Source organism: Providencia sp. PROV209 (assembly GCF_028479485.1).
Taxonomy (GTDB): domain Bacteria; phylum Pseudomonadota; class Gammaproteobacteria; order Enterobacterales; family Enterobacteriaceae; genus Providencia; species Providencia alcalifaciens.
This window is the reverse complement of sequence record NZ_JAMPNR010000001.1, coordinates 114,430-345,115: the sequence shown is the minus strand read 5'-3', so window position 1 is coordinate 345,115 and position 230,686 is coordinate 114,430. Positions and strand designations below refer to the sequence as shown.

Annotated in this window: 209 protein-coding genes, 9 tRNA genes, 1 other RNA gene and 1 pseudogene (2 of these 220 running past the window's edge); 64 read left to right on the top strand and 156 right to left on the bottom strand. The window is 42.4% G+C overall.

What is annotated here, in order from left to right; all coding sequences use genetic code 11:
- From menE to PR795_RS01670, 6 genes are all read right to left on the bottom strand, one after another.
- Positions 1-70 carry the start of an o-succinylbenzoate--CoA ligase gene (gene menE / locus PR795_RS01695; RefSeq protein WP_036966133.1) on the bottom strand. Its footprint begins 1,370 nt before the window's first position, so only the first 70 of its 1,440 coding nucleotides appear in the window; its start codon is at positions 68-70; the stop codon falls past the left edge of the window.
- On the bottom strand, positions 58-1,029 hold the full coding sequence (gene menC / locus PR795_RS01690; RefSeq protein WP_006661373.1) for an o-succinylbenzoate synthase: 972 nt from the start codon (positions 1,027-1,029) through the stop codon (positions 58-60). Before menC ends, menE begins: the two co-directional genes overlap by 13 nt.
- Positions 1,029-1,886 carry a 1,4-dihydroxy-2-naphthoyl-CoA synthase gene (menB, locus tag PR795_RS01685; protein WP_006660301.1) on the bottom strand — a complete coding sequence of 286 codons (858 nt, stop codon included), beginning with the start codon at positions 1,884-1,886 and terminating at the stop codon, positions 1,029-1,031. Before menB ends, menC begins: the two co-directional genes overlap by 1 nt.
- Positions 1,887-1,898: 12 nt before the next feature.
- Positions 1,899-2,672, bottom strand: coding sequence for a 2-succinyl-6-hydroxy-2,4-cyclohexadiene-1-carboxylate synthase (gene menH, locus PR795_RS01680; protein ID WP_181480057.1), 774 nt, complete (start codon positions 2,670-2,672; stop codon positions 1,899-1,901).
- On the bottom strand, positions 2,666-4,345 hold the full coding sequence (menD, locus tag PR795_RS01675; protein WP_036978911.1) for a 2-succinyl-5-enolpyruvyl-6-hydroxy-3-cyclohexene-1-carboxylic-acid synthase: 1,680 nt from the start codon (positions 4,343-4,345) through the stop codon (positions 2,666-2,668). Before menD ends, menH begins: the two co-directional genes overlap by 7 nt.
- A gap of 127 nt (positions 4,346-4,472) precedes the next feature.
- The gene (locus tag PR795_RS01670) at positions 4,473-5,798 is read right to left on the bottom strand and encodes an isochorismate synthase (RefSeq protein WP_036961165.1); all 1,326 of its coding nucleotides are present in this window, start codon (positions 5,796-5,798) and stop codon (positions 4,473-4,475) included.
- Between the two features lie 674 nt (positions 5,799-6,472).
- Here PR795_RS01670 and PR795_RS01665 point away from each other — a divergent pair.
- Both PR795_RS01665 and PR795_RS01660 read left to right on the top strand, forming a co-directional pair.
- Positions 6,473-7,684, top strand: coding sequence for an alpha-xenorhabdolysin family binary toxin subunit A (locus PR795_RS01665; RefSeq protein WP_036966141.1), 1,212 nt, complete (start codon positions 6,473-6,475; stop codon positions 7,682-7,684).
- Positions 7,685-7,695: 11 nt separating this feature from the next.
- On the top strand, positions 7,696-8,706 hold the full coding sequence (locus PR795_RS01660; RefSeq protein ID WP_006660296.1) for an alpha-xenorhabdolysin family binary toxin subunit B: 1,011 nt from the start codon (positions 7,696-7,698) through the stop codon (positions 8,704-8,706).
- Between the two features lie 55 nt (positions 8,707-8,761).
- Here PR795_RS01660 and nuoN read toward each other — a convergent pair whose 3' ends face one another.
- From nuoN to PR795_RS01590, 14 genes are all read right to left on the bottom strand, one after another.
- Positions 8,762-10,273 carry an NADH-quinone oxidoreductase subunit NuoN gene (gene nuoN, locus PR795_RS01655; protein ID WP_006661368.1) on the bottom strand — a complete coding sequence of 504 codons (1,512 nt, stop codon included), beginning with the start codon at positions 10,271-10,273 and terminating at the stop codon, positions 8,762-8,764.
- 9 nt (positions 10,274-10,282) lie between these two features.
- Positions 10,283-11,806, bottom strand: coding sequence for an NADH-quinone oxidoreductase subunit M (gene nuoM, locus PR795_RS01650; protein WP_006660294.1), 1,524 nt, complete (start codon positions 11,804-11,806; stop codon positions 10,283-10,285).
- A gap of 19 nt (positions 11,807-11,825) precedes the next feature.
- Positions 11,826-13,667, bottom strand: coding sequence for an NADH-quinone oxidoreductase subunit L (gene nuoL, locus PR795_RS01645; protein WP_006660293.1), 1,842 nt, complete (start codon positions 13,665-13,667; stop codon positions 11,826-11,828).
- On the bottom strand, positions 13,664-13,966 hold the full coding sequence (nuoK, locus tag PR795_RS01640; protein WP_181480060.1) for an NADH-quinone oxidoreductase subunit NuoK: 303 nt from the start codon (positions 13,964-13,966) through the stop codon (positions 13,664-13,666). Before nuoK ends, nuoL begins: the two co-directional genes overlap by 4 nt.
- Positions 13,963-14,508, bottom strand: coding sequence for an NADH-quinone oxidoreductase subunit J (gene nuoJ / locus PR795_RS01635; RefSeq protein ID WP_006660291.1), 546 nt, complete (start codon positions 14,506-14,508; stop codon positions 13,963-13,965). The genes nuoK and nuoJ overlap by 4 nt, the downstream gene beginning before the upstream one ends.
- Positions 14,509-14,520: 12 nt before the next feature.
- Positions 14,521-15,063 carry an NADH-quinone oxidoreductase subunit NuoI gene (nuoI, locus tag PR795_RS01630; RefSeq protein WP_004259834.1) on the bottom strand — a complete coding sequence of 181 codons (543 nt, stop codon included), beginning with the start codon at positions 15,061-15,063 and terminating at the stop codon, positions 14,521-14,523.
- 14 nt (positions 15,064-15,077) lie between these two features.
- Positions 15,078-16,055, bottom strand: coding sequence for an NADH-quinone oxidoreductase subunit NuoH (gene nuoH, locus PR795_RS01625; RefSeq protein WP_006661367.1), 978 nt, complete (start codon positions 16,053-16,055; stop codon positions 15,078-15,080).
- The gene (gene nuoG, locus PR795_RS01620; RefSeq protein ID WP_181480061.1) at positions 16,055-18,787 is read right to left on the bottom strand and encodes an NADH-quinone oxidoreductase subunit NuoG; all 2,733 of its coding nucleotides are present in this window, start codon (positions 18,785-18,787) and stop codon (positions 16,055-16,057) included. The genes nuoH and nuoG overlap by 1 nt, the downstream gene beginning before the upstream one ends.
- An 88-nt stretch (positions 18,788-18,875) precedes the next feature.
- Positions 18,876-20,234 (bottom strand): NADH-quinone oxidoreductase subunit NuoF, encoded by a 1,359-nt coding sequence (gene nuoF / locus PR795_RS01615; RefSeq protein ID WP_006660288.1) that lies wholly within the window; start codon positions 20,232-20,234, stop codon positions 18,876-18,878.
- A complete protein-coding gene (nuoE, locus tag PR795_RS01610; RefSeq protein WP_006660287.1) occupies positions 20,231-20,770 on the bottom strand; it encodes an NADH-quinone oxidoreductase subunit NuoE in 540 nt (179 codons plus the stop codon). Before nuoE ends, nuoF begins: the two co-directional genes overlap by 4 nt.
- Positions 20,771-20,772: 2 nt before the next feature.
- Positions 20,773-22,575 (bottom strand): NADH-quinone oxidoreductase subunit C/D, encoded by a 1,803-nt coding sequence (nuoC, locus tag PR795_RS01605; protein ID WP_006660286.1) that lies wholly within the window; start codon positions 22,573-22,575, stop codon positions 20,773-20,775.
- Between the two features lie 74 nt (positions 22,576-22,649).
- On the bottom strand, positions 22,650-23,324 hold the full coding sequence (locus PR795_RS01600) for a NuoB/complex I 20 kDa subunit family protein (RefSeq protein WP_004912254.1): 675 nt from the start codon (positions 23,322-23,324) through the stop codon (positions 22,650-22,652).
- An 18-nt stretch (positions 23,325-23,342) separates the two neighbouring features.
- Complete coding sequence (locus tag PR795_RS01595) at positions 23,343-23,786, bottom strand: NADH-quinone oxidoreductase subunit A (RefSeq protein WP_036962979.1); 444 nt, start codon at positions 23,784-23,786, stop codon at positions 23,343-23,345.
- A gap of 965 nt (positions 23,787-24,751) precedes the next feature.
- Complete coding sequence (locus PR795_RS01590; RefSeq protein WP_006661364.1) at positions 24,752-25,669, bottom strand: LysR family transcriptional regulator; 918 nt, start codon at positions 25,667-25,669, stop codon at positions 24,752-24,754.
- Positions 25,670-26,459: 790 nt separating this feature from the next.
- On the opposite strand from PR795_RS01590, the gene PR795_RS01585 reads away from it, so the two are divergent.
- Positions 26,460-27,674: a pyridoxal phosphate-dependent aminotransferase gene (locus PR795_RS01585; protein ID WP_181480062.1), complete on the top strand. Its 1,215-nt coding sequence runs from the start codon at positions 26,460-26,462 to the stop codon at positions 27,672-27,674.
- A 325-nt stretch (positions 27,675-27,999) separates the two neighbouring features.
- Here PR795_RS01585 and PR795_RS01580 read toward each other — a convergent pair whose 3' ends face one another.
- Positions 28,000-28,158, bottom strand: coding sequence for a hypothetical protein (locus tag PR795_RS01580; RefSeq protein WP_154601841.1), 159 nt, complete (start codon positions 28,156-28,158; stop codon positions 28,000-28,002).
- A 206-nt stretch (positions 28,159-28,364) separates the two neighbouring features.
- On the opposite strand from PR795_RS01580, the gene yfbR reads away from it, so the two are divergent.
- A complete protein-coding gene (yfbR, locus tag PR795_RS01575; RefSeq protein ID WP_272516588.1) occupies positions 28,365-28,946 on the top strand; it encodes a 5'-deoxynucleotidase in 582 nt (193 codons plus the stop codon).
- A gap of 130 nt (positions 28,947-29,076) precedes the next feature.
- Here yfbR and PR795_RS01570 read toward each other — a convergent pair whose 3' ends face one another.
- The 6 genes from PR795_RS01570 to yfbV all read right to left on the bottom strand — a co-directional run bounded on the left by PR795_RS01570 (position 29,077) and on the right by yfbV (position 33,869).
- Positions 29,077-29,397 carry a hypothetical protein gene (locus PR795_RS01570; protein ID WP_148284705.1) on the bottom strand — a complete coding sequence of 107 codons (321 nt, stop codon included), beginning with the start codon at positions 29,395-29,397 and terminating at the stop codon, positions 29,077-29,079.
- 110 nt (positions 29,398-29,507) lie between these two features.
- The gene (locus PR795_RS01565; RefSeq protein ID WP_051459691.1) at positions 29,508-29,933 is read right to left on the bottom strand and encodes a hypothetical protein; all 426 of its coding nucleotides are present in this window, start codon (positions 29,931-29,933) and stop codon (positions 29,508-29,510) included.
- A 175-nt stretch (positions 29,934-30,108) separates the two neighbouring features.
- Complete coding sequence (locus PR795_RS01560; protein ID WP_181480063.1) at positions 30,109-31,938, bottom strand: SLC13 family permease; 1,830 nt, start codon at positions 31,936-31,938, stop codon at positions 30,109-30,111.
- A gap of 87 nt (positions 31,939-32,025) precedes the next feature.
- A complete protein-coding gene (locus tag PR795_RS01555) occupies positions 32,026-32,700 on the bottom strand; it encodes a sugar phosphatase (RefSeq protein WP_181480064.1) in 675 nt (224 codons plus the stop codon).
- 58 nt (positions 32,701-32,758) lie between these two features.
- Positions 32,759-33,253 carry a YfbU family protein gene (locus tag PR795_RS01550; protein WP_006661359.1) on the bottom strand — a complete coding sequence of 165 codons (495 nt, stop codon included), beginning with the start codon at positions 33,251-33,253 and terminating at the stop codon, positions 32,759-32,761.
- A 160-nt stretch (positions 33,254-33,413) separates the two neighbouring features.
- The gene (gene yfbV / locus PR795_RS01545; protein WP_006661358.1) at positions 33,414-33,869 is read right to left on the bottom strand and encodes a terminus macrodomain insulation protein YfbV; all 456 of its coding nucleotides are present in this window, start codon (positions 33,867-33,869) and stop codon (positions 33,414-33,416) included.
- A gap of 585 nt (positions 33,870-34,454) precedes the next feature.
- On the opposite strand from yfbV, the gene ackA reads away from it, so the two are divergent.
- From ackA to PR795_RS01530, 3 genes are all read left to right on the top strand, one after another.
- Positions 34,455-35,657 (top strand): acetate kinase, encoded by a 1,203-nt coding sequence (ackA, locus tag PR795_RS01540; protein WP_006660272.1) that lies wholly within the window; start codon positions 34,455-34,457, stop codon positions 35,655-35,657.
- A 66-nt stretch (positions 35,658-35,723) separates the two neighbouring features.
- Positions 35,724-37,868, top strand: a complete 2,145-nt coding sequence (pta, locus tag PR795_RS01535) for a phosphate acetyltransferase (RefSeq protein ID WP_006661357.1) — start codon at positions 35,724-35,726, stop codon at positions 37,866-37,868.
- Positions 37,869-38,001: 133 nt separating this feature from the next.
- On the top strand, positions 38,002-39,135 hold the full coding sequence (locus PR795_RS01530; RefSeq protein ID WP_272516587.1) for a hypothetical protein: 1,134 nt from the start codon (positions 38,002-38,004) through the stop codon (positions 39,133-39,135).
- A gap of 46 nt (positions 39,136-39,181) precedes the next feature.
- Here PR795_RS01530 and yfcD read toward each other — a convergent pair whose 3' ends face one another.
- A complete protein-coding gene (gene yfcD / locus PR795_RS01525) occupies positions 39,182-39,724 on the bottom strand; it encodes an NUDIX hydrolase YfcD (protein ID WP_006660269.1) in 543 nt (180 codons plus the stop codon).
- A 271-nt stretch (positions 39,725-39,995) separates the two neighbouring features.
- On the opposite strand from yfcD, the gene PR795_RS01520 reads away from it, so the two are divergent.
- Positions 39,996-40,901: a TIGR01777 family oxidoreductase gene (locus tag PR795_RS01520; RefSeq protein WP_006660268.1), complete on the top strand. Its 906-nt coding sequence runs from the start codon at positions 39,996-39,998 to the stop codon at positions 40,899-40,901.
- Here the strand turns inward: PR795_RS01520 and PR795_RS01515 are convergent, their stop codons facing one another.
- The 10 genes from PR795_RS01515 to pdxB all read right to left on the bottom strand — a co-directional run bounded on the left by PR795_RS01515 (position 40,902) and on the right by pdxB (position 50,916).
- Complete coding sequence (locus tag PR795_RS01515) at positions 40,902-41,474, bottom strand: UbiX family flavin prenyltransferase (RefSeq protein ID WP_006660267.1); 573 nt, start codon at positions 41,472-41,474, stop codon at positions 40,902-40,904.
- A gap of 340 nt (positions 41,475-41,814) precedes the next feature.
- Complete coding sequence (gene purF, locus PR795_RS01510; RefSeq protein ID WP_006660266.1) at positions 41,815-43,332, bottom strand: amidophosphoribosyltransferase; 1,518 nt, start codon at positions 43,330-43,332, stop codon at positions 41,815-41,817.
- A 14-nt stretch (positions 43,333-43,346) separates the two neighbouring features.
- Positions 43,347-43,850, bottom strand: a complete 504-nt coding sequence (cvpA, locus tag PR795_RS01505) for a colicin V production protein (RefSeq protein ID WP_006660265.1) — start codon at positions 43,848-43,850, stop codon at positions 43,347-43,349.
- Positions 43,851-44,027: 177 nt separating this feature from the next.
- Positions 44,028-44,738 (bottom strand): cell division protein DedD, encoded by a 711-nt coding sequence (gene dedD, locus PR795_RS01500; protein ID WP_036962970.1) that lies wholly within the window; start codon positions 44,736-44,738, stop codon positions 44,028-44,030.
- Positions 44,739-44,743: 5 nt separating this feature from the next.
- Positions 44,744-46,033, bottom strand: coding sequence for a bifunctional tetrahydrofolate synthase/dihydrofolate synthase (folC, locus tag PR795_RS01495; RefSeq protein WP_181480066.1), 1,290 nt, complete (start codon positions 46,031-46,033; stop codon positions 44,744-44,746).
- Entirely contained in the window at positions 46,023-46,991 is a 969-nt protein-coding gene (accD, locus tag PR795_RS01490) for an acetyl-CoA carboxylase, carboxyltransferase subunit beta (RefSeq protein WP_181480067.1), read from the bottom strand. Before accD ends, folC begins: the two co-directional genes overlap by 11 nt.
- Before the next feature lie 160 nt (positions 46,992-47,151).
- Positions 47,152-47,859: a DedA family protein gene (locus PR795_RS01485; RefSeq protein ID WP_006661352.1), complete on the bottom strand. Its 708-nt coding sequence runs from the start codon at positions 47,857-47,859 to the stop codon at positions 47,152-47,154.
- A gap of 35 nt (positions 47,860-47,894) precedes the next feature.
- Positions 47,895-48,710, bottom strand: a complete 816-nt coding sequence (truA, locus tag PR795_RS01480; protein WP_006661351.1) for a tRNA pseudouridine(38-40) synthase TruA — start codon at positions 48,708-48,710, stop codon at positions 47,895-47,897.
- Entirely contained in the window at positions 48,710-49,720 is a 1,011-nt protein-coding gene (locus PR795_RS01475) for an aspartate-semialdehyde dehydrogenase (RefSeq protein ID WP_181480068.1), read from the bottom strand. Before PR795_RS01475 ends, truA begins: the two co-directional genes overlap by 1 nt.
- A 71-nt stretch (positions 49,721-49,791) precedes the next feature.
- Positions 49,792-50,916, bottom strand: a complete 1,125-nt coding sequence (pdxB, locus tag PR795_RS01470) for a 4-phosphoerythronate dehydrogenase PdxB (RefSeq protein WP_006661350.1) — start codon at positions 50,914-50,916, stop codon at positions 49,792-49,794.
- A 273-nt stretch (positions 50,917-51,189) separates the two neighbouring features.
- Between pdxB and PR795_RS01465 the strand changes: the two genes are divergently transcribed.
- Positions 51,190-52,053: a hypothetical protein gene (locus tag PR795_RS01465; RefSeq protein WP_224063593.1), complete on the top strand. Its 864-nt coding sequence runs from the start codon at positions 51,190-51,192 to the stop codon at positions 52,051-52,053.
- An 11-nt stretch (positions 52,054-52,064) separates the two neighbouring features.
- Here PR795_RS01465 and PR795_RS01460 read toward each other — a convergent pair whose 3' ends face one another.
- Positions 52,065-52,862 (bottom strand): AraC family transcriptional regulator, encoded by a 798-nt coding sequence (locus PR795_RS01460; protein WP_006660255.1) that lies wholly within the window; start codon positions 52,860-52,862, stop codon positions 52,065-52,067.
- A gap of 99 nt (positions 52,863-52,961) precedes the next feature.
- Between PR795_RS01460 and PR795_RS01455 the strand changes: the two genes are divergently transcribed.
- Positions 52,962-53,882, top strand: a complete 921-nt coding sequence (locus PR795_RS01455) for a DMT family transporter (protein WP_181480070.1) — start codon at positions 52,962-52,964, stop codon at positions 53,880-53,882.
- Positions 53,883-54,010: 128 nt separating this feature from the next.
- Here PR795_RS01455 and PR795_RS01450 read toward each other — a convergent pair whose 3' ends face one another.
- Both PR795_RS01450 and tctD read right to left on the bottom strand, forming a co-directional pair.
- Positions 54,011-55,447: a sensor histidine kinase gene (locus tag PR795_RS01450; RefSeq protein WP_006661347.1), complete on the bottom strand. Its 1,437-nt coding sequence runs from the start codon at positions 55,445-55,447 to the stop codon at positions 54,011-54,013.
- Positions 55,444-56,112 (bottom strand): transcriptional regulator TctD, encoded by a 669-nt coding sequence (gene tctD, locus PR795_RS01445; protein WP_006661346.1) that lies wholly within the window; start codon positions 56,110-56,112, stop codon positions 55,444-55,446. Before tctD ends, PR795_RS01450 begins: the two co-directional genes overlap by 4 nt.
- A gap of 340 nt (positions 56,113-56,452) precedes the next feature.
- On the opposite strand from tctD, the gene PR795_RS01440 reads away from it, so the two are divergent.
- From PR795_RS01440 to PR795_RS01425, 4 genes are all read left to right on the top strand, one after another.
- Positions 56,453-57,427, top strand: a complete 975-nt coding sequence (locus PR795_RS01440) for a Bug family tripartite tricarboxylate transporter substrate binding protein (protein ID WP_272516586.1) — start codon at positions 56,453-56,455, stop codon at positions 57,425-57,427.
- A 12-nt stretch (positions 57,428-57,439) separates the two neighbouring features.
- Positions 57,440-57,871, top strand: coding sequence for a tripartite tricarboxylate transporter TctB family protein (locus PR795_RS01435; protein ID WP_006660250.1), 432 nt, complete (start codon positions 57,440-57,442; stop codon positions 57,869-57,871).
- 10 nt (positions 57,872-57,881) lie between these two features.
- Positions 57,882-59,390 carry a tripartite tricarboxylate transporter permease gene (locus PR795_RS01430; RefSeq protein WP_006660249.1) on the top strand — a complete coding sequence of 503 codons (1,509 nt, stop codon included), beginning with the start codon at positions 57,882-57,884 and terminating at the stop codon, positions 59,388-59,390.
- Between the two features lie 252 nt (positions 59,391-59,642).
- On the top strand, positions 59,643-60,893 hold the full coding sequence (locus tag PR795_RS01425) for a hypothetical protein (protein ID WP_272516585.1): 1,251 nt from the start codon (positions 59,643-59,645) through the stop codon (positions 60,891-60,893).
- Positions 60,894-61,022: 129 nt separating this feature from the next.
- Here PR795_RS01425 and PR795_RS01420 read toward each other — a convergent pair whose 3' ends face one another.
- Positions 61,023-61,349 carry a hypothetical protein gene (locus PR795_RS01420; protein WP_006660246.1) on the bottom strand — a complete coding sequence of 109 codons (327 nt, stop codon included), beginning with the start codon at positions 61,347-61,349 and terminating at the stop codon, positions 61,023-61,025.
- 162 nt (positions 61,350-61,511) lie between these two features.
- On the bottom strand, positions 61,512-61,913 hold the full coding sequence (locus PR795_RS01415) for a DMT family transporter (protein WP_230086841.1): 402 nt from the start codon (positions 61,911-61,913) through the stop codon (positions 61,512-61,514).
- On the opposite strand from PR795_RS01415, the gene PR795_RS01410 reads away from it, so the two are divergent.
- Positions 61,865-62,224, top strand: coding sequence for a hypothetical protein (locus tag PR795_RS01410; protein ID WP_006661342.1), 360 nt, complete (start codon positions 61,865-61,867; stop codon positions 62,222-62,224). The genes PR795_RS01415 and PR795_RS01410 overlap by 49 nt on opposite strands.
- Before the next feature lie 95 nt (positions 62,225-62,319).
- Here PR795_RS01410 and fabB read toward each other — a convergent pair whose 3' ends face one another.
- Positions 62,320-63,531 carry a beta-ketoacyl-ACP synthase I gene (gene fabB / locus PR795_RS01405; protein WP_006660244.1) on the bottom strand — a complete coding sequence of 404 codons (1,212 nt, stop codon included), beginning with the start codon at positions 63,529-63,531 and terminating at the stop codon, positions 62,320-62,322.
- Between the two features lie 201 nt (positions 63,532-63,732).
- Between fabB and mnmC the strand changes: the two genes are divergently transcribed.
- Positions 63,733-65,763, top strand: a complete 2,031-nt coding sequence (gene mnmC / locus PR795_RS01400; protein WP_220128204.1) for a bifunctional tRNA (5-methylaminomethyl-2-thiouridine)(34)-methyltransferase MnmD/FAD-dependent 5-carboxymethylaminomethyl-2-thiouridine(34) oxidoreductase MnmC — start codon at positions 63,733-63,735, stop codon at positions 65,761-65,763.
- Positions 65,764-65,798: 35 nt separating this feature from the next.
- On the opposite strand, the gene PR795_RS01395 is transcribed toward mnmC, so the two are convergent.
- The 11 genes from PR795_RS01395 to hutI all read right to left on the bottom strand — a co-directional run bounded on the left by PR795_RS01395 (position 65,799) and on the right by hutI (position 77,676).
- A complete protein-coding gene (locus tag PR795_RS01395) occupies positions 65,799-66,314 on the bottom strand; it encodes a GNAT family N-acetyltransferase (RefSeq protein ID WP_232373688.1) in 516 nt (171 codons plus the stop codon).
- Positions 66,315-66,336: 22 nt separating this feature from the next.
- Positions 66,337-66,609: a YfcL family protein gene (locus PR795_RS01390; RefSeq protein ID WP_006660241.1), complete on the bottom strand. Its 273-nt coding sequence runs from the start codon at positions 66,607-66,609 to the stop codon at positions 66,337-66,339.
- A gap of 30 nt (positions 66,610-66,639) precedes the next feature.
- Positions 66,640-67,188 (bottom strand): elongation factor P hydroxylase, encoded by a 549-nt coding sequence (locus tag PR795_RS01385; RefSeq protein ID WP_006660240.1) that lies wholly within the window; start codon positions 67,186-67,188, stop codon positions 66,640-66,642.
- Positions 67,189-67,205: 17 nt separating this feature from the next.
- Positions 67,206-68,009, bottom strand: a complete 804-nt coding sequence (locus tag PR795_RS01380; RefSeq protein WP_006660239.1) for a TSUP family transporter — start codon at positions 68,007-68,009, stop codon at positions 67,206-67,208.
- A 167-nt stretch (positions 68,010-68,176) separates the two neighbouring features.
- Entirely contained in the window at positions 68,177-69,265 is a 1,089-nt protein-coding gene (gene aroC, locus PR795_RS01375) for a chorismate synthase (protein ID WP_006661338.1), read from the bottom strand.
- A 103-nt stretch (positions 69,266-69,368) separates the two neighbouring features.
- Positions 69,369-70,301 (bottom strand): 50S ribosomal protein L3 N(5)-glutamine methyltransferase, encoded by a 933-nt coding sequence (prmB, locus tag PR795_RS01370; RefSeq protein WP_006660237.1) that lies wholly within the window; start codon positions 70,299-70,301, stop codon positions 69,369-69,371.
- A gap of 192 nt (positions 70,302-70,493) precedes the next feature.
- A complete protein-coding gene (locus PR795_RS01365) occupies positions 70,494-71,882 on the bottom strand; it encodes an amino acid permease (protein ID WP_036966183.1) in 1,389 nt (462 codons plus the stop codon).
- A 113-nt stretch (positions 71,883-71,995) separates the two neighbouring features.
- A complete protein-coding gene (gene hutH, locus PR795_RS01360) occupies positions 71,996-73,528 on the bottom strand; it encodes a histidine ammonia-lyase (RefSeq protein ID WP_006660235.1) in 1,533 nt (510 codons plus the stop codon).
- A gap of 11 nt (positions 73,529-73,539) precedes the next feature.
- Positions 73,540-75,219, bottom strand: a complete 1,680-nt coding sequence (gene hutU / locus PR795_RS01355) for a urocanate hydratase (RefSeq protein WP_036975370.1) — start codon at positions 75,217-75,219, stop codon at positions 73,540-73,542.
- A 318-nt stretch (positions 75,220-75,537) separates the two neighbouring features.
- A complete protein-coding gene (gene hutC, locus PR795_RS01350; RefSeq protein WP_006660233.1) occupies positions 75,538-76,269 on the bottom strand; it encodes a histidine utilization repressor in 732 nt (243 codons plus the stop codon).
- Positions 76,270-76,440: 171 nt separating this feature from the next.
- On the bottom strand, positions 76,441-77,676 hold the full coding sequence (gene hutI, locus PR795_RS01345) for an imidazolonepropionase (RefSeq protein ID WP_272516584.1): 1,236 nt from the start codon (positions 77,674-77,676) through the stop codon (positions 76,441-76,443).
- Between the two features lie 236 nt (positions 77,677-77,912).
- Here hutI and smrB point away from each other — a divergent pair, with 236 nt between their 5' ends.
- A complete protein-coding gene (gene smrB, locus PR795_RS01340) occupies positions 77,913-78,458 on the top strand; it encodes an endonuclease SmrB (protein ID WP_006661334.1) in 546 nt (181 codons plus the stop codon).
- A 41-nt stretch (positions 78,459-78,499) separates the two neighbouring features.
- Here the strand turns inward: smrB and sixA are convergent, their stop codons facing one another.
- The 4 genes from sixA to PR795_RS01320 form a co-directional block, all read right to left on the bottom strand.
- Positions 78,500-78,985: a phosphohistidine phosphatase SixA gene (gene sixA / locus PR795_RS01335; RefSeq protein WP_006661333.1), complete on the bottom strand. Its 486-nt coding sequence runs from the start codon at positions 78,983-78,985 to the stop codon at positions 78,500-78,502.
- 230 nt (positions 78,986-79,215) lie between these two features.
- Positions 79,216-81,429, bottom strand: a complete 2,214-nt coding sequence (gene fadJ, locus PR795_RS01330; RefSeq protein ID WP_036978891.1) for a fatty acid oxidation complex subunit alpha FadJ — start codon at positions 81,427-81,429, stop codon at positions 79,216-79,218.
- Entirely contained in the window at positions 81,429-82,748 is a 1,320-nt protein-coding gene (gene fadI / locus PR795_RS01325; RefSeq protein WP_006660228.1) for an acetyl-CoA C-acyltransferase FadI, read from the bottom strand. The genes fadJ and fadI overlap by 1 nt, the downstream gene beginning before the upstream one ends.
- A gap of 265 nt (positions 82,749-83,013) precedes the next feature.
- Positions 83,014-83,310 carry a YfcZ/YiiS family protein gene (locus tag PR795_RS01320; protein ID WP_006660227.1) on the bottom strand — a complete coding sequence of 99 codons (297 nt, stop codon included), beginning with the start codon at positions 83,308-83,310 and terminating at the stop codon, positions 83,014-83,016.
- Positions 83,311-83,661: 351 nt separating this feature from the next.
- Here PR795_RS01320 and fadL point away from each other — a divergent pair, with 351 nt between their 5' ends.
- Entirely contained in the window at positions 83,662-84,963 is a 1,302-nt protein-coding gene (gene fadL, locus PR795_RS01315; RefSeq protein WP_006661331.1) for a long-chain fatty acid transporter FadL, read from the top strand.
- Between the two features lie 502 nt (positions 84,964-85,465).
- Here fadL and mlaA read toward each other — a convergent pair.
- Entirely contained in the window at positions 85,466-86,215 is a 750-nt protein-coding gene (gene mlaA / locus PR795_RS01310; RefSeq protein WP_006661330.1) for a phospholipid-binding lipoprotein MlaA, read from the bottom strand.
- A gap of 392 nt (positions 86,216-86,607) precedes the next feature.
- Between mlaA and PR795_RS01305 the strand changes: the two genes are divergently transcribed.
- Together PR795_RS01305 and PR795_RS01300 are read left to right on the top strand one after the other, a co-directional pair.
- Positions 86,608-86,679 (top strand) — tRNA-Arg (locus PR795_RS01305).
- A 183-nt stretch (positions 86,680-86,862) separates the two neighbouring features.
- Entirely contained in the window at positions 86,863-87,237 is a 375-nt protein-coding gene (locus tag PR795_RS01300) for a hypothetical protein (protein WP_272516583.1), read from the top strand.
- 35 nt (positions 87,238-87,272) lie between these two features.
- Here PR795_RS01300 and PR795_RS01295 read toward each other — a convergent pair whose 3' ends face one another.
- Positions 87,273-87,698, bottom strand: a complete 426-nt coding sequence (locus PR795_RS01295) for a GNAT family N-acetyltransferase (protein WP_006661328.1) — start codon at positions 87,696-87,698, stop codon at positions 87,273-87,275.
- A gap of 215 nt (positions 87,699-87,913) precedes the next feature.
- Here PR795_RS01295 and PR795_RS01290 point away from each other — a divergent pair, with 215 nt between their 5' ends.
- Entirely contained in the window at positions 87,914-89,149 is a 1,236-nt protein-coding gene (locus tag PR795_RS01290) for an SLC13 family permease (RefSeq protein ID WP_006660217.1), read from the top strand.
- A gap of 67 nt (positions 89,150-89,216) precedes the next feature.
- Here PR795_RS01290 and PR795_RS01285 read toward each other — a convergent pair whose 3' ends face one another.
- Both PR795_RS01285 and PR795_RS01280 read right to left on the bottom strand, forming a co-directional pair.
- A complete protein-coding gene (locus PR795_RS01285) occupies positions 89,217-89,954 on the bottom strand; it encodes a cyclase family protein (RefSeq protein ID WP_036962929.1) in 738 nt (245 codons plus the stop codon).
- Positions 89,955-90,112: 158 nt separating this feature from the next.
- Positions 90,113-90,970: a MetQ/NlpA family ABC transporter substrate-binding protein gene (locus PR795_RS01280; RefSeq protein ID WP_006660215.1), complete on the bottom strand. Its 858-nt coding sequence runs from the start codon at positions 90,968-90,970 to the stop codon at positions 90,113-90,115.
- Positions 90,971-91,197: 227 nt separating this feature from the next.
- Here PR795_RS01280 and PR795_RS01275 point away from each other — a divergent pair, with 227 nt between their 5' ends.
- From PR795_RS01275 to PR795_RS01255, 5 genes are all read left to right on the top strand, one after another.
- Complete coding sequence (locus tag PR795_RS01275; protein ID WP_036962927.1) at positions 91,198-92,331, top strand: CMD domain-containing protein; 1,134 nt, start codon at positions 91,198-91,200, stop codon at positions 92,329-92,331.
- A 4-nt stretch (positions 92,332-92,335) separates the two neighbouring features.
- Entirely contained in the window at positions 92,336-93,796 is a 1,461-nt protein-coding gene (locus PR795_RS01270; protein ID WP_272516582.1) for an FAD/NAD(P)-binding protein, read from the top strand.
- Between the two features lie 6 nt (positions 93,797-93,802).
- Positions 93,803-94,816 carry a methionine ABC transporter ATP-binding protein gene (locus PR795_RS01265; protein ID WP_006661323.1) on the top strand — a complete coding sequence of 338 codons (1,014 nt, stop codon included), beginning with the start codon at positions 93,803-93,805 and terminating at the stop codon, positions 94,814-94,816.
- Positions 94,813-95,481: a methionine ABC transporter permease gene (locus PR795_RS01260; RefSeq protein ID WP_006660211.1), complete on the top strand. Its 669-nt coding sequence runs from the start codon at positions 94,813-94,815 to the stop codon at positions 95,479-95,481. The genes PR795_RS01265 and PR795_RS01260 overlap by 4 nt, the downstream gene beginning before the upstream one ends.
- A 368-nt stretch (positions 95,482-95,849) precedes the next feature.
- The gene (locus PR795_RS01255; RefSeq protein ID WP_071524933.1) at positions 95,850-97,577 is read left to right on the top strand and encodes a potassium/proton antiporter; all 1,728 of its coding nucleotides are present in this window, start codon (positions 95,850-95,852) and stop codon (positions 97,575-97,577) included.
- Between the two features lie 236 nt (positions 97,578-97,813).
- On the opposite strand, the gene PR795_RS01250 is transcribed toward PR795_RS01255, so the two are convergent.
- From PR795_RS01250 to PR795_RS01220, 7 genes are all read right to left on the bottom strand, one after another.
- Positions 97,814-98,107, bottom strand: a complete 294-nt coding sequence (locus PR795_RS01250) for a helix-turn-helix domain-containing protein (protein ID WP_006661320.1) — start codon at positions 98,105-98,107, stop codon at positions 97,814-97,816.
- A gap of 1,404 nt (positions 98,108-99,511) precedes the next feature.
- Positions 99,512-99,587 (bottom strand) — tRNA-Val (locus PR795_RS01245).
- A 23-nt stretch (positions 99,588-99,610) separates the two neighbouring features.
- A tRNA-Lys gene (locus PR795_RS01240) sits at positions 99,611-99,686 on the bottom strand.
- Between the two features lie 34 nt (positions 99,687-99,720).
- Positions 99,721-99,796, bottom strand: a tRNA-Lys gene (locus tag PR795_RS01235).
- Positions 99,797-99,923: 127 nt separating this feature from the next.
- Positions 99,924-99,999, bottom strand: a tRNA-Val gene (locus tag PR795_RS01230).
- Between the two features lie 31 nt (positions 100,000-100,030).
- Positions 100,031-100,106, bottom strand: a tRNA-Val gene (locus PR795_RS01225).
- Positions 100,107-100,133: 27 nt separating this feature from the next.
- Positions 100,134-100,209, bottom strand: a tRNA-Val gene (locus PR795_RS01220).
- Positions 100,210-100,681: 472 nt separating this feature from the next.
- Between PR795_RS01220 and gltX the strand changes: the two genes are divergently transcribed.
- The 4 genes from gltX to PR795_RS01200 all read left to right on the top strand — a co-directional run bounded on the left by gltX (position 100,682) and on the right by PR795_RS01200 (position 104,038).
- Entirely contained in the window at positions 100,682-102,103 is a 1,422-nt protein-coding gene (gene gltX, locus PR795_RS01215) for a glutamate--tRNA ligase (RefSeq protein ID WP_006658600.1), read from the top strand.
- Positions 102,104-102,282: 179 nt separating this feature from the next.
- Positions 102,283-102,358: transfer RNA gene (locus PR795_RS01210), tRNA-Ala, on the top strand.
- A gap of 59 nt (positions 102,359-102,417) precedes the next feature.
- A tRNA-Ala gene (locus tag PR795_RS01205) sits at positions 102,418-102,493 on the top strand.
- 213 nt (positions 102,494-102,706) lie between these two features.
- Positions 102,707-104,038, top strand: a complete 1,332-nt coding sequence (locus PR795_RS01200) for a flavin monoamine oxidase family protein (protein WP_036960971.1) — start codon at positions 102,707-102,709, stop codon at positions 104,036-104,038.
- 22 nt (positions 104,039-104,060) lie between these two features.
- Here the strand turns inward: PR795_RS01200 and PR795_RS01195 are convergent, their stop codons facing one another.
- The 4 genes from PR795_RS01195 to zipA form a co-directional block, all read right to left on the bottom strand.
- A complete protein-coding gene (locus PR795_RS01195; RefSeq protein WP_006658602.1) occupies positions 104,061-104,276 on the bottom strand; it encodes a DUF3820 family protein in 216 nt (71 codons plus the stop codon).
- A gap of 95 nt (positions 104,277-104,371) precedes the next feature.
- Positions 104,372-105,556: a NupC/NupG family nucleoside CNT transporter gene (locus PR795_RS01190; protein WP_006658603.1), complete on the bottom strand. Its 1,185-nt coding sequence runs from the start codon at positions 105,554-105,556 to the stop codon at positions 104,372-104,374.
- Positions 105,557-105,798: 242 nt separating this feature from the next.
- A complete protein-coding gene (gene ligA / locus PR795_RS01185) occupies positions 105,799-107,835 on the bottom strand; it encodes an NAD-dependent DNA ligase LigA (protein ID WP_181480080.1) in 2,037 nt (678 codons plus the stop codon).
- A 45-nt stretch (positions 107,836-107,880) separates the two neighbouring features.
- Positions 107,881-108,954: a cell division protein ZipA gene (gene zipA, locus PR795_RS01180; protein ID WP_272516581.1), complete on the bottom strand. Its 1,074-nt coding sequence runs from the start codon at positions 108,952-108,954 to the stop codon at positions 107,881-107,883.
- A gap of 219 nt (positions 108,955-109,173) precedes the next feature.
- On the opposite strand from zipA, the gene cysZ reads away from it, so the two are divergent.
- The 5 genes from cysZ (at position 109,174) to crr (ending at position 114,170) form a co-directional block, all read left to right on the top strand.
- A complete protein-coding gene (gene cysZ / locus PR795_RS01175) occupies positions 109,174-109,938 on the top strand; it encodes a sulfate transporter CysZ (protein ID WP_006661317.1) in 765 nt (254 codons plus the stop codon).
- 240 nt (positions 109,939-110,178) lie between these two features.
- Positions 110,179-111,135: a cysteine synthase A gene (gene cysK, locus PR795_RS01170; RefSeq protein WP_006658607.1), complete on the top strand. Its 957-nt coding sequence runs from the start codon at positions 110,179-110,181 to the stop codon at positions 111,133-111,135.
- A 355-nt stretch (positions 111,136-111,490) separates the two neighbouring features.
- Positions 111,491-111,748, top strand: a complete 258-nt coding sequence (ptsH, locus tag PR795_RS01165; RefSeq protein WP_006658608.1) for a phosphocarrier protein Hpr — start codon at positions 111,491-111,493, stop codon at positions 111,746-111,748.
- Positions 111,749-111,884: 136 nt separating this feature from the next.
- Positions 111,885-113,612: a phosphoenolpyruvate-protein phosphotransferase PtsI gene (gene ptsI, locus PR795_RS01160; protein WP_006658609.1), complete on the top strand. Its 1,728-nt coding sequence runs from the start codon at positions 111,885-111,887 to the stop codon at positions 113,610-113,612.
- Positions 113,613-113,660: 48 nt separating this feature from the next.
- The gene (crr, locus tag PR795_RS01155) at positions 113,661-114,170 is read left to right on the top strand and encodes a PTS glucose transporter subunit IIA (protein WP_006658610.1); all 510 of its coding nucleotides are present in this window, start codon (positions 113,661-113,663) and stop codon (positions 114,168-114,170) included.
- A gap of 106 nt (positions 114,171-114,276) precedes the next feature.
- On the opposite strand, the gene cysM is transcribed toward crr, so the two are convergent.
- From cysM to PR795_RS01115, 8 genes are all read right to left on the bottom strand, one after another.
- Positions 114,277-115,161, bottom strand: coding sequence for a cysteine synthase CysM (gene cysM, locus PR795_RS01150; protein WP_006661316.1), 885 nt, complete (start codon positions 115,159-115,161; stop codon positions 114,277-114,279).
- 81 nt (positions 115,162-115,242) lie between these two features.
- Positions 115,243-116,331, bottom strand: a complete 1,089-nt coding sequence (gene cysA / locus PR795_RS01145) for a sulfate/thiosulfate ABC transporter ATP-binding protein CysA (RefSeq protein WP_006658612.1) — start codon at positions 116,329-116,331, stop codon at positions 115,243-115,245.
- 2 nt (positions 116,332-116,333) lie between these two features.
- Positions 116,334-117,194 (bottom strand): sulfate/thiosulfate ABC transporter permease CysW, encoded by an 861-nt coding sequence (gene cysW / locus PR795_RS01140; RefSeq protein WP_006658613.1) that lies wholly within the window; start codon positions 117,192-117,194, stop codon positions 116,334-116,336.
- Positions 117,194-118,024: a sulfate/thiosulfate ABC transporter permease CysT gene (gene cysT, locus PR795_RS01135; protein ID WP_272516580.1), complete on the bottom strand. Its 831-nt coding sequence runs from the start codon at positions 118,022-118,024 to the stop codon at positions 117,194-117,196. Before cysT ends, cysW begins: the two co-directional genes overlap by 1 nt.
- Positions 118,024-119,046, bottom strand: a complete 1,023-nt coding sequence (locus PR795_RS01130) for a sulfate ABC transporter substrate-binding protein (protein WP_036979689.1) — start codon at positions 119,044-119,046, stop codon at positions 118,024-118,026. The genes cysT and PR795_RS01130 overlap by 1 nt, the downstream gene beginning before the upstream one ends.
- A gap of 391 nt (positions 119,047-119,437) precedes the next feature.
- On the bottom strand, positions 119,438-120,334 hold the full coding sequence (locus PR795_RS01125; RefSeq protein ID WP_006658617.1) for a Dyp-type peroxidase: 897 nt from the start codon (positions 120,332-120,334) through the stop codon (positions 119,438-119,440).
- A 223-nt stretch (positions 120,335-120,557) separates the two neighbouring features.
- A complete protein-coding gene (locus tag PR795_RS01120) occupies positions 120,558-121,142 on the bottom strand; it encodes an RpoE-regulated lipoprotein (RefSeq protein ID WP_006661312.1) in 585 nt (194 codons plus the stop codon).
- Positions 121,143-121,244: 102 nt separating this feature from the next.
- On the bottom strand, positions 121,245-121,676 hold the full coding sequence (locus PR795_RS01115) for a GNAT family acetyltransferase (protein ID WP_006661311.1): 432 nt from the start codon (positions 121,674-121,676) through the stop codon (positions 121,245-121,247).
- A 136-nt stretch (positions 121,677-121,812) separates the two neighbouring features.
- Here PR795_RS01115 and hemF point away from each other — a divergent pair, with 136 nt between their 5' ends.
- Both hemF and PR795_RS01105 read left to right on the top strand, forming a co-directional pair.
- Positions 121,813-122,736: an oxygen-dependent coproporphyrinogen oxidase gene (gene hemF / locus PR795_RS01110; RefSeq protein ID WP_272516579.1), complete on the top strand. Its 924-nt coding sequence runs from the start codon at positions 121,813-121,815 to the stop codon at positions 122,734-122,736.
- 149 nt (positions 122,737-122,885) lie between these two features.
- On the top strand, positions 122,886-124,016 hold the full coding sequence (locus PR795_RS01105; RefSeq protein WP_006661309.1) for a M4 family metallopeptidase: 1,131 nt from the start codon (positions 122,886-122,888) through the stop codon (positions 124,014-124,016).
- 127 nt (positions 124,017-124,143) lie between these two features.
- Here the strand turns inward: PR795_RS01105 and rluF are convergent, their stop codons facing one another.
- The 22 genes from rluF to trmJ all read right to left on the bottom strand — a co-directional run bounded on the left by rluF (position 124,144) and on the right by trmJ (position 151,127).
- Positions 124,144-125,022 (bottom strand): 23S rRNA pseudouridine(2604) synthase RluF, encoded by an 879-nt coding sequence (gene rluF / locus PR795_RS01100; RefSeq protein WP_006658622.1) that lies wholly within the window; start codon positions 125,020-125,022, stop codon positions 124,144-124,146.
- A gap of 129 nt (positions 125,023-125,151) precedes the next feature.
- Positions 125,152-126,630: a ribosome biogenesis GTPase Der gene (der, locus tag PR795_RS01095; protein WP_006658623.1), complete on the bottom strand. Its 1,479-nt coding sequence runs from the start codon at positions 126,628-126,630 to the stop codon at positions 125,152-125,154.
- A gap of 130 nt (positions 126,631-126,760) precedes the next feature.
- Positions 126,761-127,933, bottom strand: coding sequence for an outer membrane protein assembly factor BamB (gene bamB, locus PR795_RS01090; RefSeq protein ID WP_036963899.1), 1,173 nt, complete (start codon positions 127,931-127,933; stop codon positions 126,761-126,763).
- A 21-nt stretch (positions 127,934-127,954) separates the two neighbouring features.
- Entirely contained in the window at positions 127,955-128,578 is a 624-nt protein-coding gene (locus PR795_RS01085) for a YfgM family protein (protein WP_006658625.1), read from the bottom strand.
- 10 nt (positions 128,579-128,588) lie between these two features.
- Positions 128,589-129,866 carry a histidine--tRNA ligase gene (hisS, locus tag PR795_RS01080; protein WP_006658626.1) on the bottom strand — a complete coding sequence of 426 codons (1,278 nt, stop codon included), beginning with the start codon at positions 129,864-129,866 and terminating at the stop codon, positions 128,589-128,591.
- Positions 129,867-130,080: 214 nt separating this feature from the next.
- A complete protein-coding gene (gene ispG / locus PR795_RS01075; protein WP_006658627.1) occupies positions 130,081-131,202 on the bottom strand; it encodes a flavodoxin-dependent (E)-4-hydroxy-3-methylbut-2-enyl-diphosphate synthase in 1,122 nt (373 codons plus the stop codon).
- Positions 131,203-131,380: 178 nt separating this feature from the next.
- Positions 131,381-132,328 (bottom strand): cytoskeleton protein RodZ, encoded by a 948-nt coding sequence (rodZ, locus tag PR795_RS01070; RefSeq protein ID WP_006661305.1) that lies wholly within the window; start codon positions 132,326-132,328, stop codon positions 131,381-131,383.
- Positions 132,329-132,527: 199 nt separating this feature from the next.
- On the bottom strand, positions 132,528-133,727 hold the full coding sequence (locus tag PR795_RS01065) for a bifunctional tRNA (adenosine(37)-C2)-methyltransferase TrmG/ribosomal RNA large subunit methyltransferase RlmN (RefSeq protein WP_006658630.1): 1,200 nt from the start codon (positions 133,725-133,727) through the stop codon (positions 132,528-132,530).
- Between the two features lie 171 nt (positions 133,728-133,898).
- Positions 133,899-134,324 (bottom strand): nucleoside-diphosphate kinase, encoded by a 426-nt coding sequence (gene ndk, locus PR795_RS01060; protein ID WP_006658631.1) that lies wholly within the window; start codon positions 134,322-134,324, stop codon positions 133,899-133,901.
- Between the two features lie 287 nt (positions 134,325-134,611).
- Positions 134,612-136,933 (bottom strand): peptidoglycan glycosyltransferase PbpC, encoded by a 2,322-nt coding sequence (gene pbpC, locus PR795_RS01055; protein ID WP_181480084.1) that lies wholly within the window; start codon positions 136,931-136,933, stop codon positions 134,612-134,614.
- Positions 136,934-137,046: 113 nt separating this feature from the next.
- Complete coding sequence (locus PR795_RS01050) at positions 137,047-142,086, bottom strand: alpha-2-macroglobulin family protein (RefSeq protein ID WP_272516578.1); 5,040 nt, start codon at positions 142,084-142,086, stop codon at positions 137,047-137,049.
- 239 nt (positions 142,087-142,325) lie between these two features.
- Positions 142,326-142,778, bottom strand: a complete 453-nt coding sequence (locus tag PR795_RS01045) for an enhanced serine sensitivity protein SseB C-terminal domain-containing protein (RefSeq protein WP_006658636.1) — start codon at positions 142,776-142,778, stop codon at positions 142,326-142,328.
- Between the two features lie 113 nt (positions 142,779-142,891).
- Positions 142,892-144,187, bottom strand: coding sequence for an aminopeptidase PepB (gene pepB / locus PR795_RS01040; RefSeq protein ID WP_036963906.1), 1,296 nt, complete (start codon positions 144,185-144,187; stop codon positions 142,892-142,894).
- A gap of 257 nt (positions 144,188-144,444) precedes the next feature.
- Positions 144,445-144,645 (bottom strand): Fe-S cluster assembly protein IscX, encoded by a 201-nt coding sequence (gene iscX, locus PR795_RS01035; protein WP_006661301.1) that lies wholly within the window; start codon positions 144,643-144,645, stop codon positions 144,445-144,447.
- Between the two features lie 7 nt (positions 144,646-144,652).
- A complete protein-coding gene (gene fdx, locus PR795_RS01030) occupies positions 144,653-144,985 on the bottom strand; it encodes an ISC system 2Fe-2S type ferredoxin (protein WP_006658639.1) in 333 nt (110 codons plus the stop codon).
- A gap of 2 nt (positions 144,986-144,987) precedes the next feature.
- A complete protein-coding gene (hscA, locus tag PR795_RS01025) occupies positions 144,988-146,838 on the bottom strand; it encodes a Fe-S protein assembly chaperone HscA (RefSeq protein ID WP_006658640.1) in 1,851 nt (616 codons plus the stop codon).
- Positions 146,839-146,850: 12 nt separating this feature from the next.
- The gene (gene hscB / locus PR795_RS01020) at positions 146,851-147,372 is read right to left on the bottom strand and encodes a co-chaperone HscB (RefSeq protein WP_181480085.1); all 522 of its coding nucleotides are present in this window, start codon (positions 147,370-147,372) and stop codon (positions 146,851-146,853) included.
- A gap of 112 nt (positions 147,373-147,484) precedes the next feature.
- On the bottom strand, positions 147,485-147,808 hold the full coding sequence (iscA, locus tag PR795_RS01015) for an iron-sulfur cluster assembly protein IscA (RefSeq protein WP_006658642.1): 324 nt from the start codon (positions 147,806-147,808) through the stop codon (positions 147,485-147,487).
- 204 nt (positions 147,809-148,012) lie between these two features.
- Positions 148,013-148,399 carry a Fe-S cluster assembly scaffold IscU gene (gene iscU / locus PR795_RS01010; protein WP_006658643.1) on the bottom strand — a complete coding sequence of 129 codons (387 nt, stop codon included), beginning with the start codon at positions 148,397-148,399 and terminating at the stop codon, positions 148,013-148,015.
- A gap of 24 nt (positions 148,400-148,423) precedes the next feature.
- Positions 148,424-149,638, bottom strand: coding sequence for an IscS subfamily cysteine desulfurase (locus tag PR795_RS01005; protein ID WP_006658644.1), 1,215 nt, complete (start codon positions 149,636-149,638; stop codon positions 148,424-148,426).
- 142 nt (positions 149,639-149,780) lie between these two features.
- Positions 149,781-150,278, bottom strand: a complete 498-nt coding sequence (iscR, locus tag PR795_RS01000) for a Fe-S cluster assembly transcriptional regulator IscR (RefSeq protein ID WP_006658645.1) — start codon at positions 150,276-150,278, stop codon at positions 149,781-149,783.
- Between the two features lie 117 nt (positions 150,279-150,395).
- Positions 150,396-151,127 (bottom strand): tRNA (cytosine(32)/uridine(32)-2'-O)-methyltransferase TrmJ, encoded by a 732-nt coding sequence (gene trmJ, locus PR795_RS00995; RefSeq protein ID WP_006658646.1) that lies wholly within the window; start codon positions 151,125-151,127, stop codon positions 150,396-150,398.
- A 124-nt stretch (positions 151,128-151,251) separates the two neighbouring features.
- On the opposite strand from trmJ, the gene suhB reads away from it, so the two are divergent.
- The gene (gene suhB, locus PR795_RS00990; protein WP_006658647.1) at positions 151,252-152,055 is read left to right on the top strand and encodes an inositol-1-monophosphatase; all 804 of its coding nucleotides are present in this window, start codon (positions 151,252-151,254) and stop codon (positions 152,053-152,055) included.
- 80 nt (positions 152,056-152,135) lie between these two features.
- On the opposite strand, the gene PR795_RS00985 is transcribed toward suhB, so the two are convergent.
- On the bottom strand, positions 152,136-153,287 hold the full coding sequence (locus PR795_RS00985; protein ID WP_006658648.1) for a 3-phenylpropionate MFS transporter: 1,152 nt from the start codon (positions 153,285-153,287) through the stop codon (positions 152,136-152,138).
- 78 nt (positions 153,288-153,365) lie between these two features.
- Positions 153,366-154,619 carry a serine hydroxymethyltransferase gene (gene glyA / locus PR795_RS00980; RefSeq protein WP_006658649.1) on the bottom strand — a complete coding sequence of 418 codons (1,254 nt, stop codon included), beginning with the start codon at positions 154,617-154,619 and terminating at the stop codon, positions 153,366-153,368.
- Between the two features lie 350 nt (positions 154,620-154,969).
- Between glyA and hmpA the strand changes: the two genes are divergently transcribed.
- On the top strand, positions 154,970-156,169 hold the full coding sequence (gene hmpA / locus PR795_RS00975; RefSeq protein WP_181480087.1) for an NO-inducible flavohemoprotein: 1,200 nt from the start codon (positions 154,970-154,972) through the stop codon (positions 156,167-156,169).
- A gap of 185 nt (positions 156,170-156,354) precedes the next feature.
- On the opposite strand, the gene glnB is transcribed toward hmpA, so the two are convergent.
- The 5 genes from glnB to PR795_RS00950 are packed head-to-tail and all read right to left on the bottom strand — an operon-like array spanning position 156,355 to position 161,961.
- Entirely contained in the window at positions 156,355-156,693 is a 339-nt protein-coding gene (gene glnB / locus PR795_RS00970) for a nitrogen regulatory protein P-II (RefSeq protein ID WP_004921424.1), read from the bottom strand.
- Positions 156,694-156,705: 12 nt separating this feature from the next.
- Positions 156,706-158,328, bottom strand: coding sequence for an NAD+ synthase (locus tag PR795_RS00965; RefSeq protein WP_006658651.1), 1,623 nt, complete (start codon positions 158,326-158,328; stop codon positions 156,706-156,708).
- A gap of 41 nt (positions 158,329-158,369) precedes the next feature.
- Complete coding sequence (gene glrR, locus PR795_RS00960; RefSeq protein ID WP_006658652.1) at positions 158,370-159,710, bottom strand: two-component system response regulator GlrR; 1,341 nt, start codon at positions 159,708-159,710, stop codon at positions 158,370-158,372.
- The gene (gene qseG, locus PR795_RS00955; RefSeq protein ID WP_181480089.1) at positions 159,707-160,519 is read right to left on the bottom strand and encodes a two-component system QseEF-associated lipoprotein QseG; all 813 of its coding nucleotides are present in this window, start codon (positions 160,517-160,519) and stop codon (positions 159,707-159,709) included. The genes glrR and qseG overlap by 4 nt, the downstream gene beginning before the upstream one ends.
- Before the next feature lie 2 nt (positions 160,520-160,521).
- Complete coding sequence (locus tag PR795_RS00950) at positions 160,522-161,961, bottom strand: sensor histidine kinase (RefSeq protein WP_006661296.1); 1,440 nt, start codon at positions 161,959-161,961, stop codon at positions 160,522-160,524.
- Between the two features lie 926 nt (positions 161,962-162,887).
- On the opposite strand from PR795_RS00950, the gene PR795_RS00945 reads away from it, so the two are divergent.
- The 7 genes from PR795_RS00945 to fbpC all read left to right on the top strand — a co-directional run bounded on the left by PR795_RS00945 (position 162,888) and on the right by fbpC (position 172,233).
- The gene (locus tag PR795_RS00945; RefSeq protein ID WP_036963920.1) at positions 162,888-163,913 is read left to right on the top strand and encodes a methyltransferase; all 1,026 of its coding nucleotides are present in this window, start codon (positions 162,888-162,890) and stop codon (positions 163,911-163,913) included.
- Between the two features lie 248 nt (positions 163,914-164,161).
- Entirely contained in the window at positions 164,162-164,788 is a 627-nt protein-coding gene (locus PR795_RS00940; RefSeq protein WP_006658657.1) for a response regulator transcription factor, read from the top strand.
- 35 nt (positions 164,789-164,823) lie between these two features.
- On the top strand, positions 164,824-166,350 hold the full coding sequence (locus PR795_RS00935) for an MASE1 domain-containing sensor histidine kinase (protein WP_272516577.1): 1,527 nt from the start codon (positions 164,824-164,826) through the stop codon (positions 166,348-166,350).
- A gap of 106 nt (positions 166,351-166,456) precedes the next feature.
- The gene (gene uhpC / locus PR795_RS00930) at positions 166,457-167,782 is read left to right on the top strand and encodes an MFS transporter family glucose-6-phosphate receptor UhpC (protein ID WP_006661294.1); all 1,326 of its coding nucleotides are present in this window, start codon (positions 166,457-166,459) and stop codon (positions 167,780-167,782) included.
- 27 nt (positions 167,783-167,809) lie between these two features.
- Positions 167,810-168,841, top strand: coding sequence for an ABC transporter substrate-binding protein (locus tag PR795_RS00925; protein WP_006658660.1), 1,032 nt, complete (start codon positions 167,810-167,812; stop codon positions 168,839-168,841).
- 256 nt (positions 168,842-169,097) lie between these two features.
- Positions 169,098-171,176: an ABC transporter permease gene (locus PR795_RS00920; protein WP_181480091.1), complete on the top strand. Its 2,079-nt coding sequence runs from the start codon at positions 169,098-169,100 to the stop codon at positions 171,174-171,176.
- A gap of 16 nt (positions 171,177-171,192) precedes the next feature.
- Entirely contained in the window at positions 171,193-172,233 is a 1,041-nt protein-coding gene (fbpC, locus tag PR795_RS00915) for a ferric ABC transporter ATP-binding protein (protein ID WP_181480092.1), read from the top strand.
- A gap of 156 nt (positions 172,234-172,389) precedes the next feature.
- On the opposite strand, the gene purL is transcribed toward fbpC, so the two are convergent.
- Complete coding sequence (purL, locus tag PR795_RS00910; protein ID WP_272516576.1) at positions 172,390-176,277, bottom strand: phosphoribosylformylglycinamidine synthase; 3,888 nt, start codon at positions 176,275-176,277, stop codon at positions 172,390-172,392.
- A gap of 268 nt (positions 176,278-176,545) precedes the next feature.
- Here purL and mltF point away from each other — a divergent pair, with 268 nt between their 5' ends.
- Positions 176,546-178,192, top strand: coding sequence for a membrane-bound lytic murein transglycosylase MltF (gene mltF, locus PR795_RS00905; protein WP_006661291.1), 1,647 nt, complete (start codon positions 176,546-176,548; stop codon positions 178,190-178,192).
- Here mltF and tadA read toward each other — a convergent pair.
- The gene (tadA, locus tag PR795_RS00900) at positions 178,189-178,701 is read right to left on the bottom strand and encodes a tRNA adenosine(34) deaminase TadA (protein WP_181480094.1); all 513 of its coding nucleotides are present in this window, start codon (positions 178,699-178,701) and stop codon (positions 178,189-178,191) included. The genes mltF and tadA overlap by 4 nt on opposite strands.
- Before the next feature lie 86 nt (positions 178,702-178,787).
- Complete coding sequence (leuE, locus tag PR795_RS00895; protein ID WP_006658666.1) at positions 178,788-179,435, bottom strand: leucine efflux protein LeuE; 648 nt, start codon at positions 179,433-179,435, stop codon at positions 178,788-178,790.
- A gap of 210 nt (positions 179,436-179,645) precedes the next feature.
- On the opposite strand from leuE, the gene PR795_RS00890 reads away from it, so the two are divergent.
- Both PR795_RS00890 and PR795_RS00885 read left to right on the top strand, forming a co-directional pair.
- Positions 179,646-180,074 carry an XRE family transcriptional regulator gene (locus PR795_RS00890; RefSeq protein WP_224050430.1) on the top strand — a complete coding sequence of 143 codons (429 nt, stop codon included), beginning with the start codon at positions 179,646-179,648 and terminating at the stop codon, positions 180,072-180,074.
- A gap of 250 nt (positions 180,075-180,324) precedes the next feature.
- Positions 180,325-180,585: a YfhL family 4Fe-4S dicluster ferredoxin gene (locus tag PR795_RS00885; RefSeq protein WP_006661288.1), complete on the top strand. Its 261-nt coding sequence runs from the start codon at positions 180,325-180,327 to the stop codon at positions 180,583-180,585.
- Between the two features lie 160 nt (positions 180,586-180,745).
- On the opposite strand, the gene acpS is transcribed toward PR795_RS00885, so the two are convergent.
- The 11 genes from acpS to rpoE all read right to left on the bottom strand — a co-directional run bounded on the left by acpS (position 180,746) and on the right by rpoE (position 190,444).
- On the bottom strand, positions 180,746-181,129 hold the full coding sequence (gene acpS, locus PR795_RS00880; protein ID WP_006658669.1) for a holo-ACP synthase: 384 nt from the start codon (positions 181,127-181,129) through the stop codon (positions 180,746-180,748).
- Complete coding sequence (gene pdxJ, locus PR795_RS00875) at positions 181,129-181,860, bottom strand: pyridoxine 5'-phosphate synthase (protein WP_006661286.1); 732 nt, start codon at positions 181,858-181,860, stop codon at positions 181,129-181,131. The genes acpS and pdxJ overlap by 1 nt, the downstream gene beginning before the upstream one ends.
- 246 nt (positions 181,861-182,106) lie before the next feature.
- Positions 182,107-182,832, bottom strand: a complete 726-nt coding sequence (recO, locus tag PR795_RS00870; protein WP_036963933.1) for a DNA repair protein RecO — start codon at positions 182,830-182,832, stop codon at positions 182,107-182,109.
- A gap of 11 nt (positions 182,833-182,843) precedes the next feature.
- A complete protein-coding gene (gene era / locus PR795_RS00865) occupies positions 182,844-183,752 on the bottom strand; it encodes a GTPase Era (protein WP_006658673.1) in 909 nt (302 codons plus the stop codon).
- A complete protein-coding gene (gene rnc, locus PR795_RS00860; protein WP_006658674.1) occupies positions 183,749-184,429 on the bottom strand; it encodes a ribonuclease III in 681 nt (226 codons plus the stop codon). The genes era and rnc overlap by 4 nt, the downstream gene beginning before the upstream one ends.
- Positions 184,430-184,712: 283 nt before the next feature.
- Complete coding sequence (gene lepB / locus PR795_RS00855; RefSeq protein WP_006658675.1) at positions 184,713-185,678, bottom strand: signal peptidase I; 966 nt, start codon at positions 185,676-185,678, stop codon at positions 184,713-184,715.
- Between the two features lie 17 nt (positions 185,679-185,695).
- Positions 185,696-187,492: a translation elongation factor 4 gene (lepA, locus tag PR795_RS00850; protein ID WP_036963946.1), complete on the bottom strand. Its 1,797-nt coding sequence runs from the start codon at positions 187,490-187,492 to the stop codon at positions 185,696-185,698.
- Between the two features lie 274 nt (positions 187,493-187,766).
- Positions 187,767-188,231: a SoxR-reducing system protein RseC gene (gene rseC, locus PR795_RS00845; protein WP_036963935.1), complete on the bottom strand. Its 465-nt coding sequence runs from the start codon at positions 188,229-188,231 to the stop codon at positions 187,767-187,769.
- Positions 188,232-188,234: 3 nt separating this feature from the next.
- A complete protein-coding gene (gene rseB, locus PR795_RS00840; RefSeq protein ID WP_006658678.1) occupies positions 188,235-189,185 on the bottom strand; it encodes a sigma-E factor regulatory protein RseB in 951 nt (316 codons plus the stop codon).
- On the bottom strand, positions 189,185-189,808 hold the full coding sequence (rseA, locus tag PR795_RS00835) for an anti-sigma-E factor RseA (RefSeq protein WP_006658679.1): 624 nt from the start codon (positions 189,806-189,808) through the stop codon (positions 189,185-189,187). Before rseA ends, rseB begins: the two co-directional genes overlap by 1 nt.
- A 57-nt stretch (positions 189,809-189,865) precedes the next feature.
- On the bottom strand, positions 189,866-190,444 hold the full coding sequence (gene rpoE / locus PR795_RS00830) for an RNA polymerase sigma factor RpoE (protein ID WP_006661282.1): 579 nt from the start codon (positions 190,442-190,444) through the stop codon (positions 189,866-189,868).
- A 436-nt stretch (positions 190,445-190,880) separates the two neighbouring features.
- Here rpoE and nadB point away from each other — a divergent pair, with 436 nt between their 5' ends.
- Positions 190,881-192,482 (top strand): L-aspartate oxidase, encoded by a 1,602-nt coding sequence (gene nadB, locus PR795_RS00825; RefSeq protein ID WP_006661281.1) that lies wholly within the window; start codon positions 190,881-190,883, stop codon positions 192,480-192,482.
- A gap of 52 nt (positions 192,483-192,534) precedes the next feature.
- Here the strand turns inward: nadB and trmN are convergent, their stop codons facing one another.
- Positions 192,535-193,269, bottom strand: coding sequence for a tRNA(1)(Val) (adenine(37)-N(6))-methyltransferase TrmN (trmN, locus tag PR795_RS00820; RefSeq protein ID WP_181480095.1), 735 nt, complete (start codon positions 193,267-193,269; stop codon positions 192,535-192,537).
- Positions 193,270-193,428: 159 nt separating this feature from the next.
- On the opposite strand from trmN, the gene PR795_RS00815 reads away from it, so the two are divergent.
- The 4 genes from PR795_RS00815 (at position 193,429) to srmB (ending at position 198,121) form a co-directional block, all read left to right on the top strand.
- Positions 193,429-194,160 (top strand): IclR family transcriptional regulator, encoded by a 732-nt coding sequence (locus PR795_RS00815; RefSeq protein ID WP_036963938.1) that lies wholly within the window; start codon positions 193,429-193,431, stop codon positions 194,158-194,160.
- Between the two features lie 2 nt (positions 194,161-194,162).
- Entirely contained in the window at positions 194,163-195,080 is a 918-nt protein-coding gene (gene hutG, locus PR795_RS00810; protein ID WP_006658684.1) for a formimidoylglutamase, read from the top strand.
- Between the two features lie 317 nt (positions 195,081-195,397).
- Positions 195,398-196,603, top strand: a complete 1,206-nt coding sequence (gene gltS / locus PR795_RS00805; RefSeq protein ID WP_181480096.1) for a sodium/glutamate symporter — start codon at positions 195,398-195,400, stop codon at positions 196,601-196,603.
- A 180-nt stretch (positions 196,604-196,783) separates the two neighbouring features.
- The gene (gene srmB, locus PR795_RS00800; RefSeq protein WP_006658686.1) at positions 196,784-198,121 is read left to right on the top strand and encodes an ATP-dependent RNA helicase SrmB; all 1,338 of its coding nucleotides are present in this window, start codon (positions 196,784-196,786) and stop codon (positions 198,119-198,121) included.
- A gap of 44 nt (positions 198,122-198,165) precedes the next feature.
- Here srmB and PR795_RS00795 read toward each other — a convergent pair whose 3' ends face one another.
- Together PR795_RS00795 and grcA are read right to left on the bottom strand one after the other, a co-directional pair.
- Entirely contained in the window at positions 198,166-199,614 is a 1,449-nt protein-coding gene (locus tag PR795_RS00795) for an ankyrin repeat domain-containing protein (protein ID WP_006658687.1), read from the bottom strand.
- A 160-nt stretch (positions 199,615-199,774) separates the two neighbouring features.
- The gene (gene grcA, locus PR795_RS00790) at positions 199,775-200,158 is read right to left on the bottom strand and encodes an autonomous glycyl radical cofactor GrcA (RefSeq protein ID WP_006661276.1); all 384 of its coding nucleotides are present in this window, start codon (positions 200,156-200,158) and stop codon (positions 199,775-199,777) included.
- A 339-nt stretch (positions 200,159-200,497) separates the two neighbouring features.
- Here grcA and ung point away from each other — a divergent pair, with 339 nt between their 5' ends.
- Positions 200,498-201,178 carry a uracil-DNA glycosylase gene (gene ung / locus PR795_RS00785; protein ID WP_006661275.1) on the top strand — a complete coding sequence of 227 codons (681 nt, stop codon included), beginning with the start codon at positions 200,498-200,500 and terminating at the stop codon, positions 201,176-201,178.
- Between the two features lie 79 nt (positions 201,179-201,257).
- Here the strand turns inward: ung and grpE are convergent, their stop codons facing one another.
- Entirely contained in the window at positions 201,258-201,848 is a 591-nt protein-coding gene (grpE, locus tag PR795_RS00780; protein ID WP_006658690.1) for a nucleotide exchange factor GrpE, read from the bottom strand.
- Positions 201,849-201,964: 116 nt separating this feature from the next.
- On the opposite strand from grpE, the gene nadK reads away from it, so the two are divergent.
- From nadK to bamE, 3 genes are all read left to right on the top strand, one after another.
- On the top strand, positions 201,965-202,849 hold the full coding sequence (gene nadK, locus PR795_RS00775) for an NAD(+) kinase (RefSeq protein WP_179896740.1): 885 nt from the start codon (positions 201,965-201,967) through the stop codon (positions 202,847-202,849).
- Between the two features lie 85 nt (positions 202,850-202,934).
- Positions 202,935-204,596: a DNA repair protein RecN gene (gene recN, locus PR795_RS00770; protein WP_006658692.1), complete on the top strand. Its 1,662-nt coding sequence runs from the start codon at positions 202,935-202,937 to the stop codon at positions 204,594-204,596.
- Between the two features lie 112 nt (positions 204,597-204,708).
- Positions 204,709-205,101, top strand: coding sequence for an outer membrane protein assembly factor BamE (gene bamE / locus PR795_RS00765; RefSeq protein ID WP_006658693.1), 393 nt, complete (start codon positions 204,709-204,711; stop codon positions 205,099-205,101).
- 224 nt (positions 205,102-205,325) lie between these two features.
- On the opposite strand, the gene PR795_RS00760 is transcribed toward bamE, so the two are convergent.
- The gene (locus PR795_RS00760) at positions 205,326-205,619 is read right to left on the bottom strand and encodes an RnfH family protein (RefSeq protein ID WP_006661274.1); all 294 of its coding nucleotides are present in this window, start codon (positions 205,617-205,619) and stop codon (positions 205,326-205,328) included.
- Positions 205,612-206,046: a type II toxin-antitoxin system RatA family toxin gene (locus tag PR795_RS00755; RefSeq protein WP_006661273.1), complete on the bottom strand. Its 435-nt coding sequence runs from the start codon at positions 206,044-206,046 to the stop codon at positions 205,612-205,614. Before PR795_RS00755 ends, PR795_RS00760 begins: the two co-directional genes overlap by 8 nt.
- Before the next feature lie 153 nt (positions 206,047-206,199).
- Between PR795_RS00755 and smpB the strand changes: the two genes are divergently transcribed.
- The 4 genes from smpB to PR795_RS00735 all read left to right on the top strand — a co-directional run bounded on the left by smpB (position 206,200) and on the right by PR795_RS00735 (position 208,433).
- Positions 206,200-206,682: an SsrA-binding protein SmpB gene (gene smpB / locus PR795_RS00750; protein WP_006658697.1), complete on the top strand. Its 483-nt coding sequence runs from the start codon at positions 206,200-206,202 to the stop codon at positions 206,680-206,682.
- Positions 206,683-206,729: 47 nt separating this feature from the next.
- Positions 206,730-207,093, top strand: a transfer-messenger RNA (tmRNA) gene (gene ssrA / locus PR795_RS00745).
- A gap of 435 nt (positions 207,094-207,528) precedes the next feature.
- Positions 207,529-207,741, top strand: a complete 213-nt coding sequence (locus PR795_RS00740) for a helix-turn-helix domain-containing protein (RefSeq protein WP_006658698.1) — start codon at positions 207,529-207,531, stop codon at positions 207,739-207,741.
- A gap of 422 nt (positions 207,742-208,163) precedes the next feature.
- On the top strand, positions 208,164-208,433 hold the full coding sequence (locus PR795_RS00735) for a hypothetical protein (RefSeq protein WP_006658699.1): 270 nt from the start codon (positions 208,164-208,166) through the stop codon (positions 208,431-208,433).
- Between the two features lie 66 nt (positions 208,434-208,499).
- Here the strand turns inward: PR795_RS00735 and PR795_RS00730 are convergent, their stop codons facing one another.
- Complete coding sequence (locus tag PR795_RS00730; protein ID WP_036966831.1) at positions 208,500-208,739, bottom strand: helix-turn-helix domain-containing protein; 240 nt, start codon at positions 208,737-208,739, stop codon at positions 208,500-208,502.
- Between the two features lie 232 nt (positions 208,740-208,971).
- Here PR795_RS00730 and PR795_RS00725 point away from each other — a divergent pair, with 232 nt between their 5' ends.
- Positions 208,972-209,271, top strand: a complete 300-nt coding sequence (locus PR795_RS00725; protein ID WP_006658701.1) for an HdeA/HdeB family chaperone — start codon at positions 208,972-208,974, stop codon at positions 209,269-209,271.
- A 327-nt stretch (positions 209,272-209,598) separates the two neighbouring features.
- Here the strand turns inward: PR795_RS00725 and gpJ are convergent, their stop codons facing one another.
- The 7 genes from gpJ to PR795_RS00690 form a co-directional block, all read right to left on the bottom strand.
- Complete coding sequence (gene gpJ, locus PR795_RS00720) at positions 209,599-213,261, bottom strand: TipJ family phage tail tip protein (RefSeq protein ID WP_272516575.1); 3,663 nt, start codon at positions 213,259-213,261, stop codon at positions 209,599-209,601.
- A gap of 60 nt (positions 213,262-213,321) precedes the next feature.
- Complete coding sequence (locus tag PR795_RS00715) at positions 213,322-213,927, bottom strand: tail assembly protein (protein WP_006658704.1); 606 nt, start codon at positions 213,925-213,927, stop codon at positions 213,322-213,324.
- Positions 213,924-214,634: a C40 family peptidase gene (locus PR795_RS00710; RefSeq protein WP_036960323.1), complete on the bottom strand. Its 711-nt coding sequence runs from the start codon at positions 214,632-214,634 to the stop codon at positions 213,924-213,926. The genes PR795_RS00715 and PR795_RS00710 overlap by 4 nt, the downstream gene beginning before the upstream one ends.
- Complete coding sequence (locus PR795_RS00705; protein WP_006659234.1) at positions 214,631-215,374, bottom strand: phage minor tail protein L; 744 nt, start codon at positions 215,372-215,374, stop codon at positions 214,631-214,633. The genes PR795_RS00710 and PR795_RS00705 overlap by 4 nt, the downstream gene beginning before the upstream one ends.
- Positions 215,371-215,715: a phage tail protein gene (locus tag PR795_RS00700; RefSeq protein WP_006659235.1), complete on the bottom strand. Its 345-nt coding sequence runs from the start codon at positions 215,713-215,715 to the stop codon at positions 215,371-215,373. The genes PR795_RS00705 and PR795_RS00700 overlap by 4 nt, the downstream gene beginning before the upstream one ends.
- Before the next feature lie 62 nt (positions 215,716-215,777).
- Positions 215,778-215,990 (bottom strand): hypothetical protein, encoded by a 213-nt coding sequence (locus PR795_RS00695; RefSeq protein WP_036952419.1) that lies wholly within the window; start codon positions 215,988-215,990, stop codon positions 215,778-215,780.
- A gap of 32 nt (positions 215,991-216,022) precedes the next feature.
- Positions 216,023-218,968 carry a phage tail tape measure protein gene (locus tag PR795_RS00690; RefSeq protein ID WP_272516574.1) on the bottom strand — a complete coding sequence of 982 codons (2,946 nt, stop codon included), beginning with the start codon at positions 218,966-218,968 and terminating at the stop codon, positions 216,023-216,025.
- Between the two features lie 153 nt (positions 218,969-219,121).
- On the opposite strand from PR795_RS00690, the gene ivy reads away from it, so the two are divergent.
- On the top strand, positions 219,122-219,568 hold the full coding sequence (gene ivy, locus PR795_RS00685) for an Ivy family C-type lysozyme inhibitor (protein ID WP_272516573.1): 447 nt from the start codon (positions 219,122-219,124) through the stop codon (positions 219,566-219,568).
- A gap of 88 nt (positions 219,569-219,656) precedes the next feature.
- Here the strand turns inward: ivy and PR795_RS00680 are convergent, their stop codons facing one another.
- The 17 genes and pseudogenes from PR795_RS00680 to PR795_RS00600 all read right to left on the bottom strand — a co-directional run.
- Positions 219,657-220,016: an MmcQ/YjbR family DNA-binding protein gene (locus PR795_RS00680; RefSeq protein ID WP_006659239.1), complete on the bottom strand. Its 360-nt coding sequence runs from the start codon at positions 220,014-220,016 to the stop codon at positions 219,657-219,659.
- 109 nt (positions 220,017-220,125) lie between these two features.
- Positions 220,126-220,872: a hypothetical protein gene (locus PR795_RS00675; protein ID WP_272516572.1), complete on the bottom strand. Its 747-nt coding sequence runs from the start codon at positions 220,870-220,872 to the stop codon at positions 220,126-220,128.
- Between the two features lie 272 nt (positions 220,873-221,144).
- Positions 221,145-221,606: a hypothetical protein gene (locus PR795_RS00670; RefSeq protein WP_036975041.1), complete on the bottom strand. Its 462-nt coding sequence runs from the start codon at positions 221,604-221,606 to the stop codon at positions 221,145-221,147.
- Between the two features lie 127 nt (positions 221,607-221,733).
- Positions 221,734-221,916 (bottom strand): annotated as a pseudogene (locus PR795_RS00665) (hypothetical protein); the annotation flags it as partial.
- Positions 221,917-221,995: 79 nt separating this feature from the next.
- Positions 221,996-222,520, bottom strand: coding sequence for a Dps family protein (locus PR795_RS00660; RefSeq protein ID WP_006659243.1), 525 nt, complete (start codon positions 222,518-222,520; stop codon positions 221,996-221,998).
- A 328-nt stretch (positions 222,521-222,848) separates the two neighbouring features.
- Complete coding sequence (gene umuC, locus PR795_RS00655; RefSeq protein ID WP_224050448.1) at positions 222,849-224,111, bottom strand: translesion error-prone DNA polymerase V subunit UmuC; 1,263 nt, start codon at positions 224,109-224,111, stop codon at positions 222,849-222,851.
- On the bottom strand, positions 224,111-224,524 hold the full coding sequence (umuD, locus tag PR795_RS00650; RefSeq protein WP_272516571.1) for a translesion error-prone DNA polymerase V autoproteolytic subunit: 414 nt from the start codon (positions 224,522-224,524) through the stop codon (positions 224,111-224,113). The genes umuC and umuD overlap by 1 nt, the downstream gene beginning before the upstream one ends.
- A gap of 448 nt (positions 224,525-224,972) precedes the next feature.
- On the bottom strand, positions 224,973-225,254 hold the full coding sequence (locus PR795_RS00645; RefSeq protein ID WP_036977980.1) for a DUF1799 domain-containing protein: 282 nt from the start codon (positions 225,252-225,254) through the stop codon (positions 224,973-224,975).
- A gap of 17 nt (positions 225,255-225,271) precedes the next feature.
- Positions 225,272-225,574, bottom strand: a complete 303-nt coding sequence (locus PR795_RS00640; protein WP_036960303.1) for a phage tail assembly chaperone — start codon at positions 225,572-225,574, stop codon at positions 225,272-225,274.
- A 33-nt stretch (positions 225,575-225,607) separates the two neighbouring features.
- On the bottom strand, positions 225,608-226,261 hold the full coding sequence (locus PR795_RS00635; RefSeq protein ID WP_272516570.1) for a phage tail tube protein: 654 nt from the start codon (positions 226,259-226,261) through the stop codon (positions 225,608-225,610).
- 48 nt (positions 226,262-226,309) lie between these two features.
- A complete protein-coding gene (locus PR795_RS00630; protein WP_154629326.1) occupies positions 226,310-226,711 on the bottom strand; it encodes a phage tail terminator-like protein in 402 nt (133 codons plus the stop codon).
- Entirely contained in the window at positions 226,712-227,290 is a 579-nt protein-coding gene (locus PR795_RS00625) for a hypothetical protein (protein WP_006659250.1), read from the bottom strand.
- A gap of 1 nt (position 227,291) precedes the next feature.
- Entirely contained in the window at positions 227,292-227,642 is a 351-nt protein-coding gene (locus tag PR795_RS00620) for a hypothetical protein (protein WP_006659251.1), read from the bottom strand.
- A 2-nt stretch (positions 227,643-227,644) separates the two neighbouring features.
- Positions 227,645-228,127: a DnaT-like ssDNA-binding protein gene (locus tag PR795_RS00615; RefSeq protein WP_272516569.1), complete on the bottom strand. Its 483-nt coding sequence runs from the start codon at positions 228,125-228,127 to the stop codon at positions 227,645-227,647.
- 83 nt (positions 228,128-228,210) lie between these two features.
- The gene (locus tag PR795_RS00610) at positions 228,211-229,176 is read right to left on the bottom strand and encodes a major capsid protein (RefSeq protein ID WP_036975048.1); all 966 of its coding nucleotides are present in this window, start codon (positions 229,174-229,176) and stop codon (positions 228,211-228,213) included.
- 13 nt (positions 229,177-229,189) lie between these two features.
- Positions 229,190-229,966 (bottom strand): hypothetical protein, encoded by a 777-nt coding sequence (locus tag PR795_RS00605; RefSeq protein ID WP_036952450.1) that lies wholly within the window; start codon positions 229,964-229,966, stop codon positions 229,190-229,192.
- Positions 229,967-230,078: 112 nt separating this feature from the next.
- A protein-coding gene (locus PR795_RS00600) for a hypothetical protein (RefSeq protein ID WP_272516568.1) crosses the window boundary here: on the bottom strand, positions 230,079-230,686 show its 3' portion. The gene runs 514 nt beyond the window's last position; the window shows 608 of its 1,122 coding nt (coding positions 515-1,122); the start codon falls outside the window, past its right edge — the gene reads right to left on this strand; its stop codon occupies positions 230,079-230,081.

Genomic DNA, 230,686 nt, shown 5'->3' with positions numbered 1-230,686 from the left:
GCTGCCAAGGCCAGTCAGTGAATGGTGTAATCGTGGATTCTGTTACAGTAGATGGGGTTAACTCTGCCATACAACCGTCAGTTCATCTAACTGTTGAACAGGAATTTGGCACCCAGGCCATGGTCGAATCAACTGAGATTGGATCAGTGAAACAGTGTCTAACCCCGGAATGGTATCAGGCGTCAGCCAATTTGCGATGCGCGCTAACTGAGTTAAACCAAAGCTGGATTCAATGGACGAGCTAATGACGGCCTGCATACCTAACTGATGCGCTTGCTCCACTAAACAACGACAATAACTCAAACTGCCAGTTAGTGTTGGTTTAATGATGATCGCAGCAACACCCGCTTGTGCTTCCACTTTAAAACCGTCTTCTCGTACACTTTCATCCCATGCAATGGCAATGCCGGTATCCGCAGAAAATTGCAAAGACTCCTCTCGGGTTTTGCAGGGTTCTTCAAGAAAAGCAATCCGACTACGGTAATCAGGATTCACATATTTGGCGAAGCCATCCGCTTTTGCCCGAGTCCAACTGCGATTAGCATCTAAACGCAATTTGAGTTCAGGAACGGCTTCCAATAACAAGTTAGCCACCATACCATCACGTACAGCTTCATAGAGCCCCACCTTCACTTTAGCCACCTTTTCCCCTTCCATGGCATCAAGGCTGAGGATTAGATCGTCAGGGTCACCGCTACATAATGGCGCTTTACGATAGTCGGCTTGTTGAGGAAGTTCGCCCGTTAATTCCGCTAACGCGCAGCTACAGCCAAAGGCGACAGAAGGTAAATGGCTTGACGTCATTGTGCCTTCATTCACCCATCCATTTAGCCATGCGATGGTTTCAGCAGTTGCTTCCTCCAATGTTTCACGGCTAAATTCAGGTAAAGGAGAAATTTCCCCCCAACCTTCGCTATCCCCATCTTGTAAACACACTAATAACCCATCTCGAGTTTTCAGTCGTTGATAGCGAAGGATAACGCCTGCCTCCATGGGCAGGCTGAACGAGTAAAGTTTGGCTTTTCTCATTATGGATTACGCTTATATTTAGAGAAATCTGGAGCACGTTTTTCGTTGAATGCGTTACGACCTTCTTGACCTTCATCCGTCATATAGAACAGCATAGTCGCGTTACCTGCTAATTCTTGCAGACCGGCTTGACCATCACAGTCAGCATTCAAGGCAGCTTTCAGGCAACGTAATGCCATTGGGCTGTTTTCCAACATTTCACGACACCAACGCACAGTTTCTTTTTCGAGATCAGCATAAGGAACAACGGTATTGACCAGTCCCATATCTAAGGCTTCTTGTGCATTGTATTGGCGACATAAGAACCAAATTTCACGTGCTTTCTTTTGACCGACAATACGCGCCATATAAGATGCGCCCCAACCGCCATCAAATGAGCCTACTTTTGGACCTGTTTGACCAAAAATAGCGTTATCAGCCGCGATAGTTAAGTCACACATCATGTGTAAAACATGACCGCCACCGATAGAGAAACCCGCAACCATTGCTACCACAGGTTTCGGACAAGTACGAATTTGACGTTGGAAATCTAATACGTTCAAATGGTGTGTGCCGCTTTCATCACGGTAGCCGCCGTAGTCACCCCGGATTTTTTGGTCACCGCCTGCGCAGAAGGCTTTTTCGCCTTCGCCAGTGAGGATAATTGTGCCAACATGGTCATCATAACGCGCATCAGACAATGCTTGGATCATCTCTTTTACGGTCTGTGGACGGAACGCATTACGCACTTCAGGGCGATTAATGGTGATTTTAGCAATCCCTTCAGGGGATTTATGATATCGAATATCTTCAAAACCTTCTGAGCAATCTTGCCACTCAATCGGTGCGTACAATTTTTCTTCGCTTGGATAAATCATTATCAAGTTCCTTTAACCACAGTGTGATAAAAAATGGTGAAGTGCAATCACATAATGTTGGGGGTTTTCCCGATGCGCATTATGCCCTGCATTCTTAATTAGCGTAAACGGCAATGCATATTGTTGCGAAACGCTTCGAAATTTTTGGTCCTTTTCACCGCAAAAATAGCAGTAAGGGACCGATAAATGCATCAAGGGTTCGACTAAAAACGGCTGTTTGGATAATGAGGTATTTTCCAACATATCCGCTACGGCTAAGGGATTATTCAGGGCGCGTAATGCAACCAAATTAGCACGTTGTTCGTCGGTAAGATCGGCAAAAACGGCTTGCTGATACCAGTCATTCAGTACTCGCTCAATAGGTTGGTGGCGAAAACGTTCCGCCCATTGATGATCATGACTCTCACGAGCTTGGCGTTCTTGTGCATTCTGTAAACCCACATTCCCACCTTCAATCACCAAGCCTTGTAATCCTTTATGATTTGCAAAGCAGGCAAAATGCATCGCCAAACGAGCACCGAGTGAATAACCAACTAAAACAAACCGTTGAACGGCGTACTGCTCCAGCAAGCGAGACAATTGCTGGTTAAAATCATTAAAACCTTGGCAAGTAATGTGACACGCGTCGCCATGCCCCGGTAAATCGACGACTAAACGGGGGTAATTAGGGCAAGCCTCCACAATGGATGACCAGTCATCAGCACTTCCCAGCAACCCATGCAGAAACACTAACCAAGGTGTTTGGTCATTTTTTTCTTGGCTGGGATAACAGTGCGCGGCTAACACGGCAAACTTTCCACTTCTTGCAGTAATTTTTTCAGAGTGCGAGCCCCTTCATCACCGTCAACCACCAGCTCAACAAGCAGCGTTCCGTGCTGGTTATGCCAAAATTCATCAAGCGTCTCTTTTAAGCTTGTCCAATCTGTCGGGGCGCAATATTGCAGACCAAACATCATCGCAGCGCCAGCAAAACTCACATTTTGAGGCATGCAGTAATAATTTTGTCGAGCCTCAGGTGACGTTGGCAACATGGAGAATATTTGCCCACCATTATTATTCACGATAATCAAGACGCTCGGCGCGGAAGGCTCACGTAATAACGCTAAACTATTTAGGTCATACAGCGCTGAAATGTCACCAACGATACCTAATGTCGGTTTAGCGGTAGCGCGTTGCACCCCTGCCATCGTTGAGATCAGCCCATCAATACCACTTGCGCCACGGTTACTGAACACAGGATATCCTGCCGGTAACTGGGCGAAGGCATCAATTAAACGAACAATTAAACTATTCCCCACAAAAAGTTGCCCACGAGGAGGAAGAAGATCGGGCAATTGATGCGCGACAGCAGCTTCTGAAAATTGGTTTTTCAACTGTATTTCAATATGTTGTGAAGTACGATTCGCTAAATCAGCAAGATCTGCACACCATGGGCTACGTGGCTGAGTTGGGTGTTGTTCCAACCATCCTTTAATGCTGCACGTGAGCTTGCGCCCCTGATGATTGGCTGGGTCTAAACGTCCCGGTATTGAATCCACTATCCAATACTCTTGGGGATGACATTGACTTTGCCATTGCAATGCGCGTTTTCCTGTCAGGCTTGAACCAAATTGCACCACTAATTCAGCCTCATCTAGCCAAGCCTTAGCGTTCGGGTGCTGTAACCATAAATCAGCACAAGGGTAAGGCTGCCCGGTTTGAGAAAGTACGTCACCAATAAGTGGCCACCCCAATTCGGCAGCCCATTTAGCCACGAGCTCGCCATCACTGCTGCTCATACGCCCGGCGACTACCACGCCTTTTTTCTGACGCCAGAAATACCAATCAGCAACCAGAGCTACAGTATGGGTCAATGGCTCAATCAACCATGGATGGGATGATTGCCACCAATCACCTAAACTTGCCTGCCAGTCAGTATCGCCTTCTGTTTCTCCGTACAATGGCTCAGCAAAAGGGCAATTCACATGGAATGCACCATGTCGCAACTGATTCATCCCATTATCAATCGCAGAAACCAGCCATTTTGCGGAAATATCACGGGTTGGTCTTGGCAACATTAAATTTTCGAAAGGATGACTCGCAAAAATATGAGTTTGGCGAATAGCCTGATTCGCCCCGCAATCAATCAACTCAGGCGGTCTATCGGCGGTGAGAAAAATAACTTTTTCCCCTGTTAATCCAGCTTCAATGAGAGACGGATAGAGATTGGCTACCGCAGTCCCTGAAGTCACAATAACGCCAACAGGCTCGCTACTCGCCTTCGCAAGCCCTAGCGCAAGGTGCCCTAATCCGCGCTCGTCAAAGTGCGTATGGCAATGAAGTTTCGTGTTATTGATCGCTGCCAATGTCAATGGTGTGGAACGAGATCCTGGTGCAATACAGATATTTTTCATTCCGTGACGGGCGAGCGCCTCAATAATTACCTCAGCCCAACGGAGATTAAATGCTGAATTAGACATAATGTGCTCGGTAAATTATTCATGATGCTGAGTGTAATAGGATTAAGAAAAATTTCTTGATCTCAGAACAATTTTTCATGAACTAATTGAAAATAAAAAAGAAATAACCATTTTAGCTATAGGGTTTTTAGTGTGTTTTGAGTAAGGACTTTAGCCCAGCAGCTTTGTTTTCAATTTCTTCCCATTCTTGTTCAGGATCTGAATCTCTCACAATCCCCGCGCCTGAATAGAGCGAAATTTGTCTATTATCAATTTGAGCACAACGCAGCGAAACCGCAAATTCACTTCGATTCAAGCTGACAAAACCTCCCGTTCCCGCATACCATCCTCGAGAAAACGGTTCATGCTGAGCTAAAAACTCACGAGCCACTGAGCGAGGTAAACCACAGACCGCAGCCGTTGGTTGTAAACGTTGTAAACAGTCGCTATCCGAAGGCGTTAATAATGTCGCCGCGATAGAGCGATACAAATGCTGGATTTTTCGAAGGCGGATAACTTTTGCAGATGAAACGTCAATACCTGTAACTGCACCTTGTAGCTGTTGGCAAATATCATCAACCACCACCAAATTTTCATGTTGATTTTTACTGTCTTCCATTAACCACTTAGCATTTTCAGCCGCAATCACATCATCAGTATGATTTGCGACGGTTCCGGCTAATGCTTCTGAGTTAAGTTGAGTTCCTTGGCGCAAATAAAGGCGTTCTGGCGTCGATGACATAAACCCTGAGTGAGCACTAAAGGCCATCATGAAATGGTAGCAATGATGATTGACCTTTTGGCTGGCGGATAAAAATTCAGCGACAGTAATAGGCTGGGTTAACGATAATTTCGTTTCCCTCGCCATCACGACTTTTTCCATTTTACCTGCGCGCATATCTTGGATAGCGCCAGTTAATCGCTCACACCATTCATCATGATCGGGGATATGTTGCTGCCCAATAATCTCAGTTGATAGTATAGACAACGTATTCGATGTTGATTTCAGCTGCTGTAAAAATGCCATTGCATGCGGTATGTCTTCAGCACCGTCGATGTTTAATGTCACCGTAACGGCGGAACGTAAACGAAATATTTCTAAGCGAGGTAAAAAATAGAATGCGGATTCCCGTTTAAGCTCATCGCTAATCCCTTCACCCACTGCGTTCCAACCATTCAAACCCCATAATCGCATATCCGGCATTTCTGCATGTTCAGCGATAAATTGTTCGGCATCAGTGATGGAATTAAACGATCTTACCGTCCCCAGAGCACTGCACTCTTCGGAACCTGTACGATGATACCAATAAAACTGAGGATAGCTATCTTGGGCTGATAACCATGCTAACCCTGGGAATACCTCTTTCGTGTCCATTTGCCACACTAAACGGGTATATTCGTGAGGATTAAGTACTAATGTCGACAAATGATTCAGAATTTCAGTTAATAATTTATCAATTTTTGTTTTTGTCACTTTAGATTCCCACTGCTACATCACAACGACATCGATTTACTTATAATTATTATATATCGCAATGTAATTTATTAACACATTCATTATTAATGACATAATCCGTTCAAAAAACAGCCACAAAGAGAGCGAAAGTGATACTTTGCAAGTCATTTAAGATCACAAAAATTATTGATTATCAAAATGTTAAGTAAGCTTTTTTCTCGCTATCTCACTTTAAATGAAAATCTCAGAAACAGATAGAAAATATAAAATAGCAATAATTTATATTATAAATTATTTTTATTCTTATCTTTTTTAGAGGATAGACTTTCTATTTCAGTACTTTTAATTTGCATATAGAAATCTATTTTTTTACATGATTCGCATTTTTACCTGTCTGAATAACGGTAACTAGATTAATTGTTAAATATTAAAAACTACAACCAAGGAGTTATTTTTTAGCGAGGATTTTCATTTTTTAATATCAACGTAAGCTCTACGTTTCTAGTAGGTTATGAACTATAAACTTGAAAGAGTAAATCCTCCTGATCATGACCATTAAAAACTCATTATGATTAGAAAATTACAACTATTAACAATGAAATATTCAAAAAACAAATCGTCATATAAGTGAAAAGATAATTAGTTTTCTAATTTTATCATTCTATCTTCATTCAATTAATTGGAAATCCACAATGAATACTCAGTTTAATTATGACAGAATCATTGAAAAGGAAAGTATTGGTGACGCAACTCTCGCATTATTAACCAATCAAGATTCTCTATCCGCAAGATCAGCGGGTATATTCACCCTTGAAGACCTCATCAGTATTCATCGGCATGTTCAATTCGCATTGGCACTTCCGGTAAAAGACAGTGACATCTTAAAATGGTTTGGCATTAATGATGAAAATAGCGCATCACTTCCTGCAATTGAACTAATGGATATCATCATTGATATTCGCAAGCATGCTAATTCCTGGAATAATGTCGAATTGAAAGTTAAAGAACAATCCGTCGATTTATCGCTAACAAGTCGAAATATCATGCAAACTGGCGGTCAAGTTCTTGAATATATTAATCACATGCCGATTATTAAAAAAATTTCTGATACCTTAGAGGATTTATCTGAAGAAAGTTTAAGTCAGATTACTTATCAAAATGATGACCAACAAATTGCCACTGAACTTTTAAGTATTTTACATTTAATTAAAGGAGATATAAAACAACAGTCAATTAAAACCATTCATATTAAAAATACAGTCTCTGATTTTCGCGCCTATATTACTGGTGGATATCTTTCAGACTATACCCATGTAGAATCATTACTTTTCACTTTAAAAGGACTATATCAACAATTAGAATCTAAAGAGGATCCAAGTAATAATGAGTCATTCTTAAAAGAATTGATTACTTTTAAGAAAAATGAACTGCACCAACTCGAGCAAGAATATAGCCACTTTGTCAAACTCTGCTTTACAGGACTTGCAGGCGGCATTATAGGTTTAATCATCACAGGCAGTATTTTTGGTTCAAAAGCAGAAAATATTCGTCATCGAAAAAACATGCTGATTAAAGAGATTGAAGAAATAAACCATAAATTGCATCAAGAGCAGTTATTACAAAAAACCATTTTCGATATCCAAATTAATTTACAGAAAATTGATGGCTTATTTAAAGATGCTCGTCTCGCAATTGACCATTTAGATTATATGTGGCTGGTGATCCTCACAGAAATCAAACAATCTATTGATATATTTGCAAGGATAAATAATGCAGAAAAACTGATCCAATTTATCACGCAATTCAAACGTATCATCATGTCTTGGTCCGCTATTCAAGACTATTCAATTCATTTGATTAAGCTATTTGACGAGCTACAAATCAGTGAAAAAAATTCACAATAAAAGGCGTTAATATGCATGATAATCTTGATTTACCTATGTTACCTTCCATTGATATTTATCAATTAAGGTGTATTTCAAATAGTATTAGCTCTTTCAATAAAAATATTCTCAATTATGATTATATCATCTATGGTCGAATTCAAAAAATTGCTGCTAAAGTTGAAAGGCTTAATGAACTCATTCGCAATTCAGTCCCTATTCTGAAAATAAAACTAAATTATATTATAAAGAATGATGCCTATGAGTTACTTACATTAGAGGACAATAATGATGCCTACTCAGACATTAGACGGAAGATAGTCATGACTGGCTTTATTGATGACTTATTAGATATTAAATCAGAGTTGGAAAAGCTTATTGCAAAAACCCGCTATGCTCTAGAATCACTACTAGTATTCCATTTAAATGAACCTAATAAATTGAAACATTCTCAATATCTGAAACAAAAAGAATTTTTGGTTAATTCTAAAAATGGAAAACAATCAAAAATTAATGAATTAAACAATCATCTTTCGATTATTCTTGCAGCAGAAGAGATTATCTTAAAGCACAGAATTACAGACTTCTTCGATAAGTATTTTCAGGGTAAAGAGTTAATTGATTCTATTGATATTCAACCCAATAAAAAAGATATTTTAAAAGCCGCTATTAGTTATATACGTAACCTACTCACTATGGTTGATGATGGGCTTGAGTTTTCCCAACTTGTGGATGTCAGAATCTATGTTAGTGACCAAATTATTGAAGCACGTGAAGAAATCAATACGATTGATAATAATATATTTCGGATCTCCCAAATCATAAGCTATGCCAATGATATTAGCCAAATTGAGAGCCACAAACAAACCATTATCACACAGACTGGTGCTTTAAAATCCTATTGGGAATCTTGGTGTGGTTTTATGAGTGAAAAGATATCTGAAGAGTGTCTAAATCTTGAACATATTAAAACCATGAGTCAAATGTTCATGACCTATTTAAATGACATTGAATACCAATATCAACGGCAATTACCGGATTAAAAAAAGCCCCGTTACTGTAAAGTAACGGGGCTTTTACTTGAAGCAGATGAAGAACTTAGTTCACTGCCGCCATTGTTAATGTTGCAATATTAATAATCGGTTGTGGCCACAGACCAAACACAATCACCGCAATTGCACACACAGCAGCAAACACTGTGCCTAATGTCATTTTTTCTGGACCAGTATAACGATCTGCATGCTCTGCATCACGGCTATATAAGCTCGCCATAAAGCGCAGATAGTAGAATAACCCTAATGCACTACCTACCACGATAGCACCCGTTAACCACCACAGTTCCGCATAAACCACAGAAAGAATCGCGTAGAACTTACCGATGAATCCGAGTGTGATTGGAATACCCGCCAGAGATAACAGCATTACCGTCATGACCAACGCTAATACCGGCTTATGCCAGAATAAACCACGGAACGCACTAAAATCATCTTGGTCATCACCACGGTATGGACTTGAAATCACGCTGACCACACCAAATGCCCCCAAACTTGCCAGTAAGTAGCTCACCAGATAGATAGCAATAGTGACTTGTGCCAATTGTGCATCAACACGCATTGCCACTAATGTCACCAACAGGTAGCCCATATGTGCGATGGATGAATAACCCAGTAAGCGTTTTGCGCTCTTCTGAGTTAGTGCCAATAAGTTACCAAACAGAATCGAAGCGACCGCAATCACACCGACAACCACTAATAATGTGTCGGTTTGCGCCAATCCATCTGTATGGGCGATTGGTGCTTCTAAGAAGATACGAACCAATACGGCAAAAATAGCGATTTTACTGCCCGTTGCTAAGAAAGCCGCAACCGGTGCTGGCGCACCTTGGTAAACATCAGGTGTCCATAATTGGAATGGGAACAGCGATAATTTAAAGCCAAAGCCCACAATCATCATTCCTAAACCAACTAAAATCAGCGGAGCATGAACACTGCTATTCGCTAAACTTTGACCGACGACGCTAAAGCTTAAGCTGCCTGATTCTGCGTATAACAAAGCGATACCGAACAGCAGGAATGAAGAGGCTGCTGCGGATAACACCATGTACTTGATACCCGCTTCTAAAGTGCGACTACGTTCGAAGGTATAAGCCACTAAACCGAACAGTGGGATAGAGATCAATTCAATACCGATAAACATCGACGCCATATGGTTCGACATCCCCAGTAACACTCCACCGGTTACTGCAATGGTCAGTAATAAGTAAAACTCTTCTTTGTTATCATTGAAACCTTCTAACCAATGATAAGCAAAGATAGCCGTACCCATACCCGCGATCAGAACCAATCCTGAGTAGAACAGTGCAAAACCATCAACTAACAGCAGTGAAGTGACTGCTCTTGGTAGGAGTGTTTCTTCGCCCAGCTCTGTCGGAAAGGTATAACCGTAAACCCAAATCAGTGAAACTAGCGTTAAAAGAAAGCCAACCACTGTTATCGCGGCACTGGTTAAATGATCGCGCCGCCACGCAATTGACAGCATCACAATCACTGCAGTTAATCCAACGAGGATCAACGGCAGCATTGCTAACAATTCTAAAGGTGTTATTGTCATGGCGAATTACTACCCTTGTGTTGAAAGTGAAGCAGAATACAGGTTATGCAGTGTTTCCATCGAGCCCGCTGATGTATCCAAGATAGGCTGAGGGTAGAAACCAATGATAACCAATAAAGCCGCCAGAACCAGTAGAACACCAAACTCACGGGCGGTTAGCCCTTTCAGTTCAGTGTCTGATTTCGGCGTTCCGTAGTAAGTCTGCTGCATCATCCATAGTGCATAGATAGAGGCAAACACCACACCAAATACCATAATGCAGGTCACTAATGTGAATTGGCTGAAGCTACCGAAGAAGATCATGAATTCACCGATAAAGTTACCTGTGCCTGGCATACCTAACGTTGCTGCTGCAAAGAACAAGGATAAACCCGGTAACCATTTGATGCGCTTCCATAACCCACCCATCATGCGCATATCACGCGTTTGAGTACGCTCGTAAAGCTGACCACTGATAATAATCAGCGCTGCACCGGACAGACCGTTTGTGATCATTTGGACCACAGCACCTTGATACGCCAGCGTTGATCCTGCGTAGATAGCCACAGTGACAAATCCCATATGAGATAAGCTACTGTACGCCGCTAAACGCTTAATATCCGTCTGTTTAAACGCTAACCATGCACCGTAGAAGATACTGATGACACCCAGTGTCATCGCCACAGGTGTAAATTGCAGTGACGCTTCTGGGAACAGAGGTAACGTAAAGCGTAATAAGCCATATGCCGCTGTTTTCAGCATGATACCGGAGATATCCACGGAACCCGCAGTTGGCGATTGTTCTTGGGTATCTGCCATCCACCCATGGAATGGCACTAATGGCATTTTGACGGCGAAAGCAATAAAGAAGCCCAGCATCAGTAAGAAGCTAGTCGTTCCAGACAGCGCGCTTTCCGTACCCAGTAACAAGTTATAGTCGAATGTCAGCTCACCGGACTCAATAAAGTGAACGATAACTAAGCCAATAATCGACACCAGCATGATCAAACCGCTGACTTGTGTATAGATAAAGAATTTTGTCGCGGCATTCACATGCTGACGGTTACCTGAACCTTTGTGTCCCCAATTCGCAATCAGGAAGTACATCGGAATCAGCATCATCTCCCAGAAGAAGAAGAATAAGAACAGGTCAACCGCAGTAAAGATCCCCATCACACCCGCAATAATCCATAGCAGGTTAAAGTGATAAGCACCTTGGTTTTCTTGCTGTTCGCTCCACGAACTGAGGATGGAGAACGCTCCCATAATGGCCGTTAATACCACCATTAGTAGAGATAACCCATCAACCGCTAGCGAGAAGTTGATACCCAGCGCAGGGATCCACTCAGTTGAGTATGTATTCTGCCACTCTGGAATACCTTGTGGGTTTACCAGCGAATAGTCCCCTTGCAGCCAAAATAGTACTGCGAGGATCAGCGTCGTTCCCATTGTCCCCAGCGCAACCCAACGAGGTGCGCGGTGACTGAATCGGTCAGCCTGCCAGCTTAGCAGGGCACCGATAAAGGGAATAAGTATTAGCCAATATAATTGCATGGCGCAATGTGTCCCTTAATTAAACCAAAAGCAGCAGAGCAAGAATCAGCACTGCACCCAGCCCCAGAGAGGCAACATACCAACGGATCTGACCGTTTTCACTCACTGCTAGCCCTTTATTTGCCCAACGTGAAAGATGTGCAGGGATATTCATCAGTGAGTTAATCGGATCGCTTTCGAGCAACCATGCGATACCTTTGAATGGTTTCACAAAGATAACGTCATACAGCCAGTCGAAGCCCCATGCATGATACCACCACGTTGAGAAGAAACGACCAATCGCTGTCTTAGCAATCGCATCAACGATAGAACGTCTAAACAGGTAGAGGAACGTCGCAATCAACAGACCAGCGATAGCAAAACCACCCGAGATAGCTTCGATAAACAGTTTACCGTCTCCAGCTTCCATTGGTTTTGCAGGGAAAACGCCCTCTAATGGCTGATGGATCATCGCACCCACAAAGGTCGCGAGGATAGCCAAAATAGCCAGTGGTACGGTGTGAGTGATGCCTTTAACTTTATGCGCTTTGATTTTTGCTTCACCATGAAACACGATGAAAATCATACGGAAGGTATAAATAGCGGTCATCAGAGCACCGATGATACCTGCCCATAACAGCACAGTTTGTCCATCCACTTTCGCGCCCCACAAGATGGCATCTTTACTGTAGAAACCAGAGGTAAACAGCGGCAACGCTGCCAATGCACTACCACCGATTAACATTACAATATAAACGAATGGAATTTGCTTACGCAGCCCACCCATCTTGAAGATGTTTTGCTCGTGGTGACACGCGATGATCACCGAACCTGCGGACAGGAACAGTAACGCTTTGAAGAAGGCGTGTGTCATTAAGTGGAAAATTGCCGCATCCCATGCTTGAACACCCAGCGCCAAGAACATGTAACCAATCTGGCTCATGGTGGAGTAAGCAAGAACACGTTTGATATCCGTTTGTACCAGTGCAGCAAAGCCTGCAAACAGTAACGTTACTGCGCCTATGACACCCACTAAATGCAGAATGTCTGGCGTTAACAGGAATAACCCATGAGTACGTGCGATTAAGTACACACCTGCCGTTACCATGGTTGCGGCGTGGATTAATGCAGAAACCGGTGTTGGACCTGCCATTGCATCGGCTAACCATGTTTGTAATGGTAACTGAGCCGATTTACCCACAGCACCACCCAGTAACATCAGCGTTGCCCAGTTCAGCATGGATAAGCCTTCTGGTGACAGCTGAGTTGCACGTTGCGCCATTTCGCTGAAGTTTAATGTGCCCAGTTCGTTGTACAGGATAAACATGCCGATAGCCAAGAACACGTCACCGATACGGGTCACGAAAAAGGCTTTCATCGCTGCTTTGCCATTTTCTGGGTTGGTGTAATAGAAACCAATCAACAGATAACTGCACAGCCCTACCCCTTCCCAACCGAGATACATCAGCATCATGTTATCGGCCAGCACTAATACCACCATGCTCGCGATAAACAGGTTAGTGTAAGTGAAGAAACGTGAGTAACCTTCCTCGCCACGCATATACCAAGAGGCATACACATGAATAAGGAAGCCCACACCCGTTACCACACCTAACATGGTCAAAGAAAGACCATCGAGGGATAAGCTAAATGGGATAGTGAAATTACCCACAGACATCCAAGTCCATAACATTTGTGGATAAACATACCCAGCTTCATGAGTTAGAAACTCAGAACCAGCATAAAATGCAACTAGAGCGGCGAGACCCACTGAGCCTGCGCCGATAATCGCGGATACATTTTCTGACCAACGACCGCGGGAAAATGCGAGAAGCACAGACCCTAACAGCGGGAACAGAATCGTTAAATAGAGTAAGTTCATTCGCGCATCTCACTGACTTTATCAATGTTCAGGTTTTGACGATGACGATGGAGTTGCAGTAACAACGCCAATCCAATACTCGCCTCCGCTGCCGCCAGAGTGATTGCCAGAATATACATAATCTGACCATCTGGTTGCCCCCAAAAACTGCCCGCGACCACAAAGGCTAATGCCGTTGCGTTCACCATGATTTCCAGTCCGATCAGCATGAAAAGCAGGTTGCGGCGAATAACGAGGCAGCTAAGTCCCATTACGAAAATAATTACCGCTAAAATCAGACCATGTTGAAGAGGTATCATTGTTTCTCCCCCGCATTACGGCTGTTGCTGACAAGATCAGCACTGTTTTCTGAACGGTCACGACCCACATGGAATGCAACAACCAAACCTGCGAGTAACAATAACGATGCCAATTCAACCGCTAAGACGTAAGGACCAAACAAACTGATACCCACTTCTTTCGCCGTGATAATTGCACCTTCCGTTTTATCTTGGTGAGAAAGGCTTGTGATCCCGTAAACTAAAATGCCCAGTAAAACGGCAGATAGCACTGCGGGACCTATCCACGTTTTCGGTGTTAACCAAGCGCGCTCTTGCTCTTGTACAGAGCGCCCTAAGTTCAACATCATCACCACGAAAACAAACAGAACCATAATGGCGCCTGCGTAAACGATAATCTCCAACGCACCCGCGAAATACGCGCCTAGCGAGAAGAACACCATTGACAGTGCCAGCAGAGAAACCACCAGATACAGTAGCGCATGCACTGGATTGGTATTGGTTATCACCCTCAAAGTTGCTAAAACAGCAACCAGACCGGCGATATAAAAAGTAAATTCCATGAATATCGCTCCTTACGGCAACAGGTCTTTGACGTTGATTGGTTTGGCTTCGTTATCCGCTTCACCTTTATCTTTACCTGCAATCGCCATACCTGATTTACGGTAAAAGTTATAATCAGGATATTTACCCGGACCCGAAATCAGCAGGTCATTCTTTTCATAAACCAGATCCTGACGACGCCAATCTGCCATTTCAAAGTCTGGCGTTAATTGGATTGCCGTCGTTGGGCAAGCCTCTTCACACAGACCACAGAAAATACAGCGAGAGAAGTTCACGCGGAAAAATTCTGGATACCAGCGTCCATCTTCATGTTCCGCTTTTTGCAGTGAGATACATCCCACAGGGCAAGCCACCGCACATAAGTTACACGCAACACAACGCTCTTCACCGTCAGGATCGCGCGTTAGCACGATGCGTCCACGGTAACGGGGTGGCAGATAAACCGGCTCTTCTGGGTACATCTGCGTTTCCCGTTTATCGAACGCATGTAGACCCACCATCCAAATACTGCGTACTTGGGTGGCGAAACCGACCAATAACTCTTTTAATGTCATGGTTCAATCACCCCTTACTGAGCGTTGTATAAAATCACTGCTGCGGTACCCAGCAGGTTAAGCAGTGTCAACGGCAGGCAAATTTTCCAACCGAAAGACATGACTTGGTCATAACGTGGACGCGGTAAAGACGCACGGATCAAGATGAACATCATCATGAAGAATGCTGTTTTAATCGCAAACCACAGGAAAGCAGGCAAGAATGGACCATGCCAACCGCCAAAGAACAGTGTCACAATCAGAGCAGACACTGTCACGATACCGATATATTCACCCACGAAGAACAGACCGAATTTCATACCGGAATATTCAACGTGATAACCGTCGGCAATTTCTTGTTCCGCTTCGGGTTGGTCAAATGGGTGACGGTGACACACCGCAACACCCGCAATCGCAAACGTAATGAAGCCAAAGAATTGTGGGATAACGTTCCACATACCCGCTTGGGAGTTCACGATGTCAATTAAGTTGAATGAACCCGCTTGCGCGACGACACCCATCAATGACAATCCTAAGAACACTTCATAGCTGACGGTTTGAGCGGATGCACGCATCGCACCCAATAATGAGTATTTGTTGTTACTTGACCAACCTGCAAATAGCACCGCGTAAACAGCCAGACCCGCCATCATCAGGAAGAATAAAATTCCGATGTTCAGATCCGCAACATGCCAAGTCGGGCTGACTGGCACAATCGCAAATGCTAAAAACAGTGAACAAAATGCAATAACTGGCGCCAGCGTAAAGATTTTCTTATCCGCAAACTCTGGGATCCAGTCTTCTTTAAACAGCATTTTGAACATGTCGGCAATCAGCTGACCCATACCAAATGGGCCAACACGGTTAGGGCCGTAACGGTTTTGGAACAAACCGAGAATACGGCGTTCGCCGAGACTCATGTATGCCCCGCAGGTCACAACAACCAGCAAGATAACAACTGATTTAAGGATGGAAATCAGGACTTCCATCACCGCCGGAGAAATCCAATCCATCATGCGCCCCTCCGCAGATTATTCACTGACACGCCAGCCATGACAGGTGCAATTCCCGGCATACCAAGAGGTAAACCGATATGACCCACTGCAAGGTGCTGGCTGATGCGTACTGGCAGATTAAACGTTTGACCTGCATGGCTAAACTCGGCTTTTACGCCTGCATTTAAGCCCAGTGTCGCCGCATCTTGTGCATTCAACATGATATAAGGCTCTGGCATACGTTGCTGAATCACATCGGCACGTTGTGAGGTTTCATCACTGCCAAATAGATGATAGTAAGGTGCAACGACCCATTGAGATTCACCGCCTTGGTAAGCCGCTGGGATCTCAGTGAAGTAAGCCAATTTACTGTCTTTGGAATTGAATAAACGCACGCCTGGGTCACCAAATAACAGGTGTCCACCCACTTCCGCTTGGAACTTGTTCCATGCTTGTGGTGAGTTCCAGCCCGGTGCCCATGCAAATGGAATTTGCTGACGTGGTGCTTTCGGTTGGTTATTCCCTTCCATTGAGAACGCAAATGGTGAGTCGATATCTTGCGGTTGACGCGGTTCATGAACCGATTTGTCCGCCAGCATTGCCGTACGACCGCTGTAACGATGCGGTTCACGCGCCAATTTCTGTCCACGAATGCGGAAAGAGGCTTTTGGTGCGGTATCTCTGATACCTGCAAATTGCGGCAGTGCAGCCACACACTCTTCAATAACGTGATCTAATTGCGACCAATCCGCATCACGTTGCTGCGCTTCAGTGTGCAGTGAATGCATCCAACGCCAGCTTTCGTTCATCACAATGCTGTTATCGTAGTAAGTTGGGTCAAACACTTGGAAGAAACGTTGAGCACGACCTTCTTGGTTGATAAGCGTACCATCTGCTTCAGCAAAACTGGCTGCTGGCAGCACTAATGTCGCTTTATCCATAATGTCAGTGTGCTGGTGGTCTGCCACAATTAGGTGTTTCAATTTCGCTAATGCGCTATTGACGGCATCCACGGTGCTATGACGGTAAAGGTCATTTTCCATCACAATCGCAACATCGGCTTCTTTGGCTTCAATGCGAGCAAAGGCGTTTTCTAACGGCAGTGCGTTCATCATCGCCAGACCGAAGCTATTTGCATGAGATGCGACATAAGACAGACCGACGTTTGCACCTTTCGCTTTCAGCGCAAATGCCACGTTCGCTGCGGCTTCAATCATCGCATCACTAGCGCTATGGCTACCACTGATAATCAGAGGTTTTTTCGCACCTGCTAAGGCCTGAGCCACAGTTTCTACTTTCGCTTTCACATCAGCCGGTAAATCATTCACCGCTGGTGCGTCACCGTTGATCAGGTTAGCAATCGCAAAACCGAAACGCGCTTGGTCAGCCACTGGCGCACGGTAATTGTATGCCGCGACATCATCTAAACGCGTGTCATCCACGTTGGTGATAAACAGTGGATACTTGGCGTGTTGACCAATGTTTTGAATCGCTGCGATTTGCCAGTCAGCGACTTTCTGTGCCGCTGCCATTTCACGGGCTTTGCCCTTCACGGCTTGGCGAACAGACAGCGCCATACGCGCACCCGTCTGGGTTAAATCTTCACCCAGCACTAACACCGCATCATAACCTTCGATTTCACGCAGTGTTGGGGTGTAGATGCCACCATTTTGCAGGATATTTTGCATCAACGATAAGCGACGTTGCTCGTCCGCAGAAATGCCCGAATAGAAGTTTTCCGCACCAACCAGCGCACGCAGAGCATAGTTACTTTCAACGCTCGCACGCGGAGACCCGATACCAATCACTTTTTTCGCTTGATTGATAATCTGCGCACCGCTTTGCATCGCTTCAATTGCTGAAATCACTTGCTGCACGCCATCTTTAGTGAATAGTGCTTGGCGAGGACGGTCTTTGCGGTTTACATAACCATAACCAAAGCGACCGCGGTCACACAGGAAGTAATGGTTTACAGAACCGTTATAGCGGTTTTCAATACGGCGTAGTTCACCATAACGCTCACCTGGGCTGGTATTACAACCGATACTGCATTGTTGGCAGATACCCGGTGCAAATTGCATATCCCATTTACGGTTGTAGCGTTCTGAGTGAGTTTTGTCGGTGAATACCCCTGTTGGACACACTTCGACGAGGTTGCCAGAAAACTCGCTTTCCAGCGTACCGTCTTCAGTACGACCAAAATAGACATAGTTATGCGCCCCATACACACCTAAATCAGTGCCATCCGCATAATCTTTGTAATAACGAACACAGCGGTAACACGCGATACAGCGGTTCATTTCATGACTAATGAAAGGACCGAGATCTTGGTTAACGTGAGTACGCTTAGTAAAACGATACTTACGCATCGTATGACCAGTCATGACCGTCATATCTTGTAAGTGGCAGTTACCCCCTTCCTCACAGACTGGGCAGTCGTGTGGGTGGTTGGTCATTAGCCATTCAACAACACTTTCACGGAATTGTTTGGCTTCTTCATCATCGATTGAGATGTAAGTGCCTTCCGTTGCCGGTGTCATACAAGACATTACGAGGCGACCACGAGTGTCATCTGCGTTTTGATACTGCTTCACCGCACACTGGCGGCAAGCGCCAACGCTTCCCAGCGCCGGATGCCAGCAAAAATAAGGAATATCTAGCCCCAACGATAAGCAGGCTTGTAACAGGTTTTCTGACCCGTTTACGTCATATTCTTTGCCGTCTACATATATCGTAGCCATAGTCAGCATGCTTCCCAAAGGCCCGCGTTAGCAGGCGTTAAACATAAATACGTTCTTCGTTAAAAATTCGTTTAGCGGTTGCTCAATCGCTAAATGCTTACCAACGCTGCTTCAGCAGGTTTGGTTGGATCCCGGCAATCTGCACGATGTTACGCAGATCTTTTTTCGAGATACCCGCTTCGAACTCTCCACGGAAATATTTGATGGCGCTTTGTAATGGCTCAACCGCACCCGGTGCGTGTGCACAGAACGTTTTACCTGGACCTAAGAAACGGCAAAGTTGCTCAAGAGTTTCGATATCCCCTTCTTGACCTTCGCCTTTTTCCAGTGCTTGTAAAATTTTCACGCTCCATGGCAAACCATCACGGCATGGCGTACACCAACCACAGGATTCACGTGCGAAAAAGGTTTCTAAGTTACGCACTAAAGAAACCATATTGATTTCGTTATCCACTGCCATTGCCAGTGCAGTCCCTAAACGGCTGCCCGCTTTTGCAATATTTTCGAAATCCATCGGTAAATCGAGGTGATCGTTGGTCAGGAAGTCAGTTCCTGCACCACCCGGTTGCCATGCTTTGAGTTTTAATCCATCGCGCATACCGCCCGCGTAGTCTTCTAAAACTTCACGCGCTGTCGTACCAAATGGCAATTCCCATAAACCTGGATTTTTCACACGACCTGAGAAGCCCATCAGCTTAGTGCCGGCATCTTTACTCTTACCAGCACTTAAATTGATATACCACTGGTCACCGTGCTCTAAAATCGCAGGAACGTTACAGATGGTTTCCACGTTATTCACGCAAGTCGGTTTACCCCAAGCCCCAGAACTCGCAGGGAATGGTGGTTTAGAGCGTGGGTTTGCGCGGCGACCTTCTAATGAGTTAATCAGTGCGGTTTCTTCACCACAGATATAACGACCTGCGCCCGTGTGCACAAACAGCTCAAAATCAAAACCTGAACCAAGAATATTTTTACCTAACAGACCCGCTGCTTTTGCTTCTTCAATGGCGCGACGTAAATTTCTTGCCGCTTCCACATATTCACCACGTAGGAAGATGTAACCGCGATATGCTTTAAGTGCATATGCGCCAGTAATCATCCCTTCAACTAAAAGGTGAGGAAGTTGCTCCATCAGTAGGCGGTCTTTATAGGTGCCCGGCTCCATTTCATCCGCATTACATAAGAAATAACGCAGTTTCATGTTTTCGTCTTTTGGCATCAGGCTCCATTTCAGACCCGTTGAGAATCCCGCACCACCGCGTCCTTTCAGACCCGCGTCTTTAACGAGATTAACAACTTCATCCGGCGCCATGCCTTTAAGTGCACGCTCAAGACCTTTGTATCCGTTTTTACTGCGATACTCATCTAACCAGACTGGCTGCGCGTCATCACGCAGGCGCCAAGTTAGTGGATGAGTTTCTGCAGTTCGGATCACTGGATTAACAGAATTTGTCATGGATACTGCTCCAGTAGCTTTTGAATATTTTCAGGCTGGACGTAACTGTGGGTATCCTCATCGATCATCATCGTAGGCCCTTTGTCACAATTGCCTAAGCAACAGGTTGGCAGCAGCGTAAAGCGACCATCAGCCGTTGTTTGTCCTGGGCGAATATTCAGCTGTTTAATAATTTCAGCTTCTAAGCCTTGGTAGCCGGTAATATGGCAAACAACGCTGTCGCAATAACGAATAATATGGCGACCAACAGGTTGGCGGAAAATTTGGCTATAGAATGTCGCAACCCCCTCAACATCACTTGCGGGGATACCTAAAACATCAGCGATAGCGTGAATTGCGCCATCTTCAACCCAGCCACGGTTCTTTTGCACAATTTTCAGCGCTTCAATCGACGCTGCGCGTGCATCTTCGTAGTGATGTTTTTCGCCTTCAATTTCCGCACGTTCGTGTTCAGTTAACACAAAACCGTGGTTCACTTGCGGTTCAAAGACATTCACAACGTCTAATTGCTCGTGTTTATTTTGTTCATTATGCATGGTTAGCGATCCACATCCGACATTACAAAATCAATACTACCCAGATAGACAATCAAGTCAGACACCAAGCTACCTCGAATAACCGCCGGAATTTGCTGTAAGTGCTCATAGCTCGGGGTACGAATTCGTGTACGATAACTCATGGTGCTACCGTCACTGGTCAAGTAGTAGCTGTTGATCCCTTTGGTTGCTTCAACCATCTGGAATGATTCGTTCGCTGGCATCACCGGTCCCCACGACACTTGTAAGAAGTGGTTAATCAGGGTTTCGATATGCTGCAATGTACGCTCTTTTGGTGGCGGCGTAGTCAGTGGGTGATCCGCTTTAAATGGACCTTCTGGCATATTCTTCAAGCACTGCTCAAGAATACGGATACTTTGACGCATCTCTTCCACTTTGATCATCACGCGGTCATAACAGTCACCGTTGTGAGCGATTGGGATGTCAAATTCAAAGTTTTCGTAGCCAGAATATGGACGCCATTTACGCACGTCGAAATCTACACCTGTTGCACGTAAACCTGCCCCTGTGACGCCCCACGCTAACGCTTCTTCTTTGGTATAAGACGCTACGCCAACAGAACGACCTTTCAGGATGGAGTTTTTCAATGCAGAGGTAACATAAGATTCTAGGCGCTTCGGTAACCAATCGAGTAATTCGCGCAGCAGTTTGTCCCAGCCACGAGGTAAATCATGAGCTACACCGCCAATACGGAACCATGCTGGATGCATACGGAAGCCCGTGATAGCTTCAATCACGTTGTACACTTTTTGTCTATCGGTAAACGCGAAGAAAACTGGCGTCATCGCACCAACGTCTTGGATATACGTACTGATATATAGCAGATGGCTATTGATACGGAAAAGTTCTGACATCATGACACGGATAGTTTTTACGCGATCCGGTACTTCAATACCTGCCAGTTTTTCAACCGCTAAAATATAAGGCATCTCATTGACACAACCGCCAAGATATTCGATACGGTCTGTGTAAGGAATGTAGCTATGCCATGATTGGCGTTCACCCATTTTTTCTGCGCCGCGATGGTGATACCCAATATCTGGCACGCAGTTAATAATTTCTTCACCATCGAGTTGTAGAACAATACGGAATGCACCGTGGGAAGATGGGTGGTTTGGACCCAAGTTAAGGAACATGAAATCTTCGTTTTCATTTCCTCGAGACATGCCCCACTCTTCTGGTTTGAAAGTCAATGCTTCCATTTCCAGATCTTGTTTCTGCTTAGTTAGCACAAACGGGTCGAATTCAGTGGCACGCGCTGGGTAATCTTTACGCAGTGGATGACCTTCCCAGCTTGGTGACATTAGAAGGCGGCGCAGATTCGGGTGACCTTGGAAGGTAATACCGAACATGTCCCAAACTTCACGTTCATGCCAGTTAGCATTAGGGAAAAGAGAAACCACGGACGGCACGTTTAAGTCATTCTCGTTAAGAGCCACTTTCAACATGATATCGCGATTTCGGTCAATAGATATGATGTGGTAGAACACACTAAAATCTGCTTCAGGCAGACCTTGGCGATGGATACGCTGGCGTTCATCGACTCCGTGTAGGTCGAATAACATCACATAAGGTTTAGGCAGTTTCTTTAAGAAATCTACAATTTCCAGTAATTGTTCACGGCGCACCCAAATCACTGGCATGCCAGTACGGGTCGCTTGAACAGAAAAGGCATCCGGGCCAAATTGATTGCGCAGTTCCAGAAGCACAGGATCATTAATGTGATCCTGTGTCTGCCATTCTGGCTGGTTACGACTCGCTTGCGCTATCTGATCTGTCATCATTCTTCACCATAACGCTTGATCAGGTTTATTATTTCGCAACAACATTGCTCTGTTACGCTGTATGGCTAAAAGCCTTAAATTTCGTCTGGGGTACGCAGGTTAGTCACTGCGATACGTTCACCGTGTTTTCTTTCTCTTTCTGACTGCATGTTCGCACGATAAACACCCTGATCACCGACAACCCATGAAAGTGGGCGACGTTCTTTGCCGATGGATTCTTGTAACAGAAGGAGAGCCTGCATATAGGCTTCAGGGCGTGGTGGGCAGCCTGGAATGTACACATCCACGGGAATAAATTTGTCGACGCCTTGCACTACAGAGTAGATGTCATACATCCCACCCGAGTTTGCACATGAACCCATGGAGATAACCCATTTTGGTTCAAGCATTTGGTCATATAGGCGCTGAATAACGGGAGCCATTTTAGTAAAACAGGTTCCCGCAACAACCATGAAGTCGGCTTGACGAGGAGAAGCACGTAGTACTTCCGCACCAAAGCGGGCTACGTCATGAACAGCCGTGAACGACGTCACCATTTCTACATAGCAACATGAAAGACCAAAGTTGTATGGCCACAGGGAGTTCTTACGACCCCAGTTCACCACATCATGAAGTGCATGGGATAATTTCCCCATATACACACTGTTTTCAACTTGCTGCTCAAGAGGATCAGTAACGATTTCTTGAGTTTGCAGTGGGTAACGGTCGTTCTCACCGTTCGGATCTATGCGGGTGAGCGTATAATCCATTGTATATTGCCTCGCTTTTTACTGCGGATGACGATTGCTGATTTTAATAACTTCACTAGGACCTTTAACTGCGCGACGTGAACGGATTGGAGTCCAATCCAATGCACCAACGCGGACCAGATAAAATAATCCCGCCAACAATACCAAGATAAAAATAGCGGCTTCGATGAAACCGACCCAACCCGCTTCGCGGATGGCGACAGACCATGCAAATAAGAACATAGCCTCCACATCGAAGATCACGAAAAACATCGCGACCAAGTAGAACTTGGCTGACATACGAAGACGAGCACTACCGACTGAATCAATACCTGACTCATAGGGAACGTGTTTTGTTCTGGCTTTGGCGCGGCTACCCAAGAAATGACCAGCGGTCAACATGAAAGCGCAAAGACCAATAGCGCCGAGAAGGAATATAGCAAAGCCCCAGTTATGGGCTAACTCTAGGATTGATGTAGACATACTCGTTGCTTACTCATTACTTATGATGCGTAACTGCTCTTTTTAACAACATGGCAGTGTTGCAGCACAATTGCCCAGTTAATCGAGAAGAAAGACCAATATGATCCCCAAACTGCAAGATCACCAAACTAAAATCAGTCTAACGACTGCCGTTTGGTTCGTCCTCTCCCACTACATTTTATTCTGCTCAAATGAACAAAATAACCCGTACTTATTACAAAAAATTCACACACAAAAAACATCAGCGAAACAAAAAGTACTCATTATCTGCTAAAACGTGTCAGTGTTACTATACACAAATAAACACGCAAAGTAGTCTAACTGATTATTCGTTTTTACTACACCATTATCTCAGGAAAAACCTGTCTTAACAGACGAAAAAATGTGCTTTTTATTTGATCTAACGCACAGATTTATTGAAAAAATACTCAATTTGTTTACATAACATCCGAATTTAATTTAAGAGGCAATAACGATTTTTTATTCATCATGCCCACTAAGCCACTGAGTACTCTCAGCTATTTTATCAATTCAGCAAAAAATTATTGTTAACGACGTAACAAATCGTTAACTAACTAATGAATTTCATGTTATGCCATATACATCACAATTATTTCATGCTCTTACGCGTTAATCCATACTTAATAAGTGGGTAATACGTGTGTTTTATCACCTATTGAACAGAAACTTTGTTCACTTTTTTATCATCTCACTCTTAAGTAAAATATCGTACGACTAAAATTGACTTAAGTCTCTATTAACCACTTGATGAGTAAGGAGAGAAAATTGGCATTAAGATCATTTTGATAACAATCGAGAGGCAGTATTGCGCAGAGGAAAAAGCAATAAGTAAAAAATAAAAACGGCCGAATCAGACACACTGATCCAGCCGGATAAACATAATACTGTTTTGCCACTTACCCTTGATAAAAAACCTATTTTATCGATAAGGACAAAGAGTGATCTTATTGACCACTGTTCTCTACTTGCTCAGCCGCAGGGGCTACTGCATAAGGGATTTTTTTGTTTTCAATCGCGCTAAAGACGGTAAGCACAAAATCTTTTTGCTCATCCGCATTTTTGTATAACCAGTATTGGATATCTGGTAAACGCGGTAAACCATCCGCTTCACTCAAAATACGAAGATCCGCATTTTGCATTTCCATTGGACGTGCCGTCACACCGACTTCAGCATTCACAGCAGCGCGAACAGCTGGCAATGATGCCGCTTCATACGCCACATGCCATGGTAAACCAGCCTCATCTAATGCATGAGTACATAATTTACGGTATGGGTTAGTTTCATCCATCACTACCAATGGAATCGGTTCATTTGGGCGTAACTGAAAATCTGGTGCACTGTGCCATAAAATAGGAACAGTTCTTAATGCAGTTTTCGGGTGTTGAGGAATACGGCTCGTCGTTAAGGCTAAATCAATTTCGTGGTTATCTAACATTGATTCAATAAACTGAGCACGTTTAATTCGAACTTCTACCGCGATACGTGGAAAAACGGAAGCGATACGGTTCAATAAAAATGGGAGTAAGATATCGACTGTGTCATCGGATGCTCCGATGCGTAATTCACCATCTGCATCGTTATACGTTAATGATGCCGTTGCATCATCATTGGCGCGTAGAATTTGTCTCGCATAACCGAGCAATTGTAAACCATGGGCAGTTAATAGCTTATTACGCCCGTGGCGTGCAAATAATTCACGACCAACTAATTGTTCTAAACGTTGCATCTGCTGACTAACAGCGGACTGAGTACGACATACTGCGGCAGCGGCAGCGGCGAAAGTGTTAAGATCAGCCACTGCGACAAATGTGCGTAGTAAGTCGAGATCTAAGTTCATTATGGGACGATTGGAATTTATCATCGTACATTCTCTTTATATAATTTTATGATACCTGGTGTTTCTGCTCTCCTCCGTGAGAATCAGCGAGTCTTAAAAATGATCCAACTTTTTGCATTTCTAATCCATAGATCTGCATTTATTGTATTCAAATACTCTACATTGCTATACCTATCTGATAATTAACTAAAGTCACTTTAATTATCTAAATAGCATTTTAAGTTTCTATCAATAAAGCGGGCGCTGATTAACAAAAAGCGCAATAAACCCGCAATAATTGAATAGGACTAAATAGTAACATATTTAATGTAGTTGCAATTATTTTAATGTAAGCTCTTTATGTAACATATGATGTAAATTAACAATTTTATTAATTATCAATACGCTAAACATTATAAACACGTTTCCATTAAGAATATTCTTATTAAAATAATCAATATTGCTAACAAAAAAAGCCAAAAACTATCAAAAATCCCCCGACCAATAGTTAAATTTATTTCTAGTTTAATGATTTAAGATTCAAACTTACAGAGTGATACAATTTTGACACGTTTGTCATAGCGTCATTTTTTTACTTTTCCACTCCAAAACAGCGATAATTATCAGAATTAGATTCCAACTTAACAACCACAACCAGAATCAACATCTAACTTATTCAATACTTTAAGATAGCATATATCTGATTCATGTCTAAACCAACCTTTTGCACCAAAAATTATCTAGCATCTTCAAAAGCTTCCGAGGGAGGAGTACAGTAGATAACAACGCCGGAAATCCCCTATCATCGCAAGCCCGTTAGGGTAATGAGAGAACCATGAACAACATACTGAAATCCAATAAGCTCGATAATGTCTGCTATGACATTCGTGGGCCAGTTTTAAAAGAAGCAAAGCGCTTAGAAGAAGAAGGCAATAAAGTCTTAAAACTGAATATTGGTAACCCGGCACCGTTTGGCTTTGAAGCACCTGATGAGATCCTCGTTGATGTCCTGCGCAATCTGCCAAGCTCGCAAGGTTACTGTGATTCAAAAGGCTTATATTCAGCGCGTAAGGCCATCGTACAACATTACCAAGCCCGTGATATTCACGATATGACGGTTGAAGATGTGTATATCGGTAACGGCGTTTCTGAACTTATCGTTCAAGCGATGCAAGCACTGCTTAATAATGGCGATGAAATGCTGGTGCCTGCTCCTGACTACCCACTTTGGACCGCAGCGGTTTCCTTATCGGGTGGTAACGCAGTGCACTATATGTGTGATGAACAGCAAGGCTGGATGCCTGCTCTTGACGATATTCGTAAAAAAATCAGCCCACGCACCCGTGGTATTGTCATCATCAACCCGAATAACCCAACAGGGGCGGTGTACAGTAAAGAACTGCTGATGGAAATTGTCGAAATTGCCCGTCAACATAGCCTGATTATTTTCGCTGATGAAATCTACGATAAAATTCTGTATGACGATGCGCAGCACCACTCTATTGCAGCACTGGCACCTGATTTACTGACAGTCACGTTCAATGGGCTATCAAAAACCTATCGCGTTGCAGGTTTCCGCCAAGGATGGATGGCGATAAACGGCCCGAAAAAACACGCTAAAGGCTATATTGAAGGCTTAGAAATGTTAGCCTCTATGCGCTTGTGTGCAAACGTTCCGATGCAGCATGCTATCCAAACTGCGTTAGGCGGCTATCAAAGTATCAGTGAGTTTATCCAACCAGGTGGACGCTTATATGAACAGCGTAATCGTGCATGGGAATTGATTAATCAAATTCCAGGCGTCTCTTGTGTTAAACCACAAGGTGCCCTGTATATGTTCCCTAAAATTGATATTAAACGTTTTAATATTCACGATGACCAAAAAATGATCCTTGACTTATTACTACAAGAAAAAGTGCTATTAGTCCAAGGAACCGCATTTAACTGGCCAGAGCCTGACCATTTCCGTATCGTGACGCTACCTTATGCTGATGATTTAGAAATGGCTATCAATAAGTTTGGTCGTTTCTTAGAAAATTATCGCCAATAATATTGGCGGCTTGGTGAAAAATAAAAATAGCCCGATATGGGCTATTTTTATAACTGAAAATTTAATATCTAAATATGAGGCTCTTTATTGGATAATCAAATAATGGAAATTAAATAAACAGCCGCTAAGAAAAACAACACCAATATTACTGGGAAATATTTCATTTCATCCTCGATCAGTTTAATTATCTACCTCTCGATTATAGTGACTAAAAATATCAAATCAATTTATTATTGGATGATAACTTGTTTACTCTTGCACGTCTTATTTAGATAATTGAATATGGATACTCTCAATTTAACTTTTTTATTTAATCCTTTTTTGATCATTTCATTGCATGATTATGAATCGCCCCTTGAGGCACATCCTTTAGTTCAACAGTGGATGTTCGTAATGATAAGTGTGTAAGTTTCATCAATTTTAAGGGCTCTCCCCAAAAGTTCTCTAATGTAACCGTACCTTTTGCTGATAACGCGACTTCCATATAATCTCCTCGATGCTATTGGATTGATACTTGGATAATTAATGGGAATTTTGATACATTTCCTCCTATGCTTAATTCATTTAAAACATTAGCTTTCATTAAGTTATATTCACTTATTCAAAATAAAAATACTTAATATTAAATATAAATTTACTGATATCTAATGTATGATTTTCACACATGATTATTTCAATCAAGGAGGAGTTATGAGTTACTTTTTTGCCCATCTTGCTAGAATGAAACTCATTCATCGCTGGCCACTAATGCGTAATGTCCGAACGGAAAACGTCTCTGAGCATAGCTTGCAAGTTGCTATGGTTGCACACGCACTTGCCATTATTAAAAATAAAAAATTTGGGGGAAATGTTGATGCATCACACATTGCTCTACTCGCCATGTATCACGATGCCAGTGAAGTGATTACGGGAGATTTACCCACGCCAATTAAGTACCATAACCAACAAATTGCGCATGAATACAAGAAAATAGAGAAATTTGCTCAGCAAAAGCTATTAGACATGTTACCTGAAGAACTTCAAGATGATTTCAGGGAATTAATTATTGAAGATTTGCAGTCAGAAGAAGAATATTTCATTGTTAAACAAGCCGATTCTTTATGTGCTTATTTAAAATGTTTAGAGGAATTATCCGCGGGTAACAGTGAATTTAAACTCGCCAAAAAACGCTTAGAAAAAATGCTTGAAGAAAGAAATAGCCTAGAAATGGATTATTTTTTACGGCATTTCGTCCCGGGTTTTAAGCTTTCGTTAGATGAAATTAGTAATTAACCGATATGTAGGAATGATCTTCATTCCTACTTTAAACATCCTACAACCAAATTAATATTTATACTTCATCATGAAAACATGATGTGTCATTCATCTGTTATTTTCAATTCATAATAATTAAATTAAATACTTATAAATTTCTTTTCATTTTAGTTGAACAATCACTTGAAGAAGAATAATGAACATAGAGATTTTCAGATTCACCATTGACACCCAGGACCACTTTTTCATCATCGGCATCTGTAATCGAGCAATAAAAACCGCTCTTGGTTGTATATACTTTCCCACTTTCTGTTATCACATTTAGGAACCAATAATTATAAGATGCAGGAGCATCCAGCTCATAGACAAACCACATGATATTATCAATCCTTGTTTTATCAGGTATATTATTGTACACAACATTCCGAGAGTATCGCGAAGATCCGAATGAATCATAGATATCTGCCATATGATATCCTAAATATATTGAGAATATGTTCTCCCCCCAATAATTTTCAAAGCTAACTTCCCCAATACACTTTTTCGCCATTTCGTTACCTTTATTTTTCGTATTATTAATTATAAAACTTCAATCAATTCTGTACTGCATCCCAACGATGAAGAAAATGCGATATATAACGTTCTTGCAGCGCCATTTACACCAAGAACCGCATCAAATGAATCATGGAAGGTATAAGAACAACGAAACCGGTCTTTCGTTCTGAATAGGCGTCCACTTTTAGTGTGCAACGTCACAGCCCAATAGTCATAGCGATCCAGTTCCCCTATCGACGTACGTATGGAAAAAACTTTTTTTAACTCCGTTCGGTCAGCAATATTTTCTAACTCCATCGTTGACATAAAATATTTTGTTTTATTCAGCATTCCGGAAGTATAATGTTCTAAACGGACCGAAATTAACTTCTCTCCCCAATAATTTTCAAAGGTACAAAGACCATCATACCCAGAAACGATATTTTTAACTTCTGTCTTATCATTATTCATTATTACCTCATCGTAGATATCCATTAATTTTAATGACTGTTCCGGTAATAAAAATAACAATATTCTGCAGGTAAGCGGTAATGGATTAAATATTACGAATTGATCTTTATCATCACAGGCAGTAAGCCTTATTGAGTTTAATAGCGCCTTAATAAAGTAGGCGCTATCGAGTTAATTAGAAGGGAAATAAAATAGGGATCACGGCTACGCTAATAAACATCACGATAATCGTAAAGGGAACTCCCATCTTTAGAAAATCGGCAAACTTATAGCCACCAGGTCCGAGCACTAAAGTATTAACTGGGGAAGAAACCGGTGTCATGAATGCGGCGGATGCCGCGATACCAATGACCATAGCGAATGGCAGTGGCGAGACTTCCATTTGACGCGCTGCGGCAATCGCAATGGGTGCCATTAATACTGCGGTTGCGGTGTTAGAAATAAATAACCCAATGGTGGCACACAAGATAAACAAGCACAGTAACATCACATGCGGACCTAATCCACCAGCGACCTTCATCAGTGCATCTACCGCTAGGGCTATCCCCCCGGTTTCCTGTAAAGCGATAGCAAATGGCATCATACCAACAATCAAAATAATGCTCGGCCAGTGAATCGATTTGTACGCGCTTTCCATATCAATACAACGGAATTTCCCCATTAATAAGCAGGCAAGTAACGCTGCAATAAAGTTAGGGATTTCATTGGTAACCATCATCGCTACCATGAGCGCAAGGCAAAATAACGCATGAGGGGCTTGCGAAGCAGCTGGGGCTACCGCCTCAACTTCAGCAGCTAAGTTCAATACAATAAAATTACGCGGTTTGGTCGATAGAATACGAATTAATTTCCAATCACCGATGACCAGCAAAATATCCCCTAAGCGCAGAGGCTCATCCACTAGTTTTCCATCAAGGGCCTTTCCATCGCGGCGTATCCCCACGACGTTTAAACCATATCGGGTACGAAATTTAATCTCTCGTAAACTTCTACCTAATAATTCTGAGTCTGGGTTCATAGACACTTCCGCCATCCCCACATCCCTTGATTGTTCGGAAAAATAATCTCCACGTAAGATCATTGGCTCAAGAAGTTGTTCACTACAAAATTGGCGCAGCTCATCGTCAGTCACTGAAATATCAATCAGCAAAACATCGCGCTCGCGTAGCTCAGTCCCTCCCGTTGCACTCACCATTACACGACGAAACTTGCGCCAGCGTTCAATCCCTACCACGTTCGCGCCGTAACGGGAACGCAAATGAAGCTCATCAAGCGTGTGTCCAATCAGTGAAGACCCTTTACGAATAGCTAACCGACGGGCACGCCCCGCCAGTTTATAATCGCGGATCAAATCACGGAAACTACGCTGATATTTTACGGGTTGTTTATCGGGTTCATTGCTTCCTAGCCAGCGACGAGTCAGCCACATATAACCAATGCCCGCCAATAAAATGAGGAGTCCAATCGGGGTAATTGAGAAAAATTGAAAGCTGGGTAGCCCTTCACGAACTAATTCGCTATTCACGACCATATTCGGTGGCGTAGCGACTAACGTCATCATGCCACTGATCAGACCGGCAAAGCCTAATGGCATCATTAATCGACTAGGGGATGTTTTCATCCGTGCAGCAACACTGAGCACGACGGGAATGAAGATGGCGACAACGCCAGTAGAACTCATGAATGCACCGAGTCCCGCCACCGTCATCATTAAAAAGACAAGCATTTTACTTTCGCTGCTGCCTGCAACTCGGACGAGCCACTCCCCCATTTGGTAGGCAATTCCGGTACGAACCAGACCATCTCCGATGACAAACAAAGCGGCAATCAATAAAACGTTAGGATCCGCAAAACCCGCGGTTGCCTGCTGTAATGTCAATGTATCACTCAATACAAATGCAACAATGACTAATAAGGCAACCACATCCATGCGGATTTTATTGGTCGTAAATAGAACAACCGCGATCAATAGTAGGGTTAATACCCACAGCAATTCTCCGTTCAAAATATCCCCTTTCGACGAAAAAAAACAGGCTAAAGATTTTAGTTAGTTAACCATGTTTTTAAGAGGATTTCTTTGATTAGATCGTAATTAGGCGTTTTTCGATACGAAAAGCTCAAAATAGCCGTTATTGTCAGGTCCAGTCACGGAGATTTGCTCTAATGTACTAATAATCGCAGAGATTTCATCTCGTCGAAGCATACCTTCTGGTGCATGAACAGCAATCACTTGGCAACCTGCACTTAGCGCAGAATGAATACCCGCGGGCGCATCTTCGAAAGCGATGCAGTCTTCAGGAGGAAGAGACAGGCTTTTCGCCCCTAATTGGAAAGGTTCTGGGTCTGGTTTACCTTTAGAGACTTTTTCAAAAGTGACCCAATGTTTAGGTTCAGGCAAGCCAGCGGCGGCTCGGCGTCCATGAGCGATTGGCACTGTTCCTGATGTCACAATCGCCCAAGGCGCACCTAATTTATTCAGTGAAGATAACAGCGCTATTGCCCCTGGCAGCGCAACAACGCCGTCCATATCTTCACTTTCCATTTTTTCTAACCAACGAAAATGGCTTTGTAGCTCTTCTTCGCTTGCATGAGGTAAAAAATGACGCAATGTCGTCATCGCAGGTTTTCCATGGATATAATCGATAATTGCTTGCTTATCCTCACCAATTCTATCGCCAAATAAACACCAACAGCGCTCAACAACAGCGAGTGAATCCGCCAATGTTCCATCGAGATCGAATAAAAAACCTTTTGCTTTTAACTTCACATTGAACCCTTTTATTTACCTAATGCAAATATGCTCTGTGTTTTTACCTAAAATACGGTTACGCATTTAAAATCTGAGAAATCTCGACCGCTGAAAGATGATATTGACGAGGGCAAGCTTGCCAAATTTTCAGCATTCTTAAATATTTATCCCACATAGGCGTTTGAGAGTTAAAACCGTGAGTACCGCTGTCAAAGTGCGTATAACGCCCTTCGGTATTCACCATAAAGCGTACATAGCTCAGATAACGAGCCTCTGTCGCCGCATCAAAGCCTAAAAATTGCACACGGCGCTCATCGACTCCATGTTTATCTTCCATGTTGCCGTAGGAAACCTGCAATGCATGGTACATTTCCATCACATCAATGACAGTACGGCACGTTTGTTCACTCAACTCACCAAAATCTCTATCCAGTTCGCGCATTTGCAAACCGAATCCACGCTCAACTATCGTTTGAAGACGACGGTAACGCTCTGCGTTATCAGGGTCTAGCATGGTCATCATTTTATATTGATTGGATATAATTAAGCGTTCAGCGTTGGTCATTTCCATCACAGCTCTCCATAAATAATTTACTGCCATCTTCGCATTCAATGTTAATAATGCACAGATGAAATATCATTTTTATTGATCTAAACAACTATTTTGTATTAGTTATTGTTAAATAGAGCTTTGTTGTTAGACCTGACTTTAATTAGGATCAAAAATAACGTTAGATATCTTCCATAAAAGTGTGATCTAACTGCTTGAACGCTTTTTTCAATAATTCGGCTAGCGCCAGATAGTCCGGCTGTTGTTCGATAGGCGCCATTGCAATTCCCGCTTCAGTAAATTTATCGCGGATTTCATAAAACCAACTCAATAACCCTGCAGGTAATGGCGTAACAGCACGTTTGCCTAACCACCATAACCCTTGCATTGGCAAGCTACAGGCGAATAGCGCTGTGGCAACCGCAGGTCCTAACTGCCCACCTAAGGCGATTTGCCAAGCGAGCGTAAATATTGCAATTGGCGGCATGAAACGGATCCCAAACCGGATCGCTTTATTGATACGTAGCTCAGGAAACAGCGGTGTTAGCTTTTTTTCCATAGGAAAAACCTTCAGATAGTGATTCCCTAATCTGAATCGTTTAAAAAAACCTGGAGGGGTACTTTGTATTGTGCTCATCAATAAATTTCCTACTACCATCACAAAAACAATATCAATCTTCGGCTAGCTTACGTCAAATTGAGTATGAACGCACACTCAGTTTTTAAGTTCATTTTCACAAATTTAGCTTTAATCCAGCTAACTTAAATGAAACCCACTATTCTAGTGAATGCATAACTTACCGCTATAACTACACTTTATATGGCATTTATGATTTTAATCAACCAAACGCCCTATTTTTAAAAAAAACATATAAAATATAAAATAGTTTTAGTAGAATCGACCGCAATTAGAATGACTACCGGGCTATGTTGCTTAATAGTTCTCTTTAATAAGTAAACAACAGTGATATATTGGGGCTCTGCACGTTATTTCAACACGATGCCGTGACTTATTTTTCACAGTTATTTAACAGCATTACGTAACGTTTGCTACAGAAAACCCTGTAAAATCATCGACCCATGTTCTTTTTTGCACATATCATGATATCAATCATGAATTGGTCGGATATAAATACGCTAGGCTCTAGCGACTTACATTTTTCAACTAAGTCTGTGTGTCCTGATAACGGGCTTCACAACATCAACTAAGATAGGTATTTCCATGTCAAGTAAGCTGGTACTGGTTTTAAACTGCGGTAGCTCCTCACTGAAATTTGCAATCATCGATCCGACTAATGGAGATGAATTTCTATCAGGTTTAGCTGAATGTTTTAATTTGCCTGAAGCTCGTATTAAATGGAAAATGGACGGCGAAAAACATGAGGCGCCTTTAGGCGCGGGTGCTGCGCATAGCGAAGCATTAAATTTCATCGTGAATACTATTCTTGCGGCGAAACCTGAACTGTCTGCTCAAATTTCGTCTATCGGTCACCGTATTGTTCACGGCGGCGAAAAATTCACGTCTTCTGTGGTGATCGACGATGAAGTCATCGCAGGTATTAAAGCGGCAATCCCATTTGCACCTTTACACAACCCTGCTCACCTGATCGGTATTGAAGAAGCAAGAAAATCCTTCCCTCACCTGATCGGTAAAAACGTCGCTGTATTCGATACTGCATTCCATCAGACAATGCCTGAAGAAGCTTATCTGTATGCACTGCCATACGAATTATACTCAGAGCACAGCATTCGTCGTTATGGCGCACACGGAACTAGCCACTACTATGTTTCTCGTGAAGCAGCGAAAAAACTGAACAAACCAGTTGATGAACTGAACGTTATCACTTGCCATTTAGGTAATGGTGGTTCAGTATCAGCAATCGTAAACGGTAAATGTGTTGATACATCAATGGGTTTAACTCCATTAGAAGGCTTAGTAATGGGTACTCGTAGCGGCGATATCGACCCTGCGATTATTTTCCATTTACACGATTCATTAGGCATGAGCGTTGACCAAATCAACAAAATGCTGACGAAAGAGTCTGGCTTACTAGGCTTAACGGGTGTGACTAGCGACTGCCGTTATGTTGAAGATAACTATGGCACCAAAGCGGATGCAACCCGCGCAATGGATGTATTCTGCCACCGTTTAGCGAAATATGTTGGTGCGTACAGTGCGCTGATGGAAGGACGCCTTGATGCGATTATCTTCACTGGTGGTATCGGTGAAAACTCTGCACAAGTTCGTGAAATCACATTGAAGAAATTAGCTATTCTTGGTTTCGAATATGACCACGAGCGCAACTTAGCGGCACGTTTCGGTAAAGAAGGTGTCATCACCACCGATAACAGCCGCCCAGCACTGGTTATCCCAACGAATGAAGAGTTGGTGATTGCCCAAGATGCTGCACGCTTAACAGCATAAAGACTTTCTTGCCGCCAGCCTTATGCTGGCGGTACTGCTTTAGAGTAACCAAAAAACGAGGTTCCCGTGTCCCGTACAATTATGCTAATTCCTACTGGCACCAGCGTTGGTTTAACCAGCGTCAGTCTGGGTGTCGTTCGCTCAATGGAACAAAAAGGTGTCCAGCTGAGCGTATTTAAACCAATCGCACAACCACGCGTTTCAGGTAATAAAGACCAAACCACCGAAGTTTTACGTTCACACTCCAGCATCACGACCATTGTTGAACCTTTAACAATGGAATATGTTGAATCTCTTCTGACATCATCTAAAAAAGATATTTTGATGGAAGAGATTGTGGCTCGCTACCACGAGCACACCAAAGATGCAGAAGTCATCCTGATCGAAGGTTTAGTCCCAACGCGCAAGCACTCTTTTGCTCAATCATTGAACTACGAAATTGCGAAAACCTTAGGCGCAGAAATTGTTTTCGTTACCGCGCCAGGCAACAGCTCAATTCAGCAAATGCAAGAACGTTTAGAGCTGGTTCGTAACGAGTTCGGTGGTCAACGTAATGAAAATATCATCGGGGTTATCGTTAATAAAGTTAACGCACCTGTTGATGATCAAGGTCGTACTCGCCCTGACCTGTCTGAAATTTTCGACGATTCGACCAAAGCGACGGTGGCTAACATCGATGCGAAAGCGCTCGAATGTTTGAATCTGCCAGTATTAGCGACGATCCCTTGGAACTTTGACCTGATTGCCACCCGTGCAATCGATATGGCAAAACACTTAAATGCACAAGTAGTTAACGAAGGTGAAATCAACACTCGCCGCGTTAAATCAGTAACCTTCTGCGCACGTAGCATTCCACACATGCTGGAACACTTCCGCCCAGGTTCACTGTTAGTGACTTCCGCAGACCGCCCTGACGTACTGGTTTCAGCCTCTTTAGCCGCAATGAACGGTGTAGAAATCGGGGCTATCTTATTAACAGGCGGCTATGATATCGATGCACCTATTCGCAAACTTTGTGAACAAGCATTCGAAACGGGCTTACCTGTGTTTATGGTGAACAGCAACACATGGCAAACTTCGCTGAATCTGCAAAGCTTCAGTCTTGAAGTACCTGCTGATGACCATGAGCGTATCGAGAAAATTCAAAACTATGTGGCTCGCCACATTAGCAGTAACTGGATTGAATCTCTGGTTGCTGATTCTGAACGTCCAAACCGTCTGTCTCCTCCAGCGTTCCGTTATCAGTTAACTGAACTGGCTCGTAAAGCAGGCAAACGTATCGTCCTGCCTGAAGGTGATGAGCCACGTACCGTTAAAGCGGCATCGATTTGTGCTGAACGTGGTATCGCGACCTGCGTATTGTTAGGTAATCCTGATGACATCCGCCGTGTTGCAGCATCTCAAGGTATCGAATTAGGCGCTGGTATCGAAATCGTTGACCCAATTAAAGTTCGCGAAGAATATGTTGCGCGTTTAGTTGAGCTGCGTAAGAGCAAGGGCATGACCGAAGTGGTTGCTCGTGAACAATTGGAAGATAACGTTGTTCTGGGTACATTGATGCTAGAAAAAGGTGAAGTAGATGGACTGGTTTCTGGTGCGGTTCATACCACAGCAAACACCATTCGCCCACCATTACAGTTAATCAAAACTGCACCAGGTAGCTCATTAGTCTCTTCTGTATTCTTTATGCTGCTGCCAGAACAAGTCTTTGTTTATGGTGACTGTGCAATTAACCCAGATCCAACTGCTGAGCAACTGTCTGAAATCGCGATCCAATCTGCCGATTCAGCAAAAGCCTTTGGTATTGAACCTCGTGTTGCGATGATTTCATACTCAACGGGTAATTCCGGTGCGGGTAGTGATGTTGAAAAAGTTCGTGAAGCTACGCGCTTAGCACAAGAAAAACGCCCAGATCTGATGATTGATGGTCCGTTACAGTACGACGCGGCGGTTATGGCTGATGTAGCAAAATCTAAAGCGCCAAACTCACCTGTTGCGGGTAAAGCCACTGTATTCATCTTCCCTGACTTGAACACCGGTAACACCACTTATAAAGCCGTACAACGTTCTGCGGACTTAGTCTCTATCGGTCCAATGCTGCAAGGTATGCGTAAACCAGTTAACGACTTATCTCGTGGTGCTCTGGTAGACGATATCGTTTACACCGTTGCACTGACAGCAATTCAAGCTGCACAAAACGAAAACGCATAATTTTCGTTATTAGGCATTACGTTAAAAGGTCAATCAGGAAACTGATTGACCTTTGTTTTTTCATCGCTATTTGAAAATAACATTTTCCCTTTTTCATATCATGATCCTCTATGTTTTCACAAGAGTATTGAGGATGGTTATGATTATCCCCCAAAGAGTCAGTATTAAGTTTAAACAGATAAAATTAACTGACCATTTTAAAGATACTGCTAAAAATGAGTTTTCCCGTAATATAATCGGCATTAAAAATATTCAAGAAGCCGAAAAAGGTGTTTGTTATGGATTAACACATGCTTTCTTATTTTATGCTCATGCAAATGATGAAAAAACATATATAAAAAATCTGGCGCGCGCATTAAAAAAAACACATAACGCCAAGGGAAACATTCGCCATTATCACACTTTTTTAAATGACGCTTTTTGTCAAATAATTGATAGACAAAAATTAATTGATTATAGTCTACATATTGACCACGCCATAAAAAATTTTGATTTTTCAAATGACAGCGATGAGTTAAAACAAAGAAATATGCTTAATTCTATCAATGCAGTACTTTTTAAAAACGGTGCCTTATTACTGAATAATATAGGGGAAGATAATGCTATTAATTTAAAAAAATTATTACATCAATTATATTTTTATACCTATTCCACATCGAAAAATGCCAAGAAGAACGTATTAAAAGGAAAAAGTCATTTTGAACTTAATTTAATGAAACTAACAGCTCGAGAAATTAAGAGAAAATGTTCTAATTTTACACTAACTGATTTATCACAGATCGGCATTAAACCGTTTTTTGAACTGGTTAAAAATCACCAGAAAAAAATCATTAAGCATCAAATAACACAAAGAAATAATCAATATAATATAAAGTATGACACCTATACGATTATTGATAACAATGTAAAATTAAATCCACAAAATTATATAACCTTTGAAGAATTTAAACAGCGAATTAATAATCGACTACAACAACAAAAGGATACCATTTGTGATTTTCTAACGAAAGATCATGCTATGGGGATTACGATTAAACATATCAACAATAAAATCATATTCAAGTTCTTTGAACCTAATAAAGGCCTTTATATAACAGCGAAGAAGAAAAATTTTTTTAGTCTCATTGAAAAAATAATATCTCAGCAAGAATGCTTAATGAATGAGAAAAATGAGCCAATCATCGAGGTTAATACCTCCTACGCCGATAAACTTCATCAATATCCGCTGCCGAATAAAATCAACAAGCCAAAATTTTATAAATCATAAAATATAAAAGGACTACCTTAGTAGTCCTTTCTTCTCATATCCGAGCTTACTCTGGGCTGGAACAGCTAATCGCTTTATCCGCTTCATTATTGCGCGTTAACCATAATGACAGTGCTTTAAGTGAATCAGGCGTGAATTCATCGCAACGTGCTGTAATCTCTTTTGGTGTTAGCCAGCTCACCTCAACCACTTCGCTTTCTTGTAATGCGAAAGGACCATGACTCACACAACTAAACAGCCCACCCCATACTCGGCAGATTTCGTTTTCATAATAGAAGGTACCATGTTCCGCAAAAGGAACACCCGCAATGCCCAGCTCCTCTTCAGCTTCGCGCTTAGCTGATTCAAGAATATTTTCATCTTGCATCACTACGCCCCCAGCGGTTGCATCCAAAAGTCCAGGGTAAAAATCTTTAATGTCAGTTCTTCTTTGCACCAAAATTTTACCCATACCGTCATGTACCACGATATACGTTGCGCGATGACGTAAATTTTCAGCCCGCATTTGGCGACGGGTTGCTTGAGCTATCACATTATTATCTTCGTCAACAATATCCACCCACTCGACGAATTCGGTCTGTTGTTCCATCCTGAAAACCTTATTTAACTTGCCCAACGAAATACTTTGATACAAGGTATTCTTTTCACTTATGCGTTGCAAGGGATCCTAAGCAAATTTGTGCTTTGTCTCCCTCATAAAAATCAACACATCCCTTTAAGATATAGCACAAAATTCTTTTTTTTGAACCGTTAACTGAAACCCAACAATTCTTATTTGCAAATGCTATAGTTAACTCAAACTAGATGGTAAAAATCGGATTATTTAGAGCGTTATAACGCTTTAAATAGAGGGGATAAAAATGAGAATACTAATAACAGGCGGAACAGGGTTAATTGGTACCCAACTGGTTCAAGCGTTAGTGATGCATTCACATCAGGTCACGGTATTAAGTCGCTCACCACAAAAAGTATACAGTCTATTTTGTAAAGCGGTTGAATGCTGGACAACCCTCAGCGATAGAAAAAATCTCAACGAATTTGATGCAGTCATCAACCTTGCCGGTGAACCCATCGCAGAAAAACGCTGGACGACCGCACAAAAACAAATCCTCTGTGAAAGTCGCTGGAAAATAACCCAACAGTTAACGGATTTGATTAAAGCCAGTGAAACCCCACCGAATGTATTTCTTTCTGGATCTGCTGTTGGCTATTACGGCGATCAAGGTCAGTCTGTAGTGACTGAATCAGACCAACCCCATGACGAATTTACCCATCAGTTAGCTGCACGCTGGGAAGCCATTGCCCTCGAAGCCCAATCAAGCAAAACGCGCGTTTGCCTATTGCGTACTGGATTAGTTTTATCCCCTAAAGGTGGTCTACTCGCCAAAATTCTGCCTATTTTCAAAATGGGGGCAGGTGGACCGATTGGTCATGGAAAGCAATATATGCCGTGGATCCACATTAACGATATGGTAAAAGCGATTTTGTTTTTAATGGAAACACCGGATTTATCAGGTCCATTTAATATGACGTCACCTTATCCTGTCCATAATGACCAATTTGCTGCCATGATGGGAGATGTACTCAATCGCCCTTCTTTCGTGCGCACGCCCGCTTTCGCCGTAAGAGGCGTGCTTGGTGAATCTGCCACTTTATTATTAGGGGGACAGCAAGCCATTCCAAAACGCTTAGAAGAGGCTGGCTTTGCATTTGAATTTATTGAACTGAGAATTGCTTTGGAAGATTTATTAACACCAACACCGTGATTATTTAGCGCCCTGCCAACGGGTGAACAAATCATGGTCGAGCTGAATATCAAACTGGTCAAGTACGCGATTCACGGTTTGATCGACAATATCTTGAATAGATTGAGGCTGATGATAAAACGCAGGCATTGGGGGCATAATCACGGCACCTATTTCTGCGGCTTGAACGAGCAATTTTAAATGCCCTAAATGCAGTGGCGTTTCCCGTACCCCTAACACCAGTTTTTTCCCTTCTTTTAATACGACGTCTGCCGCACGGGTTACTAATGTGTCTGTATAGCTGTGTACGATGCCTGAAAGCGTTTTCATAGTACAAGGCATTATTACCATACCCGCAGTGCGAAATGAGCCTGAGGAGATTGCAGCGGCGATATCGCGGCTATCATAAACATGGTCAGCAAGTTGTTGAACATCTTTCACACTGAAATCGGTCTCCAGCGCGAGAGTTTGACGTGCTGCCGCACTCATCACTAGGTGGGTTTCCACATCTTTCACAGGTTTAAGCACTTCCAGCAATCGAATACCGTAGATTGCCCCACTCGCTCCCGTTAACCCAATGATAAGTTTTTTCATGCTCAACCCCAATTCACGTAATTTCCTGCATTATATACCAAATATCGTGAAGAAGTGAGAGAGAGGCAAGGTGTAGATGTCAGTATAGTAAAAATACAGAGCAAAACTTTACTCACGGAATAAGTGGGTATAAATAAAGGAATGAAGGAAACATGAGTGAAAGGTAATTCAGACTAACTTCATTTTCAGCTTAGTTTTAGATTTAATCCTCTAAATAATTCATGCTGTAGCTAGGCGGCAAGTTAGCTAATCCCTAGGAGCATAGACAGGTATGTGACTAGGGTTAGCTAATACAGCCAACAACGCTACAGCGTGAAGTATGACGAGGCTCCCCGAAAATTTAGCCTTCGTTGTATATCTCTAAATCCTCAACATCACTCTGATCTTTCAACTTTAACTCATCGTCCTTACGCAGATTTTCCAGATAATTTAAATAACTTTGGTCAATATCTTTCGTCACGTAAATGCCGTCAAATACGGAACATTCAAATTCATTAATTTCTGGGTTTTCTTCACGAACTGCGTCCACGAGGTCGCTGAGATCTTGGAAGATTAAGCCATCTGCACCAATCAATTTTCGAATTTCATCGACTTCACGACCGTGTGCAATCAGTTCATTCGCATTTGGCATGTCGATGCCGTATACGTTCGGGAAACGTACCTCTGGCGCAGCGGAAGCAAAATACACATTCTTCGCACCAGCTTCGCGGGCTAATTCCACTATTTGCTCAGATGTGGTCCCGCGCACAATCGAATCATCCACCAGCAGAACGTTTTTATCACGGAACTCAGCACGGTTTGCATTCAGCTTACGCCGTACTGATTTACGACGTTCTTGCTGCCCTGGCATGATAAACGTGCGCCCAACATAACGGTTTTTCACAAACCCTTGACGGTATGGTTTATCTAGGATGTGTGCAATTTCCAAGGCGATATCGCAAGAGGTTTCTGGGATTGGGATCACGACATCAATATGCAGATCTTCCCACTCTCGTGCAATTTTAGCCCCCAACTTTTGCCCCATGCGCAATCTTGCGTTATACACCGAGATTTTATCAATAAAGGAATCTTGGCGAGCAAAATAAACATATTCAAAAATACACGGCGTCAGTTGTGGATTCTCTGCACATTGGCGAGTAAATAATTTACCATCTTCAGTGACATACACGGCTTCACCGGGTGCGACATCACGAAGGAATTCAAAACCTAACGTGTCTAATGCCACACTTTCAGATGCCACCATATATTCGTGTTCGCCAGTTGCCAAAATACGGCGACCGAGAACTAATGGACGAATGCCATATGGGTCACGAAATGCCACCATCCCGTGACCAATAATCAATGCCACACAGGCATAAGCACCACGGATTTTTTTGTGCATTGACGCGACGGCACTAAAAATGTTGTCAGGTTCGAGAGGAAAATGATCAAACTTATCTAATTCATGCGCTAATACATTTAGCAGAATTTCGGAGTCTGAGGTGGTATTCACATGGCGACGCGCTGTTTCAAATAGGCTACGAGTCAGTTCGTGAGCATTTGTCAGGTTACCATTATGTGCAAGGGTGATACCAAAAGGAGAGTTAACGTAAAAAGGCTGAGCTTCAGATGCACTTGAGCTACCCGCTGTAGGATAACGTACATGTCCTATGCCCATTGAACCTTGAAGTCGCAACATATGGCGAGTTTCAAAGACATCTTTTACTAAACCATTTGCTTTACGCAAACGGATATTGTTTTTACCATCGATGGTCGCAATACCCGCTGCATCTTGCCCACGATGCTGTAGCACCGTCAACGCATCATAAATTGATTGGTTTACCGGTGAAACACCGGCGATACCGACAATACCGCACATTTAGTCTTTCCTCATCAGCCAGACGGAGAAATATTCTCCGGTAGGAAACTTGACGCATTTTGCAGGTAGTCAAAGAACCACCTAATAATATGACTGAACTGTGGAATAAGCTGTGAACGATGCCAATCCTCACTTTGAGGAAGCGGAGTAAATGTATCGAGAAAGAACAATAGCGCCGATACAATTAATACCCCACGCAACGCACCGAAGCAAATCCCCAGTACACGATCTGTACCCGATAATCCGGTTTTTTGTACCAGTGAGCTAATCACATAATTCACTACCGCACCTACAATCAGGGTTGCAATGAATAATGCCGCAATGGCAATACCGTTACGAACCAAAATATCCTCAAAGTTCGTAAAATAGCTCGCCAAGTAGGGATAAAACGTACTTGCAACGAAGAACGCACAACCCCATGTGATTAACGATAATGCCTCACGTACAAATCCACGAATCAGGCTTACCAGTGCCGAGAAGCCAATAATGGCGATAATTGTGTAATCAATCCAGACCATATTTCATTCCAAAATTCGCATTCACGTCAGCGGCGAATGCATTCTAACAGAAAACGAAAACGTTTGCGTAACCATTTTTCATTGAATTTAAAAAAATCAGCGGCGAAAAGAAAAAATCATAATCGCCGCAGTAAGTTACTAAATACCCTTATTTTTTAGGGATAATCCAATGTCATTTTAAGGCTTAAAAGCTTGAATAATCCCTTTTGTACCTGTTATCGCATTAAGTTCAGGTAATGCAGATTCAAGTTTCTGCCTTGATGCCTCAGGACCTACATAAATACGGGTTAATTTATTGTTCACCGGTTTCGCTGGCACCGTATAAACCTGATACCCCGACAATCTCAGTTTAGCCACTATTTCCTCAACCTTACTCGCATTATTTAGCGCGATAACTTGTACCACATACGCTTTGCCTTGAGGTTCTTGCTTAGGCTCCGACTTAGGTTCAGGTTTTGGTTCAGGTTTTGACTCTACTTTTGGTTTAGGCTCAGGTTTAGGTTCCGGCTTTGGCTCCACTCGCGGTTTTTCAGGCGCAACATTTGTCGGAATCGCACTCCCATTTTGAGCGCCATTATTTTGATTTGTCACACTTTGATTTGCACTGTTTGCGGCTACTGGCGGCTGTTCACTTTGCTTTTGCTCGGTGATAGCTTCCGATAACATCGCTTCAGAAGTTCCTTCTGAAGAAGCCGTTGATGCACTGTGTGTAATCGGTGCAATCGACTCAATATCTTCTTCATCACCCGGTTTGGGAATAATCGGAATGGCTGCAAATTCATTTTCATTGTATTTCTTATCGCCATCCAGTAGCCCGGGCAGCACAATGACCCCCGCAGCGACTAATACAATGGCGCCAGCAAGACGATTCTGGAATTTACTAGCCACTGACTTTATCCTTCTGTTTTCTCTAATAGCATCATGACGTGTGCTACTGTATGGAATGATCCACACACAACAATCACATCTTGTGGTTTCGCATCCACGCAGGCTTGTCGCCAAGCGGCTTCCACTGAATCAAATTCGTGAGCACCATCAATATGTTTGCTAAGTTCAGTCACATCCGCACCACGAAATTCTCTTAGCGGCGCAAGATACCAATCTGTAACTTGTTGGGATAAACAGGTTAATGTACCTTGAATATCTTTATCCCCTAGCATGCCTACTACCGCACGAATTCGACGACCTTCTCGCCTCGGTAATTGTGCGAGTTTGGAAACTAAGTAACCTGCAGCGTGCGGATTATGCGCCACATCTAAAATCATTAACGGGTTTTCGCCAATGATTTGGAAACGCCCCGGTAACTGAGCGGTACTTAAGCCTTGGTGAATCGCTTTGTTGGTTATTTTCTGCGCTAATACGGAGTCAATCTCCATCAAGCAGCTGATCACCCCCATTGCCGTTGCCGCATTGGCTAATGGCACATTCGGTAAGGGTAAATCTTCCCATGAACGCTGTGAGCTTTCCCATGACCAATGATCTGCATACTCTTGATAATGCCAATCTTTGTCACGCCGAAATAACATTGTGCCGATTTTGTCAGCATAAGCACCAATGGCATCAGGCATGTCAGGCTCACCCACTACACCATAGTGACCTTGACGGAAAATACCCGCTTTCTCATGACCAATATGTTCGCGGTCAGAGCCTAGCCAATCTGTATGATCGAGAGCAATACTGGTGATAGCTGCGATATCCGCGTCCACCACATTCGTAGCATCAAGACGACCACCTAGGCCCACCTCGAGGATCACAATATCCAACTCAGCTTGCTTAAATAATTGTAGTGCAGCTAAGGTGCCATATTCAAAGTAGGTTAACGAAATATTTCCACGCTGCGCTTCAATGGTTGCAAACGCTTGGCAGAACGCATTTTCAGTCAGTTCTTTACCTTGGATACGAACACGTTCAGTGTAGCGAACTAAATGGGGAGAACTATACACACCCACTTTCAAGCCCGCCGCCATTAAAATAGCTTCAAGGGTATGGCATGTTGTGCCTTTCCCATTGGTTCCAGTAACGGTAATGACGCGCGGAGCAGGTTGGGTTAAATGCATTTGACGGGCAGCTTGCCCTACTCGCTCCAACCCCATATCGATATTTTGGCTATGCAGGTCGGTGAGATAAGAAAGCCAAGCCTCCAAAGGAGACTTGGCTGTAGGAATGATTAGATTACTCATCATCTTTTTTATGTTTAGACCCTTTTGCGTTTTCTGTTCCATCGACAGCGTCAGCAAGATCAATTTCCACATCAACAACTTCAACAACCAGTGTTGGCGCAGTATTCGGACTTGGTTTATTCGTTAACATCGCTAATACATCAGCCAGACGGTCACGCATATCTTGGCGACGTACGATCATGTCAATTGCCCCTTTTTCCAACAAGAACTCACTGCGTTGGAAACCTTGAGGTAATTTTTCACGTACTGTTTGCTCAATAACGCGAGGTCCTGCAAAACCGATCAAGGCTTTAGGTTCAGCAACGTTGATATCACCTAACATGGCTAAACTTGCAGAAACACCACCCATAGTTGGGTCGGTCAGTACAGAAATATACGGCAAGCCGCGTTCTTGCATTTTTGCCAATGCCGCACTGGTTTTTGCCATTTGCATCAACGATAACAGCGCTTCTTGCATACGTGCGCCGCCACTTGCAGAGAAACACACTAATGGACAGTTATCTTCCAGAGCCTGTTCTACAGCACGGACAAAACGTGCTCCCACTACCGATGCCATTGAACCCCCCATAAAGGAGAATTCAAACGCTGCGGCAACGATAGGCATCTCTTTGAGTGTCCCTTTCATAACAACGATAGCGTCTTTTTCGCCCGTTTGTTTTTGTGCTGTGCTAATTCTATCTTTGTATTTTTTAGAATCACGGAATTTGAGCACATCCTTTGGCTCTAATTCGCTACCTAATTCCGTTGTTGAGTTTTCATCAAGGAAGGATTCAAGGCGTTGACGAGCATGAATACGCATATGGTGGTCACATTTCGGACACACTTGTAAGTTACGCTCAAGCTCAGCGCCATAAAGTACTTGCCCACAGCTATCACATTTAGTCCAAACACCTTCAGGAATGTTTGCTTTATGGGATGGGGTTGAAGTACCTTTTTTTAAAATTTTCTCAATCCAGCTCATTAATGGACCTTTTCGTCTGATTGCACTCTGACAAGACTCCAAGTAATACCAATCACTGAATATCAGGGATGGTGATATAAGGAGTATCTATCAGTATGTTATTTTTTGCCATTAAACCACAATGATATCTCACTGTAGATAAAAACTTTTTTCAAACCGATTATTGGTTATCGTTTTTTTGCGTCGCCGCACTGTTTTCTTTTGCTACTGCATTTTTTTCTTTTGCAGCAGCACGACGGTGGCGAATAATTTCAATGACACCCGGTAGAATTGAAATAAAGATAATCGCGACTATCAGTAATTTCAAATTCTTTTGTACTATCGGCAAATCACCGAATAAATACCCTGCATAGGTAAAGAGTAACACCCATAATAACGCACCTGTCACATTATAAAAGGCAAAATGACGGTAAGACATTTTTCCCATACCCGCAACGAAAGGCGCGAAAGTTCTCACGATTGGGACAAAACGCGCCAAGATAATCGCTTTTCCACCGTGTTTTTCATAAAACTCATGGGTTTTATCTAAATAGCTACGACGGAAAATTTTTGAGTTTGGATTTTGAAATAGCTTTTCACCAAAGATACGACCGATGGTGTAGTTCACTGCATCACCAATAATTGCCGCAATAATCATCAACAGTACCATGACGTGTACGTTTAAATCATTACTTGGCAATGCTGCTATTGCACCCGCAACAAATAATAATGAATCCCCTGGGAGGAAAGGCGTCACCACCAACCCCGTCTCGCAGAATAAAATCAGGAATAAAATACCGTAGACCCAAACACCATATTGGGCGACCAATTCCGCAAGATGCACATCAATATGCAAAATAAAATCAATGATAAAACTGATAAACTCCATGGGGTTCCTCATGTGGAGATTTATATTAACGACATTTATAGTAGATCATCTGCAAGAAATAGTGGTCCCATCACATTCTGTGGCAGGTCAAATTTTTCAGGATAATCCACGCTCACTAAATACAGTCCTTCCGCTTTGGCTGTTGCCGCTGCTTTCGTTCTATCTTTTAATTCCAGAAGATGTGCCATCCAATCAATATCTTGATTTCCGCAACCAATCTCCAACAAACTGCCAACAATGTTTCTCACCATATGGTGCACAAACGCGTTAGCTTTAATGTCCACAACTACATAGTTTCCGTGACGCGTCACATTAACGTGCATCACATTACGCCAAGGAGTTTTGGACTGGCATTGGACTGCTCTGAATGAGGTAAAATCACGCTCACCCAGTAGAGCTTGTGCCGCTTGGTGCATACGCTTCTCATCAAGGGGAAAATGAAAATGCGTTACGCCATTCGATAAAATGGCAGGACGATAACGATGATTAAAAATAACATAGCGGTATCGGCGCGCAGTTGCACTAAAACGCGCATGAAATTCATTATCCACTGGCTTACACCAACGAACCGCAATATCATCCGGAAGATGGGTATTCGTGCCCATCGTCCATGCGGCCTCTTTACGAATGGCAGAAGTTTCAAAATGCACAACTTGCCCAGTCGCGTGAACGCCTGCATCCGTACGTCCGGCGCAATTAACACTGATTGGCTCAGCCGCAATTTTCGATAGCGCAGCTTCAAGGCAACCCTGTACACTTTGCACTTCTTGCTGACGTTGCCAACCGTAATAACGACTGCCGTTATATTCAATCCCGAGAGCAATACGATGCAGTTTTGGGGATTCCGACATCAGTAGTACAGCTCCTGAGCCAGTTTTTCTGCTGTCTCAACCGCCATCAGTGCGCCGCCAAAACGTACGTTATCCGCGACTGACCAGAACTGTAAAACTTCCGGCATACCATAGTCATTACGAATACAACCTATGCTTAAAAAGTCATTGCCTGATGCATCAGTCACTTGAGTTGGATAATCACCCTCTTCTGAGACCTGAATATCATCAAAACGTTCAAACTCTTCACTCGCTTCTTCTGCGCTGACTGGGCGTAACGTTTCTAAATGCACAACTTGTGCATTACCGTAGAAAACAGGTGATTGAATAAAACTCACCGCCACAGGTAAACCGTCGTCTTGCAGCACTTTACGCACCTGCTCAACTAAACGGCGCTCATGCACAACACTGCCTTCAGCATCCGCTAATAATGGCAACATGTTAAATGCCAGCTGCTTACTAAAGCGTCCCTCTTCAGCGGGAATACCATTGAGTAAACGCGCGCTCTGACCAGCCAATTCATCCACCGCAGCCTTGCCGTAAGCTGACATAGACAGCATGTTAGTCAGGGTGATACGCCCTAATCCTGCCGCTTCAACCAATGGTTTAATTGACGTTAATAACTGACTAACATAGCTATCTGCGACAGAAATAATATTACGATTGCGATAATCGGCTAAAATTTGCGGGTTAACGCCTGGCACCACTAAAGGTACATCCGGCTCTAATGCAAAAACGCCGCTGTTATCGATAACGATACAGCCTTCTTGCGCCGCGACTTCAGCATACTGCACCGTGGCAGCTTCACCTGCTGCAAAAAAGGCGATCTGTGCCTGCGACCAATCAAAGTCAGCCACGTTTTGCACTTGATAACTTTTACCGTTGAAGCGAATGCTCTCTCCTGCACTACGCTCACTGGCTAGTAAATAAAGCTCACCAACGGGAAACTCTCTTTCTTGAAGTAGGGAAAGAATGCCTTCACCCACTGCACCTGTTGCCCCAAGTAATGCGATATTCCAACCTTCTGTCATGGTTTTTCCTCTAAAAAAATCAAAGTGAAACAAGCGCCAATAAGCCACTCATTTCACCTAAAAAATTGTGATTAAATTTTTGCGTTAAAGCCTAACTCATTCAGCAATTGCGCTGTTTGTTCGCTATCACACTGCACGGTAAGCGATGACCATTCGCGACGCTCTTGGTAATGTTTGCGTAATTTATCGAATTCACCGGGAATACCTGCGACTGCGCGCAGTGATGAATCATCACGACGCACATCATACACGAGATGAACTAATCTTTTGAGTTGGCTTTGCGTTAATTTACCATTGAAATTAATGCAATCGATATCTGGCTTCGGTAACAATGATGCGAGTGAAATGTGGGTAGGTTTACCCAAAAATTCACAATAGGCTTCAAACACTTGTGTTGTTCCACGCGCTTTACCTTCTAAGGTATAGCCCGCAATATGTGGCGTACCGATATCCACATACGCTAATAATTCAGTATCTAAATCTGGCTCAGGCTCCCAAACATCCAATACTACACTCAATGGTTTACCTTGCTCAAGTAAGTGTAATAACGCTTGGTTATCCACTACTTCGCCACGGCTGGCATTCACTAAAATAGTGCCATCACGTAAATTGGCGAGTTGAGAAGCGCCCATCAAATGGAATGTTGAATACTTTCCATCCATATTAAGCGGCGTATGGAAGGTTAAGATATCTGCCTGCTCTAACACGGTATCGAATGAGACAAAGGCTTCTTGGTCACCATTGTCTGCACGAGGCGGATCACACAATACCGTTTTGACTCCCCACGCTTGCAAGCGTTTATACAGACGTCCACCCACATTTCCCACACCGATAATCCCTACGGTTTTATCGCGTAAATCAAAATTATCGCGTTCCGCTAGCATCAAGAGTGCTGAAAAAACATACTCAACGACGGCAATCGCATTACATCCCGGCGCAGAGGAAAATCCAATATTGGCTTCTGCAAGCCACTGGGTATCCACATGGTCAAACCCTGCAGTTGCCGTGCCGACGAATTTTACTGGCGTATTGCTCAGCAAGGATTTATTCACTTTGGTAATTGAGCGCACCATCAATGCATCTGCATCGTTAAGTTCTTGTTCTGGCACTGGACGCCCTGGCACTGCTTTAACTTCGCCTAGCTCACTAAATAAGGCTTGAGCATATGGCATGTTTTCATCAACCAAAATTTTCACGAAATTCGTCCCAATAAAATGTTTAGTCATGCCCGATTTGGCAGCCACACTATACTCCAAATCGTCGATGTGCTGAATCATTTACATGATAATGCGTTTTAACATGAAATCCAGAGTCTCGCAGGTAGCATTATTTAAATTTTCTCTTTGATTTAACAACGTTACAGACGAGTCTGACTACCTAATCTAATAGATTTCATGTTTAATCAGCAGCACTACATTAAACGTTATTCATTTTTCAGGAAGGCATTTATTTTGAAAGGCATATTGATTGTGAAAAAAGTATTATTATCGCTACCCCTAATGTGCTCGTTTTATGCCTATGCTGGCGAGCAAAACTGCTCGGCGGACACCATCGCCACCAATAACTTCAATAATTTTGTCTTTGCCCAAGAACGCCCTTTTAATGACTCATTAAAAGAGATGAATGTACTTATCACCAGCCAAGACGATTACATCAACAACACGGTTCAAACGAAGTTTGATGATTGTGGAGCCTTAATCGAGCTAACTGGTCATGAAGTTGTCAAATTCAGCATCCACGACAGTGTATCCGTCAAATCCATTGATATGAGCATGAAAAAAAATGGTCACGGTTGGGACTACAAGTCCGCATTTAAGCTGTCTGTTATTAATCAAGATAATGTTGAAAAAACCATTTTACAGCAAAAAATGAATGGGAAGTTTTTCACTGACCAGAATGGGAAAATAACCGAAGCCAAAGACTCTTCTTATACGACGACTCTCGACAAAGAGCGCATGTTAACAAGAGCAGTAACACGTTTTTTAACTGATGATAAAGGACGATTATCTGAATCCAACCGAGTCAGTACGCTCGAAAATGATAGTGTGAAAACAACCTTCTATTATGATACGAAAAATCGCTTAATTCGCATGCAATCTGATTCAACCGTCGAAGAGTTTACCTATGGTGATGATGACAGACCGTTAACCAAAAAAACCATTGAAGAATTTTTTACCACCGAAACAACTGTGACGACCTGTAAAAGCTGGAATAAGTTCGGAAGATGCACTGATGCAGAACAAACTATAACTACGTTAATTAAAGATGAGCACGGAGGGAAAGATAGCGTGTACAACTACCACGCTAATATCAAATACGATTATGTATATTGATTTTTCCGCAGCTATGGGGCCAGCTCTTTCATCCGAAACCGGTCAGGAGTGACCCCTGAAATTTGCTGGAACATGGCGATAAATGCGGATGCGGAGCTATACCCTACATCGAGCGCCACTTCATGCACACTCTTGCCTTTGTCCAATCCAGCAACTGCATGTAAGTAACGTAGTCGCTGACGCCACTCGCTGAATGACATGCCTAACTCTTGCTGACAACGACGAGATAATGTGCGCTCCGAGGTATAAAACCGTTTAGCCCACTGTGCTAGCGTTGTGTTATCCGCAGGATCTTGTTGCAATTCGTTTAAAATAGGAGCCAGAAATTTATCTTTACTGGTCGGTAAGTAGGTATCTTGGCATGGCGAAATCGCAAATTGGTCTATCAGAACCTCCCCCAAACGAATATCTTGTGCTGTTTCAGGTTGTACAATTCCCCGTTGATACATATCTGTCATGATTGTGTGAAAAATCGGGCTTAATCGGACAACACACGCCTTATTGGCGAGCCTAGGGGTATAGGCTTTAGCAAAATCAATGATACGAAACTTTACGCTCTGTTTATTAAAGCTCGCATGCTGAGTATTCGCAGGGATCCAGATGCAAAATTCTGGGGGCGCCATATAATGCTTCCCTTCAACTTCCATTTCCATAATTCCGCAGACCACATACAGTAACTGACCAAATGTATGGGAGTGGGATTTGTACTCAGTTTGTTGGTTAATCTGCTCATGGCGCAACGCAATGAATTCAGGCTCAATAATATTGCATTCATTAATTTGCAGTACATCATTCTTTAAATTATTCATCGGCTGTCTGAAAAACGTTATCGATTGTCTGAATATCAGTATATATAATATTTCGGACAGATGTATACTCCTCTGACTGATTTAGGGAGAACGTTGTTAATGAAATATTTCCTGTTTCCGCTCGTCGCGGTGTTGTTATGGTCTGTCAATGCTATCGTCAATAAAGCAGCCGCAAGTGCTATTGACCCTGCAGCTATCTCATTCTATCGCTGGGCATTGGCCTTTTTAGTCATGACTCCATTTGTTCTGCGCTCGGTATTACGCCATGCCAAAATTGTTAAGCAACATTGGTGGCAATTGGCTATTTTAGGTGCTTTGGGAATGATGCTGTATCAAAGTCTGGCTTATTACGCAGCGCACACGGTCAGTGCAACATTTATGGGCGTGATGAACTCATTTATTCCACTGCTGACCGTCGTCATTAGTATTTTTGTTTTGCGCGTGATCCCAACAGTTGGGATTGTTGTCGGTTCCGTTTTATCATTGTTTGGTCTGGCTTGGTTAGTCAGTCAAGGGCATCCGAGTTCATTAGTTGATAATGGGTTGGGTCAAGGTGAGTTACTGATGATCGTCGCGTCAGCCGCTTATGCCTTGTATGGCGTATTAACCAAACGCTGGGCGATTCAACTCTCCAGCTGGGATTCACTTTATGTACAAGTGTTCTTTGGGGTATTGCTATTAATTCCTAACTTCTTAATGGCAGACGATGTCAGTCTTAACCGCGATAATATCGGGTTAGTCCTGTTCGCTGGGATTGCGGCATCCATTCTTGCTCCAGCCATGTGGATTCAAGGTGTACTGCGTTTAGGGGCCAATACAACCTCTATCTTTATGAACCTTGCGCCCGTTTTTACCGCCATTATTGCTGTCTTCACGTTAGGTGAAGAACTAAAAAGTTATCACCTCATCGGCGGTGGCATCGTGTTACTCGGTGTGATGTTAGCCCAACAGCTACGTACACCGCTTACTCAAGTATTCACGCGTAAGAAAAAGGCGTTGGCAGAAGATACTTGTCAGTAAGTGATATCAATTAAGTAAGTACCGTAAAAAACCCTATTAATTCTAAAAATTAATAGGGTTTTGTTTATTTGCATTGTTTATTTGAATTTTTTCATCGCCCTGTCCCCGATGAACGACTTAAGGCATTTTCACGTCTTCCTCGGTGCCCGACTCACTTTCAAAGTAATACGCACTAGCAAGCCGCCAAGCTGGTCACTTTTTAATAACTGCAATTCTGAACCGTGGTAGCTAGCGATATCTTTCACAAGAGCCAAGCCTAGTCCTGAACCTTCAAGCCCTTTTGCATTATTTAAGCGCCTGAAAGCTTTTAATGAACGGTGAATATATTTATTCTCAATACCGGGTCCCGAATCTTCCACTTCCAGCGTTACCATCGATTGCTGAGTCTCATCGGTGACAATACGCACCGTTACCACCCCTTTCTCTGGCGTATATTTAATCGCATTATCAATCAAGTTCGCACACATTTCCGCCAGTAATATCGCATCGCCTTTAACCCAGCAATGTTCTAATCCTTCATAACCTAAATCAATCTTCTTGCTTTCTGATTTCCCTAAACGAGTAAAGCAGACTTGTTGGACAATATCGACCAAATTAACGGCACGATAGAGCCTAATAGCCTCTTTTTCATGCTCTTTCAAACGAGAAAGTTGCAAAAGCCGATCAGTCAAAACGATGGTGTTATCTAATGTTTTGTTAATGGCTTGCAAGCTTTGCTGCTTTTGGTGTTCATCCTCACTATTAAGAGCCACAGAAACTTGGGTTTTTAATACCGTTAATGGGGTTTTTAATTGATGAGATGCATCCGCACTAAAGCGTTCTTGGCGTTTTAACATCCGCTTTAACCGTTCCACATAGCGATTCAGTGCATCCACTAATGGCGATAACTCAGACCATGGTAGTACATTGGGAATCGGGGTGAGATCATTCGCCGCGCGCCCTAACATCAAATTAGAGAGTTTCTTCAGTGGAGTTAATAATTTACGTAAGAGTAAATACGCCAATATCAGTGTCACAACAACGACAGTACCTTGGCTCATCAGTGCAGAAATAAGCAGTTGGTTGGCGAAATCTTGCCGCGCATAAACAGTTTCGGCGACGCGGATCTCCACCATGCCTTGTATTCCACCTTCATTGATCGGTTGGAAAAATGTCGCGACACGAATGGGTAGACCCCGATATTCGGCATCGTAAAAGTAGACAAGAGCAGTGTAATGTTGGGAGCGCATCCAATAAGGCGGGATTGGCGGTAAATCATCATAGCCCGAGATCGTTTCCCCATGAGGAGCAATCACTTGATAAAACAGGCGGTCATTGTTGTTAAGCTCAAAGCTATCAAGCACTACATAGGGAACATTCACTGAGAGATGTTCATCAACGACCTGTAAGCGTTCCGCAACCGTTCTGGCTGATGCAAGCAACGTTCGGTCATAGGCTAAATTTGCCGCATTCTTAGCACTGTAATAGTGGGTATAAACCGAAAAACTGCCCAATAAAATGAGGGGGATACCGAAAAAAAGCAGTAACTGATGAAAGAGAGAGCGTGGATGAGAGACTAATTTCATACACTACACTGCTCTAATCGGTATCCCAATCCGCGTAAAGTATTGATATTCACATCTGAGCCCGCAAGCTTTTTGCGAACTCGGTGAACATAGAGCTCAATACTTTGTAAATTGGCTTCATCTGACAGTGAAAATACCTGCTCAAATAATTGTGTTTTTGAAACAGGTCGCCCTCTGCGATGAAAAAGTGTGTTCAATACCGCATATTCCCGCGGTGTTAAGCCTAATGGCTCCATTTTCAGTGAAAAGTAGCCTTCTTCGTGAAAACAAAGATCACCAAAACATTGGGATTCATTAATATTTCCATGGCTACGGCGTAATAACGCACGAATTCTGGCTTCTAACTCAGCAATATCAAAAGGTTTGGTAAGATAATCATCCGCCCCCGCATTCAGCCCTTTTACACGATCAGCAACATCAGAATTCGCTGTCAGTAGCAGCACCGGTGTTTCTTGGTGACGCTTACGCATCTGAGCTAACACGTCTAAGCCATTCATTCTTGGTAATGAAACATCTAATACGACTAACGAATAATTTTCAGTCTGTAATAGCTGATCCGCAATATAACCATCACTCGCAATATCCACAGCAAAGCCAGATGCTGCTAGGGCTTTCTGTAACCACAATGACAATTCATCATGGTCCTCAACCAATAACATTCTCATCAGTCGCCCACTCATTATGATTATTTATGCGTATAAGTTGGCACTCTATCGATTGAATGAAAAGTGTTAAACGCAATTTTTACCGAAGCTATCACAACAATCCTTCGTTAACTTGCTGCCACTAATAGAAATTAACATTAAATTAACATAGTTAAGAAGCGAAAATATAAAACAATCTGATATGTATCACATAAAAATAATTTTATTTGTTAATGAAAGGTAAATGAAAGGTTCACCGTTCAATGATGAGTGGCGAACACACATTGTCTACAATCACACCAATAACGACATAACTGACAACAACCAAGTAACTTAATTATTGTCTAGTGAGGAATAAAGCATGAAGAAGTTCACAATCAGCACCTTAGCAGCAACGATTTTTTTAGTTGGCATTAACCAAGCAATGGCTTTGCCTGAAAGAACAGAATGTATTGCCCCTGCCAAACCTGGTGGTGGTTTTGATTTAACGTGTAAGCTGGTGCAAGTCTCTATGCTAGAAACTAAAGAGATCGAAAAACCAATGCGAGTCACGTATATGCCGGGTGGGATCGGTGCCGTCGCCTACAATGCTATCGTCGCTCAGCGCCCTGCTGAACCGGGAACTATCGTGGCATTCTCTGGTGGCTCACTCTTAAACCTCGCCCAAGGTAAATTTGGTCGCTACAACGAGAATGACGTCCGCTGGCTAGCCAGTGTGGGCAGTGACTATGGCATGATTGCCGTACGCGCTGACTCCCCTTATAAAACTCTCGGGGAGCTGATGGGCGCCTTCAAAAAAGACCCCAACAGTATTGTTTTCGGCGCAGGTGGCTCAATTGGCAGCCAAGATTGGATGAAAACGGCGCTGCTTGCTAAAGCTATCGACCTCGACCCTCGCAAAATGCGCTATGTGGCCTTCGAAGGTGGCGGTGAAACGTTAACAGCACTCTTAGGCAACCATGTTCAGGTCATCTCTGGAGATATCAGTGAAATGACCCCGTATATCAGTGATGGAAAAATTCGCATTCTGGCCGTATACGCGGATAAACGCTTGCCTGACGGTTTAGCCAATATCCCAACCGCCAAAGAGCAAGGTTATGACATCGTTTGGCCGATTATTCGTGGGTTCTACATGGGACCTAAAGTCTCTGATGCAGATTACAACCAATGGGTTGAAGCCTTCCAAAAACTCCAACAAACCGACGAATTTAAAAAACAACGCGACCTACGCGGTCTGTTTGAATACAACTTAACAGGACCAGAATTGGACGCTTACGTGAAAAAAGAAGTTGAAAATTATCGTGAGCAAGCCCGTTCCTTCGGATTAGCGAAATAACGGAGTCATTCCATGAGCCAACGCATATTTGCCATAGTCTGGCTGATACTGTGTGGGATCGGGTTGTATATCGGCTGGGGTATCCAAAGTGAGTTTACTTACGAACCACTGGGTCCCCGCCCTTTCCCGATAGCCATACTGTCCTTAATGACCTTATGCGCTCTTGCACTCTTATTCGGTCGCCAAGAGGCGGTTGAATGGCCAAAACCGTATGTTTTACGCCGTTTAATCTTGTTAATCATTGCATTAGTGATTTATGCATGGGCATTTGAATGGTTAGGTTTCCCATTAGCAACCACATTACTAACCATCAGTGTCGCCTTGTTATTTGGCGCAACACCGATTGCCGCCCTGATTTCAGGTCCGATTCTTGGCATTTTGCTCTTCTATGCCTTCGACAAGTTACTTGATGTCACATTGCCAATCGGCGAACTTTTTAGCTAAGGAGAAAAGTATGGAAACGTGGATGTATTTATCTCAAGGCTTTGAGGTGGCGCTGATCCCTCAAAATATTATGATTGGGTTGATTGGCTGTTTTATCGGTACGATTGTTGGCATGTTACCGGGTCTCGGTCCTATCAATGGTGTTGCCATCCTATTACCGTTAGCGTTTGCCCTAAAGCTCCCCGCAGAATCTGCGCTAATTTTATTGGCAACCGTCTATTTAGGCTGTGAATATGGTGGGCGCATTTCTGCAATATTATTGAATGTACCCGGTGATGCCGCGGCAATTATGACCACATTAGATGGTTACCCGATGGCAAAAGAAGGCAAAGGCGGCATTGCGCTGTCTATTTCAGCCGTCAGTTCATTTATCGGTTCCACGATTGCGATTGTTGGGATCATTTTATTTGCACCTTTATTGGCACAATGGTCTCTCGCATTTGGTCCCGCTGAATATTTCGCGCTGATGGTATTTGCTATCGCGTGTTTAGGCAGCATGATGAGCCAAAACCCCGTCAAGTCGCTACTCGCCGCCTTGATTGGATTGGCGCTAGCCACGGTGGGTGTCGATGCCAACTCTGGGGAATACCGTTTTACATTTGATAGTGTCAACTTATCCGATGGCGTCCAATTTATCGTCGTGGTCATCGGTCTGTTCTCCGTCAGTGAAATTCTGTTAATGCTCGAAGGAACCGCTACGGGGCAAGGGTTGATCCGCAAAACCGGTCGAATGCTATTCAGTAAAAAAGAAGCAAAAGCTTGTGCGGGTCCGACATTACGCTCGTCATTTATTGGCTTCTTTGTGGGCATTTTGCCGGGTGCAGGAGCAACTATCGCCAGCGCCATTACCTATATGACAGAGAAAAAGATTGCCGGTGATAAGGGTACGTTCGGTGACGGGGATGTTCGTGGCGTCGCGGCCCCTGAAGCAGCGAACAATGCTTCAGCCTGTGGTTCGTTTATTCCCATGCTAACGCTTGGGGTTCCAGGCTCCGGCACGACGGCTGTCATGATGGGTGCACTAACGCTGTACAACATTACACCGGGTCCGGGGATGTTCACTGAACAACCGCATATCGTATGGGGGCTGATTGCTGCACTGCTGATTGCCAACGTGGTGTTGTTGGTCATGAATATTCCGCTGATCGGCTTGTTTACACGTATGCTCACAGTGCCATTGTGGTTTTTAGTTCCGGCGATTGCCTGTGTCTCTGCGGTCGGGGTTTATGCCGTACACAGCACCACATTTGACCTACTCCTGATGATGGGACTTGGGGTATTCGGGTATATATTGCGGAAGATGAATTTCCCTCTTTCCCCGCTGATCCTCGGGTTCGTTTTAGGTGAGATGCTCGAGCAAAACTTGCGCCGCTCACTGTCTATCAGTAATGGCGATTTCAATATTCTGTGGAGCAGCACTATTTCGAAAAGTTTATTAATTTTAGCGATACTGGTTCTGGTGCTACCACCTATCATTAAATTAATCCGCAAGCGCCGTCACCATACTGCTCAAGCATAATTCCAACTGTACGTTATGACTGTCAGATTTCGCCCCATGAACATGGGGCTTTTTTTTAAAATATTAACTTTATCGTTCAATTAAATCTGCTTTCTCTATTTCTAGCGCTATTTTCTTTTAAACTAAACTTTCTTATCTCACTATTCTGTATATTTAACTCTAAATCTCGAAACCTATATTGATTACTTCTTTTATTAAAAATAATAATCAATATAATGCGCCCTTCATATTTATTATTCACAAGGAAATAAAGTGTCAACTGAACTAAGATGTGAACAACCAAATCAAGGAGCTCCAAACTTCATTTTTATATTATTAATGATCATTGGTATACCTTGTATTCTTTTCCCTACTTTAACCCTATTTATTATCCCTCTTGTTGTTTTCAGTTCTTTTTGTTTCTTTATTCATTACTTATATTCTGAAGGGCATTTTTCCGAGATACTTTCAGGGATTGTGATAGGGATCATCATTACAGCTGTAGCCATGATCATTCCTATTGTCGGTCCAATAATCTTAGTACTTTGGATTATATATAACATTGCTAAATCTGTTGGCAGTATTAAAGGTTTAGTTCCAGATGCCATCATCAGTATTTTACTTGTAGCAAGTTTACTCATACCGTTCATTTTAGACGTAAACCGATCTCCTTACCGCCATGACAATGATCTACCTGAAAGAATAGCTTGCGCTGCCACGTATATTATTATTTCTGCGGTTTATTATTTCAGAATGAAAAATTATCCAATGACAACAAAAGATTACCTTTTTAGGTTCTCGATTTTATGGATTTCTGGTCCATTAATTATGTTGTTAATTATGATGATTGCAATGTCGATAAAAGCCGCGTTTAGAATTACGGTCAATACAACATTAACGCCAACGACAGTGACACAAAACGTCTCAGCACATATGAGAGGCGAAACGTTGGTTAGCGCTTATACGCGAGAAGTCACTCGCAATATCGCAACAACTACAACACATGTTCTTCCCGGTGCTGGCGCTGTAGCGGCATCAGTATTAGGACAAGTTGCACCTAAAATTGATCAGAGTGAATCAGAATTAATAGCGGAAGCCTTACCTATTAAAGATCATGAATTTTTGCTAGATAATACTTACCAAACTAACACTGACCATAATTTTTATCGCTATGATGATTTTGATGACAAAAAAATCAATAATTTTGTTCAATGTGCTAACGCCAAATTTCCTAATCAACATATTAATAAAAATGATATTCTATTTTATTACAATGAAACACTGTTTGGCAGTGGTGATCATGGCGTCATTTTAACATCTGAGTATGTGTGTTGTTCACTAGGTAGATTATATGAAAGCTTTATTATTAACTATGCCGATATCAAACATGTCAGCATAAAAGGTTGTTTTAATAAAACGATCACAATCCTTAGCCAGCAAAAGAAAATGCACAAAATTGAGCTCACACAGTCAAACAAAGGTGCGATAAAGCTTTATGAATTAATCAGAGAGTTTAGTTTATAATGCTTACATTCATTTCGTCCAAATACGCTCTTTGGTACATGTAAACACAGTTTTTATCAGTCAATTACTTAAGCATAATTGACTGATATATAATTAATAAAAAACCGCTTTCGCGGTTTTCTTTTCTAATCATTCATTTTCCGGCTTTGGATAACCCTGCTCGCGTAGCCATTCACGCCCCACATCAATGGTAGGAGTCTGCACTATAAACACAAATAATGCACCGATCATCGCCCCTAACAGCGCTCCGCCAAGAAAACCGCCTGAAAAGAAACCAAAGAAAAACAACATAAAGGCTAATACGGCAGAAAGTAAAACCGCGAGTCCCGTAAGCTTCCAATATTTAGCGCCCATACGCTTTTTGCCTTCTTTCAAACATTGACGAAACAGGCGTCCCTGTTCTTTTCGCTCTAGTCCTTTTAATTCAGGAACACTTTTTGCCGTCCAATACGCCATTTTATCCACCTAGCTTTATGATTGAATTATTTATCGTGTATTTATACGCATTTTAATGATTTGATTCTCGTGGATAACTCTGATAAATCATCATAAAAACGAACTCAATAGTTCTCTGCTTTGGGATAGATGATGTGCTGGTGTTTTTTATGCTAACCTCAATTATTTCCGTGAAAATTGCACGCATAGAACACCAAGAATAACTAAACCAATCCCTACCACTTTTCCAATTGGAATCGAACTTTGATTCATTCCAAACCAGCCAAATTGCTCAATAAATGCAGAAATAATTAATTGTCCCGCAATAACCAAAACAAAAAATGTCGTACTGCCAATGTTAGGTACTAAAATTAAAGCCGAAGTGAGATAGAGCATCCCAGCAATACCACCAAACCAAATCCAGATTGGTTGATTAAATAGCTCAGTACTGAAATGAGGCTTAGGTACTTTAAAAATAATTAAGAGTGGAATTAATACAATTAAGCTGATGACCAGAGATGTTGCACTCGCCCATAATGGATGACCTAATTGCCGCGCTAATAGGGCATTACTTGCCGCTTGGATTGGTACAACAACACCCGCAAGGTAAGATGGATTTAGCGAATTGGCTATCGCATCCCCATATTTTAGTGAGTATGAAGCCTTTTGATGCGAATGAAATTGATCATCAACTGCAATTAAGTCATCAACAACGCCGTATTGCAGTCACCGTACCTTACTGGCAAATTTACAATATTTACGCCTCCACTGATTTGGACTTTCAAATGGTCTGGCATCAACGCAGTGATGCCAATAAGGCATTAGAGTGGCTTAGAAGAATTATCGTCGAACAATTGAAAGACGAAGGCGAGCTTTATGGCGAAAACTCCGATTAATCCGTGTTACCATATTTCGCTATCTATCAAAATTCATAAAAAAAGCGAGAGCCTTAGCCCTCGCTTTCTATTTCGTGCATTTCAGTAAATGAAACTTACGCTTTGTATTTGCTCATCACTAAGGTTGCGTTGGTACCACCGAAACCGAAGCTGTTAGACATCACTGTGTTCAGTGCTTGCTCAGTTGGTTTAGTGATGATGTTCAAGCCTTTCGCTTTTTCATCTAAATTTTCAACGTTAATGCTTGGTGCAATAAAGCCGTGCTCTAACATCAGCAAGCTATAAATGGCTTCTTGAACACCTGCTGCACCTAAAGAGTGACCGGTCATCGCTTTAGTCGCAGAAAGTGCAGGGCAATCATGACCAAACACTTCTTGGATAGCTTCTAACTCTTTAGTATCACCGACTGGCGTTGAAGTCCCGTGTGTGTTGATATAATCGATTTTATCAACACCGTGCATTGCCATTTGCATACAACGCACTGCACCTTCACCAGATGGAGCCACCATGTCAGCACCGTCAGAGGTTGCGCCATAGCCAACCACTTCCGCATAAATGTGCGCGCCACGTGCTAATGCGTGCTCTAACTCTTCAACAACGACAATACCGCCGCCGCCAGCAATGACGAAACCATCACGGTCTTGGTCATACGTTCTGGATGCTTTTGATGGCGTTTCGTTGTACTTGGTAGACAGTGCGCCCATTGCATCGAATTCACAGGTCATTTCCCAGCTTAGCTCTTCACCACCACCCGCAAATACGACATCTTGTTTGCCCAGTTGAATCAGTTCAACTGCGTGACCGATACAGTGTGCAGAAGTTGAACATGCAGAGCTGATTGAGTAGTTAACACCTTTGATTTTGAATGGTGTTGCTAAGCAAGCAGAAATACCGGAAGCCATCGCACGGGTTACCATGTAAGGACCCACACCACGCAGACCTTTTGCACGCATGCCGTCAGAACCCGCAACTTGGTTACGTGGGGAACCGCCACCAGAACCGACAACAACACCCGTACGCAGGTTAGACACTTGGTCTTCCGCTAAGCCTGAATCTTTAATCGCCTGTTCCATTGACAGGTAAGCATAGACAGAGCAATCACTCATGAAACGGCGGACTTTACGGTCAATCAGACCTTCAGTATCCAGCTTTACATTACCCCAGACATGGCTACGTAGCCCTGCCTCTTTAAATTCTTCTGAGAAAGTGATCCCGGAACGACCTTCCTTCAGAGAAGCCAGTACTTCTTCCTGGTTATTACCAATGCTGGAAACAATACCTAGGCCAGTTATGACTGCACGCTTCATTCGTTACCTCATGTCTATAATTATATGATTACGGGATTACAGGTGTCACTTTAGCTTACACTTGTACGCTGAACAAGTCCGATCAGGGTAAATATTTGTATTTTTTTCTCTGTGACACAAATAAGGCTTTTATGTGACGGTAGCCTTACATTCATATCGGCGTTAGAATTCAGGCATGATTTTGCAATGACGGGCCTAAACGTGAAAAAGACAGCTGTACAAACCGCTCACCTCAGTTGGAATGAGGAAGGCACTCCGATCTCAGAACAGTTTGAAGACATTTATTTTTCTAACCAAAATGGGTTGGAAGAAAGCCGCCATGTGTTTTTGCAGGGAAATCATTTCCCACAACGATTTCTAACACATCAAGATGAAACTTGTGTGATTGCGGAGACTGGATTTGGTACTGGCTTGAATTTTCTCGCTTTATGGCAAGCTTTTAATCAATTTAAACGTGAAAATTCCAATGCAACATTACAGCGGCTCCACTTTATTAGCTTCGAGAAATACCCGCTATCAAAAGCCGATTTAATTGCTGCACATCGCTGTTGGCCTGAGCTTGCTAGCCTTTCACAACAATTATGTGAACAGTGGCCACCTGCCCTTCCTGGTAACCATCGACTTATTTTAGAAAATGGCGCAATCACCCTCGATTTATGGATTGGTGATGTAAATACGCAAATATCCGTACTTAATGATAATTTAAACAATAAGATAGATGCATGGTTTTTAGATGGTTTTGCACCCTCAAAAAATCCACAAATGTGGAGCGAACAGTTGTTCGCTGCAATGGCAAAATTTGCTCGTCAAGGTGGGACATTTGCTACCTTTACAGTGGCCGGATTTGTTAAACGCGGACTCCAGCAAGCAGGCTTTACCATCAAAAAAGTGAAAGGGTTTGGTCAGAAACGTGAAATGTTGACTGGCCTCTTAGAAAACAACCTGACAAGCCTGACGGCACCTTGGTTTGCTCGTCAACCCGCCACCCGCACCGATGATATTGCAATTATTGGGGGTGGGCTCGCCAGCCTCACCTTGGCTCGTGCACTCAAAAGCAGAGGCGCTAACGTAACAATTTATTGTAAAGATCAACAGGTTGCCCAAAATGCCTCTGGCAATCGTCAAGGTGCGGTTTACCCTTTACTGACAGGGAACGATAACGCCTTGGAGCGTTTTTTTGTGAGTGGATTTCCATTTGCTACCCGCTTTTATCAACAACTCCGCGCGCAAGGGCTGCCTTTCAATGGGCAATGGTGCGGGGTGAGCCAAATGGCGTATAGCCCTAAAGCCACCCAAAAAATCGATAATATGCTGCAAATTGAATGGCCAGAAGAGTTTGCAGTGGGTAAAGATCGGCAACAGCTAAGTGAACTCAGCGGTGTAGATGTAAACCATCGCGGGATCTATTATCCAACGGGCGGTTGGCTATGCCCTGCTCAGTTGTGTGAAAGCTTAGCGAAAAATCTAACTCAGCAAGGCATGAATATTCATTTTGGGCAGCAAGTTACTGACTTACAGCATGCCGAGGATGGCTGGGAACTCACGTTTGATAACCAGCAAAAAACACATCATCAGACTGTCGTCATTGCCAACGGTCACTTATTAAGCCAATTTGAACAAACGAAAAATCTGCCTATCACCCCTGTTCGTGGGCAAGTCAGCCACATCCCAACTAACCCAACACTGCGACAATTAAAAACTGTATTGTGTTTTGAAGGCTATATGACCCCCGAGGATGTGACAAATCAACATCACTGTTTAGGTGCTAGCTACCAACGCGATAATTTGGATCTTGAATATTCAGAGGCAGAGCAGCAAGAAAACCTGCAAAAATTACTCACTAGCCTTCCGGATGCCGATTGGACGGCACAAGTGGATATCACCGACCAGCAATCACGCCAAGGAATACGCTGTGTGATCCGCGACCATATGCCGCTTCTGGGAAATGTGCCTGACTTTAATGCATTGATACAACTTTATGCCGATTTACCTAGCCAAGTACGTCGGGAACAACTTATTTCATCCTCGCCAGCGTATCCAAATCTGTTTGTATTTGGGGCGTTAGGTGCTCGAGGGTTTTCCACTGCACCTCTTTGCGCTGAAATTTTAGCGGCACACATGTTTGGAGAGCCCATACCCGCAGATGATGACGTGCTAGCAGCACTGCATCCAAATCGTTTCTGGGTAAGAAAATTACTGGCAGGACGTCCAATCACCACGAAAGAAGCATAAACGAAAAGAGGGCTTCTACTTGGAAGCCCTAATATTTAATTGACGCTCAATTGCATAGCGCAGCGATCTGCTGCTTGAAACCCTGCATCGACTTCCTGTTGTAAAATCGCGTCTAGCTCAGGTGTTAACTGAGATGCCGCCATAATAGAAAAGCCTAAACGCTGATAGTAAGGTGCATTCCACGGAATATCTCGGAATGTGGTCAGTGTGACATGACTCACTTGCTGGGATTTAGCGAAATCAATAACCTGCGTGATAAGCCGTTTACCTAAGCCTTTCCCTTGCGCTGATTGCTGTACCGAAAGCTCCACAATATGCAGACTACCTGTTAAGTGTTCTACCATAATAAAGCCAACAGGTTGATCATGGCTGTCAACGACTAGCCATTCTAAACCTTTACGGATACATTCAACGTGATTTTCTACCGGCTGAACCTCACCTTTAGCTATCCAATCAAACTTAGGATGCCCCGCGAAGGTTTGTCCTGCAGATTCTTCCACCGCAGGTAAAAACTGAGCATCTTCATGGGTTGCTAATCGAATGGAATACATGCAATCAATGGGATCCATAAAACTAACGAACAGTATCCAGCAGAGTTTTCCACATTCCCAGCACTAAAACTTGGTCTGGTGGTGTTAATTCACCTGCTTTGATGGCATTTTGGATACTCAGCTCAACACGCTGGTACAGCGCATCAACACTGGATTCATTCTCTTCTTCTAACTCGGCGACAGCAAGGGTTAAGTGACCACGCAAATAACCACCAGCAAACAGCTCATCATCGCTGGCGTGTTCAACCATATCATCAATTTTCGTCAGTATGCGTGTTTCAAAATCCGCAAGCATGCTTAATCCTTACTGTAGTGGGTGATTCTATTAGGCGAAAATATCTTCCGGATAAGGAAACAGTTCCGCAGAAAGTGGAGGTGTATTGTAAAACGATTGTAACGCATTAATAAAGCGTAGCGGTCTTTCTGGGATACCTTTTTCGAGGTACTCCATCACTTGCCCATGGACTTTACGCATAAATGCGATACGGTCAGGTTCAAAATCTCCTTCCAAGTTGTCACAACTCACATTGAAAGGAATACCTGCTGCAACACAGAAAAACCAATCAAATGCCTGAGGTTTGATTTCAACAACCTCAAAATCACATTGGGTTTTCTCATCGCGACCATCTGGGCAATACCAGTAACCATAATCTACCTGCTGACGACGGGCTTCCCCAGCGATGCACCAGTGAGAAATCTCATGAAGTGCGCTCGTGAAAAAACCGTGAGCAAATACGATTTGGTGATATGGCGTGGTGTCATCTGCGGGTAAATAGATAGGCTCGTCATCCCCTTTTACCAACTTGGTGTTGTACTCTTTGCCGAAACATTGTTCGAAAATATCAATAAGTTGCTGATAGTGATGTTGGGTCATGGAACGCTTAAATCATCTTAAAATAATGTGAGAAACCAAGCTTTAATGTCGTCACCGTGGCTGTCATTTAACAGCTTGATGCTCATGAGTAATGAAATCACGACGATCATCGGCCTGATAAGTTTTTGTCCTTTGGTTAACACTAAACGCGCACCCAGTCTCGCGCCAACCATTTGACCGGCAAGCATAACAAAACCAAGCACCCAAAGAACATGACCTCCGATAATAAAAAAGATCAAAGATCCAAAATTGGAGGCAAAATTTAACAATTTCGCATGTGCTGTTGCTTTGGCGAGGTTATACCCTAATAACAGAACATAGGCTAGCGCTAAAAATGACCCCGTACCCGGACCAAATGCGCCATCATAAAAACCAATCCCCATCCCTGCCGCCACACCGAAAATCGGCATACTGACACGCTGAGGTCTATCTTGTACTCCTAAGGAAGGCGTCAGTAAAAAATAGAGCCCAACACAGATGACCATCACCGGTAAAAGCTGTTTCAAAAAAGCAGTATCGATAGATTGGATTAAAATCGCCCCGATCATCGCCCCAATCATGGTCATAATGACTGGGAAAATTTGCTCTCGTAAATTGATCGCTTTACGCCGAGCAAAATAGAGCGTGGCTGAGAAAGAGCCGCCAATCGCTTGTAACTTATTGGTTGCCAACGTTTCAACCGGGGTAATTCCTACAGACAGTAACGCGGGGATAGTCAGTAAGCCACCGCCTCCTGCAATAGAATCGATAAAACCGGCAAGTAGAGCGACAAAGAACAACAGAGCGTAAACTTCAGGCGCAACGGCGGTAAGCCAATCCATTTTACATTCCAGATAAGTGAACTATCACGATGTAGATTTGTTATCTATTTACTGCCTCATTGATAGACAATAAATATCACAGCCCGGATGGATTATAATCGAGGTTTCATCCTAACCTTTAAAACACAGTGGATACCCCGACGGATATCCACTAAAAATACCGGAAATTACTCAAATGGCGCCATTGTTGGCACAACATCCGCACACTGTCCACGGTGGCGCAAGAAGTGATCCATTAGCACAATCGCCATCATGGCTTCCGCAATTGGCACTGCACGAATACCGACGCATGGATCATGGCGACCTTTCGTGATCATCTCGACTTCTTCACCATGGCGATCCAAGGTTTTCCCTGAAACCGTAATGCTTGAGGTTGGTTTCATGGCGATATGCGCAATAATAGGTTGGCTGCTACTGATTCCACCTAAAATGCCACCCGCATGATTAGATGTAAAACCATGGCGCGTGATCTCATCACGGTTTTCGCTGCCTTTTAAACTGACAACGCCAAAACCATCACCAATTTCCACCCCTTTTACCGCATTAATACTCATCAAGGCATGGGCAATATCAGCATCTAAACGATCAAAAACTGGCTCACCTAACCCCGCAGGCACATTTTCAGCGACAACGGTGACTTTCGCACCAATAGAGTCCCCTTCTTTTTTCAAGCCACGAAGCAGCTCATCAAGGGCATCTAATTTACTTGGATCTGGGCAGAAAAATGGGTTTTCTTCGACAATCGACCAATCTTTAATTTCACACTCCACGCTGCCCATTTGCGTTAGACAAGCGCGAATTTGTATACCAAATTTTTCTTGCAGATATTTTTTAGCAATTGCCCCAGCCGCAACGCGCATCGCAGTTTCACGTGCAGATGAACGTCCACCACCTCGGTAATCGCGCATGCCATACTTTTGCTCGTAGGTGTAATCAGCATGTCCTGGACGAAACACATCTTTAATCGCGCCGTAATCTTGAGAGCGTTGATCCGTGTTTTCAATTAATAGTCCAATGCTTGTGCCCGTTGTCACACCATTGAAAACCCCAGACAGAATTTTTACTTGGTCAGGTTCACGTCGCGCCGTGGTATAGCGAGAAGTGCCTGGACGGCGGCGATCTAAATCGATTTGTAAATCCGCTTCAGTTAGTGCCAATCCCGGTGGAACACCGTCAACGATACAGCCTAACGCGAGTCCGTGCGACTCTCCAAACGTGGTCACACGAAACAGTTGCCCAATTGAATTTCCAGCCATTCCCTGTTTCCTATTTGCTTGCGATTCTTATTTTGTTAAAAAATATGATGTTGTGCGTAATTATTATGTTTTATTTGATTATCTCGAGTAACGCAACTCTTTATTAATCAATGTATAATGCGAAGTGTTCGTGATGTTCAACCAACTGCTCACGGGTTAACATAAACACACCATCACCACCAAATTCGAAATCTAACCAGATAAATGGAATATCTGGATATTGTTCAATCAGATGCACCATACTGTTACCCACTTCACACACTAAAATTCCGTCTTCATTTAAGAAGCGAGGTGCATTCGCTAGGATACGACGGACTAATTTCAAACCATCACTACCCGCAGCCAGTGCTAACTCAGGTTCGACACGGAACTCTTGTGGTAGATCGTCCATGTCTTCTGCATCCACATACGGTGGATTCGTGACAATCAAATCATATTTAACTTCAGGCATATCTCTGAACAAATCTGAACGAATCGGGATCACTCGATGCTCTAAGCCATGATTCGCAATATTTTGCTCAGTCACCGCCAATACATCCGTTGAGATGTCCACTGCATCCACTTCTGCTTCAGGGAATTCGTACGCGCAAGCAATAGCAATACAACCACTTCCTGTACACAAATCGAGGATCGTTTGCGGTTCGTCAGATAATAAACCCACAAAATGATTGTTAATCAGTTCACCAATTGGCGAACGCGGGATCAACACACGCTCATCCACATAAAATTCATGACCACAGAACCATGAGCTGTTAGTCAAGTAGGCAACTGGAATACGCTCATTGATGCGACGTAATACGCGCTCAATAATACGATGGCGCTCCGTTGGCGTCAGGCGCGAAGTCAGTAGCTCATCCGGTAAATCCATCGGTAAATACAGGCTTGGCAATACTAACTGTAAGGCTTCATCCCATGGGTTATCTGTGCCGTGACCATAGTAAATATTTGCAGCGTTAAAGCGGCTCATGGTCCAACGTAAAATGTCTTGAATGGTATGAAGTTCTGCGACGGCTTCATCAACGAAGATCTTTTCCAAGAAGGGTTTCTCCTACCTGTCTATTAAAAAGGAAAATTTGAATGGCTAAAGTTTGCCATGAAGTGAGAGACAAATCAGCAGATTAATGTAAGAAAATACACAGATGAGCACTTGTTTGCCTATTTAGGTGCCCAAATAGCTGTGCCCCTGACTTTCATCAAGGGCACTGTACGATGCACTATATTGTATGTTTTACGCTAACTCTTCGACTTCTTTTGCTTCTTCTTCTGGTTTTTTCACCCAAACAGCGTAGGCAATCGTCAACAATACTAACCAACCAATACCGACATACAGCGCAATTCGAGTACTTTCGAAATACCCTAAGACACCAAAAATAAACAACATAAAGGCGATCGCGAGGATGGGCGCAACAGGCCACATTGGCACAGGGAATTTCAATTGCTGGACTTGTTCCGGCGTCATCTTACGACGCATCGCAAACTGAGCCAACAAAATCATCAACCAAACCCAAATCGTTGCAAAGGTCGCAATCGATGCGATAACTAAGAATACATCTTCAGGGATCATGTAATTCAGTACCACGCCGATAAACAGTACCAACACCATGACCAATACGGTCATCCAAGGCACCCCATTTTTCGTTAACTTAGTAAATGATTTTGGTGCCTGCCCTTCATGAGCCATACCATACATCATTCGACCTGCACCAAAAATATCACTGTTAATCGCGGAAATTGCAGCAGTGATCACCACCACGTTCAAAATATTCGCCGCCGCTGAAATGCCTAAGCTATCAAATATTTGAACAAACGGGCTACCGTTTTGACCAATTTGATTCCACGGGTAGATACACATGAGGACAAACAATGTCAGTACATAGAAAAGTAAAATACGTACAGGCACCGCATTAATCGCTCTTGGGATCGTCACATCAGGATTTTTGGCTTCGCTAGCCGTAATTCCAATCACTTCAATCCCGCCAAAGGCAAACATTACTACCGCAAATGAGGCGATGACCCCGCCTATTCCATTTGGCATAAACCCGCCATTATCAAACAGGTTTGATACCCCAACGGCATGTTCAGAAGCTTGACCAAAACCAAACATCATAATGGCAGCGCCGCCGACAATCATGGCTACAATCGCCGCAACCTTGACAATCGATAGCCAAAATTCCATTTCACCGAAGGTTTTAACGTGACATAAGTTAATCGCACCAATAAAACAGATAATACTCAGTACCCAAATCCACTGTGCGACATCGGGGAACCATAACTTCATATAAACCCCAAATGCGGTCACATCCGCCAAGCAGACGATCAGCATTTCAAATACATATGTCCACCCCGTGAAAAAACCAGCTCTCGCACCTAAATAGTGGCTCGCATATTGAGAAAATGACCCCGCAAGTGGGCTGCGTACTGCCATTTCACCAAGGGCGCGCATAACCATAAAAACAGCGGCACCGCCGATAATATAGGCAAGCAGGACCGCCGGACCCGCTGTTTGTATCGCTTTTGCTGAACCATAAAACAACCCCGTTCCTATTGCTGAACCGAGGGCCATAAATCGGATGTGGCGCGCAGAAAGTCCACGCGCAAGTTGTGATGTGCTTTGCATGTTGTGTCCTTCGTTTTTATCAGTCGTTTCGAAGAGAATTCGCAGCCGATACATAGTCGGCTGCTTTTAAAACACTTACTTATAGGAACTATCGGTATATGAACTACAGGTTTTTATGAATGAAAAACCGAGTTTGCTGCAAACAACGTGGCAAGTTTATGTTGATCAATAAGCGAGATAGCTGCCTCGATGTCCGGCGCGAAATAACGGTCTTTATCGTAATACGCGACTTTATCACGCAAGGTTTTACGGGCTTTTTCCAGTTTTTCACTCGATTTTAAGCCATCGCGGAAATCCATTCCCTGACACGCAGATAGCCACTCGATGGCTAAAATTCCCGTAACGTTTTTCGCCATTTCCCACAAACGACGACCGGCTGCTGGCGCCATCGAAACGTGATCTTCTTGGTTCGCAGAAGTTGGTAAGCTATCCACACTAGATGGATGTGCTAACGCTTTGTTTTCACTTGCTAATGCGGCTGCCGTTACCTGCGCAATCATAAAGCCGGAGTTTACCCCCCCATTGTTGACCAAGAATGGCGGGAGTTGGGACATATGCGTGTCCATCAACATAGCAATACGACGCTCTGATAACGCACCAATTTCCGCTAACGCCAACGCGATATTATCCGCTGCCATCGCAACTGGTTCAGCATGGAAGTTACCGCCAGAAATGATGTCGCCGTTATCCGTAAATACCAGAGGGTTATCGGAAACTGCGTTTGATTCAATTAAAATCACCTCAGCGGCTTGGCGAATTTGCGTTAAACATGCGCCCATCACCTGCGGTTGGCAACGTAATGAATAGGGGTCTTGAACTTTCGAGCAGTTCGCATGGGATTGTGACAGCTCACTGGTTGGCGACAGAACATCACGGAATAATGCTGCCACATCAATTTGACCTTTTTGACCACGAACTTCTTGGACACGTGCATCAAATGGCTTACGTGAACCTAATGTGGCTTCGACACTTAATGCGCCACACACAATACCCGATAACAATAAATTTTCAGCAGCAAATAGACCTTTTAATGCAAATGCTGTCGAGGTTTGAGTTCCGTTCAGGAGTGCTAAACCTTCTTTAGCTTCCAGCGTTAATGGCTTCAAGCCCGCTTTTTCTAACGCTTTTTTCGCCGGTAACCATTGACCATCAACACGTGCTTTACCTTCACCAATCAGAATTAAGCTCATATGTGCCAATGGTGCTAAGTCGCCAGATGCACCTACAGAACCTTTTGCAGGAATGAACGGATACACTTGCGCGTTAACTAACGCAATTAATGCCTCAATCACTTCCAAGCGAATACCTGAAAAACCGCGAGCAAGACTGTTGATTTTGAGCACCATAATCAAGCGAACCAGATCATCATCCAGTGGTTCGCCCACTCCCGCCGCATGGGACATTACAATAGAGCGTTGTAAAGATTGCAGATCTTTGCTGGCAATACGGGTGTTAGCGAGTAAACCAAACCCAGTATTAATACCGTATGCTGTTTTATCTTCAGCAATAATTTTATTGACCGTCGCGACACTTTTTTCAATGGCGCTGTGTGCATGTTTATCTAATGCTACGGTAACGGATTTTTGGAAGACAACGCGTAATTCATCGAGTGTCATTTTCCCTGGATGGATCGTTAATTTAGTCATCAATGGCACTCCTAACGTGTTTTTAGCATAGGTAAGTTTAAGTTTTTCTCTTTCGCACATTCGATAGCGATGTCATAACCTGCATCCGCATGGCGCATCACGCCAGTTGCAGGGTCATTATGTAATACACGCGCAATTCGCTCTGCGGCAGCATCGGTACCATCACACACAATCACTACACCAGAATGTTGAGAGAAGCCCATTCCAACGCCGCCACCGTGGTGTAATGACACCCACGTTGCACCGCTGGCAGTATTGAGTAATGCATTAAGTAATGGCCAATCAGACACGGCATCTGAACCATCTTTCATCGCTTCTGTTTCTCGGTTCGGGCTTGCTACCGACCCCGAATCCAAGTGATCGCGACCAATGACAATCGGAGCAGATACCTCACCACTTCTCACCATTTCATTGAACGCTAAACCTAATTTGGCACGATCTCCTAAGCCAACCCAGCAAATACGCGCTGGCAAACCTTGGAAACTAATACGCTCACGAGCCATGTCCAGCCAGCGATGCAGATGTTTATCATCAGGCAGTAACTCTTTCACTTTTGCATCGGTTTTATAGATATCTTCAGGGTCACCTGAGAGTGCAACCCAACGGAAGGGACCCACACCACGGCAAAATAGAGGACGAATATACGCAGGCACAAACCCAGGGAAATCGAACGCATTTTCAACGCCCATTTCTAATGCCATTTGGCGAATATTATTACCGTAGTCGAATGTCGGAATACCTTGTGCTTGAAATGCCAGCATCGCTTTCACATGTTCTGCCATGGATTTCTTCGCTGCCAGCGCGGTGCCTTGAGGATCTTGTACGCTCTTCTCGCGATATTGTTCCCAGCTCATGCCAATGGGTAGATAGCCATTAAGTGGATCATGGGCACTCGTTTGGTCAGTCACCATATCGGGCTTAACACCACGACGGACAAGCTCAGGCAAGACCTCGGCGGCATTGGCACATAATGCGATAGAAACGGCTTTGCCTTCTGAGGTGTATTTCTTGATGCGTGCTAACGCATCATCTAAATCTGTCGCTTGTTCATCCACATAGTGGGTTCTTAAGCGGAAATCGATGCGGCTTTGCTGGCACTCAATATTTAACGAACAAGCACCGGCTAATGTTGCCGCTAATGGTTGTGCGCCACCCATTCCACCTAAACCTGCCGTTAACACCCAACGCCCGGTTAAATCACCGTTATAATGTTGGCGGCCAGCTTCAACGAAGGTTTCATATGTGCCTTGAACAATCCCTTGGCTGCCAATATAAATCCAGCTTCCCGCAGTCATTTGACCGTACATTGCTAAACCTTTCGCATCGAGTTCATTAAAATGTTCCCAATTCGCCCAATGAGGTACAAGGTTAGAGTTAGCAATGAGTACGCGAGGCGCATTTTCGTGAGTTTTAAATACGCCAACGGGTTTACCCGATTGCACGAGTAAAGTTTCATCGCTCTCTAGCTGCTTTAGGGATTCAACAATTTGGTCATAACATTGCCAGTTACGGGCTGCGCGACCAATCCCACCATAAACCACTAATTCATGGGGATTTTCTGCCACGTCAGGATCGAGGTTGTTCATCAACATGCGCAGTGGTGCTTCTGTCAGCCAATTTTTAGCCGTCAAGGTGGTTCCACGAGGTGCTCGAATTTCAATATTACGATATTTGTTATTTAACTTTGTCACGAATATACCCTCACTTAGATGCGTGTTTGACTTATAGCGTCTCCCTATAGATATAGTTGTATATACATGTACAATCAATTTATTTTTTAACAATTGAGATGGCGATAACGAACATCGAAGATGAAAATAATTTATTAATAACAATTATATAGAAAAACACCCCTTGATTTTACTGGTGTTTTTTTATTCTAAATCTGCCTACCAGATCACATTTACTTCACAGTTATTTTACATTTATGGCGGGAGTTTGAGGTTCGCACAGCTACTTGTGGCTGTGCGAATGTCGACATGGCAGCACGATGCATTTTGTGCCTACCATTAGGAAGAAAAGCTGCCTTTAAGTTTATATCGGTGACCAGGGAATAATAGCTTGGTACTGGTCACGATATGACTTTGTGACCATGTTCGGCGGGTAATTTGCAAGCATGATGCACCCACGTGAACCTGCAAAAGCCGTGCACTTCGGTCATCGGCTTCTACCGCCTCAACGATGTGCTCGCCTTGAGTCAATGGCGCAACACGAGATAAATAATCATGAGGCGTGATGGTCATAAAATCTTGTTCAAGGTAATCAGGGGCAGCCAAAGCATTCACAAAACGGTCTTCGATTTGTACTGGAATATCGTTTTCCAAATGAACCATCACAGAATGATAGACGGGGGTTTCTGGGGGAATATTTAATTCTTTTGCCAGCGTTACGGAGGCAAGAACTTGCTCTAATTTAGTAATTTTACAACTGTATTGATGATTCCTTGCGAGGATTTCATTCTCAATACTATGAATTTCGAACAAAGCAGATTGCCCTTTCGGCTCGGCAACAAACGTGCCAACACCTTGAAGACGCACCAATAAGCCCTCCGCAGTTAATTCCCGCAGGGCTCGGTTCGCCGTCATCCGGCTACAATCAAACTGTACGACTAACTCCGCTTCCGACGGTACACGGTCGTTCGCTTGCCATTCCCCTGCTTGTATTTTTTCAATAATTGACTGCTTAACTTGCAAATACAATGGAACAGGAGTTTTCAGCTTCGGTTTTTTTTCGGCTGTCACGTTTATTTCCAAATAAGTAATGAGTGTGAGTAGTCAACATTGAAAATTAATCAAACAATCGCTGCCTATCGTGGCGATAACAAACCGAGGCAGCAATCAGAACTTTATGAATAAATATGATTATAACCTGAAAAACGAAAACACTTTTTCTATTTTAAATTAATTGAACGGTTAATTTTGATGGGTCACTTTTCCTTGGTAAACACGCTGATGTAATGGATTACTCCCTTGCTCATAAATCATTTCAACCGGATCGTGTGCATTCCATACCACAAAGTTTGCCTGATAACCGGCACTTAGCTGCCCTATCGCATCCTCGCGACCTAATGCTTTTGCGGCGTGGCGCGTCACGCCTGCCCAAATCTCTTCCGGTGTTAATCTAAACAAGACCGCAGCCATATTCATCACCATACGCAGTGAGGCAAACGGGCTAGTGCCCGGATTAAAGTCAGTGGAAATGGCGATAGGGACTTGGTGTTCACGTAATAAGTCAATGGGGGGTAACTTGGTTTCACGCAAGAAATAGAAAGCGCCAGGTAGTAGCACAGCGACCGTACCACTGCGTTTCAGAGCCTGTATACCGTTAAGATCTAGGTATTCAATATGGTCAACAGACAAACCTTTAAACTGTGCGACAAGTTCACTTCCCCCTAAATTAGAGAGTTGCTCAACGTGCCCTTTCACTGGAATTCCCAATTTTTGAGCAGCCAAAAATAGTTTTTCACTTTGCTTAAGAGAAAAGCCAACACTTTCACAGAATACGTCTACGGCATCAAATAAGCCTTTCTTCCATAATTGCGGCATGATTTCGTTGCATATAAGGTCAATATACTCGTCGGCTCTGCCCTTATATTCAGGCGGAACGGTATGAGCAGAAAGTAACGTTGAGCTAACCTCTATCGGATAAGCTGCAAATAATCGCTTTGCAACTAACAATTGCTTTTCTTCGCTTGCCAGATCGAGTCCATAACCCGACTTCATCTCAACTGTCGTGACACCTTCACGGATCAGCGCTTCAAGGCGCGGTTTAGATACATCAAATAATGCCTCTTCGCTCATTGCCCGTGTCGAGCGTACCGTCGAATTGATCCCACCACCCTGCGCACTAATTGTTTCATAGGAAACACCATTCATCCGCTGTTCCCATTCTGCCGCACGGTTACCACCAAAAACTAAATGAGTGTGGCAATCAATTAACCCAGGCGTGATTAAACGACCTTTAACATCAATAATATCGCAGCCATTAGCTTCCACGTGGTCGCTAGGATGGATCGCGATAATTTGTTCACCACGAATGATCAAATCGTGATTTTCCAGTAAGCCGTATGCCGTGCCCAATTCGGTATTCATTGTCGCAATCCGACCGTTACGCCAGATCATATCATTCGCATGTGCTTTAAATAACATAAATCATCCTATGGCAACAGAAACCCAATTAGGCTTCACATATGAAAGGTAGGGATACAAAGGTATATATATGTATATACAATTAGACTACTTATCTATCTATTGTCAATGGATAGACGTGCAAAAGTTATAAATTTGTTACGTAGCGCTAAAAATATTCTATGATAACCGTTCATGCAAAAAATGGGTTACACTACTGGCAGTTTTACCCATCTCAAAAGAATGATTTATTAACCATGAATAAAAAGAAATTTGCCTTAGAAGACGGCGACATTAATCTATTTAAAGAAGCGATTCGGGGTGCCAAAAAAATTCACCAAGACCAAATAGTGCATGCCCCTATTCGTGAAAAAGTCACTCAGCCATCCCGTAAAAAAGTTCAACAAGAACAAGTAGATGCTTCATTTTATTTTTCTGATGAATTTCAACCACAGCTAGATAATGACGGTCCGACTCGCTTCTTACGGCCGGACTCCAACCCCTATGAATTAAAAAAATTACGTCGTGGGGACTATGTACCAGAGCTATTTCTTGACCTTCACGGACTCACCCAAATGGAAGCAAAACAAGAAATTGGTGCATTGATAGCAGCATGTAAACGGGAAAATGTGCATTGTGCTTGTATCATGCATGGGCATGGTAAGCATATTTTGAAACAGCAAACACCCTTATGGCTAGCCCAACATCCTGATATTGTTGCCTTTCACCAAGCCCCTAAAGAGTGGGGAGGTAATGCCTCGCTGTTATTATTAATTGAAACAACGGAGAGTGCTCGCCGTTAAGCACTCATTTACGGACTGTTTCATCACCATGATGCTCAAACTTAGGATTGGATCAATGAGATCTGCGATGGACTGAGCATCCATTCTAAATGACATTTCATCTGCTCAGTATTCACCTCAACGCACGCAATAGTCGAGGTTGTAAACATAGGCGGTGCTTCTTGAGGGCACAATTCCGACACCAAATAACCCACGAGTGGAAGATGAGAAACGACTAAAACCGCTTTGGCGCCACTAAATGCATAATCCCGAATTTGCGCAGCAACCCACTCTGCATTTCCGCCAGGCGTTAAACCATCCATAACCTGTACTTGCGAGGGTAAAGACAGTTCATCGCGCATCACTTGCCACGTTTGCTCTGCCCGTAAATATGGGCTCACTAATACCGTATCAATTAACGGATGACGCGCTTGCAACCACTTCGCCATGAGTATGGAATCATCTTTCCCTTTCTGGGTTAATGGTCTTGCCGAGTCACTCGCTGCCTGTATCACAGCATCACCATGACGCATAATATAAACTTGCATAATCCACCATCTGTGCCGCTATTCCACATGAGAATATGGGTCTTTTCATTTAGATAATTATAGTTAAAGATAACCATCAGTTGGGGTGAGAAGAGATTCTGCAACAAACCCGTTGCAAATAAAATGATTTACATTGTTTTTTACTGACATTTTTCGTTATTCAGCCATAAAAAACCTGATAACCACAGCATTTAAATGCGGTATCAGGTTGATTAAAAGGCAATTATAATTTAATTAGTGCTGCTATTCTCTTCCGATGATAATGCATTTTTTTCATGATCATCCGCGGGATAAAACTGACGATTAGACTGTGCCATATCCACCAGTAATTTACACGGCGTAAATTTATCACCGTGTTTTTCGGTCAGCTGTTGCAGTATTTCGACGACTTTGCCGACCCCAAGGCTATCCATATAACGGAAAGGTCCACCAAAAAATGGCGGGAAGCCAATACCGAATACTGCGCCAATATCCCCATCACGGGCACTACGAATAATGTTTTCTTCTAAACAACGAGCGGCTTCATTCAGCATCAGCATGACACAGCGCTGGGCAATGTCTGTTTGGCTTGTCGTCGTTGAGGGATGAATGCTAATCAGTGAATAAATACCGTGGTCAACTTGGCGTTTTGTGGATTTTTTCCAGAAAGTAAGCTTGCCCCCAGTTTGCCCATAAACATAAAACCCACGTCCATTTTTCTTGCCTTTACGATCGTCATTAATCACTTTATCAAGCACATCTGGCGCTTTAAAACGATGACCAAACCGCTCAACCAAAATAGGGAGAATTTTAGTTCCCACATCAATACCCACTTCATCTAACAGATGGAAAGGTCCCACTGGGAAACCAAATTTCACTAATGCTTTATCGATGTGGTCGATGGCATTTCCTTCAACAAGGCACTGTGCAGCTTCACATAAATACGGCGCTAAAATTCGGTTTACATAGAAGCCAGCATCATCTCCGACCACTATCGCGGTTTTGCCTTGGCGCTTAGCAAACGCAATAGTTGTCGCTACTGTGGCTGCATCGGTTTGCTGATGCGGGATCACTTCCACCAGCGGCATTTTATCAACTGGGCTAAAATAGTGCAGTCCAATCACCTTCTCGGGGTGTGGGCTACCTTCTGCAATGCGATGAATAGGCAACGACGATGTATTCGATGCAAATATCGCTTTCCCTTCCGACATTTTTGCTGTTTCTTGCACCATTTTACGTTTTAGCGCCAGATCCTCAAAAACCGCCTCCACCACGATATCTGCAGTTTCTAACCCTTGATAAGTGAGCGTACCAGAGATTCTCGCCATAATGGCATCTCGCTCCCGCACAGGTAAGCGCCTTTTACTGACACGCTGGGAGAGCAAATCCCAGCTGTAACGCAACGCTTGAGAAATGCCTTTGTCTGAAATGTCTTTAATACGCACGGGGTATTTACCAAATACAGCGCTCACATAAGCAATCCCGCCCCCCATTAAGCCGCCACCCAATACGCCAACTTGCTTAATCGTTTTAGGTTTAGCTTCTGCACCTGTTTCATTTTTAAGTGCTGTAGAGGCAAAAAATAGGCTACGTAAAGCGGCTGATTCTGGTGTCATTGCCAGTTCACCAAAAGCTTTGGCTTCTTCGGCAAAACCGACTTTTAATCCATGGTTCATCCCTGCTTTAACAACCTGAATAATTTTCTCTGGTGCAGGATAATGCCCTTGGGTTTTCTTGACCGTTTTTTCTTTCGCACTAGCAAATACTTTATTGCGCAGTAATTTACTACTGAGTAAACGCTGCTGCCAAGGTAGAGGCTTACGTTTCACACCGCCTTTTTGCGCTAGCTCCACAGCGGTATCCAATAAAATCGACAAAGGAACCACATCATCCACTAACCGCATTTTTAATGCCTGTTTGCCTTTCAGTTGGCGCCCTGTCAGCATAATATCCAGCGCATTAGGGATACCAATTAAGCGAGGTAAACGCTGTGTTCCTCCCGACCCAGGAAGTAGACCCAGCTGTACTTCAGGGAGACCCAATTTGGTTTTATCATCATCAGAGCAAACACGCGCATGGCAAGCCAGCGCTAGCTCCAAGCCGCCACCAAGGCATGCGCCATGAATAGCGGCGATAATTGGCAGCGGATAATTTTCAATTTTGTCGAACAGTGTATGCCCTTGTTTCGACAATTCACTCGCCTGCTCTTTGCTAGTGCAATTGGCAATCATGCTGATGTCTGCACCGGCGATAAAATTGTCTTTTTTTCCTGACGTAATCACCAAGCCTTTCAGACCTGAAGTGGATTGAGCTTGCTGTAAAATAGCATGAAATTGCTGTGCAAATTCAGCTTTCAAGGTATTCACTTTTTCATTAGGAACATCAATATAAATCACACCAACATTGCCATTAACTATCTTTAACGTGAATGCTGGCTCCGTGACTACCGTCGAATGTTGCGTCATTATTCTGCCTCCAAAATCATTGCCACTCCGAGCCCACCTGCCGCACAGGCTGTTGTTAACCCAAAACCGCCGCCACGTCTACGTAGCTCGTTCAATGTTTGAGTGACCATTCTTGCCCCTGTCGCAGCAAACGGATGCCCATACGCAATTGAACCACCTAACACATTAAACTTGTCCATATCAATTTCCCCTATCGCTTTCGATAGACCGAGTTTTTCTTGGGCAAATTGTTGACTCGCAAACATTTGAATATTAGAGAGCGTTTGAGCAGCAAAAGCTTCATGCATATCAATCAAGGTAAGATCTTGCAAAGTCAGTCCCGCCTTTTTTAACGCAATCGGCGTCGCATAAGACGGTCCCAATAACATATCTTCCCAGACATCAATCGCCGAGAATGCGTAGCTTTTAATATAACCTAATGGAGTGTAGCCCAATGCTTTCGCACGAGATTCAGTCATCATCAACACGGCTGCCGCACCATCCGTAAGTGGTGTACTGTTCGCAGCAGTAACACTACCGTGTTTTCTGTCAAAGGCGGGTCTGAGCTTCGCGTAAGACGTCAGAACCGAATTTTCACGCACGTTATTATCGCGAGAGAAAGCTTGCTTATAAGGCGGCATATACGCCGTCATCACTTCGTCATCCAGTACGCCACTTTTCCATGCTTTCGCCGCCAATAGATGAGAGCGATGTGCTAATTCATCTTGTTGCTCACGGCTAATATGGTAGCTTTTTGCCATCTGTTCAGCCGTATCCCCCATGCGCAACCCTGTTGAGTATTCCGCTACACCCGGCGCGACCGGCGCTAAATCTTTCAAGCGCAATTTGCTAATCAGCGATAATTTTTGCCCGAATGACTTCGCTTTACTTAATGCTAATAATGTTGCAGCGAGCTTCTTCGAGACACCAATGGGTAAAACAGAAGAGGAGTCTGCTCCCCCCGCAATACCCACAGAGATATCACCCACCATCATACTTTGTGCCACATTCACAATAGCTTGGAAGCTGGTAGCGCAGGCGCGAGATACACTGTAGGCATCTGTCGAAACACTCATTCCTGTGCCCAAGACAATTTCTCTCGCAATATTGGGCGCTTCCGGCATTTGAACAACTTGACCAAACACCAGTTGTTCAATAATCGATGGATCGATATCACTACGATGAAGTAGTTCTGCAACGACAGTTTTGCCTAAATCCACAGCGGGAATATTGAGATAAGCCGTAGATTGCTTAGCAAAAGGCAAACGTAATCCGCTAACAATGGCAATTCTTTCTTTTACTGAATGCCGATTATCGCCATGGTGAGAGAGTTGATTCATGGTCGCTCCTGCTAAAAGGAAAATAAAGTAGAGTTGTTGTGATTAAAATAAGAGGTCTGACCTGTGTGAATAGTTAACATATTCGTCACATTTATCAATCAGTGTCGATAAAAAATGCGAGCTCACACACAAGTTACAATCAATTGGCCATAATGGCAGGAAATTTGGTGGGTTTTTAGTCAGAAAAAACCCATTCACTTCTAGAAATGACGCATACGCGAAATAATAGAGTCAATGGGCCTTGAGAAGGAATTCAAACGTTTGATTAACGTAAGCCTAATTGGAAAATCAAGCTTTCTGCTTCACAGCTAAATGTAAAGTTCGCGGATAACTCCACACCACCTGCAACAGGGTTGATTGAGTGAGTAATTTCGCACGGTTCTGACTCTACTGATTTCGCTTTTTCAGTGAGTGTTTTCAACATCGCTTCAGCGTCTTGCTGAGTGGCGAAAACTTGCTGATACGATGCGGTGCAATCCTTATTTTCCAGTACAGTACCGACATCTACACAGCAGCATGCAGCCGTTTCATCCGCGCTACAACGTTTAATCGCATCAGTCATTTTATTCTCCCAATGAACAAACTGTTAAGTAAGTATCATAACGCTGAAAAAGTGCCAAACACTAGTGATATCAAATTTAATTGCTAATAATCCAACATAAGTTTGATCTAGTTCCTTATATGAGCATTTCTTACTCGTTAAGCTCATTCGAATGTTGCCATTTTGTTAATTGCATCGCATTTTCGAAAATAAAAATCGCACAAAAACAAAACAACCTTGCAACATACCCAGTGGTCAGACCTATACTCAGTGAACTGGTCTGATTTGTCATTGAGGCAAGCGACCCTACAATTCAGCGCTTCTTGCGATAGAAGTCGCTTATTTAAATAAAACTACTAGAGGGTTTTGGTCATGAACCAGAAAAACCTATTTGCTCGATCAGCTTTAGCAATCGCAGTGGCTGTTATCTCCTCCAATGCAAGCGCAGCTGGTTTTTTGCTGAATGAATATTCAACCTCAGCCTTAGGACGTGCATTTTCAGGCGCAGGAGCCGTCGGCGACAACGCAAGTGAAGGCAGCCGTAACCCAGCTGCAATGATGTTATTTGATCGACCAACCATGTCAATTGGTGCGGTTTATATTGACCCAACCGTAGATATCAAAGGGCGTGATGACGATAAGTATACTGCCAATAACATCGCCCCTAATGCCGTAGTACCTAACGCTCACTTTATCTTTCCAATCAATGATAAATGGGCAGTTGGTACTTCCATGACCACTAACTTTGGCCTCGCGACTGACTTCCATAAAGATTATGCAGCAGGCTTAGTTGGCGGTAAAACAGATTTAAAAACCGTTAACTTAAATTTAAGCGGCGCCTATCGTATCAACGACAACTTCAGTTTTGGTTTAGGTGCGAATGCCGTTTATGCCGATGCTGAAATTACACGTCACATGGGCGAGAAAGCTAAAGGTCTTGGTGGTTTGGGAATTACACCAAGCACAGATGCCGCTAAATTAAAAGGTGATGATTGGGGTTACGGTTGGAACGCGGGGCTTCTGTATGAAATCAACCAAGATAACCGTTTAAGTTTTACCTACCGTTCAAAAGTGAAAGTGAAATTTGAAGATGGTAAATATTCTAACGGGATCCCAAACCTTCCATTACCACCAATTCAAGCGCTTAACCCTACGGGGGGTAAGACTGTTAAGGGAACTTTAGATTTAAACCTACCTGATGTTTGGGAATTCTCCGGTTACCATAAAGTCGATCCGAAATGGGCACTGCACTACAGTGTTTCTTATACAGGTTGGAGTACTTTCAAAGACTTAACTGCCTATAGAAAAAGTGATGGCAAAGAGCTATTCCATAAACCAGAAAACTTTGATGATGCATGGCGCTTAGCATTAGGTACCACCTACTTCTACGATGATAACTGGACCTTCCGTACCGGTATTGCTTACGATGAAAGCCCAGTGCCATCTAAATACCGTTCAATTTCTATTCCTGACCAAGACCGTTACTGGCTCACCGCAGGTACCACTTATGCATTTAACAAAGATGCTTCTGTGGACTTAGGTATTGCTTATATGTACGGTAAAAAGGTCAATATTAATGAAAGATTGATCGAAAAAGATCCTACTTCCGAAGTTCGTTTCAAATCTGAAGGCTCTGCATGGTTATACGGCGTTAACTTTAACTATACCTTCTAATCAGTTTTCTCCTATCAGGGGAGCTCGCTCCCCTGATATCTCCCTCTTCTATTTCTTCCTCTGCTCGACTTTCTTTTTCTGCCCTTCGCAGAAAAATCATCCTCAAACCAAATTTTTCTTGACTTTTTTTTGTACAGATTTATATATTAATTATAGCCCGATGTTATTTTATTGTTAAAAACATTCCTGCGGCTTATTCATGTACTGGTTCCAGTCATATTTATTCACCCATTCATTTTTAAATGCGATGCTGACCTTCATTTTTTTGACATGAAGAAACAGTAAAATTGCTCACTAAGCGATCGTTTGAGGAAAACCATGAAGAAAATGTAGGAGGAAGTTATGGGTACATTATTTACTATCAGCTTTGTTAGCGTGTTAGTCGTCAGTGCCGTGATTGACACAGTCATCCAACGAGGAAAACAGGACAATGACTAGCAGTATTTTTATCACTCTCTGATGTCTAAAAAAACATAGAGAGTGATAAACCCCATCCAATCAGTTAATCAATCGAATCCAATTCCCCTTCAATCACCGCCGCATTTGGGTTTTCAGCTGGCTGCAAGGTACCGCCTTTCGATAAGAAATCATTACGCTGGAAATATGCTTCGCGGAACATCAAGTAAGGGTCGGAAGAACTTTTCAGTAGTCCATCAGAATCGAGCAATCTTGCACGAGTTTCAATACCTTCTAATGCCCATTTACCTGCCGACATCCAGAACGTTAAATAACTCAGCATTGGGTAGAGATCGTCAGCAAGGTCACCGCCCTGTTCACGCAATGTCGCACTACCATAACCCGGTAATACAACATAAGGACCATAACCGACATCATAGTAGCCTAATGTATTACCAAAACGTTTAGGTTCCTCTTTCACCAATTGAGGATTTGCCATACCGGCAACATCGATTAAACCACCGATACCAAATACGGAGTTTAAGAAGAAGCGGTTAAAGTGTTTGAACCCTTGCTCCACTTCCCCACGCAAAAAACTGTTTAGCATGCTAGCGGGTTCTTCTAGATTGCCAAGAAAGTTACTGAGTCCGTTTCGGGCAGGCATTGGCACATAATCATTCCAAGCAACCGCTACAGGTCTTAAGACATAGGGGTCTAAGACATTATAGTTAAAGTTAAACATTGCTCGGTTAAAGCCTTCTAACGGGTCTGAACGCTGCTGCGTTTCTGGGTCAACGCTAGCGCACCCAACCATTAAAACTCCCGCGAGAAGAACGCTACTCATGCGAAACTTCATCATTCTCTCCATCCTTTAGTCCACCTTGCCATGGTGTTTTTATCGTTATTGCTAATCGCCTTATCATAGAAGCAAATAGAAAAACGTGTTAAACGTTTTGAGTGGTTTAATTACCTTATTCGCATAATTATAACCTATTTAATTATCAACTTATCATAAGAAGTATAACTTGATCGCCTTGAAAACAACGATTACAACGGTATATGGCATTAATTAGCGAATTAACATAGAGATAGACTTATCTGAAATTATTTTTTCATTACGACGGAAATGATTAAAAACCCAACAAAGAAATGTCGAAGAAAGATAAAAATAGAGAAATTGGTTGTAACAGCTTGATTCGATGGGAGGTGGACAGTAAAATGCCAAACGCTCACCCGCGCCATCTCAATGTCCCCTTAGTTAAATGGATATAACGAGCCCCTCCTAAGGGCTAGTTGCAGGTTCGATTCCTGCAGGGGACAAGTTAATAATCAATAAAATCAATTAATTACACGAAGACTGGTTATTCACATTCCTGTGAAATACTAAAATATCCTAGCTAATGATAGTAAACCCATGAGCCAAAATACTGACTCGTCCTATTTCATCTTGACTGATACACCGATATTATTTTGCTCATATTCCTATTTGATGAGCGAATCTCTATGCGAATAATCGCCACTCTATTTCTTTGTAGCTTAGTAACAGGTTGCACAATAGAAAAATCACTATCAGTGGTTCAAGTCGGGATGACGCCAAATCACGTGATTCAAATAGAAGGCTCGCCAAATGAACAAACACAGCAAGAACGTTATAAAATCTTTGTATATTACGGTAAGCAACAACCAGCCGTCTTACAACCAACTACCGATCGCTGGTTTATTTTTAAGGATGGTCATTTGCTGGAATATTCTACTCAGTACCTAAACACATCTAGTGATACAAATAAACCACTAAGATTAACTGCAACCGAAATATTATCTCAATGGCGAAACAGTCAATACTTACCTGTTAACTTATCGGCTCGCGCTAATGAATAGATAAAGGAACGGCGGCAATATACATCAATGACCCACTATCCCGTCATATAACTTTTAGAAAGATAATGACGCTGCATTCCCAGCTCAGGGAAATCAGGCAATGACATCAGTTTTATATATCCAAGCTTTTCATAGAATGGTAGTGCTTGAAAACTAAACGTATCAACTAACGCATTGTGGCAACCTAATTTTTTACTTTCTTCTTCTGCTGAGCACATTAATTGGCTGCCTAATCCATTTTTACGCATTGATTCATCGACCCATAAATAGTCAATACATAGCCATCGCCCCTTAATTGAGGCAAGCAATCCACCTTTCATCACACCCTTTTCATCTTTGCTATAAACACCTAATTGACCGAAATAACTATTCTGTAAAAAATGTTGGTTGTAGCTTCTTAAACCCGTAAATAACGCTTCTCTATCTTCAGTCGTAATCTCACTCGTTACGATAATTTTCATAACAGCCTCATTTTATTTATATTTATCTCTTTTTTATTATGCATAAAAATCAATACCCAACAAATTCATTAATATCAATCGGGTAAATTACATCGCATTACGAATGTCTTAGTTTGACTGCGTTTACTCAATTAAAAACTAAACGTTTTTTTATCTTGCCTGTAATCTTATTCACCGTAAAATCCCTCTAATCCTTCAGAATAAATGTGAACAATATGACACTTACCATTATTATTTTTGTATTGGTCTATGTTGCCATGGCATTTGGCAAGCTTCCTGGTTTTAAAGTCGATAGAACAGGTGCCGCAGTCATCGGTGCTTTAGCCATGATGGCAATCGATAGCATTACACCACCTCACGCGTGGAATGCCATCGATTACCGGACTATCGGCATGTTATTTGGCTTAATGGTGGTGTCTGCTTCATTTGTGGTCTCCGGCTTTTATAACTGGACTGCGGATCGCGTTGCCATGTTAAAAGTCAGTGCCCCAACCCTGCTAGCTGTGCTCATTGTTGTCGGCGGGTTACTTTCAGCACTTCTTACTAACGATGTGGTTGTCGTCGCAATGACCCCGTTACTGGTTTCTATCACGCTTTCTCGCGGGCTAAATCCCATTCCCTTTTTGCTCGGATTTTGTTTTGCAGCGAATAACGGCGCAACAGGTTCGCTCATTGGTAGCCCACAAAACATGATTGCGGCACAAGGATTAGATATTTCTTTTGTGGGCTTGCTGCAATCTTCTGCAATACCGGCATTATTGTCTTTACCTCTCACATGGCTTGTGCTGGTTTGGTTGTATCGAAACCGCTGGTATTTAGCCAAAGAGCCAAACAATACCCCCAAAACGGTTTCACCACCGACCCCGCTTGATACATGGGAAACGGCCAAAGCTGGCGTGATTACACTGGCGGTTATTGTGGCATTTGTGGTCAGTGACATCCCAAAAGAATTAATCGCCTTGACGGCAGCAGGTTTTCTATTATTGAACCGCTCAATCGCTTCTAGCGATATGCTTAAGCTGGTAGATGGCAACCTCTTATTGCTCATCATGGGATTGTTTGTAGTCAACGCCGCATTTGCGGGTACTGGCTTACCTCAACAGATGCTCAACGATCTACGAGCCCATGGCGTTGAGCTCAATAACCCTCTAATTCTATTTTTAGTGACAGGTGTCTTGAGTACGATCGTGGGAAACAATCCGTCCGTTATGCTGTTAGTTCCGTTTTTAACCCCTGATGGTAATGCGGATGCATTAGGTGCGGCACTGGTGCTCGGCTCAGGCTTTTCCAGCAACTTATTTGTTTTTGGTAGTTTGGCAGGCATTATCGTGGTAGAACAAGCGGCTGCTTATGGTGTGAAAATTTCATTCGCTGAGTTTGCTAAATCAGGCGGGATTGTCGCTGTTTTGTGTATGTTGTTAGCCACGGCTTGGATTATATTTGCGCTATAACATCGGCATATTTTTCCGCTTATAACGCCTTTCTCCTCTTATATTGCAAGAAAGGCGTTTAAGATTTTTAGGGAAGAATGGCAAATGAACGAACAGGAAAACCACTCGCATTATTGGGTTTAGCCACAATATTAAAAATCACGGCACCGCGAATAGGTAGTTGATCTAAATTTGCCATTAACTCTATTTGGTAGGTATCTTGTTCTAATACGTAATACTCACCTAACAGCCCATTATTTTGGCGAAAATCTTTTGCCGAATCGGTATCAAAAGTTTCATGCCCTATCGCTTTGACTCCACGTTCTTCAAATAAAAACTTGAGCGCATCCATTCCCCAACCGGGAATTTGATTATTACCTTCACCATCTTTGTTATCCATCGCATCTTGAGAAGGCCAGCGCTTATACCAGTCTGTGCGTAATGCCACAAAGCTGTCAGGTTCAATTCGCCCATATTCCCGCTCAAATGCCAAAACATCGTCACGAGAAAATGCAAAATTGGGATCTTGTTCTGCGCGTTTTGATTGGTCGATAACAATCAGTGGCAATACCAATTCTTGCAGTTCTAATTCATGTAAAAAACGTTTTCCTTCAACAAAATGGCAAGGAGCATCAATATGTGTGCCGTATTGTCCAGGAAAAGTAAATTGCTGAGCAAAAAAACCGTCGGAATAATCAAATAATGTTTTAAAGTCTGCCGAATCAAACATAAAGAAATGCGGTGAGTCTTTGTCAAAACTGTGTGTTAAATCGACCCATTTTTTAGACTTTAATACATTCAGTGCATTCAAAACCTCGTTAGTCATCATTTTCCCCTATCTGATTTTGGCTTTTATTAAGACAATTTTATTTTGGATTTTTTATTTATTCTGAATAGGTAATAACCAACTCTATGACGTTTGTCTATCCTTCTTAGAGAATGAGTTGCCAATTGCGTCATCAAACTGGCAACCTTGTTCGAAAATTATTTAGCGTAATTAGCCCATGCTGCAGGCTCAATAAAGCCATCATACAGACGTTGAGAACGAATATAATCTGCGTATTCTTTTGATTCAAAAGCTTCTTTTAAGTCTTTTGCCCATTGCGTATCAAGGTCTTTTTGCAGAACCGTCACAATAACTCGGTGCTCAAGCGGTGAATTTTCAACAACTAAACCATCAGCAATACGCTGACCTGCACTCGCCACATAGTTACCATTCACGACGACAAAATCCACATCATCCAATAAACGCAAACCTTGAGCTGCATCGGTTTCACGAATATCCAGTTTATATTTAGCAGGTTCAATATCATTCACACTAAAGTTAAGCGTACTCACATTAGGTTTGATTTTAATCCAACCTAATTGTTCTAAAATTCTCGCACCACGCTCCGCGTTTACTGGGTCATTAGACAGAGCCACAATCATGCCATCTTGCACTTCATCCAACGATTTATGCTTATTTGAACGTAAACTTTGTGGTGCGCTTGGTGAATCTGCCAATGCAACCATGTTGATATTATTTTTTTGGTTATAAGCTTCCATATAAGCACGGCTTTGGTTTACCGATGCATCAATAGCGCCTTCTTCAAATGCAGGGTTAATTTGCCTATTTTGCGAAAATTGGCGTAATGTCACCTGATAACCTTTCTTTTCTAAAATAGGAACAATGCCTTTATCCACTTGATCAATATAATTCCCTACCCCAAAGCCAATTGTAATTTGCTTTTTATCTGCACTGTCTTTTTCTTTATTATCGCCACATCCTGCTAATACAATTATTGCTGTTGCCACTAAAGATAAATTTATTATTTTTTGTTTGAACATTGAGATATTCCCCATGGTGGTTACCCTTCAATTACATTCCGTTTTTATATTGCTAATTGACCGGAGTATAAACAGGATTTATTTAACGTCTTAGATCTGATCGTTATAACTTAAATAAAAATAGATATAAAAATATGCCAAAACAAAATGGTTATAACCATATAACAAAATGGTAGTTCGAATAATGATGTGATTGATATGTAATGAAGGAGATAAAAAAATTTAAATAAAGTGAGTTATTTATGACAACAAAATATGATTTAATTAATTTTCTTCTTAACCTGACACCAGACTCTGAATTAGCAAAAACTCGCGCAGAAAGACCTGTAGCAACAGAAAATACTCAAGCTGCTTTTGATGCTATTTTTTCAGCACCTTCCAAATTATTGACACTCAATGTGAAATATTATTTTGCGCATCTTGTGGCGAAAATAACAGGTTCCGTATTGCTCGAAAAATATTATGCTGAATTATTGTCATCACACACAGAGATTGAAATCACCGCTCATCTCGCTTTAGCCGAAAAATATTTGCACATATTAGTGAGCAACCCTAATCAAGCCGATTACGCCTTAACACAGCAATTCATTCAACAAGGATGGTCTGAGCCCGATATTATTTTACTTGCTCAGCTCATAACTTTTGTCACTTACCAATCTCGATTGGTTACAGGCTTAGGTTTATTAATTGGACAAAATCCGAATACTGGGCATCGCGTCAATGAACCTCAAACCATTAAAGCTGGTATTTGGAACCATGCTAGTCAAACACAATTAGGACAAACGTCACCGACAGTGTTCACGCAATCACAATTAGGTTGGGAATCTTGGCTATCCGCACGGGACGCTAATACACTTGATGAGAATGAAACTCAGACCATGAAAAAACATGGTCAGCTGAATTCTGAATATTTCTTACTTTTGGCTCATCAAAGTGAAATTTTAGCACTACGCACACAGATTGACCGCGGCATTTTTTATACCTCAGGAGGATTACCTCGCTGGGAAAGAGAGTTTGCTGCTGCTGTCGTAAGTAAAGTCAATGGCTGTATTTATTGTGCTTCTGTGCATGCTCGCAAAGCGAGCCAATATTCAAAAGAACATTATGCTGATGTCGAAAAACTCTTAGCGACTCCCGCAGGCAATGAGCTTGCCGAAGGTTATGAACCACGACTCTTAGCCATTATTGACCTTGTTGCTTCACTCTCAGCAACACCGATTCAAGCCTCCGTTAAGCAAATAAGCCAATTACGCTCACTCGGGTTATCGGAACTGGAACTGCTGGATTTGATTCAATCTAGTGCATTTTTCTCATGGGCTAATCGCTTAATGCTTACCTTGGGAGAACCTTTTGAACTCCCTGAAAATAAGGAGTAATGCCATGGAACCGGTTATTGGATTAGCGGCACTAGAAGCACAAATACAACAGGATCTACAGTACCTTAATTTACCCATTGGCACATGGACACTGTCTGATGAAAACCTGTTTGAACAACACATTAATGTCGCCATTATTGGTGCAGGTATGTCCGGAGTTACGGCGGCTTTCGCGCTTAAATTACGAGGCATCAATGCTGTCATTTTTGATCAAGCTCCCGCCGGTAGAGAAGGACCTTGGCAGACACCAGCATTAATGGAAACCTTACGTTCACCAAAACAGGTGGTAGGCCCTGCTCTCGCATCCCCTTCTTTAACATTCCAAGCGTGGTTTAAAGCCCAATTTGGGAATGAAGCATGGGAAGCTCTTGATAAAATTCCTCGTTTGCAGTGGGGTGAATACCTACAATGGTTTAAAACTATGACTGCACCGACACTGCTTAGCCAGCATCAACTCATTGATGTCAAACTAACCCCTCAGGGTCGTGAACTCACGTTTGAGACGCCTAATGGGTCAACTCACTTTATGGCACAACATGTCATTATTGCGACGGGCATGGAATCATTCAGTGAGCCTAATATTCCTGAATTTATGGATAAAATTCCCTCCGATTATTGGGAACACTCATACGCAGGCAGTGACTATCAACGATTTAACGGTCTGAGTATTGGCGTGGTAGGCTACAGTGCTGGCGCGATGGACAGTTCCGCTACCGCGTTAGAACACGGAGCTAAGTCGGTTGAGTTATTAATCCGCGCAAAGGAGATGCCGAGAGTTAACCGCGGTAAAGTCGCAGGCAGTGCTGGCTTTACTCATGCTTACGGGTATTTTACTGACGCGCAAAAATGGCACTATGCCGATTATGTTTTGAAAGCGAAAACTCCCGCTCCTCATGGCAGTACTTTACGTGTTTCTCGCCATGCTCATGCCTATTTTAATTTCGATACCCAAGTCAATCATGTGGCTCTCAAAGAGAATAAATTGCATGTTTCCACGACTCAGGGGAATTTCTCTTTTGATTACCTTATCTTGGCGACGGGCTATCGTTTGAATTGGCATAAGCACTCTGCATTTCATCGCCTCGCACCGTTCATTAAAACATGGGGAGATGTCTATACCCCTCCTAAAGGTGAAGAGAATGATGAACTTGCTGCGCACCCCTATCTTGGAAAACATTTTGAATTACAAGCCAAAACGGGTTACGAATTCCCATTTATTGACCATTTTTACTGCTTTAATTTAAGCGCTTCACTCAGCATGGGACCTGTCATTGGTTTGATCCCAGGGACCAATACTGGGGCTGAGCGTTTAGCCGATCATATCGCGGCTAAATTGTATTTAGCTCATCAACAACAGCATCTTGAGCGGGTTAAAACCAGTACAGAGAATGAGTTATTAGGTGATGAATGGCAGCCCGCACTCCCTCCAGCTCAGCGCGTGCAACAGACTGAAAATGTGGAGTAAAAAAGGATGATTGAATTTAATAATGTCCAAAAAGTGTATAACAAAAATGGGCAATCTCTAATCGCTCTACAAGATATTAATTTGCATATTAATAAAGGAGATATCTTCGGATTTATTGGCTATAGCGGTGCAGGTAAAAGTTCACTCATACGTCTCGTTAACCAACTCGAAAAGCCCTCGAGTGGCTCAATCACGGTCGGTCAACATAATCTGGCTGAGCATAGTCCATCGCAAACACGCGCCCACAAGAAAAGTATTGGTATGATTTTTCAGCATTTCAACTTGCTGGAGACTAAAACTGTCGCGCAAAACGTTGCCATGCCACTCGTGTTACTCGGTGTTGATAAGCATGAAATCATGCAGCGTGTGGATAACATTCTTGAATATGTTGAATTGAGTGATAAAAAAAACCAGTATCCCAATCAATTATCTGGGGGGCAGAAACAACGAGTGGGAATAGCCAGAGCGTTGATTAATAACCCTCAAATTCTGTTGTGTGATGAGGCCACCTCTGCGTTAGATCCCCAAACTACCGCATCTATTTTAGCATTACTGCAAAAAATCAATCGTGAGCAGAGCATTACTATTTTACTGGTCACTCATGAAATGGAAGTGATTGAACAAATATGCCATCGAGTCGCTGTTATGGAGTCTGGGCGGATTGTTGAAGAAGGAACTGTCCTTGATATCTTCGCTCAGCCTAAACACCCCACCACTCAAAAATTTGTGGGTACCGTGCTCAACGAAAAAATTCCTGAACGTGTCCTTCATCAGCTTGAGCATCAAGACGATGTTTACCGGTTAGAATTTTTAGGTAAATCAGCGCAGGAACCCGTGGTAAATGAATTAATCATGAAAAACATTATTAAGATCAACATCCTATTTGCCAATATGAAAGAGATAAACGGTGTAGTTCTTGGCAGTATGTTTGTTCAGATGCTTGGCGATAAAATGCACATCGACGAAGCGATAGCTTTCTTACGTCATCGCGGCGTTGCAGTAAACAAGGGGACAGTATGAGTGATTTTTTTGAGACGGCACTGACAAGTAAACAGTTTTTATTAGCCATGTCAGAAACATTCACCATGGTCAGTATTGCGCTAGTTTTAGGATCTCTCTTTGGGATCTTATTAGGCATCTTATTGGTGATTACGCGACCTGAGGGAATTTGGGAAAATAAACGTATTTATCGAATTATTAATCCTATTATTAATATATTCCGTTCATTGCCCTTTATTATTTTATTAGTGGCAATCATCCCACTAACGCGTTTTGTCGTGGGTACCTCGATTGGCACTACTGCTGCGATTGTGCCATTAGTAATTTATATTGCACCTTATACCGCAAGGCTCGTTGAGAACTCGTTATTAAGTGTCCACTCTGGGATTATTGAAGCCGCAGATGCAATGGGTGCCACAAACTGGCAAATTGTTTGGCATTTTATACTTCCCGAAGCAAAGTCATCCTTAATATTAAGTTTAACCGCTGCCAGTATCACACTTGTTGGCGCGACCGCAATGGCAGGCGCAGTTGGTGGGGGTGGTGTTGGTGATCTTGCATTAAATTATGGTTATCAGCGCTTTGATAATGTCGCCATGGCAATTACGGTTGTTACCTTAGTCATTATTGTCCAAGGAATACAATTCATTGGTGATACTCTTGCAAGAAGAGCCCGTTTTCACTAAATAACATAAAGTCGGTGATATAAATTCATCGACTTTTATTTTGTTTATCATGTCATTAACTCCTCACATCTTTTTTTCTCTTTTCCCCAAATAACATTTACATGCAAAAAAACCATAATTAACCTGAGTTTAATAAAAAATCAGGCTATTTCTAGAAATTAAATTTTAAAAAATGCAGTAAAATACCAATATGTTTTAAATGATTCATATATAATCATAATAGTATGAATGATAATGTTTATTTAGCTACTTTAGTATGAAAGTGCTATCAAATGCATATTTTTGTCACTTTTATAACATCTTGAGCTACCTCATGCGCTTTGCGATGCATCGTCAGCGTTTTATTCACCTCTAACTGAAAACTGATTATGCCGACTATTGAACAACTAATATTACTTTCATCCATATTGATTTTACTCGGTATTTTTTCTAGCAAGTTGTCTGCAAGGCTCGGTCTGCCCATGCTAGTCATGTTCCTCTTTATTGGTATGCTTGCCGGTGAAGATGGGTTAGGAAGAATCACCTTTGATAACGTCAACGTCTCTTATGCCGTGGGTTCCCTCGCCCTTGCATTAATCCTCTTCGATGGTGGCTTACAAACTTCAGTAAAATCGATTAAGTTAGTTTGGAAACCTGCATTTACCTTAGCGACTTTTGGTGTGTTAATTACCGCAGGCATCACAGGGTTAGCCGCCGCCTACATTCTAGGTATTCCACTTCTTGAAGGGTTACTCTTAGGTGCCATTGTTGGTTCTACCGATGCAGCCGCAGTATTTTCCTTATTACGTAATGCGGGCATTTACTTAAATGAGCGTCTCCAAGCAACCTTAGAGATAGAAAGTGCTACCAACGACCCAATGGCAATTTTCCTCACTGTTGGACTATTGCAATTATTGATGAATCAACAGTCTTCTGGCAGTGAATTAATTTTACTATTTATTAGTCAGATGGGAATTGGCGCGATTGTTGGAATCAGTGTAGGTTGGATTTCAATAAAAATAATCAATAAAATTAAATTACTCGCAGCAGGTCTCTACCCTGTTCTTGTGGCAGCTTGTGGACTATTCTCCTTTGGCGTTGCCAGTAACCTAGATGGCAGTGGGTTCTTATCCATTTTCGTAACAGGTGTCGTTATTGGTAACCATTCCTTTGTTTTCCAGCGTAATACATTCCTATTCCATGATGGGCTTGCTTGGTTAAGCCAGATTATTATGTTCGTCATGTTGGGTCTGCTGGTTAATCCGAGTTCCCTACTTGAGGTATGGCAGGAAGGGTTGCTTATCGCCTTAGTCTTAACGTTTATTGCAAGACCACTAGCGGTTGTCCCAGTGTTAAAACTATTCCGTTTCACTCGTAATGAAATCACATTGATTTCTTGGGTGGGCTTAAGAGGCTCAGTGCCGATTATTCTTGCCATCTTCCCCTTCATTTATGGGCTACCTGGCGCTAATCTGATTTTTGATGTTGTCTTCTTTGTGGTATTAATTTCAGCAACCCTACAAGGCTCCACACTACCTTACTTTGCTCGCAAACTGAATCTTATGCAGCCACCGCCATTACTTCCGGCTGCAACTTTGGACATTACTGCGGTAGATCAGATTGATGCTGACTTAGTTGAATATACACTTGGTGAGGACTGCTCTGCTGTTGGACGCCGTTTGTCGCAATTAGCGCTGCCTGACCAAACCGTTATCGCAATGATCACTCGAGAAAAAAGCGTTTTACCGCCGAGAGGTTCAACTATCTTAATGGCAAATGACCACCTATTTGTCGTTTTGAAACCACAAAATCGCTTATTCTTAGAAAGGTTGTTTTCCGAGCAAACCTCGACTGAGCTAACGGTCATGGAGCTACCTGCTTCAGGTTTAAGCTTAAAGGGCACTACACGGTTAAATGAAATTTATGAGTCATATGGAATTCAGATTGAAGTAGATTCAGATAAAACACTCAACCAATTTATTCACGTGAATACTGAAAATGAACCAATTCAAGGGGATATCATTAAATTAGACAATATGCAGTTAAAGATTGATGAAATGATTGGTCCTCGTATTGTCACCGTTATTTTAGAGCCAATACAAGCTGAACAAGATTAATAATTCAAAGATTAGAAAACCTATTTTATAACGGTTATAAACTTAATTTTCGCATAAAAAAATAAAAGCCCAAATGGGCTTTTATTTTTGTAAATACTCAAGATGAGATACGTATTAATATATTCAATTGCTGTGACCAATTAATTTAGATTAATTAATTATACCGTTCTAAATTGAAACAATTTAATTAACAAACTTAGTTTGTTTCATTATGAAACTTAAGCAATGAATTGATATTATACGAGAGAATAAAGCGAGTCATTGAACCCTTTAGATTCTCTTTCCTCTGAGGCGTTGGTATCATCTTGGAGAACTTCGCTGAAGAATTCGCCCATATTCACGCCTAATACCTTTAATACACGAACTAAACAGTCGATATCAATGCGATTCACACCACGCTCATAACGAAATAGTTGTTGTTCACTAATGTCGATCTCTTTAGCTAATTGAAAAACTGTGTAGCCTTGAGCTTTTCTTAAAGATTTAATTTTTTGTCCAACTGCACAAGCGACAGGATATTTTGTATTCATAAACATTCTCGCTTCAATCTATATTAATTGAATAAAAATCGGTAGATATTTTCTACCATTTTTATTGTTATTTTATATGTACTATATAGTTCATTGATAAAACACGGTGATACATCCAACATCACTAAGCAAATGATATACTAGCCTTCTAATTAGTTTCAACTAGTCCAAAAATGACATTGCAACTATGTAACAAAATATTTTTCTCTATACAAATAAGACGGGTAAATGAATTACCTTTTATTTATCAATGCGTTATACAAACTGATAGCCAGTGAATACCACCTACGAAACTTAGGCGAAAGACCACATTGCGAGACAATTCACTAAAAACTACTCACTTTCCCGTCAAAAAATCCAAAAATAAAGGAAATAAACAGAATTATTTAACACTGTAACAAAGTTAATCGTTTCATGTTAACAGTGATTCTTTTTAGAGCGAAAAACCACTCCATGTGAACATTTTCTGTAAAAGAAAGTAAAAAATATATGTTTTACATATATAACTATTTTGCAACATAAGATATCAATCACTTACATTTTTGAACAGCATGCCGCAAATTAATTAATGCTATATTTTTAAAGTACCATAGTGAATGTAATGTACCGCCTTATTCAACATAACAAAACATTAACGTTAAGGAAGTCGAACATTCACTTTACTTGATGAGTATCACAAAAATATGAACTTTAATGATTATCGATAATCTTATTTTAATATTATTTATTCTCAAACATGATGAAATTATTGAAATTTAAGATTATCAAAATATGAGTAACTAGGATTATTCACTAATATACTACTTTACAGATATTCTTTATCTGCAAAAAAAGAAAATGTTTAATTGCAAACTTCCCTATTTAGATCTTAAGAATATTCTGAATAATTTATTTAAGCCAACATAGACTATCTGTATCGTATAGCACTATTTCATTTCTATCGTACCTTTTATGAACCTAATTCTTAATCATCAAAATTCATTTCATACAAAAAATAGATATGATGATATACCCATTTTATCATGCATAAAATTTAACTTATGTAATTTTTATGATTTATTTTAGTTAACTATATACAAACCTAGAAGCAATCTGGTTCCTCGCTACGCAAGGAAAAACCTTGTTATCGAATTATTCGATAAATAACAGTATCTGCAATTCAGTAATTTATATGAATAATATAATAGTATATATAGATATCTATTGAGGCTTAATAGGAATAGCACGTGGCAAGTGAAATGACGATTTACGCAAGATAAATGATAATCATCATGAGAGGATGTGTTATTTTGCCTCGTTTGGTGTTTTATACTATAACCAAATGATTCAAAACATATCACAATACTTATTAATGAAAGACTAAGTAGGAAATAATAGGGATTTTTGACTCAAGAAAAGATGAAGTGGTGGGCGATAGCGGGCTCGAACCACTGACCCCCTCCTTGTAAGGGAGGTGCTCTACCAACTGAGCTAATCGCCCACTTCATGACGCTAATATTTTGATGGTGGGTCGTGCAGGATTCGAACCTGCGACCAATTGATTAAAAGTCAACTGCTCTACCAACTGAGCTAACGACCCATCGGTACTGCTTTGAATTATTTACTACTTTAGATGGTGGGTCGTGCAGGATTCGAACCTGCGACCAATTGATTAAAAGTCAACTGCTCTACCAACTGAGCTAACGACCCATCTGAAAACATTATTCTTGGTTCTTTGCCCTTCGGATCGAACCAGCAACCATCTTGTTAACAGTTAACGATTCTACCAACTGAGCTAATGACCCATCTGAATTTTTTAATGCAAGAAAAGATGAAGTGGTGGGCGATAGCGGGCTCGAACCACTGACCCCCTCCTTGTAAGGGAGGTGCTCTACCAACTGAGCTAATCGCCCACTTCATAATAATTACATTGCCATAAATAATTGGTGGGCGATAGCGGGCTCGAACCACTGACCCCCTCCTTGTAAGGGAGGTGCTCTACCAACTGAGCTAATCGCCCAATCATTTATGTTGTCATCGTCGGCGGTGGTGGGCGATAGCGGGCTCGAACCACTGACCCCCTCCTTGTAAGGGAGGTGCTCTACCAACTGAGCTAATCGCCCCGTCGTCGATGGAGGTGCATTATAGGGATACTACATTCTGAGTCAACGGTTTTTGAATAGATTTTTTCTGTTCGTTGCAAAAATAATCAAGATGTTTTAATTATCACCTAACAAGTGCCCTTTTTAATCAATTATCTACAATATCTTACTAAATTTTCTTAGAAAAAAATCACCAAAAGCTATCCAGACTAAAAATCTTAGACACTATTTTTTCAATTTGATGATTTTCTTTATCTGTAAAGAGAGAAGCTGATTGAGGATTCATTATAGGATGATAGAATAGAGGGACATTTTAGCAATGCTTAATAAAATCAGGATGCAAGGTCAGCGCATGAAGTCATCCTTTCATGGATGCGCGTCTCCCTTTTAGCCCGTAATATAACAATCGTGTTCATTCCCTATTGTTGTGTTGCATAAAATCCGATGAATATAAGCGCACAAGAAACAACGTTTCGCAATTAAGGCAATCTCGATGAGTAAAATCAAAACCCGTTTTGCACCAAGCCCAACTGGCTACCTGCACGTTGGTGGTGCTCGTACCGCCCTGTATTCCTGGTTATTTAGTCGCCACAATCAGGGCGAATTTGTCCTGCGTATTGAAGACACCGACTTAGAACGCTCAACCCAGGAAGCTATCGATGCCATTATGGACGGTATGAACTGGTTGAATTTAAATTGGGATGAAGGCCCTTACTACCAAACTAAACGTTTTGATCGCTACAATGCTGTGATCGACGAAATGCTAGAAGCTGGCACCGCTTACCGTTGCTACTGTTCTAAAGAGCGTTTAGAAGCATTACGCGAAGATCAAATGGCTAAGGGTGAAAAACCACGCTATGACGGTTGCTGCCGTGACCATGAACATAACCACACGGCGGCAGAGCCACATGTTGTCCGTTTCCGTAACCCACAAGATGGCTCCGTTATTTTCAATGATACCATTCGTGGACCAATTGAATTCAGTAACCAAGAACTGGATGATCTGATCATTCGCCGTACTGATGGCTCACCAACTTACAACTTCTGTGTTGTTATTGATGACTGGGATATGGAAATTACTCATGTCATTCGTGGTGAAGATCATATTAATAATACACCTCGTCAAATCAATATTCTGAAAGCATTGGGAGCACCAGTGCCTGAATATGCTCACGTTTCGATGATTCTAGGCGATGATGGCAAAAAACTCTCTAAACGCCATGGCGCAGTTAGCGTTATGCAATACCGTGATGACGGTTATCTGCCACAAGCACTACTAAACTATTTAGTTCGCTTAGGCTGGTCACACGGCGACCAAGAAATCTTCACTATTGAAGAGATGAAAGAATATTTCTCTCTTGATGCTATCAGCAAGTCAGCAAGTGCATTCAACACTGAAAAATTACAGTGGCTGAACCATCACTACATCAATACCCTGCCAGCTGAAGAAGTAGCAACCTACCTCGCATGGCATATCGAACAACAAAATATCGATACCAGCACAGGTCCACAATTAGTTGAATTAATCAAACTATTAGGTGAACGTTGCAAGACACTGAAAGAAATGGCGGAATCATGCCATTACTTCTATCAAGATTTTGACGAATTTGATGCTGATGCAGCGAAAAAACATTTACGTCCAGTCGCTCGTCAACCATTAGAAGTAGTGAAAGATAAACTCATCGCTATCTCAGATTGGACTGCAGAAAATGTTCATCAGGCAATCGAAGCAACAGCTGCTGAGTTAAACGTCGGTATGGGTAAAGTGGGTATGCCACTACGTGTTGCAGTGACAGGTGCGGGTCAATCCCCAGCTTTAGATGTTACCGTTCACGCTATTGGTCAAGCACGCTCCATTGCTCGCATTGAAAAAGCATTAGCGTATATCGCAGAACGCGAAGCATCTGCACAATAAGCCCCTCTCTATTTACTGCCTCTTAACTTCAGGGGCAGTTTTCTTTTTGCCTCCCCCTTCAAATGGGAATTGATTGCAAAATGTTCTATATTTCAGCAATTAAACCCGAAAAACATATTAATATATTGACACTCCAACCGAGCTTGAATATGATGCCTCCCGTCCAAAAGATTTTGTTTGGGGCTATAGCTCAGCTGGGAGAGCGCTTGCATGGCATGCAAGAGGTCAGCGGTTCGATCCCGCTTAGCTCCACCATCTAAAAACCAGTTTAGATGGTAGAATTTGAACAATAAATTCAACAAAACACTTCGTTCGGGGCTATAGCTCAGCTGGGAGAGCGCTTGCATGGCATGCAAGAGGTCAGCGGTTCGATCCCGCTTAGCTCCACCAAATCTCCCTTATTTCCCATTCTTATTTACTTAATTGTTCTTACCTACTTTCCTAAAAATAACACCTAAAATTTCACTTAACTCATTCAATCCTACTTATCTATCTGTTCACAACTAATTTACTCATATATAATTAACTTATAATTTTATTTAAATAAAATTATTCAGATGTGCAATCGCATATCGTTTGTTTTCCACTTCAACTAGGTGAGTTATGCCACACATAGATGCCGATATCATCGTGATAGGAGCAGGTGTTTCAGGTTTATCAGTCGCAAATCAGTTACAATCTCAACATAAAAAAGTCCTTATTTTAGAAGCTCGCAATCGCCTCGGTGGACGAATCCATACCCAAGAAATTGACAACCAATTTTATGATTTAGGCGCATCATGGATCCACGGGATCACCAATAATCCAATTAATGCGATTGCTCAGCAGCACCATATTCAAACTGTCGTTTTCAATTACCAAGATGCGATTTTCTATAAGAAAAATGGCTTGGTTTTATGTGAAGATGAAAAAGAGGCTTTTGAAGCAGGCCTTGATTATTTGATGAACCAGTTTGAAATCATGTCATCTCCTTGCCAATTTAATAATGCGGCAGAAGCGCTAACTAGCTGGCTTCAAAGCCCGGAGTTTCACCATTTGCTCACCGTACAACACCGTGCGGATCAATCACTATTTGAGCAGCTGCAAGTGAGTTTACATGAATTTTTTGAGGTCATCGCAGAAGATCCCTGTGCATGTACGCTAGAGACCTTATCACCGCATTTTTTACAATTAGAAGGCTTTTGTGAAGGCGATGAAGTGATTTTCCCTCGAGGGTACTCACAAATCATCGAAACGCTATCTGATGGGCTAAATATTCGTCTTAACCATCCCGTTAAGCATATTGATTACCATGATAACCACGTTACCGTGACAACCCATGATGACCAACAATTTCATGCCACTAAAGTGGTTATTACTGTACCGCTTGGTGTCCTGAAGAAAGAAGCTATTCAATTCACACCAGCACTACCTAATGTAACTCAAGATGCGATTAACCAACTTGGATTTGGTGTATTCAATAAACTATTTGTCACTTTTGAGCATGCATTTTGGCGTAAGGATTCACTCAATAATGTGAATAGTATGTATATCCATGAGTCTGATTACTGGCTCAATTTTATGGATGTAAGCACGATTTACCAAAAACCAACCCTACTCTTTCTATTTGGTGGGTTGTCCGCAAAATGGCTTGAGGAGTGTGATGAGCAGACCGCATGGCATGAATTACAAGCATCACTCTGTAAAGTGTTTGATCATGTTCCCGCGCCAATACGTTTGATGAAAACCGAATGGGAAAAAGATATTTATGCGTATGGCTCATTTAGTTATCCTGCATCTAACTATTCAGCCAATCAAATCGCACAATTAAAACAGCCTATTGATAATAAAATCTTCTTTGCGGGAGAGCATTTAGCACTATTAGGCGCAGGTACTGTGCATGGCGCTTACCAATCAGGTATAGAAACGGCTAATACAGTGATCAGCACACAATAATAGGCTATTAAGCCTCTAACCCTTATTGGCGTTTTAGAGGCTTAACAATGCTATCTAGCCCTTCAATCTTCAGCCCTAATGTCATTTCCATCAACTGTCCTAACCGCCCTGCCGGAAACTCCCCTTTTTTATAAAACCATAATAGGTATTCCTCTGGCAGGTCAATCAGTATGCAACCTTTATATTTACCAAACGGCATCGATGTATTAGCTATATCAATTAAGTCTTGTTTTTCCATTCTTTCCTCATGCTTTATCGATAGAAAGCCTTAGACATAAAAAAACGGCATTCACTGAATGCCGTTTTTCACTGTAACACTTTTTATAGCGGTAACTACAGGATTAATCCAACCACTGCCGCAGATAAGAAGCTTACCAGTGTTGAACCATACAGCAATTTCAGACCAAAACGTGCAACGGTATTTCCTTGTTTTTCATCTAACCCTTTAATCGCACCAGCAATAATACCGATAGAAGAGAAGTTAGCGAACGAAACTAAGAATACAGATAAAATACCAACAGAACGGTCTGATAAACCTGATGCCACTGCTTTTAAGCCATCCATTGCTACGAATTCGTTAGTGACCATCTTCACAGCCATGATGCCGCCAACTTGCAGTGCTTCATTAGCAGGAATACCTAACATCCAAGCAAATGGATAGAACACATAACCCAGCATGGTCTGGAAGCTCACGCCGAATATCGCGGAACAGATACCATTAACCATGGCAATCAGTGCAATAAAACCAATCAGCATCGCAGAAACGATAATCGCAACTTTAAACCCTGCAAGAATATATTCACCTAGCATTTCGAAGAAACTTTGACCTTCATGCAGACTACGCATTTGGATCTCTTTTTCCCCTTCAGGTGGGTACGGGTTGATCAGTGATAATACAACGAACGTACCAAACATGTTCAGCACCAGCGCTGCAACCACATATTTTGGATCCAACATCGTCATGTATGCGCCAACAATTGACATTGAAACGGTCGACATCGCCGTTGCTGCCATCGTGTACATTCTTCTTTCTGACATGCTGCTTAATTGGTCTTTATATGCAATAAAGTTTTCTGACTGACCCAGCAATAATGAGCTCACTGCGTTGAATGACTCAAGTTTACCCATACCGTTAACTTTCGATAACACCGTACCGATGATACGAATGACAAAAGGCAGTACTTTAATGTGTTGTAGAATACCAATCAGCGCTGAAATGAAGATGATTGGACACAGCACTTGCAGGAAGAAAAAGGCCAAGTTTCCTTCAATCATTCCACCGAAGATGAATTTAGTCCCTTCTGCTGCATAACCCAACAAGTGGGTAAAGACACCAGCAACAGCAAGAACAAAGGACTCACCAATACCTGATTTTAAGAACAAGTAAGCAAGCGCAATTTGAATAACGAGCAATTGAATAACGTAGCGTGGACGAATCCCTCTACGGTTACTACTCGCTAGAATCGCAAGTGCAGCGATAATAACTATGGATAAAATAAAGTGCAGGATCGAGGTCATATTTGACTCCAACAAAGTTACGAATCAGTCTATGCGCATATTCTATGTAATGGGCAACATTTAAATGAGATTAAAGTCACATTAATATGAAAACTGGCTCTACCATTTTTCCAAAAGTAACGACCAGATCACGTTTCACGAGTCACGTCCCAATAACAACAGGATAAATGTTAGCCAGAAAATAATAAATGCCATTATCCCCTTGGTTGATAATGGCATTGCGCATTAAATATAGGTCACGATTAGATATTCAGCAAACGAATTAACTCTTCTTCATCAATGACTTTTATGCCGAGTTCAGTAGCTTTCGCTAACTTAGACCCCGCCGCTTCACCCGCAATAACTAAGTCCGTTTTTTTCGACACACTACCTGCGACTTTCGCACCTAAAGCGACCAGTTTATCCTTGGCATCATCACGAGAAAGTGTTGACATCGAACCTGTCAGAACAACTGTTTTACCCGCAAATGGACTGTCAATTTCAGCACTATTAATGACTTTAACTTCTGGCCAATGGATATTCGCAATAGTCAGTAAATCATGAATAACTTGGCGATTATGTTCTTCACGGAAAAAATGCACGACATGCTTCGCAACCACTTCACCAATATCCTGTACAGTTTTCAGTGAATCTTCATCTGCTGCCATCACCGCATCTAACGACGCGTAATGTGCGGCGAGGTTTGCCGCGGTGGCTTCACCCACTTCACGGATCCCTAATGCATAGATGAAACGGGCGAGTGTAGTTTGTTTAGATTTCTCTAACGCATCAATCAGTTTTTGCGCGGATTTTGGTCCCATTCTTTCTAGACCCGTTAATTTACCCGCTGATAATTGGTAGAGCTGCGCCGCATTTGCGACATACTCTGCATCCACCAATTGCTCAATGATTTTATCTCCCATGCCATCCACATCCATTGCACGGCGAGAAACAAAGTGCTTCAGAGACTCTTTCAACTGCGCCCCGCAGGTTAACCCGCCTGTGCAGCGAGCTACCGCCTCCCCTTCTACACGCTCAATATCCGAATTACATACTGGGCAGTGTGTTGGAAATATAATTTCACGGCTATCCGCAGGGCGTTTGTCCATGACAACACTGACAATTTGTGGGATCACATCCCCTGCTCGACGGATTACGACCGTATCACCAATGCGAACACCTAAGCGATCTATCTCATCGGCATTATGGAGTGTCGCATTACTGACGACGACACCTGCAACTTGTACTGGCTCTAAACGTGCCACAGGTGTGATGGCTCCAGTACGCCCAACTTGGAATTCAACATCCTTCAGCAATGTTATCTGTTCTTGGGCTGGAAATTTAAATGCCGTAGCCCAACGTGGCGCACGCGAGACAAACCCCAATTCCTCTTGGATTGCAATATCGTTCACTTTAATCACTACACCATCGATATCAAAACCGAGTGTTGGGCGAATTTTTTCAACATGATGATAAAAATCGAGAACTTGCTGGCAACCCACACGCAGTTGAACATGCTCACTGACTGGTAATCCCCAAGCTTTAAATTGCATTAACCGTTCATAATGGGTATCCGGAAGTGTTTTTCCTTCCACAAGCCCCACGCCATAGCAATAAAAGGTTAATGGACGTTTAGCCGTAATACGTGGATCTAACTGGCGAAGGGAACCTGCTGCCGCATTACGTGGGTTAGCGAAAATCTTACCATCCGTTTTACGTGCTTCTTCGTTCATCGCCTCAAAGCCTTTTTGAGGCATAAAAACTTCACCACGAATTTCAACACGCGCAGGAATATTATCCCCGCGTAAACGTAGCGGAATTGCTTTGATCGTGCGTACGTTGGCCGTGATATTTTCGCCAACCGTACCATCACCACGGGTTGCCGCTTGAACTAACTCACCATTTTCATACAGCAAACTGACAGCTAGACCATCTAATTTGAGTTCGCAGCAAAATGTTAATTCAGTGTGGTTATGCAGTCGGTCTTTCACGCGTTTATCAAATGCGAGATAGCTTTCTTCATCAAATACGTTATCTAAAGAAAGCATGGGAATTTCATGGCGAACAGTGTCAAATGCCGCTAAAGGTGCTGCCCCTACGCGCTGCGTTGGTGAGTCCGTTGTGATCAGCTCAGGATGTTCTGCTTCAAGCGCCTTGAGCTCTTGCATCAGTTTGTCATATTCCACATCAGGAATTTCAGGGGCATCCATAACATGATAGAGGTATTCGTGATGGCGCAATTGCTGTTTTAACGCGTCTATTTTTTGTATGAGTGCGTCAGGATTTTTTTTCGTCGTCATGTTTCACCAATAGATATAAAAAACCCCCTAAGTCGGGGGTTTTAATTAACTTAATGTATTTCGAATTCTTGCATGATACACCTCTATTTTTTGAGGTGTCAGTATTTTTCGTTCATCATCCAATACAACACCGCCTGCATCTGATGCGATGCGCTGCGCGGCTTGAAGCATGAGTTTAAAGTTTTGGCTCGCCTCACCGTACGATGGCACCATCATAAAGATAGAGACACCCGGCGTCGTGAAATCAGCCATAGCTTCTGGATCAAATGAGCCTGGCTTCACCATATTCGCCAAACTAAAGAGGACTGGACCAGACCCCGCTGGGTGCACATGGCGGTGGAAAATATTCATGGCTCCGAATTGGAAACCCGCCTGAAGAATACTTTGCAACAAAGCTTCACCTTCAAGAACTTGACCATGATGTGCCGCAACGTGCAGTACCAGAACAATTTCTTTTTCGCTTGCAGAGGCGGCTTTCTCGGTCAATGCAGTCTCAGGCTCTTGTGCAACTTCAGCGTGAGAATGTGCAACTGACTGCGCCGTTTCCTGAGAAACTGGAGCTTGTGTTGCAGGCGATTGAGGTGCTCGCTCTTGAACGGGTGCAACAGAGGTTGCCGGCTCAGGATAAATTCTTACTGGCTCTGAAACATGTTCTTGAACATCAGCATCATCCGCAATATTAATCGTTAATTGCTCTGGTGCCTGACGATTATCGGCATGTGGAGCAAATACTGGCTCAGAAGCAACTGATTTAGCGACTTTAGGAGCAAGTTGCGGTGAGTGCTCTGCCGTTAAATTAAACTCAGGCTCTGCATCACGTTGCGTTGTATGAGATGGAGAAATATGAGGTTGAACAACGGGCTCAACACGCGGCTCTTCTTTCACCATATAGATAGGCTGATCGTCAACAGCGACTTTTTGTGTCGGTTGATTCTCAGTAAACAAAGCAGAATCATCATATTCAGATGAGTTTTCCTGCGTGTCATTCTTTCTACGTTTTACAGGTCTGTCGCGAAATAACTTAGAGCGCTCTTTACGGCTGGTCCATAAACCATGCAGTAATAAAGCGACAATCGCTATCGCACCTACGACCACTAATATTAGACGCAAATCCTGCATCGCTGCTATCTCTAGTTGATGAATAATGATGCCATCACGGCGGAAACTACCTTAAGATTATTTCTCAATTGCTCTAAGTGCAACCCTCAGAACGATTTTCTTACAAGAAAGAGAATATTCCGCTTTCATTTGCTGCTTTTTTATACAAAATTATCACTAGTCAGTGTAATTTCATACCTATATGATACATGCTCACCCGTAAAGGAGATAATAAGAAGTATGACCCAATCGACATTTTCGCCACAAAAAAATCACTCTGGATTTTATTACTTTTCCCAAGGGTGGCGACTAATCACTCGTCCTGGTATTAAACGTTTTGTACTTTTGCCTCTGTTAGCAAACATTCTGTTACTTGGTGGTGCTTTTTGGTGGTTATATAGCAAACTGGGTGGATGGATTGAGCAGGTCATGAGCTATATTCCTAGCTGGCTACAATGGCTTGACTATTTGATTTGGCCCGTCGCTGTCATTTCTATCTTACTGGTATTTAGCTATTTCTTTAGTACCATCGCCAATATTATTGCGGCGCCATTTAACGGCTGGTTATCCGAGCATTTAGAAGCTGAACTGACGGGTAAACCTGCTCCTGATACAGGTATGGCTGAACTACTAAAAGATGTGCCACGCATGATTAAACGTGAATTTGTGCGTATTGCTTACTATTTACCACGCGCTATCGTGCTATTGGTCCTGTTCTTTATCCCAGGGATTGGGCAAACTGTCGCCCCTGTTTTATGGTTCCTATTCGGCGCATGGATGATGTCCATTCAATATTGTGACTATCCTTTTGATAACCATCGCGTTGGATTCAATGACATGAAGCAAGCGCTCTCAAAAGACCGCGTGAATAATGTTCAATTTGGTGGCGCTGTCAGCTTACTCATGATGATTCCAATTCTGAACTTAGTGATCATGCCTGTTGCCGTCTGTGGAGCAACATTAATGTGGGTCGACCGCTATCGCGCTCGTTATGCTCGCTACTAATACTTTTTAGGGATATGCAGGTACCCCACCTGCATATCCCTACTGTCAACGCTTCTCACTATTCTGCTCTCCATCATACTTTCAATCTTGGTTATAATAATGTGTTTTTAAATAACCTATGGTTATATTCTAGCGTTAAATCATATTTGCAATAATCAGTTGTTCGAGTATGTTGAATTCATATTCAATTGTGAAAAGCACACCTAATTCTTGGCTAACCGTTAATTTTAAGGATGTCCCATGAGCAAAATTTATGAAGATAATTCGTTGACCATTGGAAATACACCATTAGTGCGTTTACAGCATTTTGGCAATGGAAATATTTTAGCGAAAGTGGAATCTCGCAACCCAAGCTTCAGTGTAAAATGCCGTGTCGGCGCAAACATGATCTGGGACGCAGAGAAAAAAGGCATCCTGACAAAAGATAAAGAATTGGTAGAACCAACCAGCGGAAACACCGGTATTGCCCTTGCCTACGTGGCTGCTGCGCGCGGTTATAAATTAACATTGACCATGCCAGAAACCATGAGCGTTGAACGCCGTAAGCTACTAAAAGCCCTTGGCGCAAATCTGATCCTGACTGAAGGGGCAAAAGGCATGAAAGGTGCGATTGCCAAGGCGGAAGAGATCGTCAATAGCAATCCTAATAAATATCTTTTACTTCAACAATTTAGCAACCCCGCCAACCCTGAAATTCACGAAAAAACAACCGGTCCTGAAATTTGGAATGACACCGATGGAAACGTGGATGTTGTCGTGTCAGGCGTCGGTACCGGTGGAACAATTACTGGCATCGGGCGTTATTTAAAACACACCAAAGGGAAAAAAGACGTGGTTATGGTCGCGGTAGAGCCAACGACCTCCCCAGTCATTACACAAGCGCTAGCAGGTGAAGAGATCAAACCCGGTCCCCATAAAATTCAAGGGATTGGTGCTGGATTTATTCCAGGTAACTTAGACCTCTCTATTATCGACAAAGTCCTTCAAATTAGCGATGACGAAGCCATTTCAACCGCACGTGAACTCATGGAAAAAGAAGGTATTTTAGCCGGGATTTCATCAGGTGCAGCAATTGCAGCAGCAGTAAAACTGGCCGCTTTACCTGAATATAAAGGTAAAAATATTGTGGTTATTTTGCCTTCATCCGGAGAGCGCTACTTATCCACTGCCTTGTTTGCCGATATTAATGCAGAATAATAAACGCTAAGTTAACATTACGTTAAAAAAGCACCAGTTAGGTGCTTTTTTTGTGGGTGAGATCATAAATTAGCACGGATTGAGATGATTTATTATCCGGTGTTTAGTATTAAACATAGTAATTATTTCACACCTCGAAATTAATCACTTTTTGGTCACTTATGTTCTGAAATGCAGAATACCCACCAAAAGCGTGGTGTGATACATAAGCTAAAAAAATGATAATTTGGTTGATACCAAACAAAGTAGCAAACCAGATGAATCATTGATAATCTAAATTATACGCATGTACAGCATATTTCATCTACAATAGGCTGTGTCATCATAAAAAACTTAAAATCACTGAGGAAATATTATGTTCCAGCAAGAAGTTACTATTACAGCACCTAATGGTTTACATACTCGCCCTGCGGCTCAATTCGTTAAAGAAGCAAAAGCATTCACTTCTGATATCACCTTGAGCTCAGGCGGTAAATCAGCGAGCGCAAAAAGTCTGTTTAAACTACAAACTTTAGGTTTAACTCAAGGTACAGTAGTCACCATTTCTGCTGAAGGTGAAGACGAGCAACAAGCAGTTGAGTTTTTAGTTAAACTGATGGGCGAGTTAGAATAATTTTCCACTCTGCCATCTTGTTTTAACGTAATAATTCCCCGTCCCTGAATACATTATTCGGGGACACCTGCTTAATCACTTATATCTACTGTTGTCTCTGCAACATCAAAACTCCTATCAGTAGTAAGGTAATATTATGATTTCAGGAATTTTAGTATCCCCAGGTTTTGCTTTTGGTCAGGCTCTCATCCTCAAAGAAGATCCTATTGTTGTCAGCACCCGTAAAATTACTGACGAGCAAATCGATAAAGAGATCCAAAACTTCATTGATGGACGAAACAAATCAGCTGAGCAGCTTAGCCTTATCAAAGAGAAAGCAGAAAAAAATCTTGGTGCGGAAAAAGCTGAGATTTTTGAAGGTCATATCATGCTGCTGGAAGATGAAGAGTTAGAGCAAGAAATTGTCTCCCTCATCAAAGGCGATAAAAAAACAGCGGATGCTGCCGTTTATTCGGTGATCGAAGACCAAGCACAAGCACTCGAAGCGCTAGATGATGAATACTTAAAAGAACGTGCAGCAGACGTGCGTGACATCGGTAAGCGTTTACTCAAAAACATCCTTAATATTCCAATTGTTGATTTAAGCGCAATCACCGAGGAAGTTATTTTAGTTGCACCTGATTTAACCCCATCCGAAACCGCTCAGTTGAACTTAGACAAAGTTTTAGGCTTCATCACTGACCTCGGTGGTCGTACTTCTCATACCTCTATCATGGCTCGTTCACTAGAAATCCCTGCTATCGTCGGTACAACTGACGCCACCAGCAAAGTGAAAAGCGGTGATTTCATTGTGTTAGATGGCGTAAACAACACCATTTATCTCAATCCATCTGAAAGCGAAATTGACAAACTGAAAGCCTTCAGAAATGAGTACCTGCAAGAAAAAGAAGAGCTGGCAAAATTAAAGGATTTACCCGCAATAACCTTAGATGGTCATCAAGTCGAAGTCTGTGCCAACATTGGTACCGTGCGCGATGTCGCTGGTGCTGAACGCAATGGTGCAGAGGGTGTGGGTCTATACCGTACTGAGTTTTTATTCATGGATCGTGATGCTCTACCTACAGAAGAAGAGCAATTCCAAGCCTATAAAGCCGTAGCAGAAGCCATGGGTAGTCAAGCTGTCATTGTTCGTACCATGGATATTGGTGGCGATAAAGACTTACCATACATGAACTTACCGAAAGAAGAGAACCCATTCCTTGGCTGGCGTGCAATTCGTATTTGTCTTGATCGCAAAGAAATTCTACACTCTCAATTAAGAGCTATTTTAAGGGCGTCTAAATTTGGTAAACTGCGTATCATGTTCCCGATGGTTATTTCTGTTGAAGAAGTTCGGGAACTGAAAGCAGAACTTGAGATGCTTAAAGGGCAGCTACGAGAAGAAGGCAAAGCCTTTGATGAAGCCATTGAAGTCGGTATTATGGTGGAAACACCAGCCGCAGCAATTATTGCACATCATTTGGCGAAGGAAGTTGATTTCTTCAGTATTGGGACGAATGATCTCACTCAATACACTTTAGCGGTTGACCGTGGTAATGAGCTGATTTCTCACCTTTATAATCCGATGTCTCCAGCCGTCTTGAACTTGATTAAACAAGTGATTGACGCTTCTCACGCAGAAGGTAAATGGACGGGTATGTGTGGTGAATTAGCAGGTGATGAACGTGCGACCTTATTGCTGTTAGGCATGGGGCTGGACGAATTTAGTATGAGCGCAATCTCAATTCCTCGTATCAAAAAGCTGATTCGTAATGCGAATTATGCAGATACACAAGCGCTAGCGGAACAAGCACTTGCTCAACCAACAGCCGAAGAATTGATGAAACTTGTAGATACCTTTATCCAAGAAAAAACGTTATGCTAACAGCAGCACATTAGTTCGGTCCCATATAAAACGATTAGGAGAAGGTCCATGGGTCTGTTTGACAAACTGAAATCACTAGTTTCGGAAGACAAGAGTAGCAGTGGCAATATTGAAATTATCGCGCCATTATCTGGCGAAATCGTCAATATTGAAGATGTACCAGACGTTGTGTTCGCAGAAAAAATTGTCGGTGACGGTATTGCTATCAAGCCTTCTGGCAACAAAATTGTGGCTCCGGTTGATGGTACAATCGGTAAAATCTTTGAAACTAACCATGCATTTTCAATTGAATCTGATGATGGTATCGAACTGTTTGTTCACTTCGGTATTGATACTGTTGAACTTAAAGGCGAAGGCTTTAAACGCATCGCAGAAGAAGGTCAATCTGTGAAAAAAGGCGATGTCGTTATTGAGTTTGACTTAGCTCTGTTAGAAGAAAAAGCGAAATCAGTTCTAACGCCTGTTGTTATTTCAAACATGGACGAGATTAAAGAACTGAATAAATTGAGTGGTACAGTGACTGTTGGTGAAACCGTCATTATGCGTATTAAGAAATAATTGCGCTAAACCTGAAATAAACCACTGAATGATAAACCACCAGTCACTTATCGATACTGGTGGTTTTTTATTGGAAGCTTCACTCTGACTTTAGTTTATTAATGTCTTATTTATCAAAAACACCCGTTGATAGATACCGGTCTCCACGATCGCAAATAATCGCGACAATCACCGCTTTAGGATTCGTTTTTGCCACCCGCAGAGCTCCCGCAACAGCACCACCGGAGCTCACACCACAGAAAATACCTTCACGTTTTGCTAACTCTTTCATGGTATCTTCAGCTTCTTGCTGGTTCACATCCAGCACATGGTCGACTAACTGACTATCAAAAATACCCGGTAGATACTCTGGAGACCAACGGCGAATACCTGGAATTTGACTCTTTTCAGCGGGTTGTAAACCCACAATCTGCACATCGGGTGATTGGCTTTTTAAATAACGGCTGACCCCAGTTATTGTCCCTGTGGTTCCCATACTGGAAACAAAATGGGTGATTCTTCCTGCGGTTTGCTGCCAAATCTCGGGTCCCGTTGTTGTAAAATGTGCCAACGGATTATCTGGGTTGTTGAACTGGTCTAGAACTTTTCCTTCGCCATTGTTTGCCATCTCTTGAGCCAAATCTCGCGCGCCTTCCATGCCTACCGTCGTGCTGACTAGAATTAACTCCGCGCCATAAGCTTGCATCGATGCTTTACGCTCCTGGCTCATATTGTCCGGCATCAGCAATTTCAGTTTGTAACCTTTCACTGCCGCAATCATGGCTAACGCAATCCCCGTATTGCCACTGGTTGCCTCGATTAATGTATCCCCTGGCTTGATCTCCCCGCGTTTTTCCGCTTCGTTAATCATTGAGAAAGCCGCCCTATCCTTCACAGAGCCTGCGGGGTTATTACCTTCGAGTTTGACCCAGATTTCTGCATCCAGACCTTCGGTCAGGCGTTGCAGACGAACCAACGGCGTATGACCAATAAACTGTTCCAACGTTGACACTGTGTTTTTCCTTATAATAATTTTTTATTGATTGATAATATAATTAACAATAAATTCTAAAATCAATCATCCCTTTTAAATCTACGCGCTTTTAGCAAGAGAGGGGAAAAATAATGGCTCTTTTCCCTGATAAATTTGTGTCTGCTGGCTTCCTAAATAATAATGTTCGCCTCTCAGTGGAACCGTATTTGCATCCTGCCATACCACAGATAACGTTTCCTCACTCCACCCTAAAGGCTGCACGGTTAATTGCCAAAAATGCCCTCTAGGTCCTGATTCAATGACTCTCACGGGCAGCTGGTGAAGTTCATCCGCTTGCTTTTGCAAACGAATATCCCAAGGGCGAATAAACACATCGACATCGCCTTGTTGAGCACTGATTTGAGGCAGTGGGAAGGTAAAATTCGCGACCTGCAATTGAGAACCTCGAATATTCCCAGCAATTTTGTTCACCTCCCCCATAAATTCAAGGACAAAACGTGTTTCAGGTGCTTGCCAAATTTCATTCGGGGTGCCAACTTGTTCAATATGCCCTTGGCTCATCACCACGATCCGATCTGCTACTTCCATGGCTTCTTCCTGATCGTGCGTCACAAAGACACTGGTAAACTTTAATTCTTCATGGAGCTGACGTAGCCAACGACGTAATTCAATACGCACCTGAGCATCTAGAGCCCCAAAAGGTTCATCCAGCAATAAAATTTGCGGCTCAACAGCTAATGCTCTTGCTAGCGCTACCCGCTGTTTTTGCCCACCAGAAAGCTGAGATGGGTACCGTTCAGCCAAATGTGCTAGTTGCACCATCTCTAGCAATTCCATAGCTTTTTGCTTAATAACCGCCTTAGATGGGCGCTGTTTTCTCGGTAACACCGTCAAACCAAATGCGACATTCTCGAATACCGTCATATGACGAAACAGCGCATAATGTTGGAAAACAAACCCCACATGCCGGTCTTTCGCATGTACTTGGCTAACATCTTGCCCATGAAAGCGTAACGAGCCGTGACTTTGCTGCTCTAATCCGGCAATAATGCGCAGTAACGTGGTTTTACCCGAACCTGAAGGTCCTAACAACGCTACCATTTCCCCTGAGCCGATATCCAATGAGATGTTGTCCAGCACCTGCGTTCTGCCGAACAATTTACCGACATGATTAATTTCAATACTCATAATTAATGGGCTCCTGACTCAGTTTGCTGCCGGCTTAAATGCCATTGCAAAGCACTTTTTACAATCAACGTGATGATCGCTAATAACGCTAAAATTGCCGCAGCAGTAAATGCGCCGACGGTATTGTAATCTTGATGAAGTAATTCCACTTGCAGAGGCAATGTATAGGTTTCCCCACGAATAGCACCAGATACCACAGAGACTGCACCAAATTCACCGATAGCTCGTGCATTCGTTAATACAACACCATAAAGTAATGCCCAGCGGATGTTGGGGAGCGTTACTCTCCAGAACATTTTCCAACCCGATGCACCTAATAAGGTTGCCGCTTCATCTTCTTGGCTTCCTTGGCTTAGCATTAACGGAACTAGCTCCCTTACCACGAATGGACACGTCACAAAAATAGTCACTAATGCCATTCCCGGCCATGAAAACATGACTTGTATATCAAACCCTTCTAACCAGCCGCCAAACCAACTATTCGAGCCATAAAACAACAAATAGAGCAACCCCGCCACGACCGGAGAAACAGCAAAAGGAATATCCACTAACGTCAGTAACAATTGGCGACCTGGGAACTGAAAACGCGTTACAAGCCACGCCAACATCACGCCAAACACCAAATTCACTGGTACCGTTATTAATGCAATAAGCAGGGTTAGTCCAATTGCATGCAGCATATCGGGATTACCAATATTGGCTAATACTTCCCCCAACCCTTTTTGAAAGGCGGTGATGAAAATCCAGATAATTGGCACCACTAATAACAAAGTAGAAAAGAATAGCCCTATCGTAATGAGAGCCCATTTTCCCCAATTGATGCTTCTACGTTGAGTCATCGGAAACGGTGTAATTTGTCCCATTAGTGCCCGCCTAATCGTTTTCCAAAACGGCTTTGAATAACATTCACTGTAAAGAGTAAAAATAATGACACGGCTAAAATCACGGAAGCAATGGCACTCGCGGCTGGATAATCAAATTGCTGTAATTGGCTAAAAATCATTAAGGAGACCACCTCCGTTTGCCACGCAATGTTTCCGGCGATAAAAATAATCGCACCAAATTCACCAAGGCTGCGTGTAAAAGATAAAACCGTTCCAGCAATTAATGCAGGGGATACTTCGGGTAACACCACACGTCGGAAAGTTTGCCAACGCGTTGCCCCTAAGGTCTGAGCCGCCTCTTCATATTCCGGACCTAACTCTTCCAGAACCGGTTGAACCGTTCTGACAACAAAAGGAATACTGGTAAATGCCATGGCAACTGCAATACCTAGCCATGTATTCACTACTTTAATATCAAACTGATGTAGATACTGACCATACCAACCTGATGTCGCAAATAATGTTGCAAGGGTCAGCCCTGCAACGGCGGTAGGCAATGCGAAGGGTAAATCCACCAGTCCATCTAAGAATAAGCGTCCAGGAAAACGATAGCGGGTCAAGATCCATGCCAGTAACATTCCAAAGACCGCATTAAATAAGCTCGCAACGAGCGCAGCGAGTAATGTTACTTTATAGGCCGCAACAACCTGAGGGTAACTAATTACTGCCCAATATTGTTGCCATGTCATATCGGAAAGCTGCACAACAAGCGAGCTTAAAGGCAATAGCAAGATTAAACAGACGTAAAATAAGCTACTGCCTAAAGTCAGTCCGAAACCCGGTAAAAACCGCTTTCCTGATGTCTGCATTAACGGCGACCTTGTTCCATGAGTTGATCGAATTCACCGCCCGTGGAAAAGTGCTCATTCATGACATTCGTCCAATTGCCAAATTGAGACTCCACCGTAAATAACTGAGTTGCTGGGAATTTACTCTTATTTTCCGCCATGACTTGCTTATCATTCACGCGATAGTTAAAACGAGTGATAATATTTTGAGCTTCTGGGCTATACAGATAATTCAAATACGCTTTCGCGGCTTTCTCTGTACCATTTTTTTGCACATTTTTATCGACCCACGTGACAGGGAATTCCGCCAAAATATCCACAGGAGGAACAATCACTTCATAATCTGATTCACCGTACTGGCTGCGAATATTATTCACTTCTGATTCAAAACTGATTAAGACATCCCCCAATCCCCGTTCAATGAATGACGTCGTTGCACCTCGCCCTCCGGTATCAAAAACTTCGACGTTTTTCAGGAATTGCTGCATTTGTTCACGGGTTTTTGGACTGTCTTTTCCATTTTCTTGGTTGAAAGCCCCCCATGCCGCAAGGTAGGTATAACGACCATTTCCCGACGTTTTTGGGTTTGGAAAAACTAATTTCACATCACTGCGTGCAAGGTCATCCCAAGTTTTAATGCCTTTAGGATTACCTTTACGGACCAAAAACGCCATTGTCGAATAATAAGGCGAACTGTTATTCGGCAAGCGCGCCTGCCAATCTGCAGGGATCAATTGCCCTTTATCATGAAGGATCTGCACATCCGTCACTTGGTTAAACGTCACCACATCAGCTTTTAAGCCTTGTAAAATCGCTAATGCCTGCTTGGATGATCCCGCATGGGATTGTTTGATAGTCAGTGGTTCTTGAGGATTTTCCTGCGCCCATTGCTTTTCAAATTCTGGATTTAATGCTGCAAATAGCTCTCTTGAAATATCATAAGAGCTGTTCAATAACTCAGCTGCCGTTAGGGATGCGCTGCTCATCAACGAAAACATCGCCAAACTCGCTAACCCCGTATTTTTTAACATTGATTTTTTCATGAGATCCCTACTTGTGACTAAACCCAAACATTAACTAAAAACAATGTATATGTTTTGGTTATAACTTTGTAGTCATCAATCATCATTTGATATATCAAGTTGGAATAATAAAGAGGTTATAGCAATAAGCTAAAAAATCTGATGGAAATTGAAGAAGTTAATGTAATGAGTAAAGCTCATAGAGATCCTGCGGCAAAATGTCGAGAACAAATATGACCACTTGCTAAGCGTAAATTTTGGTTATTCGTTGATATCGATATGGATAAATATGATGGATGTGCCGAGAGGATCAATATCACTCTGCTGCAGCACGAAAAGGACTACAAAAAACTGATCAGTAAACACTTTCAAGCTGCCGCTGTCCGCGACAGCTTGAATTATCACAATAAGATTATAAGGATAATAATCTTTCAATTGATGGTGCGTAGTAATAACTGCCAGAAACGGCTTTAGTCATACGTAGCAGATCATCATATTTACCATCAGTTTCACCAAACATGCTCAGTAATTGCTGTTCAATATTATGGATGGTTGCGCAGTAGGCAATAAAGAATAAACCATGTTTACCGCTTGCCGTGCCGTATGGCAGGCTATGGCGCATAATAGAGAGCTCTTCCCCCTCTTCTTCAATCACCACGCGAGAAACATGAGATGTTTTATTACGCGCATCTTCGTCTAATTCAACGCTATCGTGTTTAGTGCGGCCAATCATTTTCTCTTGTTCATGCTCAGAAAAACGAGACCATTTTTTCAGGTCATGCTCATAGCGCTGCACCATCACGTAGCTACCACCAATATCATCGCCTTGATTAATCAATGTGACTTCAGCGATTTCTTCACCTTGTGGGTTTTCTGTGCCATCAATAAAGCCACTTAAGTCTCTATCTTCCACCCAACGGAAGCCATGAGTTTCCTCAACAACCTCAATAGATTGCCCAAATGCCTTCAGAGCAGCCTGCGCTAAAGAAAAATTAATATCATGACGTAATGATTGAATGTGAATCAGCATATCGCGCTGAGTGGCTGGCGCTAATCCTTTACCTAACGTACGAAATGGTTTTAATTCCGGCGCCACGCTCGCGTGCCCTAATTGCTTCCACACCTCAGAGCCAAATGCAATCACCGCGCCAAGACGATCATCGGGGAATTTTGCTTGCAGTTTGGTTAATTCATCAACAAAAACTTTGCATCCTGATTTAACCTCTTCTAGTGACCCAGTCACCATGGCTTCAATAAAAATGCCGAAACGACTATGTTCCTTCAAAATACCACTTTGGGAATGAGACATGCATAAACCCCTTAGAATGAATAAATTACACAAACCTATACTTTAAAATAGTTTATCGCATTAATCATGATTTTCACCTTGTTTTAACGCAAGAGTTAATCAGTCTAGGTCATTCAGAAGGGTTTGACGTGAGGAAAAGATAAATATCAGTGTTAGCAATAAATTAAAACCGTAAGTTATTGTTTTCTACAATCCAAAAACTTACGGTACATGTATTCGTAATTTATTTATGCCAAATAATTTGTGACACCTTCCATGTCTTCAATACTTCATCAGCTGGCATTAAATTATCAGGACCTTGCCATTTACCACTAAATTTGTAGACCACTTTGCTACTTTGTGGCGCAACACACAGTACCGTAGGAATATTATCGACGGCTTCCCCAAGGGAACATGAACCATAAGCTTTCTGATAAATATCACCAAACTCAGTACCAATTTGAGTATCCCATTCCGTCAGCATATCCGGGTCATTAACCACAATACGTGAAACGGTGCCTTTTTCGGGTCCAAAGACTTCCACTGCAACGTCTAAATCTTTCATGGCTTGAAATACAGATATCATTTCACCATTTTCAAGTTGCATACCGCCACGTACAACATAACGATCATCAAGCTGGTTATTAATCACGTCACGATCCATCGGTGTCAGGCTGGTGATGGCACCAACACCCGCATCAGAAATCATCAATGGGCTGTGAAACCAGGTTGATGGAGAGAAAAAACTTTTTCCAGCACAGCCTGATAGCATCACTGCGCCACCAAGCAAAGAAACTTTAAATAGGGTTACGAATGCGTTTTGGGACATACCATCCTCTTTAGCGGGTCATATAATGCATATTGAGACAGTCTATTTAATAAAAAATTCAAGCTAGTTAGCTAAACTGCCAAGAAAATAATCACTGGCAGTTTAAAAATCCACGTCGAGGGTCAGTTTTTTCGAATAAATTAAACGCTCGGCTTGCTCTTCTTCATACAACATTTTTTCAAACATACAGATTGCTGCATCAGATTCTTCGTTGACCAACAGCTCAATTCTGCCACAACCTCGGGCAATCAATTTTTTCTCTAAACGGCTCACTAACGCATTGGCAATACCACGCCCACGATATTCAGGATGAACAGCTAAATAGACTGCGGTTCCCCGAATCCCATCGTATCCCCCCATGATAGTGCCAACCACTTCACCGGATACCTCGGCAACTAAGAAAAGATCCGCGCCACATTGCAATTTACGCTCAATATCTAGTTCAGGATCCCCTGAAATTTCATTCAATTGACAGCGTTCCCACAACGTCAGCACATCTTCATAATCATTTTGGCGAAATATGCGTATTTCCATCATTTTGTCCGTTTGAGCTAAACTTCCTGCCATTATCACTGCTTTTGATACACAATCAATAATCAATATGCCTTTTTTACCTCAACGGGGTATACTTTACTCATTTTCTTTCTCCCAATGGTTCTATTTAAAAACAATGAATTACCCAGATATTGACCGTGTAAAAGCCTATTTGCAAAGCTTGCAAGATACTATTTGTCAGAGAATAACAGCGTTAGACGGCAAAGAAACGTTCCTCGAACAAACATGGGAGCGAGCAGAAGGCGGAGGTGGGCGTAGCCGAGTTTTAACTCAAGGTGCTCTGTTTGAACAAGCCGGTGTTAACTTTTCACATATAAAAGGTGAAAAACTGCCCGCATCAGCCACCGCACACCGCCCAGAATTAGCAGGTCGTAGTTATCAAGCGATGGGTGTTTCATTAGTTATTCATCCTCTCAATCCTTATATTCCTACGACTCATGCTAATGTGCGCTTTTTTATTGCCGAAAAAGAAGGGATGGAGCCCGTATGGTGGTTTGGCGGCGGATTCGACTTAACCCCTTATTACGGTTTTGAAGAGGACGTTGTACATTGGCACTCTGTCGCTAATGCATTGTGTGCGCCTTATGGTGATGAGGTATACCCTAAGTTTAAACAATGGTGCGATGACTATTTCTTTTTAAAACATCGGAATGAACCGCGGGGTATCGGTGGTCTATTCTACGATGACCTAAATCAATGGGACTTTGAAACCTGTTTTGCTTTCACCCAAGATGTTGGAAATGGCTTTCTACAAGCCTATGTTCCCATCGTGGAAAAACGTCGTGAAATACCTTGGGGCGAGCGTGAACGCCAATTCCAGTTATATCGTCGAGGGCGATATGTCGAGTTTAACCTCGTTTGGGATAGAGGCACCCTTTTCGGCTTGCAAAGTGGTGGACGTACTGAATCAATTTTAATGTCCATGCCACCTTTAGTCCGCTGGGAATACGATTATCATCCTGAAGAAGGCAGCCCAGAGGCTAAGCTATATACTGATTTCTTAATCACTGGTAAAAATTGGCTCGTGCATAATAAATAATACAAACTTTTGTAATTAATCAGATTTTTATCTGCTGGTTTTTCTAATAAAAATTAGCAGATATTGATTTAATAGCTTAATTATCATGTAGTTACAATAAAATCACAACCGTTTATGATTCCATTTCGTCAAACAAAATGGAGTTCTAAATGAGTCAAATACTTGGTCGTTCACTATTATCACCTAGCTTAATTTCACACTTCTACCAAGAAAGCCTGTGTAATAATTTAAAATCTACATTATTCCATATCAATGACATTATGAGCCGCACTTATACTCATGAAGATGCGAGTTATCAACGTCAGTTATTATCTAGCGCTTGTAATATAACGGGAGGAACCTACAATCGCCTGATCCGCGATGCACAGCAACGCGTAGAAAACTACACACATAATCACTCTAGCCTACCGATTTGTCGCCGCGAAGAAATGCCTGCCGATGAGCATATGGCACATAGCGATTTTGCAATCATCATGCGAGAGGAGGATAAGGTAGCGCCAACCGAGCCAGCCCATCGTGTATTTGACGCCATTGGACTGATCCGCTCATTCCTCAAGGAGAAACTCAATATTGATCAGATGTTTGGTTGTGATGCTGATATCAATGCGGTTATCCATTATGATAAAAACTACGCCAATGCATTTTGGAATTCTCAAGCTATTTTCTTTGGGGATGGTGATGGAACAGTTTTTGGTCCCTTCTACAACGATATTGATATAATCGCTCACGAGCTTGCACATGGATTTATTAGCTCCCAGGCTGATTTTGACTATGTTGACCAATCCGGCGCATTAAATGAATCTGTTGCTGACGTATTAGGTATTATGGTGAAGCAATATGTTCAAAAACAAACCGCGGAGCAATCTAACTGGTTACTGGGTGAAAAATTATTCATCGACAAGAAAAAAGGACCTGCTTTACGCTCAATGAAAGCGCCGGGAACCGCCTACTATTTCACAAAATCAAACCAAGACCCACAAGTCGGCCATATGGATCAATACCGAAATTTACCACGATATGTTGATAATGGTGGTGTTCATATCAATTCAGGTATTCCAAACAAAGCCTTCTATTTATTGGCAACAAAACTGGGAGGATACTCTTGGGAAGTTGCAGGCAAAATATGGGTGGCGGCAGTCTCTGATCCTAGCGTGTCAAATACTGCGACATTTATTGAATTTGCTAATGCCACAGTCCGTTCAGCAAAAAATCTCTTTGATGAGAAAATTGAATTGGCAACTCGCCAAAGCTGGTTGGATGTAGGATTAAAATTAAACTAAGTTCTAATTTGTGATTTATCGATTATTGTCGGCCCACAGAGAGGCTGACTTTTACCTAACATAATAAAAAAGGTCAAGAATGCAGTTAATTCACTTATTCTCAACCTTTTTTCACTTCTGAATTCAATTAACGTTTTTTCTTTTTACGTCCAGGCTGGGTAAATTTCTTTTTCGGTGGTTCTGCATTTACCTTAGGTTTTTGACTACCTGAGCCTTGTTTTCCCGATGACTTGTTATTACTGGCACGTGCTTGAGGTTTTGCAGCTTTTTTCGGTTTAACATCCGATTCTGATTTTTCAATCAGATTAAACAATTCAATAAGCTCATCATCCGTCAAATCACGCCATTCACCCACAGGAATGCCTGTCAGTCTCACATTCATGATCCGCACACGCTCTAGCTTAGTGACTTCATAACCAAAATGCTCTGTCATACGACGAATTTGACGGTTTAAACCTTGGACTAACGTAATACGGAAAACAAAAGGGGCTTCTTTTTTGACCTTACATTTCTTAGTCATCGTTCCTAAGATAGGCACTCCGGCACCCATACCGCGAATAAACTCATCCGTCACAGGTTTATTGACGGTGACAATATATTCTTTCTCGTGGTCATTGCCAGCTCGTAAAATTTTATTCACCAAGTCACCGTGGTTCGTCAGGAATATCAACCCTTGGGAATCTTTATCTAAGCGACCAATTGGGAAGATACGAGTGCTGTGATTGACATAATCCACAATGTTGTCTTTTTCGCCGCTTTCCGTAGTACTCACGATCCCAACCGGCTTATTTAAGGCAATTAACACTAAATCTTCTTCATTGCGCGGCTCAATCAGCTGCCCATTAACCTTCACCACGTCTCCAGCAGAAACTTGGTCGCCGATCCCTGCACGTTTACCGTTAATAAAAACATGACCTTGCTCGATATAACGGTCAGCCTCACGTCTAGAGCAGATACCGCTCTCGCTAATGTATTTATTCAGGCGTGTGGTTGAATTGATTTCCATGGTTTTCCTCAGTCATTAAAACAACGTTAATTTTTAGGGCTGTGGGAGTGCCGATTATTAATAAGAAAAAGCCGTAACAACACATTTACGTTACGGCTTTGGTCTGTTTATCGCGCGAACAGTTCGCTATTAACGCTTTTTCAAATGCTGCATTAAGCGTTTACGTTTACGTAGCTGAGTTGGCGTCAATTTGTTTTTCTTATCCGCATATGGGTTTTCACCCTCTTTGAATAGAATACGAATTGGCGTTCCCATCACATTTAATGAACGGCGGAAATAGTTCATTAAATAGCGCTTATAGCTATCGGGTAAATCAGAGACTTGGTTACCGTGGATCACGACGATTGGTGGGTTATGACCCCCAGCATGGGCGTATTTCATTTTCACACGGCGACCACGAATCAGTGGTGGCTGGTGCTCATCTTCTGCCATTTTCATGATACGGGTTAACAGTGCAGTACCGACGCGACGAGTTGCTGACTCATAAGCTTCTTGTACCGATTCAAACAAGTTACCGACACCACTGCCATGCAATGCAGAGATAAAGTGAATACGTGCAAAGTCCACAAACCCAAGACGTAGCTCCAGCATATCTTTAACGTGCTCGCGATCTTCAGGTTTCATTCCATCCCATTTATTCACTGCAATAACCAGTGAACGACCTGCGTTCAAGATAAAACCTAACAGGGAAAGATCTTGGTCAGAAATACCTTCACGCGCATCGATGACCAGAAGTACAACGTTCGCATCTTCAATCGCTTGCAGCGTTTTGATCACCGAGAATTTTTCAACCGTTTCGGTGACTTTACCACGCTTACGAACCCCAGCAGTGTCGATGAGAATATATTCACGCTCATCACGCTCCATTGGGATATAAATACTGTCACGGGTCGTCCCCGGCATATCAAAGACAACAACGCGATCTTCACCTAAAATACGGTTCGTCAGCGTTGATTTACCCACATTTGGGCGTCCGACAATCGCCAGTTTAATCGGTAACGTAGAGGGATCGAAATCGTCTTCATCTTCTTCAGAAAGTTCACCTTCCGCTTCAAGCTCCGCCCAATAAGCTGCGTTAGCTTCTTCGTCGGTGAGTTCAATTTCTTCGTCTTCAACCTCAATGAAAGGTTTTAAAGAGTGCTCAATTAGCTGAGTTACACCACGACCATGAGATGCGGCGATCGGGTAGATCTCCCCCAGACCCAGTGAATAAAAATCACCAACAACGATATTGGCATCAATACCATCAGTCTTGTTGGCAACTAAATAGGTTTTTTTCTTGCGGCTGCGTAAGTGTTTAGCGATGCCTTCATCCGCAGGCATTAATCCCGCTCTGGCATCTACCATAAAGAGGACAACATCAGCTTCTTCAATCGCTTGGAGCGACTGTGCCGCCATGTGGGTTTCTACGCCCTCTTCTGTACCATCGATACCACCCGTGTCGATAATAATAAATTCGTGCCCTTCTACTTCTGCACGACCATATTTACGATCACGAGTCAGACCGGGAAAGTCCGCTACAAGTGCGTCACGGGTACGGGTTAATCGATTAAATAACGTGGATTTTCCTACGTTTGGACGCCCAACCAGCGCTACGACGGGTATCATTCTTAAGTGCCTCACAACTTTAATTAACTAATAGAATTCTGAGGCTTAAACTCAGAAAACAAAAAAACGAAACGGCCCCTGTATTCAGGAACCGTTTATTTTATCGATAAATTGTCTGCTTGTCAGGAAATTAACGTGTTAACAGGTAAACTGTTCCGTTTCTTGCCTGAACCATCAGTTTATCACTTGCAATGACAGGACGGCTGTGGATCCCTGAACTGTTCAATTTATTCTGTGCCACAAATCCGCCAGTGCTGGTATCTAGCCAGTGTAAGTAACCTTCTTTGTCACCCACAACGATGTAGCCATTATAAACTTCTGGTGCCGATAATCCGCGGTTAAGCAGCTGGTCTTGAGTCCATAACGTCACACCATCACTCTTACGAACAGAAAGAACGCGATCCGTTTGGTCAACTAAATATAAGTTATCACCCGATAACACCATGTCGTTGATAGAACCCAAATCACGTTTCCACAACATCTGACCGGAACGCATATCTAACGCAGCTAATGTGCCGTTGTAAGCAATTGCATACACTTTGCCATCATCAATAACTGGCGTCATGTCCACATCATTCAAACGACCAATTTCTGTTGAGCTGGTGACTTGAGAGATACGTTGCTGCCAAATCAGCTGACCTTGAGACAACAGAACCGCACTAACTCGACCATTATCACCACCAACAATAGCGGCACCAAATGCAACCGCAGGCGCAGACTCACCACGTAATGAAAGCGATGGAGTGTCCATATTCACAGTCCACTTAATCGCGCCAGTCGCGGTATCCAGTGCCTGTAATTGACCATTGCTAGTGTGGATGATAACCATATCGCCATTAACGACTGGTTTGGATAGGGCTTCGCCCGCCACTTCCACATCCCATAGCACTTCACCGTTTTCTTTATTCAGCGCGATAACTGTACCACGCTCAGTGCCGATGAAAATTTTGTCATCATAGATGGTCAAACCACCAGACAGTAACGCAGATAAATTGGCAGAAAGAAAACCAGTACGTTTCGATAAATCGACAGACCACAGCTCTTTGCCGCTTTCAAGCTCAAGCGCTTTAACTAAACCTTTGCGATCCGCAGCATAAACTGCCGAGCCATCCCATGCTGGAGAGAGTTCAGAATAGAACTGCTCAACACCATTACCAACGGACTTATCCCAAACAATTGAAGGTGTAAATTGATTCTCAACCTGTGGTAATGGCGCCATCACAATAGAATCAGTTTCGCTGGAACAACCGGCAAGTAAAGCTGAAGCAACCAGGCCTACCAAAAGAGTTTTGCGCAACTGCATAGTGTGTCGTTTCCTTTCTTCTTATGAATTAGATACGTTGTTCAATTTCAGAGTCAAAATGCCTCTGAGTGATTGAGAACCTTCACTTTCTAACCCCTGAGTGTATGCCGCTTTAGCGCCGGATTTATCACCCTTCTGGAGTAAAGCATCCCCACGGACATCCTGTGCCGTAGCTTGCCATGACTTACCTTGAATCTTTGCAACTGAAGCAAGCGCTGCATCTGCATTACCGAGCGCAAGTTGGATACGTGCTAAACGCAGATTAATCACATCTTGCATATCAACAGTTTTTGCTTTCGCTAATGCGTCCGTCAGTGCTTTCTCAGCACCGGCTAAATCGCCTTTATCAGCAAAAACTTGCGCCAGTTCCAGTCCAGTCATTGCACTGTAAACATCGTTAGTTTCTGCTGCAAATTTTTGCGCAGCTTGAATACCTTCAGCTGAGCCTGAACGCAGTTGTGTATTCACCACTTCGTATTTTGCTGCACTTTCTTGCAACACATTCGACTTGTGTGATTGCCAATAGTTCCAACCAAATACACCACCGACACCAATTACCAGCCCAACAACTAATGCAACGCCGTTATTCGCGAAAAAACGTTTGATCGCATCAACTTGATCTTGTTCGTTTGTATAGACTTCCACTTGTCTCTCCTTAACCTAACAGCGCAGCGATACGCGATGCCACGAGTTGCTGTGAAATAGTTTCTTGCTCACCAGTACGTAAGTCTTTCAACGTCACTTGGCTATTGTTAATTTCGTCTTCACCTAAGATAAGAGCAATTTTCGCCCCTTGCTTATCGGCACGAGCGAGTTGTTTCTTAAAGTTGCCGCCACCGTGGTTAGTCATTAAACGTAAGGTTGGTAACTCATCACGGACTTTCTCTGCAATTAATAACGCAGCTTGTTGGCTATTTTCACCAAATGAAGCCAGATACACATCTGCAACTGACGTGTCTGCTGTAAATTCTGGGTTTACCTCTTGTACGAGCAGAACCATACGTTCCATGCCCATAGCAAAACCCACTGCTGGCGTCGCACGACCGCCCAGTTGTTCAACTAAACCATCATAACGACCACCAGCACAGACAGTGCCTTGTGAGCCTAACGCGGTAGTGACCCACTCAAATACTGTGCGGTTATAGTAATCTAAACCACGAACTAGGCGCTGGTTAACTCGGTATTGAATACCTGCGTTATCTAGTAACTTGCACAGACCTTCAAAGTGCTCACGGGATTCTGCATCAAGATAGTCAAACAGAGCAGGAGCATCATTTAATAATGCTTGGATGTCTTGGTTTTTAGAATCCAAAACACGCAGAGGATTGCTATACATACGGCGTTTACAATCTTCATCCAGTTTATCTTTGTGCTGTTCAAGGAACGCCACTAATGCGTCACGATAGTTTGCACGCGCGTCTAATGAACCGATTGAGTTAAGCTCAAGAGTCACATGCTCACTGATCCCAAGTGCACGCCACCAGCGGGCAGTCATTAAGATGACTTCAGCATCAATGTCAGGACCTGCTAGACCAAAAACCTCAGCGCCAAGTTGATGAAATTGACGATAACGCCCCTTCTGTGGACGCTCATAACGGAACATAGGTCCTAAATACCACAAGCGCTGTTCCTGATTGTACAGCAAACCATGCTCAATACCGGCACGGACACAACCTGCGGTATTTTCTGGGCGCAGTGTGAGGCTCTCTTCGTTACGGTCATTGAAGGTGTACATCTCTTTTTCAACAACGTCAGTCACTTCACCAATCGCCCGACGAAATAACGGGGTCTGCTCTACAATCGGGGTACGAATTTCACTGAAACCATAACCTTGTAAGATATTTTTCAATGTTGCTTCGATTTTTTGCCACACTCTAGTATCTGCTGGCAAATAGTCATTCATGCCGCGAATGGCTTGGATATTTTTTCCCACTTTATTTCTCTATTTTCAGAATTACATAAGGTCGATTATAAGAGCGAAATGTCATCAGGTTCAATCAACAAACTGCAAATCCACCGAGGAATCGGGAATTATCTGTTGATTTTGGTCGCTATGGCGTAATTTTAAGAAAAAATTACCGTGATTAACACCGCTAATCACGGGCATAAATAGAAAAACTGACTCATGAGGAGCCAGTTTCTAATTATTATTTTTCGATTTGATTAACATTTATTCGCATGCTTTCGTCCAGCATTGCCGCTTTGGCACGAATTTTGGCTTCTAACTGGTCAATAATGTTGTCATTATCAAAACGCTCTTTTTGACGAACACCATCTTCGTAGAATCCACTTTTGGTTTTTGCACCCGCAACACCTAAGGTAGAGACTTCCGCCTCTCCTGGACCATTCACGACACAACCGATGATAGACACATCCATTGGCGTAATAATATCTTCCAGTCGCTGTTCTAACGCATTCACTGTGCCAATCACATCAAATTCTTGACGTGAGCATGTTGGGCAAGCAATAAAGTTGATGCCCCGAGAACGAATACGCAATGATTTGAGGATATCAAAACCGACTTTAACTTCTTCAACGGGATCTGCTGCGAGAGAAATACGTAATGTATCCCCAATCCCTTCCGAGAGCAGCATGCCTAAACCGATAGCCGATTTCACTGAACCTGAACGTGCACCGCCCGCTTCTGTGATCCCTAGATGAAGAGGTTGATCAATTTTTTGTGCCAATAAACGATAAGATCCTACCGCAAGGAAGACATCGGACGCTTTGACGCTAACCTTGAATTGGTCAAAGTTGAGCCTATCCAGAATATCCACATGGCGCATTGCCGATTCAACTAGAGCTTCCGGCGTTGGTTCACCGTATTTCTCTTGAATATCTTTTTCTAGCGATCCGCCATTCACACCGATACGGATCGGAATATTGTAATGGCGAGCACAATCAACAACTTGACGAATTCGTTCTTCACTGCCGATATTGCCAGGGTTGATACGTAGGCAGTCAACGCCATATTCTGCGACTTTTAGGGCAATACGGTAGTCAAAATGGATATCAGCGACCAGAGGTACATCAACTTGCTGTTTGATGAGCTTAAAGGCTTCTGCGGCATCCATTGTTGGAACAGATACACGCACAATGTCCACCCCAACGCGCTCAAGCGCTTTAATTTGGCGGACAGTGGCTTCAACATCAGTTGTACGGGTATTGGTCATTGATTGAACAGCGATAGGTGCGCCGTCACCGACAGGAACATTACCTACATAAATACGCGTGGATTTACGTCTTTTGATTGGTGATTCGTTATGCATTTTAGTTTAATTCTCCGAACATCCATGTGCTCATTATAATACCATGGCGCTCTTTAATATCATGGCATAGTGTATGGTCATTGCTTTAACGCGCCCCACTATACACAAGAAAGCAAACTATAAACTATCACAAAGAGTGTTTTAGGATAGAGTTTGCTTCTTTCAATTCGTTACATTTTTATGCTTCTGGCAGCTTAAATTTCGCGGAACGTTTCGCTTTGATAAAGCGGCTTAAATCAACGTCTTTACCTTGGAATTGCACCGTGACATTCGCCGGAGCCCCAATATTTAAACGGTAAGGTTGCGCCCCATCAAGTTCAAGTTTATCGCCACTATTTTTCATGCCGCTGAATAACACTTTATTATTTGCGTCACGAATTTCTAACCAGCACTGACCAGAGAAATTCAACGTTAAGCCATTGCTCGTTACTGCTGGCATATCTGCTGTTTGAGTCGCATCCGCTTGGACTCTATCAACGGAAGGGATAGTTTGTGGCGCATTCGGCAGAGGGATCGTTTTTACGCCATCTGTCTCAGTATTCGTCGTGGTTGTTTGGGCATCCGTTAAGACGGGAGCAGGCTCTGCCTGTTCGGCACTATTGTTGTTCGCAAGCGGTGCATCAACAGTGACATTGCTAACAGGCTCACTACTCGTATCTTGCTGAGTCAGCACTAAGTCATTTTGGTTAGCCATCGTCAGCAAATCTTTTTGTTGCGCATTATGGTCTTGCCACCACCAGATACCAATCATCGCAATCAAAATAATGACGATCAACCAAGTCAATTTCATTAGCCAACCTTCACGTTTTTTGCGCTTTTTGCCTAATGAGTAACTTTGCATTGGAGAAACATTCGGGGCCTGTGCAGGAACATCACTTTTCAAGAGGGAATTGATGTCATTCTCAGGAATTCCAACCATTCTCGCATACAGACGAATATAACCACGTAAAAACGTCGGTTCAACACCCGCAGGATGAATATCTTGTTCTATTTCCTTTACCGTACTCACTTTAAGACACAGTCGCTCCGCAACCGCTTCTTGCGTTAAACCCATATGTTCACGCGCTCGGGATAATAATTGTCCTACAGTGAGAGAAGTTTGTTCGGTATTATTTTCGATAGTCATTTGCTGGCAACACTGTTTCCAAGTTTAATAAATATAAAGTGGATTTTACGCCACCTTACCCGTCTGCGTACGTCATAGTTTTCAACAACAATAAACATGATATGCCGCTTTAACTATTGTAGGCGAACCAGGACGTTTTGCCTAACCATAAAACGCCCTGAATCATAAGCTAACCCACTGATTAGATATTATCTATATATCAGACTGATTTAACCTGGATAGGTTCCCCAGCAAGGCGTTTTTTCAAGGTTCGTTTCGTCCTATCAATCACATCACCTGCAAGCTGTCCACATGCAGCATCAATATCATCACCGCGAGTCTTGCGAACTATAGTGGTAAAACCGTATTCCATCAATACTTTAGAGAAACGGTCAATGCGGCTATTGGAGCTACGACCATAGGGAGCACCTGGGAACGGGTTCCATGGGATTAAGTTGATTTTACTCGGCGTGTTTTTCAAGCATTCGGCTAATTGGTGCGCTTGCTCAACGCTATCATTGATATGATCAAGCATGACGTACTCGACAGTGACACGTCCCGCATTCGCATTGGATTTTGTTAAATAACGATTCACACTGGCTAAGAATGTTTCGATATTATATTTCTTATTGATTGGTACGATTTCATCACGTACATCATCTGTTGGCGCATGCAGCGAAATTGCCAGCGCCACATCAATCATATCGCCCAGTTTATCCAACGCAGGAACAACCCCTGATGTTGAAATAGTCACTCGGCGTTTTGACAAGCCAAAACCAAAATCATCTAACATGATTTCCATCGCAGGAACCACATTATTTAAGTTCAATAACGGCTCACCCATCCCCATCATCACCACGTTGGTGATAGGACGACGACCGCTAGACTTCAGCGAACCGATGATTTTAGCCGCACGCCAAACTTGTCCGATGATTTCGGAAACACGTAAGTTACGGTTAAAACCTTGCTGCGCGGTAGAACAGAATTTACATTCCAGTGCACAGCCAACTTGAGAAGAGACACACAGTGTTGCGCGATCAGCTTCAGGGATATACACCGTTTCAACCAGTTGATCACCCACTTTGATAGCCCACTTAATTGTGCCATCCGATGAACGTTGCTCATCAGCAACTTCCGGCGCACGAATTTCCGCGACTTCTTTTAATTTGGCACGAAGCACCTTGTTGATATCGGTCATTTGATCGAAATCATCGAAACAATAGTGGTAAATCCACTTCATAACTTGATCTGCACGGAAAGGCTTTTCGCCGAGCTCAGCAAAAAATTCGCGCATCTGTTTACGGTTTAAGTCCAGTAGATTGATTTTTTGATTATTTCTTTGCGGTTGATCGTTTTTTTCTGGCGTAACAGATACAGCAGAAGGAGTTGCACACTGTGCATTAGTAGTCATATCAGACATTGAGTTTGCCTCGTTATTACACTTTCGGCAGTGCGAAAAGCACGACGTAAAATAGGGATTGCGATTAGTCAGGACGACTAAAAATAAATCACCCTGTTAACGCAATAATTAACAGGGCGACATATTGTACAAATATTATAACAATAATGCTAATGCATTATTGAGGATGCCTTAGCGTGGGCAGATTTCGTCAGCAGCGAAGAAATACGCGATTTCACGTGCAGCAGATTCTTCAGAGTCTGAACCGTGAGTTGCGTTTTCAGTGAAGCTGTCAGCGTAATCAGCACGTAAAGTACCTGCTAATGCGTTGTCTGGGTTAGTTGCGCCCATCAGGTCACGGTGACGTTGAATTGCGTTTTCGCCTTCTAACACTTGTAACATGATTGGACCAGAAGTCATGAATTCAACCAGACCATCAAAGAAAGGACGACCTTTGTGCTCAGCGTAGAAGCCTTCAGCTTGTTCACGAGTCAGGTGCATCATTTTAGCTGCAACGATTTTGAAGCCTGCGCTTTCAAAACGGTTGTAAATTGCACCGATGACGTTTTTCTTAACTGCGTTTGGTTTGATGATAGAAAATGTACGTTGAACAGCCATAAATAACCTCTTAGCGATTGACTTGACTTTTACTCTTTATTCTCTGCTTTATTTCTCTTACTTAACCCAATGTTCCCACTAGGATTTCAAGAGGGGCATATGAAGAACCAAGAATATGTGTCTGTTGTAGTTTTTATATTATTTCTATTCCTGATGTTAGGAAGCAGAAAAATAGGGCGTTGATTATAGGGGCTTGGATTACAATTTCCTACAGTCACAACAACATTTTGTTAATCTTTTTATAGCAAGAAATGCTAACTTTTTAATTAAGTCACTGTTTTATGCTATCACTTCACCTTAAAGTTGATAGCTGTAACCTGTCCGCTCATATCTAAGACAGATATTTGGTAGTTTCCACTTTTTTCGAGCGTCAGCAAAATTGCCCCATTTTGCTCTGTATTGTTCACTTGCTCACCGTTTAAAAACCACCATTTTTGTCCTTGCCCACCTTGAGTGAGTAAACGCAGGTCTAAACTGGTTTTTCCGGGTAAACGCTGGAGAACTTCCCCTTCGCGGATCCCAGAAATTAACAATGGTGGCATTTCAAGGTTCAATGGAGGACATGCCGTATCTGGTTTAGGTAGTCGATTTACCCGTTTTTCACTTGCCGGCAACCATGACTCTACAGTGATCGGCCATAAATGGATCTCTTTTTCTTCCGCATTCGGGCAATCCGCCGCCACTTGTAAACCTTGTTCATTGACCCACACTTTTTGCCTGAGTCCAAGAGAGGATTCTTGATCCCGAGCCATGAGTGTTGGTGGAATCGTATTGTCTAAAATCCAACTCAAACGGCGCTGGCGACAATTACTATCTTCTTTCAGTAATGAGGTTCCCCCCGGCCAGCAGATCACGGCTTGGCTAACACTTGCTGGCCTTGAATCTTTTGGGAGCACTTCGCGAGATTGATAAATCCGCGTCATCAGCATGTTATTCACTTGGTTCATAATTGGGATCGCTGTGGCATAGCCGAGCTGCCCTGCAACAGGTGTCGCATCAGGGCGACCAACCCAAACCCCGATAGTATAACGAGGGTTTACACCAATCGCCCAAGCATCGCGGTAGCCGTAGCTGGTACCTGTTTTCCAGGCAAGATTTGGCTGCCCCGATAAGTTAGCATCAGGGACTGGACGGGCTTCTCCTGCCATAATCCGGCGAACAATCCACGCGGCACCCGGAGACATCAACTTGCGGTCGCGGATAACATCTGTCGGTCGATAACGCAGTGGAGAAACTTCACCTTGGCGAGCAAATGCACTGTATGCCGACACTAAATCTTCCATACGTGCTGCTGTTCCGCCTAAGATCAACGATAAATTGGGTTCTCCCCCCACAGGAAAACGCAGCTCGGTTCCGACATTACGTAATTGCGCGGTAAAACGCTTACTACCATATACATCCAGTAGCTGCACAACAGGTAAATTTAACGAGCGCACTAATGCATCACTAACACTCACGGGACCATTGAAACCGCTATCAAAGTTACCGGGGCGGTAATCATTAAATCGACGCGGTACATCTTGCAAAAGCGACTCTGCATGGATCAACCCATCATCCATTGCCAAGGCATATAAAAAAGGTTTGAGTGTGGAGCCCGGTGAACGCCACGCGCTGATCATATCGACATGACCAAAGCGACTATCATCCTGAAAATCAATCGACCCGATATACGCTTTCACGCTCATATCCGTGTGATCAACCACCAGCAATCCTAATGAAGTTTGCTTGGGTAATTGGTTTTTCCAGTTCATCGCCATATCTTCAAGCTGCTTTTGCAGGCTAGCATCAATGGTAGTTTCCACGATGGATTCTTGGGAATCTTTAACCATCCGACGTGCCAATAATGGCGCTAAATGCGGATTTTTACGTGGGGCAAGCCAGATTTGCTCTTGCTTAATTTCATTGACTTTTTCAGTACTCCAAACTTGGTATTCAGCCAGTCTGTCGAGTACTTTATCTCGTGCTGCTTGCGCCCGTTCTGGGTATCTATCAGGTCTTAAACGACTTGGCGCTTGGGGTAAAACCGCAAATAATGCTGCTTCACTTGCGGTTAATTTTGCGGGGGATTTATTCAAATAAACCCAGCTGGCAGCACCTATGCCCTCAATCGTGCCCCCATAAGGCGCACGGTTAAGATACATTTCGAGGATTTCATCTTTGGAATAGTGATATTCCAGCTGTGCGGTACGCCATAACTGTTTGAGTTTTCCGCCAAACGTACGCTCATGTGGGTCAATCAGCCTTGCCACCTGCATTGAGATGGTGCTGCCCCCAGAGACAATGCGCCCAGAGCTCACTAACTGCCCAGCTGCACGCATTAATGAAAATGGATTAACCCCCGGATGCTGGTAAAAATGGCGATCTTCATAGGTTAATAACGCGTCAATATATTCTGGCGAGACCTCATCTAATTTAACGGGGAAACGCCAAATACCGTCTTTATCGGCAAAGCGCCATAACGGAGTCCCATCCCCCGCGACGACCGTGCGTGCCATCTCAATCTGCTTGATTGGCAGCGGCCAAATTTTATCTGCGGCTAAAAAGGCCAGTGGCAATACCACGACCAAAACCAGTAGCGTCCACCCAATGCGACGTAGCCATCTCTTCATTCGTCAATATACCGAGAGTTATTATTTGTTTTTATGATACTAAAAAAAGAGGGAAACACACGCTTCCCTCTTTATCTTCATCTAAATCAATAGCGATATTGATTCAATGTCAATTAACGAACCACTTCCAACTGACCATCGGAGTAACCCGTTGCACGCCACTCTGGCACATACATGGATTCCACCTGTGGTACTGGTTTGTTATATACACCCGGCGTTACTGCGCGAGCTAAGTAAACCAGTGTTGTTGGACGATATTGTTGAACTTCTACTGCCGCAACAAAACGGTCATCACGGTATTCCATGTGACGAATTTGCGACTGCTGCATATCATCAATCATCTCTTGCAGATTTGGCGCAGATTCACTGAGGTTCGCGCTGCTATTGGCTAAGTTTTGGTTTTCCAACTCTAAGCCCGCAGGTAATAAATCCACCACCAGTGCATCAGGGACAGTTTGGTTGGCATTCACTTCCAACTTCACCACCACCATTTCGCCGCTTCTTAATCTATCGATTGAAATACGGTTGCCTTTCATATCGTAGTAACTGCGTTTGATATCCAGCACATTTGAGTATGGCTTCGGTGAACGCATCGGATAACCGACAACATTCAAGCGAGTATACAGTGTGCTTGTACCGCTGTTTTCAACACTATAACCATTTACTAGCTGTTGTTTAGTTAAGAACTCACTCACTGGTTTATCTGAAACCAATGGTGGCTCTTGACCATTGACTAGCGCTTTCCATGGTGTTTCTGTTTCATTAGCATAGAAACGACCGGCTAAGTACAGGGCATTGCTCTCTTGAGTTGAGAAATACTTCTGTGAAGTCAGGTTGTTAGATAGCGTTTGCAGTTTTTGGTCACGGGATTTTGGCATCAAGTTATATTCATTTAACAATGCCACGATCATCGCATCATCACGGATCGCTGAACCATAGTCACCAATGCTGCTGTAACGTGCGCTCTGTTTCTTCATACCATCAATAATGGCACTTTCACCACGCGCTTTATCACCCATCAGGTTTAATGCCACACCCAGTTGAACTAACGCTAAACCGCTGGTCGCATTGTTGGCTTGACCATAGATTTGACGCAGTGCTCCTAATGGCGCTTTCTGCTGAGTCGCTAACACTAAGCCCGCATAGGCTTGGATCGCAAAACGGGATGCGTCTGGCTGATCCGTGTACGGATAACTCACTTGGCTACCATCTTGTAAGTAGCTTAACAGGCGTGTATTCGCATTATTTAATGCACTTTGCGGTACAGAGAAACCACGCTGATTGGCTTTATTTAAGAAATCCGTCGCATAGGCGGTTAACCAATACTCTTCACGTCCCATTTTATCCCACAAGGAGAAGCTACCGTCGTCACGCTGCATGCTCAATAAATGAGGGATCCCTAACTCAATCGCTTTATGGCGATCAGCGTCAGTTTGTGAATTAATCCCCAGTTTTTGCAGTTCAGCTTGTGTAGAGAACAGTGACGGATACAGCCCACTCACGGTTTGTTCTAAACAGCCGTATGGATACGCGAACAGCTCGCGAATATAGCGTGCAATTTGCAGTGGTGGGCGACTCGTTAACAGAACTTGCCCTTCCAGCGTATCTTGCTGTAAATAAGCAAAATCATTGGTTGGTAATGACCAAATTTCACCCGGCTCAATCGCGGTAGCAAATGCTACAGTTTCAGCCGGTTGTGCTGGACGCACGCCCACTTTCCAACTGTTTTTGTACTCTTTCTCCGCTTCCCCTTCGACTTTCACGCCGTTAATGGTCATGGAGACTTCACCTTCACCAAAACCATAATCAGCACTGACTGGCAGCGTCACTGTGGTACGCTTGCCCTTGGTCAGTTCGATATCACGGGTTGGTGCACCGTCTAATTTCACCATGCCCGACGCTTTAAATGTGACAGTCACATTCTGCGTATTGTCGGTCATGTTGGTAAGATCTAACGCGAAGTAAGATTTATCGCCCCCCGCCATAAAGCGCGGCATCGACATTTGCGTCACTAATGGTGCAGCAACCACTACTTTGCTGTCAGCATGACCAAAATCTTTTTGGTTCCACGCTTGCGCCATAAGGCGCAGCTCCCCATTAAAATCAGGGATAGCTAACGTAATTTCTCCTTCGCCATTTTTATCTAAGGCAACAGGTTGCGCTTGTTCTGCAATAATCTGCACTTCAGTTAATGGCTTCATACCACCACGCTCAAGTGCGGCATCTTCACCATCACCACCAAAGCGTAGGTTCGCTAACTTCCCTTGCCCTTCAATTAAGTGACCATACACATCGTATTGGTCAACGCTGTAGCGCTTACGACCAAAGAAAGCATCGTAAGGGTCTGGCGTTTTAAAATCCGTGATATTCAATACGCCAGTATCGACCGCAGAGAGCAATACATTCACTGTTTCAGGCAGTGGCTTGCCATCTTGAGAAGTGGCTTTGATCTTCACTTTCAAATCTTCATTTGGACGCATTTTTGTCGGTGCGTTCAACGCCAATGCAATCTTACGATTTTCATCGGCTAGCGGCAGGTGTAATACCCCAACGGCGCGTTTAACAGTCGCCTCTTTGGAATCATCTCCTGGGCGAACAACCACCGCAGAGATATATAAATCATGGCGTGCCCACTCTTTATTTACCGGCACTTCCACATCTAACACGCCAGCTGGGACATCAATTTCCTGCCACCATAATGGGGCACTGCTAGATTCAAGCAGAATGTAACCTTTACCTGCTTTTGGCGCTTCGATGCGGACTTTGGCTTTTTCACCCGGTAAGTAAGCTGGTTTATTCAGACTGAGTTTCACTTGATCAGGGCGAACGGAACCGCTACCTCCGGTATTATCTTGCCAAGAGAAGCCTGCCCAGAATTGAATGCTACTGACAAGCTCATTGTCAGGGTTGGTAATTTCTAAACGGAATGAGCCCCAATCCACTGGGAATGAAATCTTAGCGGTACCATCTTTCGCAATAGATATATTTTCATTCGCCATCACCAAATCTTTTTGGTCGTAGTTAGAGACCCAGCCGCCACTTTCTGACCAGCTCCAATAGTAATCACGACGCTCATACACTAAACGCGCCGTGAGGTTTTCAGCAGCCAGCTTGTGTCCAGCCATGTCTGACATGACAATTTCAAACTCAGCTAAAGAGTTTTCATCGACGTTATAACGTTTTGCGTAACGGTCAGTTCGGTAATCGTAGATCTCTTTTTTCTCGAATAACGGACGAATACCAACAAGTTTTTTCGCTGGCCAGATCGCTTGTTCAGCACGGCGAGTCACCGGACGACCGCCCGCCTCAAGTAAGCTAGCTTGCAGAACAGCGGTAATCGGGGAGCGTGTTGATTCCCAATTACTTTGTGGTAGGGAAATCACAGTTTCGCCACTGTTATTCAAGGTTAAATCAAACTCATCCAGCTTACGAGGTAAGCCTTCTTCATTAGTCGCACCGAACTCAAAACCCGGTAATTTCGCCACTGCTTCGCGGTTTGCTTTCAGTAATACTTGCCCTTGCAGCTGATTATCTGCTGCTGGTGCGCCATAGAGATAACGACCTTTAATATCAAATTCAACAGGCTGCGTGATTAATACAGGTTTTTCGCTGCCTGTAATATCCAGAGCCATACGCTCTGGCATAAAATCTTCAACGTTAAATTTGTAGTAACGTTGTGGAGACCCGTCACCTAAATCAAAACGCAGTGACCAGCCACCCGTTTCAGCATTTTTAGGGATCTCTAGCTGATACTGATACAGACCATCTTGTTTTTCATCGCCCTGCCACACAAAGCTTTTGTAGACTTGACCATCGGTCTTTAAGACATCCACTTTAACTGGCTGAGATTTCACAGGCTGACCATCGCCATCACGCAGTAAACCATTCACTAACAGTAATTCACCGGGACGATATAAATCACGAGGACCAAAAACAAAAAACTGTTTGGCATAACCGGAAGGACCCGAGATATCAAACTCAGACAAGTCTAACGCAGGCTGAGTCAGGTCAATCATACTGGTTTGCCCTTCGTGGGTTGCCAGCAATAATTTACCACCCGCTAGTTTATCTAGCTGAGCGTGACCGTCACCATCAGTAGTGCCCTTCGTCACTAACTGACCTTTTTCATCTAAAATACGTAGTTCGACGCCTTTGATTGCCGAACCTTTCGCTAATGATTGCGTGAAAATATCCACACGATCATGGTAGCTATGTAATGACACACCGATATCACTTAAGGTAAAGACTGTCGCTGGGAATTGATAACTGTAGCTACCCGCTTTTTGCATGATCGCCAAGTAGACGCCATCTTGTTGCAGCTCTTTAATATCTTTCAATGGCAAGAGAATGGATTGGCGGGTATTTTTGTCTGGGTTTAAATCAAAGCGCCCAGTGTAGGCTAATTCAACTTTGTCGAGGAACTCATCGGAATACCAGTATTCATAATTGCTGCGGTATTGCCACATTGCGAGGAATTGCGGTAACTGCTTTTCATCAACACGGAAAAAGTTAACATCGATTTTATCCACGTTCAAAGCGATAACCGGTAAACCTTGTGCCACTTTACTGGGTAACAGCGACCCTTTACTCGCAAACCCAACGGTTGGAATAATCTGCGCAGTTTGGAATTTTTTCTCGAAACTGTTTGTAATGGTACGCTCGTTAACGGCTTTCACACCCGGATTAACGGAAAGATTTAATTCTTTCGATGGCGGTAAATGACGGAAACGTAACTCCATTTGGTTATCAGACAGTTCCCAATCTCCATCCAGTTTGCCGGATTTCACATCCACCAGATTTAGGTACTGTCCAAAGTTTTGATTCGGTTGCAATGGCACCGAGAACGTCACCACCATGGCGCTCGCACCATCAAGTTGCAATTCTGAGGCATCCAAAATTTCCAGATCTTTCCCAGCATATTTTTTCACTAACTCTTCATTGGAAAGCTTAGGCGCTGCCTGTTTTTGTTCTGCAACGGGCGCCGTTTTAGTACTCGTTTCTGCCGCTGAGGTGGAGACATTACCCTCTTTTTTCGTGGTATCGTCAGTATTATCGCAGCCCGCTAATGCCATAACGGACGCTAAGGCTAATGCTACATAACGTTTTTTCGTTTTTAGACCCGCCAATGAAGTCCAACTTGATTGTTGTTTCATTACCGCCCCATCCCTTATTAAGTTAATTTATTATGTTAATGAAGCTCAAGAGCAGCTCTTGAACTTAAATACGTTGCGATGATTGAGCTTAGTGTGTAATCCGCAATAATAAGCATGCGCATTAATTGAATGCATAATTTAACAGAATGTAACACCAACACCTATCAGACAAAACGGAAAAAATAACATGAAAAAATAAAGACGCGGTAAAAGCCGCGTCTTTATTTTAGAGGAGGAAATTAGGTATTTTTGATGGGGATGCTGTCGCGTAAGAAGCTGCCTAGACGGCGCTGGTAAAAAGGTGCCACATGCTGGGTAATGAAGTGACTTAGCCCTTTTTCGTCTTCATTGACGACACAAAAATCAATAGACTCATCTTCGTCAATATATTCGCACGCGGTTGCGCCAGCTTCTTGAATAATTTCATCGATATTTTCTGCGCCCGGAACAAATTCCAACGCTATCATCAAAATATCATCAAATTGTTCATCTTCCACTTCTTGAACCGAAACAATAAACGCGCGTCGTACGACTTTATGTTGTTTAAAAAACTCACTGAGCGCCGCTGTCAATTCTTCAGGTTCTTGTTCGAGAACGCTTAATTTTAATGAAGAACCTTCCGGCACCGTGAGTTCAGTAAACTGAACATCGGATTGCGAGTCTGTTGTTAGGTTTTGGGATTGTTGCGTCATTCAATATCCTCTACAACCAAAAATATTATCGTCTAAATTCAAAAACCATTCATGTTAAAGAAAAAATCGCAGGCTGCATTGACTGCACCACTGCGATTTCATTATAACGCGAATTATTTTGATTTTTTGAGAAGTAAGTTGGCTAATGTTCTCACACCAATACCGGTTGCCCCTTCTGCCCATAAACTCACTGGTGATTTACGGTAAGTTGCTGAACAATCGATATGTACCCAGTTTTGACGGTAATTTTCAACAAAGTGGGACAGGAAGGCTGCCGCTGTACTTGCACCCGCCGTATGAGATGGTGCAGCGATGTTATTCAGATCAGCAAAACCAGAAGGTAATTGCTGACGATGGAATTCAGCTAATGGTAAACGCCAGAATAATTCAAACTCTTCGTCTGACGCTGACATTAACTCAGCCACTAATTTGTCATCAAAACTCAATACTGAGTGGTAGTCATTGCCGACTGCGGTTTTTGCTGCGCCTGTTAAGGTTGCTGCATCAATCAGTAAGGTTGGTTTATCGTTGCTTGCATCAATCAAGCCATCTGCCAGAACTAAGCGACCTTCCGCATCTGTATTCATGATTTCAACAGATTTACCATTACGATAACGGATAATATCCCCTAACTTGAAGGCATTACCACTCACCATGTTATCAGCAATACACAGGTATAATTTCACACGTTTGTTTAAACCACGAGTAATCGCAAGCGCTAACGAGCCAACCAATGTTGCCGCACCACCCATATCCGCTTTCATCGAGTTCATTGAAGAAGAAGGCTTAATGCTATAGCCTCCTGAATCGAAAGTAATCCCTTTACCCACTAAACAAGCAAACACTGGCGCTTTTTCGTCTTTGCCTGGGTTGTAGTCCAACGCCAGCAATACAGGGGGACGGCTAGATCCACGACCCACGGTATGAATACCCGTGTAACCTTGTTCTAATAGATCATCACCTTTGACAATGCGGTAGCTAATATCTTGAGCGCCCACTTTGCACATTAGGTCGATTGAACGTTGAGCGAGCTGCTCCGGTCCTAATTCTTCAGCAGGCGCATTGATGATGTCACGAACCCAATCAATCGTATTAATACGCTGTTCTAATTCTTTGCGATCCGCTTCTTGTAAAGCAGGCCACTCGATAGTTCTTGCCCCTTTTGGTGCGCGAAAACCCTGCCAAAATGCCCAACTTTTTTCTAAGTCCCAGCCTTCGCCAGTTAATGACACATTGCGAATGCCTTGGCTATCTAATTTACGACCAGCACTTTGTACAGCACACAGTTTGCCTGGGTGCTTAAGATGGATAGTCATGCCTTTATCGTTTGAACTTAATAGAGCGCCTTCGCCCCAGCATGGCGCTGCAGGTTCACATGTAATCATGACTGGCATAATTTGTTTGGTCATTATTTTTCTCACTTTATCCACTAAGTTAATTATTGCGGGTCTTGAATTTAGCAGACCATTAAATTTAGCTTATCACTTTCTGCTATAAATCTTTGCTAATTCACCAACTATACCCTAAAAATGGTCATAATATTGAGTTTAGTACCTATCGGATTAATAGGCTCTTTTGGACCATTTTATTTTCTAATAGGTCATATCACAGATGAAAAAAAACCGGATGCAATTTATTCATTGCTATCCGGCTTTATCCAACTATCTTATTCGTATTCATCCAGCCAGACTAACAAAATGGCTTCAAGGATTTTTTCGTTAGATTTTTGAGGGTCATCCTCAAAATCTTCTAAATCGCAGATCCATTGATGCATGTCGGTAAAACGCACGGTTTTTGGGTCTGTATCCGGATAAGCATCATAGAGCGCTTCACCGATTTCACGACTGTTTGTCCATTTTAAGCTCATAGCTAACTCATTCTCTAGCATGGTTAATCGTATACTTCGGAATATCGACAACCAGATCTTCATCCGCCACTAATGCTTGGCAGCTTAAACGGCTTTCCGGCTCGAGGCCCCAAGCTTTGTCTAGCATGTCATCTTCGAGTTCACTGCTCTCTTCAAGTGAGTCGAATCCTTCACGCACGATGCAGTGACAAGTTGTACATGCACAGGACTTTTCGCAGGCGTGGTCAATTTCAATTCCATTGCGCAGTGCTACGTCTAAAATAGATTCGCCCTCTTGTGCTTCAACGACAGCACCTTCCGGACATAACGTACTATGAGGTAAAAAAACGATTTTAGGCATAATTATATCTCATCCACAGAATGGCCAGACAACGCCTGACGAATAGAAGCATCCATTCGGCGAGCGGCAAATTCTTGGGATTTCTTATCCAGTTGTTTAATTGCATTTTCAATAACAGTAGGGTCTGTGCCTTCTACTGCTTGGATTAACTCATTGACTGCATTATCAATTTCTAACTCTTCGGTTGGAGTCAGTAAATGTGCATCTTGCTCTAATGCAGTCGTTAAACTTTCAAGCACTCTTGCTGCTTCAACTTTTTGCTCCGCTAAGCGGCGCGCATTCAAATCCTCTTGCGCGTTAGTCATTGAATCTTTAATCATGGTTGAAATTTCAGTATCAGTTAAACCGTAAGAGGGTTTAACTTGAATCGATGCTGCTACACCCGTGGATTTCTCCATCGCACTCACGCTGAGTAAGCCATCTGCATCAACTTGGAATGTGACACGAATATGAGCCCCACCCGCTGCCATTGGCGGAATATCTCGCAGAGTAAAACGGGCTAATGACCGGCAGTCTGCCACCATTTCACGCTCACCTTGTACTACGTGAACGCTCATCGCGGTTTGCCCATCTTTAAAGGTTGTAAATTCTTGCGCGCGAGCCACAGGGATCGTGGTATTTCGTGGGATCACTTTTTCCACTAAGCCGCCCATCGTTTCCAAACCTAATGAAAGTGGGATGACATCTAATAGCAGCATTTCGCTATCAGGTTTATTACCCACTAAAATATCAGCTTGAATTGCCGCCCCAATTGCCACAACTTTATCTGGATCGATAGAGGTTAATGGCGTACGACCAAAAAATTCGCCCACTTTGTTACGGACTAATGGGACGCGAGTTGAACCGCCAACCATCACGACATTCAGAACATCACTGTTTTCCACTCCCGCATCTTTTAATGCACGGCGACATGCCATTAAGGTGCGCTTTACATGAGTTTCAATCAATGACTCAAAGGTTTCACGGCTGATGTTACCTTGCCAGTTTGGCAGTGTAATCGTTGCTGAATCAGCATCACTTAACGTGATTTTCGTTTCAGTGGCAATGTTCAATAGCTGGCGCGTTAAGTGGTGATCTCCCTGAACAGAAAGTCCCGCTTGCTGTGCAATCCATTGAGCTAGCACATGGTCAAAATCATCACCGCCTAAGGCTGTATCTCCACCAGTTGCTAACACTTCAAATACACCACGACTCAAGCGTAAAATTGATACATCAAAGGTACCGCCACCTAAATCATAAACCGCGATAACCCCTTCTTGGCCTGAGTCCAAGCCATAAGCTATCGCAGCTGCTGTGGGTTCGTTTAATAAACGTAGAACATGTAATCCCGCTAAACGAGCAGCATCTTTCGTACCTTGGCGCTGCGCATCATCAAAATAAGCTGGAACAGTGATCACGACACCATCCATTTCTCCGCCAAGCGTTTGCTCTGCTCGCTTTGCGAGCGTTTTTAAAATATCAGCAGAAACTTGGATAGGGTCAACTTGCCCAGCTGCTGTTTGGATAAAAGGCAAACCATTTTCGCTAGCTGTCAGCTGATAAGGTAAATTTGGATAACGAGCTTGAATATCAACCAATGAGCGCCCCATCATTCGTTTTACAGAAATGACAGTGTTCACTGGGTCTTGCTCAGAAAGTTGTTTTGCTTCCCAGCCGACAATACGATTATCCGTTTGATAGTTCACGATTGAAGGTAGCAGATAACGACCGTGTTCATCGGGTAACACCGCAGCTTCACCACTACGAACCGTCGCAATCAATGAATGTGTTGTACCAAGATCGATGCCCGCCGCCAATTTACGTTGGTGCGGTGCAGCGGTCATTCCCGGTTCACTTATTTGTAATAAAGACATAATCGTTTTCTCTTAAAAGTCGTCTAGTAACCGTTCTTCGAGTTGCTCAGCTTGTTGCTGTAACTTATCGAGAAAACGCAATTTTCGGACGGTATCAGCGGCTTTTTCCCACTGCATAGAGTCGAGTTCAGAGACCATCAAAGCGCTACGAGTCTGTTGCATTTGTTTGACGTTTTTCATAAAAACAGACAGCTGCTCAAGAGGTTGAGCACTGTTTTCGATGTTATCTAACTCTTCGCGTAATTCGAGTTGCTCCATCAAAAATGCGGTGTCATGTAAGGTATGTTGTTCGTTATTAATGTCATAACCTTGCAATAACAGCATATATTCCGCACGTTTTAGCGGATGACGAAGCGATTGATATGCCACATTGATAGTTGCAGCATGCTGAAGTGCCTGCATTTTTTCCTGTTCTGAACAGGTAGCAAAGCGATCGGGGTGATATTGTCGCTGTAATTCTTGAAAGCGATGTGTGAGTTGCTCACTATCAATCGCATATTTAGGGGTTAACCCAAAGAGAGTAAAGTAATCCATAAGTGCTCAGTTTCTCGAACCGGGTACCAATGTAGCTAAGTTTTGCTAAAAATCATGTGGTTATTAGCGCTGCATTAGTTACATTGGTCAAAGTCATGCTCATTTAAAGACATTATACGTGAAAACTTTCACCGCATCCGCATTCACTGTTAACGTTAGGGTTATTAAATTTAAACCCTTCATTTAAGCCTTCTTTCACAAAATCCAGCTCAGTGCCGTCTAAATAAACCATGCTTTTGCCATCGACGATGACCTTAACACCCTTATCTTCAAAAACGGTGTCTTCTTCATTAATTACGTCAGCAAATTCAAGCACGTATGCCATTCCTGAGCAACCTGAAGTTCTTACACCTAAGCGCAAACCTTCGCCTTTACCACGATTTTTCAAAAACGATTGAATTCGTTGCGCTGCACTTTCTGTAAGAGAAATCGACATTGCAAACCTCACTTTAGAAACAAACAAGGCAGATGCTAGAAATTATTAGCATCCGCCTTCAAATCATCGGTACAACTCATTATATTTAAAGTTGCATAATAAATACATCTTTAATTAATTTGAGCTTATTTATCAGTAACTGAGCTATATATTTTGTTGTTAATATAATCTAAGAAATAGCTCTTACTTACTGATATTTATCTATTATTTGCTTTGGCGTTTGCTTTTATAATCAGCAATAGCAGCTTTAATTGCATCTTCAGCCAGAATTGAACAGTGAATTTTCACTGGTGGTAATTCTAACTCTTCAGCGATTGCTGTATTTTTGATTGACTCGGCTTCATCTAAACTTTTGCCTTTCATCCACTCTGTAACCAGTGAACTTGATGCAATCGCAGAACCGCAACCATAAGTTTTAAAGCGTGCATCTTCGATAATGCCATCATCATTGACTTTAATTTGCAATTTCATGACGTCACCACAAGCAGGTGCACCCACCATACCGCTACCCACGCTTGGGTCATTGTTATCAAATGAACCAACGTTACGTGGATTTTCATAATGATCGATAACTTTTTCGCTGTAAGCCATTCTTAAACTCCTAAAACTGTCTGATTAATGGTGAGACCATTCGATGCTGTTAAGATCCACGCCTGCTTTAAACATATCCCATAAAGGAGACAGCTCGCGTAAATGGCCGATTGCACCATGAATCTGTTTGATTGCATAGTCAATTTCTTCTTCTGTGGTAAAGCGACCTAAAGAGAAGCGAATTGAGCTATGAGCCAGTTCGTCATTCATACCTAAAGCACGCAGCACATAAGAAGGTTCTAAACTTGCAGATGTACAAGCGGAACCAGAGGAAACTGCTAGGTCTTTCAACGACATCATTAATGATTCACCTTCAACATAGTTGAAGCTGACGTTAAGAATGTGCGGCGCACCATTTTCTAAGTCACCGTTCAGGTAAACTTCTTCGATATCTTTGATACCGTTCCATAAACGTAAGCGTAAACCACGCAGACGTTCAGATTCTTGAGCCATTTCTTCTTTAGCGATGCGATACGCTTCGCCCATACCCACGATTTGGTGAACAGGTAATGTTCCTGAACGCATACCACGTTCATGACCACCGCCGTGTTGCTGCGCTTCTAAACGGATACGCGGTTTACGACGAACATACAGCGCGCCGATACCCATTGGTCCGTATAGTTTGTGAGCAGAGAATGACATTAAGTCAACTTTTAATGCTGACAAATCGATAGGTAATTTACCTACACTTTGTGTCGCATCCACATGGAATACGATACCGCGGCTGCGACATAATTCGCCAATTGCAGCAATATCCTGAACAATACCAATTTCGTTATTCACATGCATGATTGACACTAAAATAGTATCTTCACGCATTGCCGCTTCTAACTCTTTCAGGTCGATTAAGCCGTTGCTTTGAGGTGCTAAGTAAGTCACTTCAAAACCTTCGCGCTCTAATTGGCGGCATGTATCCAGAACAGCTTTGTGCTCTGTTTTACATGTGATGATGTGCTTGCCTTTCTTCTGATAAAATTGGGCTGCACCTTTGATAGCTAAGTTATCAGATTCTGTTGCACCTGATGTGAAAACGATTTCACGCGGATCCGCATTCACTAATTCAGCGATTTGATTACGTGCAATATCTACCGCTTCCTCAGCTTGCCAGCCGAAACGGTGTGAACGAGATGCTGGGTTACCAAAATTCCCATCCATTGTTAAACATTGCATCATTTTTTCAGCAACGCGTGGGTCAACTGGCGTTGTAGCTGAATAATCTAGATAAATCGGTAATTTCATTGCTCACATACTCCAAAGGACAAGACAACTTTGCCTTTAATTTTTTAATGACCCCAAGAGTGGAAACCGCTATAACTGGGCTTTTTCACTATTTGGTGATCGACTGCAATTTATAATCTATCTTTATGTTAGATACGAACTATTAGGCACGAATATTGATAATGGATTCTGGCGTAATGCCGTTTAGCATCGTTTTACGCTTTTCATTATCTTGCCTGTCAGCAACATCCATAACCTCTTGATTCTTAACTAATTCATCAAGACTAATGCTACTGAGGAAACTTGTAATTCTGTCACTTAGGTCACGCCATAATGCGTGAGTTAAGCAACGGTCACCATTTTGACAACCTTCTTTATTACCCTGACAACGAGTCGCATCAACGGATTCATCAACCGCAGCAATTACTTCAGCAACAAAAATTTGGTCTGCGTCACGCCCAAGCAGATAACCACCACCAGGACCGCGCACACTAGAAACTAAATCGTTTTTACGTAAACGAGAGAAGAGTTGCTCAAGATAAGAGAGGGAAATTCCCTGACGTTCAGAAATGTCAGCTAAAGGTACTGGACCTGTCTGAGAATGTAACGCGACATCTAACATCGCAGTTACTGCGTAACGCCCTTTAGAAGTGAGTCTCATAACATAAATACTCCGTGGTAAAATATGCAATAATTGTGACATACCTGAGTAATTTGGTCAACTATTTACCTGACTAATTTACTCAAGTATTCTGCTCACTTTACCACAGCATTAACCTCATTTTTTCGCCCATTTTTCCATTGAAGTCAAAATGCCACGAAGAATATGCAACTCTTGAGTTTCTACATGGGCACGGGTAAATAAACGTCGTAGTTTATTCATAATTAACCCTGGGTGCGCCTTGCGAATAAAGCCGGATTCATTCAATACGCTTTCAAGATGAACGTAAAAACGCTCTAAATCTTCAGCAGGTGGGTATTCTACCTCATCATCCACTGATGTTTGCGTATTTTTTTCAGCAATTGCCAAATACGCCATGCGGATTTCGTAGCTGACCAACTGTACCGCCATCGCCAAGTTCAACGAACCATATTCAGGGTTAGTCGGAATATAAAGATGATAATTACATCTTTGCAATTCTTCGTTAGTTAAGCCGACTCTTTCACGACCAAAAACAATGGCAACGGGTGCATCTTTAGCTTGTTCAACCGATTTTACGCCACATTCACGAGGCTCAACCATTGGCCAAGAAAGCGTACGAGAACGTGCACTGGTGCCAATAACCAGTTTGCACCCTTCCAGCGCCTCATCGAGAGATTTCACGACTTTGGCATTACCGATAACATCACTCGCTCCCGCCGATAATGCGATAGAGTGAGAATCAGGTTCAACAAGTGGGTTGACTAAATAAAGGTTTGAAAGCCCCATTGTTTTCATTGCGCGGGCCGTTGAGCCCATATTGCCAGTGTGTGAGGTTTCAACAAGAACGATACGGATATTTTCTAGCATGGTTTATACATTATCATGAAAAATTAATCGCAAGAGTCTAACACAAAATTGCTTATTGTGACGAACATCTATATACTTTGCGTCTCTTGTTTTTCGTTCTTTAACATCCCAGTGGAAAATACCCATGCATCCGATGCTTAACATCGCCATACGTGCTGCACGTAAGGCTGGTAATTACATAGCTAAAAACTATGAAGACCCTCAGAATGTGACTGTAACCCAAAAGGGTTCTAACGATTTCGTCACTAACGTTGACCGAGACGCTGAACAAATCATCGTTGATATTATTCGTAAATCTTACCCAGACCACACAATCATCACTGAAGAAAGTGGTGAATTATTAGGTAAAGATGATGATATTCAATGGGTAATCGATCCACTGGATGGCACCACCAATTTCACAAAACGTCTCCCTCACTTCTCAGTTTCTATCGCTGTACGCGTTAAAGGTCGTACAGAAGTTGCTGCTGTCTATGACCCAATGCGTAACGAATTATTTACTGCTGTACGCGGTCAAGGCGCTCAAATGAACGGCTACCGTTTACGTATGGCTGAGAAACGTGATCTTGAAGGCGCAGTTGTTGCAACTGGCTTCCCATTCAAACACAAACAACATGCACCTATCTACATGAATATCATGGGCAAAATGTTTGAACAGTGCGCTGATTTCCGTCGCACAGGTTCTGCGGCTCTGGATTTATGCTACGTGGCGGCGGGTCGTGTTGATGCTTACTTTGAAATCGGCTTAAAACCATGGGATTTCTTAGGTGGCGAGCTTATCATGCGTGAAGCAGGTGGGATCATGACTGACTTCGTTGGTGGTCATAACTATTTAGCATCAGGCAACTTAGTTGCAGGTAGCCCACGTGTTGTTCGCGATATTTTAGCTGCAATGAAAGATGAATTATCTGAAGCGTTAAAACGCTAATTCCCGCAGAATTCAAGACAGATAAAAAAGGCGCTAGGTTATAAACCTCAGCGCCTTTTTATCTTTCATAATGTTGTTTGTTACGCTTGAACACTCACTTTTGGGCGAATAAATAATGCAGGTACAGCCAACAGCGCCATCAAGTAAAATACAACACCATGTTGATCAGGCATGCGTTCATATATATAACCGACCATGATGGTAATCACCGCAAGCCCGCCTCCTGTTGCTAATGCCGAGTATGCACCTTGCAACGGAATGATTTCATTCTCTTTACGTGCACTGATAAAGCGCATCGCCGCTAAGTGACATACCGTAAACGTGCCGCTATGTAAAACTTGCACGATGATCAATACAGGTAGCGCAGTAAATGCCCCCATCATTCCCCACCGAATGATTCCACAAACTGCCGATAATAATAATAAATTTCGAGCGCTCCAGCGGCGGAATAAACGGTGACTCAACATAAATACAATAACTTCCGCCACCACACCCAGTGACCATAAATTTCCAATCACCAAATCTGAATAGCCGGCTTCCTTCCAAAACAAAGAAGCAAAACCATAATATGCGGCATGAGCGCCTTGTAATAATGTCACACAGATGAGAAACATCAGGACGTTTTTATCTGCAATCAGTTGTTTAAATGAGACCTTATTAGTGCCTTCTGTTTTAGCTACCCCTGCTGGCATAATGGCAGGTTTTAACATCGCTCCAAATAATAGTGCAGCACAACTAATCACAAGTGCGACCATAATTGAAGTATGTCCCCATACTCCCGCAAAATAGCCCATAGAAGACGAGCCAATAATAAAGGCGATGGAGCCCCAAACACGAATTTTGCCGTAGTCAAATGTGAATTGCTTCTGCCATGTTCCCGCTAATGAGTCCCCCAATGGCACCATCGGTGCAAAAAAGAGGTTAAACCCTATCATGACAAACATTAACCAAGCCCAGTGAGAGCCGAATGAAAATCCAATTGAAAAAATGAGGGAAAGTGCAGCCAGCAATCGCAAACCATTAATCAACTTCGACGGTTCTTTGACTTGAGGAGTAATAAACATTGCACCTAAAAAACGCGCCGCGAGCCCTATGCCAAGCAATAACCCGATCATTTCGGCATCAATACCCTCACCTTGCAGCCATACCGACCAAAATGGTAGGAAAATACTGTAGGCAAAAAAGTAGGTAAAATAATCAATCGCTAACCAGCGCGTTGATGGGATAACCATCACTCCTCCCTTTTTTCAATGCAAAAAACCCGCTTTTACACGATGTAGAAGCGGGTTTAGATAACTAATCAGTTTAAATTATGCGTAAACTGGGTATTTTTTACAGATAGCTAATACTTTCTGTTTAACGGCTTCAATGGTCGCTTCGTCATTGAGGTTGTCCAGAATATCACACATCCAGCCAGCTAGCTCGCGAGCATCTGCTTCATTGAAGCCACGACGTGTAATTGCAGGAGAACCAATACGAACACCAGAAGTTACAAATGGGCTCTTCGGATCGTTAGGTACGCTGTTTTTGTTCACAGTGATATTTGCGCGCCCCAATGCAGCATCCGCGTCTTTACCCGTGATGTCTTTGTCAACTAAGTCAACTAAGAACAGGTGGTTTTCAGTACCGCCAGAAACGACTTTAAAGCCGCGCTGTTGGAAAACTTCCACCATGGCTTTCGCATTTTTAGCGACTTGCTGTTGGTAAGTTTTAAACGCAGGTTCCATCGCTTCTTTCAGTGCTACCGCTTTACCCGCGATAACGTGCATCAGAGGACCACCTTGTGAACCTGGGAATACCGCAGAGTTCAGACGTTTATACAGATCTTCATCACCACCTTTAGCCAGGATCAAACCACCGCGTGGACCTGCTAAAGTTTTGTGTGTTGTCGTCGTGACGACATGAGCATGTGGAACTGGGTTAGGATACACCCCCGCAGCCACCAGACCCGCAACGTGAGCCATATCAACGAACAGATAAGCACCGATGCTATCAGCGATTTCACGCATTTTTGCCCAATCAACCACACCGGAATACGCGGAGAAACCGCCGATGATCATTTTTGGTTGGTGTTTTTTCGCTTGTGCAGCGATATCGTCGTAATCAATTTTACCGCTTTCATCAATACCATAAGGAACGATGTTATACAGCTTACCGGAGAAGTTGACTGGGGAACCATGAGTTAAGTGACCACCGTGCGCAAGGTTCATACCTAATACAGTGTCGCCTGGTTGCAGAAGTGCCATATAGACAGCCGCGTTAGCTTGTGAACCTGAGTGTGGCTGTACGTTTGCGTAATCAGCACCAAATAACTCTTTCGCACGGTCGATAGCTAATTGCTCAACAACGTCAACAAATTCACAACCACCGTAATAACGTTTAGTTGGGTAACCTTCCGCATATTTATTGGTCAGCTGAGAGCCTTGAGCTTGCATAACTCGTGGGCTGGTGTAGTTTTCAGAAGCAATTAATTCAATGTGTTCTTCTTGACGTTGTACTTCTTTTTCCATTGCTTCCCACAGTTGTGGGTCGTAATCTGCAATATTCATTTCACGCTTTAACATTCGCTTCTCCTGCCTCAGCAATTCAATAAGGTAACAATCAATTCAACTTAATGACTGACAGTGTAAACTCTTTTTCGCCATTGAGATAGCCCCTAAGAAAAAATATACGCAAACGATTGCATTAATTTTTTTGCTTTCAGATAGCCTTAAACAACACAAAATATAATAGTGCATATTTTAATAATACCGAGATGAATATCTAACTTTGCAAGCGACCTCTAACTTTGCAGTGAATTCCCTCACTTTTTGACACGTTAATTATTTACATTTACCGTTAAATATTATAAGTTGCATATAAAATACATGTTTGTAAATTCATAAAATCATGAAAATAATTCAGGAGCACCTGTATGCTTGACCAACAAACTATCGCCACAATTAAATCCACTATCCCCGCTATCGCTGCAACGGGTCCTAAGCTAACCGCTCACTTTTATGATCGGATGTTCAAACAACATCCAGAACTGAAAGATATTTTTAATATGACTCACCAAAAAAATGGGGATCAGCGTGAAGCTTTATTCAACGCCATTTGTGCGTATGCTGTGCATATTGAAACCCCTGAAGCCCTGATTGGCGCGGTGGAAAAAATTGCTCAGAAGCATGTCAGCTTAAATATCAAACCTGAACACTACCCCATTGTTGGGGAAAATTTGTTAGCTGCAATTGATGAGCTACTTAGCCCAGGTCAGGAAGTCTTAGATGCATGGGGCAGAGCTTACGGTGTACTCGCTGATATTTTTATTAATCGTGAAAATGCGATTTATCATGAGAATGCTGAAAAATCAGGTGGTTGGGAAGGTTTAAGAGAATTTAGAGTGACTAAAAAGCAGCCACAAAGCACAGTCATCACTAGTTTTGAATTCACACCTGTTGATGGAAACCCCGTTGCTGACTACCGCCCAGGACAATACATTACCGTCTATCTGAACGAAAATAGCTTTGAAAATCAAGAAATTCGTCAGTACTCGCTCACTAGCGCACCAAACGGCAAAACCTACCGTATAGCGGTCAAACGTGAAGAGCAAGGCACAGTATCAGGCTTTTTACACCAACATCTCAATGAAGGTGATATCGTTCGCTTAGCGCCACCTTGCGGCGACTTTTTCCTTGATGTCGATCCACAAACACCAGTCACACTGATTTCTGCAGGTGTAGGGTTAACCCCAATGCTCAGCATGCTTAACCATCTCACACATCAACAACATCCAGCACCAATCAATTGGCTGCATGCTGCTGAGAATGGTGATGTTCACGCATTTGATCAAGAAGTTAGCAATCTAATGGCACAGCATGAGCAAGGTCATTCGGCAGTTTGGTTCAACCAGCCAACGCAACAAGACCAGTTGGGTACAGACTATCAATACCGCGGATTACTGGATTTAGCACAAGTGAAAAGCAAAGTGCTTCAGCCGAATATGCAATTCTACTTCTGCGGACCTGTCGGCTTTATGCAACATGTCGGAAAACAGCTGATTGAAATGGGCGTTACTGCGGATAGCATTCATTATGAGTGTTTCGGTCCTCATAAGGTATTGCCACTGAATTAATGAAAATTATTCATTATAGTAAATTGTTTTTTAAGGCTTTAATTTAAATTATTTTTCATTTTGCGGTAACGGACTCGCATATAAATATATTGTCATCCCAAGTAGGATATATTTATTCCGTTACCGCACTTTTCACTCAAATAACTAAGCTTGAATGGTTCAAGTTAGCAAATTAACTGAAATCGTTAAATCGCTTCTTCATCCTGTTCTCCCGTACGAATACGGATCACTCGAGCGACGTCATACACAAAAATCTTACCATCACCAATTTTGCCAGTCTGCGCTGTCTGCATGATGGTTTCGACACAGCTTTCAACGATATCGTCAGGCACCACAATCTCGATTTTTACTTTAGGTAAAAAATCGACCATATATTCTGCACCACGATAAAGTTCCGTGTGACCTTTTTGACGACCGAAGCCTTTCACTTCGGTTACGGTCATGCCAGTGATCCCCACTTCGGCTAAAGCCTCGCGTACATCATCAAGTTTAAATGGCTTTATAATTGCATCAATTTTTTTCATATTCAGTCCCTGTTATGACCAGTTTTTCCGGCCAAAACCTGAGGTAATCGGATAACGACGATCTTTACCGAAATTACGCATTGTGATCCGTGGTCCAACAGGAGCCTGACGGCGTTTATATTCGTTAATATCGACAAGACGCACAACTTTGCGAACGATTTCTCTATCAAATCCGAGCTTAATAAGATCAGCCACAGATAAATCTTTTTCTACATAACCGTCTAAGATAGCATCTAACACATCGTAAGGCGGTAAGCTATCTTGGTCCAACTGACCTGGCGCGAGTTCCGCTGAAGGTGGTCTATCAATCACGCGCTGCGGAATTGCCGGCGATATTGTATTACGATATTTAGCCAGTTCAAAGACCAGTGTTTTCGGTACATCTTTTAGGACATCAAAGCCACCTGCCATATCACCATATAGCGTTGAGTACCCTACTGCTGACTCACTTTTATTGCTGGTTGTCAGCACTAAGCGGCGGCGTTTATTGGACATCGCCATTAAAATAACGGCGCGGCAACGAGCTTGTAAGTTTTCTTCGGTAGTATCCGGTTGAGTTCCCTCAAACATCGGTTGTAATTGAGCCATAAAAGCATCAAACATCGGCTCAATAGACACAATATCAAACTCAACACCTAACAATTCAGCCTGCTCTTTCGCATCATGAATGCTCATTTCTGACGTATAACGAAATGGCATCATCACGGCTTGAACACGATCTTTCCCAATAGCATCTGCCGCAATCGCCACGGTTAATCCTGAATCAATCCCGCCAGATAGTCCTAAAATCGCCCCATTGAAGCCATTTTTATTGATATAATCACGAGTGGCTAAGACTAATGCTTGATATACCTGCGCGATTTGAGACGCTTCAGGCTGTTTCGGCTGCTCAGTCACTAATTTCACATCTTCAAAGGTGACTGTCGCCACTTGCTCTGCAAATTCAACCATTTGATAGACTTGCTTGCCTTTGTTTGCCAGCACTTTCGAGCCACCATCAAAGACGAGTTCGTCTTGTCCACCCACTTGGTTAAGATAAACAATCGGCAAACCGGTACGCTGAGCATGCTCCACCAGCAGATCACTACGAATATGTTCTTTATTCAGATCATATGGAGATGCATTGATAGTCAATACGAGGTCAGCACCCGCCCCTTTAACGGCATCAATGGGTTCGTCATACCAAATATCTTCACAAATCAGTAAACCGAGCTGATAACCTTTGAATTCCACCACGCACGTTTTTTCCGCCGCAGTAAAGTAACGAGGCTCATCAAAAACGCCGTAATTAGGCAGTTCTTGCTTAAAATAACGGGCTAATAGCTTGCCTTGGTAGAAAAATGATAATGCGTTATAAATTTCATTCTCTTCGTACCACGGATGTCCCACGATGATCCCGCATTGACTGCTAGCTTGTTGTAAACGTTTTAATTGCGCAGTGCATCGCTCTTCAAAATCGTGGCGGAAGAGTAAATCTTCAGGGGAATACCCTGTCAGAGCCAGCTCAGAGAACATGACAATATCAGTATTTTTTCCCTGTTCTTCAACAGTTTGCAACATGCGTTCGCAGTTGCCTTCAATGTCACCAACTAGCCAGTTAAGTTGTGCCAGTGAGATATTAAGCTTACGGCTCATAACGTGTTTACTCTCCCTTAATCCTTTAGGCTATAAAGGTTTTATTCTTTAAAATCATTCGCTTCTAAATCGTGACGCCCGAGTAGTTTATAAAACTCGGTACGGTTGCGTCCCGCCATACGTGCAGCTTGGGTCACGTTGCCTTTTGTCATCTGCAATAACTTACGCAGATAATTCAATTCAAATTGGTTACGCGCTTCTACAAAGGTCGGTAACGCCGTATTCTCCCCTTCTAATGCTTGGCTAACCAAGGCTTCACTAATTACTGGGGATGTTGTTAATGCAACACATTGCTCAATCACGTTGACTAATTGACGCACATTTCCGGGCCAACTTGCAGTGATCAAACACTTCATCGCATCACTCGAAAAGCTGCGCACAAAAGGCTTATGCCGGTTCGCAGCTTCACGTAATAAATGATTTGCTAATAATGGAATATCTTCAGCGCGTTCATTTAATGCAGGGATCCGTAAGTTCACCACATTCAAGCGATAATAGAGATCTTCACGAAACTCATTTTTTTCCATCGCTTTAGGTAAGTTACGGTGAGTTGCAGAAATGATCCGTACATCAATATCTAAATCTCGGTTACTTCCCAAAGGGCGTACTTTTCGCTCCTGCAAAACACGCAGTAGTTTCACTTGAAGTGGCATTGGCATATCACCAATCTCATCCAAAAAGAGCGTACCACCGCTGGCTGCAAAAAATAGCCCTTCACGGCTACTCACCGCTCCCGTAAATGCGCCTTTGGCATGTCCAAACAGTTCAGATTCAAGTAATTGTTCAGGCAGCGCACCACAGTTAATCGCAATAAACGGCTTATGAGCACGCGGGCTCACCTTGTGAATGGCTTGCGCTAATACTTCTTTACCTGTACCACTTTGCCCATTAATGAGCACACTGACATCAGACTGAGCCACCATGTGAGCCTGCTCAAGCAGACGGATCATGAGTGGGCTGCGAGTCACAATACCCGAGTTCCACTCTACATCACTTATTGGCGTTGATGACAACGCTAGCGCTTCATCAATGGCTTTGTAGAGTGCGTCTTTATCAACAGGTTTCGTTAAGAAACTAAATACACCGCGTTGAGTCGCTGCCACTGCATCGGGAATCGAGCCATGAGCGGTTAAGATAATCACAGGAAGGTTGGGATGGGCTTTTTGCACTTCATCAAACAGTGCCATACCATCCATCTCGTCCATGCGTAAATCGCTAATGACTAAGTCAATTTTTTCTTTTTGCAGTAATTTTAGCGCTTCAGGTCCGCTTTCTGCTGTTGAGACTTTAAATCCTTCACTACTTAGACGCATTCCAAGCAATTTTAACAGGCTGGGATCATCATCCACCAAAAGTAAGTTAGCTGACTTACGGCTGGTCATTGTGTTTTATTCTCCGAGGAATTCTGTTCGGTAGGTGCTGGCGTTGTCTCCGCGGGGGCAGCGACAGCCGCTTCATCTTCTTTTTCGGCTTCATTCGCATTTTTTTTGCGTGAAGAGAGCTGACGTTCGATATCCGTCAGGTTTTCTAACTTGCGGGAGGTATTATCAAGCTCGAAACGTAGCTTAGCGTTATCTTCTTTTAGACGGTCAAGTTTTCCATCCATCTCTTGCTGCATACGCTTATACCGCGCGTTCGCATCCGCTAGATTAATCTGTTGAACCTGCTGTTCACGCCATAATTGCAGCAATGGCCGAATAGGCGTTGGGAAACTCAAGCTATAGGTATTAATGCTATCCAACATCTGGCGACGTTCAGCAATGGTGGGTTCCGCGGAACCTAATAGAATATTTTTCGTGAATGAAGTTGACCAATTATTCACCTCTATTTTTGCCGCTTCTGCGCGCGCTTTATCGGCATCCATTCTGTCTACACAACCCATCATTCGTAACCAATAGAGGGCATTTTCCTGCGAGGTAGGCTCTTGGTTTTCCCAGATGGATTCGCAAGAAGCATAGCGATAATCCGTCGTTTTCACTTCAGGGATCACCACTTTCGCTAAGGTGTCTAATGGAGATTGTCCGTTCTTCGCAACACAGCCAGTTAAAATAAGTGAGAATAAAAGCATTCCCAAAGGCGTTCCGACGCGGGAAGGCTTAACACTGCTCCCACGGCGAATTGAGGTTAATTTTGTCTTCAACAATATTGTATTACACAATACTGCCAAGAAATCTGTAGACCTGTTTTGCATTATTATTCATTCTCTGCGGTTAAAGGCAGTTCAATTCGGAAGCAAACATCTGCTGATTTATGCGGCACTAATGATAACTCACCGCCCATTTGCTTAATACAATCTTGCGCAATGCTCAGCCCTAATCCACTTCCTTTGACAGCTCCTTTTCTTTGGAGGCTGCCTTGGTAGAAAGGTTCAAAAATCATATTCTGCTCAGATTCAGGAATCGGCGTGCCAGTATTGGCAACTTCAATGAGTAATTTATTTCCCGTTCTGCGGCTTGAAATCCAAATATTACCTGATTCGCCACCATAGTGCACCGCATTGGAGTAGATATTATCAATAACCCTTCCGAGTAAGGTTGGTTCCGCAAGGCAACTTTCTACTTTTAAGCGGACTTCTGTCGTAATATTTTTTGCTCTCGCAGGTAAATTATGCGCATTAACAATGTCTTTTATCAGCTTTTTCAAGTCCACCTGCTGGGCAACTGGCGGTTCATCAACGAGTTTTCGATTATAGTCAAGAAGCTGTTCAATAAGTTGCTGAAGATGCTTGCTGCTTTGATCCAGAATTTCCACAACCTCTTTTTGCGAACTGGTTAAAGGTCCCGCCACCTCGTCAGCCAATAACTCAGTCCCTTCGCGCATACTGGCTAGGGGCGTTTTCAATTCATGGGAAATATGGCGTAAAAATTCATGGCGCTGCGACTCTAACCACGCAAGGCGTTCGCTTAACCAAATAATACGTTGAGCAATGATTCGTAGCTCTCTTGGACCCTTAAAGCGGTCGGTATCATTCTCAAGTGTCAGCCCAGTCCCTAAACGGTTAATCATTCGCTCAATGATTTTAACCGGACCGATGATCATACGAGTAAATAATGTGACCAATAATGCACTCAGTAAAAAAAGCAGCAGAGTTTGCCAACCAAATAGCTGCCCTTTGCTAGCAATGGCTTTTTGGAGTTGTTCACCACGGCTGAAGATCACTTCGCGAGTCTGCTGTACAACCGCAGTATTTTGCGCAGAAAATTGCTCTAAAACTTTAGTGGTTGATTCTGTCGGTTCGTTATTTTCACAACTAATCGCAGTGAGCTTCTGCAAGCCAGCTGATAATCCAAGTAGCTCAGGTGTTTCAGGCAAGATTGTTTTCTGGCGCTCAAGCATTTGTTCATAGTCAGCAAATTGCTTTTGGTATTGTGTCTGCAATGCTTTGTCCTGCAACACGCAATATTGGCGATAACTACGTTCCATTTCCAGCGCAAGGCTACTCATCGCTTCACTGCGCCGCGCATCAAGTAATGTGGTTTTATTAATTTCTGCCGCTTGATTACTCAGTTGTTCTAAGCTTTGGTAGGCTTGATAAGCCAATACCAGTAATGGCAAAAGTACTAGCCAAAATGCCATAACCACTAACTGCCGCAATGAGCGCGGGAAAAGGCGCAATTTACTCAACGCATTCATCTCATACCTATTTATATGTAATTCAATGTTAGCAGAACTCCGCTTAATGCGAAAAGCGCTGTTTGCATTGATGATTGCCAAACGAGTGTACAGATAGATAGCAATGAACATGCCAAGAAGTTGCATGAAATGTGAATAATTTCAGATAAATAGATTAAATATATAAGGATTAAAACACGTCAATAGATAAACGTGAGTTTGAAGAGATCGAGGCGCTAGAAATGGGAAGGCGGAGGAAAGAATTGCGTCTTTCCTCCGCCAGCGATGTTCGACATTGACTATAAATGTCTGATTTTTTTATATGATTATGTCTTTCATTAAAGATAATCATATAGGTGGTGCCTCACTCAACGTGTCGCCCTGTGTTTGATAAAGCTCGAAAGCGAATATCGATGATATTGGACGGTAGGCACCTTACTTTGGCGTCATTCGGGTTTTATGTGGTATGTTCCCAATTGCTTGAATCTCTACAAGCTTGGACCTACATAAGCAGTTGAATGAGCAACTGATTGATATTATGCACAACCCGTGCCAACTTTTCAAACCATTTTTTAATCTTCTGTTTTTATTATGTTTTTATTTTTTTATCTATTCATACTTTCTCTGACTCACTGTGAAGGATGAAAATTTCTCGTTATCTCCTACCGATCTGTCTCCAATTCAAGACAGTGAATACCCTGATTTTTAAAATCATTATTTATCAATGGGATAAATGTCTCCTTTTGGCGACAGTGTCAATCGCTGTTTGTCGCTAATTTTAGACATCGTTATTTGATTTAACTGAATGCTGGTTTGAGAGCCAGATGAACAACAACGACATCATTTTTATACCAATCAAGTTAATTTATGATTTTGAAGGTTTTTCCTATTCCGACAATACTTCACATATCCACTCAACATTCTGCCCATCAACATCCGGAGATTATATGTCTTTACCCTCATCTCAACCTTTATCACACTTAGAACCCGGTATTCGCTTACTCCATAAGTCAGTCGGTTTTATCTTTCAAGCTGCGTTACGTGCAGCTATAAAACTCAAACTTGCTGAACACCTACAAGACGGCCCCCAAACCGCTAAGCAAATTGCACAAAAAATAGAAGCTAATGCCACAATGATCCATAAAATATTACGGTTACTCGCGACACAAAACATTTTTACTGCTGTCGATAAACATCAATTTGCCATGACACCGGAGGCTGAGTTTCTCTTAGCCGATCACCCTCACTCTCTCCATAAGGCTGTGCTAATGTTAACCGACAAAACGCTTTGGGAGCCCTCTTTACACGTTGCCGAAATGGCGCTTGGAGAACCTATTTTTAAACGTATTTTTGGAGAGAGTTTTTTTGAGTATTGGGAAAGAAATGCCAACCTTCCCCATAATTTTCACGATGGGATGGCCTCATTTTCTACCCTAGAAAATCCATTTATCACCGCAAAATACCCTTTCCCAGAAAATAGTCTGATTGCCGATATTGGCGGGGGGACTGGCGGTTTACTTCTTGGAGTATTAGACGCTAATCCAAAAACCGAAGGCGTTCTCTTTGACATGAAAGCAGTAACTGATAAACATATCCTGCATAAGCTAAATGATGATAGCCGCTGGAAAATAGAGAATGGATCTTTCTTTGAAAAAGTCCCGAGTGCTGATTTTTATTTACTGAAATCTATTTGCCGAGACTGGGATGATGATCATCTAATTCAAATACTGACTACTATTCGCCAGTCGATGACCAAAACATCAAAAGTGTTGTTAATTGATATTCATCTTAGCCACGATAATCAGCCAAATTTTGGTAAAAATCTTGGTCTACTTTGTTCCCACTTGATCATTGGTGCCGATGAGCGTACCCAAGAAGAACTGGAGATACTATTGCAGCAGGCTGGCTTAAAAACCACGAATATCCTCAAAACTGACTGTGACTTATCCATTCTAGAAGCGCAAATTGGCTAATTGTATTCCCCACTCGCTTTTGCTGTATTTTAGTAGCGAGTGTATTGTCCTTAAGCAAATGCTGTTTTTTTCCGAGGGAAAACACCGTATTCGACCAAATAAAATATTGCCATCCCATTTGTTATCGCTATGATCCTGCGCGTTTCATTTCTGATGTACGTCAGAATTTTATGTTATTCCGCTAGCTTATCCATCCCTATATTGATATAAGACTGGCAAATGGTCTCCTACTTACTCTCGATATTACAATGATAAAAATAGCCCTTATTGATGACCATATTGTTGTTCGCTCCGGTTTTGCTCAATTACTAACGTTAGAACCTGACATTAGTATCGTGGGGCAATATGCGAGTGCACAAGAAGCATGGCCGCACCTAATTAGCCTCGATATTGACGTGGCAATTATGGATATTTCAATGCCCGATGAGAGCGGTTTACAACTGCTAACTCGCTTGCGTAAAAAAAAGCCCGATTTTCGTACCATAATTTTAAGTATCTATGATACTCCTGCCTTTGTACAAAGTGCACTAGATGCTGGAGCCAGTGCCTATCTCACCAAATGCTGCGGACCCGAAGAGTTAGTGCAAGCGGTTCGCTCAGTATACCAAGGTGGATGCTACTTATGCGCCGATGCCATGCGCGCATTACGCCAAACACCCCAACAGAAACAAGGCATTCAAGAACTGACCAACCGTGAGCGCGAAGTTTTTAACTTGCTGGTCGCAGGGCTCAGCGTAAAAGTGATTGCAGAACAATTAAACCTGAGCCATAAAACAGTGCATGTACACCGTGCCAATGTTCTTGGCAAATTACAATGTGAAAGCACCATTGATTTAGTGCATTACGCGTTAGAACACAACATCATTTCTAGGTAGTCTGATTTCTGCGAATCCCATCAAGGTAAATAATCATGAACAAAGCGGCTCGTTTAGGATTACAGTCTCTATTCCTATTATTTACCTACTCGCTGATTTGGGTGGGATTATGGATTATTGGTTTTTATCTCAGCCAAAATAGCTTTCAAGCGACGTTATTTCTTCCCCAAGCCTTACGCTTAACCTTAATGATTCTATTATGGCGTCGCTACTGGCCAACTGTTTTACTTGCTGAAGGGCTACTCACTTACTGGCTCGCTGAAGAGCAATTAGTAACACAGCCTATTTTGTTATTATCGCCGCTATTAAGTTTGCTTGTTGCAATCGTTATCCAGAATATTTGGTGGCGATATACCCTTTACTGGCAACGACTTATTTTGCTACTAGCTGGCGTTGCCGCCAATAGTGTTCTGAGTGCCTTACTGTTCGGACTACTCTCCCAATACTCTATTAGCCAACTGTTTCTCACGACATTTACGGGTGGAATCTTGTTATCCCCCTTTGTATATCTGATTTATGAATATCTGCATGAACAGCATTACCATATGCTCCTCGACTACGGTACAACGGATAAACAATTACGTACTTCATTGATTATATGGTGTTTCCTTTTTTGTCTGGTCGGTTTAAGCGCCCAGATTTTCTTCGCCCCTGAAATTGAACAACTCATTGTTTTATTAGTTTTTATTCCCAATATCTTTATGGCTTATCGCTATGGCTGGCAAGGTGGTGTGCTGTCCGCACTGTTAGGCAGTTTAATCATCACGTTTGCCAGACAATTCCAAGGGGCGTTTGTTGATCTTCAAGAGCTCCAACTTTTTTTAAGCTCTCAAGCTTTAATTGGCATTGGGCTTGGAATTGCTATCAGCCGCCAAAAACAGCTCTCCAGCAACTTGCAACGTTATCGCCAGCGGTTAGAGCAAGAACTTCATGCACGTCGCGACCTGATGCGCCAACTGGTTCACACTGAAGAAGATGTGAAAAAAGATATCGCCCGTGAGCTCCATGATGAAATTGGGCAGAACATTACCGCCATTCAGATCCAATCAATGCTAGTGAAAAAAACAGCGACCAACGATCTGAGCTATAACGCGGCGAGTCAAATCAATGAGCTTGCACTACAAATTCACCAAGCTACCCGTCATCTATTACGTCAATTGCGCCCCCCAGTGCTAGATGAAATGTCCCTCGAAAATGCCCTCACTCATTTAATCGGTGAATTCGCGTTTGAAGAAAATAATATTCAATGTGACTTTCATTATGGACTAACCGAAACCCCAGCCAACGACACGGTACTGTTCACCCTTTATCGTCTGGTTCAGGAACTGCTGAATAACATTAGCAAACATGCGAAAGCCACAAAAATCCACATTACGCTCAATCAGCAAGGTGACTCGATACAGCTCATGGTGGATGATAACGGCGTAGGCATTCCTTTTAGCAAACGTACATCAGGCTTCGGTTTACGAGGAATTGAAGAGCGAGTTCGCGCCTTAGGTGGGGATTGGACACTGACAACCAAAAATGGCACCAAAATAATTGTTAACTTGCCCACATTTTGAAATGAAATAGTGAAAAACTAGGAATATTTCCTAGCCTCCTAATACCTTATCTCATCCTTTTATTTAAAAACTTCATTACATTCTGCCAAACGGGAGAAACTCTATCATGACAGGTAAAAGCAAACTGGGTTTAGACAGCAATTACCGTTTTTGGCGTCGCCGCTTGATGTTTTCTATGATCATCGGTTATGCCGCTTTTTACCTAACTCGTAAAAGCTTTAATTTTGTTATGCCGGTCATGCAAGTTGAGCTGTTTTTAGACAAAAGTGATATTGGTTGGATCGCCTCCGCATTTTACCTTGCTTATGGTTTATCCAAGTTTATATCTGGTATTTTCCACGACATTACAGGCTACCGTTGGTTTATGGGGGTAGGTTTAGTCATGACGGGGATCCTCAATATCATTTTTGCCTACTGTTTATCGTTTCCTGCATTGCTGGTTGTTTGGACACTAAACGGGTTTTTCCAAGGCTGGGGTTGGCCACCTTGTGCGCGCATTCTAACCCATTGGTATTCGCGCAACGAACGCGGTTTTTGGTGGGGACTGTGGAATATCTCTATCAACCTTGGTGGAATGGCACTGCCACTGTTAACCGCGTTACTCGCAACCCATTATAGCTGGCAAATGGCGTTAATCGTTCCGGGCATTATTGGTGTGATTTTAGGTTTATGGCTATGTCGCCAGCTTAGAGGAACGCCAAAAGAAGAACATTTACCCACAGTCGGGCAATGGCGACATGATGCATTAGAGTTACGCCAAGAGCAGCTTTCTCCACCCCAATCAATGTGGGTGATCTTAAAACAAACCATTGTGTTTAACCCGATGATTTGGCTGCTTGGTTTCACCTACATATTGGTTTATCTCATCCGTATTGGGATAAACGATTGGGGTAATTTATGGCTAACCGAAACACACGGAAGTAATTTATTAAGTGCCAATGCCACACTCGCCCTATTTGAATTGGGTGGCTTGCTGGGGGCACTTTGCGCAGGTTGGGGTTCTGACCTTCTCTTTAGAGGACAACGTGCGCCGATGATTTTGTTATTTTCCTTAGGCTTATTCGTGTCGGTGAATGCCTTATGGTTAATACCCATTCATCACTATGGCCTATTGGCGGCATGCTTCTTAGCCAACGGTTTTTTTGTCTTTGGACCACAGATGTTAGTCGGTCTAGCTGCTACAGAATATTGTCATAAAAAGGCAGCTGGAACGGTAACGGGTTATCTTGGATTGTACGCTTATTTAGGGGCAGCAATTGCAGGATGGCCGCTCTCTCAAGTGATTGCTAATTATGGTTGGTCGGGCATGTTTACCCTACTTGCCAGTGCAGCCGCTCTGATGGGGCTACTACTGATGCCTCTTTTGATTGCTAATGTCAGCAAAAGGGAGCATTTAGCTGGTGCAGTTTCACCAGCAAATAATAATAGTTAATCCGAAAACGTGAATAAAGGACTGACAATGAAACTTAAGACTCTTTCTACACTTGTTGCAGCAGGCTTATCCCTTGCCGCTATGACGACAGCAGCAAACGCTGCAGGTCGCTTAGTGGTTTACTGTAGTGCGACCAATGCAATGTGCGAAGCGGAAACGCAAGCATTTGCTAAAAAATACGACGTTAAAACCACCTTCGTTCGTAATGGTTCGGGCAGTACTTTGGCAAAAATCGAAGCTGAAAAACGCAACCCACAAGCAGACGTTTGGTATGGTGGAACTCTCGACCCACATTCACAAGCGGGTGAAATGGATCTGTTAGAACCTTATAAATCCCCTAACCTGTCTCAAATCATGCCGCAATTCCAAGATCCAGCAAAACGCAAAGGCAACTACTCCTCTGCGGTTTATATCGGAATTTTAGGTTTTGGTGTGAATAAAGATCGTTTAAAAGAGAAAGGATTACCAATCCCAACTTGCTGGAAAGATCTGACTAAGCCTGAATATAAAGGTGAAATTCAAATCGCCGATCCACAAAGTTCAGGTACTGCCTACACCGCATTGGCAACCTTTGACCAACTGTGGGGCAACGAGCAAGCATTCGATTACCTGAAAAAATTAAACGCTAACATCTCTCAATACACGAAATCAGGTATTGCCCCTGCGCGTAACGCAGCACGCGGCGAATCCGCAATTGGTATCGGCTTCCTTCATGACTATTCTTTAGAAGTGGAAAATGGCGCACCATTAGAACTAATCGCACCATGTGAAGGTACAGGTTACGAAATCGGCGGGATCAGTATTCTGAAAAACGCGCGTAACATGGACAATGCCAAACTGTTCGTGGATTTTGTTCTCTCCAAAGAAGCCCAAGAGCTGAGCTGGAAACAAGGTCAATCTTACCAAATCCTGACCAACACCACGGCTGAATCCTCACCTCTGTCTCTGAAACTTAAAGACTTAAACTTAATCAACTACGATATGGATAAATACGGCGATGCTGAAGTCCGTAAAAATCTGATCAACAAGTGGGTGACTGAAGTCAAAATGAGTAAGTAATACGCCCAGTGCGGCGCTTGTCGCCGCACTGAGTATTTCACTCAGCGTTATTCGCTTGCTTAACGATTTGATGTACTAACTACTTACTATAAAAATGATGCCCAATAAGAGAGTGTCTGCTATCCGCAGACGGCTCAAGGCTGGCTCACTCATTAGAACGATAATATTAATTAAGCTCAAAATTATTTTCGTTATAAATCATGATATTAAATTAATGAATTATTAACTCAATAATAATGAACTTAGGGGAAAAACAATGCCTCAGACCTTAACCCTAACAGCCTCGAAGAAAAAGGACAGTATCTTCCTTTGGATTCTGATAGCTTGGCTGGGCTTCGCTCTGTTACCCTCATGGAGCCTCGACTACGGCTTATTCGACTCAACCCAAGAAGAGATTTTCGCTGCGTACGGCTGGAGCAGTGTCAATATCAGTTGGCTATGGTATCTATTGCCTTCTATTTTACTGTTAAGACCCATCACTGCCGCTGATCGCAACCAAAAAACGCGTCACTATATCGACATCGCCGTGGCTGCAATTACCGCCGTTGTCGTCATTATTAGTGCCTATTTGGTAGGCACAGGATTAGGCTACTCCGCCATTACGCTGTTTATTGCATTGGGTATGATAATGACCCACGCCCTGACTCGTTTAGAGTGGCTGGGTGGCGACCAATTTGTGATTGGCTCCCTGATCACCGTTGTCGCACTGATTGCGCTGTTTATCGTATTTCCCAGTGTGGCAATTTTTATTCCGATGTTTACTGATGGGAACGGAGATTTTGCACCATTTGCATTTGTGGCTATTTTAACCCAGTCACACATTGTTCAGGTCATTATTAACTCTATTTTCCTTTCATTAGCCGTCGGTGTTGGATGTACCTTCTTTGGTTTAATCCTGGCAATTTACACTACAAGAATTGCTAAGCGTTCCGCGATTATTGGTCGCGTATTCTCGATTTTACCGATTGTGACCCCGCCGTTTGTTGTCGGTTTAGGCGTCACCTTAATGATGGGTCGCTCAGGCTATATTACTGAGTTTTTAGCGACCTATATGGGGCTAGAAAATACTAACTGGTTGTACGGCTTTACTGGGATTTGGCTAGCGCAAGTTCTGGCATTTACGCCGATGTCATTTATGATCCTCGATGGTGCGATTAAAACTATTCACCCTTCACTGGAAGAAGCGTCATACACCTTAAGAGCTAACCGCTACCAAACATTTTTCAACGTGTTTATGCCGCTGTTGAAACCCGCGCTAGCTAACGCATTCTTAATTGTCATTGTGCAATCCCTTGCCGACTTCAGTAACCCATTAGTATTAGGGGGTAACTTCGACGTTCTGGCGACGCAAATCTATTTCTATATCACAGGTTCCCAACTGGATTACCAAGCGGCCAGTACGTTAGGTGCTTCCTTACTTGTCTTCTCATTGCTGGTGTTCTGTGTGCAATACATGTGGATTGGTAAACGCTCTTACGTCACCGTTTCCGGTAAATCTTATCGTGGCGATGTGCAACCGCTGCCAGTTTCTCTTGTCGCAACAGTGACAACAATTCTGGGTATTTGGGTGGCGTTTAACGTCTTACTGTACGGCAGCATCTTCTACGGAAGCTTCACTGTGAACTGGGGTGTGGACTACACCTTAACACTGGACAACTTTATCAAACTGTTTGGTCAAGGCATGAATGATGGCGCATGGCCGTCACTGTTAGATACCTTGTTATATGCGGGTATCGCTGCACCAATCACCGCGATTTTGGGTCTGCTTATCGCGTATATTGTGGTTCGACAAGATTTCCGTGGTAAGAAAACTATCGAATTTACCACCATGTTGTGCTTTGCCGTACCGGGTACTGTGGCTGGGGTTTCTTACATCCTCGCCTTTAACGATACACCGTTCTATTTAACAGGGACTGCGGCAATTGTGATTATCTCCATGACCATGCGTAACGTGCCTGTGGGTATTCGCGCAGGTATCGCGGGATTAGGCCAAATTGACAAGTCGCTAGATGAGGCTTCCCTCAGCTTACGTGCAGGTTCAATGAGGACAATTTTCCACATCTTACTGCCATTATTACGCCCAGCGATTTTGTCGGCACTGATCTATAGCTTTGTCCGTGCTATCACCACCGTGAGCGCCATTGTGTTCTTGGTAACACCAGACACCCGCGTTGCGACGGCGTATATCTTGAACCGCGTTGAAGATGGTGAATACGGTGTGGCAATTGCTTACGGCTCTATTCTGATCGTGGTCATGCTCGCGATTATCTTCTTATTTGACTATTTAATTGGCGAAGCCCGTGTTTCACGTTCCAAAGCCAAAAATGCACAGTAATCATGGAGTCACTGACATGACACAGAAAAGTTTCGTTGAATTAAAAAATATAACTAAACGCTTTGGCAACAATACGGTCATCGACGATTTAAGTCTTTCCATCCCACAAGGAAGCATGGTCACCCTATTAGGGCCGTCTGGCTGTGGTAAAACCACCGTGCTGCGTTTAGTCGCCGGTTTAGAAAAACCAACGGAAGGACACATGTTTATCGATGGCGAAGATGTCACCGACCGCTCTATTCAACAGCGCGATATTTGTATGGTTTTCCAATCCTATGCCCTCTTCCCGCATATGTCGTTAGGGGATAACGTAGGCTATGGTTTGAAAATGCTTGGCTTACCAAAGGCTGAAATCAAACAGCGCGTAGAAGAAGCACTAGAGCTGGTAGACTTAGCAGGCTTTGCAGACCGTTTCGTTGACCAAATTTCAGGAGGACAACAGCAACGTGTAGCACTGGCACGCGCCCTGATTTTGAAGCCTAAAGTACTGTTATTTGATGAACCACTCAGTAACTTAGATGCCAACTTACGTCGCAGCATGCGTGAAAAAATCCGTGAACTGCAACAGCAATTTAATATTACCTCACTGTACGTGACCCACGACCAGAGCGAAGCTTTTGCGGTTTCGGATATGGTTCTGGTAATGAACAAAGGTAAAATAATGCAGTTAGGTTCACCGCAAGAGCTATACCGCCAGCCTGCTTCCAAATTTATGGCGAGCTTTATGGGTGATGCGAACATTTTCCCAGCCACACTCAGCAGCGATTCCGTGGATATCTTTAATTATCGTTTACCGCGCCCTGCGCAGTTTATGACAGATAAAACCCAAGTCACTGTCGGTGTTCGCCCTGAAGCCATCACATTAAGCAAGCAAGGTGAAGATAGCCAACGCTGTACCATCACTCATGTGGCATATATGGGCCCGCAATATGAAGTCACGGTAGATTGGCATGGTCAATCGATGCTATTGCAGATCAACGCAACTCAATTGCAACCGTCTGTGGGTGAAGATCTTTATTTGCAAATCCACCCATACGGGATGTTTATCTTAGAATAAGTCATACTTATTTGACGCTTTCTCAGCTAAACCGCCTTTCGGGGCGGTTTTTTTATTTTGCTACATGAATAAAAAAATCCCCCGATATATTAGGCGAATTCACCTGTTTATCGGGGGATTTATATTCAACTCATTGTTCAAATAGCCGTTTTAATCTTACCCTAATTGTTTACGTGCATTACGGAAAATACGCATCCATGGGCTATCTTCTCCCCAGTTTTCTGGATGCCAAGAGTTGCTGACCGTACGGAACACACGCTCTGGATGCGGCATCATGATAGTTGCACGTCCATCCGTGGATGTTACCGCAGTAATCCCATTAACCGATCCATTCGGGTTAGCTGGATATTGCTCAGTCACTTGACCATAATTGTTCACGAAGCGCATTGCCACCAGCGAGCTATTCTCTAATTGGGTTAAATGCGTCGCTGCACGGGCTTCTACCTGACCTTCACCGTGAGATACCGCAATCGGCATACGTGAGCCAGCCATATTTTGCAGTAACAATGATGGGCTATTCGCAATTTCCACTAAGCTAAAGCGGGCTTCAAAACGTTCTGAACGGTTACGGACAAAACGCGGCCAATAGTCAGCCCCAGGGATCAGCTCATGCAAGTTAGACATCATCTGGCAACCATTACAAACCCCTAAAGATAAAGTATCTGGGCGATTGAAGAAGGTCGCAAATTCATCACGAACACGGTTGTTAAACAGAATGGACTTCGCCCATCCCTCACCTGCACCGAGCACGTCACCGTAAGAGAAGCCACCGCACGCAACTAACGCTTGGAATTGTTCAAGGGATAAGTTGCCCGATAATAAATCACTCATGTGCACATCGATAGCATCAAAACCAGCGCGATCCCATGCAGCTGCCATCTCCACATGTGAGTTAACCCCTTGCTCACGTAGAATGGCCACTTTTGGACGAATACCGGAAGCGATATACGGCGCAGCAATATCATCAGCAATATCGTAAGTCAGTTTGACGTTCAAACCTGGATCTTGATTATCTTTCTTTGCTTGATGCTCTTGGTCTGCGCACTCTTCGTTATCACGTAAACGCTGCATTTGCCATGTGGTCTCTGCCCAGCATTCACGTAATGCACTACGAGAACCATTATAAACAACCGTATCACGGCTATTGATAATCACCGCATCATCTTGGGTTGCAGAACCTAAGTAGTGAACACAGCTCGCTAAGCCTGCATCTGCAAAACACTGCTCTACATAATGGCGGTCGGCACCTTGAATTTGAATCACCGCGCCCAACTCTTCATTAAATAACGCGGCTAGCGTATCTTCATCAAACGAACTGATATCAACATTGATTCCGCAGTGACCTGCAAATGCCATTTCAACTAACGTGACAAACAGCCCGCCATCTGAACGATCATGGTATGCCAGTAATTTTTGCTCGGATAACAATGTTTGGATTGTATTAAAGAAGCCTAATAACAGCGCTGGGTCGCGAACATCTGGCGCTTTATTGCCTAGTTGACGATAAACTTGTGCGAGCGCAGAGCCACCAAGCGCATTGTGGCCTTGACCAAGATCGATCAATAGCAAGCCGTTATCCGCTGTCGTTTTCAGCTCAGGAGTGACGGTCAAACGCACGTCTTCAACACGACCAAAGGCACTGATAATCAACGATAATGGTGACGTCATTTCTCGCTCTTCACCATTTTGCTGCCAGCGCGTCTTCATCGACATTGAGTCTTTACCTACTGGGATAGTCAAACCTAACGCTGGGCATAATTCTTCACCGACCGCTTTAACAGCTTCATACAGTCCCGCATCTTCACCAGGATGTCCCGCAGCAGACATCCAGTTAGCAGACAACTTCACGCGTTTGAGATCCTGTACATAAGAACAGGCTAAGTTGGTCAACGCTTCCCCCACCGCCATGCGTGCGGAAGCGGCAAAATCTAACAATGCCACAGGTGTTCTTTCACCAATGGACATGGATTCACCATAGTAGCTATCTAAGCTTGCTGTTGTCACCGCGCAATCAGCTACTGGAATCTGCCATGGACCGACCATTTGATCACGAGCAACCATACCTGTTACCGTGCGGTCACCGATCGTAATTAAGAAGGTTTTCTCTGCAACAGCAGGTAAATGCAGAACACGTTTTACCGCTTCAGTTAAGTCGATTGACGTTCTATCTAATGACTCAGGCTCAGCTTTCTGTGATTTAACATCACGCAGCATTTTCGGTGTTTTACCCAATAACACATCAAGCGGCATATCAATAGGTTGATTATCGAAATGCGCATCGTTTAGGGTTAAATGGCGCTCTTCAGTGGCTTCACCAATCACAGCAAACGGCGCACGTTCGCGCTCACAAATCTCAGTGAATAAGGAGAGTTGCTCTGGCGCAACAGCCATCACATAACGCTCTTGAGATTCATTACACCATACTTCTAGTGGGCTCATACCCGGCTCATCATTCAGAATTTTGCGCAGTTCAAAGCGACCACCACGGCCACCATCGCTCACCAACTCGGGCATTGCGTTCGATAAACCGCCCGCGCCGACGTCATGGATAAACAGAATTGGGTTTTTATCACCTAACTGCCAGCATTTATCGATAACTTCTTGGCAGCGACGCTCCATTTCTGCGTTATCACGTTGGACGGAAGCAAAATCAAGATCCGCGGCAGATTGACCCGAGGTCATGGATGACGCAGCTCCCCCACCTAAGCCGATATTCATGGATGGACCACCCAGAACAATCAGTTTAGCGCCAACGGTAATTTCACCTTTTTGGACGTGATCTGCACGAATATTCCCGATACCACCCGCCAACATAATCGGCTTATGATAGCCACGCAACTCTTCGCCATTGTGACTGTTGACCTTTTCTTCATAAGTGCGGAAGTAACCTAATAAAGCAGGACGACCAAACTCATTGTTAAATGCCGCACCACCTAAAGGGCCTTCAGTCATAATATCTAGCGCTGTAACGATACGCTCTGGCTTACCAAAATCTTCTTCCCACGGTTGTTCAAAGCCAGGAATACGTAAATTTGAAACTGAGAAGCCGACTAAGCCTGCTTTAGGTTTTGCACCGCGCCCTGTTGCACCTTCATCACGAATTTCACCACCCGAGCCTGTTGCCGCACCGGGCCAAGGAGAAATGGCTGTTGGGTGGTTATGGGTTTCGACTTTCATCAGAATGTGTGCATCTTCCTGATGGTAGCGATAAGTGCGCCCATCAGGCTCTGGGAAGAAGCGTCCTACTGAAGAACCTTCCATCACCGCCGCATTATCTTTATATGCGGATAAGACATGGTCAGGGGTTTTTTCGAAGGTATTTTTAATCATTTTAAACAGGGATTTCGGTTGTGTTTCCCCATCAATGATCCAATCTGCGTTGAAAATTTTATGGCGGCAGTGTTCGGAATTTGCTTGCGCAAACATATACAACTCAACATCCGTAGGATTGCGTTTTAATCCTGTGAATGCCTCTAATAAATAATCGATTTCATCGTCAGCTAATGCTAAGCCCATTTCTTTGTTTGCGGTGTCTAACGCTAAACGACCGCCTTCGATGATATCAATCACTTTCATCGGTGCAGGCTGATGTTGCACAAATAACGCTTCAGCCTGTTCAAAGGAGGCAAAAACCGTTTCCATCATGCGGTCATGCAATAGGCTGATGACGAGATCCCACTGCTCATGAGTCAGTGAATCGGCTTGAATATAGTAAGCAACGCCGCGTTCAATACGTTTAACTTGTGTTAAACCGCAGTTATGGGCAATGTCTGTGGCTTTAGAAGACCAAGGAGAGATAGTTCCTGGGCGTGGAGTGACTAAAATTAATTTTCCAAATGGCTCATGCTCAGCTAGAGAAGGACCATATTTTAATAAACTACTCAGCTTACCTTGCTCACTGCCACTTAATGGGGCTGATAGCTCAGCAAAATGCATATATTCAGCATAGATATCCGTTACTGGGAGCTGTTTTTCAGCAAACAGCGCCAAAAGGCGGGTAATACGAAATGCTGATAGTGCCGGTGAGCCACGCAAAATTTCCATAGTCTTCAATTCTCTCTTTTAAACGCCAGCCCTGATCACGAAAGCAGGGAAACCGGCGCCCATTATAGAGCAATGTTCATCAATACGAAACCGTTTGCGTGATTAAAAATAGAGCGATTAGTTAAATATTAATATGTGCTAAATACGATAATATTAGTTGCACCGATCGTCATAGTTAGAGCAAAATACGAAACCACTGGATTTATAACCATGATTAAACAGTCCCTACATAGAACACAGCACCCGTGCTTACACGAGAAATAATTATTTGAATAACCTAAAAGTTAACTATTTTATTATCGTGGTCATCACCTTACTTGCCACCATGATCATTGGCTTTAATGTCCGATGGTCAAATACGCCAACACCCCAAATCGACAAAATTATTGCGCGGGGAGAATTACGTATTAGTGCAGTAAGTTCACCACTTATCTATATTGATGAGCAACGTCAGCTCCGAGGTTTCGACTACGAGCTTGCTCAAGGCTTTGCTACATACCTAGGTGTTAAACTAAAAATCATTATCCGCCCCACAATTGAGCAAATTTTTGACGACCTCGACAATAGAGATGCTGATATCGCTGTCGCAGGACTTCTGTATAACAAAGATCGCTTAGACACCATGAAAACAGGTCCAAATTATTTAAGCGTGACTCAGCAATTGGTTTACCGTAAAGGGAAAAACCGCCCAAAAACGTTTAATGACCTGAAAGGTAAATTGGTGGTTATCGCCGGAAGTACTCACGCCAGCACTTTAAAAGCACTTTCAGCGCAATACCCTAACCTAAAATGGGAAGAAAGCACCGACTATACGCCAAGCCAATTACTCGAAATGGTTGCAGAAGGTGAAATCGATTATACCCTTGAAGATTCTATTGCGGTCTCTTTGCAACAACGTATTCACCCCAAAGTGGCTGTCGCATTTGACTTGCGTGATGAGCATGCCATTACATGGTATATGAGCCGTCAGTATGACGATAGCTTAGATGCAGCCCTGCTCGATTTCTTTAATATTAGTAATCAAAATGACCTACTCGCTCGCTTAACGGAAAAACATTTTAGCCATGTAGAATCCTTTGATTATTTTGACACTATTACATTTATTAGTGCCATTAATAATAAATTACCTGACTATCAGCATTTATTTGAAAAGTACGCTGAGACGGTCGACACCATCGATTGGAAGCTACTTGCAGCTATCGCTTGGCAAGAGTCCCATTGGGATCCTCTCGCAACCTCCCCGACCGGTGTTCGCGGAATAATGATGCTGACCAAACCCACTGCCACAACGATGGGAATTGAAGATAGGTTAGATCCTGAGGGTAGCATCAAAGGCGGCGCAGCGTATTTGGCCTATATTATGAATCGATTACCAGACTCGATTGCAGATGATGATCGTATTTGGTTTACGCTTGCTGCCTATAACATGGGCTATGGGCATATGCTGGACGTGCGAAAACTCACACAAAAACTGGGTGGTAACCCTGATCGTTGGTTGGATGTTAAAGCGAATTTGCCCCTGTTAACACAACCAAAATATTATTCTCAGCTCACGTATGGCTATGCTCGAGGACACGAGGCTTATCGTTATGTGGAAAATATTCGCCGCTATCATCAAAGCTTAGTGGGTTATTTGCAGAGTCAGGAGAAAAAACAGAAAACATTAGAGATTGCCAAGAAATCTCATGTTTATGTGGTACTTCCGAATAATGAAACTCAGCTTTCATCGTACGTGATGCCTGCAAAATTAGATATCACACCACAAGCCTCTGCAAATTTAGGTGTATTTGGTCCTAAAGAGAGTAAAAACTCACCTAGCCACTCCCTAGGAAAATACATTCTCTCGAAGCCTACTCGTTCAAGTGCAATTCACAATGAAATGGCGCTATATAACGAGCCTTCTGGAGGGGATTAATCTTCTGGATTTTGCATCAATTTTTCTTGTTGTCGCAGTGCTTTAATCTGTGCTCTACGCATTTTAAAAAATTCGCTGAGCATAGATGAGCAAGCATCTTCAAGAACACCGCTTGTGACTTCAACATAATGGTTTAAACCTGGTTGTGACATAATATTGATAAATGAACCACATGCTCCGGTTTTAAAGTCTTTAGCACCATACACGACCCGCCCAATGCGACTATGTATCATTGCACCAGCACACATAATGCAAGGCTCTAGCGTCACATACAATGTAGTGCCTAATAGGCGATAGTTTTGCAGCGCAGTGCCAGCTTGCTTCAAGGTGACAATTTCAGCGTGAGCGGTTGGATCATGGTTTTCAATCGAGTGATTCCAACCCGTTGCGACTAACTGGTTATCTTTGACGAGTAACGCACCAACAGGGATCTCCCCGGCATCTTGAGCTTTTTTTGCTAACTCAAGGGCTTGAAGCATCCAATATTCATCGATTTCTGACTGCGTCACTCTAACCTCTCACTCATTCAACTCAGACAGTTGATTATTACGAAATGTTAAAGTGACTGCAAATTGAATCGAATATTAATCAATGGCTAATTGCTAAAAATGGCGAGTTTTGCAGCAAATCCCATAAAAAATGCGCCTACCGTACAGTTCCCCAGTTTTGCTAAAATTTGCTTTTCTCGTAAAAAACGGGCGATTAAATAACCACTAAAAATTAATAAGCTTAAATACAAGAAACTGACTGTTTCTAAGATAACCGCCAAGACCATATACGGAATCCAAGCATGGCTATAATTAAAATCGATAAATTGAATAAAGAAAGAGATATAGAATAAAATGGCTTTAGGGTTTGTTAAACTCAGCACCAAGGCACGTGTGAAGTAATTTTCTTTTTTTATTTCAATGTGTTCCATATCAGCTGATAGCGCTTTCTTCTGCCAAAATGTTGCGTACAAAATTTTACAGCCCAAATATAAAAGATAAGCCGCCCCTAGATACCGCACGATCATGAATAAGGTTGGAGAAGCTTTGATTACCGAGGCTACCCCAATGAATGAAAGAAAAATCAGAATCGCATCCCCAGTAAACACCCCTATAGCAGCACGATAGCCAGCTTTAGTTCCGTGCGAAGTACTTGATTTTAAGACATACAACGAATTTGGACCCGGAACTATAATGATCAACACCAAGCCCGCCAAATAGGTCCAAAAGTTCAACACCCCTAGATTCTCAAACATAGCCACTTCCTAATAATTTTTTCTTATTACTATCACAGTTAGGATTTATTGTGAATATTCTACTTTTATTAATTTTTAAATCATTTGAATATATAAAACAAACTAATAATTAACATTATTTTAAACCGCTCTTTCGTTAAATATGATTAACACGCAATTAAGTTTTCATAATTTAAATAAGAGGAAAATATGGCTTTTATTAGAAGAACCGTGCAAACAAATATCTTTGAAGAGTTTTATCCAACTACACTCGCATTCAGTGCTGGCAAAAAAAACTATTTTTTAGGGCATTCAAAAGATAAGTCTTACATGATTTACAACATGACGGATGCGGGAAGAATCGAACCTACCGTTGTTGTACAAAAAGGTAAATTAAAGACTTACCTACAAAATATCCAAGCTTTCTACGATTCAACTCAAAACAAACAGTATCTATACGGTTATAACCTCGATGAAAAAGTTATCGATGTGTATCAAATAGCAGATAACGCAAGTATACAATTAATGTATTCTGAAGAATTCTCCATCGAAGACTCTATTAAGTCAGCGACCTTCTTTATCATTAATGGCGTACTGCATTTCTATACTCAGTCAGATAAAACTAAAAACTGGTTTATTTACAACTTAATCACTTATTAATTTAATATTTGTGGTTTTCCCAAATAAGGGCTTTTAAAGTCCTTATTTTATTTATATATAAAAAATTCTAATCTTAATTATTTTTGATGAACAACTTGCTGCTGCCTTTTTACGTCTTATTCTTGGGAGCATTTCTTTATCGTAAGTTCAATTTTCTTAACCACAATTCAGTGTCTAATTGATTTACTTCAGTGTAAAATGGCGTTCGAAAACGTATACTACTGGTTTGAATCTGATATAACTAATTGAAATGGCACTATTAATTACTAAAAAATGCATTAACTGCGATATGTGTGAACCCGAATGCCCAAATGATGCAATCTTCATGGGGGCGGAGATCTATGAAATAGATTCTAACCTATGTACTGAATGCGTTGGGCACTACGATAAACCCACTTGCCAGTCAGTTTGTCCCATCACTAATACGATTATCACTGATCCCGAACATATTGAGTCCCAAGAACAGCTTTGGGATAAATTTGTCATGATCCATCATGCCGATAAAATCTAATTTCACAAATACGCTAAATAAGTTTGTTAAAACGACGTGGCTGAGCTCTGCGCTATTCAATTTTGTTTTACTAAAAACCCCATCCATTGAAGTATTCTTTCATTGAGTACTATTTCATTGAAACATTGCCGACCAAAAATAAGTCGGCAATGAATAATGACTACAGACTTTCAATAATCACCGTTGCAGCCGCATAGTGCCGTTCATCTGTAATCGAAACATGAAAATGTGTGGCTTTTAAGTTATTGGCTAGTTTTAACGCTTCACCGCTCAGTGAAAGTAACGGTTTGCCTAGCTCATCGTTTGTAACTTCAAACTGATTAAAAGCCAAACCATTACGGATCCCCGTACCTAACGCCTTAGCCGCGGCTTCTTTCACTGCAAATCGTTTAGCGAGAAAACGCGCAGGCTTAGTTTGTTGCTGATACTGCGTGTATTCATATTCCGTTAAAATTCGTTTCGCTAAGCTATCCGCGGAGCGCTCAATAACTGATTCAATACGTGTAATTTCAACAATATCTGTTCCTAAACCTACAATAGCCATTATTTTCGCGCTTCTATCAATAAGTTTTTCATATCCGACACCGCTTGGGATAATCCACTAAATAGCGCACGACCAATAATTGCATGCCCAATATTTAACTCATAAATTTCGGGAAGTGCAGCAATTCGCTGAACATTATGATAGGTCAACCCATGCCCTGCATTCACTTTAATACCTTTGCCCGCCGCATAGCTTACGCCATCGCGAATACGACGGAACTCAAGTTCCTGCTCTTGTTCAGTTTTAGCGTCTGCATAAGCCCCAGTATGGATTTCAATAAATGGCGCTCCACACTCTTGTGCCGCATCAATTTGCTTATGGTCTGCATCAATAAATAAAGAGACTAAAATGCCAGCATCGGTTAGACGTTTTACTGCCGCAGCCACTTTTTCTTTTTGCCCTGCCACATCAAGACCACCTTCAGTGGTGACTTCTTCACGTTTTTCAGGAACCAAGCAGCAATACGCTGGTTGAATATGGCAAGCAATCTTAATCATCTCTTCCGTGACAGCCATTTCGAGATTCATTCGTGTTTGAATGGTCTTATTAAGCAGTTCAACATCTCTATCAGTAATATGACGACGGTCTTCACGTAAATGAATCGTGATCCCATCAGCTCCAGCTTGCTCAGCAACAAACGCCGCTTGAACAGGATCAGGGTATTGTGTTCCTCTTGCATTTCTAACTGTTGCAATGTGGTCAATGTTAACGCCCAATAACAGCTCAGCCATGTTTAACTCCCTATGAATAAACAGTCACTTATTTCGTATCAGCCATATCCTACTGCAATTTATCGCGTTGAGGGAAAAAATCTCTCGTTCTTCACCACCGATTCCAACCTAATACCTGATTTTCATCAATTACATTCACTTTTTAGGAAGCGCTTCGAAGAAAATGAACATAGCTATAAATTGAATTGGATTACTCGTGAGGTTACGGATACAACAAAGGAAAACAGCGTTATCAAATAAAAATAACTAAGATTTGGCTATATTTGCCGAAGGAATAATAAATTGACGGAAGAGTTCACGACTTTTAAGGGGCTTACCACCCAGATAGGGTTTTAATGCTATACGAGTAAAACGTTTAGCCGCTTTTAACGTATCGGCATCAGGAAATTCACGTTCTGCTAACGCTTTTAATTGTTTGCCTGTAAATGTGAGTTGGTCAATCACCAAGCTGCCAATGAAACCTTTTTCTTCTCGGTAACGATAGGTCATTGCATCAGTAACGGGTTCACCACTACCGGCACAATGTAAAAAATCAACGCCGTAGCCCAGATAAGATAATAAAGCGAGCTCAAATTGGCGTAAAGCAGACTCCGGAGTGCGTTCACTCCCCGCTAAAATTTGTAAACACTGGAGGTAATCAAAAAATAAGGCAGAGTATGGTGTCCCAAACTCAATGACACGCGCTGTGAGTTCGTTAAGGTATAAACCGCTGTATAAGACAGTACCACTTAGAGGAAGAGCGAGAGAGACGGGATCCGCACTGATGAGGGTTTTGATTTCACCTTTACCACTCCAACGGATTAGTAGAGGTGTAAAAGGCTGCAAGCAGCCTCTTAATGGTGAGCGGTTACGTCTTGCACCTTTTGCTAGCAAACGTATTTTCCCTTCCCCTTCAGTGAAAAAGTCGATTAATAGACTTGTTTCACTGTAAGGACGAGAATGGAGTACAAACGCACGCTGCCAACCACTCACGGTGTCACCGATTATTTTAAATCGTCAACATAGCCCAGACTGCGCAGTGCTCTTTCATCATCTGCCCAGCCGGATTTTACTTTGACCCAAAGCTCTAAATGCACTTTGGTTTCAAACAGACGCTCCATATCAATACGAGCTTCTGTTCCAATGGTTTTCAGCTTGCTTCCTTTATTACCGATAACCATTTTTTTCTGACCTTCACGCTCAACCAAAATTAAGCCGTTGATATGGTAGCCGCCTTTATCCATAACTTTAAACTGCTCAATTTCGACAGTCACAGAGTATGGCAATTCGTCACCTAAGAAACGCATCAGTTTTTCACGAATAATTTCAGACGCCATAAAGCGCTGAGAGCGATCTGTAATATAGTCTTCAGGGAAGTGATGGATAGCTTCAGGAATATGCTGTTTCACAATCTTCGCGATAGTATCAACGCCAGTGCCTTTTTCAGCACTAATTGGCACCACATCCAAGAAATTCATTTTTTGGCTGATCATGCCGATATGCGGTAATAAACTGGTCTTATCAACTACATTATCAATTTTATTGATTGCCAAGATAACAGGACAACGCAAACTTGATAACTTATTGAGCACCATTTCATCATCAGGTGTCCAGTGGGTACCTTCAACCACGAAAATAACCAATTCAACATCACCAATAGAGCTGGATGCTGCACGGTTCATCAAACGGTTAATCGCTCTTTTTTCTTCAATATGAAGGCCTGGGGTATCAACATAGATAATTTGATAATTATCTTCTGTATGGATCCCCATAATACGGTGACGAGTTGTCTGTGGCTTTCTCGAGGTAATCGAGACTTTTTGCCCCAGCAACTGGTTTAACAATGTTGATTTCCCAACATTTGGTCGTCCAACTATGGCAACAAAACCACAGTGGGATTGTAATTCACTCATTCAATCTCCAAGATTTTCAATGCTTGTTCTGCTGCGGCTTGCTCCGCTTTACGACGGCTTGAACCGATGCCATGAATCGGTTCTTCAATGCCACTGACTTGGCAGTGGATCGTAAATTCTTGATCATGAGCTTCTCCCTTCACAAGCACCACTAAATAGTTCGGTAATGGAAGATGACGCCCTTGCAAATATTCTTGTAGCCGCGTTTTCGGGTCTTTTTGCTTATCACCCGGACTAATTTCATCCAATCTCGCTTTGTACCATGCGAGAATGATTTTTTCGATAGTTTGGATATCACTATCAAGAAAAATTCCGCCAATTAAGGCTTCAACAGTATCTGCTAAGATAGATTCACGGCGGAAGCCACCGCTTTTTAATTCACCCGGTCCTAAACGTAAACATTCACCGAGCTCAAACTCACGAGCTATTTCAGCCAGTGTATTTCCACGCACTAACGTTGCACGCATGCGACTCATATCACCCTCGTCCACTTTTGGGAAACGATGATAGAGGTCATTAGCAATCACAAAACTGAGAATTGAATCACCTAGAAATTCCAGTCTTTCATTATGTTTGCTACTTGCACTTCTGTGAGTTAATGCCTGAATTAATAAATCATTTTGCTTGAATGTATATCCAAGCTTACGCTGTAATTTTTCTAACAAAGAGGGGTTCATGTGCGCCCAGCCATTCTACGTTTAATAAAAAAGCACACGCAACAGACCTGTAAAATCAGCTATTTTACAAAACTGTTGCGTTTGCACTGACTCCCGTCAACCATCACTCATAATTAATTGATATTCGAGAAATAACTTCGATGAGTTATCGGAATTTAACGAGGATAATTAATAAATAGGAAGTCAATAATGTTTAAAGCAACATTATTGTACACTGGGTAAAATAATAATGCTTTATGATAATGCGAGTTTTCTCATGAAAACCCGCATTGTCTGAAATGAATTATAGAGGACCAATTCGGCTAAAGCGAATGCCTGTTGGCCATTCGTTTTCTTGTTTATCTAAACTTAACCAGATAAATACAGCACGACCAACTAAGTTTTGTTCAGGAACAAAGCCCCACATACGGCTATCTGAACTATTGTCTCTATTATCACCCATCATAAAATAGTGTTTTTCAGGCACTATCCACTCATTAAGTGGTAAACCTGGTTGCACATATTTTGATTGAGTAATGTAGTTATTAATCGTCAGTATTTGATGCGTGACGGTATCTAACTGCTCACTGCGACCATACTGGCGCAATGAATTACTCGGTAATGCTTGGTCTACTGGAATCTGATAATTACCATATTGGTTATCTACCACAGAGCTATTTTCAAAAACCATTGTCCACTCACTTGGCTCTAATGGACCATATGTGACGGGCAATTTTTCAGTACATTGATTATCTGCACAGTTTGGATAAATGGTTAATTCTTTCGCTTCTGGGTTATAAATAATTTTATCGCCAGGTAAACCAATTACGCGTTTTACGAAGTCAACATTTGGCTCTTTCGGATATTTAAATACCGCAATATCCCCGCGATTAGGCTTACCAGTTTCGATTAATGTGGTTTGTGTTATTGGATCTTTTAATCCATATGAAAACTTTTCAACCAACATAAAATCACCAACTAATAATGTTGGCATCATCGAACCTGATGGGATCTGGAACGGTTCATAAATAAATGAACGAACAATCAAAACAATGGCTAACACAGGAAAAATTGAGGTTCCTGTTTCCAGCCACGATGGACGACGAACCGCTTTCGCCAGTTCATCCTCGTTCATTGAGCCGTTTGTTACTTCCCGCAATTTTTTAAGTTTCGCCTTACGTGCAGGCGCAAACTTAAATTTATCTAAGCACCAAATAATCCCCGTCACCAGCGTAGCGAGTGTGAGGATCAGGGCAAACGTGTTAGCCATTAAGACTCCTTGTAAACTTAGCTGTCTTTACCTACGTGCAATATAGCAAGGAACGCTTCCTGTGGGAGTTCAACGTTACCCACTTGCTTCATACGTTTCTTACCATCCTTTTGCTTCTGTAACAGTTTCTTCTTACGGCTAACGTCACCGCCATAACATTTGGCAAGAACGTTTTTGCGCAGCTGTTTCACTGTAGAACGAGCAATAATGTGGTTACCGATTGCCGCTTGAATTGCAATATCAAACTGTTGACGTGGAATCAGCTCTTTCATTTTTTCCACCAGTTCACGTCCGCGATACTGAGAGTTACCACGGTGAGTGATCAGAGCTAATGCGTCCACACGTTCGTTATTGATTAAAACATCCACACGCACCATATCTGATGTTTGGAAACGTTTGAATGAATAATCCAATGATGCATAACCACGGGATGTCGATTTTAAGCGATCGAAGAAATCCAGCACCACTTCTGACATTGGGATTTCATACGTCAATGAGACCTGATTACCGTGATAAACCATGTTGGTTTGTACACCACGTTTTTCAATACACAGAGTGATAACGTTACCTAAATACTCTTTAGGCATTAGCATGTGACACTCAGCGATCGGCTCTCTTAACTCTTCAATGTTATTCAGCGGCGGTAATTTTGATGGGCTATCCACATAAACCACTTCACCATTAGTTTGCTGAACTTCATACACTACCGTTGGTGCCGTCGTGATCAGATCAAGATCGTATTCACGCTCTAAACGTTCTTGAATGATTTCCATGTGCAGTAAGCCAAGGAAACCACAGCGGAAACCAAATCCTAATGCCGTTGATGTTTCTGGCTCATAAAACAGAGAGGCGTCATTCAGGCTTAATTTACCTAATGCATCACGGAAAGCTTCATAATCGTCAGAACTGACCGGGAACAGACCCGCATATACCTGAGGTTTCACTTTTTTAAAGCCTGGTAATGCTTTATCTGCTGGGTTACGAGCTCCCGTTAAAGTATCCCCGACAGGTGCGCCAGTGATATCTTTAATTGCACACACTAACCAGCCTACTTCGCCACAGTTCAGTACATCACGGTCAACTTGTTTTGGTGTAAAAATACCAAGGCGATCCGCGTTGTAGACGTTTCCTGTACTCATAACTTTTACTTTATCGCCTTTTTTCAATGTTCCGTTTTTAATACGGATCAGAGAAACAACGCCTAAATAGTTATCGAACCAAGAGTCGATAATCAGCGCTTGTAAAGGGGCATCTCCATCACCTTCTGGCGGTGGAATTTCTTTCACTAAACGTTCGATAACATCTTGAACACCGATACCGGTTTTCGCAGAACAACGAACGGCATCATGGGCATCAAGACCCACAATGTCTTCAATCTCTTCAGCTACGCGCTCTGGATCAGCGGCTGGTAAGTCAATTTTGTTAAGGATCGGAACCACTTCCAGATCCATCTCAATAGCGGTATAGCAGTTTGCTAGAGTTTGAGCCTCAACCCCTTGGCCAGCATCCACAACTAATAATGCGCCTTCACACGCCGCCAATGAGCGGGATACTTCATAGGAGAAGTCTACGTGTCCAGGGGTATCGATAAAGTTCAGTTGGTAGGTTTCACCATCTGAAGCTTTATAGTCGAGCGTAACGCTTTGCGCTTTAATGGTAATACCACGTTCACGTTCCAGATCCATAGAGTCTAAAACCTGAGCCGCCATTTCACGGTCAGTTAAGCCACCACAGATTTGAATAATACGATCCGATAATGTGGATTTTCCATGGTCGATATGTGCAATGATCGAAAAGTTTCTGATGTTTTTGATTTTCAAGGTAATATCTTCTTTTAAATTGCCTTACAAAATCAGTTTTGAGCAAATTTCGCTACAAAACTAAAATGCTATGATTATCACAAGATTGCTAATTAGCAGCATTTTACATACAAGAACCCACTAACACAAAGATTCAATGTAAAACAACTGTAAACTTGCCAAAGTTTAATAAGTTACTTATTTCGTTTTTTTTCATTTTGAACGACTAAAAACAAAATCGCCTGTAGTGAAAAGCATAACTACAGGCGATTAAGGTATACAGTGACATTCAACAATGTGCTTGAACGCTGATTTCCCCAGGAGGCAGTCCTATTTGTAACACGATAGGCTCAAAGTCGATTTTATTTCGCCAGCGAGAAGCCACTTTTCTTGCCGTAAAAAAGCCAACAAAACCGCCTAAAATACCAGTTAGAGCAACCCAAACTTGCTCTAACTGAGCTGATTGAGCCAATGCAGCAAATAAAAATAGTCCGATTAATGGCGTTAAATAGACTAGCATTGCTGAGCGAAGTAAGCTTCCCTCAGGAATACCAACTTCAATTTTTTGCCCCACGACTAATGGCTGCTCAACGTCAATTTCCAACTCATGCTCTGTGTTAGGTCCGATTTTATTTAAGGCATAAGAGCCACAGGCTGCGCGAGCACTGCAACTTCCACAACCAGCAGACGAACCATAACGCAATAATGCTCGCCCCTTTTGCCACCTAACCACTGTTGCCCATTCTTTTACCATGATTTACTCCCGAAACTGAATGCTACTCGCAATTAACTGTGATGTTGGCAGCGGCAACTCACCTATTATCGTAATCACATTTTGCTTTTGAGTCATGGTGTAAATTGTGCGACGACCATTTTGCAATGGCTGATCAAGTAAAGGACCTTTCGACGCTTTTGTCACATTGACCGAAAATGTAAATAAACCGTCACTAAACATCGCGGTTTCTACAATATCATCTTTATTCAGTTTTCCCGTCGAACGTGAAACTTCCTCAAATCCTGGTGGTAACATGCCCACTTGCCATTTAAACGCTGGGTTTTCATTCTTCGGTGATAATAATAATGGCGGGAGATTCACATTACTCAAAGATTTCAATGAGTCTTGTACATTCTTGCTGTCTAATACCGTCGAAATGACCCGAAACTGCTCCAACGTTTGATTATTATTATCCAATAAATCAACACGCAGTGGCAATTTAGTTTCTTCATCGATTAATAGCACATAATTGAATCGGGAATTATCTTTTGAAATGATACGGATCACTAATGCGGGTTTATCGCCAATATGGGTACGACCTGCATCAATAAAATTATAATACGGCTGAATTTTTTGATAATCAGCAAAAATAACCGTTGGCAAATTATCGATGATGTGTTCACCATTGAGGCTAAATGCATCAAATCCAGGTTCAAAATAGCTAATTCGATTGCCATTTTGCACGATTTCTCGTCGAGATGAATCCATTTGGATCATTTGAGAAACAGGAACACCATTGAGAATCGCATGACGATAGCGAACAGGGACGATATTTTGTGGACTTAGTGTCATGAAAGACATTTCATATGACAAGTTCTGGGCAGCCGTTCCCATTTCTTTAAAAAGAACATCGGCATCCGTAGATGATGCCGACGCTTGATTAGATATAATCAGGCTGCCCGTCAGGCAGATGACGGATAACCATTTGTTCATTATTGCTGTTTAACTCCAGCTGATGCGCTATTTTTATCACTATCGTGAAGCTGTTGATTCAGCATCGAACGTCTTTCAATTTCATACTGTTGTAGCATGGCATTGATACGTTGATTTTGTTGTTCAATTTGTTGAGTTTGCTGCTCAGTGCCAAACAATTGGCTATCTGAAATATTTAAACTCACTGGCGCACCACGTCCAACGGGAACGGTATTGAATACCGGATCATCCACAGTAGAATCAACACTATTACTTTGATTGTATTGTTGAACACCCACAATCACCGCGAGTGACACACATGCTGCTACGCCAATTTGTGTAATTTGGCTTGCCCATGGACGAATTTTGTTCCAAAACGGGAAGCCACTCCAGCTTGCTGGTTCTGGCTGTGACTCAACAACTGCCTGAGGACTAATTCGCACCGCTTCATTTTCTAGCGCTGCCGCAACTTTACTAGCAATATCAAAATGAATAACATCGCCAGTATCATTGCGCAGAGTATCACGAACAAGATGATAGCTCTCCCAACGTTGCTTTAACGTTGAATCACATGAAATGGTATTAATGAGTTCTAAATCTAGAGCTTCACCATCCATCATTGCGGAAAGTTTCTCTCTTTGCATGCCCAATTACCTTCAGTTAATTGCTCACAGTTAAATGGTAACTCGCGATCCAACCAATTAATGCTGTTGGATCAACGGCTGAACTTTTTCATCAATTGCTTCCCTCGCCCTGAAGATCCGTGATCGGACTGTGCCTACAGGGCAATCCATCACTTCAGCTATCTCTTCATAACTTAAACCATCAAGTTCTCGTAATGTAATTGCCATTCGAAGATCCTCTGGCAGTGACTCAATGGTACGGAAAACAACTCGCTTTAATTCATCAGACAACATTAAGTTCTCTGGGTTCGAAATTTCTTTCAATGCACCGGCTGATTCGAAGTTTTCTGCGTCGCTAGCTTCAAGATCTGACGCGGGAGGACGCCGGTCTTGAGCGACTAAATAGTTCTTTGCCGTATTGACAGCAATTCGATAAAGCCAAGTATAAAAAGCACTGTCGCCACGAAACGAACCTATTGCACGATAAGCCTTAATAAATGACTCTTGCGCGACATCAGGCACATCTGCTTGTGGTACATAACGAGAAACGAGACTTGCAACTTTATGCTGGTATTTAATTACCAGTAAGTTGAAAGCTTGTTGGTCGCCTTTTTGTACTTTCTCAACCAAGATTTGGTCTGTCAGCTGCTCGCTCATTCCAGGATCCATCTCCTGAACACAGATTGATAATGACTTAGCTTGTTCATCTTCTCCCTTCCTTAAGCAAGCCTAACTTCGAGTAATAAAAACTGATGAAGTTCAATTTATTCCGAAAAAAACCGAAAATAATTCCAAAAAATGAGATCTAAGTTTCTTAATCGATCCCATCGATCCTTGTGAGCACTACCTAATAGTATACACAAAACAGGCATATATACGGCACGAATACATGGCATTTATTCATTCGTATAATCATCTATCATTTAGCTCGCTATGATTTCTCTAACAAAATATTTTTTAGCAAAATAGTCAAACAACGCACCGCTAAATTATCGCGCTCGCCGATGACGCTAAATGTGGATTAATGCATAGTCAGAGGCAGCTCGATAGGCTAACATAAAATTCTCTATAGAAACACAACACGCAAATACTTATGAACACATCCACACAGCATGACACTGATATTTTAATCATTGGAAGTGGTGTCGCAGGATTATCAGCCGCACTCCGGCTAGCACCCTTTCATCAAGTGACGATTCTCAGCAAAAGCACGCTCAATGAAGGTGCTTCCTATTACGCTCAAGGCGGAATTGCCGCTGTTTTTGATGATACAGACAGCATCGAATCCCATGTTGATGATACCCTCATCGCAGGCGCTGGAATTTGTGAACGAAGCACAGTGGAATTCATTGCCTCAAACGCGAAGCATTGCGTTCAATGGCTGATTGACCAAGGCGTACTTTTCGATACCGAGGTCAACGAAACGGGAGAAACCCAGTATCATCTCACTCGAGAAGGTGGACACAGTCATCGTCGTATTCTGCACCACGCAGATGCAACGGGAAAAGAAGTTGAAACCACCCTTGTGAACCTTGCTTTCAACCACCCAAATATCCAGATCAAAGAACGTTATAATGCCGTTGATTTGATCCTCGAAGACAAAGCACAAAAAACAACTCACTCGCGCATTGTTGGCGCCTATGTTTGGAATCGTCAAAAAGAGCAGGTCGAAACGATTCGAGCCAAAACGGTTGTCTTAGCCACAGGTGGTGCTGCCAAAGTCTATCAATATACCACTAATCCCGATATTTCATCTGGTGATGGCATTGCGATGGCATGGCGTGCGGGCTGTCGAGTCGCTAACTTGGAATTTAACCAATTTCATCCAACGTGTTTATTCCACCCCCAAGCACGTAATTTCTTGCTTACCGAAGCACTACGAGGCGAAGGGGCTTATCTAAAACGCCCCGATGGTAGCCGCTTTATGCCCGACTATGATGAGCGTGGTGAATTAGCGCCACGGGATATTGTCGCTAGAGCCATTGACCATGAAATGAAGCGCCTCGGCGCTGACTGTATGTATTTGGATATCAGCCATAAATCACCGGATTTTATTAAAAATCACTTCCCTACGATTTACGCCAAATTACTGACATTAGGGTTAGACTTAACCCAAGAACCGATCCCAATCGTTCCCGCAGCACATTATACCTGTGGCGGTGTAGTCGTTGACTCGACTGGCATGACCGATATTCCTAATTTATATGCTATCGGTGAAGTGAGTTATACCGGACTACACGGTGCTAATCGCATGGCATCTAACTCGCTACTCGAATGCCTTGTGTATGGATGGGCAGCGGCGGAAAACATCATCAAAACAATCGATGCAATCCCTGCCGTTTCTCACCTACCAGAATGGGATGAGAGCCGAGTTCATAATTCTGATGAACAAGTTATCATTCAGCATAATTGGCATGAATTACGCTTGTTTATGTGGGATTACATGGGGATCGTTCGCACAACAAAACGCCTAGAACGCGCCTTGCGTCGTATTCACTTACTTCAGCAAGAAATTAATGATTACTATGCTAATTTCCGAATTTCCAACAATTTGTTAGAGCTACGAAATTTAGTACAAGTCGCAGAATTAATGGTGCGTTGTGCCCTTGAACGTAAAGAAAGCCGAGGCCTTCACTACACGTTAGATTATCCAGAGCTTTTACCTGAATCCGGTCCAACTATTCTAACGCGATAATATTGTCGTGATTCATCAAAAGCTTATCGGTGAGTCAATCACTGATAGGCTTTTAATATTTAAGGTAGAAAGGCTGAATCAAGGCAATAAACTCATTGGTATAACTCCCCTCTTGCTGTTTCAGCGTCAAAGATGAAATCTCGGTCTCCATCTCCTTCTCTGCCAACCCTAATAACATACGATGATATGGAGTATGTAATTTATCTTGAATCTGCACACGATAAGCTAAACTCCAACCACTCGTGAGCGCCATGTCCTCAACCTTCTCCCCAACATCATAAGGCAAGACTAAGCAAAAAATACCTTCAGGTGCTAGACAACGCTTGGCGCTATCTAGTAACACTTGATGATTAAGTGTGCGGGTATAGCGCGCTTGATCCCGCTGTTCATCTCGACACGCCACTGCGGGTTCAAAGTAAGGTGGATTGCTGACAATTAAATCATATTGCCGATGAGGCTGTTCACTAAACGTAATAATATCCTGATGAAATACCTGCAATCGATCAGACCATGGCGATGCATTAAAATTTTCATGGGCCTGCGAAGCGGCATCCGCATCAAGTTCAACGGCATCAATATGCAACTGAGTGTTACGCTGAGCCAACATTAATGCGATTAAACCACTTCCACTACCAATATCTAACGCATATTTTGCAGGGCTTACTGGCGCCCACGCTCCCAGTAACACCCCGTCCGTTCCGACTTTCATTGCACAACGATCATGGGCAACAAAAAATTGCTTGAAAGTAAACCCGCCTTTTCGATAACGCTTTTTTTGTTCGCTCATACAGCCACTCTGGTTTGAATATGATTTGCGTACACATTCTCAATTTCAGTCCACAAATCTAGAAATTTAATTCAATTACAATAATATTATTCTCATAATATGAGAATGTGATTTGTTAGTGATTTTTTTTACTGCTAAGTTCGAGAAAAAGGAGATGCCATGAACAGTATTAATCGAACACTAGATATCTTATCGTTTGTCACAACTTGTGCATCTCCCGTCACACCACAAACTATTTCTAAAGAGCTTGATATTCCAATCTCAACAGTTTATCGACTTTTAACTATTCTCATAAATTGGGAATTCGTGACTTACTCTAAACAGTATGGCACTTATACCGTCGGTGCGCAGAGTATCAAAACCCAAGAAAAATACTATCACCATAGTTTATTGATGACTTCGTCAAAATCGGAGCTTCACGCATTAGCGAAAAAGACCCAAGAAACCGCGGCAATTATTACCGCTAATCTACGGGAAACCATTTGTGTCGATAAAATTGATAGTGAGCAAGCCGTACGCTGCTCTTTCATTGTGGGGCACGGTAATACAGTAATCCGAGGCGCGAGTGCCAAAACCCTCTTAGCGTACAGAGATGAACAATACCAAGAATTGGTCTTTGAAACCCACGCAAAACAGCTACACAAAAATAACTATTTGCAAAAATTAAAACAGGATTTGGTGCAAATTCGCCAACAGGGTTATGGCATCTCCGTTGGTGAAATTGACGCGGGCGTTTTTGGCGCTTCAGCCCCCGTGTTCAAAGGGAATGATATTTTAGCTGTCGTCTCAGTGATGGCACCAGAATTTCGGGCAATTAATCGCGTCGATGAGCTCATCAAAGCGACATGCCAAACAGCACAAAATATAACAAAACTGATTAACTTGGAGTAACTATGACACAACCTTTTCAATGGCAGGGTCGTACTGATGGTGAAACACCTGAACATTTGCGGATCCACCAAGTCATCAACCAATGCTCACCTGCTGAGTTTGCCATTCTAGGCTTTGCTTCGGACGAAGGTGTTCGTCGTAATAAAGGTCGCCTAGGGGCTAAAATGGGGCCGGATGCTATTCGCCGTCAACTTGCAGGTCTGCCTATCCACCAGCCGCTCGCCATTCGTGATGCAGGGACGGTTAGCTGTGATGATGGCAATTTAGAAATCGCTCAACGCCGCTTATCCGATGAGATCATTTCCATTCTAGAACAACAACAAAAACCGATTGTGTTAGGTGGTGGGCACGAAGTGGGCTTTGCCAGCTTCCAAGGTGTTTTTGATTATATTCACAAACATCACCCGGAAAAAACCATTGGGATCATAAACTTTGATGCGCACTTTGATTTACGTGAAGCTGACGAAGCCACCTCTGGTACACCATTTTTACAATCATCACAACTGTGCGCCAAACATCAGCGCCCTTTCAATTACTTATGCTTAGGTATTGCCGATCATGGTAATACCAAAGTGTTATTCGACACAGCAGATCGCTTAGGCAGTCACTACATTCGTGATAAAGCATTAACTCCGAGTTTATTACCACATGCTATTGAAAAAATTAAGCAATTTATAAATTCAGTGGATTTCCTGTATGTCACTGTGGACCTGGACGTATTTTCTGCCGGTATAGCTCCGGGAGTCAGCGCGCCTGCCGCCAGAGGCATTTCCACTGAAACATTTGATGAATTGTTTAACGTCATCAAATCTAGCGGCAAGATTACGCTATTTGATATCGCTGAATGTAACCCTGAATTTGATATTGATAACCACACATCAAAATTAGCAGCTTACTTGGTTTACCAATATTTATTCTAAAAACAACAAACACAATAAAACGACTGATAAACAATTTTACCTTGTCTTTCAAAATATAAATAAAAACTTAGTCAACTAAGTAACTAGTTAACAATAAACAGCACTGAGGTTCGAAATAGCCAACAACACTGTAGTTTGAAAATTAAGCGTATTTATCTCTTTCATCATAAAGTTATTTATACCCTTGGATTTCGAGTTACAGCTAGGTGGTGAATGAAGGTATTCCTAGGAACATACACAAGTATGTGACTAGGGTAGCTGAGAGAAACCAACAACGCTGTAGCACGAAAGACAAAGTAATAAAAAAAGGGAAAAATATGACGTTCCACATCGACACACTCACCACCCTCTTCTTGACTGTAATTTGTTTACTAATGGGAGTTCACCTCAAAAAGCGCATTGAATGGCTACAACGTTTTTGCATTCCTTCGCCGGTCATTGGTGGATTTTTAGTCAGCTTACTTATCTGGGGATTAAAATCTTTCGACTTAGCTGAAATCTCATTTGATACCAGCTTACAAACTTTCTTAATGGTCGCATTCTTTACCACTGTCGGTATTGATGGCAGCTTCCGCGTATTAAAAAGCGGCGGACGCTTATTAATCACTTACCTTTTAATTTGTTGGACCTTAGTCATTTTCCAAGACACATTTGGAGCAGGTCTTGCCCATTTATTAGGTATTGACCCGGTTATCGGGATCATGGCGGGCGGCGTTTCTCTCACCGGGGGACATGGTGGTGCTGCTGCATTTGGCAGTATGGCTGAAGGGCTTGGAGTGCAATCCGCAACTGTCGCCGCGATTGCTGCGGCAACATTTGGTTTGATTTCGGGTAGCTTGTTAGGTGGACCTATCGCGAGCTATCTCATTAAGAAACACAAGGTGACCATTCAATCCGAAGAAAATGTCGAGAATGTAAAAGTTGAAGAAAAACTGGCGGGTAAAATCGACTCAATCGATGCTCATGCTTTCTTAAAAATGTTAGCTCTGATTTTAGGTGTCATGGTCGTGGGACAGTTTGCTTCAGCGCAATTTACTAAAGCGACCGGTTTTTCTTTACCGAGCTATGTGGGTGCAATGATTATCGCAATTATTGTGCGAAATATTAATGACCAAGCTGAAATTGTTCGTATTAACCAGAAATCAATCAATTTAATTTCTGATGTTTCTCTGGGGTTATTCTTAACCATGGCGATGATGTCGCTAAAAATTTGGGAATTGAAAGTCATCGCCCTACCGCTCTTCATCATTTTATTGGCGCAGACTATTGCTATCATTCTGTTTGTTGTCTTCGTTGTCTTCAGACTCCTTGGTAAAAACTACGATGCTGCCGTCATGTGCTCCGGCATGATGGGGCATGGACTGGGCGCCACGCCGAACGCGATGGCCAATATGTCATCGGTTTGTGAGCGCTACAAACATGTGTCGATGAAAGCGTTTATGATTGTGCCACTCAGCGGTGCTGTGCTGATCGACCTCGTCGGTATTCCTTACCATACTTGGCTAATTAACATGCTTAGCTAATTCCACATCTTTTCCTTACCTGCTATGAAAATGTCTTACGGACAACACCTCATAGTAGGTAAGGCGCTTCCTTATATACCCCCCGCTAACAAAAACAGGTAAACTCTGCACAAAGCTGATTTTTGTGGTGAACAATTTTGCTAACCTGTTTATAATCAGCGCCCCAAATAGAGGTATATCATGACTGCATCCACATTTTCTGAACTTGAGCTTGATGAAAGCCTGATCACTGCGCTGACCAATAAAGGTTATGAGCGCCCGACGGCTATCCAAGAAGCTGCCATCCCTGCTGCAATGGATGGGCGAGACGTTTTAGGTTCAGCCCCAACCGGAACAGGTAAAACCGCGGCATTCTTGTTGCCAGCCATTCAGCATTTACTTGACTTTCCAAGAAAAAAATCAGGGCCACCTCGCGTCCTGATTTTAACACCAACTCGCGAACTCGCTATGCAAGTCGCTGACCAAGCCAAAGAGTTGTGTGCACATAATCATTTAGACGTTGCCACAATCACAGGCGGCGTTGCTTATATGAACCACGCTGAAGTCTTCAGCGAAAACCAAGATATCGTCGTCGCAACGACCGGACGTTTGCTGCAATACATTAAAGAAGAAAACTTTGATTGCCGCGCGGTCGAAATTCTGATCCTCGATGAAGCAGATCGGATGCTCGACATGGGCTTTGCTCATGATATCGAAACCATCGCAGGCGAAACTCGCTGGCGTAAGCAGACCATGCTATTTTCCGCGACCCTTGAAGGGGAAGCTATTCGCGATTTCGCTGAACGTCTGCTTGAAGATCCTATCGAAATTGATGCAGAACCATCACGTCGCGAACGTAAAAAAATCCAGCAGTTTTACTATCGTGCCGACACTTTAGAGCACAAAACTGCCCTACTTTGCCATCTTCTTAAGCAGGAAGATGTCACTAAGTCAATTGTGTTTGTGCGTAAGCGTGAACGCGTTCGCGAAGTCGTGCAGTGGTTACGTGATGCCGGTATTGAACCTTGTTATCTTGAAGGTGAAATGGTTCAAGCAAAACGCAACGAAGCGGTTCGCCGTTTAGTGACAGGACAAGTTAAAGTCTTGGTTGCTACCGATGTAGCCTCTCGTGGATTAGATATCGAAAATGTCAGCCATGTGTTCAACTTCGACTTACCGCGTACTGCAGATGTCTATCTGCACCGTATTGGTCGTACAGGTCGAGCAGGACGCAAAGGTACTGCCCTCTCTTTAGTGGAAGCTCACGATTTCCCTCTACTGGGTAAAATCACTCGCTACATTGAAGATCCAATTAAAATCCGCGTGGTGGATTCTTTACGACCAACAACAAAAGCGCCTTCTGAAGCGATGCTAAATAAGCCGAAGCCATCTAAGAAAGTGCTGGCTAAGCGTAAAGAAAAGAAAAAAGAAGAACAAAGTAAGAAAAAAGAAAAAGTACGCCATCGCGATAAGAAAAATATCGGTAAACGCCGCACTCCTGTGGCGCCATCGACAACCGATAGCAATAAAACCAAGTAAAACACCTAAAAATGATACTCATAAAAGCGGGCTTCGGCCCGTTTTTAATTCATTAGTTTATATACTTTCTCTCTCATTATCCGGCTTTCATGGGTCAATGACTCTGCTTTTATCATGTGATTATCTAAAATATCGCGGCAATTATAGCCTTGACTATTTTCCATTCGCCAGTCAGCACCACTCGATAATAATAATTCAGCAACCTCTAAAGAGTGACTATTTAAAGCGTCATGCAATGGAGTATTTCCTAAATTATCTTTAACATTGACCATTAAGCCATTACTTAACAAAATTTCTGATTGTGCGACTCTTCCACTTTGAGCTGCCAAATGTAAAACTGTTTTTTGTTGAGCCAATTGCATTTTTTTAATTCCCTGACCATAAGGGGATTCCAACAATATTTTAATGAATTGACTATTTCCAGCTCGAACAGACTGCATTGCGAGCTTATCAATATCACAGTGCTTATTTTTCATTGAAAGTAGCGCAATAAATTCGTTTATATTTTCTCTCTTAATTGATGTTTTACAGCTTTCTTGCCAATTAGAACTTCGTCGTTGCTCTATGTTTGGAAGATCATTCAACATAGAATCCGAAGTTTTATCAAATTCACCTGTAATCGCATTCCAATTATTCCATGGTTTATGTTTGCACATCATCCTTATAATCTTAACCATTGAATGTGCAATAAAGCTCCTGGTCAACAAACGGTGTGGTAACCAGTCTTTCCAAGAATTATGTTCGCTATAAGCCATTTTGATACAATTTCCCAACGCAGAAGGGATTGGTAACCTGTTTTGCAGTACATCAAGCCAATCATATTGAACAGTATAAAAGCGTATCAAACCTTCATCTGCTCGCTGTTTAGCAATGTTATAATCCATCCCAATTTTATGTACTGTGTTTTGTGCAAGTCCTGACGGGCTAAATGAAATACAAGGTGATTGACTTGCCAATGCTGCTATCGATGCTAGCCCTCCCCCTAAAGAGTGCCCAGTGCAAATAATATTGCCTTTAACCGCTCGATATAGAATATTCGTTAACCCCACAGCCTGAAAGAATTGAGGTTCGTAATATCCTAATCCTTGTCGAATATTCGCATAGAAATCGACAATATCATTCGTTCCCGCAAAACAAATAATATATAGACCATTAAAACAACAAATATTCGATTGGAAACCGGTAAATTCATTATTTAAAAGTTCTGCATCAATACCTAACGCGTTAATTTTTGATGTACTGAGTTTTTCTATTCCATGAATATCTCGCCAATTATGATGATAAGCACCTTGTGAAAGTAGCGCTAAAAGATAATCTTTATTCTGTGCATCTCTTCCTAAAAAATCCTCCCGCATTATATTTTTAGACCATTTATCACGAGGACTGCATAACGATTCCAAAAATGTATTCTGTTGATATAAATTTAAACCTTCCTCAACAAAAGAAAGTTCATCCTTACTTACTGTCTGCTGTATTAATGTACTCAATGGCATAAATTCTCCCTAACAAATGCTGTATGCTGGAAGAATATTGAAATATAAATAACTAAGGAGGGAAATAATCTACTTTGTTAGAGACAAATAAAAAAGCCATTGAGAACAATGGCTTTTAGAATTTATTAAGATAAGAGATCTATTGACCCCTTAATGTTTATTACAGGCTTTCAGTGAAAGTACGGGTAATAACATCGCGTTGTTGTTCAGGCGTTAATGAATTAAAACGCACGGCATAACCAGAAACACGAATCGTTAATTGAGGATATTTTTCTGGATTTTTCACTGCATCTTCTAATGTTTCACGGCTTAATACGTTAACATTTAAGTGCTGACCACCTTCCACACGTACAGTCGGTTTCATTTCCAGAGGAACTTCGCGGTACTCAAAAGCACCTAATTCATCTTTAGCAACAACCTGACCTTCGTTATAATCCGCTTTCGCACACACACAGCGAGCTTCATTTGACTCGCTATCGATTAACCAGAAAGAATTAAGTAGTGCAGCATTATCACTTTTTGTAATTTGAATACCAGTAATCATCTCGACCTCCACGTTCGAATCAGATTTTGATCAACCTTTACTAACTATTTTTAATCGCTGTTGATTGGATAATTGGTCTAACCAACCTGTTTATCTAATATATACCAGCTAGCCCCCTCGCTTTCTTTGATATTTATCAATTATTTCGTATGGTAATTAACCAAACCCGTGCATCTTTATGATTTAAATCAATATTCATAAATGGATTTTTTAATTATTTTTGTAAATTTTCAAAATAATTTTAAATAATTTGAGGGGGTTAAGATGGAACAACACTTTATCTATGCGCCATGAACCAGTAAGCTAAGCACTATAAAACACATCACTATGGAATAATTCATGTCAAACACGATGACTTGGCACGACGTAATCGGTGCAGAAAAATCACAGCCTTACTTTAAAGATACCCTTGCGTTTGTTGCTAAAGAAAGAGAAAACGGCAAAGTGATCTATCCTCCACAAGAAGATGTTTTCAATGCTTTTCGTTATACAGAATTGGGTGATATTAAAGTCGTGATATTAGGGCAAGACCCTTATCATGGTCCGGGGCAAGCCCATGGTTTATCCTTTTCAGTGCGTCCAGGCATTAAAGCACCACCATCACTTGTAAATATGTATAAAGAACTTGAGAAAGATATTCCTGGATTTGTTCGCCCAGACCATGGGTATCTCCTAAGCTGGGCACAGCAAGGTGTTTTATTGCTTAATACTGTACTAACCGTTGAACAAGGTCATGCCCATTCACATGCACATTTAGGGTGGGAAGCGTTTACAGATAAAGTTATCCAAGCAATTAATGACCATACTGAAGGCGTTATTTTTCTGTTATGGGGCTCACACGCGCAAAAGAAAGGTCGCATTATTGACACTAAGCGCCATCATGTACTCAAAGCGCCTCACCCATCACCACTATCCGCACACCGCGGTTTCCTTGGGTGTGGTCACTTCTCTAAGGCTAATCAATTACTTGAGCAGCAAGGCCGTACCCCTATCAACTGGAACCCAGTTATCCCTGCGTAATAGCAATCTATGGATATAAAAATGGGATGCTTAGCATCCCATTTTGTTCTATATCCTAAAATCATATCTCGTTCTAAACTTATTTAGAAACGATCACCATCGCAGGGCGCAACAGACGATTATTTAAGGTATAACCTTTTTGCATCACGTTAATCACTTGACCAGCACTGTGGTCAGGAGATTCAATCATGGTCATCGCTTGGTGAACTTCAGGGTTGAATGGCACATTTGCCTCATCAACAGGCACAATACCAAACTTAGACACTGCATCTAAGAACGTTTTTAGCGTAAGATCCAAACCTTCTAGCATTGCTTTGGATTCTTCACTTTCACGGTCTGCCGCGTCAATAGCGCGCTCTAAGTTATCAATCACAGGCAACAATTCATTGGAAAATTTCTCAAGTGCAAACTTGTGGGCTTTTTCAATATCTTGTTCTGTGCGACGACGAATATTTTCGATTTCAGCATGAGCACGTAGCATTGCTTCACGTTCAGTTTTACGAGAAGCTTCAAGTTGCTGTTCAAGCTCAGCAATACGCGCGGCTAACGCTTGTTCTTCTGCTTGTAAATCAGCTTGTTGAGTTTCTACTTCTTGCTCTGCTTGCACTTTTTGTGTTTCATTTTGCTCAGAAGCTTGCTCATCATGCATGTTTTGTTCTTTACTACTCATGAATATCTCCGCGTATTTAGCAATAATTCTATCTATGGGAGTATTATGGGGATCTAATACAGGGATTCAAGGGAAGTCATACAACGAGGAGTTAAAAAAGTATGCAAAAGGCTAAGATGACACCATCTTCACAATTTAAAACTATCGGTATTGTCGGACACCCAAGGCACCCTGAAGCACTGGCGACCCATGAACTCATCTACCATTGGCTCATTTCAAAAAATTACCATGCAATCATTGATAAGCAAGTGGCTAAAGATTTGAAATTAAAAGATGCCAATACAGGCACTTTAACAGAAATCGGTCAGCAGGCAGATTTAGTCGTTGTAGTCGGAGGGGATGGCAACATGCTCGGTGCTGCACGAATTTTATCTCGCTATAACAATAAGGTTATTGGCGTAAACCGAGGTAATTTAGGATTTTTAACTGACCTTGATCCTGATAATGCACTCCAACAACTGTCTTGTGTTCTTGAAGGAGAATATCATGAAGAACAGCGCTTTTTATTAGAAGCCCAAGTTATCAAAGCAAATCAAAAGGCCCGTAAAAGTAGCGCAATTAACGAAGTGGTTCTTCACCCAGGAAAAGTCGCACACATGATTGAGTTTGAAGTCTACATCGATGAGAAATTTGCCTTTTCTCAGCGCTCTGATGGTCTAATTATTGCGACACCAACAGGTTCAACCGCCTACTCTCTTTCCGCAGGTGGTCCAATTTTGACACCGAATTTAGATGCAATTGTGTTGGTACCAATGTTCCCACATACCCTATCATCTCGCCCACTCGTGATTAGCAGTGACAGCAGTATTCGTTTGAAGTTTTTACGTACAAATATCGATTATGAAGTCAGCTGTGATAGTCAAATTATGCTCCCTATCCAAGATGGTGAAGAAGTCATTATTAAACGCAGCTCAAAGAGTCTGAATTTAATCCACCCTAAAGATTATAATTATTTCAATACGTTAAGCTCAAAGCTCGGTTGGTCTAAAAAAACTTTTTAATTTTTTTACTCTGCCTCTTTACTGTATAAAAAAACAGGTTAAACTGTATGAAAACACAGTTGTGTATTTAAACAGGAGAGCGCAGATGCTAACCCAACTAACCATCAATAATTTTGCCATCGTTCGTGAGTTAGAAATCGATTTTCGTAGCGGTATGACAACAATTACAGGTGAAACCGGTGCGGGTAAATCCATTGCTATTGACGCTCTCGGTTTATGTTTAGGCAACCGAGGGGAAGCCAACATGGTGCGCCCAGGAGCTCAACGTGCTGACTTATGTGCACGTTTTTCTTTATCTGATGCACAAATGGCAACAACCTGGCTGATTGAACATCAACTTGATAATCATAACGAATGCTTACTACGTCGTACCATTGCTGTTGATGGCCGTTCTCGCGGCTTTATTAATGGTGTTTCTGTTCCGCTTTCACAGTTACGTGAACTGGGTGCGCTACTGATTCAAATTCACGGTCAACATGCTCACCAATTATTGTTAGATAGTGACCATCAGCAATCTCTGCTTGATGCGTATGCAAATCAGCAACAATTACTCGCTCAAATGAAGCAAACATGGCAAACATGGCATGAATCTTGTCAGCAATTGGCTATTTTTCAAAAACAGATGCAAGAGCGTGAATCTCGTCAGCAGTTACTTGATTACCATTTAAAAGAATTAAATGACTTTCTCCCTATCCAAGGGGAATTTGAAGAAATTGACCAAGAATATAAACAATTGGCTAATCATGGGCAATTTCTCACCATTGGACAAACTGCTTCACAAATTCTCACCGAAAGTGATGAGGCTAACGTTATTAGCCTATTGAACATGGCAAAAAATGAATTGACTGACTTAGTCACTCTAAACCCCAAATTCTCTGGATTACTGGATATGCTAGAAGAAGCCTCTATTCAAGTTAGCGAAGTCAGTGATGAAATTAAACATTATTGCGACCAGTATGAATTAGATCCAAATCGCTTATTTGAATTGGAACAACGCATTTCCAAGCAAATTAGTTTAGCCCGTAAGCACCATGTGACACCTGAAGCTCTACCAGAGCTCTTTCAACAATTAGTCGAAGAGCAAAATCAAATTGCTAATCAAAATGAAGATTGTGAAGCCCTCAATGCACAAGTCCTCGCTGACCACCAAAAAGCATTAGAGTGTGCAGAACGTTTACACCACGTTCGTCTACATTATGCACAAGAGCTGAGCCAATTAATTACAAACAGTATGCATCAGCTCTCTATGCCCCATGGCTTGTTTACTATTGATGTCAAATTCGTTCCTGAAAATCTACAAATTGATGGTGCTTGCAAAGTGGAGTTCAATGTCACGACTAACCCTGGACAACCACATCAAGCGTTAGCAAAAGTTGCATCGGGGGGGGAATTATCTCGCATTGCTTTAGCTATCCAAGTGATTACAGCGAAGAAAATGGACACCCCTGCTTTAATTTTCGATGAAGTCGATGTGGGGATTAGTGGTCCAACCGCTGCCATTGTTGGAAAATTACTACGTGAGCTCGGAGAATCCACTCAAGTCATGTGTGTGACTCACTTACCTCAAGTGGCAGGGTGCGGTCACCACCATTTTTATGTCAGCAAAGAAACCAATGGCGTAGAAACGGAAACGCATATGCAATTACTGGATAAAAAATCAAGATTACAAGAGCTTGCAAGATTACTAGCAGGTTCTGAAGTCACCAAAAACACGCTGGCTAATGCAAAAGAGTTGCTCGCAGCTTAAATTTCGACAACTTTTTTTATCTCCTGTTGTCTTAGAGTCGATCTGGAAGGTTTTAAATTGTATCAATGTCGATTATCATTGATGTTCTGACTCCAAAAGGAATGAGATATCCATGCGTTATAAATTGTTAACTGCTGCTGCACTATCATTCGCATTAATGTCCACGGGCTGTTCAATGATGGAACGTCTTGTCTATCATCCGGATATTAACCAAGGTAACTATCTGACAGCAAAAGATGTTTCGAAAATTAAGAACGGAATGACACAGCAACAGGTTGCTTATGCTTTGGGCACCCCAATGATGACTGACCCGTTTGGTTCTCAGACTTGGTTTTATGTTTTCCGCCAAGAGCTGGGACATGACCCAGTGAAGCAAGAAACATTAACGCTGACGTTTGATCGTAATGGTATCCTGACAGATATCAAAAACGAAAAGAACCTTGAAGCTCAGCAAGCCATGGAAGCTGGTGAAGTTAAAGCATCAGAACCAAAAGTAGCGGAATAACACCCCATATTGCTTAACGCTTGAGAGAGTATAAGTAACTACCTGAGATCCTTTAAATCATGGAAACCAACAGGTAGTTACTTTAAGATAATTCACTGCAAGTGTTTTCTTTAAAATTGTAGCGTTTCACTCTCTTATCCTCTGCGAAATAGTATTTATTAAATAAAAAAACCGAGCTTTCACTCGGCTTTATTTCACATCAATACATTCAATGATGTTGTATCTTACTTGTTGTTTTCTTTTGATTTTTCAGCTCGTTTACGGCGTAGTTCTTTTGGATCGGCTATCAATGGGCGATAAATCTCAATCCTATCCCCCTCTTGCACCACATCCCCCAATTTAGCTGGGCGGCTGTATATTCCGACTTTATTTTTCTTTAAATCGATATCCGAGCGCAGCGCTAAAATACCCGATGCAATAATTGCATCTTCAATCGTGGTTCCTTCTGCAACCTTCACTGAGAGCAAAAATTGCTTTTCAGGTAACGCGTAAGTTACTTCAATATTGATATCAGACACGATAGACGACCTTAGCACGAGACGTAAATGCTTGAACCATATTGTTGGCCAGCTCTTTAAATATTTTGCCAAATGCCAGCTCAATAAGCTTATTGGTAAACTCAAAATCGAGATGGAACTCAATTTTACAGGCATCAGCACTCAAAGGAATAAACTGCCATCCCCCTGATAACGTTCTAAAAGGTCCTTCGACTAATTGCATTTGAATGCGTTTATTGTCTTCCAATGCATTTTTCGTAATAAACGTTTTACTAATTCCTGCTTTTGAAACCTCAACTGAGGCCGTCATTTCATCAGAACTGTGGCTAATAATGCGACTTCCAACACATCCTGGTAAAAAACTTGGATATGAAATCACATCATTCACAAGTTTATACATTTGTTCCGCGCTAAAAGGGACTAACGCAGAGCGACTAATCTGTGGCATATCAATTCCTATCCCCAAAAACTGCGCATATAATAGCACCATTAGTGGGTTACTCAAAAAACAAAACCCGTGCAGGGCAAGAAATGCACAATCACAAAAATATCAGTGTTGAACGATTTCATTCAACGCATCTTAACGTATAATGAATGAACTATGACAAAGAAAAAACCATATAAACCCGGTTCAGCAACAATTGCTATGAACAAACGTGCTCGCCACGAATATTCTATCGAAGAGGAGTTCGAGGCGGGTTTATCCCTACAAGGTTGGGAAGTTAAATCATTACGTGCAGGCAAAGCCAATATTGGTGATAGCTACGTTCTCTTACGTGATGGCGAAGCTTATTTGTTTGGTGCAAACTTTACACCACTAACTGTCGCCTCATCTCACGTAGTTTGTGACCCAACACGTAGTAGAAAATTACTTCTTAACCAACGCGAATTAGATACACTTTATGGACGAGTGAATCGCGAAGGTTACACAGTTATCGCCCTTTCCCTCTATTGGAAAAATGCGTGGTGCAAAGTCAAAATTGGCGTTGCTAGAGGTAAAAAAGCCCACGATAAGCGTTCTGATATCAAAGATAGAGAGTGGCAATTAGATAAAGCACGTATAATGAAACATTCTAATCGCTAAGTCCTAGCTTTATAGAGTTATTTTCTGTTATACTGCAATCACAACTTGGGGCTGATTCTGGATTCGACGGGATTTGCGAAACCCAAGGTGCATGCCGAGGGGCGGTTGGCCTCGTAAAAAGCCGCAAAAAAATAGTCGCAAACGACGAAAACTACGCACTAGCAGCTTAATAACCTGCTTAGAGCCCTCTCTCCCTAGCCTCCGCTCTTAGGACGGGGATCAAGAGAGGTCAAACCCAAAAGAGATCGCGTGGATGCCTTGCCTGGGGTTGAAGCGTTAAACTTAATCAGGATAGTTTGTTGGTGGCGTGTCTGTCCGCAGCTGGCAAATGAAATTAAAGACTAGACTAAGCATGTAGTACCGAGGATGTAGAAATTTCGGACGCGGGTTCAACTCCCGCCAGCTCCACCAAATTTTAACTGTCAGTGATGTGACAACAGCTTTAAAAACAGTAAGTTAGTAAAGTTGAGCAGACAGTAACATTACCCAGAATGGACTTCGAAATGCACGTGAAATGCACGCGCACTAGAAAAATAGAAAAGCTCACTCCGGTGGGCTTTTTTATTGTCTTTTAAATACAGCCTATATGGCGCAGCAGTATATTCCCCTGAAATAGTATCATATTGATTTTAAATGTATTTTTATTTATGATTGATTTAAGAATTTCAATTATACATTGTAACCTATTGATTTATATTGTAGTGATAAAGAGTTTTGGGGAATCCCTTTTATCACAAACATAACACATCCCTCCCCCTCACTTCACATCACAATTTCTACACATTTCGTCACAGTAATTCACTCTCGATGCCATCATCATCAAAAAACCATACATGGTAAACCACAATGAGCAAGAAAATCCTCGGCATATTCATCAAACAAAAACGCATCGAGAAAAATATTTCAATATCTGAAATTGCAAATCATCTAACAATCTCAGAAGCTATGTATATTCGCGTTAAAAACGGGAATGACTCAATCTATGTAGATGACTTAATGACTATAGCTGAAATGCTCGGTGTTGATGAGCGTGAAATTTTGAAGATGGAAGATGTATGAAAAGAAATAACAACTAACTGCACGGATAAAAAATACCTAATGTGATGAAAAACCATGATATGCGGCTTCTATGCTAGAAAAGATTAGCAATACAATATCTATAAAAGCAATGAATTACACAAAATTACATCATTAGCAAAATACCTTTCTTATACACCTAACTTCTTATAGGACAAAAGCTTTCCATTACTAGATATTCCTTCTAACAAAATATTTTGCTTACAATCTTAAGCCTATTTAATATAATTACTGCCAAAATGAATGAACTAAAGTTTATGTCTACCAGCTCTTACCTTAACAAAACTATAATTTTGTTAAGGTCGATAATCTAAGAAAAGCAAATCTAAAAAATTTCTGACTAAATTTGATATTCAATAAAAGTCATTTCACTTAAAATTTCACTTCAAAATATTGGAGACTTCATGAATATCACTCAATTATTTCTATTAGCTCTAAATTGTATCAATGAGCATCGGGAACCATCACATACTGAGCAATCAATAATTTATGTATTCTATAGAACAAACATTGCTGGATTGATTTCTATAGATGAATTTATGGACAAATTCGTTGAGCTATCCGTTTACTGCGATTCATCAAAACAAAACAAAGCGTTTGCTATCAAACTTATAGAAAAATATTTACATCTATCAGCAAACAAACTGACAGCGATAAAAAGTATGCCTACCTAATAACAGACACTCCAAAGCTGCTCTTAATAATGAGGAATGTCTAACTAATTCACTTAATAGTTAACGCTACTGAATTTCCCACATCACCTCATTAAAAAATTCTTTAATATCAACACGTAAAATCTTAAGAGCTGAAACCAAAGTATCTATATCTATTTTATTTATTCCTCGTTCATAACGATATAACTGCTGGGCGCTTTTACACCCTATCAGTTGAGCAAATTCAACAGCAGTATATCCAGCGTCACGTCTCAGACCTTTAATCTTATTTCCAATCAATGTTGTTACTAAGACATCAGAACTCATGCTTCGATACTCCATTCATATAATTAGACACAATCTATTATGCTCTCAAACCTCTGGATTATTCACTTTTCCAACTTCTAAATCACTTATAGAGAATCGATAAGTGATAATTGTAATTTGAAAATTTAAAATCTCCCTATAACTTTATTGACTTTACTAATATTTCTTATTATTTGTAGACTACAGATTTATTTCAATAGGCGTTATCACTAGAAAACGAAGAGGAATATTTATGAATAAGTTTCTAATTTCTGCTTGCATGATTGCATCAAGTGCTCTGTCCTTTAATGCATTAGCCGCAGACAAAATGACCTCAACTCCCGAAAATATGACATGTAAAGAGTATGTGGACTTAAACCCTAAAAGCTGGGCTCCAGTTGCCTTATGGGTAACATCACAAGATACTCAGTTTAAAAGTGGAGACTGGGTGGCATTATCTGAACAGAGCGTTGCGGAAGCTCCTTTAATCCTTGAGTTTTGCAAGAAAAAACCTGAAGGAACTTTAAAAGATTACCTTGCTAGCAAAAAATAAAGTTTTTTAACTGGTAATAGCCGCAGTTTAATTTCTGCGGCTAATTAGATTACTCGCAGCAATTCTATTTTCTGTACCCTGATTCTTGATACCAATACAGTGACAGTTTTATTAACTTCACTGCTTCAATGAGTTAAATAGAATCACTCAATATTAACTGAGACTGATCTTTTTATTGCTTTGATGAGTGTCCCCTCTTCTTTGAATATTTCAGCTCGCTTTGTATTTGTAGTACTCGATACAACGACTGCATATGCACGCAAAGATACAAATATACTTCCTCCAAATCCTGTGGTTGGAATGGGAATATCACTGCTCATTAATAAGCTATATGGAAATAAATGAAGAAGAATTATGTTTACAAGCGATAATCATCGCGGGATGAATTGTAGTCTTGCAACCGTTTTTATGGTACGTGATATATCTAATTGTCACCTTCACATCTTTAACCGCCGCTTTGAGTGTAGTATACAAAGAACAAATCAGTCTTCGATCTTTTTCTGTCGCTATTACCGTAGTTTGAGGCGAGTATTTAACTCCATTGATGATAATTTCTACACGAGTAGAGTGAATCGCGCCGGGCACAGATCCCTCCGCAGTGAACTGCATCGTTGGCATCAATAAATCAACATCATAAGGCATTCCACCCTTATAAATTACCGATGTTTCTATGATTTGGTCATAACGCTTACCATGAATCTCGCTCTTAGATACCTCCTTATAAATTGTCGCGGTTGCATTATCACCAACAAGTTTGTCTACATAAACAGTTCCTCTAAATTCACCATCTCTAGCATAAATCTTTCCTCTAAATATCCCGTCATTAAATTCAGGGGTACCATTTTTATTAATTTGCCATCCTGATTTACCCGAAACGAAATTATTCGACTGAATCACACTTCCTATCTTGGCATTGCTAATCGAGGCATCGGCGATGAATGATTCGCGCATGAAAATTTGTCCATTTTTCATGAACATCAAGGGTTCCATTTTTCCTCGTGTTGGATTAAAGAAAGCAAAATTATTTGCATTAAATCCAATGAACGATTCAATTTTCCCCGCCTTCACTTCAGCACTAATAACCATACTCGCGGCACTATATTTTTTCCCATCCACCATGATTGTGATGTTTGTATTGTGCATCGCGTACCCGGCATTTTGTTTAAATTCCGCCTGCATCTTAGAGTTAATCAGCGCACCTTGATTATCCAATTTCGCCTGAACTTGCTTCTGTGATTCACTGAAAGACCTGTCTAAATTCGTAACCGCTTTATCAAGCCGAACAACGCTTGCGTTTACCCCATTAATTGATGCGGTCACTTGTGCGTATTTTTCTGCCCACGATTTTCGTTCATCCGCAAACGCACGCTCTAACGTTTTATGTTGAGATTGTGACTGTTCATGGTTTACCGTAACCTCTCTCTTCACTTCTTTAATTGCTGCACTATTGACTAACACCGACTCATTCAGCCAATCAAGTTCTTGAGAGAGCTGTTTCCCAGCATCTGTCGACATGAAATGCTCGTTCAAATCCGGCAAGATGGTATTCACATCAAACTCTGATTCTCCTCGCACCCATTGAGTCCACTCGGATTCATTACCCGATTTATCAACAAGTCTTGCTCTGAAGTAAAATACGATACCAGCGGCTAAACCTGCCATCTCATAGTTTCTTGACGGATAAGGGACATCAGATAACAGCATCAAATCTTCACCATTAGGGGTCTTACTGTACTGAATTTCCGTTTTCAATGTGTCACTAGTATTTTCATCAAACCCCCAATCCAACTTAATGCCAAACACCCTTGGCGAGGCTTTAAAATTGACAGGTTTCGGTGGATTACCCACTTTTCCTGTCAGGCTAGTTTCGGGGGCATTTGTCCAAGCACTAGAAATTTCAGACGCATTAACCGCTCGAACTCGCACTTGATATCGACCAGAATAAACGCCCTCAATATCAAACCCCAGTGATGATGTCCTTGGTGCATTGACCCAGTTCCCGTTATCACGACGCCATTGCGCTTCATAAGCAATCGCATTTTCAGCCGCGTCCCAACTGACACTGAGCGTAGTCAACGCCATGCCTTGGTCAACTCTTGAGTAAGACGTGATTTCGACCTTTTTCGGTGCAGGCTGAACGCGAGGCGGAATAACCGTTACGGGACGTTCGTCAATGCGAGCACCTGAATCGATATGGTCATAATGGTCAGGATTATGGATAGCACCGCTAATGGTATAAGTGTTATCGCCGTTATCGCTGATATTAATCACTCGATATAGCTGGACCGCTAAGTCATCAGAATCCACCACCCACACGGTCTCTTTCTGTGGTATTTGGGAATATTCAACAGAAACTGTAACCACTTTTTTATTTACTGAAGTAACGGTTCTCCCTTCTGATTTTCCGTCTGGTAAGTTGATGATCAGGCGATCACCCGCTTTAATTGATGTCTCTCTATCAAGAGTAATACTCCTTCCTTTCGCGGAAGAGATACGCCCACCGTTATCACGCCCAGCTAAATTTGAATCAGCTACCGCGATAATATGACCCGGTGAGGGAATTGCCCCTTCTAACCCCGTGGCAAATGTGATCATGCGGTCATTTGCGTTAGTCAGTAATGCCCAGCGACCACGTCGATTCGCTTCACTTCGACGGGTACACCCAATTGCAGAGAGTTCTACTTTACGCACGCCATAACGATGCTGAAGTTTTAAATCTGCGACCGCCTCGATATCATCTTTGCTGTGGTTATCCGTATCCGTAAATGAAACTAAGGCTTGGGTGTAGCGATTTTGGATACTGCCCCCCGAGTAAGACGGTTTTCCCCCAACGATATTGGCATTGGTAAATGTACGAAAAATACTGGCTGGCATATCGGCAACCGCATTGACTTTATTGTCCGCCCAGAAGGTCATTCCTCGAAAAATAGCCGCAATATCCCGTAATACGGTATACGCTGCCTCTTGTGATTGAATATACACATCACATAAAAAACGAGGCTCTTTTCCCTCGCCTCCTCGTCCATCAGGCACCCATTCATCACAATACTGTGCGATTTTGTACAAATCCCACTTTTCAATCTGATGGGGTTTGATTCTGTCACCACTGCCATAACGATTGTTCAGGACTAAATCATAAAACACCCAGGCGGGGTTATTGGTTGCCGCCAGCTTAAACGTTCCATCCCAAACACCCGCGTACGTTCGATTCACAGGGTCATAATTTGTCGGCACTTTAACTAACAATCCCCCTTTCGGACGAACACTAATTTTAGGGATACGGTTGTTAAATTGACGGGCATTAAATGTCACAAAGAGAAGCGCCGTATTAGGGTAACGTAACTTGGCGTCAATCACCTCGGTGACCGCAGCAATCGAGACTTTATCGGCAATACGAGCGGTATTCTGATTTTTGGTGAGTCGCCGAACGCGCAATTGCCAACCTGTCGTGGCTGAGGGTAAATCGATACGATGGGTGCGCTGATATTCACTGGTCGTTTTACCATCAAATGCAGACTTAACGAGTTCTTGATACCCAGCACCGTCTGTAGATAAATCAATCGCATAGACAATGCGATATCCCGTTGTATCACCATTATCGTGTTGACGCATTAACTGAGGCACTGAAAAGCGAAGGCGAATAGCGGATAACTGCGTATTATTAATCATTCGGATATACGGCTGATCGTCTCGCAGCTCTACACCCACGGCGTTGTCATTATCAACCGACGGTATCCCTTTGATATACTCTTGTTGCTCGCTACCGGGGCGAAACTCCCATGTTACCCCTTCGAAGTTTTTCGTTCCATCCGCATTACCAATTGGCGTCTCATCTAAAAAAATACGCGTATCATCCAAGCCCCCCGCAATTTCCCCCTCAGAAATGGCTAACAGAATTTTTGCAGTCGATTCTGAAAGCAAATTATCTTTGGCTTCTACGGGCGTATGACCGCCCCCTCCGCCACCTTTAGCGCCGTATATCGTTTCCATATTTCACCCATAAAAAAACGGCACTCAAGCCGTTTTCGTATATGATAAAGATTAATTTTGTTATTTTTGGTCTTCGGTATAGATACCCGCGGAGATAATCGCACCTCCGACTTCACGGCGGTCTAGTCCATATAACAGCGGCACAGGATTGCCCTGCGCCGTGGTATTTACAGCACCACCAAATGCATAGGATGGCTTATTATCCGCATCTTGTCGCATGGATAAGCCTTGAGGCTGGGGTGAGAGCATTTGCACCAAACCACCGATTGCCATAGCAGCACCACTCAACGCCAATGCCCCTCCCCATGTCCCTGCAGCGGTAAATGCGACAGAGAGACCTCCCGATAAAAATGCGGCAGCACCAATTAGTGCAACCCCTAAAATAGTTTGGAAGAAACCACCCCGTTTACTCCCTTTAATTACCGGAGCAATGCGAATTTCTTCACTGGTATCAAGATGCAATTCGTCTTCAGCAATATTGCGCTGACCTTTAAATACCGCAAATTCCAGCCCTTTCAGATGCGCATTGGCAAGGAACTGCTCGAATCCATCATAGAGTACCGATAACGCTTTAATCGCTTCACGCGGAGAATCGATAGCAAGTTGATGTTCGCGACCAAATTGGGTACCCAAAACACCATAGAGTCGTATTGTTTTTAAACTCATGCCAACTCCTTACGTCTGACTATTTTCACTGTCCTATCACGCCAATAATCACTGTATGGAACGATGCGGCTGAGCTGACCGTATAAGTGGTGAAGCAGCATACCATTCACTATCACCCCTGCATGGTTCGGAACATGAGCTTGCACTTGCATAATGACCATATCGCCCTCCTTTAAGTCACCGGCAAACTCGACAAAGCCCGCTTGCTGCCAGTTATCCATATACAAGTTTTCACCCTCTTCCCACCAGTGTCTCTCAACGCTGTAATTATGCAGCTCAATCCCGTGCATCTGTCGGTAATAATCCATAATGAGCGACCAACAATCTGCGTGACCAAGCACAAACGGACGACCTTCTAACTCACGCTCAATTCTAGGCTGGATTATGCGGATATCACCTTCCGGATAGGAAGCTATCACCCACGGTAGTCCCGAAGCATCACATTGCAATTTGTCTATTTCGCTCGGTTGAGACGTCACTCCATCCCCGCAATGGCTATGAACAATCGCTATTGGATTGCCCCAATCTTCGGCTGCGGCATAGTCTTCTGGGGAAAGTTCGAAATGATCAGTTGGATTATCGGAAAGATTTCGGCAGGGAAAATATTTTTTGACTCGACTTTTTTGGCAAATCACGCCACACGCTTCTTTAGGGTATTCCGCTTTGACATGCTGAAATATTACCTCTGTTAATTTCTTCGTGATCATCGTACTAACCCCGCGGCAGGGAATCCTCCAAAATCCAAAGGTTCATTTTCGCCAAATCGTTTTTTACAATCGCTAATGAGTCCACCGCACTTATCTAATGCCGGATCATCAACCGGTTCACCACGCTCATCGAAATATTTATTGTCCGTATAATTGCAACCTCGCCCGCTTCGATAATCGCCTTTCATACACCAGAAACAGAGGTTGTGGATTTGGCGACCGGGGATCATAACCCCTTGCAAGTCGAACGGACTCGACAACTCAAATTCAACTGCTTCTCCCGCGACTTCGCTCATTTTTCTGTCGATGAAATAAACCTGTTTGAAAAATTCTTCAGGGTTAGCGGTAGGATTTCCCTCTGGAAAATTCCTAGCATCTAGATAGTGAGCGAAGGTTTCATAAATAGTCACTTTCGCCAGTGCCATATCATCGAATTGCAAGCACAACGAGGATATCAAACCATCAATATTAGCCACTCTTAATAAGGGTCTGGCTGGACTACCATCACTATTTTTAGCCATGCCCTCGATTTCATAAGCCCATGCGCCATATTCATTTCCTTGCCACCAAATAGATTTTGGTTTGATACCTCCCTCTGCAGCGTCAATTTCTTCGGGTGCATGCGGCAAATTGTAAGCATGGAATCGAAGAGTTGGTCCATCAAACTCACTACCGTCCACTTCAATTAATTGAACCTTACTCCCCGGCTCTAATTTTTGAATGTCAGATGTTATATTCATACACTAAACGCCTGTTCAAAGGTTGCAGTTATAGTGATAGAGCTACCGCCAATTGGCTTTAATGTGATGGAATCTGCCTTCACCCGATACAGACCTTTATCACCAAATGGTGGAACCCAGATAAATGATTTTGCTGTGTGCGACCGGATAAAGGAAAAAATAGGCATTACCTCAGATTTATGACCTGTATAGGTAAATCCCCATGATTGAGATTCAGTATTGAGACCATCGCCTGAAACTTGCTTATAGCCATCACCAAATGCCACTTCTTTTATTCGATGCTTAAATTCGCCAGTTGGCGAGTCTTGGATTTGAGTTCGCCACTTAAACTCTTCAATCATTATTACCCCTAAATAAAAAAGCCACCCGAAGGTGGCTATGTGAGGATCAATCTAGATAATCTTTACTGATTTAATAATTTGATAGTTTTCCGTGCATGATCTTTAGCTTCGTCAAAGTATTCGGCTAGCGGTTTACTAGAGTTCAAGTTTGTTTGGTAGACTATATTTGCCAATACGAAATCAACACTATACTCATCACCTTTATAAACATCGACAGGAATGCTGATTTGCTCATCTTCTGGGTTAATGATTACAGTTCCAAGTTTTAACTCCATTACTACCTCTCATTAATTTTTTAATACTGTTCTTATCTTCCAACAGAAACAGCTTTGATTATTTTGTACAAATCACCACCTTCACGCCCCTCTATTGCCATGAAGCGCTTAAGCTTATTATTTAAGGATTGCTCCGCAGCTCGGATATCAACATTCTGCATAGAACCTTGCTGTTGAGCACCACTTACAACGCTGATGCCACCAAAATTAAGATTGACGTTAATCCCACCAGCAGGATGAGTGCCGTAAACTTGCACTCGAGGCTGACTCACTGACATTGGCTGAGAGCCACCTACATATCCACCAGATGCATAACCTCTCTTTCCTGCATCCATTAACCGATATAGATTAGCTTTACCTAATTTAGCCGTACTCTCTTTGTCAAATACAAATTCGCCTCTATGCACGATACCAGCTACATCATATTTACCGCCGTCACCAGTATATCCGCCTGTTGCATGACCTTTTAGCCCTAAGAATTCACCAACAACAGTCCCACTAAAAGCAGCTTTCATAGCATTCAGCATCGCCATTTGCATAAGCATTTTAATCGTCATTTCTAAAAATGAGCGAGTAAAGTCACCAAAGCTAGCTTTGCCCTTTAAAACAAAATCGACAACGCTATTACTCATACCTTGAAATACTGATTGGCTAATTTGAGATACGTTACCATAAACATTGGAGACTTGGTCTTGAAATTCTGCAAATCCCCTTTTAACTCCAGCCTCCCAATTGGTACGTAACGAATCTTCTTTACTGTAATAATCCTCTAATGCCTGCTTCTCTGCTGGTGATTTAGCTTGCTCAAGTGCGATGTCACGTTGGTACATACGGTCAGATTTACCAGTGCCCATATCCAGCGCTCGACTCTTAGCTTTTATTTCTTCAACTCGTTTTAGTTGCCTATCTAACTCTCTATTATGTTGCTTTTGACGCTCTATTTCATCGCCAACTACTGCTAATGCGCGTTGAGAAGCTAATACATATTCTTTTTTAGCCAATAACGATTGCTCATCATTGGTAAGCTTACGTGTCGCTTTTGCTTCTTCTAATACAGCTATTTTGGCTTCCATATCCCAAAGCTTTTTACGCTCTGAGCTAATCACATCAGCAACAGTTTTATGCTCTTTTAATACTTTAAGTTGAGCCTGTAGAGAAACGAGAGCTTCATTGGCTGACTCATCCGCACGAGTGCCATAGTCAGGTCGATATGCTGTAGGTTTCTTTTTCCCTCTCAGTTTTTCTTTCTCATACCGTTCCTTTTCACGACGAATCGCTTTATCCTTTACAGCCTGAGAAGCGTATTCTTTATTTTTTATTTCACTTAATTTGCGTTGGTGTTTCTCCTCCGCGGTCTCATATTCTCGCCTTAATGCTTCATCAGCCAAAATCTGTGACTTTTTAACCTCTTCCTGTTTTCTAGCCGCCTCTTTTCTCGCATTCTCTATATCCCTCTGAAACTTTTCTTCGTTTAGTAAATCCAGTTCTCGCCTTAAATCTTCAGGTGTCTGACCTGTTTTATAATGATGCAGTCCTTTAGCAGCAGGGTCTAACTGGAACTCAAGAAGTTTCTCTTCATAGTCTTTAATCTTTTGGTCTAGCGTTCTTTCTCGTCCTATATTAAGCATTGCATCCCATGCATCGCTCGCCATTTCCTTAACGCCTTTCCAAGCTGATTCTAAAAAACCTAAGTTGTTTTCAATTTGCTGACTACGCTCCTGCATTGCATTGGCATAAGACTCCATTGCTATCTTTGCAACCTCATGCTCCTTCCCCTGCTCTTGCAGTGCCATTATTTGCTCTAACTGAGTAGCCGTTAAGAAGTGAAGGGATTTATCTAGTTCAGTAACAGCTTTAACTGGCTCCTCTTTTAAACGCTGAAATTGCTTGATTGTTTCATCAACTGACTGACCAACAGCCTTTTCGATTGCGGCTGCTGTTTTAGAAACCATCTCAACTGTATCGCCGGAGAATCCCCCTGAGCCAACAACTTTTGATATAGCATCAGCCATACCATACTGGGTAATACCATTTCCTGATAAGTTTCTAACAAGAGTATCCAGTTGTGCCGCAGTCTTCCCTGCATACCTACCAGTAAGAATCAGTTGCTTGTTATATTCACTAAATTCCTTAGAGCCTTGATATGCAGCAAGAGCTACCGCAGAGGCGGCACCAACAAATCCAAACATTGCAACTCTTGCTGGGGTAATTAGCGATGCTAACGCCTTCAATGAGTTTCCTATACCACCGAAGGAATCTTTTATCTGACCACCTTGCTGTATCATCACCATCCATACAGGCATCCCAGATGCCAACGATGTGACAATATCCGTCATTTGAGCGGGTAACTGACGCATAGCGTTTCGATATTGACCAATCGTGATTGAACCATTTAAGAATGCTTTTTCTTGTTCTTTCAGCTTGGCAATCATTGGCGCAGCTTGTTGCGAAACTCCCATTTGCGCTGCTTTCAACTCTAAAATTTCAGTTTTGGTTTTTCCTATAAAATCCGTCTGATTTTTAAGAGATTGTAAGAATTCATCTGCGGCTTGCTTTGCTTTATTCGTTGCAGCCTCCTGAGCTAATAATGCTTGCCCTTCTGCAGTCAGAGACATGTGCATTCTTTGCAGCTTATCTCTAGTTTGGTCTAATATGCTGCTATAATCTTTGAATTGATCTTTGGGAAGTAACCCTTTTTTACTTGCTGCTACAAGCTTTGTCTGCCAGTCATCTAATCGTTCAAAAGCTTTATTTGTAGGGTTCAGCTGATTAAGTAACTCATGAAGCTCTTTACGCTGTTTCTCCGCAGCTTGAGCTGCTTTTTTCTGGTTATCAACGCCGCGTTTAAATTGTTCGTTCAGGTCTTGAGCTGAGCCATTTACCTTTTCTGCTGTGCTGCCAAACTCCTTTAATTTTTGAGTCCCACGCTCTAAATCAGACGTATCAGCTTTAAGCGAGATGGTTGCTATATCTGCCATTTACCTTTCTCCAGATATAAAAAACCACTCATAGGTGGTTAAATTAGCTTGTATGTAACTTTTATTTAAATTAACGCCATATTATTCTAGAATTTCATTTTCCAACATTCATCACTAACCAGATAACCTTTAAACACACAAAGGATTATTAACATGCTTAGAAAATTGACACTCATCGCAGCCCTTTTCATCGCAGCCAATGCTCATGCTGGAAACGAGTTAACTATCAGTAAGTTAGCTAGTAATGCAAAGACTAAAACAGCATTCCTTCAAGTTGTAAAAAATAACGACCTCCCATCATGGGTCTTAACTGGTGGTACTGAATCCCCATCAAATACTGTGACTTTAAACGGTAATGAATACCAAGTAGCAACAGCGTGCAAACCTCACAATTGCCCAGCAGAGCGAATTGCGATTATGTACTCTAAAGAAAAGAATGTTATGGCAGGTGTATTCTCTTCAAATGATGAAAAGAACAATACTGAGGATTTACTCTGGTTTAATATCACCGATGATTTATCAATCGATGGGAAAACGGTTTTATTTGCAGCACTTACGGGCAGCCTAGATAATCACCCTAATGATTTTAACTATAAGTAATTAAACTTAAAGTAGTTATTTTCAGAATTAGCCCACCAATGCCAATAGAATGGCGTTAAAATAGAAGCCCAAGGACGGGCTAGATTAATTACTTTGCAGTCAATTTGTAACTCTCATCAATCAACACTTTAAGCTCATCTTCAGGAAATCCACTGTCCAACTTTATAGTAATCCAGTGCTCTTTATTCATGTGATATGCTGGATATACCCCTTTCTTTAACCTCAACGAACCAACTAATTCAGGAGGTGATTTAAGGTTTATAATATCTACCATCTCATCACTCTCGCTTTCATATAACTTCTTTGATGATATTGTCAGAATGGCAGCAAACCATTTTGAGTTATTTTTATGCCTATAAATGATGTAACTAGGAAACTTAGCCCATGGATACTCAGCGACAGCACCATAATTACTCTGGATATATTCCATAAGTTCATTTTTGTTCATCTCACCATCCCACGAATAAGTTTTAGTTATGCTAACTTAGTGGGAGTGCAAATTGAAGCAAACAAAAAGGTCGCATAAGCGACCCAATCAATACTTTTGCTACTTTTTATTACTTATTGACGTAATTTGCATACAGTATAAGTAATATTGGCGTTGCAATAATATCAGCAGCAATAGTAAATGGTGTAATCATGACATTACCAGCCAATTTACCAGCACTAAGTGATGTGTATTCCTCTGTAGTATAAAACTCAACCTTATATGATTGATTTAGCTTAGCATTGGGTACTAATGGAAGAGTTATTCCATTCCTATCAAATAAATATCCACTTAGCGGGATTGTTTTAACCCATGACTTATCATTATCAAATCGCCTCTCACTAAAACCAAAATCCTTAAGGCTTTTCTCTTGTTCTGGACTTAACCTGTACTTTTTATCTATATAAACAAAGTAACTGTCATTAAATTTTACTAGTCCTTCTCTGCGCTCATCTGGCTTTATCTCGATTCTAATAACTCCCTCCGGGTTATTAAATGCTGACAATGGAATTACTTTAACCAACTCATTTAATTTCATTAATTCAGCAGAACCATTCGTCAGTATATAAATATATTTATCACCTAAAAAACCATAACCTGAAGTAGGAAGCTCAATCTCTTTTAATTTTTGATTAGTTAGTTTATTTTTAACACTAATATCTTTATATTCAAAAGCAGATACAATATTATCTTTTAAATCAACACGTTCCCTTATATTGGTCTCTTTTGCCGTGTTCGAATCCCAAACCGCCGCAGTTACGCACCCAGCAGAACTTAAAATCGATACGCTCAAAAAGCACGCTAGTAATTTATTCATTCCATTGCCTTAATAAGTTTAATTTAAGTCCAATGGATATTAGGATAGATGCAAATTTCAGGCAATAAAAAACCCACCGGAGTGGATTATTAACACTATTTATAGTTGAGCACATGTACATTACAAGTTACGAATATTAGCAATCTCTTCTTGTGTGACTTCTAGAGACTCTAGAAATCTCTGGTATTCATTGGGTTCCATTCCTTCAAATTTTTGATGTCACTCTCATCTATTCATGTTTTTTTAAAATAAATCTATTACCTATAGACGGGTCAACTGTTTTCGTATTTGCAATCAGCTAAACCGACACTAATTTCTTGACCTTTGTTGCTATTGTGCAAAATAACTTTAATACCCATTCTGTCGTATATCATATAAGCAAATGTAACCCCTGAATTTTCACTAAAATACACAGTAGCTTTAGCATCAGTTGAAAGCAACTCAAGCTTTGGTGATGTTATAACTACCCCTGTATCAAAGGTTATATTTATCATTGCATTGTTATAATCTGCATGCGGAGTTACTTCCAACTTAACAGTCCCGATTTGCACTCCGTTATATCTATTGCTATCACTAAGGTCATCAGGTATGGAATAAACTCCACAGTTATACTTTCCCGCCAAAGCCAAAATATTATAGTTATTATCTCGATATAACCCCATATCATTCTCGTTATTAGCAGACAGGGTATATCCAGAAAATAAAATAAACAGGGCGCAAATATACTTAATCATCTTTAACCTCATTAATAAATTAGCCCCCTGAATATACCTGAATAGCTTTACTACACATAATCGAACTCTTTAGTTAAAAATAATTATGTGATCTAGAATGCAAGCTCATCCTTGGGCTATGTGTAGGTTAGGCAACTTCCTTCCCGTGAATAATATGGCGTAACGCGCTAATACTGTTCTCATTATAACGGAACGCTTCAACCTGCTTTGATGAGTAAGCTGACTTGTCCAAAAAGAACTTACCGAATTCGTCAGTTTTCAATCCGTTCTTGTTTGCAATACGACCAATTTTATTTGCTGACACTTCTAACCATATTCTTAATCACAAAGAGGGCTTCTGATTTAGAAGCCCTCTAGTATTAAACTCGCTTAACTACATAAATTTTACATTAATGACCGGACGTTTTAGCTTCTCGACAAGCCTCGAATAAAAACCAGACACGGCGTTCTGTTTCATCAATCCAGTTTTCTATTAGGCTTGTAGTGGAATAATCGCCATGTTCTGCGCATACTTCATGTGCTTTTCGAAATTCTGAAGCCAACATTTTATTATCTTCACAAAGCTCAGCAAGCATATCTAAAGGTTCTACGTATTCCGCATTGTTATCGCTAATCCTTTGCATTTTTGATATTTGCCCTATAGAACGTATAGTCACACCACCTATTTTACGAACTCTTTCAGCTATAGGGTCTGTCATGGAGTATAGTTGTTCACTTTGTTCATCAAGTAATAAATGATAATCGCGGAAATGTGGACCACTCATGTGCCAATGAAAGTTTTTAGTTTTTAAATAAATAGCAAAAATATCAGCCAAAATTGCATTCATTGCTCCACTGATATCTTTTGTTGCTTTTGGAGATAAATCTGTTGGCGTTTTAAGTGGGCGAATTTGTAGTTCTTTAGCTTTACTCATAATTAACTCCTAAAGATAGTCACATCTGTTTTGATATTAAAGATGTTAAAACAAATTATTACACTAATGTTCTTTCTATATATCTCTTAATTGGTTATGAAACTATTTAGCCAACATTGCTTTTCAATATGTGCTGATTATTTTAATTATGTACTTAATAACATCATTCATTGATCTATATCAAATTCTAATGCATTGAATAAATTAACTAAAAAACAAAATTGAATATCAATCTTTATGTGACTACCTAATTAAATCCGATCTTCAGACTTTAAACCTAACTTACTGAATTTAAACTCTTGTAATCCTCGATATTCTATTTTCCATGCTAGATTTTAGCTACAGGCAGCTCATTAAAATTTGTCGTGTACGCTGGTGATAACATTTCGCGCTTCATCTGATATCCACTATCGCTCCCTTTCGCAGCAAACCAGACTTTACCTAAACCACTATTATTTATTGTATCTAATGTTTTCATAAGTTCATCGCCGTTCTTAAATGGTTTTTGAGTAGAAAACATATCAAACTGAGTAACATCTGAATCTGTGAAGTCAGATAACATTATCCCGGCTTTATAGTAGCGGTAACCATCTCGCCATATAGAATCTAAACCACGCATAACAGCATTAATGATGTCTCGCGTGTCGCTGCTAGGGTATTCAAGTTTGATACTGATACTATTAGCGTAATCTTCACCAAATGCGTGTCTGCTTGTTTGAATGAATAAACCAATAACTCGACATCGCTGTTTTTCTTCGCGTAGTTTCTCCGCTGCTCGTTCTGCATAGTCACAAATAGCCTTGCGCATAATGTCGATATCTAAAACTTTCTTACCGAACGAGCGAGAGCATAATATTTGCTGCTTAACTTTTCTGACTTCTTCAAGCTCAATACAGGACTCACCGTTAAGTTCTCTGAGTGTCCTTTCTAGCGTTACGCCAAACACTTTGCGTATTGTAGTCACTGATGCATTAGCCAAGTCTAAAGCGGTATAAATGCCCATAATTCTTAACTTGGCTGAAATCCTTCGTCCTATTCCCCACACGTCTTCAATCGGAATAAATGACAGTAATTTTCTTTGCCGACTTCTATCAGATAGCTCAACCACACCACCAGTCTTCTTCCACGTTTTAGCGGCATGATTCGCAATTTTAGCCAGCGTTTTAGTCGGACCGATGCCAACACTTACTGGCAAGTGAGTTCGCTGCAATATCGTTGATTGAATTTCTCGCCCATAATCTTCTAAATTAAAGGTATGAACCAAGCCAGTGAAATCAAGAAATGCCTCATCTATTGAATACACTTCCAAACGCGGAGCATACATTGATAGTAGAGACATCACTCTGTTGCTCATGTCAGCGTATAACGCATAGTTCGAGCTAAAAATGTTAATATGATTTTGCAGGTAATAGTTTCTTCTCTCATAGTAAAGCTCCCCCATTTTTACACCGAGTTTTTTTGCTTCAAAAGAACGAGCAATTACACAGCCATCATTATTACTCAGAACAATTACTGGCTTTCCTGCTAAGTCTGGTCTGAAAACTTTCTCACAGCTCGCATAAAACGAATTTACATCAACTAAGGCAAACATTACTGAGCCTTATGAATAATGAATGTGACTACGCCAAATATCTGTAAATCCTGCGTATCACCAATATGTATTGGTTGAAAATCAGGATTCATCGGTATCAACATCGGCGGATAAGACTTTAATCTCTTAACTGTAAACTCCCCATCAACACTGGCGATAACAATATCCCCGTCCTTTGCTACCAATGCGCTATCGACAATCACAACATCGCCATCGTTAATGTTAGCGTCAATCATAGAATTACCTTCGACGCGTAACATATACGTACTATCTGGATGTTTAATCAATGTGCTGTTAAGGTTTATTCTTTCCTCCATGTAGTCAGCCGCAGGAGATGGAAATCCCGCTGCTACTCTATCTAAGAATAATGGAATGCTGAGAATTGATTCGGAATCGATAGGCTTTAGCTTCATAATGCACCAATATTACTGTATTTATATACAGTATATTTCACTCATTTTCATTGTAAAGATCATTTTCAAGTATCAAAAGACTAGAAATATGCAATCCCCTCCTAGAAAATCAGACCTACAGTGTCGTTATTCCTCCTTCATTTACTTTTTATAAAGTAAACTTATGGCTTATAACTATTAACTGCATTGCCGAAAATATGAAATATACATTATTGTTACTGACATCAATTCTAATGGTTGGATGTCAAGGAAGAAGTTATTCAGAATTAACTCCAGCAGAAAAAGCTGAAGTCCGAGCTGCTCATGATAAAAGTGCCAAAATATCTAGAAAATGCAATCGTATAGAAAATCAATCTAAACGTACTGATTGCTTTCTCGATAGAGACGACAATGACTTTAACCGGCTCTATTAATTTAAAGTTAATACTGGGGGCATTACAGCCCCTGACTACTTGTTTATCAACTCAAGAGCCTTTAGCTCCATAACCCTTAAGTCATCAAATATGGTCGCTTTATTTTTGATGTTAAGTAGCTCTAAAACATTGGGAATAACGCTATAGTCGAGTCCCGTAGCACCATTCATACCAACTCTCCACTGTGTACTCATCGCAGAAAATACCAGATATGACTCCCATACATCAGGAACAACTTCAACATCATCAATATCAGGCGGAAAGCCAAAAGCTCGCTCAAAATTTTCAGCCTCTTGCTTTGTCATTCCCCCATACATTGCTTCAGCGACCGATATTAGTTTTTTTCGCGATTACCTAACAATTCATTGTAATACGTTGTCGTAATAGCCCCTGCGGCTGATGGATAGTTGTCAAATAACAACTTTAAATTATCTTCGTTATAAGGCTCTTCAATTGCCCAATCAGCAATAATTTGAGTAAAAAATTTGTTTACTGGCTCATTTTTTAACTCTTCCAATTTACTCATTGGTAAATGTTTAAACGTAAATGTCACAACCTCCGGCTCGCTTTTGCCAGCCACTCGGATTTTTACATCAGCTTTAAATATTGGATTGGGATTCAGAGTAAATTTCGCCATTAGGTTTCCTTAAAAGCCCCAAAGGGGCTGTTATTATGCGGTAGTGTAAATTTTCATATCGGATTTAAGAGAGAAACGTGCAGATACGTTCTCAACCTCGTTAATTGCAGTATTAGGAACGCGTTGGAATGACACACTAGCTGAGTAGTAACGGTCTTCACCAGCCCGTTTATTATAAAAACGAATCGCTGTTAACTGCTTTGTATCATCCAAGGACATTAATAACCCTCGAATAGGTAATTTCGCATCATGAGCAAATGTATAAACCTGCACAATACCCGATTTATAGGTATCAACTGTTTCTGCTTGCTCATCTTCTAAGAATTGAATTTCTTGTGTTTGCTGCTCACCACCTTCTGTTGATAAGGTCATGACTTGGGGCATTACTTCCCATTCTTGAACTGATTTTAGCGTTCCTTTGCCGCCGCCAATCGGAAAACGTTCTGTATCTGTCGTATCAACACCATCAAGCGTGATACTTGTGTTTTCTGCTGATTTCACACGAAAGACACCAGACATTTGTTTCCACCCAGATGTGATGAGAACAACATCTCCGGCTTTAATGCCACTTGATGCTGCGACAGAAAGTACAGCTTCAGTGGCATTACTTGCCGCCGTAAACTCAACATCTTTTCCGTATTTACTCGCAACATAAACACGTGAGCCATTAGGAATGTTATAAGCCATTATGAACCTCATTTTTATGCATAAAAAAACCGCCATTTAGGCGGTCGTTTATCGGATTGAATAACATCGATAGGATGTACGTATTGGAATGATGTAGTTGATATCACTAGTAAGTGGCGGTAGCTGATTTGGTTCACCGTCTAGATACAGTGACTCCGTTAGTGTTAGACCATTTTCGAGCTGCTCTTTGACGGCATCAACCAAGCTAATAACCGCCGAATCACCATTACCAATCTTTTCAACAACATTAAGTTGAATAACACCTTTTTGAACTGGCATATCTAACGCTAGACCTAGATTTTCGGTTATGGCTGGCATTATATGTAATTGCAAATATGGAGTGCTAATATCGTCAAACTCAATATTTGACCAAGCCACCTTCACCCCTTCTTGCTTAGCAATTTTTGCCACCAGCGCACGAATAGACTGATTGATTTCAGATTGTTTCATTTACTTCATCTCTGCGATAGCGTCTCTAAAGAACTTACCTACGTTTTCAGCGGTAATTGCAATCATGCCATTAGGAGCTTGTCTTGAGTGCCCCATTTCCAACCTGTAGGCATAAGGAACATTGTTAGTAAAATAGATAGCATTCATACCCACTTTGAACTGCTCAAGCACATAATTACCAACCGCCTTAGTCATATTGCCTGATTTATCAACTCGCCCAGTTTCACCATCAGCAGGTGAATCAAAAGTGACTTGCCAATTCCCACGGAATCGCCCTCCTGTATACCCCGGAGGTGCCTTGATATCCATAGAGTCATTAACGCGAACTCGTTTTTTTAACAAACCCCTTTTCGGTGTCAGATTATTAGGGTCTTTTCTCAGTGCTTCATTGTGCTCAAACACAGCTTGATTATAATTAACAGCCGTCTGATTAACTTCCCATAGTTCAGGATTACCAACCGGAGACATTTCAACTAACTGTGCGAGAATCTTGAATCCCGTTTTACTTACTACCGTTTCCATATTTGCTTGAGATTTCTCTACAAACAAATTAACGGACCTCATGAATGAATCAGTCATATCAAGCCCTCAGCTGAGGTTTGTAGCAAATAACAATATCAGCAGGTTTCACGGGGTTAGGCTCATGCACGCGAAGCCAGATACCATCAACAAGAACAGAATCCCCTTTTCGAATATCAACCTCTGGAGAAAGAACCATTTTAATATCCGTAGAGAGAATTAGAGTTCCATCAATTTCATATGGTTTGTACAAAACCTTTACACCAATAATTGAAAATAGAGACTCAGGCTCATGATGCTCAACACCATTATCATCAACCCAATGCTTGCCAGCGCGTTTCACTTGATATGAAGCACCGTACTTTTTCAGTATTCGTAATGCTGTGTGACAACCTCGCTGATAAATATTCATCACTACCTCACTGCAAATGTGTTAATCACCAAGCCTTCTGAGCTATCAATCAAGCCATATAGCAAACCTTTCAGCCAAGCAAAATTAGGCACGCCAGTATTTGTGCCTTCTGCATACTTCAAGTCAATTGCCCCCTCTATACGCTCAGAAATGATTTCCGCACCTAATGTTGGCTGTAATTCATTCTCTTGTGCTTCAAGTGCAAGGCGACACTGAGCCTGTATAACCTGATTAGGAATCGCATCACTAGCAATTGCAACCCCATCACGAAATAATCCAGTGCGAGGAAAAGATAATGGCTGCGTACTGTCGGAACGACTACCCTTCCATTTTTGGGATTCTAAGAAGTCCATAGCAACGATGAGTAATGACTCGAGTGACTTGCTGTCTGACAGAGGTAAATTCCTGACTTTCGCATATGCTTTTAAATCTTCAATACCAGCATAACTATTAAACGTAGGTGAGTTTTTATCGGCATCAATCATGACCACCTCAAAATAAAAAGGGGCATTACGCCCCTATCTTCACTTGCCATCAGTAGTTTTTTTCCTTTTCACTACTTCAGGCTCTATTGCTTTGCTGCATTTTTGCTCTGGGCAGTTAATTTAATCATCACACCTGCTGTCAATTTGTTGCTCGTAAAGTGTTTTTTCCAGTTACCCGCAGTACCTAACTTGGTTAGGTCTGGATTTTTGCCTTTTGATTCATCCCAGCTATAACCAAGCACGCCTACGTTAACAACGCCTTCGCCACGATATCCAATCTCTAGGTTTTCCTTATCATTAATCTCAAATGAGCGGAAGGTTGGCTCTTGTGACTCTATGATAGTCACCGCCCCCGGAACAAGACCAAAAATAGCATCAACTGGCGCACTGTCTGTTACCAAGACGGGTTTACCTAACGTTCCCGGCTGCCCACCATAGATAACCACACCAGCCTCTTCGTATACTTTGTTATCAATCGCTTGGTCAACAATATCGAAATACGTAGTAGAGTGCATGACGAAGAGATTTACACGGTTAAACTTGTCCCCATATCGACGCAGCCCTTTGGTGAGTGTTTTTTTCCCATCTGTAGCAATGTCTGCTGTCACGACCATATCAGTATTACTACCGATAGCTGCCCCCAATGCGGCTAAGGAATATTTAATGTAACCTTCTAGAGATGCATCAGCAGCATCAATACCAACTAGCTCAGAAAATTCAGATACATCTCGTCCTCGACGTTTAAATGCCTCTTCCGTTGTTGCATATGGACCATATTTCCATGGAGCTTTCACTTCAACAGATTCGCCCGCACCAATTTTTTTACTCTCTACTGTCCCTGTTGAATCAACATCACGATGCTCAATCGAGCCACCAATTTGATAGAAAGCACGCTTACGGAAATCTCCTTCAATAAAAATGTTATCAAGCACAATGGCACCATTTGATGCCTGATTAAATACGGCTAAATTATCTTGGCGACGCTCTAAAAACGCTGTTTGCGCCAAGTCGTTGTAAATTACTAAATCGCTATTAGTCGTCGTAGCCATTACTTATCTTCCCTTACTCTTTAGGTAGTTTTAAAAATGTGTCACGTCCGTATCTGCGAATATAATCAGCTTTCTCACTCGCAGACATTTGAGAACGTTTAAGGTGTGCACCACCTTGTTTATGTTTTCCTGCATCCGTCCCTGAAGCAGCAGGGAACAAATGAGGCGCGCTTTCTTTTAATGATTCGACCCATTCAACGGGTGATAACGGTGTTCGACCATCTTTCCCCATAATTGGATTACCATCATCATCAACGGCTACGGCCTGACCTTCATCGTTGATTTGGAAAATGCCTTTGGCACGTAAAATTAAGTCTTCTTGTGCGCTAGCTAATGCGCCGGCTTTACCAGCAGCAGAGCGCACTTCATCTCCCAATACACGTTGGCGAAATTTATTAGCAAAAGCCTCAGCCCTTTCCACTCGGCTATTGGCTTCTTTCAGTTGTTTATCAACGTCATTGCGTAAGCGCTCAGTACGTTTATTAATGACTTCATCAATTTTGCCGTCAGCGATTAACTTGGCTTCTTCATCATTTTCAAAACGTTTGAGAATTCCACGTACAGCATCGGGATCAATACCATCAAAACGCTTGAGATTATCGTTTTGCTCTTTGAGCTTACCCAATAACTCATCACGTTTAGCCTTCAACCCAGCTACTTGCTCACCGACTGCTTTATCGATAATGGCTTGAATTTCCGGTGTGATTACAGGTGCAGTTCCACCGCTTCCACCACCAGCTCCATCATCAGCCTGTGAGTAATATTTGCGTTCGATATTCATAAATAACATGTTGTTCCCCTTGGGATTCATTGCGCCTAGCGCGTTAAAGTAAACCAGCCCTTGGCTGAATTTAGACAATAAAAAAGGTCACCGAAGTGACCTTGGTTAAATCGTTAATTGATTAGCTATAACCTGCATCTTTAAATGCTTTTTCGTCTAGCTTTTTGAGTTGTTCTAACGAAATAAATTCTCCCTTATCTGTATAAAATTCAGAAGGATGCATACCGCCCTCTTTCATTAATCTAAATCGTGTTTCACCGAATACTTGCCGTTGTCGCCAGTCTGGTTGTCGCTGCACCCAATCAAGAAAATTGGTCTCTGCTGGAACTTGCCCATCCATTGATGCTCTCGTTCCTGCGTCCATCTCATTCGCATCAATACCTAATTCACGCCATGACTTAGTGACGAAAGTTTCCGTTGAGCGGCAATTAAAATGGATTTTACCGGGACCTTGTAGATAGGGGATTTTGTGTCCTATTGGTTTACCTTCCAGAGTATACTTCAGCCTATCCCGGACAATGCAATCATGGGAGGTTTTATTATCGAGAGTGGATAGCCACTGTTTGCAGTCAAGGATATCTTTATTAGCTTCAGCAAATTGTTCTCTTGCTGTCGCTTGTAAGTGACTGATTGCCGTCTTCGCTATCGTTGTTACGTTAGCTCTACTAAGTTGTAAGGCACCATCTTTATAGCCTTGATTTGCATGACCTCTGATTTTACGCCCAATCT

What these genes read in the sequence shown, in the direction of transcription:
- aroC (WP_006661338.1), bottom strand. Translation starts at nt 69,265, where the DNA reads ATGGCTGGAAATTCAATTGGGCAACTGTTTCGTGTGACCACGTTTGGA.
- PR795_RS01290 (WP_006660217.1), top strand. Translation starts at nt 87,914, where the DNA reads ATGACACTTACCATTATTATTTTTGTATTGGTCTATGTTGCCATGGCA.
- nuoI (WP_004259834.1), bottom strand. Translation starts at nt 15,063, where the DNA reads ATGACATTAAAAGAGTTATTGGTCGGTTTCGCCACCCAAGTACGCAGT.
- PR795_RS01255 (WP_071524933.1), top strand. Translation starts at nt 95,850, where the DNA reads ATGCCGACTATTGAACAACTAATATTACTTTCATCCATATTGATTTTA.
- PR795_RS00985 (WP_006658648.1), bottom strand. Translation starts at nt 153,287, where the DNA reads ATGGTTATCCCATCAACGCGCTGGTTAGCGATTGATTATTTTACCTAC.
- rseA (WP_006658679.1), bottom strand. Translation starts at nt 189,808, where the DNA reads ATGCAAAGAGAGAAACTTTCCGCAATGATGGATGGTGAAGCTCTAGAT.
- PR795_RS01190 (WP_006658603.1), bottom strand. Translation starts at nt 105,556, where the DNA reads ATGACCTCGATCCTGCACTTTATTTTATCCATAGTTATTATCGCTGCA.
- PR795_RS00700 (WP_006659235.1), bottom strand. Translation starts at nt 215,715, where the DNA reads ATGATTGAAGAGTTTAAGTGGCGAACTCAAATCCAAGACTCGCCAACT.
- iscX (WP_006661301.1), bottom strand. Translation starts at nt 144,645, where the DNA reads ATGAGCTTAAAATGGACAAACAGTCGTGAAATCGGTGAAGCGCTCTAT.
- PR795_RS01295 (WP_006661328.1), bottom strand. Translation starts at nt 87,698, where the DNA reads ATGAAAATTATCGTAACGAGTGAGATTACGACTGAAGATAGAGAAGCG.
- PR795_RS01580 (WP_154601841.1), bottom strand. Translation starts at nt 28,158, where the DNA reads ATGGAAGTCGCGTTATCAGCAAAAGGTACGGTTACATTAGAGAACTTT.
- smpB (WP_006658697.1), top strand. Translation starts at nt 206,200, where the DNA reads ATGACAAAGAAAAAACCATATAAACCCGGTTCAGCAACAATTGCTATG.
- folC (WP_181480066.1), bottom strand. Translation starts at nt 46,033, where the DNA reads ATGATGAGTAATCTAATCATTCCTACAGCCAAGTCTCCTTTGGAGGCT.
- PR795_RS01515 (WP_006660267.1), bottom strand. Translation starts at nt 41,474, where the DNA reads ATGAAAAAACTTATCATTGGGTTAACGGGAGCGAGTGGGGCAATCTAC.
- PR795_RS00945 (WP_036963920.1), top strand. Translation starts at nt 162,888, where the DNA reads ATGTCTTTACCCTCATCTCAACCTTTATCACACTTAGAACCCGGTATT.
- PR795_RS01105 (WP_006661309.1), top strand. Translation starts at nt 122,886, where the DNA reads ATGAGTCAAATACTTGGTCGTTCACTATTATCACCTAGCTTAATTTCA.
- PR795_RS00695 (WP_036952419.1), bottom strand. Translation starts at nt 215,990, where the DNA reads ATGGAGTTAAAACTTGGAACTGTAATCATTAACCCAGAAGATGAGCAA.
- PR795_RS00640 (WP_036960303.1), bottom strand. Translation starts at nt 225,574, where the DNA reads ATGGCGAAATTTACTCTGAATCCCAATCCAATATTTAAAGCTGATGTA.
- nadB (WP_006661281.1), top strand. Translation starts at nt 190,881, where the DNA reads ATGAACACATCCACACAGCATGACACTGATATTTTAATCATTGGAAGT.
- PR795_RS00615 (WP_272516569.1), bottom strand. Translation starts at nt 228,127, where the DNA reads ATGATTGATGCCGATAAAAACTCACCTACGTTTAATAGTTATGCTGGT.
- PR795_RS01665 (WP_036966141.1), top strand. Translation starts at nt 6,473, where the DNA reads ATGAATACTCAGTTTAATTATGACAGAATCATTGAAAAGGAAAGTATT.
- PR795_RS01455 (WP_181480070.1), top strand. Translation starts at nt 52,962, where the DNA reads ATGAAATATTTCCTGTTTCCGCTCGTCGCGGTGTTGTTATGGTCTGTC.
- PR795_RS01600 (WP_004912254.1), bottom strand. Translation starts at nt 23,324, where the DNA reads ATGGATTATACGCTCACCCGCATAGATCCGAACGGTGAGAACGACCGT.
- PR795_RS00885 (WP_006661288.1), top strand. Translation starts at nt 180,325, where the DNA reads ATGGCACTATTAATTACTAAAAAATGCATTAACTGCGATATGTGTGAA.
- ndk (WP_006658631.1), bottom strand. Translation starts at nt 134,324, where the DNA reads ATGGCTGTTCAACGTACATTTTCTATCATCAAACCAAACGCAGTTAAG.
- PR795_RS01385 (WP_006660240.1), bottom strand. Translation starts at nt 67,188, where the DNA reads ATGACCCAACATCACTATCAGCAACTTATTGATATTTTCGAACAATGT.
- fadL (WP_006661331.1), top strand. Translation starts at nt 83,662, where the DNA reads ATGAACCAGAAAAACCTATTTGCTCGATCAGCTTTAGCAATCGCAGTG.
- sixA (WP_006661333.1), bottom strand. Translation starts at nt 78,985, where the DNA reads ATGCAAGTTTATATTATGCGTCATGGTGATGCTGTGATACAGGCAGCG.
- PR795_RS01050 (WP_272516578.1), bottom strand. Translation starts at nt 142,086, where the DNA reads ATGAAACAACAATCAAGTTGGACTTCATTGGCGGGTCTAAAAACGAAA.
- der (WP_006658623.1), bottom strand. Translation starts at nt 126,630, where the DNA reads ATGATACCCGTCGTAGCGCTGGTTGGGCGTCCAAACGTAGGAAAATCC.
- cysK (WP_006658607.1), top strand. Translation starts at nt 110,179, where the DNA reads ATGAGCAAAATTTATGAAGATAATTCGTTGACCATTGGAAATACACCA.
- fadJ (WP_036978891.1), bottom strand. Translation starts at nt 81,429, where the DNA reads ATGACGCAACATTCGACGGTAGTCACGGAGCCAGCATTCACGTTAAAG.
- nuoN (WP_006661368.1), bottom strand. Translation starts at nt 10,273, where the DNA reads ATGACAATAACACCTTTAGAATTGTTAGCAATGCTGCCGTTGATCCTC.
- PR795_RS01380 (WP_006660239.1), bottom strand. Translation starts at nt 68,009, where the DNA reads ATGGATTGGCTTACCGCCGTTGCGCCTGAAGTTTACGCTCTGTTGTTC.
- PR795_RS00925 (WP_006658660.1), top strand. Translation starts at nt 167,810, where the DNA reads ATGAAACTTAAGACTCTTTCTACACTTGTTGCAGCAGGCTTATCCCTT.
- PR795_RS01045 (WP_006658636.1), bottom strand. Translation starts at nt 142,778, where the DNA reads ATGACGCAACAATCCCAAAACCTAACAACAGACTCGCAATCCGATGTT.
- PR795_RS00795 (WP_006658687.1), bottom strand. Translation starts at nt 199,614, where the DNA reads ATGCCATTGAGTACATTAATACAGCAGACAGTAAGTAAGGATGAACTT.
- PR795_RS00935 (WP_272516577.1), top strand. Translation starts at nt 164,824, where the DNA reads ATGAACAAAGCGGCTCGTTTAGGATTACAGTCTCTATTCCTATTATTT.
- PR795_RS01420 (WP_006660246.1), bottom strand. Translation starts at nt 61,349, where the DNA reads ATGGCGTATTGGACGGCAAAAAGTGTTCCTGAATTAAAAGGACTAGAG.
- PR795_RS01460 (WP_006660255.1), bottom strand. Translation starts at nt 52,862, where the DNA reads ATGAATAATTTAAAGAATGATGTACTGCAAATTAATGAATGCAATATT.
- cvpA (WP_006660265.1), bottom strand. Translation starts at nt 43,850, where the DNA reads ATGGTCTGGATTGATTACACAATTATCGCCATTATTGGCTTCTCGGCA.
- PR795_RS01130 (WP_036979689.1), bottom strand. Translation starts at nt 119,046, where the DNA reads ATGAAAAAATCAATGTTAAAAAATACGGGGTTAGCGAGTTTGGCGATG.
- PR795_RS00725 (WP_006658701.1), top strand. Translation starts at nt 208,972, where the DNA reads ATGAATAAGTTTCTAATTTCTGCTTGCATGATTGCATCAAGTGCTCTG.
- ivy (WP_272516573.1), top strand. Translation starts at nt 219,122, where the DNA reads ATGCTTAGAAAATTGACACTCATCGCAGCCCTTTTCATCGCAGCCAAT.
- srmB (WP_006658686.1), top strand. Translation starts at nt 196,784, where the DNA reads ATGACTGCATCCACATTTTCTGAACTTGAGCTTGATGAAAGCCTGATC.
- glnB (WP_004921424.1), bottom strand. Translation starts at nt 156,693, where the DNA reads ATGAAAAAAATTGATGCAATTATAAAGCCATTTAAACTTGATGATGTA.
- PR795_RS01365 (WP_036966183.1), bottom strand. Translation starts at nt 71,882, where the DNA reads ATGCAAAGCACATCACAACTTGCGCGTGGACTTTCTGCGCGCCACATC.
- accD (WP_181480067.1), bottom strand. Translation starts at nt 46,991, where the DNA reads ATGAGCTGGATTGAGAAAATTTTAAAAAAAGGTACTTCAACCCCATCC.
- PR795_RS01435 (WP_006660250.1), top strand. Translation starts at nt 57,440, where the DNA reads ATGAGCCAACGCATATTTGCCATAGTCTGGCTGATACTGTGTGGGATC.
- cysA (WP_006658612.1), bottom strand. Translation starts at nt 116,331, where the DNA reads ATGAGTATTGAAATTAATCATGTCGGTAAATTGTTCGGCAGAACGCAG.
- smrB (WP_006661334.1), top strand. Translation starts at nt 77,913, where the DNA reads ATGAATAAAAAGAAATTTGCCTTAGAAGACGGCGACATTAATCTATTT.
- hutI (WP_272516584.1), bottom strand. Translation starts at nt 77,676, where the DNA reads ATGTTATTTAAAGCACATGCGAATGATATGATCTGGCGTAACGGTCGG.
- nuoH (WP_006661367.1), bottom strand. Translation starts at nt 16,055, where the DNA reads ATGGATTGGATTTCTCCGGCGGTGATGGAAGTCCTGATTTCCATCCTT.
- uhpC (WP_006661294.1), top strand. Translation starts at nt 166,457, where the DNA reads ATGACAGGTAAAAGCAAACTGGGTTTAGACAGCAATTACCGTTTTTGG.
- PR795_RS01660 (WP_006660296.1), top strand. Translation starts at nt 7,696, where the DNA reads ATGCATGATAATCTTGATTTACCTATGTTACCTTCCATTGATATTTAT.
- PR795_RS00705 (WP_006659234.1), bottom strand. Translation starts at nt 215,374, where the DNA reads ATGAATATAACATCTGACATTCAAAAATTAGAGCCGGGGAGTAAGGTT.
- PR795_RS00940 (WP_006658657.1), top strand. Translation starts at nt 164,162, where the DNA reads ATGATAAAAATAGCCCTTATTGATGACCATATTGTTGTTCGCTCCGGT.
- PR795_RS01550 (WP_006661359.1), bottom strand. Translation starts at nt 33,253, where the DNA reads ATGGAAATGACCAACGCTGAACGCTTAATTATATCCAATCAATATAAA.
- zipA (WP_272516581.1), bottom strand. Translation starts at nt 108,954, where the DNA reads ATGCAGGATTTGCGTCTAATATTAGTGGTCGTAGGTGCGATAGCGATT.
- PR795_RS01565 (WP_051459691.1), bottom strand. Translation starts at nt 29,933, where the DNA reads ATGAATAATGATAAGACAGAAGTTAAAAATATCGTTTCTGGGTATGAT.
- yfbV (WP_006661358.1), bottom strand. Translation starts at nt 33,869, where the DNA reads ATGAGCACAATACAAAGTACCCCTCCAGGTTTTTTTAAACGATTCAGA.
- ackA (WP_006660272.1), top strand. Translation starts at nt 34,455, where the DNA reads ATGTCAAGTAAGCTGGTACTGGTTTTAAACTGCGGTAGCTCCTCACTG.
- yfbR (WP_272516588.1), top strand. Translation starts at nt 28,365, where the DNA reads ATGAGTTACTTTTTTGCCCATCTTGCTAGAATGAAACTCATTCATCGC.
- PR795_RS00740 (WP_006658698.1), top strand. Translation starts at nt 207,529, where the DNA reads ATGAGCAAGAAAATCCTCGGCATATTCATCAAACAAAAACGCATCGAG.
- rseB (WP_006658678.1), bottom strand. Translation starts at nt 189,185, where the DNA reads ATGAACAAATGGTTATCCGTCATCTGCCTGACGGGCAGCCTGATTATA.
- nuoJ (WP_006660291.1), bottom strand. Translation starts at nt 14,508, where the DNA reads ATGGAATTTACTTTTTATATCGCCGGTCTGGTTGCTGTTTTAGCAACT.
- nuoF (WP_006660288.1), bottom strand. Translation starts at nt 20,234, where the DNA reads ATGACAAATTCTGTTAATCCAGTGATCCGAACTGCAGAAACTCATCCA.
- PR795_RS01570 (WP_148284705.1), bottom strand. Translation starts at nt 29,397, where the DNA reads ATGGCAGATATCTATGATTCATTCGGATCTTCGCGATACTCTCGGAAT.
- lepB (WP_006658675.1), bottom strand. Translation starts at nt 185,678, where the DNA reads ATGGCTAACACGTTTGCCCTGATCCTCACACTCGCTACGCTGGTGACG.
- ptsI (WP_006658609.1), top strand. Translation starts at nt 111,885, where the DNA reads ATGATTTCAGGAATTTTAGTATCCCCAGGTTTTGCTTTTGGTCAGGCT.
- trmJ (WP_006658646.1), bottom strand. Translation starts at nt 151,127, where the DNA reads ATGCTAGAAAATATCCGTATCGTTCTTGTTGAAACCTCACACACTGGC.
- PR795_RS01275 (WP_036962927.1), top strand. Translation starts at nt 91,198, where the DNA reads ATGACAACAAAATATGATTTAATTAATTTTCTTCTTAACCTGACACCA.
- PR795_RS00690 (WP_272516574.1), bottom strand. Translation starts at nt 218,968, where the DNA reads ATGGCAGATATAGCAACCATCTCGCTTAAAGCTGATACGTCTGATTTA.
- nuoK (WP_181480060.1), bottom strand. Translation starts at nt 13,966, where the DNA reads ATGATACCTCTTCAACATGGTCTGATTTTAGCGGTAATTATTTTCGTA.
- purF (WP_006660266.1), bottom strand. Translation starts at nt 43,332, where the DNA reads ATGTGCGGTATTGTCGGTATCGCCGGTGTTTCACCGGTAAACCAATCA.
- fabB (WP_006660244.1), bottom strand. Translation starts at nt 63,531, where the DNA reads ATGAAGCGTGCAGTCATAACTGGCCTAGGTATTGTTTCCAGCATTGGT.
- yfcD (WP_006660269.1), bottom strand. Translation starts at nt 39,724, where the DNA reads ATGGAACAACAGACCGAATTCGTCGAGTGGGTGGATATTGTTGACGAA.
- tctD (WP_006661346.1), bottom strand. Translation starts at nt 56,112, where the DNA reads ATGAGAATGTTATTGGTTGAGGACCATGATGAATTGTCATTGTGGTTA.
- PR795_RS00710 (WP_036960323.1), bottom strand. Translation starts at nt 214,634, where the DNA reads ATGATCACGAAGAAATTAACAGAGGTAATATTTCAGCATGTCAAAGCG.
- ptsH (WP_006658608.1), top strand. Translation starts at nt 111,491, where the DNA reads ATGTTCCAGCAAGAAGTTACTATTACAGCACCTAATGGTTTACATACT.
- PR795_RS01195 (WP_006658602.1), bottom strand. Translation starts at nt 104,276, where the DNA reads ATGGAAAAACAAGACTTAATTGATATAGCTAATACATCGATGCCGTTT.
- rnc (WP_006658674.1), bottom strand. Translation starts at nt 184,429, where the DNA reads ATGAACCCCTCTTTGTTAGAAAAATTACAGCGTAAGCTTGGATATACA.
- hutH (WP_006660235.1), bottom strand. Translation starts at nt 73,528, where the DNA reads ATGACTAAATTAACGATCCATCCAGGGAAAATGACACTCGATGAATTA.
- PR795_RS01595 (WP_036962979.1), bottom strand. Translation starts at nt 23,786, where the DNA reads ATGTCTACATCAATCCTAGAGTTAGCCCATAACTGGGGCTTTGCTATA.
- PR795_RS00735 (WP_006658699.1), top strand. Translation starts at nt 208,164, where the DNA reads ATGAATATCACTCAATTATTTCTATTAGCTCTAAATTGTATCAATGAG.
- nuoM (WP_006660294.1), bottom strand. Translation starts at nt 11,806, where the DNA reads ATGCAATTATATTGGCTAATACTTATTCCCTTTATCGGTGCCCTGCTA.
- rluF (WP_006658622.1), bottom strand. Translation starts at nt 125,022, where the DNA reads ATGGAAATCAATTCAACCACACGCCTGAATAAATACATTAGCGAGAGC.
- recN (WP_006658692.1), top strand. Translation starts at nt 202,935, where the DNA reads ATGCTAACCCAACTAACCATCAATAATTTTGCCATCGTTCGTGAGTTA.
- ispG (WP_006658627.1), bottom strand. Translation starts at nt 131,202, where the DNA reads ATGCATAACGAATCACCAATCAAAAGACGTAAATCCACGCGTATTTAT.
- PR795_RS01115 (WP_006661311.1), bottom strand. Translation starts at nt 121,676, where the DNA reads ATGGAAATACGCATATTTCGCCAAAATGATTATGAAGATGTGCTGACG.
- PR795_RS00630 (WP_154629326.1), bottom strand. Translation starts at nt 226,711, where the DNA reads ATGAAACAATCTGAAATCAATCAGTCTATTCGTGCGCTGGTGGCAAAA.
- rseC (WP_036963935.1), bottom strand. Translation starts at nt 188,231, where the DNA reads ATGGTAAAAGAATGGGCAACAGTGGTTAGGTGGCAAAAGGGGCGAGCA.
- PR795_RS01265 (WP_006661323.1), top strand. Translation starts at nt 93,803, where the DNA reads ATGATTGAATTTAATAATGTCCAAAAAGTGTATAACAAAAATGGGCAA.
- PR795_RS00755 (WP_006661273.1), bottom strand. Translation starts at nt 206,046, where the DNA reads ATGCCACAGATTAGTCGCTCTGCGTTAGTCCCTTTTAGCGCGGAACAA.
- PR795_RS01120 (WP_006661312.1), bottom strand. Translation starts at nt 121,142, where the DNA reads ATGTCCCAAAACGCATTCGTAACCCTATTTAAAGTTTCTTTGCTTGGT.
- PR795_RS00645 (WP_036977980.1), bottom strand. Translation starts at nt 225,254, where the DNA reads ATGTATGGGGGAATGACAAAGCAAGAGGCTGAAAATTTTGAGCGAGCT.
- rodZ (WP_006661305.1), bottom strand. Translation starts at nt 132,328, where the DNA reads ATGACTATCGAAAATAATACCGAACAAACTTCTCTCACTGTAGGACAA.
- PR795_RS01260 (WP_006660211.1), top strand. Translation starts at nt 94,813, where the DNA reads ATGAGTGATTTTTTTGAGACGGCACTGACAAGTAAACAGTTTTTATTA.
- PR795_RS00730 (WP_036966831.1), bottom strand. Translation starts at nt 208,739, where the DNA reads ATGAGTTCTGATGTCTTAGTAACAACATTGATTGGAAATAAGATTAAA.
- gltX (WP_006658600.1), top strand. Translation starts at nt 100,682, where the DNA reads ATGAGTAAAATCAAAACCCGTTTTGCACCAAGCCCAACTGGCTACCTG.
- gltS (WP_181480096.1), top strand. Translation starts at nt 195,398, where the DNA reads ATGACGTTCCACATCGACACACTCACCACCCTCTTCTTGACTGTAATT.
- nuoE (WP_006660287.1), bottom strand. Translation starts at nt 20,770, where the DNA reads ATGCATAATGAACAAAATAAACACGAGCAATTAGACGTTGTGAATGTC.
- PR795_RS00680 (WP_006659239.1), bottom strand. Translation starts at nt 220,016, where the DNA reads ATGAACAAAAATGAACTTATGGAATATATCCAGAGTAATTATGGTGCT.
- PR795_RS01530 (WP_272516587.1), top strand. Translation starts at nt 38,002, where the DNA reads ATGGTTATGATTATCCCCCAAAGAGTCAGTATTAAGTTTAAACAGATA.
- purL (WP_272516576.1), bottom strand. Translation starts at nt 176,277, where the DNA reads ATGGAAATTTTGCGTGGCTCACCGGCACTATCAGCATTTCGTATTACC.
- iscR (WP_006658645.1), bottom strand. Translation starts at nt 150,278, where the DNA reads ATGAGACTCACTTCTAAAGGGCGTTACGCAGTAACTGCGATGTTAGAT.
- PR795_RS01395 (WP_232373688.1), bottom strand. Translation starts at nt 66,314, where the DNA reads ATGTATTCCATTCGATTAGCAACCCATGAAGATGCTCAGTTTTTACCT.
- rpoE (WP_006661282.1), bottom strand. Translation starts at nt 190,444, where the DNA reads ATGAGCGAGCAGCTGACAGACCAAATCTTGGTTGAGAAAGTACAAAAA.
- grcA (WP_006661276.1), bottom strand. Translation starts at nt 200,158, where the DNA reads ATGATTACTGGTATTCAAATTACAAAAAGTGATAATGCTGCACTACTT.
- cysZ (WP_006661317.1), top strand. Translation starts at nt 109,174, where the DNA reads ATGACCCAATCGACATTTTCGCCACAAAAAAATCACTCTGGATTTTAT.
- suhB (WP_006658647.1), top strand. Translation starts at nt 151,252, where the DNA reads ATGCATCCGATGCTTAACATCGCCATACGTGCTGCACGTAAGGCTGGT.
- PR795_RS00610 (WP_036975048.1), bottom strand. Translation starts at nt 229,176, where the DNA reads ATGGCTACGACGACTAATAGCGATTTAGTAATTTACAACGACTTGGCG.
- PR795_RS00815 (WP_036963938.1), top strand. Translation starts at nt 193,429, where the DNA reads ATGAACAGTATTAATCGAACACTAGATATCTTATCGTTTGTCACAACT.
- PR795_RS01410 (WP_006661342.1), top strand. Translation starts at nt 61,865, where the DNA reads ATGGATGACCTAATTGCCGCGCTAATAGGGCATTACTTGCCGCTTGGA.
- hemF (WP_272516579.1), top strand. Translation starts at nt 121,813, where the DNA reads ATGAATTACCCAGATATTGACCGTGTAAAAGCCTATTTGCAAAGCTTG.
- qseG (WP_181480089.1), bottom strand. Translation starts at nt 160,519, where the DNA reads ATGCAAAACAGGTCTACAGATTTCTTGGCAGTATTGTGTAATACAATA.
- pepB (WP_036963906.1), bottom strand. Translation starts at nt 144,187, where the DNA reads ATGACCAAACAAATTATGCCAGTCATGATTACATGTGAACCTGCAGCG.
- era (WP_006658673.1), bottom strand. Translation starts at nt 183,752, where the DNA reads ATGAGTGAATTACAATCCCACTGTGGTTTTGTTGCCATAGTTGGACGA.
- pbpC (WP_181480084.1), bottom strand. Translation starts at nt 136,933, where the DNA reads ATGAAGAGATGGCTACGTCGCATTGGGTGGACGCTACTGGTTTTGGTC.
- hmpA (WP_181480087.1), top strand. Translation starts at nt 154,970, where the DNA reads ATGCTTGACCAACAAACTATCGCCACAATTAAATCCACTATCCCCGCT.
- PR795_RS01475 (WP_181480068.1), bottom strand. Translation starts at nt 49,720, where the DNA reads ATGACAGAAGGTTGGAATATCGCATTACTTGGGGCAACAGGTGCAGTG.
- PR795_RS01440 (WP_272516586.1), top strand. Translation starts at nt 56,453, where the DNA reads ATGAAGAAGTTCACAATCAGCACCTTAGCAGCAACGATTTTTTTAGTT.
- PR795_RS00675 (WP_272516572.1), bottom strand. Translation starts at nt 220,872, where the DNA reads ATGAATAAATTACTAGCGTGCTTTTTGAGCGTATCGATTTTAAGTTCT.
- grpE (WP_006658690.1), bottom strand. Translation starts at nt 201,848, where the DNA reads ATGAGTAGTAAAGAACAAAACATGCATGATGAGCAAGCTTCTGAGCAA.
- gpJ (WP_272516575.1), bottom strand. Translation starts at nt 213,261, where the DNA reads ATGGAAACGATATACGGCGCTAAAGGTGGCGGAGGGGGCGGTCATACG.
- PR795_RS01485 (WP_006661352.1), bottom strand. Translation starts at nt 47,859, where the DNA reads ATGGAGTTTATCAGTTTTATCATTGATTTTATTTTGCATATTGATGTG.
- truA (WP_006661351.1), bottom strand. Translation starts at nt 48,710, where the DNA reads ATGTCGGAATCCCCAAAACTGCATCGTATTGCTCTCGGGATTGAATAT.
- menC (WP_006661373.1), bottom strand. Translation starts at nt 1,029, where the DNA reads ATGAGAAAAGCCAAACTTTACTCGTTCAGCCTGCCCATGGAGGCAGGC.
- umuC (WP_224050448.1), bottom strand. Translation starts at nt 224,111, where the DNA reads ATGTTTGCCTTAGTTGATGTAAATTCGTTTTATGCGAGCTGTGAGAAA.
- nuoC (WP_006660286.1), bottom strand. Translation starts at nt 22,575, where the DNA reads ATGATGACAGATCAGATAGCGCAAGCGAGTCGTAACCAGCCAGAATGG.
- glyA (WP_006658649.1), bottom strand. Translation starts at nt 154,619, where the DNA reads ATGTTAAAGCGTGAAATGAATATTGCAGATTACGACCCACAACTGTGG.
- PR795_RS01390 (WP_006660241.1), bottom strand. Translation starts at nt 66,609, where the DNA reads ATGCTTGCGGATTTTGAAACACGCATACTGACGAAAATTGATGATATG.
- PR795_RS01585 (WP_181480062.1), top strand. Translation starts at nt 26,460, where the DNA reads ATGAACAACATACTGAAATCCAATAAGCTCGATAATGTCTGCTATGAC.
- PR795_RS00670 (WP_036975041.1), bottom strand. Translation starts at nt 221,606, where the DNA reads ATGATTAAGTATATTTGCGCCCTGTTTATTTTATTTTCTGGATATACC.
- mlaA (WP_006661330.1), bottom strand. Translation starts at nt 86,215, where the DNA reads ATGAAGTTTCGCATGAGTAGCGTTCTTCTCGCGGGAGTTTTAATGGTT.
- hutG (WP_006658684.1), top strand. Translation starts at nt 194,163, where the DNA reads ATGACACAACCTTTTCAATGGCAGGGTCGTACTGATGGTGAAACACCT.
- crr (WP_006658610.1), top strand. Translation starts at nt 113,661, where the DNA reads ATGGGTCTGTTTGACAAACTGAAATCACTAGTTTCGGAAGACAAGAGT.
- glrR (WP_006658652.1), bottom strand. Translation starts at nt 159,710, where the DNA reads ATGACCAGCCGTAAGTCAGCTAACTTACTTTTGGTGGATGATGATCCC.
- PR795_RS01125 (WP_006658617.1), bottom strand. Translation starts at nt 120,334, where the DNA reads ATGTCTCATTCCCAAAGTGGTATTTTGAAGGAACATAGTCGTTTCGGC.
- pdxJ (WP_006661286.1), bottom strand. Translation starts at nt 181,860, where the DNA reads ATGGCTGAGCTGTTATTGGGCGTTAACATTGACCACATTGCAACAGTT.
- PR795_RS01285 (WP_036962929.1), bottom strand. Translation starts at nt 89,954, where the DNA reads ATGACTAACGAGGTTTTGAATGCACTGAATGTATTAAAGTCTAAAAAA.
- cysT (WP_272516580.1), bottom strand. Translation starts at nt 118,024, where the DNA reads ATGCAGACATCAGGAAAGCGGTTTTTACCGGGTTTCGGACTGACTTTA.
- PR795_RS00635 (WP_272516570.1), bottom strand. Translation starts at nt 226,261, where the DNA reads ATGGCTTATAACATTCCTAATGGCTCACGTGTTTATGTTGCGAGTAAA.
- PR795_RS00715 (WP_006658704.1), bottom strand. Translation starts at nt 213,927, where the DNA reads ATGAGTTTAAAAACAATACGACTCTATGGTGTTTTGGGTACCCAATTT.
- PR795_RS00920 (WP_181480091.1), top strand. Translation starts at nt 169,098, where the DNA reads ATGCCTCAGACCTTAACCCTAACAGCCTCGAAGAAAAAGGACAGTATC.
- PR795_RS01520 (WP_006660268.1), top strand. Translation starts at nt 39,996, where the DNA reads ATGAGAATACTAATAACAGGCGGAACAGGGTTAATTGGTACCCAACTG.
- PR795_RS01065 (WP_006658630.1), bottom strand. Translation starts at nt 133,727, where the DNA reads ATGTCTGATATGACTACTAATGCACAGTGTGCAACTCCTTCTGCTGTA.
- menB (WP_006660301.1), bottom strand. Translation starts at nt 1,886, where the DNA reads ATGATTTATCCAAGCGAAGAAAAATTGTACGCACCGATTGAGTGGCAA.
- ligA (WP_181480080.1), bottom strand. Translation starts at nt 107,835, where the DNA reads ATGACGACGAAAAAAAATCCTGACGCACTCATACAAAAAATAGACGCG.
- trmN (WP_181480095.1), bottom strand. Translation starts at nt 193,269, where the DNA reads ATGAGCGAACAAAAAAAGCGTTATCGAAAAGGCGGGTTTACTTTCAAG.
- PR795_RS00965 (WP_006658651.1), bottom strand. Translation starts at nt 158,328, where the DNA reads ATGAGCCGTAAGCTTAATATCTCACTGGCACAACTTAACTGGCTAGTT.
- iscU (WP_006658643.1), bottom strand. Translation starts at nt 148,399, where the DNA reads ATGGCTTACAGCGAAAAAGTTATCGATCATTATGAAAATCCACGTAAC.
- PR795_RS00625 (WP_006659250.1), bottom strand. Translation starts at nt 227,290, where the DNA reads ATGACTGATTCATTCATGAGGTCCGTTAATTTGTTTGTAGAGAAATCT.
- fadI (WP_006660228.1), bottom strand. Translation starts at nt 82,748, where the DNA reads ATGAATCAACTCTCTCACCATGGCGATAATCGGCATTCAGTAAAAGAA.
- PR795_RS01430 (WP_006660249.1), top strand. Translation starts at nt 57,882, where the DNA reads ATGGAAACGTGGATGTATTTATCTCAAGGCTTTGAGGTGGCGCTGATC.
- fbpC (WP_181480092.1), top strand. Translation starts at nt 171,193, where the DNA reads ATGACACAGAAAAGTTTCGTTGAATTAAAAAATATAACTAAACGCTTT.
- PR795_RS00660 (WP_006659243.1), bottom strand. Translation starts at nt 222,520, where the DNA reads ATGAGTAAAGCTAAAGAACTACAAATTCGCCCACTTAAAACGCCAACA.
- PR795_RS01320 (WP_006660227.1), bottom strand. Translation starts at nt 83,310, where the DNA reads ATGACTGATGCGATTAAACGTTGTAGCGCGGATGAAACGGCTGCATGC.
- PR795_RS01005 (WP_006658644.1), bottom strand. Translation starts at nt 149,638, where the DNA reads ATGAAATTACCGATTTATCTAGATTATTCAGCTACAACGCCAGTTGAC.
- PR795_RS01270 (WP_272516582.1), top strand. Translation starts at nt 92,336, where the DNA reads ATGGAACCGGTTATTGGATTAGCGGCACTAGAAGCACAAATACAACAG.
- PR795_RS01200 (WP_036960971.1), top strand. Translation starts at nt 102,707, where the DNA reads ATGCCACACATAGATGCCGATATCATCGTGATAGGAGCAGGTGTTTCA.
- PR795_RS01300 (WP_272516583.1), top strand. Translation starts at nt 86,863, where the DNA reads ATGCGAATAATCGCCACTCTATTTCTTTGTAGCTTAGTAACAGGTTGC.
- hscA (WP_006658640.1), bottom strand. Translation starts at nt 146,838, where the DNA reads ATGTCTTTATTACAAATAAGTGAACCGGGAATGACCGCTGCACCGCAC.
- cysW (WP_006658613.1), bottom strand. Translation starts at nt 117,194, where the DNA reads ATGGGACAAATTACACCGTTTCCGATGACTCAACGTAGAAGCATCAAT.
- nuoL (WP_006660293.1), bottom strand. Translation starts at nt 13,667, where the DNA reads ATGAACTTACTCTATTTAACGATTCTGTTCCCGCTGTTAGGGTCTGTG.
- bamB (WP_036963899.1), bottom strand. Translation starts at nt 127,933, where the DNA reads ATGCAGTTGCGCAAAACTCTTTTGGTAGGCCTGGTTGCTTCAGCTTTA.
- hscB (WP_181480085.1), bottom strand. Translation starts at nt 147,372, where the DNA reads ATGGATTACTTTACTCTCTTTGGGTTAACCCCTAAATATGCGATTGAT.
- leuE (WP_006658666.1), bottom strand. Translation starts at nt 179,435, where the DNA reads ATGTTTGAGAATCTAGGGGTGTTGAACTTTTGGACCTATTTGGCGGGC.
- ung (WP_006661275.1), top strand. Translation starts at nt 200,498, where the DNA reads ATGTCAAACACGATGACTTGGCACGACGTAATCGGTGCAGAAAAATCA.
- PR795_RS01280 (WP_006660215.1), bottom strand. Translation starts at nt 90,970, where the DNA reads ATGGGGAATATCTCAATGTTCAAACAAAAAATAATAAATTTATCTTTA.
- nuoG (WP_181480061.1), bottom strand. Translation starts at nt 18,787, where the DNA reads ATGCTGACTATGGCTACGATATATGTAGACGGCAAAGAATATGACGTA.
- iscA (WP_006658642.1), bottom strand. Translation starts at nt 147,808, where the DNA reads ATGTCGATTTCTCTTACAGAAAGTGCAGCGCAACGAATTCAATCGTTT.
- PR795_RS00605 (WP_036952450.1), bottom strand. Translation starts at nt 229,966, where the DNA reads ATGTTATTTATGAATATCGAACGCAAATATTACTCACAGGCTGATGAT.
- nadK (WP_179896740.1), top strand. Translation starts at nt 201,965, where the DNA reads ATGACACCATCTTCACAATTTAAAACTATCGGTATTGTCGGACACCCA.
- menD (WP_036978911.1), bottom strand. Translation starts at nt 4,345, where the DNA reads ATGTCTAATTCAGCATTTAATCTCCGTTGGGCTGAGGTAATTATTGAG.
- PR795_RS01450 (WP_006661347.1), bottom strand. Translation starts at nt 55,447, where the DNA reads ATGAAATTAGTCTCTCATCCACGCTCTCTCTTTCATCAGTTACTGCTT.
- acpS (WP_006658669.1), bottom strand. Translation starts at nt 181,129, where the DNA reads ATGGCTATTGTAGGTTTAGGAACAGATATTGTTGAAATTACACGTATT.
- PR795_RS00620 (WP_006659251.1), bottom strand. Translation starts at nt 227,642, where the DNA reads ATGAATATTTATCAGCGAGGTTGTCACACAGCATTACGAATACTGAAA.
- PR795_RS01250 (WP_006661320.1), bottom strand. Translation starts at nt 98,107, where the DNA reads ATGAATACAAAATATCCTGTCGCTTGTGCAGTTGGACAAAAAATTAAA.
- PR795_RS01590 (WP_006661364.1), bottom strand. Translation starts at nt 25,669, where the DNA reads ATGATAAATTCCAATCGTCCCATAATGAACTTAGATCTCGACTTACTA.
- PR795_RS00950 (WP_006661296.1), bottom strand. Translation starts at nt 161,961, where the DNA reads ATGAATGCGTTGAGTAAATTGCGCCTTTTCCCGCGCTCATTGCGGCAG.
- fdx (WP_006658639.1), bottom strand. Translation starts at nt 144,985, where the DNA reads ATGCCTAAAATCGTTTTTTTACCTCATAGTACGTTATGTCCGGAAGGT.
- bamE (WP_006658693.1), top strand. Translation starts at nt 204,709, where the DNA reads ATGCGTTATAAATTGTTAACTGCTGCTGCACTATCATTCGCATTAATG.
- umuD (WP_272516571.1), bottom strand. Translation starts at nt 224,524, where the DNA reads ATGAAGCTAAAGCCTATCGATTCCGAATCAATTCTCAGCATTCCATTA.